This is a genomic window from Neorhizobium sp. P1_A6 (genome assembly GCF_056406795.1).
In genome coordinates this window covers 56,720-287,405 of the sequence record NZ_JBFTZM010000004.1, presented here as the reverse complement: position 1 = coordinate 287,405, position 230,686 = coordinate 56,720, and the positions used below count along the sequence as shown (strand labels likewise).

204 protein-coding genes and 1 other RNA gene (2 of these 205 cut by a window edge) are annotated in these 230,686 nt (G+C 62.3%); 106 read left to right on the top strand and 99 right to left on the bottom strand.

All coding sequences use genetic code 11. The features are described from left to right. A protein-coding gene (locus AC1D3C_RS10775; RefSeq protein WP_051899752.1) for an ROK family transcriptional regulator crosses the window boundary here: on the top strand, positions 1–709 show its 3' portion. 536 nt of this gene lie to the left of the window's left edge; only the last 709 of its 1,245 coding nucleotides appear in the window; its start codon lies off the left edge, out of view; the stop codon is at positions 707–709. Between the two features lie 61 nt (positions 710–770). On the opposite strand, the gene AC1D3C_RS10770 is transcribed toward AC1D3C_RS10775, so the two are convergent. Next, positions 771–1,496: a ribonuclease activity regulator RraA gene (locus AC1D3C_RS10770; protein ID WP_038543892.1), complete on the bottom strand. Its 726-nt coding sequence runs from the start codon at positions 1,494–1,496 to the stop codon at positions 771–773. 11 nt (positions 1,497–1,507) lie between these two features. Continuing rightward, positions 1,508–3,238: an L-arabinonate dehydratase gene (gene araD, locus AC1D3C_RS10765; RefSeq protein WP_477482872.1), complete on the bottom strand. Its 1,731-nt coding sequence runs from the start codon at positions 3,236–3,238 to the stop codon at positions 1,508–1,510. 187 nt (positions 3,239–3,425) lie between these two features. On the opposite strand from araD, the gene AC1D3C_RS10760 reads away from it, so the two are divergent. The 9 genes from AC1D3C_RS10760 (at position 3,426) to AC1D3C_RS10720 (ending at position 12,190) form a co-directional block, all read left to right on the top strand. Then, positions 3,426–4,094, top strand: a complete 669-nt coding sequence (locus AC1D3C_RS10760) for a GntR family transcriptional regulator (RefSeq protein ID WP_038543887.1) — start codon at positions 3,426–3,428, stop codon at positions 4,092–4,094. Positions 4,095–4,119: 25 nt separating this feature from the next. Continuing rightward, positions 4,120–5,028 (top strand): dihydrodipicolinate synthase family protein, encoded by a 909-nt coding sequence (locus AC1D3C_RS10755; RefSeq protein ID WP_477482871.1) that lies wholly within the window; start codon positions 4,120–4,122, stop codon positions 5,026–5,028. A 108-nt stretch (positions 5,029–5,136) separates the two neighbouring features. Continuing rightward, the gene (locus tag AC1D3C_RS10750; RefSeq protein WP_477482870.1) at positions 5,137–6,339 is read left to right on the top strand and encodes a mandelate racemase/muconate lactonizing enzyme family protein; all 1,203 of its coding nucleotides are present in this window, start codon (positions 5,137–5,139) and stop codon (positions 6,337–6,339) included. Then, positions 6,339–7,211 carry an SMP-30/gluconolactonase/LRE family protein gene (locus AC1D3C_RS10745; protein WP_477482869.1) on the top strand — a complete coding sequence of 291 codons (873 nt, stop codon included), beginning with the start codon at positions 6,339–6,341 and terminating at the stop codon, positions 7,209–7,211. The genes AC1D3C_RS10750 and AC1D3C_RS10745 overlap by 1 nt, the downstream gene beginning before the upstream one ends. A gap of 29 nt (positions 7,212–7,240) precedes the next feature. Next, positions 7,241–8,131, top strand: coding sequence for an aldose epimerase family protein (locus AC1D3C_RS10740; RefSeq protein ID WP_477482868.1), 891 nt, complete (start codon positions 7,241–7,243; stop codon positions 8,129–8,131). Positions 8,132–8,337: 206 nt separating this feature from the next. Beyond that, complete coding sequence (gene osmF / locus AC1D3C_RS10735; RefSeq protein ID WP_477482867.1) at positions 8,338–9,249, top strand: glycine betaine ABC transporter substrate-binding protein OsmF; 912 nt, start codon at positions 8,338–8,340, stop codon at positions 9,247–9,249. 99 nt (positions 9,250–9,348) lie between these two features. Beyond that, a complete protein-coding gene (locus AC1D3C_RS10730; protein WP_477482866.1) occupies positions 9,349–10,515 on the top strand; it encodes an ABC transporter permease in 1,167 nt (388 codons plus the stop codon). Then, on the top strand, positions 10,512–11,450 hold the full coding sequence (locus AC1D3C_RS10725; protein ID WP_477482865.1) for an ABC transporter ATP-binding protein: 939 nt from the start codon (positions 10,512–10,514) through the stop codon (positions 11,448–11,450). Before AC1D3C_RS10730 ends, AC1D3C_RS10725 begins: the two co-directional genes overlap by 4 nt. Continuing rightward, the gene (locus AC1D3C_RS10720; RefSeq protein ID WP_477482864.1) at positions 11,447–12,190 is read left to right on the top strand and encodes an ABC transporter permease; all 744 of its coding nucleotides are present in this window, start codon (positions 11,447–11,449) and stop codon (positions 12,188–12,190) included. The genes AC1D3C_RS10725 and AC1D3C_RS10720 overlap by 4 nt, the downstream gene beginning before the upstream one ends. Here the strand turns inward: AC1D3C_RS10720 and AC1D3C_RS10715 are convergent. The 10 genes from AC1D3C_RS10715 to murA all read right to left on the bottom strand — a co-directional run bounded on the left by AC1D3C_RS10715 (position 12,187) and on the right by murA (position 23,742). Further along, positions 12,187–13,107 carry a DMT family transporter gene (locus AC1D3C_RS10715; RefSeq protein WP_477482863.1) on the bottom strand — a complete coding sequence of 307 codons (921 nt, stop codon included), beginning with the start codon at positions 13,105–13,107 and terminating at the stop codon, positions 12,187–12,189. The genes AC1D3C_RS10720 and AC1D3C_RS10715 overlap by 4 nt on opposite strands. Before the next feature lie 48 nt (positions 13,108–13,155). Next, the gene (locus AC1D3C_RS10710) at positions 13,156–14,271 is read right to left on the bottom strand and encodes an anhydro-N-acetylmuramic acid kinase (protein WP_477482862.1); all 1,116 of its coding nucleotides are present in this window, start codon (positions 14,269–14,271) and stop codon (positions 13,156–13,158) included. A gap of 10 nt (positions 14,272–14,281) precedes the next feature. Then, on the bottom strand, positions 14,282–15,307 hold the full coding sequence (locus AC1D3C_RS10705; protein WP_477482861.1) for a serine hydrolase domain-containing protein: 1,026 nt from the start codon (positions 15,305–15,307) through the stop codon (positions 14,282–14,284). A gap of 12 nt (positions 15,308–15,319) precedes the next feature. Continuing rightward, entirely contained in the window at positions 15,320–17,065 is a 1,746-nt protein-coding gene (locus AC1D3C_RS10700) for an ABC transporter ATP-binding protein (protein ID WP_477482860.1), read from the bottom strand. Continuing rightward, positions 17,062–17,901 (bottom strand): ABC transporter permease, encoded by an 840-nt coding sequence (locus AC1D3C_RS10695; RefSeq protein ID WP_477482859.1) that lies wholly within the window; start codon positions 17,899–17,901, stop codon positions 17,062–17,064. The genes AC1D3C_RS10700 and AC1D3C_RS10695 overlap by 4 nt, the downstream gene beginning before the upstream one ends. Beyond that, positions 17,901–18,863: an ABC transporter permease gene (locus tag AC1D3C_RS10690; protein WP_477482858.1), complete on the bottom strand. Its 963-nt coding sequence runs from the start codon at positions 18,861–18,863 to the stop codon at positions 17,901–17,903. Before AC1D3C_RS10690 ends, AC1D3C_RS10695 begins: the two co-directional genes overlap by 1 nt. A 36-nt stretch (positions 18,864–18,899) precedes the next feature. Next, entirely contained in the window at positions 18,900–20,420 is a 1,521-nt protein-coding gene (locus tag AC1D3C_RS10685; RefSeq protein WP_477482857.1) for an ABC transporter substrate-binding protein, read from the bottom strand. A gap of 79 nt (positions 20,421–20,499) precedes the next feature. Next, complete coding sequence (gene murQ / locus AC1D3C_RS10680) at positions 20,500–21,423, bottom strand: N-acetylmuramic acid 6-phosphate etherase (protein ID WP_477483012.1); 924 nt, start codon at positions 21,421–21,423, stop codon at positions 20,500–20,502. A gap of 181 nt (positions 21,424–21,604) precedes the next feature. Beyond that, positions 21,605–22,489 (bottom strand): glucosamine kinase nucleotide-binding domain-containing protein, encoded by an 885-nt coding sequence (locus AC1D3C_RS10675; RefSeq protein ID WP_477482856.1) that lies wholly within the window; start codon positions 22,487–22,489, stop codon positions 21,605–21,607. Next, complete coding sequence (gene murA, locus AC1D3C_RS10670; RefSeq protein ID WP_247032853.1) at positions 22,486–23,742, bottom strand: UDP-N-acetylglucosamine 1-carboxyvinyltransferase; 1,257 nt, start codon at positions 23,740–23,742, stop codon at positions 22,486–22,488. The genes AC1D3C_RS10675 and murA overlap by 4 nt, the downstream gene beginning before the upstream one ends. A gap of 228 nt (positions 23,743–23,970) precedes the next feature. Between murA and AC1D3C_RS10665 the strand changes: the two genes are divergently transcribed. Next, positions 23,971–24,822 (top strand): MurR/RpiR family transcriptional regulator, encoded by an 852-nt coding sequence (locus AC1D3C_RS10665; protein WP_038543847.1) that lies wholly within the window; start codon positions 23,971–23,973, stop codon positions 24,820–24,822. 8 nt (positions 24,823–24,830) lie between these two features. On the opposite strand, the gene AC1D3C_RS10660 is transcribed toward AC1D3C_RS10665, so the two are convergent. From AC1D3C_RS10660 to AC1D3C_RS10640, 5 genes are all read right to left on the bottom strand, one after another. Beyond that, positions 24,831–25,481: a class I SAM-dependent methyltransferase gene (locus tag AC1D3C_RS10660; RefSeq protein WP_477482855.1), complete on the bottom strand. Its 651-nt coding sequence runs from the start codon at positions 25,479–25,481 to the stop codon at positions 24,831–24,833. Positions 25,482–25,574: 93 nt separating this feature from the next. Further along, on the bottom strand, positions 25,575–26,195 hold the full coding sequence (locus AC1D3C_RS10655; protein ID WP_477482854.1) for a 2-dehydro-3-deoxy-6-phosphogalactonate aldolase: 621 nt from the start codon (positions 26,193–26,195) through the stop codon (positions 25,575–25,577). Positions 26,196–26,207: 12 nt separating this feature from the next. Beyond that, the gene (locus AC1D3C_RS10650) at positions 26,208–27,137 is read right to left on the bottom strand and encodes a 2-dehydro-3-deoxygalactonokinase (protein ID WP_477482853.1); all 930 of its coding nucleotides are present in this window, start codon (positions 27,135–27,137) and stop codon (positions 26,208–26,210) included. A gap of 2 nt (positions 27,138–27,139) precedes the next feature. After that, complete coding sequence (locus tag AC1D3C_RS10645; RefSeq protein WP_477482852.1) at positions 27,140–28,063, bottom strand: 2-dehydro-3-deoxygalactonokinase; 924 nt, start codon at positions 28,061–28,063, stop codon at positions 27,140–27,142. A 12-nt stretch (positions 28,064–28,075) separates the two neighbouring features. Then, positions 28,076–29,281, bottom strand: coding sequence for a mandelate racemase/muconate lactonizing enzyme family protein (locus AC1D3C_RS10640; RefSeq protein ID WP_477482851.1), 1,206 nt, complete (start codon positions 29,279–29,281; stop codon positions 28,076–28,078). 89 nt (positions 29,282–29,370) lie between these two features. Here AC1D3C_RS10640 and AC1D3C_RS10635 point away from each other — a divergent pair, with 89 nt between their 5' ends. The 8 genes from AC1D3C_RS10635 to AC1D3C_RS10600 all read left to right on the top strand — a co-directional run bounded on the left by AC1D3C_RS10635 (position 29,371) and on the right by AC1D3C_RS10600 (position 38,423). Continuing rightward, positions 29,371–31,095, top strand: coding sequence for an SMP-30/gluconolactonase/LRE family protein (locus tag AC1D3C_RS10635; protein WP_477482850.1), 1,725 nt, complete (start codon positions 29,371–29,373; stop codon positions 31,093–31,095). Positions 31,096–31,112: 17 nt separating this feature from the next. Continuing rightward, positions 31,113–32,207: an ABC transporter ATP-binding protein gene (locus AC1D3C_RS10630; RefSeq protein ID WP_477482849.1), complete on the top strand. Its 1,095-nt coding sequence runs from the start codon at positions 31,113–31,115 to the stop codon at positions 32,205–32,207. Beyond that, positions 32,204–33,010: an SDR family NAD(P)-dependent oxidoreductase gene (locus AC1D3C_RS10625; protein ID WP_477482848.1), complete on the top strand. Its 807-nt coding sequence runs from the start codon at positions 32,204–32,206 to the stop codon at positions 33,008–33,010. The genes AC1D3C_RS10630 and AC1D3C_RS10625 overlap by 4 nt, the downstream gene beginning before the upstream one ends. Before the next feature lie 84 nt (positions 33,011–33,094). After that, positions 33,095–34,366 carry an ABC transporter substrate-binding protein gene (locus AC1D3C_RS10620; protein WP_038543833.1) on the top strand — a complete coding sequence of 424 codons (1,272 nt, stop codon included), beginning with the start codon at positions 33,095–33,097 and terminating at the stop codon, positions 34,364–34,366. Between the two features lie 186 nt (positions 34,367–34,552). Then, positions 34,553–35,485 (top strand): carbohydrate ABC transporter permease, encoded by a 933-nt coding sequence (locus tag AC1D3C_RS10615; RefSeq protein ID WP_247032863.1) that lies wholly within the window; start codon positions 34,553–34,555, stop codon positions 35,483–35,485. A gap of 1 nt (position 35,486) precedes the next feature. Next, positions 35,487–36,323 (top strand): carbohydrate ABC transporter permease, encoded by an 837-nt coding sequence (locus tag AC1D3C_RS10610; RefSeq protein ID WP_477482847.1) that lies wholly within the window; start codon positions 35,487–35,489, stop codon positions 36,321–36,323. Beyond that, on the top strand, positions 36,320–37,231 hold the full coding sequence (locus tag AC1D3C_RS10605) for a dihydrodipicolinate synthase family protein (RefSeq protein ID WP_477482846.1): 912 nt from the start codon (positions 36,320–36,322) through the stop codon (positions 37,229–37,231). The genes AC1D3C_RS10610 and AC1D3C_RS10605 overlap by 4 nt, the downstream gene beginning before the upstream one ends. Before the next feature lie 10 nt (positions 37,232–37,241). Beyond that, on the top strand, positions 37,242–38,423 hold the full coding sequence (locus AC1D3C_RS10600) for a mandelate racemase/muconate lactonizing enzyme family protein (RefSeq protein WP_477482845.1): 1,182 nt from the start codon (positions 37,242–37,244) through the stop codon (positions 38,421–38,423). Positions 38,424–38,488: 65 nt separating this feature from the next. Here AC1D3C_RS10600 and AC1D3C_RS10595 read toward each other — a convergent pair whose 3' ends face one another. After that, the gene (locus tag AC1D3C_RS10595) at positions 38,489–39,148 is read right to left on the bottom strand and encodes an SGNH/GDSL hydrolase family protein (protein ID WP_477482844.1); all 660 of its coding nucleotides are present in this window, start codon (positions 39,146–39,148) and stop codon (positions 38,489–38,491) included. 107 nt (positions 39,149–39,255) lie between these two features. Between AC1D3C_RS10595 and AC1D3C_RS10590 the strand changes: the two genes are divergently transcribed. The 8 genes from AC1D3C_RS10590 to msrA all read left to right on the top strand — a co-directional run bounded on the left by AC1D3C_RS10590 (position 39,256) and on the right by msrA (position 47,404). Then, positions 39,256–40,287 (top strand): LacI family DNA-binding transcriptional regulator, encoded by a 1,032-nt coding sequence (locus tag AC1D3C_RS10590; protein ID WP_477482843.1) that lies wholly within the window; start codon positions 39,256–39,258, stop codon positions 40,285–40,287. A 14-nt stretch (positions 40,288–40,301) separates the two neighbouring features. Further along, entirely contained in the window at positions 40,302–41,903 is a 1,602-nt protein-coding gene (locus tag AC1D3C_RS10585; protein ID WP_477483011.1) for an FAD-dependent oxidoreductase, read from the top strand. Between the two features lie 51 nt (positions 41,904–41,954). Next, positions 41,955–43,226 carry an ABC transporter substrate-binding protein gene (locus tag AC1D3C_RS10580; protein ID WP_477482842.1) on the top strand — a complete coding sequence of 424 codons (1,272 nt, stop codon included), beginning with the start codon at positions 41,955–41,957 and terminating at the stop codon, positions 43,224–43,226. 14 nt (positions 43,227–43,240) lie between these two features. Further along, positions 43,241–44,173 (top strand): carbohydrate ABC transporter permease, encoded by a 933-nt coding sequence (locus AC1D3C_RS10575; protein WP_477482841.1) that lies wholly within the window; start codon positions 43,241–43,243, stop codon positions 44,171–44,173. Further along, complete coding sequence (locus AC1D3C_RS10570; RefSeq protein WP_477482840.1) at positions 44,163–45,005, top strand: carbohydrate ABC transporter permease; 843 nt, start codon at positions 44,163–44,165, stop codon at positions 45,003–45,005. The genes AC1D3C_RS10575 and AC1D3C_RS10570 overlap by 11 nt, the downstream gene beginning before the upstream one ends. Before the next feature lie 49 nt (positions 45,006–45,054). Beyond that, on the top strand, positions 45,055–46,107 hold the full coding sequence (locus AC1D3C_RS10565) for an ABC transporter ATP-binding protein (RefSeq protein WP_477482839.1): 1,053 nt from the start codon (positions 45,055–45,057) through the stop codon (positions 46,105–46,107). A gap of 8 nt (positions 46,108–46,115) precedes the next feature. Next, positions 46,116–46,808, top strand: a complete 693-nt coding sequence (locus AC1D3C_RS10560) for a hypothetical protein (protein WP_477482838.1) — start codon at positions 46,116–46,118, stop codon at positions 46,806–46,808. Positions 46,809–46,882: 74 nt separating this feature from the next. Continuing rightward, on the top strand, positions 46,883–47,404 hold the full coding sequence (gene msrA / locus AC1D3C_RS10555; RefSeq protein WP_477482837.1) for a peptide-methionine (S)-S-oxide reductase MsrA: 522 nt from the start codon (positions 46,883–46,885) through the stop codon (positions 47,402–47,404). 59 nt (positions 47,405–47,463) lie between these two features. Here the strand turns inward: msrA and AC1D3C_RS10550 are convergent, their stop codons facing one another. The 8 genes from AC1D3C_RS10550 to AC1D3C_RS10515 all read right to left on the bottom strand — a co-directional run bounded on the left by AC1D3C_RS10550 (position 47,464) and on the right by AC1D3C_RS10515 (position 55,648). After that, positions 47,464–48,897: an aldehyde dehydrogenase family protein gene (locus AC1D3C_RS10550; protein WP_477482836.1), complete on the bottom strand. Its 1,434-nt coding sequence runs from the start codon at positions 48,895–48,897 to the stop codon at positions 47,464–47,466. 68 nt (positions 48,898–48,965) lie between these two features. Next, positions 48,966–50,246 (bottom strand): TRAP transporter large permease, encoded by a 1,281-nt coding sequence (locus AC1D3C_RS10545; protein WP_477482835.1) that lies wholly within the window; start codon positions 50,244–50,246, stop codon positions 48,966–48,968. Continuing rightward, positions 50,246–50,767, bottom strand: coding sequence for a TRAP transporter small permease (locus AC1D3C_RS10540; RefSeq protein WP_038543805.1), 522 nt, complete (start codon positions 50,765–50,767; stop codon positions 50,246–50,248). Before AC1D3C_RS10540 ends, AC1D3C_RS10545 begins: the two co-directional genes overlap by 1 nt. Positions 50,768–50,856: 89 nt before the next feature. After that, on the bottom strand, positions 50,857–51,828 hold the full coding sequence (locus AC1D3C_RS10535; protein ID WP_038543802.1) for a TRAP transporter substrate-binding protein: 972 nt from the start codon (positions 51,826–51,828) through the stop codon (positions 50,857–50,859). 80 nt (positions 51,829–51,908) lie between these two features. Then, entirely contained in the window at positions 51,909–52,775 is an 867-nt protein-coding gene (locus tag AC1D3C_RS10530) for an amidohydrolase family protein (protein WP_477482834.1), read from the bottom strand. Further along, entirely contained in the window at positions 52,775–53,911 is a 1,137-nt protein-coding gene (locus tag AC1D3C_RS10525) for a mandelate racemase/muconate lactonizing enzyme family protein (RefSeq protein WP_477482833.1), read from the bottom strand. Before AC1D3C_RS10525 ends, AC1D3C_RS10530 begins: the two co-directional genes overlap by 1 nt. Before the next feature lie 3 nt (positions 53,912–53,914). After that, positions 53,915–54,820 carry a 5-dehydro-4-deoxyglucarate dehydratase gene (gene kdgD / locus AC1D3C_RS10520; RefSeq protein ID WP_247032895.1) on the bottom strand — a complete coding sequence of 302 codons (906 nt, stop codon included), beginning with the start codon at positions 54,818–54,820 and terminating at the stop codon, positions 53,915–53,917. 75 nt (positions 54,821–54,895) lie between these two features. Beyond that, positions 54,896–55,648 carry a FadR/GntR family transcriptional regulator gene (locus AC1D3C_RS10515; RefSeq protein WP_038543797.1) on the bottom strand — a complete coding sequence of 251 codons (753 nt, stop codon included), beginning with the start codon at positions 55,646–55,648 and terminating at the stop codon, positions 54,896–54,898. Positions 55,649–55,846: 198 nt separating this feature from the next. On the opposite strand from AC1D3C_RS10515, the gene AC1D3C_RS10510 reads away from it, so the two are divergent. Further along, positions 55,847–56,644, top strand: a complete 798-nt coding sequence (locus tag AC1D3C_RS10510; RefSeq protein WP_477482832.1) for an NAD-dependent epimerase/dehydratase family protein — start codon at positions 55,847–55,849, stop codon at positions 56,642–56,644. A 100-nt stretch (positions 56,645–56,744) separates the two neighbouring features. Beyond that, complete coding sequence (locus AC1D3C_RS10505) at positions 56,745–57,716, top strand: S1C family serine protease (RefSeq protein WP_477482831.1); 972 nt, start codon at positions 56,745–56,747, stop codon at positions 57,714–57,716. Positions 57,717–57,753: 37 nt separating this feature from the next. On the opposite strand, the gene AC1D3C_RS10500 is transcribed toward AC1D3C_RS10505, so the two are convergent. The 7 genes from AC1D3C_RS10500 to AC1D3C_RS10470 all read right to left on the bottom strand — a co-directional run bounded on the left by AC1D3C_RS10500 (position 57,754) and on the right by AC1D3C_RS10470 (position 63,681). Then, positions 57,754–58,494: a tyrosine-protein phosphatase gene (locus tag AC1D3C_RS10500; protein WP_477482830.1), complete on the bottom strand. Its 741-nt coding sequence runs from the start codon at positions 58,492–58,494 to the stop codon at positions 57,754–57,756. A 1-nt stretch (position 58,495) separates the two neighbouring features. Beyond that, positions 58,496–59,359: a carbohydrate ABC transporter permease gene (locus tag AC1D3C_RS10495; RefSeq protein ID WP_477482829.1), complete on the bottom strand. Its 864-nt coding sequence runs from the start codon at positions 59,357–59,359 to the stop codon at positions 58,496–58,498. Further along, positions 59,349–60,299, bottom strand: a complete 951-nt coding sequence (locus AC1D3C_RS10490) for a carbohydrate ABC transporter permease (RefSeq protein ID WP_477482828.1) — start codon at positions 60,297–60,299, stop codon at positions 59,349–59,351. Before AC1D3C_RS10490 ends, AC1D3C_RS10495 begins: the two co-directional genes overlap by 11 nt. Positions 60,300–60,379: 80 nt before the next feature. After that, positions 60,380–61,687: an ABC transporter substrate-binding protein gene (locus tag AC1D3C_RS10485; RefSeq protein WP_477482827.1), complete on the bottom strand. Its 1,308-nt coding sequence runs from the start codon at positions 61,685–61,687 to the stop codon at positions 60,380–60,382. A 22-nt stretch (positions 61,688–61,709) separates the two neighbouring features. After that, positions 61,710–62,552, bottom strand: coding sequence for a metallophosphoesterase family protein (locus tag AC1D3C_RS10480; protein WP_477482826.1), 843 nt, complete (start codon positions 62,550–62,552; stop codon positions 61,710–61,712). Between the two features lie 95 nt (positions 62,553–62,647). Then, entirely contained in the window at positions 62,648–63,283 is a 636-nt protein-coding gene (locus AC1D3C_RS10475; RefSeq protein ID WP_477482825.1) for a TetR family transcriptional regulator, read from the bottom strand. A 68-nt stretch (positions 63,284–63,351) separates the two neighbouring features. Continuing rightward, a complete protein-coding gene (locus AC1D3C_RS10470) occupies positions 63,352–63,681 on the bottom strand; it encodes a hypothetical protein (RefSeq protein ID WP_038543779.1) in 330 nt (109 codons plus the stop codon). 228 nt (positions 63,682–63,909) lie between these two features. On the opposite strand from AC1D3C_RS10470, the gene AC1D3C_RS10465 reads away from it, so the two are divergent. Further along, on the top strand, positions 63,910–64,479 hold the full coding sequence (locus tag AC1D3C_RS10465; protein ID WP_477483010.1) for a DUF922 domain-containing Zn-dependent protease: 570 nt from the start codon (positions 63,910–63,912) through the stop codon (positions 64,477–64,479). Positions 64,480–64,544: 65 nt separating this feature from the next. Here AC1D3C_RS10465 and AC1D3C_RS10460 read toward each other — a convergent pair whose 3' ends face one another. Further along, positions 64,545–65,450, bottom strand: a complete 906-nt coding sequence (locus tag AC1D3C_RS10460; protein WP_477482824.1) for a DMT family transporter — start codon at positions 65,448–65,450, stop codon at positions 64,545–64,547. Between the two features lie 87 nt (positions 65,451–65,537). Between AC1D3C_RS10460 and AC1D3C_RS10455 the strand changes: the two genes are divergently transcribed. Continuing rightward, on the top strand, positions 65,538–66,467 hold the full coding sequence (locus AC1D3C_RS10455) for a LysR family transcriptional regulator (protein ID WP_477482823.1): 930 nt from the start codon (positions 65,538–65,540) through the stop codon (positions 66,465–66,467). A 67-nt stretch (positions 66,468–66,534) separates the two neighbouring features. Next, complete coding sequence (locus tag AC1D3C_RS10450; RefSeq protein ID WP_247138146.1) at positions 66,535–66,852, top strand: antibiotic biosynthesis monooxygenase family protein; 318 nt, start codon at positions 66,535–66,537, stop codon at positions 66,850–66,852. 4 nt (positions 66,853–66,856) lie between these two features. On the opposite strand, the gene AC1D3C_RS10445 is transcribed toward AC1D3C_RS10450, so the two are convergent. The 6 genes from AC1D3C_RS10445 to AC1D3C_RS10420 all read right to left on the bottom strand — a co-directional run bounded on the left by AC1D3C_RS10445 (position 66,857) and on the right by AC1D3C_RS10420 (position 72,840). Next, the gene (locus AC1D3C_RS10445) at positions 66,857–67,612 is read right to left on the bottom strand and encodes an SDR family NAD(P)-dependent oxidoreductase (protein WP_477482822.1); all 756 of its coding nucleotides are present in this window, start codon (positions 67,610–67,612) and stop codon (positions 66,857–66,859) included. Next, positions 67,605–68,489 carry a polysaccharide deacetylase family protein gene (locus tag AC1D3C_RS10440; RefSeq protein ID WP_477482821.1) on the bottom strand — a complete coding sequence of 295 codons (885 nt, stop codon included), beginning with the start codon at positions 68,487–68,489 and terminating at the stop codon, positions 67,605–67,607. Before AC1D3C_RS10440 ends, AC1D3C_RS10445 begins: the two co-directional genes overlap by 8 nt. An 18-nt stretch (positions 68,490–68,507) precedes the next feature. Then, complete coding sequence (locus tag AC1D3C_RS10435) at positions 68,508–70,223, bottom strand: dipeptide ABC transporter ATP-binding protein (protein WP_477482820.1); 1,716 nt, start codon at positions 70,221–70,223, stop codon at positions 68,508–68,510. After that, on the bottom strand, positions 70,220–71,095 hold the full coding sequence (locus AC1D3C_RS10430; protein ID WP_038587893.1) for an ABC transporter permease: 876 nt from the start codon (positions 71,093–71,095) through the stop codon (positions 70,220–70,222). Before AC1D3C_RS10430 ends, AC1D3C_RS10435 begins: the two co-directional genes overlap by 4 nt. Beyond that, on the bottom strand, positions 71,095–72,066 hold the full coding sequence (locus AC1D3C_RS10425; protein WP_038587890.1) for an ABC transporter permease: 972 nt from the start codon (positions 72,064–72,066) through the stop codon (positions 71,095–71,097). The genes AC1D3C_RS10430 and AC1D3C_RS10425 overlap by 1 nt, the downstream gene beginning before the upstream one ends. 72 nt (positions 72,067–72,138) lie before the next feature. Beyond that, positions 72,139–72,840, bottom strand: a complete 702-nt coding sequence (locus AC1D3C_RS10420; protein ID WP_477482819.1) for a creatininase family protein — start codon at positions 72,838–72,840, stop codon at positions 72,139–72,141. Between the two features lie 208 nt (positions 72,841–73,048). Here AC1D3C_RS10420 and AC1D3C_RS10415 point away from each other — a divergent pair, with 208 nt between their 5' ends. From AC1D3C_RS10415 to AC1D3C_RS10405, 3 genes are all read left to right on the top strand, one after another. Beyond that, the gene (locus AC1D3C_RS10415) at positions 73,049–73,603 is read left to right on the top strand and encodes a MarR family winged helix-turn-helix transcriptional regulator (protein WP_247138871.1); all 555 of its coding nucleotides are present in this window, start codon (positions 73,049–73,051) and stop codon (positions 73,601–73,603) included. Next, complete coding sequence (locus AC1D3C_RS10410; protein ID WP_477482818.1) at positions 73,600–75,192, top strand: ABC transporter substrate-binding protein; 1,593 nt, start codon at positions 73,600–73,602, stop codon at positions 75,190–75,192. Before AC1D3C_RS10415 ends, AC1D3C_RS10410 begins: the two co-directional genes overlap by 4 nt. A gap of 84 nt (positions 75,193–75,276) precedes the next feature. Next, positions 75,277–76,227 (top strand): isoaspartyl peptidase/L-asparaginase family protein, encoded by a 951-nt coding sequence (locus AC1D3C_RS10405; protein ID WP_038543752.1) that lies wholly within the window; start codon positions 75,277–75,279, stop codon positions 76,225–76,227. Between the two features lie 74 nt (positions 76,228–76,301). Here AC1D3C_RS10405 and hppD read toward each other — a convergent pair whose 3' ends face one another. Next, positions 76,302–77,417 carry a 4-hydroxyphenylpyruvate dioxygenase gene (hppD, locus tag AC1D3C_RS10400; protein ID WP_477482817.1) on the bottom strand — a complete coding sequence of 372 codons (1,116 nt, stop codon included), beginning with the start codon at positions 77,415–77,417 and terminating at the stop codon, positions 76,302–76,304. A gap of 124 nt (positions 77,418–77,541) precedes the next feature. Here hppD and AC1D3C_RS10395 point away from each other — a divergent pair, with 124 nt between their 5' ends. Next, positions 77,542–78,021: an Lrp/AsnC family transcriptional regulator gene (locus tag AC1D3C_RS10395; protein ID WP_038543748.1), complete on the top strand. Its 480-nt coding sequence runs from the start codon at positions 77,542–77,544 to the stop codon at positions 78,019–78,021. Here AC1D3C_RS10395 and AC1D3C_RS10390 read toward each other — a convergent pair. Beyond that, positions 78,018–78,494: a MarR family winged helix-turn-helix transcriptional regulator gene (locus AC1D3C_RS10390; protein ID WP_477482816.1), complete on the bottom strand. Its 477-nt coding sequence runs from the start codon at positions 78,492–78,494 to the stop codon at positions 78,018–78,020. The two genes, AC1D3C_RS10395 and AC1D3C_RS10390, sit on opposite strands and share 4 nt — an antisense overlap. Positions 78,495–78,573: 79 nt before the next feature. Here AC1D3C_RS10390 and hmgA point away from each other — a divergent pair, with 79 nt between their 5' ends. The 3 genes from hmgA to maiA all read left to right on the top strand — a co-directional run bounded on the left by hmgA (position 78,574) and on the right by maiA (position 81,685). Next, on the top strand, positions 78,574–79,938 hold the full coding sequence (gene hmgA / locus AC1D3C_RS10385) for a homogentisate 1,2-dioxygenase (protein ID WP_477482815.1): 1,365 nt from the start codon (positions 78,574–78,576) through the stop codon (positions 79,936–79,938). Between the two features lie 86 nt (positions 79,939–80,024). Further along, entirely contained in the window at positions 80,025–81,044 is a 1,020-nt protein-coding gene (locus tag AC1D3C_RS10380; RefSeq protein ID WP_477482814.1) for a fumarylacetoacetate hydrolase family protein, read from the top strand. After that, on the top strand, positions 81,041–81,685 hold the full coding sequence (gene maiA, locus AC1D3C_RS10375; RefSeq protein ID WP_477482813.1) for a maleylacetoacetate isomerase: 645 nt from the start codon (positions 81,041–81,043) through the stop codon (positions 81,683–81,685). Before AC1D3C_RS10380 ends, maiA begins: the two co-directional genes overlap by 4 nt. On the opposite strand, the gene AC1D3C_RS10370 is transcribed toward maiA, so the two are convergent. Beyond that, complete coding sequence (locus tag AC1D3C_RS10370; protein WP_477482812.1) at positions 81,666–82,304, bottom strand: TetR/AcrR family transcriptional regulator; 639 nt, start codon at positions 82,302–82,304, stop codon at positions 81,666–81,668. The genes maiA and AC1D3C_RS10370 overlap by 20 nt on opposite strands. 296 nt (positions 82,305–82,600) lie before the next feature. Here AC1D3C_RS10370 and AC1D3C_RS10365 point away from each other — a divergent pair, with 296 nt between their 5' ends. The 5 genes from AC1D3C_RS10365 (at position 82,601) to AC1D3C_RS10345 (ending at position 87,828) form a co-directional block, all read left to right on the top strand. Continuing rightward, positions 82,601–83,164 (top strand): TRAP transporter small permease, encoded by a 564-nt coding sequence (locus AC1D3C_RS10365; protein ID WP_247036820.1) that lies wholly within the window; start codon positions 82,601–82,603, stop codon positions 83,162–83,164. A gap of 10 nt (positions 83,165–83,174) precedes the next feature. Beyond that, on the top strand, positions 83,175–84,455 hold the full coding sequence (locus AC1D3C_RS10360) for a TRAP transporter large permease (protein WP_247036821.1): 1,281 nt from the start codon (positions 83,175–83,177) through the stop codon (positions 84,453–84,455). A 70-nt stretch (positions 84,456–84,525) separates the two neighbouring features. Next, complete coding sequence (locus tag AC1D3C_RS10355) at positions 84,526–85,539, top strand: TRAP transporter substrate-binding protein (RefSeq protein WP_477482811.1); 1,014 nt, start codon at positions 84,526–84,528, stop codon at positions 85,537–85,539. Positions 85,540–85,600: 61 nt separating this feature from the next. After that, positions 85,601–86,461 carry a shikimate dehydrogenase gene (locus AC1D3C_RS10350; protein WP_477482810.1) on the top strand — a complete coding sequence of 287 codons (861 nt, stop codon included), beginning with the start codon at positions 85,601–85,603 and terminating at the stop codon, positions 86,459–86,461. Positions 86,462–86,679: 218 nt separating this feature from the next. Further along, entirely contained in the window at positions 86,680–87,828 is a 1,149-nt protein-coding gene (locus tag AC1D3C_RS10345; protein ID WP_477482809.1) for a M20 family metallopeptidase, read from the top strand. Positions 87,829–87,834: 6 nt separating this feature from the next. Here the strand turns inward: AC1D3C_RS10345 and AC1D3C_RS10340 are convergent, their stop codons facing one another. The 5 genes from AC1D3C_RS10340 to ytfQ form a co-directional block, all read right to left on the bottom strand. Continuing rightward, positions 87,835–88,578: a FadR/GntR family transcriptional regulator gene (locus tag AC1D3C_RS10340; protein WP_038543725.1), complete on the bottom strand. Its 744-nt coding sequence runs from the start codon at positions 88,576–88,578 to the stop codon at positions 87,835–87,837. Beyond that, positions 88,579–89,565 (bottom strand): galactofuranose ABC transporter, permease protein YjfF, encoded by a 987-nt coding sequence (gene yjfF, locus AC1D3C_RS10335; protein ID WP_477482808.1) that lies wholly within the window; start codon positions 89,563–89,565, stop codon positions 88,579–88,581. Then, on the bottom strand, positions 89,562–90,611 hold the full coding sequence (locus tag AC1D3C_RS10330; RefSeq protein WP_477482807.1) for an ABC transporter permease: 1,050 nt from the start codon (positions 90,609–90,611) through the stop codon (positions 89,562–89,564). Before AC1D3C_RS10330 ends, yjfF begins: the two co-directional genes overlap by 4 nt. Beyond that, positions 90,608–92,134: a sugar ABC transporter ATP-binding protein gene (locus AC1D3C_RS10325; RefSeq protein ID WP_477482806.1), complete on the bottom strand. Its 1,527-nt coding sequence runs from the start codon at positions 92,132–92,134 to the stop codon at positions 90,608–90,610. Before AC1D3C_RS10325 ends, AC1D3C_RS10330 begins: the two co-directional genes overlap by 4 nt. A gap of 107 nt (positions 92,135–92,241) precedes the next feature. Further along, positions 92,242–93,201, bottom strand: coding sequence for a galactofuranose ABC transporter, galactofuranose-binding protein YtfQ (gene ytfQ / locus AC1D3C_RS10320; protein ID WP_038543717.1), 960 nt, complete (start codon positions 93,199–93,201; stop codon positions 92,242–92,244). Between the two features lie 330 nt (positions 93,202–93,531). Here ytfQ and araD1 point away from each other — a divergent pair, with 330 nt between their 5' ends. The 6 genes from araD1 to mmsB all read left to right on the top strand — a co-directional run bounded on the left by araD1 (position 93,532) and on the right by mmsB (position 101,262). Beyond that, complete coding sequence (gene araD1, locus AC1D3C_RS10315; RefSeq protein ID WP_477483009.1) at positions 93,532–94,524, top strand: AraD1 family protein; 993 nt, start codon at positions 93,532–93,534, stop codon at positions 94,522–94,524. A 7-nt stretch (positions 94,525–94,531) separates the two neighbouring features. Beyond that, the gene (locus AC1D3C_RS10310) at positions 94,532–95,458 is read left to right on the top strand and encodes a Gfo/Idh/MocA family protein (RefSeq protein ID WP_477482805.1); all 927 of its coding nucleotides are present in this window, start codon (positions 94,532–94,534) and stop codon (positions 95,456–95,458) included. Between the two features lie 2 nt (positions 95,459–95,460). After that, positions 95,461–97,305 carry an IlvD/Edd family dehydratase gene (locus tag AC1D3C_RS10305; protein ID WP_157885240.1) on the top strand — a complete coding sequence of 615 codons (1,845 nt, stop codon included), beginning with the start codon at positions 95,461–95,463 and terminating at the stop codon, positions 97,303–97,305. A 118-nt stretch (positions 97,306–97,423) separates the two neighbouring features. Then, positions 97,424–98,455, top strand: coding sequence for a multiple monosaccharide ABC transporter substrate-binding protein (gene chvE, locus AC1D3C_RS10300; protein ID WP_244446674.1), 1,032 nt, complete (start codon positions 97,424–97,426; stop codon positions 98,453–98,455). A gap of 57 nt (positions 98,456–98,512) precedes the next feature. Continuing rightward, positions 98,513–100,075 carry a multiple monosaccharide ABC transporter ATP-binding protein gene (gene mmsA, locus AC1D3C_RS10295; protein ID WP_038543711.1) on the top strand — a complete coding sequence of 521 codons (1,563 nt, stop codon included), beginning with the start codon at positions 98,513–98,515 and terminating at the stop codon, positions 100,073–100,075. Then, positions 100,072–101,262 carry a multiple monosaccharide ABC transporter permease gene (gene mmsB, locus AC1D3C_RS10290; RefSeq protein WP_038543709.1) on the top strand — a complete coding sequence of 397 codons (1,191 nt, stop codon included), beginning with the start codon at positions 100,072–100,074 and terminating at the stop codon, positions 101,260–101,262. The genes mmsA and mmsB overlap by 4 nt, the downstream gene beginning before the upstream one ends. 135 nt (positions 101,263–101,397) lie before the next feature. Here the strand turns inward: mmsB and AC1D3C_RS10285 are convergent, their stop codons facing one another. Further along, the gene (locus tag AC1D3C_RS10285) at positions 101,398–103,296 is read right to left on the bottom strand and encodes an ABC transporter ATP-binding protein (RefSeq protein ID WP_477482804.1); all 1,899 of its coding nucleotides are present in this window, start codon (positions 103,294–103,296) and stop codon (positions 101,398–101,400) included. A 10-nt stretch (positions 103,297–103,306) separates the two neighbouring features. Beyond that, on the bottom strand, positions 103,307–105,160 hold the full coding sequence (locus AC1D3C_RS10280) for an ABC transporter ATP-binding protein (RefSeq protein ID WP_477482803.1): 1,854 nt from the start codon (positions 105,158–105,160) through the stop codon (positions 103,307–103,309). A gap of 340 nt (positions 105,161–105,500) precedes the next feature. Here AC1D3C_RS10280 and AC1D3C_RS10275 point away from each other — a divergent pair, with 340 nt between their 5' ends. After that, positions 105,501–107,057: a VOC family protein gene (locus tag AC1D3C_RS10275; RefSeq protein WP_477482802.1), complete on the top strand. Its 1,557-nt coding sequence runs from the start codon at positions 105,501–105,503 to the stop codon at positions 107,055–107,057. Here the strand turns inward: AC1D3C_RS10275 and AC1D3C_RS10270 are convergent, their stop codons facing one another. The 7 genes from AC1D3C_RS10270 to AC1D3C_RS10240 form a co-directional block, all read right to left on the bottom strand. Next, positions 107,058–108,149: a pyridoxal-phosphate-dependent aminotransferase family protein gene (locus tag AC1D3C_RS10270; protein ID WP_477482801.1), complete on the bottom strand. Its 1,092-nt coding sequence runs from the start codon at positions 108,147–108,149 to the stop codon at positions 107,058–107,060. It lies immediately after the preceding gene. Next, positions 108,139–108,936, bottom strand: a complete 798-nt coding sequence (locus tag AC1D3C_RS10265) for an ABC transporter ATP-binding protein (protein WP_477482800.1) — start codon at positions 108,934–108,936, stop codon at positions 108,139–108,141. The genes AC1D3C_RS10270 and AC1D3C_RS10265 overlap by 11 nt, the downstream gene beginning before the upstream one ends. Beyond that, on the bottom strand, positions 108,933–109,715 hold the full coding sequence (locus AC1D3C_RS10260) for an ABC transporter ATP-binding protein (RefSeq protein ID WP_477482799.1): 783 nt from the start codon (positions 109,713–109,715) through the stop codon (positions 108,933–108,935). The genes AC1D3C_RS10265 and AC1D3C_RS10260 overlap by 4 nt, the downstream gene beginning before the upstream one ends. Beyond that, positions 109,712–110,542: an ABC transporter permease gene (locus tag AC1D3C_RS10255; protein ID WP_477482798.1), complete on the bottom strand. Its 831-nt coding sequence runs from the start codon at positions 110,540–110,542 to the stop codon at positions 109,712–109,714. The genes AC1D3C_RS10260 and AC1D3C_RS10255 overlap by 4 nt, the downstream gene beginning before the upstream one ends. Next, positions 110,539–111,528 carry an ABC transporter permease gene (locus AC1D3C_RS10250; RefSeq protein ID WP_477482797.1) on the bottom strand — a complete coding sequence of 330 codons (990 nt, stop codon included), beginning with the start codon at positions 111,526–111,528 and terminating at the stop codon, positions 110,539–110,541. The genes AC1D3C_RS10255 and AC1D3C_RS10250 overlap by 4 nt, the downstream gene beginning before the upstream one ends. A gap of 40 nt (positions 111,529–111,568) precedes the next feature. Beyond that, entirely contained in the window at positions 111,569–113,173 is a 1,605-nt protein-coding gene (locus AC1D3C_RS10245; protein WP_477482796.1) for an ABC transporter substrate-binding protein, read from the bottom strand. A gap of 147 nt (positions 113,174–113,320) precedes the next feature. Further along, positions 113,321–113,893, bottom strand: coding sequence for a TetR/AcrR family transcriptional regulator (locus AC1D3C_RS10240; RefSeq protein WP_477482795.1), 573 nt, complete (start codon positions 113,891–113,893; stop codon positions 113,321–113,323). An 89-nt stretch (positions 113,894–113,982) separates the two neighbouring features. Here AC1D3C_RS10240 and fabF point away from each other — a divergent pair, with 89 nt between their 5' ends. Beyond that, positions 113,983–115,272: a beta-ketoacyl-ACP synthase II gene (fabF, locus tag AC1D3C_RS10235; RefSeq protein WP_477482794.1), complete on the top strand. Its 1,290-nt coding sequence runs from the start codon at positions 113,983–113,985 to the stop codon at positions 115,270–115,272. Between the two features lie 11 nt (positions 115,273–115,283). After that, positions 115,284–116,462 carry a thiolase family protein gene (locus AC1D3C_RS10230; protein WP_477482793.1) on the top strand — a complete coding sequence of 393 codons (1,179 nt, stop codon included), beginning with the start codon at positions 115,284–115,286 and terminating at the stop codon, positions 116,460–116,462. Between the two features lie 142 nt (positions 116,463–116,604). On the opposite strand, the gene AC1D3C_RS10225 is transcribed toward AC1D3C_RS10230, so the two are convergent. The 4 genes from AC1D3C_RS10225 to AC1D3C_RS10210 all read right to left on the bottom strand — a co-directional run bounded on the left by AC1D3C_RS10225 (position 116,605) and on the right by AC1D3C_RS10210 (position 120,410). Beyond that, positions 116,605–117,018 (bottom strand): Rieske (2Fe-2S) protein, encoded by a 414-nt coding sequence (locus AC1D3C_RS10225; protein ID WP_477482792.1) that lies wholly within the window; start codon positions 117,016–117,018, stop codon positions 116,605–116,607. Positions 117,019–117,078: 60 nt separating this feature from the next. Further along, positions 117,079–118,182, bottom strand: coding sequence for an amidohydrolase family protein (locus tag AC1D3C_RS10220; RefSeq protein ID WP_477482791.1), 1,104 nt, complete (start codon positions 118,180–118,182; stop codon positions 117,079–117,081). A gap of 3 nt (positions 118,183–118,185) precedes the next feature. After that, positions 118,186–119,265 carry an amidohydrolase family protein gene (locus tag AC1D3C_RS10215; RefSeq protein ID WP_477482790.1) on the bottom strand — a complete coding sequence of 360 codons (1,080 nt, stop codon included), beginning with the start codon at positions 119,263–119,265 and terminating at the stop codon, positions 118,186–118,188. A gap of 239 nt (positions 119,266–119,504) precedes the next feature. After that, positions 119,505–120,410 carry a LysR family transcriptional regulator gene (locus AC1D3C_RS10210; protein ID WP_038543676.1) on the bottom strand — a complete coding sequence of 302 codons (906 nt, stop codon included), beginning with the start codon at positions 120,408–120,410 and terminating at the stop codon, positions 119,505–119,507. 493 nt (positions 120,411–120,903) lie between these two features. Between AC1D3C_RS10210 and AC1D3C_RS10205 the strand changes: the two genes are divergently transcribed. The 5 genes from AC1D3C_RS10205 (at position 120,904) to ligM (ending at position 127,777) form a co-directional block, all read left to right on the top strand. Further along, complete coding sequence (locus tag AC1D3C_RS10205) at positions 120,904–121,983, top strand: ABC transporter substrate-binding protein (protein ID WP_477482789.1); 1,080 nt, start codon at positions 120,904–120,906, stop codon at positions 121,981–121,983. A gap of 73 nt (positions 121,984–122,056) precedes the next feature. Then, positions 122,057–123,823 carry an ABC transporter permease gene (locus AC1D3C_RS10200; RefSeq protein WP_477482788.1) on the top strand — a complete coding sequence of 589 codons (1,767 nt, stop codon included), beginning with the start codon at positions 122,057–122,059 and terminating at the stop codon, positions 123,821–123,823. Between the two features lie 87 nt (positions 123,824–123,910). Next, positions 123,911–125,005 carry an ABC transporter ATP-binding protein gene (locus tag AC1D3C_RS10195; RefSeq protein ID WP_247137292.1) on the top strand — a complete coding sequence of 365 codons (1,095 nt, stop codon included), beginning with the start codon at positions 123,911–123,913 and terminating at the stop codon, positions 125,003–125,005. 133 nt (positions 125,006–125,138) lie between these two features. Further along, the gene (locus AC1D3C_RS10190; RefSeq protein WP_477482787.1) at positions 125,139–125,954 is read left to right on the top strand and encodes a GntR family transcriptional regulator; all 816 of its coding nucleotides are present in this window, start codon (positions 125,139–125,141) and stop codon (positions 125,952–125,954) included. Positions 125,955–126,370: 416 nt separating this feature from the next. Further along, positions 126,371–127,777, top strand: a complete 1,407-nt coding sequence (ligM, locus tag AC1D3C_RS10185; protein ID WP_477482786.1) for a vanillate/3-O-methylgallate O-demethylase — start codon at positions 126,371–126,373, stop codon at positions 127,775–127,777. 247 nt (positions 127,778–128,024) lie between these two features. Here the strand turns inward: ligM and AC1D3C_RS10180 are convergent, their stop codons facing one another. After that, on the bottom strand, positions 128,025–129,413 hold the full coding sequence (locus tag AC1D3C_RS10180; RefSeq protein ID WP_477482785.1) for an FAD-binding oxidoreductase: 1,389 nt from the start codon (positions 129,411–129,413) through the stop codon (positions 128,025–128,027). A gap of 724 nt (positions 129,414–130,137) precedes the next feature. Between AC1D3C_RS10180 and AC1D3C_RS10175 the strand changes: the two genes are divergently transcribed. The 4 genes from AC1D3C_RS10175 (at position 130,138) to AC1D3C_RS10160 (ending at position 133,506) form a co-directional block, all read left to right on the top strand. Beyond that, positions 130,138–131,172, top strand: coding sequence for a TRAP transporter substrate-binding protein (locus AC1D3C_RS10175; protein ID WP_477482784.1), 1,035 nt, complete (start codon positions 130,138–130,140; stop codon positions 131,170–131,172). 73 nt (positions 131,173–131,245) lie between these two features. Further along, a complete protein-coding gene (locus AC1D3C_RS10170; protein ID WP_477482783.1) occupies positions 131,246–131,746 on the top strand; it encodes a TRAP transporter small permease in 501 nt (166 codons plus the stop codon). Further along, positions 131,743–133,038: a TRAP transporter large permease gene (locus tag AC1D3C_RS10165; protein WP_477482782.1), complete on the top strand. Its 1,296-nt coding sequence runs from the start codon at positions 131,743–131,745 to the stop codon at positions 133,036–133,038. Before AC1D3C_RS10170 ends, AC1D3C_RS10165 begins: the two co-directional genes overlap by 4 nt. Positions 133,039–133,047: 9 nt before the next feature. After that, positions 133,048–133,506: a DUF3237 domain-containing protein gene (locus AC1D3C_RS10160; protein ID WP_477482781.1), complete on the top strand. Its 459-nt coding sequence runs from the start codon at positions 133,048–133,050 to the stop codon at positions 133,504–133,506. Between the two features lie 73 nt (positions 133,507–133,579). On the opposite strand, the gene mdlC is transcribed toward AC1D3C_RS10160, so the two are convergent. Continuing rightward, positions 133,580–136,663, bottom strand: a complete 3,084-nt coding sequence (gene mdlC / locus AC1D3C_RS10155) for a benzoylformate decarboxylase (RefSeq protein WP_477482780.1) — start codon at positions 136,661–136,663, stop codon at positions 133,580–133,582. Positions 136,664–136,801: 138 nt separating this feature from the next. Here mdlC and AC1D3C_RS10150 point away from each other — a divergent pair, with 138 nt between their 5' ends. Then, positions 136,802–137,701, top strand: a complete 900-nt coding sequence (locus tag AC1D3C_RS10150; RefSeq protein WP_477482779.1) for a LysR family transcriptional regulator — start codon at positions 136,802–136,804, stop codon at positions 137,699–137,701. A 46-nt stretch (positions 137,702–137,747) separates the two neighbouring features. Here the strand turns inward: AC1D3C_RS10150 and atzF are convergent, their stop codons facing one another. From atzF to AC1D3C_RS10105, 9 genes are read right to left on the bottom strand one after another with little or no spacing between them, the layout of a single operon-like run. After that, complete coding sequence (atzF, locus tag AC1D3C_RS10145; RefSeq protein ID WP_477482778.1) at positions 137,748–139,586, bottom strand: allophanate hydrolase; 1,839 nt, start codon at positions 139,584–139,586, stop codon at positions 137,748–137,750. Beyond that, entirely contained in the window at positions 139,583–139,936 is a 354-nt protein-coding gene (locus AC1D3C_RS10140) for a cupin domain-containing protein (protein WP_247137282.1), read from the bottom strand. Before AC1D3C_RS10140 ends, atzF begins: the two co-directional genes overlap by 4 nt. Further along, positions 139,929–140,612: a cysteine hydrolase family protein gene (locus tag AC1D3C_RS10135; protein WP_477483008.1), complete on the bottom strand. Its 684-nt coding sequence runs from the start codon at positions 140,610–140,612 to the stop codon at positions 139,929–139,931. The genes AC1D3C_RS10140 and AC1D3C_RS10135 overlap by 8 nt, the downstream gene beginning before the upstream one ends. Then, a complete protein-coding gene (locus AC1D3C_RS10130; RefSeq protein ID WP_477482777.1) occupies positions 140,609–142,159 on the bottom strand; it encodes an ABC transporter ATP-binding protein in 1,551 nt (516 codons plus the stop codon). Before AC1D3C_RS10130 ends, AC1D3C_RS10135 begins: the two co-directional genes overlap by 4 nt. A 1-nt stretch (position 142,160) precedes the next feature. Beyond that, complete coding sequence (gene atzD / locus AC1D3C_RS10125) at positions 142,161–143,216, bottom strand: cyanuric acid amidohydrolase (protein ID WP_477482776.1); 1,056 nt, start codon at positions 143,214–143,216, stop codon at positions 142,161–142,163. After that, positions 143,216–143,932: a biuret amidohydrolase gene (gene biuH, locus AC1D3C_RS10120; RefSeq protein WP_293409714.1), complete on the bottom strand. Its 717-nt coding sequence runs from the start codon at positions 143,930–143,932 to the stop codon at positions 143,216–143,218. The genes atzD and biuH overlap by 1 nt, the downstream gene beginning before the upstream one ends. Positions 143,933–143,958: 26 nt before the next feature. Further along, positions 143,959–144,885, bottom strand: coding sequence for an ABC transporter permease (locus AC1D3C_RS10115; protein ID WP_477482775.1), 927 nt, complete (start codon positions 144,883–144,885; stop codon positions 143,959–143,961). Then, positions 144,885–146,015: an ABC transporter permease gene (locus AC1D3C_RS10110; RefSeq protein ID WP_477482774.1), complete on the bottom strand. Its 1,131-nt coding sequence runs from the start codon at positions 146,013–146,015 to the stop codon at positions 144,885–144,887. The genes AC1D3C_RS10115 and AC1D3C_RS10110 overlap by 1 nt, the downstream gene beginning before the upstream one ends. 23 nt (positions 146,016–146,038) lie before the next feature. Further along, the gene (locus AC1D3C_RS10105; protein WP_477482773.1) at positions 146,039–147,166 is read right to left on the bottom strand and encodes a BMP family ABC transporter substrate-binding protein; all 1,128 of its coding nucleotides are present in this window, start codon (positions 147,164–147,166) and stop codon (positions 146,039–146,041) included. A 339-nt stretch (positions 147,167–147,505) separates the two neighbouring features. On the opposite strand from AC1D3C_RS10105, the gene AC1D3C_RS10100 reads away from it, so the two are divergent. Then, positions 147,506–148,180: a GntR family transcriptional regulator gene (locus tag AC1D3C_RS10100; RefSeq protein WP_477482772.1), complete on the top strand. Its 675-nt coding sequence runs from the start codon at positions 147,506–147,508 to the stop codon at positions 148,178–148,180. 396 nt (positions 148,181–148,576) lie between these two features. On the opposite strand, the gene AC1D3C_RS10095 is transcribed toward AC1D3C_RS10100, so the two are convergent. Together AC1D3C_RS10095 and AC1D3C_RS10090 are read right to left on the bottom strand one after the other, a co-directional pair. Next, a complete protein-coding gene (locus AC1D3C_RS10095) occupies positions 148,577–150,019 on the bottom strand; it encodes a M81 family metallopeptidase (RefSeq protein ID WP_477482771.1) in 1,443 nt (480 codons plus the stop codon). Between the two features lie 9 nt (positions 150,020–150,028). Further along, complete coding sequence (locus tag AC1D3C_RS10090; protein WP_477482770.1) at positions 150,029–151,171, bottom strand: ROK family protein; 1,143 nt, start codon at positions 151,169–151,171, stop codon at positions 150,029–150,031. Positions 151,172–151,306: 135 nt separating this feature from the next. On the opposite strand from AC1D3C_RS10090, the gene AC1D3C_RS10085 reads away from it, so the two are divergent. From AC1D3C_RS10085 to AC1D3C_RS10065, 5 genes are all read left to right on the top strand, one after another. Next, positions 151,307–152,845, top strand: coding sequence for an ABC transporter substrate-binding protein (locus AC1D3C_RS10085; protein ID WP_477482769.1), 1,539 nt, complete (start codon positions 151,307–151,309; stop codon positions 152,843–152,845). An 86-nt stretch (positions 152,846–152,931) separates the two neighbouring features. Further along, positions 152,932–153,852, top strand: coding sequence for an ABC transporter permease (locus AC1D3C_RS10080; RefSeq protein ID WP_477482768.1), 921 nt, complete (start codon positions 152,932–152,934; stop codon positions 153,850–153,852). Next, positions 153,852–154,718 carry an ABC transporter permease gene (locus AC1D3C_RS10075; protein ID WP_477482767.1) on the top strand — a complete coding sequence of 289 codons (867 nt, stop codon included), beginning with the start codon at positions 153,852–153,854 and terminating at the stop codon, positions 154,716–154,718. The genes AC1D3C_RS10080 and AC1D3C_RS10075 overlap by 1 nt, the downstream gene beginning before the upstream one ends. Next, complete coding sequence (locus AC1D3C_RS10070; RefSeq protein WP_477482766.1) at positions 154,715–155,698, top strand: ROK family protein; 984 nt, start codon at positions 154,715–154,717, stop codon at positions 155,696–155,698. The genes AC1D3C_RS10075 and AC1D3C_RS10070 overlap by 4 nt, the downstream gene beginning before the upstream one ends. A 57-nt stretch (positions 155,699–155,755) precedes the next feature. Continuing rightward, positions 155,756–156,493 (top strand): copper homeostasis protein CutC, encoded by a 738-nt coding sequence (locus AC1D3C_RS10065; protein ID WP_477483007.1) that lies wholly within the window; start codon positions 155,756–155,758, stop codon positions 156,491–156,493. Positions 156,494–156,667: 174 nt separating this feature from the next. Here AC1D3C_RS10065 and AC1D3C_RS10060 read toward each other — a convergent pair whose 3' ends face one another. The 5 genes from AC1D3C_RS10060 to AC1D3C_RS10040 form a co-directional block, all read right to left on the bottom strand. Beyond that, positions 156,668–157,318 (bottom strand): helix-turn-helix domain-containing protein, encoded by a 651-nt coding sequence (locus AC1D3C_RS10060; RefSeq protein ID WP_477482765.1) that lies wholly within the window; start codon positions 157,316–157,318, stop codon positions 156,668–156,670. Between the two features lie 117 nt (positions 157,319–157,435). Then, positions 157,436–157,726 (bottom strand): hypothetical protein, encoded by a 291-nt coding sequence (locus AC1D3C_RS10055; protein WP_051899741.1) that lies wholly within the window; start codon positions 157,724–157,726, stop codon positions 157,436–157,438. 177 nt (positions 157,727–157,903) lie between these two features. Beyond that, the gene (gene fixJ / locus AC1D3C_RS10050; protein ID WP_038543629.1) at positions 157,904–158,524 is read right to left on the bottom strand and encodes a response regulator FixJ; all 621 of its coding nucleotides are present in this window, start codon (positions 158,522–158,524) and stop codon (positions 157,904–157,906) included. Beyond that, positions 158,511–160,028, bottom strand: a complete 1,518-nt coding sequence (locus AC1D3C_RS10045; protein ID WP_477482764.1) for a PAS domain S-box protein — start codon at positions 160,026–160,028, stop codon at positions 158,511–158,513. The genes fixJ and AC1D3C_RS10045 overlap by 14 nt, the downstream gene beginning before the upstream one ends. 253 nt (positions 160,029–160,281) lie before the next feature. Further along, positions 160,282–161,262: a Bug family tripartite tricarboxylate transporter substrate binding protein gene (locus AC1D3C_RS10040; protein WP_247137831.1), complete on the bottom strand. Its 981-nt coding sequence runs from the start codon at positions 161,260–161,262 to the stop codon at positions 160,282–160,284. Between the two features lie 159 nt (positions 161,263–161,421). Between AC1D3C_RS10040 and AC1D3C_RS10035 the strand changes: the two genes are divergently transcribed. From AC1D3C_RS10035 to AC1D3C_RS10025, 3 genes are all read left to right on the top strand, one after another. After that, positions 161,422–162,963, top strand: coding sequence for a UbiD family decarboxylase (locus AC1D3C_RS10035; RefSeq protein ID WP_038543622.1), 1,542 nt, complete (start codon positions 161,422–161,424; stop codon positions 162,961–162,963). A gap of 215 nt (positions 162,964–163,178) precedes the next feature. Beyond that, a complete protein-coding gene (locus AC1D3C_RS10030) occupies positions 163,179–165,362 on the top strand; it encodes a putative bifunctional diguanylate cyclase/phosphodiesterase (protein WP_477482763.1) in 2,184 nt (727 codons plus the stop codon). A 175-nt stretch (positions 165,363–165,537) separates the two neighbouring features. After that, complete coding sequence (locus AC1D3C_RS10025) at positions 165,538–168,465, top strand: hybrid sensor histidine kinase/response regulator (protein ID WP_477482762.1); 2,928 nt, start codon at positions 165,538–165,540, stop codon at positions 168,463–168,465. Between the two features lie 21 nt (positions 168,466–168,486). On the opposite strand, the gene AC1D3C_RS10020 is transcribed toward AC1D3C_RS10025, so the two are convergent. Then, complete coding sequence (locus AC1D3C_RS10020; protein WP_477482761.1) at positions 168,487–168,981, bottom strand: MgtC/SapB family protein; 495 nt, start codon at positions 168,979–168,981, stop codon at positions 168,487–168,489. A 93-nt stretch (positions 168,982–169,074) separates the two neighbouring features. Next, positions 169,075–170,331: an AGE family epimerase/isomerase gene (locus AC1D3C_RS10015; RefSeq protein WP_477482760.1), complete on the bottom strand. Its 1,257-nt coding sequence runs from the start codon at positions 170,329–170,331 to the stop codon at positions 169,075–169,077. A 168-nt stretch (positions 170,332–170,499) separates the two neighbouring features. On the opposite strand from AC1D3C_RS10015, the gene metH reads away from it, so the two are divergent. Further along, a complete protein-coding gene (gene metH / locus AC1D3C_RS10010) occupies positions 170,500–174,273 on the top strand; it encodes a methionine synthase (protein WP_477482759.1) in 3,774 nt (1,257 codons plus the stop codon). Between the two features lie 92 nt (positions 174,274–174,365). Here metH and AC1D3C_RS10005 read toward each other — a convergent pair whose 3' ends face one another. From AC1D3C_RS10005 to AC1D3C_RS09985, 5 genes are all read right to left on the bottom strand, one after another. Then, positions 174,366–175,427, bottom strand: a complete 1,062-nt coding sequence (locus AC1D3C_RS10005) for an ABC transporter ATP-binding protein (RefSeq protein WP_477482758.1) — start codon at positions 175,425–175,427, stop codon at positions 174,366–174,368. 9 nt (positions 175,428–175,436) lie between these two features. Next, complete coding sequence (locus AC1D3C_RS10000; protein WP_247036267.1) at positions 175,437–176,225, bottom strand: ABC transporter permease; 789 nt, start codon at positions 176,223–176,225, stop codon at positions 175,437–175,439. Continuing rightward, positions 176,222–177,097, bottom strand: coding sequence for an ABC transporter permease (locus tag AC1D3C_RS09995; protein WP_038543608.1), 876 nt, complete (start codon positions 177,095–177,097; stop codon positions 176,222–176,224). The genes AC1D3C_RS10000 and AC1D3C_RS09995 overlap by 4 nt, the downstream gene beginning before the upstream one ends. Before the next feature lie 71 nt (positions 177,098–177,168). After that, a complete protein-coding gene (locus tag AC1D3C_RS09990; RefSeq protein ID WP_477482757.1) occupies positions 177,169–178,275 on the bottom strand; it encodes an ABC transporter substrate-binding protein in 1,107 nt (368 codons plus the stop codon). A gap of 148 nt (positions 178,276–178,423) precedes the next feature. Beyond that, positions 178,424–179,314: a MurR/RpiR family transcriptional regulator gene (locus AC1D3C_RS09985; protein WP_038587696.1), complete on the bottom strand. Its 891-nt coding sequence runs from the start codon at positions 179,312–179,314 to the stop codon at positions 178,424–178,426. 171 nt (positions 179,315–179,485) lie between these two features. On the opposite strand from AC1D3C_RS09985, the gene AC1D3C_RS09980 reads away from it, so the two are divergent. The 8 genes from AC1D3C_RS09980 to AC1D3C_RS09945 all read left to right on the top strand — a co-directional run bounded on the left by AC1D3C_RS09980 (position 179,486) and on the right by AC1D3C_RS09945 (position 187,861). After that, complete coding sequence (locus AC1D3C_RS09980; protein ID WP_477482756.1) at positions 179,486–180,262, top strand: N-formylglutamate amidohydrolase; 777 nt, start codon at positions 179,486–179,488, stop codon at positions 180,260–180,262. A 102-nt stretch (positions 180,263–180,364) separates the two neighbouring features. Continuing rightward, positions 180,365–181,957, top strand: coding sequence for an amino acid permease (locus tag AC1D3C_RS09975; RefSeq protein ID WP_038549314.1), 1,593 nt, complete (start codon positions 180,365–180,367; stop codon positions 181,955–181,957). A gap of 74 nt (positions 181,958–182,031) precedes the next feature. Continuing rightward, entirely contained in the window at positions 182,032–183,402 is a 1,371-nt protein-coding gene (locus tag AC1D3C_RS09970) for a glutamine synthetase family protein (RefSeq protein WP_477482755.1), read from the top strand. Between the two features lie 78 nt (positions 183,403–183,480). Then, positions 183,481–183,951 carry a helix-turn-helix domain-containing protein gene (locus AC1D3C_RS09965; protein ID WP_477482754.1) on the top strand — a complete coding sequence of 157 codons (471 nt, stop codon included), beginning with the start codon at positions 183,481–183,483 and terminating at the stop codon, positions 183,949–183,951. Beyond that, a complete protein-coding gene (locus AC1D3C_RS09960) occupies positions 183,944–184,360 on the top strand; it encodes a type II toxin-antitoxin system VapC family toxin (RefSeq protein ID WP_247036276.1) in 417 nt (138 codons plus the stop codon). Before AC1D3C_RS09965 ends, AC1D3C_RS09960 begins: the two co-directional genes overlap by 8 nt. 37 nt (positions 184,361–184,397) lie before the next feature. Continuing rightward, positions 184,398–185,783, top strand: a complete 1,386-nt coding sequence (locus AC1D3C_RS09955; protein ID WP_477482753.1) for an aldehyde dehydrogenase family protein — start codon at positions 184,398–184,400, stop codon at positions 185,781–185,783. Continuing rightward, positions 185,780–186,925, top strand: coding sequence for an iron-containing alcohol dehydrogenase (locus AC1D3C_RS09950; RefSeq protein WP_477482752.1), 1,146 nt, complete (start codon positions 185,780–185,782; stop codon positions 186,923–186,925). The genes AC1D3C_RS09955 and AC1D3C_RS09950 overlap by 4 nt, the downstream gene beginning before the upstream one ends. Before the next feature lie 219 nt (positions 186,926–187,144). Next, on the top strand, positions 187,145–187,861 hold the full coding sequence (locus tag AC1D3C_RS09945; protein ID WP_247036283.1) for a ParA family protein: 717 nt from the start codon (positions 187,145–187,147) through the stop codon (positions 187,859–187,861). A 133-nt stretch (positions 187,862–187,994) separates the two neighbouring features. Here the strand turns inward: AC1D3C_RS09945 and AC1D3C_RS09940 are convergent, their stop codons facing one another. After that, complete coding sequence (locus AC1D3C_RS09940) at positions 187,995–189,389, bottom strand: L,D-transpeptidase (protein WP_477482751.1); 1,395 nt, start codon at positions 189,387–189,389, stop codon at positions 187,995–187,997. A gap of 192 nt (positions 189,390–189,581) precedes the next feature. Between AC1D3C_RS09940 and AC1D3C_RS09935 the strand changes: the two genes are divergently transcribed. From AC1D3C_RS09935 to AC1D3C_RS09925, 3 genes are all read left to right on the top strand, one after another. Beyond that, positions 189,582–190,421: a DUF4432 family protein gene (locus AC1D3C_RS09935; protein ID WP_477482750.1), complete on the top strand. Its 840-nt coding sequence runs from the start codon at positions 189,582–189,584 to the stop codon at positions 190,419–190,421. Positions 190,422–190,499: 78 nt separating this feature from the next. Continuing rightward, the gene (locus tag AC1D3C_RS09930; RefSeq protein ID WP_038543585.1) at positions 190,500–190,838 is read left to right on the top strand and encodes a protein tyrosine phosphatase family protein; all 339 of its coding nucleotides are present in this window, start codon (positions 190,500–190,502) and stop codon (positions 190,836–190,838) included. 69 nt (positions 190,839–190,907) lie between these two features. Beyond that, entirely contained in the window at positions 190,908–191,249 is a 342-nt protein-coding gene (locus AC1D3C_RS09925) for a RidA family protein (protein ID WP_477482749.1), read from the top strand. Between the two features lie 60 nt (positions 191,250–191,309). Here AC1D3C_RS09925 and AC1D3C_RS09920 read toward each other — a convergent pair whose 3' ends face one another. The 4 genes from AC1D3C_RS09920 to AC1D3C_RS09905 form a co-directional block, all read right to left on the bottom strand. After that, entirely contained in the window at positions 191,310–192,971 is a 1,662-nt protein-coding gene (locus AC1D3C_RS09920) for a thiamine pyrophosphate-binding protein (protein ID WP_477482748.1), read from the bottom strand. Beyond that, positions 192,968–194,170 carry a succinate--glutarate CoA-transferase gene (gene caiB, locus AC1D3C_RS09915; RefSeq protein ID WP_477482747.1) on the bottom strand — a complete coding sequence of 401 codons (1,203 nt, stop codon included), beginning with the start codon at positions 194,168–194,170 and terminating at the stop codon, positions 192,968–192,970. Before caiB ends, AC1D3C_RS09920 begins: the two co-directional genes overlap by 4 nt. Before the next feature lies 1 nt (position 194,171). Further along, on the bottom strand, positions 194,172–195,134 hold the full coding sequence (locus AC1D3C_RS09910; RefSeq protein WP_247036293.1) for a DMT family transporter: 963 nt from the start codon (positions 195,132–195,134) through the stop codon (positions 194,172–194,174). An 81-nt stretch (positions 195,135–195,215) separates the two neighbouring features. Further along, positions 195,216–196,154 carry an alpha/beta fold hydrolase gene (locus AC1D3C_RS09905; RefSeq protein ID WP_477482746.1) on the bottom strand — a complete coding sequence of 313 codons (939 nt, stop codon included), beginning with the start codon at positions 196,152–196,154 and terminating at the stop codon, positions 195,216–195,218. 91 nt (positions 196,155–196,245) lie between these two features. Here AC1D3C_RS09905 and ettA point away from each other — a divergent pair, with 91 nt between their 5' ends. From ettA to metF, 4 genes are all read left to right on the top strand, one after another. Continuing rightward, the gene (gene ettA / locus AC1D3C_RS09900) at positions 196,246–197,895 is read left to right on the top strand and encodes an energy-dependent translational throttle protein EttA (protein WP_038543572.1); all 1,650 of its coding nucleotides are present in this window, start codon (positions 196,246–196,248) and stop codon (positions 197,893–197,895) included. A 226-nt stretch (positions 197,896–198,121) separates the two neighbouring features. Further along, on the top strand, positions 198,122–200,419 hold the full coding sequence (locus AC1D3C_RS09895; protein ID WP_477482745.1) for a methyl-accepting chemotaxis protein: 2,298 nt from the start codon (positions 198,122–198,124) through the stop codon (positions 200,417–200,419). Positions 200,420–200,571: 152 nt separating this feature from the next. Then, positions 200,572–201,570 (top strand): ArsR/SmtB family transcription factor, encoded by a 999-nt coding sequence (locus AC1D3C_RS09890; protein WP_477482744.1) that lies wholly within the window; start codon positions 200,572–200,574, stop codon positions 201,568–201,570. A gap of 13 nt (positions 201,571–201,583) precedes the next feature. Continuing rightward, complete coding sequence (gene metF / locus AC1D3C_RS09885) at positions 201,584–202,471, top strand: methylenetetrahydrofolate reductase [NAD(P)H] (protein WP_477482743.1); 888 nt, start codon at positions 201,584–201,586, stop codon at positions 202,469–202,471. A 417-nt stretch (positions 202,472–202,888) separates the two neighbouring features. Here the strand turns inward: metF and AC1D3C_RS09880 are convergent, their stop codons facing one another. The 5 genes from AC1D3C_RS09880 to AC1D3C_RS09860 all read right to left on the bottom strand — a co-directional run bounded on the left by AC1D3C_RS09880 (position 202,889) and on the right by AC1D3C_RS09860 (position 208,094). Then, positions 202,889–203,818, bottom strand: coding sequence for a DMT family transporter (locus tag AC1D3C_RS09880; RefSeq protein ID WP_477482742.1), 930 nt, complete (start codon positions 203,816–203,818; stop codon positions 202,889–202,891). A gap of 85 nt (positions 203,819–203,903) precedes the next feature. Next, a complete protein-coding gene (locus AC1D3C_RS09875) occupies positions 203,904–205,106 on the bottom strand; it encodes a lytic murein transglycosylase (protein WP_477482741.1) in 1,203 nt (400 codons plus the stop codon). 140 nt (positions 205,107–205,246) lie between these two features. Continuing rightward, entirely contained in the window at positions 205,247–206,032 is a 786-nt protein-coding gene (locus AC1D3C_RS09870; RefSeq protein WP_477482740.1) for a glycoside hydrolase family 25 protein, read from the bottom strand. Positions 206,033–206,178: 146 nt separating this feature from the next. Beyond that, positions 206,179–206,847: a class I SAM-dependent methyltransferase gene (locus AC1D3C_RS09865; RefSeq protein ID WP_477482739.1), complete on the bottom strand. Its 669-nt coding sequence runs from the start codon at positions 206,845–206,847 to the stop codon at positions 206,179–206,181. After that, positions 206,847–208,094 (bottom strand): BtaA family protein, encoded by a 1,248-nt coding sequence (locus tag AC1D3C_RS09860; protein ID WP_477482738.1) that lies wholly within the window; start codon positions 208,092–208,094, stop codon positions 206,847–206,849. The genes AC1D3C_RS09865 and AC1D3C_RS09860 overlap by 1 nt, the downstream gene beginning before the upstream one ends. A gap of 165 nt (positions 208,095–208,259) precedes the next feature. Between AC1D3C_RS09860 and AC1D3C_RS09855 the strand changes: the two genes are divergently transcribed. Beyond that, positions 208,260–209,612: a serine hydrolase domain-containing protein gene (locus tag AC1D3C_RS09855; RefSeq protein ID WP_477482737.1), complete on the top strand. Its 1,353-nt coding sequence runs from the start codon at positions 208,260–208,262 to the stop codon at positions 209,610–209,612. Between the two features lie 41 nt (positions 209,613–209,653). Here AC1D3C_RS09855 and AC1D3C_RS09850 read toward each other — a convergent pair whose 3' ends face one another. From AC1D3C_RS09850 to AC1D3C_RS09840, 3 genes are all read right to left on the bottom strand, one after another. Next, positions 209,654–210,766: a transglycosylase SLT domain-containing protein gene (locus tag AC1D3C_RS09850; RefSeq protein WP_477482736.1), complete on the bottom strand. Its 1,113-nt coding sequence runs from the start codon at positions 210,764–210,766 to the stop codon at positions 209,654–209,656. Positions 210,767–210,868: 102 nt separating this feature from the next. After that, positions 210,869–211,504: a LysE family translocator gene (locus AC1D3C_RS09845; RefSeq protein WP_477482735.1), complete on the bottom strand. Its 636-nt coding sequence runs from the start codon at positions 211,502–211,504 to the stop codon at positions 210,869–210,871. Positions 211,505–211,554: 50 nt separating this feature from the next. After that, a complete protein-coding gene (locus tag AC1D3C_RS09840; protein ID WP_477482734.1) occupies positions 211,555–212,766 on the bottom strand; it encodes a pyrophosphate--fructose-6-phosphate 1-phosphotransferase in 1,212 nt (403 codons plus the stop codon). 327 nt (positions 212,767–213,093) lie between these two features. On the opposite strand from AC1D3C_RS09840, the gene AC1D3C_RS09835 reads away from it, so the two are divergent. The 17 genes from AC1D3C_RS09835 to murB all read left to right on the top strand — a co-directional run. Beyond that, entirely contained in the window at positions 213,094–213,843 is a 750-nt protein-coding gene (locus AC1D3C_RS09835; RefSeq protein ID WP_247037124.1) for a J domain-containing protein, read from the top strand. Beyond that, complete coding sequence (locus tag AC1D3C_RS09830) at positions 213,840–214,601, top strand: N-acetylmuramoyl-L-alanine amidase (protein WP_477482733.1); 762 nt, start codon at positions 213,840–213,842, stop codon at positions 214,599–214,601. Before AC1D3C_RS09835 ends, AC1D3C_RS09830 begins: the two co-directional genes overlap by 4 nt. A 242-nt stretch (positions 214,602–214,843) precedes the next feature. Further along, the gene (locus tag AC1D3C_RS09825) at positions 214,844–215,440 is read left to right on the top strand and encodes a lytic transglycosylase domain-containing protein (RefSeq protein ID WP_477482732.1); all 597 of its coding nucleotides are present in this window, start codon (positions 214,844–214,846) and stop codon (positions 215,438–215,440) included. Positions 215,441–215,507: 67 nt separating this feature from the next. Next, positions 215,508–216,698: an FAD-dependent oxidoreductase gene (locus tag AC1D3C_RS09820; RefSeq protein ID WP_477482731.1), complete on the top strand. Its 1,191-nt coding sequence runs from the start codon at positions 215,508–215,510 to the stop codon at positions 216,696–216,698. Between the two features lie 70 nt (positions 216,699–216,768). Beyond that, positions 216,769–217,203, top strand: an RNA gene (gene rnpB, locus AC1D3C_RS09815) — RNase P RNA component class A. A 449-nt stretch (positions 217,204–217,652) separates the two neighbouring features. Next, on the top strand, positions 217,653–218,087 hold the full coding sequence (gene mraZ / locus AC1D3C_RS09810) for a division/cell wall cluster transcriptional repressor MraZ (RefSeq protein WP_477483006.1): 435 nt from the start codon (positions 217,653–217,655) through the stop codon (positions 218,085–218,087). Positions 218,088–218,101: 14 nt separating this feature from the next. Further along, complete coding sequence (gene rsmH / locus AC1D3C_RS09805; protein ID WP_477482730.1) at positions 218,102–219,127, top strand: 16S rRNA (cytosine(1402)-N(4))-methyltransferase RsmH; 1,026 nt, start codon at positions 218,102–218,104, stop codon at positions 219,125–219,127. A gap of 3 nt (positions 219,128–219,130) precedes the next feature. Beyond that, positions 219,131–219,592: a cell division protein FtsL gene (gene ftsL / locus AC1D3C_RS09800; protein ID WP_038543546.1), complete on the top strand. Its 462-nt coding sequence runs from the start codon at positions 219,131–219,133 to the stop codon at positions 219,590–219,592. Beyond that, positions 219,592–221,334, top strand: a complete 1,743-nt coding sequence (locus tag AC1D3C_RS09795) for a peptidoglycan D,D-transpeptidase FtsI family protein (protein WP_477482729.1) — start codon at positions 219,592–219,594, stop codon at positions 221,332–221,334. Before ftsL ends, AC1D3C_RS09795 begins: the two co-directional genes overlap by 1 nt. 59 nt (positions 221,335–221,393) lie before the next feature. Further along, the gene (locus AC1D3C_RS09790) at positions 221,394–222,854 is read left to right on the top strand and encodes a UDP-N-acetylmuramoyl-L-alanyl-D-glutamate--2,6-diaminopimelate ligase (RefSeq protein WP_477482728.1); all 1,461 of its coding nucleotides are present in this window, start codon (positions 221,394–221,396) and stop codon (positions 222,852–222,854) included. Then, the gene (locus AC1D3C_RS09785; RefSeq protein WP_477482727.1) at positions 222,851–224,281 is read left to right on the top strand and encodes a UDP-N-acetylmuramoylalanyl-D-glutamyl-2,6-diaminopimelate--D-alanyl-D-alanine ligase; all 1,431 of its coding nucleotides are present in this window, start codon (positions 222,851–222,853) and stop codon (positions 224,279–224,281) included. The genes AC1D3C_RS09790 and AC1D3C_RS09785 overlap by 4 nt, the downstream gene beginning before the upstream one ends. 29 nt (positions 224,282–224,310) lie before the next feature. Next, complete coding sequence (gene mraY / locus AC1D3C_RS09780) at positions 224,311–225,414, top strand: phospho-N-acetylmuramoyl-pentapeptide-transferase (RefSeq protein WP_038543541.1); 1,104 nt, start codon at positions 224,311–224,313, stop codon at positions 225,412–225,414. 7 nt (positions 225,415–225,421) lie between these two features. Then, a complete protein-coding gene (gene murD, locus AC1D3C_RS09775; RefSeq protein ID WP_477482726.1) occupies positions 225,422–226,819 on the top strand; it encodes a UDP-N-acetylmuramoyl-L-alanine--D-glutamate ligase in 1,398 nt (465 codons plus the stop codon). Between the two features lie 25 nt (positions 226,820–226,844). After that, positions 226,845–227,999 carry a putative lipid II flippase FtsW gene (ftsW, locus tag AC1D3C_RS09770; RefSeq protein ID WP_038543537.1) on the top strand — a complete coding sequence of 385 codons (1,155 nt, stop codon included), beginning with the start codon at positions 226,845–226,847 and terminating at the stop codon, positions 227,997–227,999. Positions 228,000–228,006: 7 nt separating this feature from the next. After that, on the top strand, positions 228,007–229,131 hold the full coding sequence (gene murG / locus AC1D3C_RS09765; protein WP_477482725.1) for an undecaprenyldiphospho-muramoylpentapeptide beta-N-acetylglucosaminyltransferase: 1,125 nt from the start codon (positions 228,007–228,009) through the stop codon (positions 229,129–229,131). Continuing rightward, entirely contained in the window at positions 229,128–230,537 is a 1,410-nt protein-coding gene (gene murC, locus AC1D3C_RS09760) for a UDP-N-acetylmuramate--L-alanine ligase (protein WP_247037095.1), read from the top strand. Before murG ends, murC begins: the two co-directional genes overlap by 4 nt. A gap of 3 nt (positions 230,538–230,540) precedes the next feature. After that, on the top strand, positions 230,541–230,686 hold the beginning of the coding sequence (murB, locus tag AC1D3C_RS09755; RefSeq protein ID WP_247138449.1) for a UDP-N-acetylmuramate dehydrogenase. Its footprint extends 829 nt past the window's final position; the window shows 146 of its 975 coding nt (coding positions 1–146); it begins with the start codon at positions 230,541–230,543; the stop codon falls past the right edge of the window.

Genomic DNA, 230,686 nt, shown 5'->3' with positions numbered 1-230,686 from the left:
TCCGCAAGGGGCGATGGAGGTTTGGCGCGGGTTCGATCTGCAGGCGGAAATCGCAGCTAAGGTCCAGCACGCGGTCTATCTGCAGAACGACGCGACCAGCGCCTGCGGCGCAGAACTGGTATTCGGCGTTGGCCCGTCCTATCCGGATTTCGTGTATTTCTTCATCGGATCGTTCATCGGCGGCGGGATCGTTCTGAATTCCGCGATTTTTTCCGGCCGGACCGGAACCGCCGGCGCGGTGGGGCCGCTTCCGGTGCGTGGCAAGGATGGCGAGACGCGCCAATTGCTCGACATCGCCTCGATCTTCGTTCTCGAGAACCTTCTGAAAGAGCGGAACCTGGATCCGCAGCCGCTCTGGTATTCCGCCGACGACTGGATCGATTTCGGAGAGCCGCTCGATCTGTGGATTTTCCAGACCGCGAATGCGCTTGCCCAGGCGATCGTCGCGGCGGCCTCGATCATCGATTTTGGTGCCGCCGTGATCGACGGCGGTTTTCCGGCCTGGGTCAGGCAACGAATTGTCGCCTCGACCATTGAGGCGGTGGCACGACTCGACCTTCAGGGCGTCATCATTCCCGATATCATCGAGGGAATGGTCGGCTCCCAGGCGCGGGCGATCGGCGGCGCCAGCCTGCCGATCTTTGCCAAATACCTCACCGACCAAAGCGTGCTTTTCAAGGACCTGCGCGAGATGCCGGCAGGTTCGTAGACTGCTGGCCGGGTTCCATAGATCCCGGCGCTGTTTCGTTTGATCGGTGGAGAAAGTTGCCTCAGCGGCCCTTGGCCTGGCGCCAGCGGGCGAAGTCCGTCTTGGTCTCCTCCCTGGTCGCCGGATAGAGGCCGATGATCGAGCGGCCGCTCAAGACCTCCTCGGTGACGAAATCCTCGAATGCGGTCATCTCGACCACCTCGTCGGCGATCTCGTCGGCGATGCCGGCTGGAACGATAACAACGCCTTCATTGTCGCCGACAACCACGTCGCCCGGCCAGACCGCGACGTCGCCGCAGCCGATCGGCACGTTGATATCGAGCGCCTGATGGAGCGTCAGGTTGGTCGGGGCGGAGGGGCGGTTGTGATAAGCGCGGATGCCGAGTTCGGCAATTTCGGGGCTATCACGAAATCCGCCATCGGTGACGACGCCGGCGACGCCGCGCACCATCAGGCGCGACACAAGGATGGAGCCGGCGGAGGCGGCTCGGGGATCCCTGCGGCTGTCCATGACCATCACATGGCCGGCCGGGCACTGCTCGACGGCGGCGCGCTGCGGATGTTGCGGGTTCTGGAACACCGAAAGCGGGTTGAGGTCTTCACGTGCAGGGATGTAACGCAGGGTGAAGGCCTGACCGACCATGTTCTGCGGCTTTTGGGAAAGCGGCCGGACATCCTGGATGAACTGATTGCGCAGGCCGCGCTTGAAGAGCGCGGTGCAGATCGTCGCGCAGCTGATGCCCTGGTATTTCTTGCGCGTGGTCTCGGAAAGAACGTAGTCGGTCATGGGTTCTCCACTCAGAAAATGTCGGGCTCGCCGGCGGTCGCGCCGAATTGCCGTTCGAGGAAATCGAAATCGCAGCCTTCGTTGGCCTGCTTGATGTGCTTTGAGAACATCCAGCCATAACCGCGTTCATATTTGTCGGCCGGGGCCACCCATTCGGCGCGGCGGCTGGCGAGCGTCTCTTCGTCCACCAGCATATCGATCGAGCGGTTCGGCAGGTCGACGCGGATGATGTCGCCGGTGCGCACCAGCGACAGCGGCCCGCCGATATGGGCTTCCGGCGCCACATGCAGGATGCAGGCACCGTAGCTCGTGCCGGACATGCGGGCATCGGAAATGCGCAGCATATCGCGATAACCCTGTTTCAGGATCTTCTTCGGGATTGGCAGCATGCCCCATTCCGGCATGCCGGGACCGCCCTTGGGCCCGGCATTGCGCAGAATCAATACGTGATCGGCGGTGACGTCCAGATCCTCGCGGTCGATCATCGCCTTCATTTCGGGATAGCTGTCGAAGACGAGGGCAGGGCCTTCGTGAACCCGCAGCCGCGGTTCGCAGGCAGAGGGCTTCATGACGCAGCCGTCCGGCGCGAGATTGCCCTTGAGAACCGCCAGCGAGCCCTCGTGGTAGATCGGGTTGGAAAGCGGGCGAATGACGTCGCTGTTGTAGACTTCCGCACCCTTCAACGTTTCGCCGAGCGGGAAACCGCTGACGGTCATGGCGTCGAGTTTCAGGAGATCCTTGATCTCCGACATCAGGGCGCGCAGGCCCCCGGCGTAATAGAAGTCTTCCATCAGGTATTTGTCACCGGTCGGACGAATGTTGGCGACAACCGGCGTCGTGCGTCCCGCCTTGTCGAGGTCGTCCAGCGTCAGCGGCACGCCGGCGCGGCGGGCCATCGACAGGAGATGGACAACGGCATTGGTGGAACAGCCGGTCGCCATGGCGACGGTCGTGGCGTTGTGGACTGCGTCGGCCGTGATGATCTTGTCCGGGGTCAAATCGTCCCAAACCATTTCGACGATCCGGCGGCCGCACCGCGTGCTCATGCGGATATGGTTGACGTCGGCGGCGGGAATGGAGCTCGCGCCGGGGAGGGTGAGACCGAGCGCCTCGGCGATCGCGGTCATCGTGCTTGCGGTGCCGAAGGTCATGCAATGGCCGTAGGAACGGGCAATACCTTCCTCGACGCCGGTCCATTGTTCTTCGGAAATCGTGCCGGCGCGGCGCTCGTCCCAATATTTCCAGGCGTCCGAGCCGGAGCCCAGCCATTCGCCTTTGTAGTTGCCGCGCAGCATCGGGCCGGCGGGCAGGAAGATCATCGGGAAACCGGCGCTGATGGCGCCCATGACGAGGGCAGGGGTGGTCTTGTCGCAGCCGCCCATCAGCACCGCCCCGTCGACCGGGTGGGCGCGCAAAAGCTCCTCGGCCTCCATGGCGAGGAAGTTGCGGTAGAGCATGGATGTCGGTTTCAATGCGCTCTCGGACAGCGACTGGACCGGCAGTTCCACCGGAAAGCCGCCCGCCTGAAGCACGCCGCGCTTCACATGCTCGACGCGGTCCTTGAAATGGGCGTGGCAGGCGTTGAGGTCAGACCAGGTATTGAGGATGGCGATGATCGGCTTTTTGCCCCAATCCTTTTCGTCATAACCCATCTGCATCATGCGGGAGCGATGTCCCGACGAACGAAGATCATCCGGCGCGAACCAACGTGCGCTGCGGAGATTGGCTGCTTGCTTAGTCATGCTTGCTCTTCCAGAAATCCTGCCATCATTCCGGTATCGATTATGTTTCGATCCGGGGACGGAGCTCCTCCCGCCCGGCATCAACTTAAACAGGCTTTGCGGAAATTGATATATCAAGTTTCAGATTTCTGCCTTGATATATCAAATTTCAGGTGGTAGATCAGCGCCATAAGCATGGAGGATATGAATGGGAGGTGACGACGCACTTCTGCCCGTGGAGCCGGTTTTTCTGAAAAGCCTGCGCGACCACGTCTATGGCCTAGTGCGCGACGCCATTCTTGCCGGCCGACTGAAGGGTGGCGAAAAGCTCAATGAGCGTCATCTCGCCAGTCAGCTTGGCATCAGCACGACGCCGCTGAAGGAGGCCTTGCGCGTACTTGAAGCCGAAGGTTTGGTACGATCGGAGCCCCGCCGCGGGATCTACATCACCTTCAATGCCGGCCAGGCGGAAGAGATGATGCTGGCGCGTGCCGCGCTCGAAAGCATGATCGCTCGCCAGGCCGCCAAGCGGGTGACGGATGAAGATATTGCCCTGATGTGCGAGCTCATCGTCGAGATGCGGGCCGGTCTCGAGACGGTGGATGTGCTGCAGTTCATCGCTCTCAACGAGCGCTTCCACAACGCCATCCATGAAGCATCTGGCTGCGGCTATCTGCGTCGCCTGCAGGGCGGCCAGAACATCTACACCCATGCGGCCCGTCTCAGCGTGCTGTCGGAGGAGCGGGAGCGCTTCCTGGCGGTCGAGGAACATCAGGCCATCGCCAACGCGATCGCCGCCCGCGAGCCGGATCTCGCCGAGCGGCTGATGCGCGACCACGTCATTCGCTCGGGCGAGAAACATCTTCTCCGGGTGTAGCAAGTCGGGAATGGGGGAAACGGACATGAATATCCGCGATTACAGGCGCGTTCTCACGGGCATTTCGGGCGTCCACGTGACTGCCTACGACAACCAGGGGGCGATCGATCCTCACTTGACCGGCAAGATCATCCGCCGCATTGCCGACGCGGGCATTCACAATATCGTCTGCGGCGGCAATACCGGCGAGTTCTACAGCCTTCAGCATGAGGAAGTGCTTCGCCTGCAGGCTATCTGCGTCGCGGCCGTCGAGGGCAAGACAGTCGTCACCGCCGCAGCCGGCCGTTCGGTCGGCGAAGCGATTGCGACCGCCAAGTCGGCCAAGCGTGAAGGCGCTCAGGGAGTGATGGTCCATCACCCGCTCGATCCATTCGCCGCCCCCTGCTCGCAGGCCGACTATTTCATCGCCATCGCCGAGGCTTCGGAACTGCCGCTCGTCGCCTATGTGCGGTCCAATGCGATGGCGGTCGACGATCTTGCCCGCATTGCCACCCATCCGAACATTGCCGGCGTCAAGTTCGCCTCGACCGACATGATGCTGTTTTCCGAATGCGTGCGGGCGACCGAGGGCACGGATGCGGTCTGGATCTGCGGTCTCGCCGAGGGCTGGGCGGCACCTTTTTACGCACTCGGCGCCAAAGGCTTCACGTCCGGCCTCGTCAATATCGATCCGGCCCGGTCGCTGGCGATCTGGAATGCGCTCGAAGCGGGCGATTATGCCAGGACGCGGGCGCTGGTCGCCAAGATTGCAGGCTTCGAAACGTTGCGCACTAAGTTCAACAACGGCGCCAATGTCACGGTCATCAAGGAGGCTTTGGCCCTGCGAGGCGAAAACCTCGGGCCGGTGCGTCTGCCGGGCCTGCCGGCGCTCGATGCCGCCGACCGCGATCGCCTCGAACAGATCTTAAAGGGCTGGGAACCTGTCGCCGCCTGAGCGGCGAAGGAGAAGGCCTCGCGAATACCGGCGTTCCTGGCGCCGTTCACTGATTCCGCGCCGACGGATTACCCGCCGGCCCGTCCTTCGTTCATCCGGATAGACCCCATGAAAATCACAGCGCTTGAAACAGTCCAACTTCCCAGCCTGAACAATATCATCTGGCTTCGCATCCATACGGACGAAGGGATCATCGGCCTTGGCGAGACCTTTCGCGGGGCGGATGCCGTCGCGACCTACCTGCATGCGGAAGTCGCGCCGGCGCTGATCGGCAAGAACCCGCTGGAGATCGACCGGATTTCCAAGCAGCTGACAGAAACCTATGTAGGCTTCCGTTCCTCGGGCGTCGAAATCCGCGCGGCATCCGCTGTCGACATCGCGCTCTGGGACATCCTCGGCAAGGTCACGAACCAGCCGATCCACCAGCTTCTCGGCGGCCTCTCGCGGCCATCGATCCGCACCTACAACACCTGCGCCGGCTATTCCTACAACAGCCGCGGCTCGCGCCGCTATATCGGTGATGCCGACAAGCCGCAAGGCCCCTATGACGATCAGGTCGCCTTCACCAACGATGCGGGGGCGCTTGCCGAAAGCCTGCTGTCCGAAGGCATCACCGCCATGAAGATCTGGCCGCTCGATCCGTTCGCGGTCGCCAGCGGCGGCAATTTCATTCATCGGGATGACCTCGAAAAGGGGCTTGAGCCGTTCCGCAAGATCCGCGATGCGGTCGGCACCAAGATGGAAGTGATGGTCGAGCTGCATTCGATGTGGGACCTGCCGTCGGCGCTGGCGATTGCCCGCGAGATCAAGGAATTCCGCCCCTTCTGGATGGAGGACCCGATCAAGATGCAGGATACCGAGGCGCTGGCAATCTATGCGCAACGCTCCGGCCTGCCGGTCTGCGCCAGCGAGACGCTTGCGACCCGCGCCCAGTTCGTCGAACTCCTACGCAAGAATGCCGTCGATTACGTCATGCTCGACATTTCCTGGTGCGGGGGCCTGAGCGAGGCGAAGAAGATCGCCACCATGGCGGAAGCCTTTCAGCGGCCGATCGCGCCGCATGACTGCACCGGCCCGGTCGTCTTCAGCGCCTCGATCCACCTGGCACTCAACGCGCCGAACGCAGTCTTCCAGGAGTCGGTGCGCGCCTATTACTCGACCTGGTATCGCGATCTCGTCACCGTCATGCCGCGTATCGAAAACGGCCAGATCTATCCGTTCGAAGGAGCGGGCCTCGGGCTGGAACTCAGCGATTACGTTCTCGACAATCCCGACGTCATCCGCCGCACCACCAAGGTCGGCGACCTGTGATGCGTTTCGAACCGGTCGGTCGCCTCAGTCTCGGACTTGGCGAAGGCCCGGTCTGGGACGAAAGACGCAATCTCGTCTTTCTCTGCGACATCCCGACCGGCCGGCTGCTGGCGATCCGGCTCGGCGAGGGCCAGGTCGACGAGTGGGTTCTCGGTACCAATGTCTGTTCGCTCGGGCTTTGTGAAAGCGGCCGGCTGGTCGTATCGCTGACACGCGAGATTWTTCTCTTCGACCCGGAGACCGGGGAGCGACAGACGCTCGCGCATCTCGACGGCGAGCTTGAGACCAATAGGCTCAATGATGGCAAAGTGGGACCTGACGGCGCCTTCTGGGTCGGCACGACCGACCAGCGGCCGGAGCGTCAGCCAGTCTGTTCGCTCTACCGCATCGGTGCGGACGGCAAGTTTGCCGTCAAGAAGAGCGGGCTTTTGATCTCGAACGGGCTCGCCTGGTCGCCGGACGGCACGAGCATGTATCATTCGGATTCGGGCGGTCAGTGGATCGAGCGGCATGATTTCGACGTGGCTACGGGCGAGATCGGCGAAGGCGTCCGGATCGCCATGCCCGGCGAAGCGGATGGGCGGCCGGATGGCGGCGCGACCGATGCCGATGGCTTCTACTGGAGCGCCGGCGTTTCGGCCGGATGTCTCAACCGCTATTCGCCGGAGGGCGTGGTGGTCGGCAAATATCCGCTGCCGGTGGCGACGCCGACCATGCCGTGTTTCTGCGGCCCTGATCTCAAGACGCTGCTCGTCACGTCGCACCGCTATCTTTCGCCGGAGAGGCTGGAGGCTTATCCCTTGAGCGGCGCGGTGCTGGTCGCATCCTCGCCGGTCGCCGGGGTGCCGGTCGCACGTATGAAAGGATTTTGACATGGATTTCGACAAGGCCAACAAGATCGATGACTGACGTATCCATTTACACGCTCAAGGCTGACCGTTGCGAACTGGTTGTCGATGCCGGCCACGGAGCCAGCCTCACCTCCTTCCGGTGGCGAAAGCCGGATGGTGACTGGTTCGAGATCCTGCATGCCTGCCCGCCGGCGCAGGTCGCATTGACCGGTGGCTCTTTCATCATGGCACCGTTCGCCAACCGGCTGGATGCAGGCCGCTTCCTGAACGCCGACGGACCGGTCGAGATCCCGCTCAACCGGCCGGAACAGAACATGGCGCTGCACGGATTTTCCCGCGACAGGGCCTGGCAGGTTATCGAGGTCACCGAGAACACGCTGACCCTGGCTGACGACTTTACTGACGAGGCGATCCCCTTCGCCTATCGGCTGGTGCAGCATATCTCGATCGGGCCGGGTGGCGCCGAACTGTCGTTGACACTGACCAACACTGCGAACCGCACGCTTCCCTATGGCATGGGTTTTCATCCCTGGTTCCGCAAGGAGGATGAAACCTGGCTGAACTTCGACGCTGAGATTGGTTTCGGCCGTGATCAACGAGGCTTGCCGACCGAGGCCGTTCCAGCCAATAGGGGCCCCGATTTTGCCCACGGTCTCGATACGTCGAAGATGCCGTGGTTCGACGGGCATTTTTCGGAATGGGCACCACGCCGGGCAGTCCTCGAGTGGCGACGGGCCGGGGTCAGCATGACGCTTTCGGCGACCGGAGCCCTGACCAACCTGCATGTCTACGTGCCCGACGATCGGCCCATTCTCTGCGTCGAACCCGTCAGCCACGTGCCCGACGTCCACAATCGACGGGAACTGGCGCGATACGGCGACCTTGAATGGTTGGCACTTGGAGAAACTATCGCGGGATCCATGGTTTTTCGGTTCTCCTGAGCGGAAGAACCATCATTTCTGTTTTTGCTGCGGATCTTGTGAGCTAGACCGTTCGGCGGATAAAAATGCACCGCACAAAATATTTGTTGGATGCGCCCTTCCAGAACTCGCACATTGCATAAGTCGCCCTACATAACAGTGGCTTTTATGTGTTCCAGGCCAAGTCAAACGAGGTGGTGACTGGCGATCCGGAGGGAAATTTTGTCATGTCTTTGAAGAAAATGCTTTTGGGCATAGCTTTTGCGCTAGGCGTCTCGGCCACCATGGCGAATGCCCAGGTCGTCGTGTCATCCAAGATCGATACCGAAGGCGGGGTGCTGGGCAATATCATCCTTGCCATGCTGAAGGCGAACAACATCCAGACCACCGATCGTATCCAGCTCGGAGCGACGCCTGTGGTGCGCAAGGCGATCGCCGCCGGCGAGATTGACATCTATCCGGAATATACCGGTAACGGCGCTTTCTTCTTCGAAAAGGGCGACGATCCGGCCTGGAAGAACCCGCAAAAGGCCTATGAAGCGGTCAAGAAGCTCGATTACGACGCCAACAAGATCGTCTGGCTGACGCCGTCTTCGGCCAACAACACCTGGGCGATCGCGGTGCGCAAGGATGTCGCGGATGCCAACAAGCTGAAGACGCTGACCGATTTCGGCAAATATGTCGCCGGCGGCGGCAAGATCGTGCTGGCGGCATCGTCCGAGTTCGTCAATTCGGCCGCAGCCCTGCCGGCCTTCCAGACCACCTACGGCTTCAAGCTGAAACCCGACCAGCTGATCACGCTCTCGGGCGGTGATACGGCTGCGACCATCGGTGCGGCCGCCAACCAGACCAACAATGCCAATGCCGCCATGGTCTACGGCACCGACGGCGGCATCGCGCCTTCCGGGCTCGTTGTTCTCGAAGACGACAAGGGCGTTCAGCCGGTCTATCAGCCGACCCCGATCATCCGCGAGGCAGTGCTCAAAAAGAACCCGACCATCGAAGCGGTGCTGAAGCCGGTCTTCGCCAAGCTCGACCTCGTCACGCTGCAGGACCTCAACGGCCGCGTGCAGGTGGGCGGCGAACCGGCCAAGGCGGTTGCCGAGGATTTCCTCAAGAAGAACGGTTTCCTGAAGTAATTCCTTTTCGGACCGGTTTCGTGTCAACATGGGCCGGGCGTTGGAACGCCCGGCTTTTTCGTCGATCATAGGGTCGGTTTATGAGGGGCATGGGTCGGTTTGAGAGTTCGGTTCGATAAGCTCGGCATCGTCATCGCCCTTCTAGCCGCCTACGGCGCGCTCTGGGCGTCGTTTGCGACGCTCAAGCCCAATCGCATCGTGCAGGGCCAGGCGGAGGCGATGCTTCAGTCGCTGCCGGCTTGGGCGGGCTGGGGTCTGATCGGTGTGCTGGTTCTTGCGACCGCAGCAGCACTTTTTCGCACGTCAGCCTGGATAAAGCTGCTTGCCGCCGTCGCAGCACTTGCGGCGTTGACGCTTTCGATCGGTTATGCCGCGACATTCCTGACGCCGGCCGGCAATAGCTATGCCCGCGTCTCACCCGCCTCGGGCTTCTGGATCCTGCTGTTCGCCTTTGCGCTTCTGGCTGCCGATGCGATCACGCGGCTCGATCCGCCGCCGGCGATGCGGGTTCTGTTTCTGGTCATGGCAGCGGCGGCGATTGGCACGCTGCTGATGTCGGGAAGCTGGAACGGGTTGTCGATCATGAAGGAATATGCAGGCCGCGCCGACGTCTTCTGGGTCGAGGCGGGCAAGCATGTGGAACTGGCGCTGGGTTCGCTGTTTGCCGCCGTCCTGGTCGGGCTGCCGCTCGGTATTCTCTGTCATCGGGTGGCGCCGCTTCGGGATGGCGTGCTCAACACGCTGAACCTCGTCCAGACCATCCCGTCGATCGCGCTTTTCGGCCTGTTGATTGCGCCGCTTGGCTGGATCGCCGCCAATGTGCCGGGGGCTGCGGCGATCGGCATCCGCGGCATCGGGGTGGCGCCTGCCTTTGTCGCGCTGTTTCTCTATTCACTGCTGCCTGTCGTCGCCAACACCGTCGTCGGGCTTGCAGGCGTGCCGCGCGCGGMAAACGACGCTGCCCGCGGCATCGGCATGACCGGCCGGCAGCGGCTGTTCAAGATCGAGTTCCCACTGGCGCTGCCGGTGATCCTGACCGCGATCCGCATCGTGCTCGTCCAGAATATCGGCATGGCGACGATTGCCGCGCTGATCGGCGGCGGCGGTTTCGGCGTCTTCGTCTTCCAGGGCATCGGCCAGACGGCGATGGACCTTGTCCTGCTTGGCGCCGTGCCGACGGTGGCGCTCGCCTTTGCCTCGGCCGTTATCCTCGACGCGCTGATCGAGATGAACTCCCGTGTCCCCAACGGAGCCAGATCCGCATGATCGAGATCGATGCCATCACCAAGCGCTATGACGGTATCGCCGTCGTCGATAACGTCTCGATGGTGATCGAGCCCCGCACCGTCACGGTTGTCGTCGGCACGTCCGGTTCCGGCAAGACGACGCTGATCCGGATGATCAACCGGCTGGTGGAGGCGACAGAAGGCGCCATCCGGCTCGATGGCGAGGACAACCGGTCCATCCCGGGCTACGAATTGCGGCGCCGGATCGGTTACGCCATCCAGGGCCATGGGCTTTTCCCGCACCGGACGGTGGCGCAGAACATTGCGACGGTGCCTGGCCTGCTCGGCTGGACGAAGGCCCGCACCGACGCCAAGGTCGAGGAATTACTGACGCTCTTCCAACTCGAGCCGGAAACGTTCGGGCCGCGTTATCCGCATGAACTCTCAGGCGGCCAGCAGCAGCGCGTCGGGGTGGCGCGGGCGCTTGCGGCCGAACCGAACGTGCTGTTGATGGACGAGCCCTTCGGGGCGCTCGATCCGATCATCCGCGCCAAGGCGCAGGACGATCTGCTGGCGATCCAGAAACATTTCGCCACGACGATTGTCCTGGTGACCCACGACATGAATGAGGCTTTCCATCTCGCCGACAAGATTGCCGTGATGGACAAGGGCAGGGTGGTGCAATACGGGCCGCCGGCCGAACTCGTCCGTGCGCCGGCAACGCCCTTCGTCGAGACGCTGATTGGTGATGCGGAACGGCCGTTCCGGCTGCTTTCGATTGCAAGGGCCGGCGCTGCCGTAGAGCCGGGCGAGGCGGAAGGCGAGCCGATCCGCGAGGACAGGAGCCAGCAGGAGGCGCTTGCCGATCTCATCTGGAGCGGCCGCGATGCGCTTCCGGTCATCTCCAGGAGCGGCGCTCCGATGGGGCGGGTGACGCTCGACGCGATCCTCAAGCGCGCCGCGAGGCCGCGATGAGGGCTTGGGTGCCGACCATCCTGCGCAGCCTTCTGCTTCTCGTGCTGATCGCCTTCCTGGTCTCGCCGGAAAGTTTTGAGCCGCTGCTGAAGCCGCTCGTGCAGCCGAACGCACCGGCGATCTACAATCAGGGCAGCCTGCTCAGCCTGACGCTGCTGCACCTGCGGACCGTCTTCATCGCGACGCTGGCGGCGACGATCATCGCCGTGCTTCTGGCGATCCTCGTCACCAGGCCGTTCGGGGTGGAGTTCCTGGCGCTTTCCCGAAGCCTCGTCAATATCGGCCAGACGTTTCCGCCGGTCGCTGTTTTGGCGCTTGCCGTCCCGGCCGTCGGTTTCGGCGAGAAGCCGACGCTGATCGCGCTGTTTCTCTACGGGCTTGTGCCGATCTTTGAAAACACGCTGACGGCGCTCACCAACCTGCCACGATCGGTGATGGAGGCGGCGCGTGGTTCCGGCATGACACCTTTCCAGCGGCTCATTCAGGTCGAGTTGCCGCTGTCCTTGCCGGTGGTTGTCGCCGGCATCAGGCTTTCGGTGGTGATCAGTCTCGCCACCGCGACGATCGGTTCGACGGTTGCGGCAAAGACCCTCGGCGAGGTGATCATCGCCGGGCTGCAATCCAACAACCTTGCCTTCGTGCTGCAGGGCGGGCTGATCGTCGGCGCGCTGGCCGTGTTGATCTATGATGGGCTCTCGGCGATTGAAGCCATGATCGCCCGCCGGACGGGTGCGGCCTAACCGTGGCTGGAATCGGTCGGCACGACCGGCTCGACATCCTGTTTCAGGTTGCCGCGGTGGAAGATGAACAGGCCGGCGATGACGATGATGCCGGCACCTGCCAGCGTCTGGACATCCGGGAAATCGCCAAAGAATATCCAGCCGAGCACGATCGCCCAGAGCAGCAGCGTATATTGCAGCGGTGCCAGCACCGAGGCCGGCGCCAGTTTCAGCGAGCGGGTGATCAGCAGATGCGCGCCGCAGGAGACGATGCCGAGCAGGAGCAGGGCAAGCAGTTCTCCGGTATTGAACGGGCTCCAGTTCCCAACTGTGAGGAACGCGCCGGCCACGAGGCAGGCAAGGGTCTGCCATGTGACGAGCGTCGCATCCGGTGTCGAGCGGAGCGTGCGGTTCAGCACCAGCGTCAGCGCAAAGGAAAGGCTGCCGATCAGGCCGAAGATCGACGGCAATGACAGCATTTCCGAGGAGGGACGCAGGGCGATCACCACGCCGATGAAGCCGATCAGGACGGCGAGCCAGCGCCGCCAGCCGATGCGCTCGCCGAGCAGGAAATGCGAGAGGGCGGCCACATAGATCGGGCCGGCCATGTAGAAGGTCATGACGTCGGCGAGCGGCAGGTAGGCGACGGCGGCATAGAAAAGCCCGGTGTCGGCTGTCGCCAGCACGATGCGCAGTACATGCAGTGGCGGCTTCACGACCTTGTAGAGTGCCGAAATCGGCTGACGGGCGAGCATCGGGCCGAGGACGAAAAAGGCGCCGACCGACCGGATCAGCAGGACCTGTCCAACCGAAAAGCTCGCCACCAGCCATTTGCCCATGGCGTCATTCAAGGCGAACATGAAGTCGCCGAGCAGCATCAGCAGTATGCCTGCCATTACCGCATTGCTCGCTATCGCCGAGACCGCTCTCTTGTTCATGCTGCGCGAGCGCTCCCGACTCTGATCCTGCAATTTGAAAGTGCGGACTTACCCGGCGAGCCTGCCACCTTGCAAGGGCCTTGGTGCACCGGTGGTTGTGGGAAAACTGATCGGCAGGCCGCGCAACACGCGTACCGCGAGGAACGCGAAGCACTCGGCCTCGACCGCATCGCCGCGCCAGCCGAGCGTATCGGCGGAAACGGCCTTCACGCCGGCACGGCTTTCGAGCATCGACATGATCGTCGGGTTGTGACGGCCGCCGCCGCTGACGATCAGCCGCTTTGGCCGGTGCGGCAGCAGATCGAGCGCCTTGCCGACTGCAGATGCGGTGAAGGCTGAAAGGGTTGCCGCGCCGGCGGCGTCGTCAAGGCCGTCCGCCATGGCCGCGGTGAAATCGAAACGATCGAGCGATTTCGGATAGGGCGCCGTGAGGTAGGGATGCTCGAGAAGCTTTGCGAGGCGTTCCTCGTCGACTTTGCCGGAGGCGCCGAGCGCGCCGTTGCGGTCCATCTCGCCAAGGCCGCGTGCCTTGATGAAGTCGTTGAGCGGCGCATTGGCCGGGCCGGTATCGAAGGCGATCATCAGATCCCTGCCATCCCACCAGGTGATGTTGGCGACGCCGCCGAGATTGAGCACGGCCGTATCGCCGCTGGTATCGACGCCGCGCAGCAGAGCCGAATGATAGGCGGCGGCAAGCGGCGCGCCCTGGCCACCCGCCCGCACGTCCGCCGAGCGGAAATCGTAGGCGACCTTGGTGCCGAGGATCGAGGCCATCAGCTCGCCATCGCCGAGCTGGCGGGTGTCGCCGAGCCTGTCTTTGGTGGGTGCCCGGTGCAGCACGCTCTGGCCGTGGAAACCGACGATGCCGATATCGGCCATGGTCAGCCCCGTGCTTTCGACCAGTTCCCTGACGGCGTAGGACTGCGCCTTTGTCAGCGCCTGTTCGGCCTCACGGAATATCGCCGGATCCGGTCCTTCGAAATTCCAGACGCGGGCCTGAGCGAGCGTTTCCTCCAGGAGGGCGCGGATTTCCGGCGGATAGGGGGCGAGCGTATAGGCACCAAACGTGTCGATCGTCTCGCCGTCCGTCTTCAGGAGCGCCACGTCGATATTGCCGTCGAGGACGGTTCCGGTCATCAGGCCGACAGCCCAGATTGGCTCCATGATCAGCTCCTCAGGTTTGGTTCACGAGATTGCAGACCGCCTGCCGCAGGGCCAGGATGCCGCTGTCGAAATGGCGGGTCGGATGGATGCGGTTGGTGAGCAGGGTCACGGCACGGCCCCTGTCGAAATCGATCAGCAAGCTTGTGCCGGTAAAGCCCGTATGGCCGATCGTTCGGGGGTTGCACAGGTTTCCGCCCCACCAGTCGGCATAGGGATGCTCCCAGCCATGGGTCCGCCTGTTCGAGAGCGGCGCGCGCATCAGCGCGATCGCATTCCCGGACGCGCCGGTGCCGTCGAGCAGGCTTTCGGCGAAGTCCAGAACCGACATCACCGTGCCGAACAGGCCCGCATGGCCGGAACCCTGCAGCGCCGCGCAATTTTCGTCGTGCACTTCGCCCGACAGGATCCGCTGCCGCCAGGCGCAGTCTTCCGTGGCGGCCGAATTTTCCGGATCGGCAGACCAGGCGAAGCCCGGGCCGGGATCGAGGTCGCGGATCGTCTTCTTCGCCAGTCGTTCGAGCGCGAAACCGAGCAGGATAAAGTTGATGTCGGAATAGACCGGCGGACCGGCCTTCCATTCCCGCTGCAGGATGAAGGCGCGCAGCAGGTCCGGATCGCGGCCATAGGTATAGATCGGCTCGACGCCCGGAAACGGCGTCTGGTGGCCGAGGCACTGGCGGAAGGTGATCTTTCGCTCCCAGGCCTCGGCGTTGTATTGGCGCAGGTCCGGCAGCACAGTGGTGAGCGGTGCGTCGAGATCGATCGTGCCGTCGTCGGCAAGCTTCAGGATGCGTGTCGTGGTGAAGATCACTTTGGTGAGCGAGGCGAGATCGAACCAGGTGTCCTCGGTCATCCGACGTTCAATCGGAACAACCTGCGCCGAACCGACGGCGCGGGTCATGTGCCCGTGTTTCAGGTCGATGATGCCGAGCACTCCGCCCGGAATGCGGTTGTCGGTGACAGATTTTTCAAGCGGGGCGAAGGCCCTCTCGAAGACGGCGGCAAGTTCGGGGCTGGCGGAAGCAGTGTCTTTCATATCGTTACGTCCTCAAGCTTCCGCCCGTGCCCGGTGATCCGGTCCGCAGGACTGCCACTCGGCGGGCGGCGGCTCGAAACCCGGTGGTCGAACCAGAGACGGGACCTGGCGCGTATCAAGTTCGAAATGCTGGTTGCGGCGCTCGATGCTCGGCACGGCGGAAATCAGCCGCTTGGTGTAGGAATGCCGCGGGTTGGACAAAATCGAGGCAGCATTGCCGATCTCGACGATCTGGCCTGCATAAAGCACCGCGATGCGGTGGGCGATACGTTCGACGACGGCCATGTCATGCGACACGAACAGATAGGCGAGGCCATATTCGTGCTGCAGGTCGACCAGCAGTTCCAGCACCTTGGCCTGAACCGAGACGTCCAGCGCCGAGACTGCCTCGTCGAGCACGACGATCGACGGATTGAGCATCAGCGCGCGGGCGATGCAGAGGCGCTGGCGCTGGCCGCCGGAGAACTCGTGCGGGTAGCGCAGCAGGCTGTTTTCGGGCAGGCCGACGCGCTTCAGCAGCGCCACCATTTTCGCCCGCGTTTCCGCGTCGATACGGCCACCGGCGGCGATCACCGGTTCGGCGAGGATGCTGTCGATCCGCAGGCGCGGATTGAGCGAGGCGTAGGGGTTCTGGAAGACCATCTGCACGGACGGGTCGCTGCCGTCCACGATCGCTCCGTTGTTGGCGGAAAAGCTGCCGCGGGTCGGCTTCACGAGCCCCAAGATGGCGCGGGCCGTGGTCGACTTGCCGGAGCCGCTTTCSCCGACGATCGCCAGCGTTTCGCCCGGCATCAGGTCGAAGCCGACATTCTCGACTGCGTGGACCGAGCCCGGCGAACGGCTGAGAATGCTGCCTGCCACCTTGAAGCGCACTGTGAGGCCATCGACTTTCAGGGCAGGGACAATCGCCTCGGATTTTTCCCGGCTGAAATCCGAACGGGCCGCGCGGCCGGATTCGAAATGCGGCACGGCGCTGAGCAGATGCTGTGTATAGGGATGTTTCGGCTGATCGAGGACGTCGCCGAGCGGTCCCTGCTCGACCGCTTCGCCGGCCTGCATGACCATGACCTTGTCGGCAATGCCGGCGACGAGGCCGATATCATGGGTGATGAAGATCATCCCCATGTCGGTCTCGTGCTTCAGCTCGCCGAGCAGCGCCATGATCTGGGCCTGGACGGTCACGTCGAGCGCGGTCGTCGGCTCGTCGGCGATCAGCAGGCGCGGATTGCAGGCGAGCGCCATGGCGATCATGACGCGCTGGAGCATGCCGCCGGAAAGCTGGTTCGGTGTGTATTTGAGACGCCTCGCGGCATCCGGGATGCGCACGCGATCGAGTGCGTCCTTGGCGGCGGCCGTCGCCTGGCGCCCGGTCAGCCCGCGATGCAGGCGAAACGATTCCTCGATCTGGCGGCCGATCGTCAGCACCGGGTTCAGCGAGGTCATCGGCTCCTGGAAGATCATGCCGATCTCGGAACCGCGGATTTTTTCGAGCACAGGCTCTTCAGCCTTGGTGATGTCGAGCACGCTGCCGTTGGCCCGTTTCAGGGTGATCGAGCCGCCGATGATCCGGCCGCCGCCGAAATCGACGAGGCGGTTGATGGAGAGCGCCGTGACCGATTTGCCGGAGCCGCTTTCGCCGACGATCGCCAGCGTCTCGCCGGCGTCGAGGTCGAAGCTGACGCCCTTGACGATCTCGTTCTGCTTCGGGTCACGCCCGAAACCGACACGCAGGCCGGATACCGAGAGAAGCGACGTCATGGCGCGGACCTCCGCGTCTTGGGGTCGAGGATGTCGCGCAAGGCATCACCCAGCAGGTTGAAGCCGAGAATGCTGATCATGATCGCGACCGCCGGGAAGATCAGCATCCAGGGCGCGTTTTCCATCAGGTTGCGGCTGTCGGCGAGCATCAGCCCGAGAGAAGAGGCCGGCGGCTGGGTGCCGAGGCCGAGGAAGCTCAAGCCGGCCTCAGTCAGCAGCGACCAGGCGAGCGCCAGCGTCACCTGAACGGTCAGTGGCGCCACCAGGTTGAGGAGCAGATGCCGGGTCAGGATATAGCGTCGGCTGGAGCCGAAGGTGCGGGCAGCGTCGACGAATTCGCGGGCCTTGATCGAGAGCGCGGGGCCACGCACGACGCGAGTAAAGATCGGTGTGTAGACGATGGCGATCGCCGCGACGCTCGTCCAGGTGCCGGGGCCGACAACGGCGATGATCAGGAGCGCGAGCAGGATGGCTGGGAAGGCGAGCAGCACGTCCATGATGCGCATCACGAGGCCATCCCAGGCCTTGCCGAACCATGCGGCGGTGAGGCCGAGCACGGTTCCGGCAATCGTCGCAAGCGTCACCGAGCAGAAGGCGACGAGGAAGGACTGGCCGATGCCGTTCATCAACCGGCTGGCGACGTCGCGGCCGAACAGGTCGGTGCCCATCCAGTAGGCCGCGTTCGGCGCATGCAGCCTGTCGATGCGGAACTGCTGCAGCGGATTGTGAGGCGTGATGCCGGACATGCCGAGTAGCGCAACGACGACATAGATCACGACGATCGTACCGCCGATCCTGCCGCTGGAATGGCTGAAAATTGCACGCAGCATCGACATCAGTTGCTCTCTCCGAGCCGGATGCGTGGATCAAGCGTCACGTAGGCGAGGTCGACGAGCAGGTTGACCACCATGAAGTTGAAGGCAATGAACAGGACGCAGCCCTGCACCAGCGCGTAATCGCGCTGCAGGATCGCTTCGAGGACGAGACGGCCGAGGCCGGGCAGGGCGTAGATCTGCTCCACCAGCACGGCGCCCCCGAGCAGATAGCCGAATTCGACGCCGCTCAGGGTGACGACCGGGATCAGCGCGTTCGGCAGGGCATGGCGCCAGATGACGCTGCGTTTCGGCACGCCCTTGGAGCGGGCGGTGCGGACATAGTCGTCGCTGAGCACGTCGAGCATCGCGGAGCGCGAGATGCGGGTGACGGAGGCGGCGAAGGCGAAACCGAGCGTGATCGCCGGCAGGATCATCTGGCCGAGATTGCGGAATGGATCGGTCAGGAACGGCGTGAACTCGCCCATGGCCGGCAGGATGCCGAAACCGGCCGACAGCGCATAGATGATCAGCAGGCCGACGACGAAATTGGGTGTCGACTGGCCGATCATCGCGAAGATGCGTACCGCCAGATCGGACATTCTTTCGTTGCGGGTGGCGGCGAACACGCCGGCCGGCAGGCCGACGAGCAGCGCCACGCACATGGACATCAAGGCGAGCTGCAGCGTCAGCGGAAAACGTTCGAGGATGATGGTGAGAGCCGGCTTGCCATGGATGACGGAAATGCCGAGATCGCCCTGAAGGACCCCGAGAAGCCAGCTCCAGTATTGCACCAGGATCGGTTTGTCGATGCCGAAATAGGCCGAGAGCGCCGCCCTCTGCGCCGGCGTCAGCAGGCCGGCTTCGGTGCCGAGCATCGCGGTGATCGCGTCACCCGGCACCAATCGAATTGCGACGAACACGAGGATGGAGACCCCGAGCATCACGAGCGGAAACGTCAACAGCCGTCGCGCCAGGTAACTCATTCGCCCACCAACCTCGTATCCGTCATGCTTTCGCGATTACTGCAACGTGACCTTGCTCAGACCGAACAGCGAGCCTTCCGGCGTCGGAACGAAGCCCTGCACGTTCTTCTGCTGTGCCGTGTAGCTGTAGGACGTGTAGAGCCAGGCCCAAGGGGCGACTTCGACGAGGTGCTTTTCGAAGTCGGCGAAGATGACCTTGCGCTTGGCAGGGTCGGTCTCGACGCGGCCCTTCTGCATCAGGCTGTCGAGCGTGTCGTCGATGTAGTTCGTGACCTTCTGCAGGTTGCCGGTCTTGGTCCAGTAACGGTTGTACATGGAATAAGGATCGGCACGGCCGCCGTTCAGCGCCACCGCCATGTCGAAGTCGCCCTTCAGCCAGGCGTCGACATAGACGTTGAGCTCCATCATCTTGATGTTGAGCTTGACGCCGATTTCGGCGAGCTGGGACTGGAGGACCTGCGCTTCGGCGGCCGCGGTTGCGGGTTCGCCATTGGCGGCGATCACGGTCGCGGTAAAGCCGTTCGCAAAACCCGCGTCAGCCATCAGCTTCTTTGCCTTGGCGATATCCTGCTTGTAGCAGAACAGCGCGCTGGCGTCGGACGTGTAACCGGGCATGGTCAGCGGACCGGTGACCTTGCCTTCGCCGACCGAAGCCGTGTCGAGCACGTCCTTGCGGTCGATGGCGCAGGAGATTGCCTGGCGCACGGCGAGAACGTCCATCGGCTTGCGCGAAGGGTTCATCTGCAGGACGTGGTAGGCCAGAACCGGCGTGCGGTTGAGCACAAGGCTTGGTTCCTTGGGCACGAGGGTTGCGACCAGCGGATCGTTGATCAGCGCGAAATCGACCTGCTTGGTGCGCAGTGCCGCAAGGATCGCGGTTTCATCCGGCAAAACGCTGATGTCGATGCCGTCGATCGCGATCTTGCCGCCGGCCCAATCCTTGTTGGCGGAGAGCGTTTCCTTGGAATTCGGCTCCCACTTGTCGAGCTTGAACGGGCCGGAGCCGAGCGCCTTGGTGCCGATGGTGCCGGCAGCGATTTCTGCGGCTGGCACGATGGCGGCGTTGATGCTCGCCATGGCGGTCAGGAGCGGCACGTCCGGCTGTGACAGCTTGAAGACGACGGTCGTCTGGTCCGGGGTCTCGATCGAGGCGATCGACAGGAAGTTGGCGCGCGCGGCGGCGGCAGTCTTTTCGTCGAGCAGGCGCTCGAACGAGGCCTTCACGTCGGCGGCGGTCACCGGCTTGCCGTCCTGGAATTTTGCGTTCGGGTTAAGCTTGAAGGTCAGTTGCTTGGCGTCGGCTGCAAATTCCCAGGAGGCTGCGACGGCCGGGACGATCTGCAGGTCCTTGTTGAGGCGGACGAGCGGCTCGTAGATGAGTTCCAGCAGGCGGATCGAGGAAAATGCAGTCTGCTTGTGCGGATCAAGGCCGGTTGCATCCTGCTTCCAGGCCATTTTCAGCGACGCGGCCGATGCCGGCGAGGCGATCGCGGTGGCGCTGATGGTGACGGTCAGCGCAAGGCCGGACAGCAGTTTAGTCGAAAGATGTCTTCCCATTTTTATTCTCCCTCTTTTGATATCTGTTCGTTGTCTCGACCCCAGCCATATTCGAGCAGCGGCCCGTCATTCAGCAGCTTTACGCTGTCTTCCCATCAATTGCCTTGCGGAGGAAGCCTCCGGCATCGTCGAGCGCCACGCGCGCCGTATCGACATCCATTCCCGTCAGCGCGATCAGGATCGCCAGTTTGACGTCGTTGCCGGTGAGGTCAAGCACGCGGCGCGCCTCTTCCGTCGTGCAGCCGGTCGCCTGCATGACGATGCGGGCGGCGCGGGCGACGAGCTTCTGGTTGCTGGCATGCAGGTCGACCATCAGGTTCTGATAGCTCTTGCCGATGCGGATCATGCTCGCCGTGGTCAGCATGTTGAGCACGAGCTTCTGGGCCGTGCCGGACTTCAGCCGCGTCGAGCCGGTGAGGATTTCCGGGCCGACCACCGGCGAGATGGCAATGTCGGCGATATCGGCGATGACGGCATCGGGATTGCAGGAGAGGGCGACCGTCTTCGCGCCAAGCCCCTTGGCATAGTTCAGGGCGCCGATGACGTAAGGGGTGCGGCCGCTGACGGCGATGCCGACAACGACGTCGGCTGCGGTCAGGCCGATGTCGACGAGATCCTGCCGGCCCTGTTCCGGGCTGTCTTCGGCGCCTTCGACGGCGTGCTGCAGGGCGTGGCTGCCGCCGGCGATCAGGCCGACGACCATGCCTTCCGGGACGCTGAAAGTCGGGGGGCATTCGGAAGCATCGAGCACGCCGAGGCGGCCGCTGGTGCCGGCGCCGATATAGACCAGTCGTGCGCCATTCTGGAAAGCGCGAACTATTTCGTCCACGGCCTCGGCGATCTGCGGGATCACCTTTTCGACTGCGGTCGCGACGCCCTTGTCCTCATCATTGATTTCGCGCAGGACATCGACTGTCGGCAGCAGATCGATATCCATGGAGCGGGGATTGCGGTCTTCCGAAACCAGTCTTTCCAGTTCGGATATCAGCCGTTCGTCGCTCATGACCCTGCCTTCGAGATCGGGGTGCAGCGCAGCGCTTCGCAGGATCTGCGTCATACGATGTTGCTCCTCACCCTTCGTTGCCTTTCCCAAAGGATTAGGATCATCCATTCCATGAGTCAATTGAGCATTGGAATATATTATTCCATTTCCTTCCTGGACCTACCGAGACGCGGGATCAGGGTCAGGAGGCTTGAAGGGCCTTGCGTGCGAGAATGATGGCGCCCGAGACGGCGTCTCCGTCGGCGGGCTTCAGGCGGCGGCGGACATCGGGCGCCAGCCAGGCCTCGAGCGGGCTCGACAGGCCGCCGAGCAGGGTAACGCGCGGCGCGCCGTGATCGAACAGCGTGCGGACCAGCGTGTCGATCTGCTCGGCAGCACTTTGGACGATGCGACGGCCGGCGGAATCACCCTGGTCCGCATGCCGCATCACCATCGGCGCAAGCGAGGCATAGTCCGTGGCAGACGAACGGTCCATCCAGGCTATGGCTTCGAAAGGATCGTTCTGGAAGCGCTGCATGACCTCGATCAGCAGCGCGGTTTTCTCGATCCGTCCGTCATGCGCGCGAAGCGCCAGCTGCACAGCTTTGAGGCCGAGATCTGCGCCGCTGCCTTCATCGGAAATGGGAAATCCGTAACCGCCGACGCGCAGGCTGCGGCCTTCGGCAAAACCGAGACCGATCGAGCCCGTGCCGGCGATGACGATCGCGCCGTCGCGGCCGGAATGGGCGCCGAGGCAGGCGCCCATTCCGTCGCTGACGAAATCGATGCTGGCGAACGGGTGCGGGATCGCCTTCAAGGCCTCGACCGACCCCTTGCGGCCGGTGCCGGCAAGCCCGATGCCCACATGGGTGCGGCCTATCTCGTCGGACCCGAACCCGGCCTCGTCGAAGGCGGCATTGAACGCGCGCGAGATCGAGGCCCAGGCCTGTTCGATGCCGAGCCGCGTCGTGGCAGGGCCGGAAAGACCCTGTCCAAGAACGGAGCCGGATTCGTCCTCGATACGGGCGCGGCAGCCAGTACCGCCGCCATCGACCCCCAGGAAAAAGTATTCGGTTGCGGTCGTCATGCGCTGAGCCGCTCGATATCGGCTCCGCATTGGCCAAGCTTGCGGTCCAGTTGTTCATAACCGCGGTCGAGGTGGTACACCCGGTTGATGATCGTTTCGCCCGACGAGACCAGCCCGGCGAGCACGAGGGAGACGGAGGCGCGCAGATCCGTCGCCATCACCTGCGCACCCTTCAACGGCGCGCCGCCGCGCACCAGTGCGGTGGTTCCCTGGAGCGCGATATTGGCGCCGAGGCGCATCAGTTCCGGCACGTGCATAAACCGGCTTTCGAAGACGGTTTCGCGGATCAGCGATGCACCTTCGGCACAGGCCGCGAGCGCCATGAACTGCGCCTGGAGATCGGTCGGGAAACCCGGATAGGGCTCGGTGGTGATATCGGTTGCCTTCAGCGGTCCTTCGCGCGAGACGACAAGGCCGCGGTCGCTCGGCCAGATGCTGACGCCCATCGCCTCCAGTACCTGCACGATGGAGGCCATGTTTTCCAGCCGCGCGTTGGTGAGCTCCAGCATGCCGCCGGTGATGGCGGCTGCCACGGCGTAAGTCCCGGCCTCGATGCGGTCGGGGATGCCGTGATGTTTCGCCGGCTGCCAGGTGGTTGAACCCTGAACCAGGATACGGTGGGTGCCGGCGCCTTCGATGCGTGCGCCCATGGCGATCAGGCATGCGGCGAGATCGGCGACTTCGGGTTCGCGGGCGGCATTGAGGATTTCGGTTTCGCCCTTGGCGGCGGTCGCGGCCATCATCGCGGTTTCGGTGGCGCCGACGGAGGGGGAGGGAAGCACGATACGGCTGCCCTTCAATCCGCCCGGTGCCGAGGCGACGATCAGGCCGCTCTCGATATCAATGTCCGCACCCAGCGCTGCCAACGCCTTGACATGCATGTCGACCGGGCGCGCACCGATGGCGCAGCCGCCGGGGAGCGATACGCGCGCCTGGCCGAAGCGGGCGAGCAGTGGTGCGAGGACGAGCACGGTGGCGCGCATCTTGCGAACGGTGTCGTAGGAGGTTTCTTTCGAGACGATTGCCTTGGCATCGACGATGGTGGAATGGCCGGTGCGGGTGACGGCGGCGCCATGCAGCTCGACGACCCCCAGCATGTTTTCCACATCGCTGACCTGTGGCAGGTTGGTGAGCTCGACCGGGTAGGGGCTTAGCAGCGTCGCCGCGATCTGCGGGAGCGCCGCGTTTTTCGCCCCGGCAATGGTGACGGCTCCCTGGAGCCGATGACCGCCGACGATCCGTAATCTGTCCATGACGAAACCTGTCGAAGAGGTGCGGTGAATCTCAAATCAATCTGCGCTTCCTCGAAACTAAACCACGGCGCGTCTCTGTCAATCATTCGGAATTTTTTATTCCTTTGTGCGGCATTATCTGCGATAATCCATCCTCGGCTCGGGAATGGAAACGCTGTTGCGGAGGACCGTTGCGGTGATATCCTCCACCCGACCCCAGGCCGTATCGCGGAGCTTCCGAAGGAACGCATGTCAGTCTTAAAGAAGATCAACGCGCAGCTCGAGGATATGGCACCGGCAGACCGGGAGATCGGCCAGTTCATCCTCGACAATCCGGACCAGATGCTGCGGCTTTCCTCGGCAGCGCTTGCGGCCGAGACGGGGCGCAGCCAGTCGAGCGTCGTGAAATTCAGCCAGAAGCTGGGTTTTGCCGGATACCAGGAGCTGAAACTCGCCGTCAGCGAGGCGAAGGCGCAGGAATGGCATGCGCCTCCCGGCATGATCCACGGCTCGATCGAGGTCGGCGACAGTTATCTGACGATCCTGCAGAAGCTGATCGGCAGCAAGATGCTGTCCATGCAGCAGACGCTTGCGGTCAACAACGAGCAGGAGATCGAGCGGGCCCTGACGGCTCTCAACGATGCGCGACGCATCCATATGGCCGGCGTCGGGGCATCGTCGCTGGTCGCCCGCGATTTTTCCTACAAGCTGATGAAGCTCGGCCGCAACGTGCTGCATGACAGCGACAGCCATGTGCAGATGGCGAATGTCTCGACGCTCAACAGCCAGGACGTGCTGCTGGCACTTTCCTATTCCGGCACCAGTTTCGAGACGCTGAGGATCGCCGAACTGGCGCGCCAGCGCGGCGCGACGGTGATCGCCATTACCGGTCTCAACGGCAATCCGCTGATGCAGGCGGCGGATATCCGACTTTATACGGTCGCGGACGAGGAGCGGGTGCGCTCGTCCTCCATCACCGCGCGCGATGCGCAGCTGATGCTGACGGACTTGCTGTTCATCCTGCTCGTCCAACGCCAGCCGGACGCCAACGAATACGTCCATAACAGCGAACTTGCGGTCTCTGTCCTGAAGGCCAAGTGACCTTAAGTTCACGCAGCCATGCGATGCTTCAGCCGCATGACCTTGAAGAAACCGTTCGGGAAGACGCGACGGATTTCCGCCACCTCGAAATCGCCGCGGCGCTTTGCCCATTCGACAATCCGGGCGATGCGGAAGGACGAGCTCCACCCGACCCGATGCACCAGCGGCGCGACGGCATCTTCGATCGCCCCTTGCAGTCCCCGCCCGTCGCCGAGCTTGCTCGCAACGATGATCTCTCCGCTCGGGCGGAGCACGCGGGCGCACTCGTCAAGCGCACGTTCGGGATCCGGGATCAGCGTGATGACGAAGGGCAGGCAGACGGCGTCGAACGAGCGGTCGGCAAATTCAAGGCTGTGCGCATCCATGACATGCAGCGACTGAACGTGGGAGAGGCCGGCGCGCGCGACCTTCTCGCGCGCCTTGGCGATCATGTGTTCAGAAAGATCGATGCCGGTGACACGGCAGTGTTTCGGGTAGTAGGGCAACACGAGCCCGGTGCCGACGCCAACTTCGAGGATATCTCGTCCGACTTCGGCGGCGAGCTTCGCGACGGTGCGATGTCCGTCGCGCAGCAAGCCTCGATAGACCCGGTCATAGACCGGCGCCCACCGTTCATACACCTTCTGCTGATGTTCGGCGCTGTTGCGGATAACTGCCAAGATCGTCCCCTCCGGTTTGCCCTGCTTGGGCTAAAACTCAGGAGGAAAACGATAGTTCCGCTTCGCGACGGTATTGCGACAGGGTTTTAGACGTCAGAGCGCGCGCATCGCGTCCATGAATTCTCTCGCCTTTTTGCCGATGGAGGCGATGTCGGCACCGGGTTTGTAAAGGGAGGAGCCGATGCCGAAACCGGCTGTGCCCGCCTGGGCGTAGACAGCCATGTTCTCGGGCGTGACACCGCCGACCGCCAGAACCGGAATGTCCTTCGGCAGTACCGCCTTCCATGCCTTGATGACATAGGGCGGGATGGCTTCCGCCGGAAAGGCCTTGATGCCGCTGGCGCCGGCCTCGATCGCCGCGAAGGCTTCCGTCGGGGTTGCGACACCCGGCAGGCTCACCATACCGGCTGCGCGGCTGGCCTTGATGACTTCGACATTCGCGTTTGGCGAGATGATCACCTTGGCGCCGGTCGCGGCGACATCGGCGACCTGGGCCGGGGTCAGTACGGTGCCGGCACCGATCAGTGCCTGGTCTCCGAAACGCTTGACGAGCTTTTCGATGCTTTTCAGCGGATCGGGGGAGTTGAGCGGCACTTCAATGATCCGCCAACCCGCCTCGACGAGTACCTCGCCCACCGCTTCCGCTTCTTCCGGCTTGATGCCGCGCAGGATGGCGACGAGATTGCATGCCTTGAGCGCCTCTTGGAAAGTCATCTCGAAACTCCTTTATTGCGCGGCTTCGGCCGCGATCAGCATGATGCCGCGTTTCGCGGCGTTTTCCGGAGCGGGTTCGACCGTCAGGCCAAACAGGGGCGCGATCCGGCCGTAGCGGCTGTTGAGCACGTTGTTGCCGACGATGCCGATCGTATCGCCGTTCTTGAACCAGCCGGCGGCACGGGCCTGGCGGAATTCCGAGCCGATGACGAGGCCGGAGACGTAATCGAGTATATCCTCCGGCTTCAATTTGCCGTCGAGAATGCCGGTGCGGGCGCTGAAGATCGCCGACAGGAAGGCATCGGCGGCGGCCGAATCGCTCGCTGCGAATTCCGCCCCGCGATCGAAACTCTGCCAGTCCGGCTCGGCGCCCGGCTGCGGCTCCAGAGCCTTGGCGATGAAGGAATGTTTGGTCAGGAGCGAAAACACCTCGCCGGTCGCGTAGGTCTGGAAACCGTCGATGCGGTTGTCCTTGACCCGTGCCCATTTGCTATGGGTGCCGGGCAGGACCAGGGTGCGGTCGCGCTCGAGGCCGTAGCCGACGATCTGGGTTTCCTCGCCGCGCATCACATCCGGAAAAGGTTTTGCAGCCGGATCGCGCATGCCGGGCAGGAAGGTGATGACGGCGCCGTTCTGAAGAGTGAGTTTGCGCGTGCCGGCGGCAAGCTCGGCGATCCCGCCGGGCGTGTCCACATAGGGTACTTCGACCCAGCCGTTGCGGCTGGTGATCATGCCGCTTGCCAGGACGGGCAGGGGGCCATGTGCCGAAAACCACTCACCCACCGTTTCCATCAACGCCTGCTCGAAGGCGCCGTTCTTGACGAACTGGATGCCGCCGCTCGACGTATCGCGGGTATCGAGCGTTTCGCCTGTTTCCGAAACCAGCATGGCGCGCAGCGAGCTCGTTCCCCAATCGAGGATGATCGAGGTGGGTTTTGGCATGGTCACATTTCTCCCGAAGCGGCTTTCGCCCCTTCGATAGCCCGTGACGTATCACCCTGTCGAGAGGCGACCCGCCGGAAACCGGCGGCGATGTCGGGCGTGACGAGATTTGTCTGCGCCCCGAAGATCTCGAGCGCCGTCTTGTAACGCTCGGCGAGCGCGGCGTGGCCGACGATATTGATTTTCCTCGGTTTGTCTTGCCCAAGCGCTTCCGAGATTTCCGCGCCGATCATCAGGCCGGTCAGATAATCGGTGATCTCTTCCGGCGCCAGACGATCGAACAGGACCAGGCTGCGCGCTGAAAAGACGCGGGCGAGGATGCGGCCGGGTAGGGTCTCTTGTTCAAGCGCTGTCTGGACCCCGCGGCGAAAGGCGTCCGGGCGCTCCTCGTAGGCTGCCGGGATGAGGCGCGAGACAAGCGAATCCTTCTTGAGCAGATTGAGGATTTCGCCCGACATGTAGGTGGTGATCGCGGTGATGCGGCCGCTCTCCATCGTCACCCATTTGGCATGAGGACCGGGCAGCACGAATATGCCGTCGGTTTCTTTGAGGCCGAAGAGCGACATTTCCTCGCCACGCATCACGTCGGGCAATGGTTTGGTCTGGGCGATGCCGGGCAGGAAGATCAGCGGCGGAAGGCCTTCGACCTCATGCGTAACCGCCTGGGCCAACAAATCCGCAGGCCCTGCCGGCACCGGGGCGAAAGGGCTTTCGATCCAGCCGTTGCGGCTGGTGACCATGCCGGAAAACAGGATCGTTTCCGCTCTGTCGATCCAGTCGCCCAGTTCCTCGCGGAGTGCGGCTTCGAAACCGCCGGCCGTGACCTTGGTCGTTCCGCAATCGCTCTTCCTTTCTCCGAGCACCGTGTCGTCGTCGAGAAGTAGCGCACGGAAGGCAGCGGAGGTCCATTCGATTGCAATATACATGGGGGAATAATCCTAATAGGCGGGTTTGACCGGGAACCAGTCCTTGCGCTCGGTATCGAGATAGGCGCCGGCAATGCCGGGCACGCGGTATTTTTCGAGCATTCCGATATCCACTTCGACGCCGAGGCCCGGGCCTTCCGGCACCTGGAAACGGCCACCCTTCAGGACCGGCGGATTGGGCGAGATATCGCCGCCGAGATAGGCGCGTTCGGTATCGATGGCGATCGACATGTTCGGCAGCGAGGCTGCGAGATGAATATAGGCCGATTGCGACAGGGCCAGTTCGGCGCCCGAATGCAGCGTCACCGAAATGCCGACCGATTCGCAGATCGCCGCCGCCTTGATCGTCTGCCACAGGCCGCCGGCCTCGTGCGGATCGAGCAGCACGACATCGGCTGCATTGGCGCGGATGATGTTGCCGACATCGGACAGCGTATAGGCGCTTTCGTCGAGCGCGATCGGCACCGTGGAGCGGGCGACGAGCGCCGCATGGCCGGCGAGATCGTCGAGCTCCAGCGGTTGTTCCACATAGGCCGGATCGAAGGCTCTCAGTTTTTGGAGCTGGCGTTTTGCGGTCGCGGGGTTCCAGGCGCCGTTGACGTCCAGTCGCAGCGGGTGGTCGCCGATCACCTTCCGCGAAGTCTCGGCGAGCGCGATATCGCTCCTTTCGTCGAAGCCGATCTTCACCTTGAAGGTGGTGTATCCAAGATCGAGAAAACGCTTCAGGCGTTCCGAAAGGCCTTTGGGGTCGTTGGTGAAGAGATAGGCGGCGGCTTCGACATCCTTGCGCCAGCGGCCGCCCCACATGGCATAAAGCGGCAGGTCCGCCTGTTTGCCGAGCGCATCCCACATCGCCATTTCCATGGCGCAGATCGCCATCACCGCGGCGCGCTTGTGGTGATAGAAGCCGGCGCCGAGCACATGGCGGTGGAAACGTTCCGCATCCGCGACCGGGTATCCGATCGCCAGGGGTGCGACGACATCGGCGAAGACTGCGGGCACGTTGGCGATCAGCGAGATCGTCTCGCCCCAGCCGATGATCCCGGCATCCGTCTCGATGCGGCAGATCAGCCGGGTCGTGCCGATTCGCCGCCCGGAACCCCAGAGAATGTCCTCGGTGAACGGCATACGGACCAGCCAATGGTCCACTTTGGTAATGCGCAAAATATCCTCCCATAGGCGGCCGCTTGCCGGCCGCTTCAGTTTCGCTGTTGACATGGAACTTAGTTCCAAGATAACTCTCTTGGCAAGAGCGAGGCGGCGTGCTGTGGGAGCGGCACCCAAAAATCGTCGTCCAGGGAGAGGGCATGGCCAAGGTGCAATTGGAAGCGATCGACAAGGATGTCGCCAATGATACGGGCGGCGTTCCGGGTGTTCAGGCGCTGACGCGCGGCATTCAGATTGTCGATGCCGTGGCGGCCGAAGCCCGCGGCCTGCGCTTCACCGAGCTGCTCGACCAGACTCAATTGCCGAAGGGCACGCTGCACCGGCTGCTGCAGGCGCTGGTCGACGAGCGGCTGCTCCACTTCGATACTCGCGACCAGGTCTACCGGTTGGCGCCGCGGGTGTTCCAATGGGCTCATAAGGTGTGGGACAATTTCGATCTGCGCGGGGCTGCCGAACCGGAACTGGCGCGGCTTCGCGACCTGACCGGCGAGGCGATCCGTCTCGGCGTGCTCGACGGCGGCAGCGTTCTTTACATCGACCAGCGGGAAGTGCCGCAACCGCTGCGCCTCAACAATGGCGTCGGCTCGCGCGCAGCACCGCATGCCAGCGGCCTCGGCAAGGCGATCCTGGCGCATCTTTCGCTCGAAAAACGCCGCGCGCTGCTCGACGGCATCGAACTGGAGCGACTGACCCCGAACACGATCGTCAATGCCGAGGAGCTGAGCCGCCAGCTCGATCTTACCAAGGCCCGCGGTTACGCCGTCTCGGTCGATGAGCAGCATATCGGCATTTCCTCGGTCGCCGCACCCGTCCTCAACCATCGCGGCGAACCGATCGGCGCGATCGGCATTATCGGCCCATCCTTCCGGCTGCCGGTCGACCGGCTGCACGCTTTCGGCCGCGACGTCATCGAGGCGGCGCGCCGCACATCCGGTAATTTTGGAGAGTTTCCCATGTCGCTTGCGGTCAAGCCGCGTCCTCTCGGCCCCGATCGCGCCGACGTGCGCTGCGTCATTCCGGCAAGCACGTTTCTCGGCGAGGGTCCGCACTGGTCGCCCGAGCACAACAAGCTTTATTTCGTCGATATCCTGGCGCCCGCTGTCCATACCGGCGACCCCGCCAAGGGCACCTATACATCCATGCAGGTGCCGGAACTGATCGGCTTCGTCATCCCTCGCTCGCGCGGCGGCTTCGTCGCCGCCATGCATGGCGAGATCCGCGGTATCGATCTTTCGACCGGCGATATCACGACGATCTCGCGGCCTGAAGCCGATCGTCCCGGCAATCGCTTCAACGACGGCAAATGTGACCGTCGCGGCAGGCTTTGGGCCGGGACGCTCGCGATCGACACGACGCCGGACCAGGGGCGGCTTTGGAGGATCGATCCGGACGGTCGCTCGCGGGAGATGGATCGCGGTTTCCACGTCTCGAACGGGCTTGGCTGGAGCCCGGACGACCGCACCTTCTACTTCACCGATACCAACCGGCAGACGGTCTATGCCTACGACTTCGATATCGAAAGCGGCGAAGTCGCCAATCGGCGTGTGTTCATCACGGTACCGGAGGCCGAGGGCAAGCCGGACGGCATGACGGTTGATGCGGAAGGGTTCGTCTGGATCGCCCATTGGGATGGTTGGTGCGTTACCCGCTACGACCCGCAGGGCAAGGTAGAGCGGGTAATCAACCTGCCGATACCGCGCCCGACAAGTTGCGTCTTCGGCGGACCCGATATGCAGACCCTGTTCGTGACATCCGCCCGCATCCGGCTTTCGGCAGCGCAGCTTTCCGAAGCGCCGCTCTCCGGCAGCGTGTTTTCCATCGATACCGGCATCAAGGGCCAGGCAGCCCAGATGTTCGCGGGCTGAGACATCAAGAGACACCCATGGCCAAGCTTGAACTCAAAGACATCCGCAAATCCTTCGGCTCAGCCGAGGTGCTGAAGGGCATAGACCTGACGGTCGAAGACGGCGAATTCGTCGCCTTCGTCGGGCCGTCGGGCTGCGGAAAATCGACGCTCTTGCGGCTCATCTGCGGGCTCGACGAAATCACCTCGGGCAAGATGGCGATCGACGGGGAACTGGTGAACGACGTGCCGCCGGCCAAGCGCGGCATTGCCATGGTCTTCCAGTCCTATGCGCTCTATCCGCATATGACTGTTGCCGAGAACATGGGTTATGCGCTGAGGCTTGCCGGCACGCCGAAGCAGGAGATCGACACTCGTGTTACCCAGGCGGCCAAGAAGCTCCGTATCGACACCTATCTGGAGCGCAAGCCCCGCCAGCTTTCCGGCGGCCAGCGTCAGCGCGTTGCGATCGGCCGCGCCATCGTGCGCGAACCGCGCATCTTCCTGTTCGATGAGCCGCTTTCCAATCTTGATGCCTCGCTGCGCGTCGAGATGCGCATCGAGATCGCCCGGATGAAGGATACGCTCGGCACGACGATGGTCTATGTGACCCACGACCAGATCGAGGCGATGACGCTGGCGGACAAGATCGTCGTGCTGAATTCCGGCCGCGTCGAACAGATCGGTTCGCCGCTCGACCTCTACAACAAGCCGGTCAACCGCTTCGTCGCGGGCTTCATCGGGTCGCCGCGGATGAATTTCCTGAGCCTCGGCGCCAGGAAGAGCGAAGGCGTCTTTACTGTTCCGGGCGGAGAAGTGCGTCTGCCGCGCGACCTGTCCTCCGCGCCGGCAGAGATCGGCATCCGGCCGGAGCATGTGGAGCTGGTGAGCCGTGGCGCCCCGGATTCGCTCGCTGGGACCATCACCATGACCGAGCACCTCGGCAGCGACACCTATGCCTATGTGGCGCTCGAAGGCTCCGAAGAAATGGTCGTCGTGCGGCTGTCCGGCGATCGCGCCGTCAAGCGTAGCGAGCCGATTGGCGTTCATGTCGACCCGGCGATGATCCATGTCTTTTCCGCCGATGGCCTTTCACTTGCCTCCGCGCGTCCCGTTGCCCTGGAGGCCGCATGACCATCCATCCCGAACTCATTGCAAAGGTTGAGGTCGAGGCCGCGACATATCCGAGCCTCAAGGGCAAGGGCGTACTGATCACCGGCGGCGGATCGGGTATCGGAGCCTCGCTAGTCGAGCATTTTTGCGCCCAAGGCTGCAGGGTCGGGTTCCTCGACCTTAATGCCAATGTCGCCGACGAGACGGCCGCGGTGGTCGCGAGAAAGACCGGCAACAAGCCGTTCCATGGTACCGCGGATCTGCGCGACATCGACGCCCTGAAGCACGGGATCGAGGCGCTGCGATCCGAGATCGGTCCTATCCGGGTGCTCGTCAACAATGCCGGCAATGACGACCGCATGCCGCTCGAAGAGGTGACGCCGGACTATTGGGACGAGCGGTTCCAGACCAATCTGCGTCACCAGTTCTTCGCGGTCCAGGCGGTCGTGCCGGAAATGGCGGAGGCCGGCGGCGGGTCGGTCATCAACATGGGCTCGATCTCCTGGATGCGTGGTGCTGCCGGGCTGATCTTCTATACGACCGCCAAATCCGCCGTCATGGGCATGACCAAGTCGCTCGCCCGCGAACTGGGGACACGCAATATCCGCGTCAACTCGATCGCGCCCGGCTGGGTGCTGACCGAGCGTCAGGTGGAGCGTGCCAAGCGTGTCTATCAGGGCAAGTTTTCCGAATACCTCGAGGTCCAGTGCCTCAAGGAGCATCTGCTGCCGCCCGATATCGCCCGCATGGCGCTGTTTCTGGCAGCGGACGATTCTCGCCTCATCACGTCACAGACATTCATCGTCGATGGAGGCGTCGTCTAACGAGGGCAAGCGGATACGGCGCTCGCCGCTTGACCTTTTTCGGGTTGAAACAGAGTTCCATCATCATCGTTTCGGGAGGATCTGATGAACACCTTTACCAGACTGATCGGCACCGCCGCTGTCGCGCTTGCGCTCGGCTCCGGTGCCGCCAAGGCAGCCGACCTGAGTTTCATGAGCTTCACTTACGCGGAAGAGGCCAACAAGGCGATCGTCCAGGGTGTCCTGGACAATTTTCAGAAGGCCGAGAAGCTGACGGTCGAGCCGCTCGGCTTCGCCTGGGGTGACATGCAGAAGAATATCTTTCTGCGCGCCCGGTCGAAGACCCTGCCCGATATCGCCCAGCTTTCCGAACGTTGGCTGCCGACCTTCGCGAGCCTCGACAATCTTGTCGACCTGAACACGGTCTACGGCAAGGACAAGCTCCAGGCGGCTTTCGCGCCGGATGCGCTCGCCATGGGCAATATCAACGGCAAGCAGCTTGCGCTGCCGCTTCTGTCCGGTTCGATCGGCATGGTGGCCAACAAGGAAGTGCTTGCGAAGGCCGGCATCAATGACGTGCCGAAGACCGTCGATGACTTCAAGAAAGCTCTGATCTCGGTGCGCGACAAGGTGCCCAACTCGGTGCCGTACTCCATGGCGACCAAAAACAATGGCTCGATTCTGATCGACTTCATGGTCTGGAACTGGGTGCATGGCGGCCGTATCATCGATGACGCCGGCAAGGTCGTCGTCGACAGCCAGCAGAGCCGCGATGCGCTCGGCTTCATGGTCGGCTTGCTGAAGGACCGCCTGGCGGCTCCGGAAATAGACCGCCCGGACTCGCGCCGCCTGCTGGCGCAGGGCGCTTCAGCGTTCTATCTCGACGCGCCGCAGACCCGGACTTTCCTGCGCGATTTCTCCGGCAAAGGCCAGGCCTTCGATGCCAACGTGCTGCCGATGCCCACACCTGTGCTGAAGGCTGGTGACAAGTCTGTTTCTGTCCAGTGGGGGCATCTGCTGGTGCAGTTCGCCGCCGCCGGCAAGGCCAAGGCTGACGATCCGGCCGACAAGTTCCTGACCTACATCATTTCGGACAAGGTGCAGACGGACCTTCCGTTGAAGATGAGCGCGCTGCCGGTCACCAAGTCCGCCCGCGCGGCGGTTGCCGACGACGCCTACCTGAAGAACTGGTCGGCTGCGACGGGAGACGCCCGCCGCAACGAAGTCGGCATCTGGTCCAATGCCGCCGACCTCACCAACATCATCGGCGAGGAAGTGCAGGGCGCGCTGCTCGGCCAGAAATCTGCCGATGATGCCATCAAGTCCATGCAGGCCCGGCTGACGACCAGCATGGAGAAGGCGAAGAAGTCGGAATAGGTCGGTCGAGGCACCCCCTCATCCTCCTGCCGGCACCTTCTCCCCGAGGGGAGAAGAGATATGCCGCGCCGTCGCCGTCCCTCCTCTCCCCAGCGGGGAGWGGGTGGCCGAGCATAGCGGAGGCSGGGTGAGGGGGCGTCGTGCTCTGTGCCTGCGGCATAATGATATCTACAGGAAATAGCCTCCATGGCCGTGATCGAAAACAATGTCGGAGCCTATCCGGTCTCGCCGCATGCGAACCGCGGGGGGCTGAAAGCCGGGCAGAACCGCATCGGGCTTCTTCTGCTGCTGCCGGCGGCAGTCGCCTTTGCCGCGGTCATCCTTTATCCGTTTCTGTCGGCGCTTGGCCTGTCGCTGTTCGAATACACCGTCGAGATGATGGAGCCGCGTTTCATCGGCTTCGAGAATTTTTATAAGATCGCGTCGGACCCGGATGTCTGGGCGGCGTTCTGGACGACGGCCATTTACGTGGTGTTGACGACAACGGGCACGCTGGTCGCCGGTCTCGGCTGGGCGCTGATCATGAACCAGCAGTTTGCCGGCCGTGCGGTGCTGCGATCGCTGTCGCTGCTGCCCTGGGTGCTGCCCTCGACGGTCAGCGCCTTCATCTGGGGCTGGATCTTCAATTCCCGTTACGGCGTGCTCAACGCCTTGCTGATGGAACTGGGGCTGATCGACTACCCACAGGCCTGGCTGTCGACGCCTGAAGGCGCGATGCTCGCCGTGGTGCTGACCAAGATCTGGCTCTCCATCCCACTCTTCATGTCCTTCTTCCTGGCCGGCCTGCAAAACCTCGACAAGGAGCAGATCGATGCCGCCCGCGTCGACGGCGCCGGAAACTGGGCGGTGCTGCGCGACCATATCCTGCCGCACCTGCGCCCGGTTCTGATGATCGTCGTGGTTCTCGGCGTAATCGGCAATCTGCAGCAGTTCGATACGATTTATGCGCTGACCGGCGGCGGACCGGTGCGGGCGACGACGGTTCTCTCCGTCGAGGTCTATCGCCGCGCTTTCGAGCAGTGGGATATCGGTTTTGCCTCCGCCGTCGGCGTGCTGTGGGTAGCTGCATTGCTTCCGCCCGCCTTCCTCTATCTGCGCATGCTGGTGAAAGGAAACTGAGATGTTCGACCTTTCCTCCCGACAGGCCAAGATCGTCTTCTTTGCGGCGCTTGCGGTGATCGGCTTCTTCCTATTCTTCCCGCTCTACTGGCTGGTGATCTCGTCGCTGAAGGCGAATGCCGAGCTCTACCGGGTCGTGCCGACGCCGTTCCCGACCATGCCGAGCCTTGAACATTTCATCCGGGCGCTGACCGCCGGCAAACTGCCGATGTACCTGATGAACAGCCTGATCACCTCGACCTGCAGCGCCGCGCTGGTGACGCTGCTGGCCCTCTATGCCGGCTTCAGCTTCGCCAAATATCGGTATTTCGGTCGCCAGCCGGTGATGCTGTTCATGCTCTCGGCGCAGATGTTTCCGTTCGGCCTACTGCTGATCTCCATCTATCCGCTGATGAGCGAGCTTAACCTGCTCGACACAAGGCCGGGGCTGATCCTCAGCTACATCGTCTTTGCGCTGCCGGTCTCGACCTACATGCTCTACAGCTATTTTTCCCAGGTGCCGGACGAGCTGATCGACGCGGCGCGGGCGGATGGCGCGAGCGATCTCAGGATCTTCCACACGATCGTCATTCCGATCTCGATTCCGCCGATCGTCACGGTGTTCCTCTATTCCTTCATGTGGTCCTGGAACGACCTTCTCTATTCGATGACGCTGATCGTCTCCGACGAGAAACGCACGATCGGGCCGGGCCTGCTTCTCACCTATCTCAACGAGGTCAATTCGGACTGGGGCGGCGCCATGGCGGCATCGCTGATCGCGTCTGCGCCCATCGTCGCGGCCTTCATGTTCCTCCAACGTTATTTCATTCAGGGCGTCACCGCCGGAGCAGTCAAATGAGCAAGATCCTTGCCGGGGCTTTCCCCGTTCTTCCCACCCCGTTCCGCGACGACGGATCGATCGACGAGGCGGACTTCCTGTCGATCATCGATTTCGCGCTGGAGAGCAATGTGGACGGCGTCGTTTATCCGGGGGTCGCCAGCGAAGTGGACACGCTGACGCCGGAAGAGCGCAAGCGCCAGGTGGAACTGCTGGCGGAGCGCATCGGCGGGCGCATTCCGATCATTATCGGCGCCAGCGATCCGGATCCGAGGTCTGCGGCTAGACATGTGGCGCAGGCGGCGGAGATCGGGGCAGGGGCGGCCATGGTGATGGCGCCGTTGTCTCTCGGCAACGACATCGCTGCGCAGACCGCCTATTTCAGGGAAGTCGCTGCTAATGCCGGTGTGCCGATCATGCTGCAGAACCAGCCGAAGCCGATCGGCGCGGGGCTGACGCCGGAAGAAGTGGCGGCGGTTGCCAATGCCGTGCCTGAAATCCGCTACGTCAAGGAAGAGACCGCGCCCTGCGGCCAGCATCTGACCCGGATCAAGGCGGCGGCCAACGGTTCGCTTGACGCGATCTTCGGGGGGGCCGGCGGGCGTTACATCACCGACGAACTGGCGCGCGGTGCGGCCGGCACCATGCCCGCCGCCGAACTTGCCGATATCCATGCCCAGATGATCCATGCCTGGCAGAGGGGCGATGTGGCGACCACCCGCAAACTTTACAACGTTTCGCTGCCGCTCCTGAATTTCCAGGCGATCTTCCGCATGCACATGACCAAGGAAGTGCTGCGCCGGCGCGGTGTCATCAAGCACACGTTCGTCCGCGGCAAGGGGCCGAAATTCGACGAGGGCGATGCCAAGGAACTGGCGTTGCTTCTGGCGGAGGCCGATCTGCCCTATACCAATCACAAGCCGAACTGAGCTAGAACCCATGCCGAAAAACGTCGTCGATGCGATCGTCTCGGTCGAGACCTTCATCATCTCCATTCCCCGCGAGGTGCCCTATCTCGGACCTCTGAAGGAAGGCGAGGCGATCAACGCGCGCGGTTACCTGATCCGCAAGGGCAACCGCACCATCTATCCCTCTACCGACATGACGCTGCTGATCAAGGTCACCGGCGAGAGCGGCAAGGTCGGCTGGGGCGAGTGTTATGGGATCGTCGCGCCCGAGGCGACCAAGGCGATCATCGACGACGTGCTCGGTGCGGTCATCATCGGCCGCGATCCGGGTGATGCGGCGGTCATCCACGAGGACCTCTACGACCTGATGCGGGTACGGGGTTTCTTCGGTGGCTATTATCTCGACGCGCTGGCGGGCGTCGACATTGCGCTCTGGGACCTGACCGGTAAGAACCTCGGGGTGCCGGTCTCCACCCTGCTCGGCGGGCGGCGGCACGATACGATCCGCGCCTATGTCTCCGGGCTGCCGAAAGCGGCGCTGAAGGAGCGTTGCGATCTGGCCGTCCATTGGGTCGGCAAGGGCTACAAGGGCATCAAGTTCGCGGCGGTGGTCTCCGAGGAGGATATCGTCAAGGAAATGGCGGCTCTGCGTGAAGCGGTCGGTCCGGACATCGACCTGATGGTCGACCTGCACTGGAAGTTCGAGGCGGGCGAGGCGATCCGCATCATCCGGCGGCTGGAACCCTACAATCTCTATTTTGCCGAGGCGCCGGTGCAGCCGGAAAACCTCGAGGGCCAAGCGCGGGTGGCGGCCGGCATCGGTGTGCCGCTGGCGCTCGGCGAGGAGCTGCGCACCATCTACGAATACCGGCCGCGGTTCGAAAAACGGGCGATGAGCATCGTCCAGCCGGAAATGGGGCATACGGGCATTACCGAGTTCATCCGCATCGGCCAGATGGCGCAGGCCTTCCACATGAACATCATGCCGCATGCCTCGATCAGCGTCGGCATCTTCATGGCAGCGAGCCTGCAGGCATCGTCGGCGCTGCAAAACGTGCCCTATCACGAATACCAGCACTCGATCTTCGACCGGAACCTCACCTATACGAAGGGCGACATGGCGTCGGGCGAGGGCACCTATGTGGTGCCGACCGGTGCCGGTCTCGGCGTCGAGCCGAAGGAAGAAGTGTTCGAGTTTGTCGTCAGACGGTGACATAGTCGAACGCCGTAACCGCTGAAAGGCTTGTCGTCGCATGGAGGGCGGGCAGGCAGAGATCGTCACCGTGCGGCATCGCGGAACGCTTCGAAGATCACCCGGTGGCCGGCGTCGTTGGGGTGGGTGATGTCGGGCGAGGCGAGAAGTCCGTCGCCGTGCTCCATCATCCTTTCGTAGACCGGGGCATAGAAAACCGAGAATTGCCGGGCAAGCTCGCGGACCGCTTCCACATAACGCTCAAAGCCCTGGCGAGTCTGGCCGGTGAACCCTGCGCTTCCAACCGAGAACCCGGCATCCGGAATATAGGGTGGGCTACCGATCGCGATCCTTTGCCCGTGCCCGGCTGCGATCAGCCCCTTCAGGATACGGTTATAATCCCGCACGAATCCTGCGAGGTTCATGGTTTCGGGGGCCGCGGTGTAGCGGGCGTCATTGTAACCATAGAGGATCAGGATCGCGTCCTCGTGCGGCCGATCAAGAAGTGATTCAAAAAACCTCCCGACTCCATCGTTCGGCCTCGGCTTTCCCTCCGCGAGCCTTGAGCCCTGCAACACCGTTCCCGGGATGGCGTGATTGCGGATCGGAAAGCCTTCGACCGCGCCGGCAAACAGAGCCGGCCAGGCAAGTTCGGCCCGGGAGGCGTTGAAGCCGGCGGTGATGCTGTCGCCGAATACGCGGGTACCAGAAATTGCCAGCGATTTCAGATGCTCCGCAAATCTCATCAACTTTTCCTTCATTTTCCCGCTTGACAGCCGCGGGAATAATCTTGTTTATACGTATTAGCTGCTAATACGCATTAGCAGTCAAGAGGAGAGAGGGAGGATGTCGCGTGGCCGCGCCTAAGCGTTTGACTCAGCATGATATTGCGAAGCTCGCCGGCGTCAGCCAGGCAACCGTTTCGCTTGTGCTGAACGGCGCGCCGACAGCTCTGGCGCGTATTCCGCAGGAGACCCGCGAGCGCGTCCAGCAGGTCATCCGCACCACCGGTTATGTTGCCGACCCAATCGCGCGCCGGATGGCGAAGGGGCTCAATCGCATTCTCGGCGTGTTCACCTACGAACCGGCCTTTCCGAGCGCCCAGGCGGACTTCTTCACGCCCTTCCTGCTCGGCATCGAGGAAGAGGCGCAGATCCAGAATTACGACCTTCTGCTTTTGACCGGGGCCGGCGTCGGGCAGGATCGAAAAATCTTTGCCGACGGCAACCGCCTGAGGATCGCCGATGGCTGTCTTGTGCTCGGCCGCGAATTCGACCGCGCGGAGCTGACGCGACTGGTATCCGGTGACTATCCGTTCGTGGCGATCGGCCGACGCGAGGACGCCGGCGGGCCGGTCCCCTATGTCGGCGGCGAWTATGCGAACGGCACGCGGGCGCTCGTCGAGAAGGCAGGGGCGCTCGGGCATTCGAAGCTCGCCTATATCGGCCCACCGGGACCGGCGGAATCGACTGCCGATCGGTGGTCGGGCTTTGACGGTGCTCTCGGCGACGGTCTTGAGCTTGTCCTGCATATCGAAACGGCGGGACGTGCGGCAGACGAGATACTGGACGCTCTTTTCGGCAGCGGTGCGACTGTCGCCTTCTTTGTCGAGCTCGCCGATGCGGTGCGTGTCGAGGCCGCTGCGCGCGCGCGTAGCCTGTCCATCCCCGGTGATTTTTCAGCCGTCGTGCTCGGTAGCCATATCCGCGCGGAACGCAGCCATGTGCAATTCACCGCCTTCGACATCCCCCGCGAGGAGATGGGCCGGCAGGCGACTGCGATGCTGGTGCGCCGCATCGAGAGCGGCGATGCCGGCGGCCAAATTCTTCTGACCTGTGAACCGGTCGAGGGGGAAACCCTTGGACCCGCAAAAAGACGGACATGATCAACGTGACAGAGATGCATACGGATATTCTGGTGGTAGGCGGCGGTCTTGGCGGTGTTGCGGCAGCACTTGGTGCATGCCGGGCCGGCCGAAGCGTGATCATGACCGAGGAGTTCGACTGGATCGGCGGCCAGCTGACCAGCCAGGCAGTGCCCTCCGACGAACATACTTGGGTCGAGCAGTTCGGCATTACCCGCTCTTACCGGAAGCTGCGGGAAGGGATCCGCCGGTATTACCGCGACCACTATCCTCTGACCGAGGGCGCCCGCGCCTGGGGCGACCTCAATCCCGGTTCCGGCTGGGTCAGCCGCATCTGCGCCGAACCGCGCGTCAGCCTTGCCGTCATGGAAGCCATGCTTGCGCCCTATCGCGGCGCCGGAAAGCTGAAGGTGCTGCAGCCCTATCGCCCGGTCGCCGCAGACGTCGACGGCGATACCGTCCGCTCCGTCACCGTTCGTCACCGCGATACCGGCCGGGAGATCACCATTTCCGCTGCCTATATCCTCGATGCGACCGAACTTGGCGATCTCTTGCCGATGACCGGCACCGAATATGTGAAGGGCTTCGAAGCCCAGTCAGACACGGGCGAGCCGAGTGCGCCACCGCAAGCGCAGCCGGACAATGTCCAGGCTGTGTCGATCTGCTTTGCCATCGATCACGTCGACGGCGACAAGACGATCGACAAGCCGGAGAACTACGACTACTGGCGCAAGTACCAGCCGCATTTCTGGGGTGGCCCTTTGCTCGGCTTCACCGCCCCGCATCCGCGCACGCTGGATTTCACCACCCGCTCGTTCACGCCCAATCCCAATGACGATCCGCTCGCCGTCGATGCCGACCAACGCAAGGGCGGCGGCGACGAGAACCTGTGGATCTTCCGGCGCATCGCGGCGCGCAATAACTTCGTGCCCGGCGCCTACGCCTCCGACATCTGCCTCGTGAACTGGCCGATGATCGACTACATGGAAGGCACGATCATCGACCTTTCCGAAGAGGACAAGGCAAAGCAGCTGAAATCGGCTGCCGACCTTTCCTACTCGCTGTTCTACTGGCTGCAGACCGAAGCGCCGCGCGTCGATGGCGGCCAGGGTTTTCCGGGGCTTCGCCTGCGCGGCGACATTACCGGCACCGAGCACGGGCTTGCCATGGCTCCCTATATCCGCGAGAGCCGCCGCATCAGGCCAGTCACCCGCATCGTCGAGCAGGACCTCTCCTATTCGGTGCGCGGCGAAAAGGGCGCGGTCAACTACCGCGACAGCATCGGCATCGGCATGTACCGGATCGACCTGCATCCCTCGACCGGCGGCGACAACTATATCGACGTGCCGTCCTGCCCGTTCGAGATCCCGCTCGGTGCGCTTCTGCCTGAGCGGGTGAAGAACCTCATCCCGGCCGGCAAGAATATAGGCACCACCCATATCACCAATGGCTGCTATCGGCTGCACCCGGTCGAATGGAACATCGGCGAGGTCGCCGGCATGCTCGCCGCCCATTGCCTCGACAAAAATCTTACGCCGCATCAGGTCCAGGAAAGCGACGAGAAGCTCCAGAATTTCCAGAGAGAGCTCAGCCGTGAAGGCATCGAAATGCGCTGGCCGGATATCGCGGCCTACTAAGGACGGCCAATGGACTGTCTATCAAAACCAACCTTTGGAGGAGGAACGGGAATGAACTATCATCGGACTTTGAAATCTGCGGTCGCGGCATTGGCCGTGGCCGTGCCGCTCTGCTGGAGCGGCATCGCCAACGCTCAGGACGCGGTCAACCTGCGCATGACCATCTGGAGCGCCAACGAGGCGCATCTGAAGCTGTTCAACGACATCGCCGCCGGCTTCAAGAAGGACCATCCGAACGTGACGGTGACCTATGAGTCGCTGCCCTTCGACACCTATACGACGGCGCTGACGACCCAGATCGCCGGCGGCAATGCGCCTGACATGGCCTGGATCTTCGAGACCGCCGCCTATGACTTCGTCAATTCCGGTGCGCTCTATCCGCTGACGGATACGCTCAAGGCGACCAAGGGCTACAACGTGGAAGAACTGAGCGCCACGGCTGCCGAACGCTGGACCAAGGACGGCAAGCTGTTTGCCTATCCGTTCTCGACCTCGCCGTTTGCGATGTTCGTCAATAACGACCTCATCAAGGCGTCCGGCGCCAAGACCCCGGCGGAAATGATCGCCGCCAACCAGTGGACATGGGACAACGCCATCGCCACCGCATCCACCGTCGGCAAGACTGGCAAGGGTGGCCTGATCGTCCGCGACTTCAACTATCAGATCTGGCAGAACCTTGCCTCCGTCTGGAACGGCTGGGGCGCATCGCCATGGAGTGCTGACGGCAAGACCTGCACGATGACCGAAAAGCCGATGGTCGACGCACTGACCTTCATTCATGACGCCGTCTTCAAGAACAAGGCGATGCCGGGTCCCGGTGAAAGCGTCGACTTCTTTGCCGGCAATGCGGCAATGACGATCACTCAGATCAGCCGCGCCTCGTTGCTGCCGAAGGACAAGCCGTTCGCCTGGGATCTCGTGCCGCTGCCGAAGGGGCCGGCAGGCAACTATGCGCTGATCGGCCAGGCCGGTGTCGGCGTCATGCAGTCGGGCAGACACGCCAAGACGGCCGCCGAATTCGTCGCCTATATGACGAACCCGGAAAACTCGGCCAAGCTCAGCCAGTTCTTCCCGTCGGCTCGCAAGTCGCTGCTGAACGCCGAAGTCCTGAAGAAGACCAATCCGCTGCTGAGCCAGGAGCAGATCGACAAGGTCGTGATCTCCGGCATCGCCACTGGCAAGGTCATTCCGGGCCATACGGGCTTTGCACAGATCCAGCAGGTGGTTCGTTCGGGCCTTGATGCCGTCTGGCGTCCGGATGCGAATATCCCGGCAGCCCTCCAGCAGATCTGTGGCCAGATCGGCCCGCTTCTGAAGCGTTAAGGGGGTTCGTGTCGATGGCTGTCGTGCAGCAAACCGCCCGTCCGGAGGGCCGCTCCTCATCGTCGTTCTGGACGGTCGCGCGGCGCGACAGCCTCGCCGGGTTTCTCTTCATCGCCCCGCAACTGATCGGGATCACGCTTTTCGTGCTGATCCCGCTCTGCCTCGTCTTCTGGTATTCGCTGCACGAGTGGAACGTGCTCGCCAATACCTTCACCTATACCGGTCTCACGAACTACCAGATGCTTCTCGAAGACACGAGCCTGCCGTCTGTGCTCGGGGCGACGGCGATCTTTTCCGCGGGGCTGGTGATCTTCAACCTGAGCCTGGCATTGCTGCTTGCGGTGCTGCTCAACCAGAAGCTCGCCGGCATCACCATCTTCCGTACGCTGTTCTTCTCGCCGGTCGTGGTGTCGCTGGTCGCCTGGACGATCGTCTGGGGTTTCCTTCTGCAGAAAAACGGCGGCATCAACGGTGTGCTGCTCGTCTTCGGCATCGATGGGCCGAACTGGCTGCGCGAACCGGTAACGGCGATGATCTCGGTCATCGTGGTGCAGGTGTTCAAGAATGTCGGCCTCAACATGATCCTGTTCCTTGCCGCCCTCCAGGGCGTGCCGAACGAACTCTACGAGGCGGCCCGCATCGACGGTGCGCCGCGTTTCAAGCAGTTCCGCCGCATCACCCTGCCGCTGATCAGCCCGACCATCCTGCTGACCTCGATCATCACGATCGTCGGCTCGTTGCAGGTGTTCGCGCAGATCGCGGTGCTGACGCAAGGCGGGCCGGGCCTCACGACCACGGTGCTGGTCTATTACCTCTACCAGCAGGCCTTCCAGTTCCATTTCTTCGGTTACGGCTCGACGCTGTCGATCATGCTGTTCGTGATCGTCGCCGTGCTGACCTTCACCCAGTGGCAGATGCGCAAGAGGATCGTCTTTTATGAAAGCTGAGCTCTCCCCGCGCAGACAAGTGTTTCTCTACGGCCTGCTCTGCGTTCTCCTGATCCCTTTCGTCTTCCCGACCTGGTGGATGGTGACGTCGTCGGTGAAGCCGATCAGCGACATTTTTGCGTTTCCGCCGCAGCTCATGCCGGAAAGCTACGACTGGACGACCTATGCCAAGGTCTTCGAGCTGCAGCCCTTCGTGAAGCAGTACTGGAACTCGGCCTACATCGCGGCGCTGGTGACGATCGGAACCATGATCGTCTCCTCCATGGCCGGATACGCCTTTGCACGGATCAAGTTTCCGTTCGCCAACACCATTTTCATGGTCGTGCTGCTGGGGCTCTTGATCCCGTCGGAAGTGACGATCGTGCCGCTTTTCCAGATGTTCCTGAAGGCGGGCATGGTCAACACCCACTGGCCGCTGATCCTGGTGCCGATCTTCGGCGCTCCGAGCGTGTTCGCGACATTCGTGATGCGGCAGTTCTTCATTGCGCTGCCCGTCGAACTCGAAGAGGCGGCGCGGGTTGATGGTCTTGGACGCTTCAAGATCTTTCGCAAGATCGCCTTGCCGCTCGCAAGGCCGGCGCTTGCGTCGGTGGCGATCTTCACCTTCCTGCATTCCTGGAACCTCTATCTAGAACCGATCGTGTTCCTGTCGAGCGCCGACAAATTCACGCTGCCGCAGGCGCTGACACAATATACCGACGCCTATGGCGGGCCGATGTGGAACATCCAGCTTGCCGCGGCGACCCTGACGGCGCTGCCCGTTCTCATCGTCTTCATCATCGCGCAGAAGCAATTCGTCGAAGGGCTCGCGCATACCGGCCTCAAGGGTTGAAAAACTCACCTTTTGAAACACTGAGGCTGAAGAAACGGAAATCTGATTGATGGCTGAAGTTACCCTTTCCAATGTCCGCAAGAGCTATGGCGCCGTCGACATCATCCACGGCATCGACCTCGGCATCACCGACGGCGAGTTCGTGGTGCTCGTCGGCCCGTCCGGCTGCGGCAAGTCCACGCTGCTCAGGATGGTCGCCGGGCTGGAGACAATTACCGGCGGCGAGGTGAATATCGGCGGGCGGGTGGTCAACGACCTCGACCCCAAGGACCGAGACATCGCCATGGTCTTCCAGAACTATGCGCTTTATCCTCATATGACCGTTGCCACCAATATGGGCTTCTCGCTGGAGCATCGCGGCGGCAGCAAGGCGGAGATCGCCGAACGTGTCAAATGGGCCGCCGACATCCTTGGCCTTGCGCCCTTGCTCGATCGCTACCCGCGCCAGCTTTCCGGTGGCCAGCGCCAGCGCGTTGCGATGGGCCGGGCGATCGTGCGTGATCCCAAAGTGTTCCTGTTCGATGAGCCGCTTTCCAATCTTGACGCGAAACTGCGCGTCGTCATGCGCGGCGAGATCAAAAGCCTCCACCAGAGGCTGAAGACGACCACCATCTACGTCACCCACGACCAGGTCGAGGCGATGACCATGGCCGACAAGATCGTCGTACTGAACGGCGGTAAGGTCGAGCAGATCGGGGCACCACTCGACCTTTACGACCGGCCGGCCAATCAGTTCGTAGCGGGCTTCATCGGCTCACCGTCGATGAATTTTTTGACCGGCACGATTACGCCTGACGGTTTCTCCGCGCCCGGTATTCTGCTGCCGCTGCCTGAGGTAGCGCACGAGCACAAGGACCGAAAGGCGGTCTACGGCATTCGTCCCGAACATTTTGCCCTGGACGAGAGCGGCGTGCCGGCGGAAATCGTGCTGGTCGAGCCGATGGGCTCCGAGACGCAGGTGACTATGAAGCTTGGCGAGACGCTGGTGACCGGCGTGTTTCGCGAGCGGGTATCGTTGTCGCCGGGGGCAACGATCCGGGTGCGGCCGGAACTCGGCAATATCCATCTCTTCGCCGCCGATGGCGGCCAGCGTCTGAACTGAGGCCCGTGATGCCGAATTACCCCGAAACCAAGCTCACCAAGGCGCTGCGCGGCGGCAAATTCCCGGTCATCGTCTCGCTCGCCCGCCACGACCTCGATCTTGCCAAGGCGGCGATCGGGGCAGGGGCGTTTGCGATCAAGGTGCATCTCAACGCCTATCATCGCGCCACCGGCACCACATTCGGCAGTTTTGCCGAGGAACGACCGTTCTTCGGGAAGCTGGCGCCGCTCGGGGTGCCGCTGCTGGTAATGGCCGGCCAGGAGACGGTGCCGACGCCGGACGAGCTCGATGCCTTGGCGGATCTTGGTTTTGAAGGGTTCAATGTCTATTTCGACCATCTTCAGCCGCATCTGCTGCAGTCGAAGCTCCGCCCGATCCCGGCGCTCGGCGAGAAAAGCACTGACGAGGATTTGAAGACCATCGTCGCCATTCCCGGCGCGATGATGGAGGCGTCTGTTGCGTCGTTTGCCGATTACGGCAGGCCGCTCGACGAGACCGATCTTGCCCGCTACACGGAAATCACCTCGAAGGCCGGCATTCCGGTCATCGCGCCGAGCCAGAAGCGTTTCGTGGCCGCCGATATGGCAAGGCTGAAGGCGGCCGGCATCGCGGCGCCGTTGCTCGGTGTCATCGTCACCGGCACGACGCCGAAGAGCCTGGAGGAGGCGGTGCGTCCGATCGTCGAGGCGGCAACTGGCTGAGTGGCGGTGATGGATTGAATTTCTTCCGTCGGATCGCCATTTTAGGTGCAAATCCAAAACCGAAGGAGGAAAGCATGACGACGTCTACCGAACGGGCCGTTCTGGCCGGAGGTTGTTTCTGGGGCATGCAGGACCTGATCCGGCGTCTGCCCGGTGTGGTATCGACCCGCGTCGGTTATAGCGGCGGCGATGTGCCGAATGCGACCTATCGCAATCATGGCACCCATGCCGAAGCAATCGAGATAATCTTCGATCCGGCCAAGACCAGCTATCGCGATATTCTGGAATTCTTCTTCCAGATCCACGATCCATCGACCAAGAACCGCCAAGGCAACGATGTCGGCATGAGCTACCGCTCGGCGATCTATTATGAGAACGATGAACAGAAGCGCGTCGCCGAAGACACCATCGCCGATGTCAACGCATCGGGCTTATGGCCGGGCAAGGTGGTGACGGAAGTGGAGCCGGTTGGTGATTTCTGGCAGGCGGAACCGGAGCATCAGGATTACCTGGAGCGTTATCCGAATGGCTATACATGCCATTTTCCGCGCCCGAACTGGAAGCTGCCGAAGCGCGCCAGCGTTGCTGCTGAATAACCCGTCTCAATTCACGAATTGAAGGCGCTGCCATCTCGAGATGGCAGCGCCTTTTTTTGTTACGCGAGCGTATAGGCGGTCTTCACCACGGTGAAGAACTCGGCGGCATATTTGCCCTGTTCGCGCGGGCCGAAGGACGAGGCCTTGCGGCCGCCGAACGGCACGTGGAAATCGACGCCTGCCGTCGGCAGGTTGACCATCACCATGCCGGCTTCCGAGTTGCGCTTGAAATGCGTCGCGTGCTTGAGGCTGGTGGTCGCGATACCGGCCGACAGGCCGAACGGCGTGTCGTTGGCGGTTGCCAGCGCTTCCTCGTAGTTTTTCACCCGGATGACGGATACGACCGGTCCGAAAATCTCTTCGCGGGAGATGCGCATCTGGTTGGTGGCTTCGGTAAACAGCGTCGGCTGGAGGTAAAAGCCGGGCGTGTCGCGCTTGACGATTTCGCCCCCGAAGGCGAGCTTGGCGCCTTCCGATTTGCCGATATCGATATAGTCGGTATCCTGCTTCAACTGCTTGTCGTCGACAACCGGGCCGATATGGCTGCCGGCCTTCAAGGCGTTGTCGACGTTGAGCGTCTTCAGCTTTTCGGTGAGCGCTGCGACGAACTTGTCGTGGATGCCTTCGGTCACGATCAGGCGCGACGAAGCGGTGCAACGCTGTCCGGTCGAGAAGAAGCCCGAATTGGCGGCCGCTTCGACGGCGACGTTGATGTCCGCGTCATCGAGGACGACCATCGGGTTCTTGCCGCCCATTTCGAGCTGGAACTTGCGGTTATGCTCGATCGAGGCCAGCGCAACGCGCTTGCCGGTGCCGGTCGAGCCGGTAAACGTGATGCCGGCGAGGTCCGGGCTGTCGAGCATGGCCTGGCCGACGACCGAGCCGCGGCCCATGACGAGGTTCAGAACGCCCTTCGGCAGGCCAGCGCGGTGGAGGATGTCGACGATCGCCCAGCCGCAGCCAGGCACGAGATCGGCAGGCTTGAACACGACAGTGTTGCCGTAGCAGAGCGCCGGCGCGATCTTCCATGCCGGAATGGCGATCGGGAAATTCCAGGGCGTGATGATGCCAATGACGCCGAGTGGTTCGCGGGTGATCTCGACACCGATGTTCGGACGTGCGGACGGCACCAGTTCGCCGGTCAGGCGCAGCGCTTCTCCAGCGAAGAAATCGAAGATCTGGGCGGCGCGGGTAACTTCGCCGATCGCTTCGGGAAGGATCTTGCCTTCCTCGCGGGCGAGAAGCGCGCCTAGTTCTTCCTTGCGGGCGAGGATTTCGTCGGAAGCTTTCCGAAGAATAGCGTGACGCTCCAGGATGCCGGAACGTGACCAGGCCGGGAAAGCGGCCTTGGCGGCTGCTATCGCCTGCTTGGCGTCTTCGGCATTGCCCTGGGCATACATGCCCACGACATCGTTGGTATCGGACGGGTTGATGTTCTTGGAAGCGTCCGAGCCGACCCATTCGCCGGCGATCAGGTTCTGGTAGATGGTCATGGACCTCTCCTCTCATGTGAAAGGTCCCGCCAAGCGGCGGGACCGTCAGATAAAGCTTGTTCAGTCGCTCATTTGAAAACGTTTGGGAGCCAGAGCGACAAGGCAGGGATATAAGTCACGAGCAGCAATACTGCGATGCTGGCTCCGAAGAAAGGCCAGATCGTGCGCATCGCTTCACGTATCGTGATGCCGCCGACCGCGCAACTGACGAAGAGCACGGTTCCGACCGGCGGCGTGTTGAGGCCGATGCCGGCATTGAGGATCATGATGACGCCAAAATGGACAGGATCGATGCCGAAGGCTTTGACGACCGGCAGCAGAATCGGGGTCGAGATGATGACCATCGGCGCCATGTCCATGAACGTGCCGAGCACCAGCAGGATGACGTTGATCATCAGGAGCACGATAATCGGATTGTCGGAGATCGCTCCGATCGCCGCGATGATCAGCGTCTGGACCTGCAGGAATGCCATCAGCCAGCCGAACGCGGCCGCGGTGCCGATGACCAGTAGTACCATGGCGGTGGTGCGCACCGCGCCCATGACGGCCTCGACGAAACCTTCCCAGTTCAGCTCTCGATAGACGAGCATGGCCACAAGGAACGCGTAGAGGACCGCAATGCAGGAGCTTTCCGTCGCCGTGAACACGCCGGAGCGGACGCCGCCGAAGATGATGGCGATCAGCAGGATGCCCGGCAGCGAAGCCAGAAAGTAATAACCGATGCGGGCAAAGCCCGGGAACGGATCGGCCGGATAACCGCGTTTGACGGCAACCCACCAGGCCGTGATCATCAGCGCTCCGGCCAGCAGCAGGCCGGGAATGATGCCGGCAGTGAAGAGGTCGGCGACGGAGACGTTGCCGCCCGCCGCGATCGAATAGAGGATCATGTTGTGCGAGGGCGGGATCATCAATGCGATGATGGCGGCATTGGCCGTCACGTTCACCGCATAATCCCTATCGTAGCCGCGCGCAGCCATTTGCGGGATCATCAATCCGCCGACGGCCGATGCGTCCGCCACGGCCGAGCCGGAAATGCCGCCGAACAGCGTCGACGCAACGACGTTGACCTGGCCGAGACCACCGCGCATGTGGCCGACAAGGCCGGCTGCGAAGCGGATCAGCCTGTGCGCAATGCCGCCGCGCACCATCAGGTCGCCAGCGAAGATGAAGAACGGGATCGCCATCATGGCGAAGACGTTCATGCCGGAATTCAGCTGCTGGAAGACGACGATCGGCGGCAGGCCCATGTAGAGGACCGTGGCGAAGGACGCGATTCCAAGGCAGAAGGCGATCGGCATGCCGATCAGCATGAGGAAGGTAAAGGAACCGAAAAGAATGGCGTAGGCCATTATGCAGCCTCCTGCACGAGGACGTCAGCAGCAATTTCTTCGCCGATGGCGACGTCGACGAAGCGCTCCAGAGCGAAAAGGGAGATCATGACGCCTCCGACGATCATCGGGAAGAAGTCGGTGCCGCCCGGCCAGCCGAGAACGGGAATGGTGGCCGACCACGTGCCCTTGGCGAGCAGCGTCGAATAATAGGCCATGCCTATCCCGAACAGCACGATCAGGCCGAGGCTCAGGAGGTCCATGGCCTTCTGAATTGCCGGTGGCATGACGTAACGAACGATATCGAGCCCGAGATGCACGCTCTCACGCACACCGACGGCGGCTCCGAGCATGATGAACCACGACATCAGGTAGAGCGACAGCGGCTCGGACCAGCTCGGCGAGTCGTTCAGGATATAACGGCCGAAGACCTGCCAGCCGACGATGAGGGTCATGGCGATCATGCCGGTGCCGGAAATATAAAGCGATAGGCGGCTGAGCCCGCCCAGAATTGGCTTGATGGCCAACATGAAGTTTCTCATGAACCTGTCCTCCACGATCCGGCGACGTTCCCCGGTGCCGGAAATGAAAAACCGGCCCTCTGATCAGAGGGCCGGCTTCTTTTTCGAACTTACTTGACGGCCTGGATCTGCTCCAGCAGAGCCTTTTGCTTCGCGTCCGTGACGAACTTGTCATAGACCGGCTTCATGGCTGCCGAGAACTCGTCCTTGTTGACCTTGATAATGTTGGCGCCAGCAGCACGAACCTTGGCTTCCGAGGACTTTTCGCGGGCAGTCCAGAGCTCACGCATCTTGACGACCGAGTCCTTGGCTGCCTGGCGGAAGATCTTCTGGTCTTCCGGCGTCAGCTTGTCCCAGGAGATCTTCGACATGACCAGGATTTCCGGGTTCAGCGAATGTTCGGTCAGCGTATAGTTCTTGGCGATCTCGTAGTGACGAGCGGACTCATAGGAAGGCCAATTGTTTTCTGCGCCGTCGACCACACCGGTTTCGAGCGAGGAATAGACTTCGCCCATCGGCATCGGGGTCGGGTTGGCGCCGAAGGCCTGCATCATGGCGATCCAGAGGTCGGACTGCTGGACGCGGATCTTCATGCCCTTCAGGTCGGCAAGCTTGGTGATCGGCTTCTTGGTCGTGTAGAAGGAGCGCGCGCCGGAATCGTAGTAAGCGAGACCGATCAGGCCATGCGGTTCGAAGGCTTTCAGGATTTCGTCGCCGATCGGGCCGTCGACGACCTTGTGCATGTGCTCGGTCGAACGGAACAGGAAGGGCAGGCCGAGAACGGTGGTTTGCGGCACGAGGTTGTTGAACGGCGCTGCATTGACGCGGTTCAAATCGATGACGCCAAAACGGGTCTGTTCGATCGTGTCCTTTTCGCCACCCAGCACCGAGTTGTTCATCACCTGGATCTTGATGCGGCCGTTGGTGCGCTGGGAGATTAGTTCGCCCATATATTTGACGGCATCGACGGTCGGATAGCCATCCGGATGGATATCGGCGGAACGCAGGGTAACCTGCGCATTGGCGGCGGTCGCGCTGAGCGCGAGACCGAATGCGAGGCCGAGCAGTTTCGTGAGTTTCATGTTGTCCTCCTCCGTTGATCGCCGGAGCCTCCGTGCTCCGGTCGTTTGAACTATCAGTCTCCTAGGGCTTGCCTTGCCGCTTATTGGGCCGACAGGCCGTAAAGCTCTTCAGGGTTTTTCACGAGCGCGAGCTGGCGTGCCGCATCGTTCGGGAACCAGCCGAGCACGGTGTCGGTCAGCGCCAGGTCATCCGGATAATCTGCCTGTTCGCGGGCGAGATTGTGCGGCCAGTTGGTGCCCCAGACGATGCGTTCCGGTGCATATCTGGCGATCTCGCGGGCGATGGCTGCGACATCGGCATAGTCCGGGCCGCCGGCCTTGGAAGATTCATAGACGCCGGCAAACTTGAACCAGCATTTTCCACCGTCGATCAGCCGCTTGACAGCTGCGATCTGCGGGCTGTCCGGTGTCACGCCTGAAAAGAACTTGCCATGGTGATCGAAGACCCAGCGGGACTTCAGGTTCTTCAGGCGCTCTTCGTGGTCGAGGATGTTGCTGCCGTCGAATTGGACGGCGACCATCCAGTTGCGGGACGCCGCTTTGGCGTCGACGGCTTCGAGTTCCGACAGGTTCACCGCGCCGCCCGGCAGATCCATGATACGGGCGCCGACATTGCCGGCTGCTGCGAGGCTATCGAGTTCGGCTTCCGATGTGGTGCTGTCGATCACGCAGACGCCGCGGGCGATCGAGCCGAACTCCGCAAGGCAGGCATTGAGATTGGAATTGTCGCGCTGCTGGGCATTGCCCTGGGTGACGATGACCCGATCGATGCCGATCCAGCGCATGAACTGGAGATACTGGGCCGGTGTCGGCAGGTCTCCGGCAGGAAGGCCCGGACCGCCGGGGAGCGATGGAAAGCCAGGCAGATAAGCATGCATCTGAGTGTCGATCGCGCCCTTGGGCAGTTTGGTCTTGGGCGGCGTGCCGGAAAGGGTGCGGACGAGCATCAGATATCTCCCATGCGGAATTCTTTGAGCGCATCGCGGTTGATCTCGATCCCAAGGCCGGGGCCGTTCGGGATCTGCACCACGCCACGCTCGTGTTCTATCGGGGTTTTGATCACCGCCTGACGGAACGGATTGTGGGTACGGTCGAATTCGAGGATCGGTTCGATCGGATTAACGCGAACCGGGCTCGGGATCATCGCCGCCATGAACTGCAATGCGGCGGCGATATGGACAGCGGTGCCCCAGACATGCGGCACGACGCGAATGCCGTGAAGGGCTGCCAGATCGGCGACGCGCTTGGCTTCGGTAAAACCGCCAACGCCGGCAAGGTCCGGCTGCAGGATGTCGACGGCACGGGTTTCCACCGGCTCGCGCATGCCCCAGCGGCTGTGCCAGGTCTCGCCGCCGGCAACCGGGATCGGCTGGCGGGCGCGGACTTCGCGGTAGGCGGCAAGCTGTTCCGGCACCACGGGTTCCTCGAACCAGTCGATATTGAGTTCAGCAGCCGCCTGGCCGAATTTGATCGCCTCGATGGCGTCGTAACCGTGGTTGGCGTCGACCATCAGGCGCATGTCAGGACCGACGGCGTCGCGCACGGCACGGATGACGCGCAGATCCTCCTCGACGCCGAAGCCGATCTTGATCTTGCTGGCGTGAAAACCCTGTTGCCAATAGCCGGCGACGTCGGTGGCATTGTCTTCCACGCGGTCGACGCCGTCGCGCTTGAAGCTGCCGGTCGCGTAGGCCCTGACGCTCTCGCGGAAACGTCCACCGAGCAGGATCGAGATCGGCACGCCGAAATGTTTGCCCTTGATATCCCAGAGCGCGATGTCGATGCCGGACAGTGCCGTGACGGCAAGGCCGCGCTGACCCTGATCGCGCAGCGCATTATAGAGCCGCGCCCAGATCTTTTCGGTTTCGAGCGGATTTTCGCCCATCAGCCAGTTCGCATAGGTCGCGACCACGGCCGCATTCGGCCGGGCCGGGCCGAGGCATTCGCCCCAGCCGATCGTGCCGTCATCGCACTCGATCTCGACGAGCACATGGGCGCGGCGATCGAAGCGCATCGAGGCGCTTTCGAAGGCGACGTCGAGCCTGTGTTCGAGAAGGTGGGTGCGAACCGAAGCGATCTTCATGGGTTAGCGCTTCCAGGGGCCGATGAGCTTCAGGAGCATGTCTTCTTCTTCCGCCGTCAGGTCGTCGAGCGGCGGACGCACCTTGCCGGCGTCAAAACCCTGCAGGCGCACGCCGGCCTTGATGGCCGAGACGGCATAACCCTTGCGGCGGTTGCGGATCGCCATGAAGGGGTAGAAGAAGTCCTTGAGGATTTCCTCGCAGCGGGTGCGGTTGCCGGCGCGCAGCGCCTTATAGAACTCGACGGCAAGGCCCGGCACGAAGTTGAAGACGGCCGAGGAATAGGTGGTGAAGCCGGCGCCGAGATAGGCTTCGGCGAAGAGCTCGGCCGTCGGCATGCCGCCGAGATACATCAACCGGTCGCCCATGGTGGCGGTGATCTGCCGGACAAGCCCGATATCGCCGCTTCCGTCCTTGAAGCCGATCAGGTTCGGGCATTCGTCGCAGAGGCGCTTCAGGGTGTCCACCGACAGGATCGAGTTGTCGCGGTTGTAAACCATGACGCCGATGCCAACCGACTGGCAGATGCGTTTCACATGCTGGTAGAGGCCTTCCTGCGGTGCATCGATCATGTAATGCGGCAGCAGCAGGATGCCGTCGGCGCCGGCCTTTTCGACCGCGCGGGCCATCTCGACGCCCACATGCGTGCCGAAACCGCAGCCGGAGACGATTGCGGTCTTGCCGGCGGCCTCCTTGGCGGCGGAAACGATTGTGGGGACCTCATTGGGAGACAGCGAGAAGAATTCGCCCGTGCCGCCGGCGGCAAACAGGACCGGTGCATCATAGCCCGACAGCCATTCGACATGGCGGCGATAGCTTTCCGGCTGGAACTGGCCTTCCTTGTCGAAATGGGTGACGGGAAAGGACAGCAGGCCGGCACCAAGTGCGACCTTGATTTCTTCAGGCGTCATCATGCGGATTTCCTTTGTAAGCGTCTCCTCCAGACAAAAATTGTCGTACAGGTTGCGTCGACTTGTGTCAACAAGTCATCTTACAGCTTCCCGAAGCTCCCGGAGGAGGGTGCGATAACGCAGCTGCGCACCCCGCAGATGCCGGCGCATGGCGTCGCGGGCACGGTCTTCGTCGCCGTCGGAAATCGCCACGACAATGGCATTATGCTCCTCGTCGAGCAGCTTGATATAGGCTGCCTGGTCGGCCTCCGAATCGTCCGGGCGTAATGCTGCGCGCGGGATCAGGCTGCGGCCGATCATCGTCAGGAATTCGCGGAAGCGGGGATTGTTGGTAGCTTCGGCAATGGCAAGATGCAGCGCGAAATCCGCCTCGCTGGTCGGTTTTGCGGCCTCGAGACAGGCGCGGACCGCATAATGGCGATCGAGAATGACCTCTTCCTGTGCAGGGGAGCGGCGAAGGGCCGCAAGCCCTGCAGCCTCGACTTCCACCGCGGTTCTGAGCTCCAGGAGCTCGATCATCGAGGATACGCGGGCGAGATCGATATTCGAGAGGGAGAGCATGACCGGCTGCACGTTGCGCGAAGGCTCCAGCACGAAGACGCCGGCGCCCTGGCGGGCTTCCACAAGGCGGTCGGCGCGCAGCGATGCGATGGCCTCGCGGACGACGGTGCGGCTGACGCCGTGCGCCTCGGTCAGCTGTGCTTCGCTCGGCAGGCGCGAGCCCGGCGGAAACTGACCCGCTGCAATCGCCTGGCGCAACGTTTCTCCGAGGCGAGAAACTAGCGTCCTCGATCCCCTGCCGGTATCGAGTCTGGTTTCTACGCTCATTTCATTCCTCCCTGCTCGGCGGCGCATCACAATATCGCGTCAACCCGCGTGTCAAGCTTAAGCGACCGCGCCAAGCCGGCTCCGACTTGTTGACCGAGCTTTCTCAACATGTATGATAAGTATTGAAGCTTGTCACGAACAAGTTGGCCAATGAACTGGATTGCCGCGGCCGACGGGCCGCTTTCGGAGGATGATTTCTTGAAAAGACTTTTGATCACCGGTGCCGCCGGCGGCCTCGGACGCGCCATGCGTAGCCGTCTTGCCGGGTTCGCCGAAACGCTTCGCCTGTCCGATATCGTCGATCTCGGCACTGCCGGCCCAAATGAGGAGCTGGTCGTCTGCGATCTCGCGGATGCAGATGCGGTCATGAAGCTGGTCGAGGGCTGCGACGGTATCCTGCATCTCGGCGGGGTTTCGGTGGAGGACAAGTTTTCGAAGATCCTCAATGCCAACCTGCTCGGCCTCTACAATCTCTACGAAGCTGCCCGGGCGCATGGGCAGCCGCGCATCCTGTTCGCCAGTTCCAACCATGTCGTCGGGTTTTACCGGCAGGACGAGCATATCGACGTCAAGGCTCCGATGAAGCCGGACGGGCTCTACGGTGTTTCGAAATGTTTCGGCGAGGCTCTGGCGCGCATGTATTTCGAGAAATTCGGCCAGGAGACGGCGCTGGTCAGGATCGGCAGCTGCTTCGAAAAACCGATCAACCACCGCATGCTGTCCGGCTGGATGTCACATGACGACTTCATGTCGCTGATCGGCTGCGTCTTCCGGACCCCGATGCTCGGCTGCCCGATCATCTGGGGCATTTCCGACAATGACAGCAAGTGGTGGGACAATTCGCATGCGTCCTATCTCGGCTGGAAGCCGAAGGACAATGCAGAACGTTATCGCGCCGAACTGGAAGCCAGCGTTCCGCGTCCGGCACCGACCTCGGCGCTTGCGGTTTACCAGGGCGGCATGTTCACCCAGGACCCGATCTTCGCCGAGGACTGAGCCCGCACGGCGGGTTCTTGTTTCTGCCTTTTAGGCCCACCACATCAGCTTCTTCTACAACCTTCCCTTTTCCGAGAAGGTGTTTTCCGGAGTTCTTGTGATGGGATTTATCGATATCAATCCTCCCGTCCCCGAAGATAGCGTGCTTCTCGACGCCTATTCGGAGACGGTTGCCGGCGCGGTCGACCGCGTCGGTCCTGCCGTCAGCCGCATCGAGCGGCTGGGCGGCGTTGCTGGCCAAGGGGGCCACGGGTCGGGCTTTGCGATTTCGCCCGACGGCCTGATCATCACCAACCACCATGTTGTGGCAGACGCCAAGACCGTCCGTATCCGCAGCGCCAACGGAGCGGTCGGGCAGGGCGCTGTTCTCGGCCGCGATGCCGATACCGATATCGCGCTGGTGCGTGCCGACATGGACGTGCAGGCCTGGGCACGGCTCGGCGATTCCCAAAAACTGCGGCGTGGCCATATCGCCATCGCGATCGGCAATCCCCTCGGTTTCGACTGGTCGGTGACATCAGGCGTCGTTTCGGCTTTGGGTCGCTCGATGCGGTCGTCCACGGGGCGCTTGATCGACGACGTCGTGCAGACCGATGCCGCACTTAATCCGGGCAATTCCGGCGGGCCGCTGGTGTCTGCCTCCGGTGAGGTGGTCGGCGTCAACACGGCGGTGATCCGCGGCGCGCAGGGCATTGCCTTTGCGGTTGCCTCCAACACGGCCAATTTCGTCGTCTCGGAGATCCTGCGCTTCGGCCACGTGCGGCGCGCCTTCATCGGCATCGTCGTCGATACGACCGCTCTACCGCGCCGCGTCGCGGTGAAGGCCGGCATGTTGCAGGAGACGACGGTGCGCATTCGCCGCATCGATCCCGGCAGCCCAGCCGATCTGGCGGGCCTGAAGGAGGGCGATTTCATCCTGGCGATCGACGGCCAGCCCGTCGGCGGCGCCGATGATCTGATCCGTTTGCTGGACGGGACCCGGATCGGCAAGGAGACGCCGATCTCCGTCTACGACCTCGAGGCGCGGATCGTCGACCGCGTGCTGGTTCCAGCCGCACGGCCGCAGAGCTGAGCATGCTGTTTCTCTTCAGGTCCTCGTCCTCGAGGTCCTAAGCCAGCCGGTTGCGAAGTCTTTCCCGTGCGGTTTCATCGAGGCCGAGCGACGAGAGATAGGCCCCGATACCGCCGTGGCGATAACGGATATGGTCCAGTGCCTGCCGCATGCTGCGCGGTTCGGAGGCAAGAACGATATCGACCAGTTCGGGCGAGGTGCCGCGGCCGAGGGCGCGGTCCCTGAGGCGCGCGATCAGCGGCCCGGAGATGGTCGCCGTCAGAGCATAGTCTTCAACGATGGTCATCTCATCGACGCCGGCATTGGCAAGCAGCAGTGCCGAGATCACGCCGGTGCGGTCCTTGCCGGCGCTGCAATGGAAGAGCACCGCTCCATCAGGCGCATCGGCGATGGTCTTCAGGACTTCGGCAATCGCCGGCTGGCAGTCGTCGATCGCCTTGCAATAACGATCGCCCATGTCGAAACTCAAGACGGCATTCGCCATCATCTCGACCGGTGCCAGCGCCGAAAACAGCGGCGTGTTGTGGTAGCGCACTTCGGCATGACCCGCGAATGGGTTGGCTTCAACGGCGATCTCGTGGGCGTTGCGCAGGTCGATGACGGTGGCCAGTCCGTTGTCCAGCAAGGTTTCGATGTCGGCCGCGCTTAGGCGATGCAATGCGTCGCCGCGCAGGATCGAGCGCCAACGGGTGAGACCGCCATATGCGGTCTGGTAACCGCCGAGGTCGCGGACATTGTGGGCGCCTTCCAGCGCGATCAGGCGTTCGTAGGCTAACATCTCAGCGGATTCCGGATTTCATGAAGGATTCGATGACGTGGCGTTGCAGGACCAGGTAGATGATCAGGATCGGCAGGCTGGCGAGTGCGGCGGCCGCCATCAGCGGCCCCCAGAGATTGCCCTCCTGGGTCATGAACATCTGCAGGCCGATCTGGACGACGGAGTTCTCCGGCTTTCGCGACAGGAGCAGCGGCCAGAAATATTCGTTCCAGGCGGAGATGAAGGCGATGATCGACAGGGAGGCGATCGGCGCGCCCATGTTCGGCACGACGATCTGCCAGAGGATCTTCCAGCTTCTGGCGCCATCGATGCGCGCCGCTTCGAGGATCTCGGTCGGGAAGGAGCGCATCGCGTTATAGAGCAGCAGGATGGCGAAGGCATGCGCCGCATTCGGCACAATCAGACCGGTCAGCGTATCGAGGAGGCCGAGCCGCGAGGCGAGCACGTAGTTCGGGATCATCGTGACCTGGAACGGCACCAGCCAGGAGAGCGCGATAAGCCCGTGGATGACGCCGGAAAGGCGCATGCGCCAGCGCACCAGCGCATAGGCCGCGAATAGGCCGGTCACGACCTGCAGAAGGGCGGTCGCTGCGGATACGATCGTGGTGTTGACCAGCATGCCCATGATCGGAATGCGGGTCAGCACGAAGACATAATTTTCGAACGACGGGTTGGACGGCCAGAGCGAGGTGGAGAAGATCTCGTTTTCCGGCCGAAGCGAGGTGACGATCATCCAGTAGATCGGAAAGATCGACAGCAAGGACAGGACGATCATCACGGCATGCACCGCAAGCCGGCGGGCGCTCCCGGACTTTGGACCGCCGGAAGCGAACGCGATGCTGTCGGGGGAGGCGTCAATTGTCATAGACCGCGAACCTTTTCGTGAGCCACATGCATCCCGCCGCGATGACCGCAAAACCGGCAAAGGCGATCATGCCGGCCGCCGAGCTCCAGCCGGCCGACATAGTCTGGAAACCGTATTCCCAGAGCAGGTAGAAGATGTTGGTGGTCGATTTCAGCGGGCCGCCATTGGTGAGCACGTTGATATAGGCAAAGCTCCACTGCGCCCCGAACAGGATCGTCATCATCGACAGAAGCAGGATGGTCGGCGAAAGCAGCGGCAGGCGGATGTCGCGGATGATCCCCCAGCGGCTGGCACCGTCGATGCGCGCCGCCTCGATATAGGAGGAATTGATGCCGGCGTTGGCGGCGGAAAATAAGAGGGTGGAAAAGCCGATCAGCTTCCAGCCGGTGATCCAGGTCAGCGTTGCAAGTGCGTATCTCGGGTCGGTCAGGAAGCCGATGCGGCCGAGACCGATCGTCTCCAGGCCGAGCGTGATGAGGCCCTGGTCCTCGTTGAGCAGCCAGCGCCAGAGGATGGCGGCGACCACGGGGGCTACGATCATCGGCACGAAGATCAGCGCGCGATAGATGGTCCGGGCGCGGCCTTCGAGATCCTGGGTCCAGATCGCCACGAAGAGCGGAATGATCACCGACATCGGGAAGAGGCCGAGAATGTAGAAAAGCGTGTTCCAGAGGGCGGCGCGCATCTCGGGCAGGGCGAACAGGCGCTGGTAGTTGGTCAGGCCCACATAGCGCTGCGGCGCGCTCGGCAGCATGTTCCATTGGTAGAAGGAGAGCTGGAATGCCTCGACCAGCGGCACATAGGTCCACATCATCAGGAGGCAAAGCGCCGGCGCGAGATAGAGCCAGGGCTGTATGGTGAATGTGCCGCGCTGGCGCGCCGTTGCGGGCGCTCGGGCAAGGGTGAGCGGTCTTGCGAGATCGGCCTGGATATCGGTCATGGAATTTTCCCCGAAAGGATCCCTAGGGGACAACGATGCCGGACGGAAAGCGAGATCCGCCCGGCATCTCCTCGTAACGGTTACGGCATCAGGTCCTGGCCCTGATCCTGGGCGGCTTTCAGCGTGGCGATCGGATCGCCCTTGCCGAAGACGGCTTCGCGGACCGAGTCCATCATCATCTTCTCGACCTGGCGGTAGTTCGGGCCGGGGAAGGCGACGTTGGCGGTGAGGCGGTTCAGCTGGTCCAGGTTGGCGCGGAACATCGGGTTCTCCTTGACCCACGGGCCGAGGTAGTTCGGATCGTCGACGATATCGAGACGCAGCGGCAGGTAGCCGATCTTGCTCGTGATGATCGTGTAGGCTTCCTTGCTCGTCAGGTATTTGAGGAGCTCGTAGGCCGCACGCTGCTTGGCCGGATCCTTGCTGAAGACGAACAGGGCGCTGCCGGAATTGGTCGGAGCGGTCGGCTTTTCGCCGAAGGAGGGCATAGGGGCGATGCGCAGGTCGAACTTGCCCTGGGCGGCCTTCTTATAGGAGCCAAGCACCGCAGTCGTATAGACGAACATGCCGAGATTGCCGGCGGCAAAGGTGTCCGAACCGCTGGCCGGATCGATCTTGGCGTGGGCGCCGCTATCGACCATGTCGCGCAGCATTTTGACCGCCTCGGCGGCATTCTTGTCGGCGAATGTCAGCTTGTTGCCGTCGCGCACCTTGCCGCCGTTCGACATGACGATCGCCTGGTAGACGAAGGTGCCGTCGCTCGGGCCATAGGCGCCCGGGAAGAAGCCGTTCTTGCCGGTCTTTTCCTTGATCGCCTTGCCGGCGATGTTGACGTCGGCCCAGGTTTTCGGCGGGTTGTTCGGATCGAGACCGGCCTGCTTGAAGAGGTCGCCGTTGTAATAGAGGACAGGCGTCGAGAATGTGTAGGCGAGACCATAGGTCTTGCCGTCGACCTTGCCGAGTTCGAGACCCTTGGGGATCATGCCGGCGAGATGCTCTTTCAGTTCCGCCGGCTTCACCATGTCCTCGAGCGCGTTGCCGCCAAGGTCGCTGGCGATGAAGATCAGGTCGCGGAAGGTCAGCTGGGCGACGTCCGGCTGCTTGCCGGCGACGATATCGGCCTGGACCCGGTTGATGATCTCGTTCGACGGTACGGCCACCGTCTCGACCTTCACGTTGGGGAATTTCTTCTCGAAGCCGGCGATCAATTCCCTGGTGGCATCGGCGCCGGCGCTCGCGGAGGCGAGGTTGTAATTGTAAAAGCTGATCGTCACCGGCTTGTCGACCGTGGCGGGCATTTCGGCGAGGGCGCCGACCGGGAGGCCAAGAGGCAACATCGAGGCGGCGGTGAGCGTCGCCATCAGCTTGAGCGTGGTTCTGCGCAGCATTTTGCGTGTCTCCGGGTGAGGGTTATTCAGCGGCGACGGGCATTGCCCGGGCCATCAGAAGTTCCAGCGGATAGGTATTGAGTTCGGCACGGTCGGACGGCAACGGCACGAAGGCCATGGTGAGGCCGGACGGGCGGATGGTGCCGATGCCGAAGGAGGCGCCGCGCACCATGCGCAGGATGTCCGTGCGCAGGATGTCGGTGGCGGCGTGCTGGCCGGTGCCGACGACGACCGGGATGCCATGCCAGACCGAGACGCGGTCGTGATGGATATGGCCGCTCAGAATGCCGATGATGTTGCGGCCCTTCAGCAGTTGGCGGAAACGTTCCGACTGGGGGAAATGGATCGTCCGCCAATGGGCGGCATCGGCTTCCTCGCCGAGCGCCGGCGGGTGGTGGATGACGATCAGCTTCGGCAGGTCCGGATGGCTGTCGAGCGTCGAGGCGAGCCAGTCGAACTGTTCCGGATCGATCGTGCCGCCGATCAGGCCTGGCGTCGTCGAATCGATGGTGATGATGTGGATGCCGTCGATGATCGTGTCGTGGTCGTATGGCGCATCCGGATCGTCGATCTCGATGCCCATGCCTTCGTAAAAGCCGGGACGGGTATCGTGATTGCCGAGCGCATAGATGACGGGGACGTCGATCCTGGCGTCGATGATCTCCTTCAGCCGGCGAAAACTTTCCGCATCGCCACGATTGGTAAGGTCGCCGCTGGCGATCACGAATTGCGGCTTCGGCGTTACGGTCGCGACGAGATCGAGCACCTGATGCAGCGTCTCGGTCGTGTCGCTGTGCAGATGGCTGTCGTCGGCGGTGCCGATATGCAGGTCGGTCAGATGGATGAATGTCGTTTCGCGTCGCACCGGATGCCTCCATGGATGACGGTTTCGTCAGGAGGACCGTTAGAAGGGGTTTGTTTCCTGCTCGTGACGGATTTCGAATGCCGTTCGAAACCGTTTCAGCGGCGGAACATCGGTGCGATCACCTCGACCATGCGGGCGATGACGATCTCCGGATCGTCGAGGTCGATGCCGTAATTGGTCAGCACTTGCGTACGCGACCGGGAGCGGGTGACCTGCGAGCGGATGCCGAGCGCGCAATTGAGCCGCCAGCCTATACCGACCTCGTCGAGCCAGGGCGCGATCCGCTTCAGATGCGGGACGAAAGCCCGGTGATGTTCGACATCGTCGATGATGCGGCGGTAGTGCGGCGCGCGCTCCCGGTGGGTCTTCGCCATCGAGGTGAAATGCGACAGGACCGGATAACTGGAGGTCGGGTCGAGGCTCCAGCGGATCGACGGGCCAACCAAAGCCGCGATGACTTCATCAAGGTCGGGCGGATCGGGCGCCCGCCGGTCGACGGCTTTGCGAAGCAGGGTCAACCGCTCGGCATTCAGCCGCCGGTAGACACGCTCTGCGACCGCCGCCACCAGTTCTTCCTGCGAGCCGAAATGATAGCTGATAGCGGAAGGGGTCGCATGCGCTTCGATGGCAATCCGCCGCGCGGTCAGATCCTCGAAAGCCTCGGCTTCGCAAAGCAGATGCTCGCAGGCATCCATGAGCCTCATGGCTGTGAGATTGGCGCGGCCGTGCATGAACTCACCCTCGACGATCGCAAGTCTAAGGCGCGTTTGTGTATGGTGGATGACAGTGCGAAGAGGGCCTAGGACAAGTCGGGGGCCAAGTCGGGGCGGACCGTCTTTTTGTCGGGCTCGCGGGCGAAGGGCGCGGGCCAGCTGTCTCTTTCGTCATCCGCATCCTCGCCATCCCGAAACTCGTCCATGCGGTGTTTGATGGCAAGGGCGTAGATCGTATCGAGGATGTTCTTGTCACGAAGGTGCGGGTCGGTCAGTCCCAGCAGCGCTGCCCGGACGATCTTCTTGCTCGATGTCTTTGGGCAGCGTCTGGTAACGAACTTGAACAGAGCGTCGTCGGTGAGGCCATCCATCGCGCCGTCGACCAAGGCCTCATAGACCTTTCGTTTCTCTCCCATTCAACTCCCCCATGCCAAGTCAAACACTTAGTCACATAACTGTCATCATCCATTTTGAAGGAAATATGGCAAGGGCCTGGAACAAAAGTCGTGATGGACAGCGTTCACGGAAAACAAGTTTGACGAATTGAAACGGTGCTGTGGCATCTCTAGGTTCGCCGCAGCAACGCGATTGGGAGGAAAAGAGTGAAGATAGGTGCAGGAATTCTCGCGGCCCTCTGCCTTGGGATGGTGCCCGTGGAGGCGTCGGCGCAGAGCCAGTGGCAGCCGGTCGAGCAGGTCCAGGCCTATCCCATCACAGGCGATTCCGGCGTCGATCTCTACGCTTCCATCGGACAGCGCGGGCCGAAGATCGGCAAGGAGGTTCGCGCCATCGCGCACACCAATTTCAAGCTCACCTGGACCCGTGACTACCGGCCGCAGCCTGACGGCTCCTGCACGCTGGTTTCGGCGCGGCCAAAGCTGATCATCACCTATACGCTGCCGAAACCCGCATCGGCGCTTGCTCCCGATCTGAAGAAGAAATGGGATGTCTTCATCGCCGGTGTCTACAAGCACGAACTGGTCCACGGCGTGATCATCACCGACATGGTGAAGGAGATCGAGCGGGTGAGCGTGGGTCTCAGTGTCGCCGACGATCCGCAATGCACGAAAATCAGGACAGAACTGACCGTTAAGCTCGGCGAGATCTCGAAGGCGCAGCAGAAGCGCAGCAATGACTACGACCGGATGGAAATGAGCGAGGGCGGCAATGTCCACCAGCTCATCCTGCAGCTGGTGAACGGCACCGGCAAATAGTCTGCTGCAGGATTGATTCATCAACTCGCTGAAAGGCGCTGTTTTTCCGATGAATTCTGGGGAAGCTATCTCTTGCGCATCACATTGACGACGAGCACGCCAAAGATCGCCATGATGCCGCCGATCGCGCCGATCAGGGTCGGCACCTCGCCGAGCCACAGGAAACCGATCAGGGTTGCGGTCGGGGGAACGCCGTAAAGGAAATTGGAGGCACGGGCGGCGGATAGGCGCTTCAAGGCGATCGCCCAGGTGACATAACCGATCGCAGTCGGGAAGAGCACCAGATAGACGATGCCCCAGTTCACCTCTGCCGGGGCGGCGGCAAGCGCCTGCAAGGTGGACGGTACCTCCGGCAGCAGCGGAATGGAACCGATCAGCATCAGCCAGGCGGTGACCGCCAAGGCGGGCATGCGGCCAAGGATCGGCTTCTGCAGCACGCTGGCAATCGCCGAGCAGAGGGCGGCGCCGAGAATGAGGATCGCATTCGGATCGAGATCGAAACCGTCGTCGCCGGAGGCAGCGATCAGCGCCACGCCGGCAAAGGAGATCGCCGTTCCGAACCAGCCCCAGCGGCCGAACCGTTCGCCGAGCGCGAAGGTGGCGATAAGGGCGGTGAAGACCGGCATGGTGTTGATGATGAAGCTCGCGGGGCCAGCCGCCACGGTTCGCTCACCCATGTTGAGGAGAACGGCATAGGCCGCGATGAAGAGCACGGCCGCGACGCCAAGGCGGAGGAGATCGCTTCTGACTGGAAGGGCTGGTCGGGCAGCGACAAGATAGACTACGGCGATCAAGGCGGCCGGGACATAACGTGCCGTCGCAAGCTCGATCGGCGTCAGGGGCCCGAGCGCGATGCGGATGACGGCGAAGGACGAAGCCCAGAAAACGATGGTCACCAGGATCGCCAGGAAGGCGATCACATCAAATCCCTGTCTTTCGTCCGTTCCCGTATTCATGGCGACCGTGCTCATCTCTTTCTCCCTCGAAGCTTGGAAGTCAGGATTTAGCGCCTCTCATCCGTGCTTGAAAAGCACCGTAATCGATGATCATATGTGCCTATGGTTCACAGCTCGCAGACTTTGCCACCACTTGATACGCTTGAGACCTTCGCCCGCGCCGCGCGTCTCGGATCGTTTTCCGCCGCGGCGGAAGAGGGCGGCGTCACCCACGGTGCCGTCTCCCGGCAGATATCCCGCCTGGAGCGCTGGATGGGCGTACGGCTTTTCTCTCGCGAGGCTCGCGGTGTGACGCTGACACCGGAAGGCATGCGGTTTTTCGCTCGCGCGGAGGAAGCGTTGGCTCTGCTCGGGGATACGGACGAGCGGTGGCTGCCCCGCCGCAACAAGGCGGTCGTGCGGCTTTCGGTGACGCCGTCGGTTGCCTCGCTCTGGCTGTTTTCGCGCATGCCGAAGCTGGAGGCTAGCGACATCCATTTGGAGCTCGTTCTGGAACATCGGCTGGCGGATTTCAGCGAGGGCATCGACCTGGCAATCCGTTGCGGCAAGGGGCCATGGGCCGGCGTGCGCAGCCTGCCGCTCTGGCAGGAGAAACTGGTGCCGATCGCCGCTCCGGTCATCGCCGAACGTCTCCGTGGGAGGTCAGATGCAAAATCTCTGCTGGAGCTGCCGATCCTGCACGATTCCAATGTCGAGGCCTGGCGGCGCTGGCTGGCCGTCGAAAATCTCGATTACGTGCCGCGCGGGCAGGACCGGCGGTTCGAGGATTATAACCTGGTGATCGACGCCTGCGCGCATGGCCTCGGCATCGCGCTCGCCCGGCCGCCGCTCGCGGACGCGGCGCTTGCCTCCGGCCGGGTCGTCGTCGTGTCTGAGAGAGCCATCGATCACCACGTGGCCTTCCACCTGATCCGTCCGAACGACGCGTTGAAAGCTTCCGCCGCCGAGTTTTCCCAGCGCTTCCTGCTGGAGGCCGGATTAGACGAGGCGGCCATCGCGGCCTTCGTTGCGCCGGGACGGGGAAGAGGTTAGCGCCGCTCTATTGGCAAATGCCGCTCCGGCTCTACTTGCTCCGAAAATTGGATATGAGGAGCATCCCATGAGCACAAAGGCGACGATTGCGAGGATCTGGCGGGGGCGTACACGCACCACAATTGCCGACGAATACGAGGCTTATCTACTCGAAACAGGCATTCCACCACTCGTCAAGACCGCGCTTGCGGTCCAGCTCTTCCGAGAGGACCTCGGCGACGAAACGGAGTTCGTGACGACCTCCTACTGGCCCGACTTCGAGTCCATGGCAGCCTTTACCGGCGGCGATCCGAACAAGGTGCATCATCTCGATCGCGATCCGCATTATCTGGTCGAACTGCCCGAGCGGGTGGCGATCATGAAAATCCTCATCGATCGGAACTAAGGGATCAGCGGACCCACTGGAACCCGTCGATCTGGATGTCCTGACCCGTCAGGAAGTTCGGTTCGGATGTTGCGAGGAAGGTGACGACGCTTGCGACGTCCTGCGGCGTTCCGACTCGCTTCAGCGTGATGCCGGCTGCGAGTTGCGCCTCGCGGGCTTCGATCATCGCGTTCGAGCGCTCGGTCTTGATGACGCCGGGGCAGATCGCGTTGACGACGATCTCCGGGCCGAGTTCCTTGGCGAGTGCCTTTGTCATGCCGAGAATGCCGGCCTTGGCTGCCGTATAGGAAAACTTGCTGACCGCACTGGTGACGCCGCCGGTATGGGCGTTCATCGATGACATGTTGACGATCCGTCCGCCGCCGTTGCGGCGCATGACGGGCACGGTCGGCTGGATATAGTTGAAGGCGCCCTTGAGGTTGATGTCGATCGTCGCGTCGAATTCCTCCTCGGAAATCTCCTCGATACCTTTCGCCATCGACCGACCGGCATTGTTGAACAGGACGTCGATCCGGCCCCATTTCTCGTCCACCTCGCGCACGATTTCCGCCGCGCGCTTATGGTCGCGGACATCGGCGATGAATGTCAGGACGTCGCAGGAGAGGTCGCGGATTTCCTGAGCCGTGCGGGCAAGGTCTTCTTCGATCAGGTCGACGAGGACGATATCGAAGCCGTGACGGGCAAGATCAAGCGCGCAGCCCCGTCCGATCCCGCGTCCGCCGCCGGTTATCAGCGCAACCTTCCGGGACGCATCACGCACCACCATTCTCCTTCGCGAAACGGGCGATATCCGCATGGGTGCCGAACCAGACGCCCTCGTGGGCCTGGATATGCTTGATCAGCTCCTCCAGCACGAAGATGCGCGAGCGGTAACCGGACACGTGCGGGTGCATGGTCAGAAGGAACAGCCCGCCCTCGATATAGGCGCGGTCGAATTCCCGCTTGAAGATATCGAGCACCGAGGTCGGCGGGGTATAGGGGCGCAGCGCGGTAAACCGGTTCATGTTGAAATAGACCGCGTCGTCGCGGATCCATTCGACCGGCAGTTCGACCAGACCGGTCGGCTCACCGTCCTCGACCAGTTCGTAAGGATCGTCGTCAGCCATCAGCGAGGAATCGTAGATCAGCCCGAGCTCTCGCTCGATTTTCAGCGTCTCATAGGAGAAATCCCAGGAGGGCGTGCGCATGCCGACCGGACGGATGCCGGTGATCTTTTCCAGCGTATCGGCGGCGCGGAAATGCAGTTCGCGTTCTTTGTCGGCGGGAACCTTGGTGTTCACCTCGTGGATCCAGCCATGCAGGCCGATTTCGTGGCCCTCGGCGATGACACGCCGCTGTTCGTCCGGATAGAGGAGGGCCGCGACGGCCGGCACGAAGAAGGTCGCCGGGACGTCCGCGTTCTTCAGCGTTTCGAGGATGCGCGGCACCCCCATGCGGTTGCCGTATTGCCCCTGGGACATGCGGCCGATCGATTCACCGCCGTCGCGAAGCTCGTTGGTCTCGTGGTCGCTGTCGAAGGAAAGGGCGACTGCGCAGCGCGCGCCGTCCTTCCAGGCCTTCGGCTTCAGCGAGCGGCCGGCGCGCACCTTGTTGACCTTGCCGCGCCAGGTGGCCTCATCCCATTCCCAGGGTTCCATGTCTCGTTCTCCCTTTTGTTATTCTGCCGCCTCAGGCAGGACCGGCACGGCCGCGAGCAGCCGCTTGGTATAATCGTGCTGCGGATCGGCGTAGATCGCCGAGGCCACGCCTTCCTCGACTATTTTGCCGCGATACATGATGGCGACGCGGTCGCAGAGATGCCGGACGACCGACAGGTCGTGGCTGATGAAGATCAGCGAAAGATCGAGTTCGGCGCGCAGGCGGATCAATAGGTTGATGATCTGCGCCTGGATCGACACGTCGAGCGAGGCGACGGGTTCGTCGCAGACGACCACATCCGGCTGCATGGCGAGCGCGCGGGCAATCGCGATGCGCTGGCGCTGACCGCCGGAGAACTGGTGCGGGAAACGGTTGGCGAAGGTGGGATCAAGCCCGACTGCCGCCAGCCATTCCTTGACATAGACGGGGGCTTCGGCTCGGGTCACCAGCTTGTGGGCGAGCGGACCTTCGGCAATGATATCGCCGATCCGCATGCGGCCGTTGAGCGAGGCGAACGGGTCCTGGAAGATCGTCTGGATGCGGGTGGTAATTTTTCGCGCATTGCGGCCGTCACTCATGACCGGCTTGCCGTTGAGACGGATCGTGCCGGAGGTTGGAATCGTGATGCCTGCCGCCATGCGGCCGAGTGTCGATTTCCCGGAGCCGGATTCGCCGACAAGGCCGAGCACTTCGCCACGCTTCAGCGTGATCGACACGCCGTCGACCGCCTGGACGACCGGCACCGGCTGGGAAATGCCGGACTTGATCGCCAGGTTCCTGAACAGGCCGGCCGGCTTTTCGAAGCGTTTCATCGCATTGTCTATCACGAGATAGGGGCTGCCGAGCGGCGGCAGGTTCAACGTCGCCGACTTGCGCGGCGGTGGCGCCGCATCGGCAATGCCGCTGCCGCGCAGCAGCAACTGGCCGGGCTTGGCGCGAGACGGCAGCGCGTCGAGCAGCGCCTTGGTGTAGTCATGCTGTGGACGCGTCAGCACACCGAGCGCTGGGCCGATCTCGACGATATTGCCGAACCTCATCACCGCGACCCGGTCGGCGATCGACGAGACGATCGCGAGATCATGGCTGATCCAGATCAGCGCGGTGCCGAGTTCGGCCACCAGTTCCTTCATCTCGGCAAGGATTTCCGCTTGGATCGACACGTCGAGCGCCGTCGTCGGTTCGTCGCAAATGATGAGTTTCGGCCGGTGCAGCAGGGCGATGGCGATCGCCACGCGCTGGCGCATGCCACCGGAAAACTGGTGCGGGAAAAAATCCACCTTGCGTTCCGGCTCGTCGATGCGGACCTGAGCCAGCGCCTTGATAGCTCTTTCGCGGGCATCGGCTGCGCTGAAGTTTTCATGCGCTTCGAGGGCCAGCTTAATCTGGGTGCCGATGCTCAGGACCGGGTTGAGGGTCATCATCGGATCCTGGAAGACCATCGAAATGGTCTTGCCGCGGATGGCGCGCAGCTCATGTGCGGATAAGCCGATCAGTTCGCGGCCTTCGAGTTTGATCGAACCCTCGACGATACGGCCAGGCTCGTCGATCAGGCCGATGATCGAGAAGCCGGTAATCGACTTGCCGGAACCGGATTCACCGACGAGCCCGAGGACTTCGCCGGGCGCCAGCGAGAACGAGACGCCGTCGACCGCCTTGATCTCGCCGCGGCCGCTCGGAAACCAGGTCCTGAGGCTAGTGACTTCGAGAAGCGGAGCACTCGTCGTTTCGGTCATCGGCGGAGCCTCGGATTGAGCTGGTCGCGAATCTGATCGCCAACGAGATTGAGCGAAACAATGAACAGGATCAGCGCCACGCCGGGATAGATCGAGATCCAGTAACGGCCGGAGAGCAGATACTGGAAACCGTTGGCGATCAGCATGCCGAGCGACGGTTCGGTCGGCGGCAGGCCGACGCCCAGGAAGGAGAGGGTGGCTTCGAGCGAAATGGCGCTCGCCACCTGCACGGTCGCCACGACGATCAGCGGCGGCAGCGAATTTGGCAGGATATGTTTCAGCACCACGCGCCAGGGCGACAGCGGAATGGAGAGTGCCGCCTCGACATAGTCCTTCTGCCGTTCGGCCGATGCCGCGCCATGGGCGGTGCGGGCGAAATAGGCGTACTGCGCAAAGATCAGCGCCATGATCAGCTGGTAGCGGCCCTGTCCGAGAAGGGCGGCGATGACGAAGGCGAGCAAGATTGCCGGGAAGGAAAGCTGTAGGTCGATGATGCGCATCGCGAGGCTTTCGAACCGGCCGCCGATATAGGCCGCAGAGCAGCCGACCACCGCGCCGATGACGAAGGCGATGCCGCCGGCAATCACGCCCATCTGCAGCGAGATGCGCAGCCCGTAGATGATCGCCGACAGGAGGTCGCGGCCCTGGGAGTCCGTGCCGAGCCAATGGGTGTAACCGCCGGTGCCGACATAACCCGGCGCACGCCGTGCATCGCGCAGCACCAGGCTGGTCAGGTCATACGGATCCTGCGGGGTGACCAGGGGCGCGACGATCGCAGTCAGGACGATCAGGAGGACGACCATTGCCGCACCCGTCGCGACCTTGTTGCGGAAGAATTCCTCTAGGAAACGGCCAAGCAGAGTATCGCGCATCAGGCACGGCCCTTTCGCAGGCGCGGATCGAGCAGCGCATAGGTGAGATCGACGATCAGGTTGATGACGATGAACAGGAAGGCGACGAGCATCAGGTAGGCGACCATGACCGGCCGGTCGAGCGAGGTGATGCTGTCGATGATCAGCTTGCCGAGACCGGGCCAGGAAAAGATGGTTTCGGTGACGACCGCAAAGGCGAGCGTCGAGCCGAGTTCCAGACCGAAGACGGTGACGAGCGGAATCGAGATCAGCCGCAGGACATGCCGGCTCAGCACCGTGAACTCGGACAAGCCGGCGGCGCGGGCGAATTTCACCGTGTCGCTCAGCATCAGTTCGCGGGTGCCGGCGCGGGCGAGGCGGATCATCAAGGAGAACTTGAAGAGCGCCAAGTTTAGTGCCGGCAGCACGAGATGCGCAAGCCCGTCACCGGTAAGGAAACTGAAGTCGACGCCGAACAGGCTGACCGTTTCGCCGCGCCCCCCGGCCGGCATGCAGCCGCATTGCACGGCGAAAACCATGATCAGCATCAGGCCGAACCAGAAGGTCGGGACCGAGAATCCCAGGATCGAGATCGCCATGATGGCACGGGAAATCAGGCTATGCGGCCGGTAGCCGGCATACATGCCGATCGGGATGCCGACGAGGCTGGCAAATAGAACGGCTGCGAGTGTCAGTTCCAGCGTCGCCGGCAGGCGGGTGAGGATCAGCTGGCTGACCGGCATGCTGTAGACGAGCGAGCGGCCGAAATCGCCTTCGATCAGCCTGCCGAGAAAGGCAAAATATTGACGCCAGAGCGGCTGGTCCAACCCGTATTGGGCGATCACCGCGGCGCGAATATCCTGCGTCGCATCCGGAGAGATCAGCACGTCGATGGGATTGCCGACGGCATAGACGCCGCAGAAGACCAGCGCCGACATCGCGATGACCACGATCGCCGCCTGCCACAGGCGCTGCAAGATGAAACCTAACATATGTTCCCCGTCTTATCCTTCTGTCCCGTCTTCTGCGGGTTTCGTAGAGCCAAGCGCCGAAGGGCCTGGCCGTCAGTGCCAGTCGTTTTCGAGAAGTTCGCGGGTTTCCGCGACAGCCACGTCCCAGATCGCCAGCATGTCCTCGTCGGGACGCTGGTAGAGGCCGTGATAGTTGCCGTCGCCGAGGAGTGCGCGCTTGCGGGCCGCATCGACGCGGGCGAGGCCGGCGAAATCCACCTTCGGTTTGGCACCCGTTGGCTGGCGCTGGTCGGTCGTGCGGGTCCAGGGGAAATTCTCCATCCAGGAGGCGTGCGAGGCGGCCGGATCGGTTTCCTGCACCTTTGCCCAGGTTTTGGGCGCCCGCCACCAGTCATGGAATTTCACAGAGGCATCAGGATGCGCATTCAGCCATTCGGAGATGACGGCTGTCGCTGGGGTATTGCCGCCATGGCCATTGACGATCAGGATGCGGCGGAAGCCGGAGCGATGGATGCTGTCCATCAGGTCGCGGATCACGCCGATATAAGTGGAGAGCGTCAGCGTCAGCGTGCCGGGAAAGGTCGCAAACGACGAGGCGAGGCCGTAGGGGAGGACCGGGAAAACCGGAATGCCGAGCGGGGCTGCCGCATCGAGCGAGACCTTTTCGGCAAGGATCATGTCTGTCGCGAGGCTGAGATAGGCGTGCTGCTCGACGCTGCCGATCGGAAGTATGCAGCGGTCATCCTCGACCGTCCGTTCCTCCACCTGCATCCAGTTCATGTCCGCGATCTTCATAAATTTCCACCTGCATCCCTACTGCGCAAAATTTGACCAAGATCTCACGCTTGCGCACAAAAAATGTGCCTTGACAGGCGCTGCGCCGATCAAGTGCAAAGTTCCATACGGAACTAAAAAAAGAGATTGACAGCCAAATAAGCTATCGTCAAGTTCCATACGGAACAAAATCCAGGTAGGATTTCTGCGGGAGCTGACGGCGTTGCAATTGGAAATCTCATCCTTCGATGCGCTCCTCAAGCAGGGCGGCAAGGCGGCCGCCGGCAATCACGGCGTCGATGATCTGGTGTCCGTGAAGCTATGGCAGAACCCCTGCTGGCTTTCCTTCCGCATCAATTTCCTGGCGCTGCTGTTCAACGAGCCGATCTATCGCTGGATCGAAAAAGAGTACGGGCTGGCCCGGCCGGAATTCGTGGTTCTCTATTCGCTCGGCCTTTCCGACGGACTGACCGCAAGCGCCATCAGCAGCTCCTCAGGTTTCCCCAAGAATACGATGAGCCGGGCGATCCAGAAGCTCGTCGACAAGAACATCATCCGGCGCGAGGTCGATGCGGCGGATCTTCGAAGCTTCGTCCTTTACATCACCGACGAAGGAAAGCGCATTGTCGACGAAACCATGCAGCCGATGGTGGAGCGCGAAAAGGTCATGCTGTCGGGGCTGACGCCTGCCGAAAAGCTGATGCTCTCCGAACTGCTGGCGAAAGTCGTCGTGGACTCACCCAACTGGCCCCCAATGATAAATATAGAGGAGAACGAACAATGACGATTTTGAAGACATTCCGCACGGCGGCTCTCGCCGCCGTATTGCTCGGCAGCGTTTCGGGTGCGGCACTTGCCGCCGACCTGACGATCGGTGTGCGCGCCGGCCCATTGTCGGTCGACCCGCATTTCACTGCGGCCGGCACCCATGCCGAAGCGGTCAAGCATATCTACGACTCGCTGGTGAAATCCGGCAACAACCTCGAACTCGAGCCGGGCCTTGCAACCAGCTGGACGGCCGTCGACAGCACGACCTGGGAGTTCAAGCTTCGCCCGGGCGTCAAATTCCATGACGGTTCCGATTTCACGGCCGAAGACGTGAAGTTCTCGATCGAGCGTATTCCGGCCGTTACCGGCCCGAACCCGACCACCATCTATGTCCGCCGCGTGCGGGGCATCGAGATCGTCGATCCGCTGACGATCCGGATCAAGACCGACGGTCCTGCGCCAAACCTGCCGAACGATTTCATCCGTCTCTTCGTGGTGTCGCATACGGCTGCCAAGGATTTTTCCGCTAACGCCGACAAGGCTTCGGAAGGCTTCAATTCCGGCAAGGCGGCGATTGGGACCGGCCCCTACAAGTTCGTCTCCTGGACGCCGAAAGAACAGCTCGTGCTGCAGAAGTTCGACGGCTACTGGGGCGAGAAGGAACCCTGGGACAAGGTCACCCGCAAGGAGATCCCGAACGATGCGGCCCGCGTTGCGCAGCTGAAAGCCGGCCACGTCGACCTGATCTCGCGCATCCCGGCCTCCGACGTCCCGACGCTGGAGAAGGATTCCAAGCTCACCGTCGTGCGCCAGAACAGCGTCTACCTCTTCAATATCGCCTTCGATTTCCGTGAGAAGCCGCCGCAGGTGAGCGCCAAGGACGGCTCGCCGCTGCCGAAGAACCCCTTCCTCGATCCCAAGGTGCGCGAAGCCTTCGATCTTGCGATCGACCGCGAAACGATCACCGAGATCGCCATGGAGGGCATGGGCACCGTTGAGTCGCAGCTCGTGACGCCCAACATTTTCGGCTGGAACCCGGCCGTCAAATCCACCAAGGCCGATCCGGCAAAGGCCAAGAAGCTGCTCGCCGAAGCGGGTTATCCGAACGGTTTCAAGGTGACCTTCTCCTTCACCAACGACCGCCTGCCGGGCGACAAGGATGTGGGCACGACGATCGCCCAGATGCTGACCGCGGTCGGCATCCAGGTTGAAGCGAACTCTCAGCCGGGTGCCGTGTTCTTCCCGGCCAACACGCGCGGCGACTACTCGATGACCATGTCGGGCTGGGGCACGCTGACGGGTGAATCGAACTACACGCTGTCGTCGCTTGCCCATAGCAACGACCCGAATACAAAGCTCGGTGCCTTCAATCTGCGCGGTTACACCAACAAGACGATGGACAAGCTGATCGAGGACGCCGCCGTCGAGATGGACCCAAAGAAGCGTGAAAAGTTCCTGATGGATGCCAATGCCCTGGTATCGACCGATCGGCCTTATCTGGCGATTGCCTCGACCGTATCGGCCTGGGGCATGAAGAAGGGCATCACCATCGTTCCCCGTTCCGACGAGGACACGCTGGCCATGAACATCCGCCCGGCGAAATAAGCCATCCCAACCTGCGATCTACCGGCCGGGCATCTCGCCCGGCCGCTTTTCTGAAGACACCAAGTTCGGATGGGAGAAGGGCCGATGGGAAAGATTGCATTGGCGATCCACGGCGGCTGCGGCGTCATGGCGAAGCTCGATCTGAGCGACGAGGAGTGGGCGGCGGCCCGCGTCGATCTCGGACGGGCGCTGAAAGCCGGCTGGGCAATCCTGACCGCAGGTGGCGCGGCGCTCGACGCGGTGCAGGCGGCTGTGGTTGTCATGGAAGATTCGCCGCATTTCAACGCCGGTTATGGCGCGGCCCTCAACACCAACGGCAAGCATGAACTCGACGCTTCGATCATGGATGGCCGCACGCTCGAGGCCGGCGCGGTGACGCTGGTGCGACGCATCCGCAATCCGATCAAGGCGGCCCGCAAGATCATGGAAAAGGGCGATGCGATCCTGCTCGGCGGCGAAGCGGCCGACGATTTCGCCCGCGAGGCGGGGCTCGATATGGTCGAGCCGGACTATTTCACCACCGAGCGCCGCGTCAAGGCGCTGGCGGCGATGAAGGTGCATGCCGCTGCGGGCACGGCGGCGAAAGCCAGCGAGTCTGAAAAGCACGGCACCGTCGGTGCCGTGGCGCTCGACGGGGCCGGGCATCTGGCGGCGGCGACCTCGACCGGCGGCTATAACAACAAGCCGGAAGGCCGCATTGGGGACACGCCGATCATCGGCGCCGGAACTTACGCACGGGACGGGGCCTGCGCCGTTTCCGGCACCGGCAAGGGCGAATATTTCATGCGTTATGCCGTCGGCCATGAAGTGGCGGCCCGCGTCTCCTATCTCGGCGAGAGCCTTGAGAAGGCCGCCGCAAAGGTCATCCAGGAGGACCTGAAGCAGCACGATATCGGGGCCGGACTCGTGGCGGTCGGCGCTGACGGCTCGATCACCGCGCCTTACAACACGGACGGCATGTTCCGCGGCTGGGTGACGCCAGAAGGCGAATTCTACGTTGCCACCCATGGCGAGGTTTTCCCGGTCACGCCCTGAACCGGCAGAGCTTTCGATATAAAAAGCCCGGCGGAATGACCGCCGGGCTTTCGCACCCTCTGGAACTGCTCTTGTTATTCGGCAGCTTGCTGCGGCTTCAGGACGCCGCGGCGGATCTGGTCTTCCTCGATGGATTCGAAGAGGGCGCGGAAATTGCCTTCGCCAAACCCTTCGTCGCCCTTGCGCTGGATGAATTCGAAGAAGATCGGGCCGATCACCGTTTTCGAGAAGATCTGCAGCAGGATCTTGGTCATGCCGCCATCGACCACGCCTTCGCCATCGATCAGGATGCCGTGTTTCTTCATGCGGTCGATCGGTTCGTCGTGGCCGTGCACGCGGGCGCCGGACTTTTCATAGTAGGTATCCGGCGGGCCGGGCATGAATTTGAGGCCGTTTTCGGCGAGCTTGTCGGTCGCTTCGTAAATGCCGTCGGTGCCGACCGCGATATGCTGGATGCCTTCGCCCTTGTATTTCTTCAGGAATTCCTCGATCTGGCTGGTCTCGTCCTTGGACTCGTTCAGCGGGATGCGGATCTTGCCGCAGGGCGAGGTGATCGCCCGGCTGACGAGGCCGGTGATGCGGCCGTCGATGTTGAAGAAGTGGATCTGCTTGAAATTGAAGAGTTCGCGGTAGAAATCCCACCACTTGTCCATGTTGCCGCGATAGACGTTGTGGGTCAGGTGGTCGAGATAATAGAAACCGACGCCTTCGGGCCTGGGATTGCGTTCGCCCAGCCATTCGAACTCAGCCTCATAGGCCGACCCCTTCTCGCCATAGGTTTCGATGAAATAGAGAAGCGAACCGCCGATGCCGACGATGGTCGGCACGTCGAGCGTCTTGTCCTTGCCCTCATAAGGCGTGGCACCCTTGGCAACCGCGTGGTCGAAGGCGTGTTTGGCATCGACAACGCGCCAGGCCATGGCCGGCGCGCAGGGGCCGTGTTCGTCGACAAAGCGCATGGCATGGCTGCCCGGCTCGGCATTGACGACGTAATTGATGTCGCCCTGGCGCCAGACGGTGACGTTCTTCGTCCTGTGCCTCGCCACCGGTCTGTAGCCCATGCGGGTGAAAAGCTCTTCCAGCTTCTGCGGCTCCGGATGGGCGAATTCGACGAATTCGAAACCGTCGGTGCCGGCCGGGTTATCTTCGGTAATCTCAGAAACCGGTGCGTCGTGCGGGAAAGGACCCATGGCAAACTCCTCCTGTCATTCGATCATCATGATGATGCAGGACGGACGCATTGTGCTTGCAATCTTGGCGGTGTTCTGCTCGATTTGTGCATGAAACGTGCGGATTTGAGGAGTCACATGCACGATGGACGCGCTGGACGGATATGACCTGAAGATCTTGAGCCATCTGCAGACTGATGGGCGGCTGACCAATAACGAATTGTCGGAACTCGTCGCGCTGTCGCCGTCGCAATGTTCGCGCCGCCGGGCGCGGCTTGAGGGCGAGGGGTTCATCCAGACCTATCGGGCGCATCTCAACCGCCAGAAACTCGGCCTCGACCTCCTGGTCGTGATCGCCGTGACGCTCGCCACCCATAACCGGGACAATGCCAAGCGGTTCGCGCGCCTTGTCGAGGACCTGCCGGAAGTGCTCGAATGTTTCTCGCTGACCGGCGAAATGGACTATCACCTGAAGGTCGTGACGCGCGATCTGGCGGGCCTCTCCCATTTCGTCAACGACATATTGTTGCCGCACGAGAGCGTGCAGCATGTCAAAACATCGATCGTCCTCAGCGTGTTGAAGGATTTTGGTGGGATTCCGATTCAAAAGCCCGCCAAGTCTTAAAGATCGTCCGGCTCCGACGGCTTTCCCTTGCCCGAGCGGCGGATGACCTGCTCGATTGCGGCAAGGCCGTTCGACAAAGCCTCGATGCCGCTCTCGCCGAATTCCGCCTCCAGTTCGGTCTGATAGCGGCGGGCGAGCTCGATCAGCTCCCGATAGGCTTGCTGCCCGGCGGCGGTCAGTTCCAGATGCTCGACCCGCCGGTCTGCATCGTCCTGACTGCGCTTCAGCCAGCGGCGTTGTTCGAGCGCGAAGACGGCGCGGCTGACCTTGGTTTTGTGCATGGAGGAATGCGCGCCGACGGCTTTCGAGGTCATGCGGCCCGAACTGCCGAGCGCCGCAAGCGTGCGCCATTCCGGCCGAGTCATGCCGTATTTCGCTTTGTAATGGGCGGCAAAACGCAGGCCGACGAATTCGGCGGCGCGGTTGAGCCTGTAGGGGAGGAACTGTTCGAGTTCGAAACTATCGGTCGTCATGACGTTGATCGGGCGTTGATGGTTACAAAAATAATGGTTACGTTTGCAACCATATCGTCATCATGGGAGGAAACAAGCCATGCTGGACAAGATCGATCCGAACGCCACGCAATTCACCGGGGCGAATGCCGAGACGCTCGCCTATATGCCCGGCTTCGGCAACGATTTCGAAACCGAGAGCCTGCCCGGTGCCCTGCCGCAGGGGCAGAACAGCCCGCAAAAATGCAATTACGGGCTTTACGCGGAACAGCTCTCCGGTTCGCCTTTCACCGCGCCGCGCGGCACCAATGAGCGTTCCTGGCTCTATCGCATCCGCCCGAGCGTGCGCCATACCGGTCGGTTCACGAAGGTCGACTATCCGCTCTGGAAGACCGCACCTCACGTTGCCGAGCATTCGTTGGCCCTCGGCCAGCTCCGCTGGAGCCCGGTACCGGCGCCAAGCGAGCCGCTGAGCTTCCTCGAAGGCATCCGCACCATGACGACGGCGGGCGATGCGCTCTCCCAGTCCGGCATGGCGGCGCATGTCTATGTCTTCAACACCGACATGGTGGACGACTATTTCTTCAATGCCGACGGCGAGATGATGATCGTGCCGGAGACGGGTTCGATCCGCGTCTTCACCGAACTCGGCAAGATGGACCTGGAGCCTTCCGAGATCTGCATCATCCCGCGCGGCACGATGTTCAAGGTGATCCGGCTCGGCGAGGAAAAAGTCTGGCGCGGGTATATCTGCGAAAATTACGGCGCCAAGTTCACGCTACCGGATCGCGGTCCGATCGGCGCCAACTGCCTTGCCAATCCCCGCGATTTCAAGACGCCGGTGGCTGCCTACGAGGACAAGGAGACGCCCTGCCGGGTGCATGTGAAGTGGTGCGGCTCGTTTCATGTCACCGAGATCGGCCATTCGCCGCTCGACGTGGTTGCCTGGCACGGCAATTACGCGCCTTACAAATACGACCTACGCACCTTTTCGCCGGTCGGCGCGATTCTCTTCGACCATCCCGATCCGTCGATCTTCACGGTTCTCACCGCTCCCTCGGGAGAGGAGGGAACCGCCAATGTCGATTTCGTGATTTTTCCGCCGCGCTGGCTGGTGGCCGAGCACACGTTCCGGCCCCCCTGGTATCATCGCAACATCATGAGCGAGTTCATGGGCCTGATCTATGGCCGCTATGACGCCAAGGAGGAGGGTTTCGTGCCCGGCGGCATGAGCCTGCACAACATGATGCTGCCGCACGGACCGGATTTCACCGGCTTCGAAAAGGCCTCGAACGGCGAGCTGAAACCCGTCAAGCTTGAGAACACCATGGCCTTCATGTTCGAGACCCGTTTCCCGCAGCAGCTCACCAAATTCGCCGCCGAACTGGAGACGCTGCAGGACAATTACGTGGATTGCTGGTCAGGTCTCGAGCGAAAGTTCGACGGTACGCCGGGGATCAAGTGATGAGGCGCGACATTACGGTTGCCTTCTTGTGCGATCTGCTCACATTCTGAGAGCAATACCAACGATAAAACGGGAAACACTCATTCATGAAGCTCGCGACACTGAAGGATTCCACCCGCGACGGCCGCCTGGTCGTCGTCTCGAAAGATCTCACCCAGTGCTCGGAGGTCGGTCATATCGCCCGAACCCTCCAGGCAGCGCTCGACGACTGGGCGTATGTCGGTCCGCGGCTCGAACGGGTGGCGGACGGTATCGAGACCGGTGCGCAGCCGACCATCCGTTTCCATGAACATGATGCGGCATCGCCGCTGCCGCGCGCCTATCAATGGGCGGACGGATCGGCTTACGTCAATCACGTCGAGCTGGTACGCCGGGCGCGCAATGCCGACATGCCGGAGAACTTCTGGACCGATCCGCTGATCTACCAGGGCGGGTCCGACAGCTTTCTCGGGCCGCGCGATCCGATCCCACTCGGTGACGAGGCCTGGGGCGCCGATATGGAAGGCGAGATCGCGGTGATCGTCGGCGACGTGCCGATGGGGGCTTCCCTGGATGAAGCGCGGGAGGCGATCCGTCTCGTGCTCCTCGTCAACGACGTGTCTCTGCGCGGGCTCATCCCCTCCGAACTCGCCAAGGGTTTCGGCTTCTTCCAGTCGAAACCGTCTTCCGCCTTCTCGCCGGTCGCGGTCTCTCCGGACGAGCTGGGTTCCGCCTGGGATGGCAGCAAGCTTTCGCTACCGCTCAAGGTCGACCTGAATGGCAAGCCGTTCGGCCGGGCCAATGCCGGCGTCGATATGACGTTCGATTTCCCGCAGCTTATCGTCCATGCGGCCAAGACACGGCCGTTGGTCGCCGGCACGATCATCGGTTCGGGCACGGTCTCCAACAAGCTCGATGGAGGACCCGGCAGGCCGGTCGCCGATGGCGGCGCCGGTTATTCCTGCATCGCCGAGATCCGCACCATCGAAACGATCAACCTCGGCGTTCCAAAGACGCCGTTCCTGCATTTCGGGGATACGGTGCGGATCGAGATGAAGGACGACAAGGGTCATTCGATCTTCGGTGCGATCGAGCAGACCGTGACGAAATACGAGAAGGCGGGATGAGCGATACGGTTCTCTACGATTATTGGCGGTCCTCGGCGAGCTATCGGCTGAGGATCGCCCTCAATATGGTCGCCGAAATATTCCGCACCGTCCCGGTCGATATCATCGCCAAGGAGCACCGAGCCGAGAAGCATCTCGCCCGCAATCCGCAGGGGCTGGTGCCGGTTCTGGAGATTGACGGGCATACATTCACCCAGTCGCTGGCGGTGATCGAATATCTCGACGAAACGCGCGGCGGCGCCTTCCTGCCGGGTGATTCTGTCGGCCGGCAGCGGGTGAGGGCGCTTTCCTATGTCATCGCCATGGAAATCCACCCCGTCGGCAATTCGCATGTCGGCGCCCATGTCATGTCGATCACCGGCGGCGGAGAAGAGGCGCGCGTTGCCTGGATGCGGAAGTTCATCGGCGAGGGGCTGGCGGCGTTCGAAGTGTTGCTCGACTCACCCTCGACCGGCGCGTTCTGTCATGGCGACCGGCCGAGCATGGCGGATATCTGTCTCGTGCCGCAGGTCTACAACGCGCGGCGATGGGGCGTCGATCTCTCTGCCTGCCCCAGGCTCGTCGCGATCGCTGACCGCTGCGTCGAATTGAAGCCCTTCGCCAACGCCCATCCGGACCGGGCTAAGCCTTCAGGTAGCTGATCACCGCGTCGGCGATCATGCCCTTGTGGCGTTCCATGGTCGCCGGCTCCGAAAGATCTCGACGGAAGATGGTGCCGAACGTGTAGCGGTTGGAGACGCGGAAGAAGCAGAAGGCGCTGATCAGCATGTGAATGTCGATCGGGTCGGCCGTGCGGGCGAATACGCCGGCGGCGACGCCGCGTGCCAGGATCGCGGCAATGGTCTCGATGACCGAGACGTTCAGGTCGCGGATCGCGTCCGAGCGCAGCATATGGGCGGCGTGGTGGATGTTCTCGATGCTGACCAGCCGGACGAAATCCGGGTTGGCTTCGTCATGGTCGAACGTGGTCGAGATCAGCACGCGCAGCGCCTGTTCCGGCGGCAGGTTGGAAAGCTGCAGGTCCTCTTCGAGCGTGCGGATCTTGCGGTAGGCGCGTTCGAGGACGGCAAGGTAAAGCCCTTCCTTGCTGCCGAAATAATAATAGATCATCCGCTTCGAGGTGCGGGTCTTCTCCGCGATCGCATCGACGCGGCCGCCGGCAAGCCCGTGAGTCGCAAACTCCTCCGTCGCCACGTCCAAGATGTTTTCCTGGGTGCGCTGTGGATCGTTTTTCCTGCCGTTTTCGCGTTTCGCCGCCATCCTCAAAGCCGCCTTTGCCGTTGCGTACCGCCCGTGCTTAGAGAAGCGGGCATTGTGGACGCTCGATCGTTCACATCGAATTTCCGCATTTTTTCCAAAGTCATAACGGGCTTGCGCTTCGCTTTCAATAGATCGCGCTTGACATACTCACTAGTTCGTACATTTTATTGTTCTGCCGATCGATCCCTGAGGAGGCGGTCCCGGCGGAGGCTATCTTGTCAAACGAATTGGACGGGTGACTGTATTTGCAGTCGCTACCGTCGCTATCCGATGACGGAGCCTGGGGAGGACTGGAAATGACACGGATCATCGATTTCTTATTCCTTGTGCTGAAGGTCGTCATAGCCCTGCTTCTGGCAGGCATGGTGGTGCTGGTCTTCGGCAATGTCGTACTGCGTTATGCCTTCAATCAGGGCATTACCGTTTCAGAAGAGCTGTCGCGGGTCTTCTTCATCTGGCTTACCTTCCTTGGTGGGGTTGTCGCGATGCGCGAACATGGCCATCTCGGCGTCGACTCGCTTCTGAAGCGGCTACCGCCGACCGGTGCCAGGATCGCAGTGCTGATGGGGCAGGGGCTGATGCTCGTCGCCACCTGGCTGATGATCAGCGGAAGCTGGACGCAGACGCTGATCAACCTGCCAGCGACCATGCCGGCGACCGGCATTTCGATGGGCTGGTTCTACGGCGCCGGCCTCGCCTTCGGGGTTCCGACCTTCCTCATCATTCTCTGGGATGCCTTCCAGGTGGCCACCGGCCGCATCGATATCGCAACCGCTCAGCTGGTGCGCGACAGCGAGGAGGAAGTGGCTCTCGACAATCATCCGGAAGCCGCGGTCGCCGCCGGCATCACCAAGGCCTGAGGAGAGACCGATGACGCTCACCATTTTCCTCGGCGCCCTTCTTGGCCCCATGGCGCTCGGCGTGCCGATCGCCTTCGCGCTGATCCTCAGCGGTGTTGCGCTGATGATGTACATGGATATTTTCGACGCCCAGATCGTCGCCCAGAACGTGCTGAACGGCGCCGACAGCTTTCCGCTGATGGCGGTTCCCTTCTTCCTGCTGGCCGGCGAGGTGATGAATACCGGCGGCCTGTCGAAGCGTATCGTCAATCTCGCCATGGCGCTCGTTGGCCATGTGCGCGGCGGTCTCGGTTTCGTGGCGATCTTCGCCGCCTGCGTCCTGTCGAGCCTATCCGGTTCGGCAGTCGCCGACGCTGCGGCGCTCGGTGCGCTTCTCTATCCGATGATGATCAAATCGGGCCATGACCCGGCACGGACCGGCGGTCTTCTGGCATCGGCTTCGGTTATCGGGCCGATCATTCCGCCGTCGATCGGTTTCATCCTCTACGGCGTCGTCGGCGGCGTCTCGATCACCAAGCTCTTCCTCGCCGGTATCGTTCCGGGGCTGCTGATCGCGGTGGCACTCTGCATCGCCTGGCTGATCGTCGCCCGCAAGGAGCAGTTCGAACTGCCGAAGCGCCAGAGTCGCGAACTCCGAATGAAGGCCTTCGTCGACAGCATCTGGGCGCTGATGCTGCCTGTTATCATCATCGTCGGCCTGAAGTTCGGCGTATTCACCCCGACCGAAGCAGGCGTCGTGGCTGCCGTCTATTCGCTGTTCGTATCGATGGTCGTCTATCGCGAACTGGCGCCGTCCGAACTCTTCAACGTCTTCGTGGCGGCAGCGAAGATCACCGCGGTGGTGATGTTCTTGGTCGCATGCGCGGCGGTCTCCGCCTGGCTGATCACGGTTGCCGACGTGCCCGGCGATCTCGTCAAGCTCATAGAGCCGCTGATGGACAACCAAACGCTGCTGCTGCTTGCCATCATGGTGCTGATCGTCGTCGTCGGCACCGCCATGGACATGACGCCGACCATTCTGGTGATGACGCCGGTGCTGATGCCGATCATCAAGCAGGCCGGCATCGATCCTGTGTATTTCGGCGTGCTGTTCATCATCAACAACTCGATCGGCCTGATCACGCCGCCGGTCGGCACCGTCCTCAACGTCATCTGCGGGGTCTCCAAGCTGTCGATGGAAGACCTCATGAAGGGCGTGATGCCTTTCATGATCGCCGAGCTGATCGTTCTCTTCCTTCTCGTCCTCTTCCCGCAACTGGTGACCGTGCCGGTCGCCTGGTTCGGGCATTGAGGCCGGGGAGTTTCTGCCAAGTGCATATCAACCGGCCGTGGGGGACCCGGCCATCCAGTGGGAGGAAAGCATGTTCAACAAGATGATGAAACTGGCGCTCGGGATCGCCCTGCCGGTGATGCTGTTTGCCGGCACGGCGTCTGCCGAAGTCCGTGCGCATACGCTGAAGTTTGCGGCGGCCAACAACAAGGGCCATCCGCAGGTCACCGGCATGGAAAAATTCGCCGAGATCGTCAAGGCGAAGAGCGGCGGCAAGATCGAGATCAAGTTGTTTCCGGGCGGCGTGCTCGGCGGCGACGTGCAGACCGTCTCCGCCCTGCAGGGCGGCGTGGTCGAGATGCTGGTGCTGAATGCCGGCATCCTGTCGAGCAACGTCAAGGCGTTCGGTGCGGTCGACCTGCCGTTCCTGTTCAACAGCGGCGAGGAAGCCGACAAGGTAATGGACGGTGCCTTCGGCAAGAGCCTTTCCGACAAGCTGCCGGCGACAGGCCTCGTCGGTCTCGCCTATTGGGAACTCGGCTTCCGCAACCTCACCAACAACCGCCGCCCGGTCACCAAGCTCGAAGACATCAAGGGCTTGAAAATCCGTACGCTGCAGTCGCCGATCCCGATCGAGCTGTTCAACAGCCTCGGTGCCAATGCCGTGCCGCTGCCCTACACGGAACTCTATACCGCGCTTGAGACCGGCACGGTCGATGGGCAGGAAAATCCGTTCGCCAACATCATCAACGCCAAGTTCTACGAAGTGCAGAAGTACCTGACCGTCACCCGTCATCAGTACAATCCGCAGATCGTGCTGATCAGCAAGAAGTTCTGGGACGGCCTCAACGATGAGGAGAAGGGCATTCTGCAGTCGGCTGCGACGGAAGCACGCGATTTCCAACGCAAGGTTTCCCGCGAAGCGGATGCCAAAGCGCTCGACGAGATCAAGAAGACCGGCATGCAGGTCACCGAGCTCAACGCCGCTGAAACCCAGAAGATCCGCGATGCCGTGAAGCCGCTGATCGACAAGTTCAGCGCCGACGTGGGTGCCGATACCGTGTCGCTGCTCTTCAAGGAACTGGACGCCGCCCGCAAGAAGTAACATGCCTGCCGGTCCGTCTTTCAGGCGGACCGGCTTTTCCATCCAATGAGGCGCTACACCCATGGCCGAGACATTGCTGAAACCCTTGAAGGCCGGGCTGATCGGCGCCGGCATCCAGGCCTCGCTGACGCCGGCCATGCATATGAAGGAAGGTGCAGCTCAAGGCTTCCGCTACGAGTATGAGCTGATCGATCTCAATCTGCTCGGCCTGACGCCCAGCAGCCTGCCTGATCTCCTGGACGATGCGGAAGCGCGCGGGCTGATTGGTCTGAACATCACCCATCCCTGCAAGCAGGTGGTCATTCCCTATCTCGACGAACTCTCCGACGAGGCGCGGGCGCTCGGCGCCGTCAACACGGTGGTGCTGAAGGACGGCAAGCGGTTTGGCCACAATACCGACTGGTGGGGATTTGCGGAAAGTTTCCGGCGCGGCCTGCCGGGCGCCGATCTGAGTGCGGCGGTTCAGATCGGCGCCGGGGGCGCGGGCGTTGCGACGGCTTATGCGATCCTGTCGCTTGGCCTCACGGCGCTCACGGTGTTCGACCGCGAGCCCGATCGGGCGGAGCAGCTTGTGCAAACGATGTCGGTTCTTTTTCCGGAGGCATCCATAACGGCGTCACCGGATATCGCTTCGGCGATGCAGGATGTCTCGGGCATCATCCATGCGACGCCGACTGGAATGGCCAAATATCCAGGTGTGCCGCTGCCGCCGGAGCTTCTCCAGCCGCATCACTGGGTCGCGGAGATCGTCTATTTCCCGCTCGATACCGAGCTTTTGAAAGTGGCCAGGGAGCGGGGCTGCCGGGTGCTGAACGGCGGCGGCATGGCCGTCTTCCAGGCGGTCGGCGCTTTTCAGCTGTTCACCGGCCGGGAACCGGATGCGGCCCGCATGCTCCAGCATTTCAAGGCACTGACGGCCTAAGGGAAATCCTCGAAGCCTGCTCGTCACATAGTCGCGCACGACAATACGCCGTTCGGTCCCGGATTTGGGATCGAGGTGCCTCTTTTTAGGCGCCTGCGATTTTTGCCGGTTATCCCGGCAGCGGGTCTGGCGATCCTGGCTTGGCCGACTATAGTGGCCGGGCCGCACCTTCTGCGGCATCACCCCCGCCTGCCGAAGAACGCCCAAGGTAATTTCTCATGACGCTTGCCATTTCCGCCAAAGACATCGACGGCAAGGCTCTCATCGACGAGTTGAAGCAGTGGGTCGAGATCGAGACGCTGACGCTCGATGCGGTTGCGGTCAATGTATTGGCGGATCGGGTCGAGGCAATCGGCAAGGCGGCTGGTCTGGAGACGGAACGGCTGCCGGGCACGCTCGGTTTCGGCGATATCCTGGCGATCCGCTCGCCGCGCCCGGCCGGCAGTAACGAAAAGACCGTTTTGATACTGGCGCATCTCGACACCGTGCATGCGGTCGGCGTGATCGACAACCAGCTGCCGCTGCGTCAGGAGGGGGATAAACTCTATGGCCCCGGTATCTACGACATGAAGTCCGGCGCGCTGATGGCGCTCGAGGCGATGAAGCTCGCAGTCAGGCACGGCAGCAGGATGCCGATCGACCTGATTTTCGTGCCCGACGAAGAGATGGGGAGCTTGTCGTCGCGCGCCTTCATGGAAGAGGCGGCGAAGAATGCAGGTTACACGCTGGTGGTGGAACCCGCCCGCGACGGCGGCAAGATCGTCGTCGCCCGCAAAGGGGTCGCCATGTACGATGTCACCGTGCGGGGGCATGCTTCGCACGCCGGAACGAGGCCGCAGGATGGCCGCAGTGCCATTCGCGCAGCTGCCCGGCTGGTTCTGGAGCTTGAGGCGCTCAACGATACCGAACGCGGCGTCACCGTCACGGTCGGGACGATAGCGGGTGGAACCGGCCGCAACACGGTGCCGGCGGAATGCCGTCTGCAGGTTGACGTTCGTGTTCCCGACGACGTGATCGCCAGGCAGATCACGGGCAAGATTGAGGCGATGAAACCTGTCGATCCGGACATCACTTTCGAAATCGATGGCCGGATGAACCGTCCGCCGTTCGCGCAGTCCGACGAGGGCAAGCGCCTTTTCGATGTTGCCGCTGAGATCGCCGACGGCCTCGGCATCAAGCTCGAAGGAATGGCGACGGGCGGCGGCTCGGACGGCAATTTCACCGCAGCGCTCGGCGTGCCGACGCTCGACGGGCTCGGTGCAGACGGTGCCGGCGCCCATACGTTCAACGAGCATATCTTCGTCAGCAGCGTTGCGCCGCGCACCGCCCTGCTCGCCAACCTGATGATCTCGCTCGAAGCGAGATAACCTATCTCAGGCCGGCAAGGTCACTTCGAACGAGTTGGCGATGCGGACCTTGCCGACCTCGATGACGTGCCGCATGGCGGAGATCGCCCTGTCAGGATCACGCGAGGCGACCGCATGGGCGATCCGCAGGTGGTTGGTGGCGACCTCATCGATCTTTTCCGGCGAGGCGGCGGGCGAGGAGAGCTGGAAGGAGATGGCAAGCGCCGCCTCGATCAGCGCGCTTGCCGAGCGCATGAACGGATTGCCCGACATGCGGGCGATAGCAAGGTGGAATTCCAGGTCCACCTTGGCGATGGTTTCCGGCGTGTGGGACAGGTCGTCGAATTTCGCGGCGATCGCGTAGAGCGCGACGATATCATCGCTGGAGGCACGTAGCGCGGCGGCGGCTGCTGCTGCCGGTTCCAACGCCATGCGCATTTCCGCCAGATGCTCGATGAATTCGTAATCCAGCCCTGATTCGAAGCGCCAGCCGAGCACGTCCGAATCGAAGAAGTTCCAGCTGGCCTTGTCGAGCACGCGGGTGCCGACCTTAGCCTTGGCTTCGACCAGCCTCTTGGCCGAGAGCGTCTTCATGGATTCGCGCAACACCGTGCGGGAGACGCCGAAACGGGCGGAGAGCTCGGTATCGCCGGGCAGCAGGGAACCTTCCGGGATCTTGCCGGAAACGATCCCCCGGCCGAGCTCCGCCACCACATGCGCGTGGTTGCTGCGGCGCTTTCGTCCACTGATCGTCGTTTCCAGAAGTCCCACTCAGATCTCCTTCAGCCGGCTCTCGGCCAGTCGCCGGTTTGAATACCAGATGATTCCGCGCTGCAATACAATGAAGACGAAGAGCAGGATGCCGATGACGATTTTCGTCCACCAGGACGACAGCGTGCCGTCGAAGACGATGTAGGTCTGGATCAGCCCCTGGATCAAAATGCCGATGAATGTTCCCGCGACCAGGCCGACGCCGCCGGTGAGCAGCGTGCCGCCGATGACGACGGCTGCGATCGCATCGAGCTCGACGCCGACCGTCGCCAGCGAATAGCCGGACGAGGTGTAGAGCGTGTAGGCAATGCCGGCGAGGCCCGAGAGGAAGCCGGACAGCGCGTAGATGCCGATCGTCGTGGAGCCGACCGGAACCCCCATCAGCTCGGCTGATTGCTGGCTGCCGCCGATGGCATAGACATTGGCGCCGAAGCGGGTGCGGCCAGCGATGAAAGCTCCGACGATGAACACCAGCAGCATCAGCAGGGCAAGCGCGGTCAGCCTGCCGCCACCCGGGAAGCGGAAATAGAAGCCCTGGATCGTGTCGATCATCTCGTGGCTGATCGGTACGGATTCCGTCGAGATCAGGTAGGCAGCGCCTCGGGCCAGGAACATGCCGGCAAGCGTCACCACGAAGGGCGGTATGCCCAGATAGCGGATCATGGCGCCCATTAGACTGCCGAACAATGTCGAGATGACGAGCACGGCGGCGAAGGCGACGAGTGGGTGGACACCGAGCGAGCCGACCAGGACGGCGACGAAGACGCTGGTAAAGGCGATCACCGAGCCGATCGACAGGTCGATACCGCCCGACAGGATGACGAAGGTCATGCCGACCGCGGCGATGCCGAGAAAGGCGTTGTCGGTCAAAAGGTTACCGATAACCCGAGTCGACAGCATGTTCGGGAACTGCAGAACGCAGAGGGCATAGGCGATGACGAAGATGCCGAGCGTGGTGACGAAGGGCAGGTTGCGGGTGTGGATCATCGGACCGTTCCCTCCGCCTTGTGGGATGACTCTCGGGATATAGTTTCGGCCTGGCGCCGCGGAGCCTTGACGAAGCCGAGCAACGCCATGATCGCCGGCGACTGCAGGGTCAGAACGATCATGATGATGCCGGCCTTGATGATCAGGTTGAATTCGGGCGGGAAGCCGGAAACGAGGATGCCGGTGTTGATCGACTGGATGATCAGCGCGCCGATCAGCGATGCGGTGATCGAGAAACGTCCGCCGTTCAGCGAGGTGCCACCGATGACGACAGCGAGGATGGCGTCGAGTTCAAGCCAGAGGCCGGCATTGTTGGCATCTGCGCCGCGGATATCGGCGGTGACGATCAGGCCGGCGATGGCGGCGCAGAGGCCGGAGATCGCATAGACGAAGAACAGCAGGAAGCGGGCGCGCACGCCGGCAAGGGTCGCAGCGCGGCGGTTGATGCCGGTTGCCTCGATCAGGAAGCCGAGCGCCGAGCGGCGGACCAGCAGACCGATGATCAGGGCGGCGCAGACCCAGATAAGGATCGGGATCGGAATGCCGCCGAGCGAACCGGAACCGAGCGCTGCAAAGCTGTCATTGTTGAAGGTGAGGATGACGCCTTCGGTGATCAGCTGGGCGATGCCGCGGCCGGCGACCATCAGGATCAGCGTGGCGATGATCGGCTGGATGTCGAGCAGGGCGACCAGCACGCCGTTCCAGAGGCCGCAGGCGAGGCCGACGCCGAGCGAGATCAGGATCACGACCGGCAGCGGATAATCGTGTGCGATCAGCGTCGCGGCGACTGCACCGCAGATGGCGATCACCGCACCGATCGAGAGATCGATGCCGCGAGTGGCGATGACCAGCGTCATGCCAATCGTCAGCAGCGCGACGGGGGCGGCGCGCACCAGGATATCGATCAAACTGCCGTAGAGCCGGCCGTTCTGGAACGAAACGTTGAGGAAGCCGGGCGCGACTGCCGTGATAAGGGCAAGGATGACTGCAAGCGCAACGATCTGGGGTGCCAGCCGTTTCAGCCGGCGGGTGAAGCGGTCCATCATGCGGCCTCCGTGTGGGCCGGCGCTGCGATCGCCTGCATGATGTTGTCGGCAGTCACCCGATCGCCCTTGAGTTCGGCGATATGTTTGCGGTCGGACAGCACGATGACGCGATGGGCGATGGCGGTCAGTTCCTCCAGTTCCGAGGAGATGACCACCAGCGACATGCCTTCGGCACAGAGTTTTTCGATCATTTTCAGGATTTCCGCATGCGCGCCGATATCGATGCCGCGCGTCGGTTCGTCTAATATCAGCAGACGGGGTTCGGTCGCCAGCCAGCGGGCGAGGATCGCCTTCTGCTGATTGCCGCCGGAGAGGAATTTCATCTGCCTGTTGGGGTCGGCCGGCCGGATATCCAGCGACTTGATGAAGTTTTCCGCGAGCGCTGCCTTTTCCCGCGAGGAGATCGGCTTTGCCCAGCCCTGCCGGGCCTGGACGGCGAGCGCGATGTTATCGGCGACCGAAAAATCGCCGATAATTCCGTCCGTCTTGCGTTCTTCCGGGCAGAAGCCGAAGCCGCTGGCAATCGCCGCTTCCGGAGAGGAGAGGGCGACCTGCTGGTTGTCGACGGTCGCAGTGCCGCTGTCGGCACGGTCGATGCCGAAAAGCAGGAAGGCGGTCTCGGTGCGGCCGGAGCCGAGCAGGCCCGCGACGCCGACCACTTCGCCGGGTCGGATGTCCAGATCGAAAGGTGCGACGCTGCCGCGCTTGCCGTAGCCTGAGAAGCGGATCGGCGCTTCGGCCGTCGAGGCGACGGTTTCTTCCTGCGCCTGATGTTCGCGGGTGATGTGCTGCAACTCGCGGCCGAGCATCATCGAGATCAGCTCCAGCCGCGGCAATTCGACGAGCTTGCGGGTACCGACGAGCCTGCCGTTGCGCAAGACCGTGACACGGTCGGCGACCGCATAAACCTGATTGAGAAAATGGGTGATGATGATGATGCCGAGGCCTTCCTCGCGCAGCCGGCGAAGGACGGTAAACAGCATCTCCACTTCGTGGCCATCGAGGCTGGCGGTCGGCTCATCGAGCACCAGAACCTTGCCGGACAGGTCGACGGCGCGGGCGATGGCGACCAGCTGGCGGATGGCAACGGAATAGGACGAGAGCAGGGCGTCGACATCGATGTCGAGGCCGTAACGCTCCAGAAGCGCCTTCGACCGGCGGCGCATTTCGCGGCGGTCGATCAGACCGAACCGGCGTGGCTGGCGGCCCAGGAAAAGGTTCTCCGCGACCGTCAGGTTTTCGAGGAGGTTGACCTCCTGATAAACGGTGCCGATACCGAGGCCTTGTGCTTCCGCGACGCTCGACGGGGTCACCTCGGCGCCATCGAGGCGCATGGTGCCGTGATCGCGGCTATAGACCCCGGTCAGGATCTTGATCAACGTCGATTTACCGGCGCCGTTTTCGCCGAGGAGAGCATGAATCTCGCCGCGTTCGAGGGTGAAATCCACGCCCTCGAGCGCCGTGATGCCGAGGAAGGCCTTGCCGATGCCCCGGGCTTCCAAAAGTGAATTCGTATCCGACATGCCTAAAGTCCCGCATCTATCGAAGAACCGGAGCGGCGAGGTGCACCGCTCCGGTTGCTGCAGTCGCCCGGCTCTAAGGGGTAAGGGTAGAGCCGGGCGGCGGGAGGTCAGTAACCGAGGCCCTTCTTGGCTTCGTAGACCTTCATCGGGTCATCCTTGGCGGTATAGAGTTTCGATTCCGTCTGAATCCACTTCGGCGGAGCCTTCTTATCCTTGAGATAGGCATTGAGGGCTTCGAAGGCGGGGCCGGCCATGTTCGGGGTCAGCTCGACCGTCGCATTGGCTTCGCCCTTGGCCATCGCCTGGAAGATGTCCGGCACGGCGTCGATCGAGACGACCTTGATGTCGGAACCGGGCTTCAAGCCGGCTTCCTTGATCGCCTGGATGGCGCCGACCGCCATGTCGTCGTTATGGGCATAGACCGCGCAGATGTCCTTGCCGCCGCCCTCGGCCTTGATGAAGCTTTCCATGACTTCCTTGCCCTTGGTGCGGGTGAAGTCGCCGGTCTGCGAGCGGGCGATCTTGATGTTGGAATGTCCGGCGATCGCCTGTTCAAAACCCTTCTTGCGGTTGATGGCGGGCGAAGAGCCGGTCGTGCCTTGAAGTTCCACGACCTTGCAGTTCTTGGAACCGATTTCCTTGACCAGCCAATCGCCGGCGACCTTGCCTTCGAACACCTGGTCGGACGTGACGGCGGTCAGATAGAGGTCCTTCGGCGATTCGATGTCGCGGTCGAGCAGGATGACCGGGATTTTCTCTTCCTTGGCTTCCTTGAGAACCGCATCCCAGCCGGTGGCGACCACCGGTGCGATGAAGATCGCGTCGACCTTCTGGGCGATGAAGCCACGGATCGCCTTGATCTGGTTTTCCTGCTTCTGCTGGGCGTCGGCGAATTTCAGGGTGACGCCGCGTTTTTCGGCTTCCTGCTTGGTGACCGTGGTTTCGGCGGCACGCCAGCCGGACTCCGAACCGATTTGCGAGAAACCGATCGTTAGAGACGCGGCGGAAACGCCGGATGCCAAAGACAGGGTGAGAGCGGCTGCAGCTGCCGCGAGAGCTCTTTTCATCTTAAATCCTCCCAGAGATGAGAAAGCGAACTGACGCTGCAAGGTTTGGCATATAATATTACTTTTTCAAGCGCTATTTTCGAACGAATTTTGAAAAGAGCGACGTCCCCTCTACCTTTGAGGGAAACAATCGTTTGAATCTGCAGGATAAATGGCGTTTCCGAAAAATATCGGAATTGGCGAAAGCGCTTTTTCTTATCCTTGACAAGCCCGCCGCCAATCCAATAGTCGTATTAATGACTACATCGGGCCAGACGGTTCTGATGGGAGGAGTGGCATGGCGACAGGAGACGCCATGTTGATATTGGAAGCATTTGGGTGATGAAATCGATGTTGCGGGTTCTTCAGGTCGTGAATGGCGCTGGTGCGTCTATTGTCGTCGCATGGGATGGCGAAGGTGCTGCCCGTGCGGTCAACGGCGTTTCGTCAACCTATGACCTCGCCTCCCAGGCGATTGCCGCCGGCCAGACCTTGGCTCAGCGTATCGACGCGGTCGGTCTCGGCGATGTCGTCGATCTTGAAAAGGCTGCGGGCGAAGGTCGCCTTGGCCTGCCGATCACCCATCCGGACCCGGCGCATTTCATCGTTGCCGGCACCGGATTGACCCATCTCGGCTCGGCCGATGGTCGTGACAAGATGCACAAGGCGGCGCAGGCGTCGGAAAAGCCGACCGATTCCATGCGCATGTTCCTGATGGGCGTCGAAGGCGGCAAGCCGAAACCCGGCGAGGCCGGCGTGCAGCCGGAATGGTTCTATAAGGGCAACGGCTCACAGCTTCGCGCCACCGGCAGCGATCTCGTGTCGCCGGCCTTTGCGCTGGACGGCGGCGAGGAGCCGGAACTGGCGGGCATCTATCTGATCGGTCCGGACGGCACGCCCTTCCGGCTGGGCTTCTGTCTCGCCAACGAATTTTCCGACCACGTGACGGAGAAGGGCAACTACCTCTGGCTCGCCCATTCGAAGCTGCGCCAGGCGGCCCTCGGCGCGGAACTTCTGGTCGGCGACCTGCCGGACCACGTGGAAGGCACATCACGCGTGCGGCGCGGCGACGAGGTAATCTTCGAAAAGCCGTTCCTGTCCGGCGAGGCGAACATGTCGCACACGATCGCCAACCTCGAACATCATAATTTCAAATACGACATCTTCCGTCAGCCGGGCGATCTGCATGTGCATTTCTTCGGCACGGCGACGCTGTCGTTCTCGGAAGGGATCAAGACGGAGCCCGGCGACGTTTTCGAGATTTCCGCTGCTCCCTTCAAGCTGCCGCTCGTCAACCGGCTGACCGTCGCGGCGGATGCGCCCGTGACGATCAAGAAGCTCTGAGGCGGTCATGGCTCCCATCCGCGTCGCCATTGTCGGGCTTGGAAAGATCGCAAGGGATCAGCATCTCGGCGCGATCGAAGCGACCGACGGCATCGAGCTCGTCGCCGTCGCCAGCCGTCACGCCAAGCTCGATGACATCGCCTGCTTCCACGAAATCGGCGACCTGCTCGCCTCGGACGTCGAGTTCGATGCCGTCTCTCTCTGTACGCCGCCCGTGGGCCGCTTTGAGCAGGCAAAGGCAGCACTCGATGCCGGCAAGCATGTGATGCTCGAAAAGCCGCCGGGTGCTACGCTTTCTGAGGTTTACGCGCTGGAAAAACTCGCTAGGGCGAAGGGTGTTTCGCTGTTCTCGACCTGGCATTCGCGCGCGGCCGCAGCTGTCGAGCCGGCACGGGCGCTGCTTGCCAAACGCAGGATTCGCAGCGTTGCGGTGGAATGGAAGGAAGATGTCCGCCACTGGCATCCGGGCCAGGCCTGGATCTGGGAGCCGGGTGGCCTCGGCGTCTTCGACCCCGGCATCAACGCGCTGTCGATCGTCACGCGCATCCTGCCGGAGAGCTTTCATCTCACCCGTTCCGAATTGACCTTCCCGGCCAACAGGGCGGCGCCGATTGCGGCAAGCCTGTCTTTCGAAACGGATGGCGGCGTGCCGGTTTCGGCTGAATTCGACTGGCGCCAGACCGGACCGCAGACCTGGGACATCCGTGCGGAGACCGACGAGGGTCCGATCGTTCTGACCCATGGCGGCAGTCGTCTTTTCGTCGATGGCAAAAGCGCGATCGTCGAAGAAGACCGTGAATACCGCAATCTCTATCGTGATTTCGTCGCGCTGGTGGCCGAAAGCCGCAGCGATGCCGATTTCTCGCCGCTGGTGCATGTCGCCGATGCCTTTATGCTGGGCCGGCGCATTGAAACAGACGTATTTGAGGACTGATGATGACCAATTCGGAAAACGTAACTTCGAACGAGATCGCCGAAACCGGCAAGGGTGGCCAGGTGGCCAGAAAGCTCCGCTCTCGCGCGTGGTTCGACAACCCGTCGAATGTCGATATGACGGCGCTCTATCTTGAGCGCTACATGAATTTCGGTCTCAGCCAGGCGGAACTGCAGTCCGACCGACCGATCATCGGTATCGCGCAGACGGGTTCCGACCTTTCGCCGTGCAATCGGCACCATCTGGAGCTGGCGCATCGTCTGCGCGAGGGCATTCGCGAAGCAGGCGGGATTGCCATCGAATTCCCGGTCCATCCCATCCAGGAAACGGGCAAGCGCCCGACCGCCGGCCTTGACCGCAACCTTGCCTATCTTGGCCTCGTGGAAGTGCTTTACGGTTATCCGCTGGATGGCGTCGTGCTGACGATCGGCTGCGACAAGACCACCCCGGCCTGTCTCATGGCGGCGGCAACCGTCAACATTCCAGCGATCGCGCTCTCCGTCGGTCCCATGCTGAACGGCTGGTTCCGTGGTGAACGCACCGGTTCCGGCACCATCGTCTGGAAGGCGCGCGAACTGCTGGCCAAGGGCGAGATCGATTATGCGGGCTTCGTGAAGCTCGTTGCCTCCTCGGCGCCGTCCACCGGCTATTGCAACACGATGGGCACGGCGACGACGATGAATTCGCTCGCCGAAGCGCTCGGCATGCAGCTTCCGGGCTCTGCCGCGATCCCGGCGCCTTATCGCGACCGGCAGGAGGTCTCCTATCTGACCGGGCTTCGCATCGTCGAGATGGTCAAGGAAGACCTGAAGCCTTCCGAGATCCTGACCAAGGAAGCCTTCATCAACGCCATTCGCGTCAATTCGGCGATAGGCGGCTCGACCAACGCGCCGATCCATCTGAACGCGCTCGCCCGGCATATCGGCGTGGAGCTCACCGTCGACGACTGGCAGACCTATGGCGAGGAAGTGCCGCTGCTCGTCAACCTGCAGCCGGCCGGCGAATATCTCGGCGAGGACTATTACCATGCAGGTGGCGTGCCGGCCGTTGTCAACCAGCTGATGACCCAGGGCCTCATCCATGAGGACGCGATGACGGTCAACGGCAAGACGATCGGCGAGAACTGCCGTGGCGCGATCATCGAGGACGAGAAGGTCATCCGCCGCTATGACGAGCCTTTGAAGCCCCATGCCGGTTTCCGGGTGCTGCGCGGCAATCTGTTCTCTTCGGCGATCATGAAGACCAGCGTCATCTCGCCGGAATTCCGTCAGCGTTATCTCTCCAACCCGAACGATCCGGAAGCCTTCGAAGGCAGGGCGGTCGTGTTCGACGGGCCGGAGGATTATCATCACCGGATCGACGATCCGTCGCTCAAAATCGACGCGCATACGGTCCTGTTCATGCGCGGCGCCGGCCCGATCGGGTATCCGGGTGCGGCGGAAGTCGTCAACATGCGCGCTCCGGATTATCTTCTGAAGCAGGGCATCTCGTCGCTCGCCTGCATCGGCGACGGCCGCCAGTCGGGAACCTCGGGCAGCCCGTCGATCCTCAATGCCTCGCCGGAAGCCGCCGCCGGTGGTGGTCTCGCGATCCTGCGGACCGGCGATCGGGTGCGCATCGACGTCGGTCGCGGCACCGCGGACATCCTGATCTCCGATGAGGAGATGGCCGAGCGCCGCAAGGCTTTGGAAGCCGACGGGGGATACCGTTATCCGGAGCATCAGACGCCCTGGCAGGAAATCCAGCGCCACTATGTCGGCCAGCTCGAAACCGGCGCAGTGCTGGAGCCGGCCGTCAAATACCAGCGGATTGCCCAGACCAATGGCATTCCGCGCGACAATCACTGACCGTTTCGGTTCTCAGGGCGGCGAGGGGCCGCCCTTCAACAAGATTGGCGGCTCGAAGGGAGCCGCTCCAAAGGAGGAGTAATCCATGCGAATGTTCAAATATCTCGCGACAGCGGCCATGTTGGCCGGTCTGGTCGTCGCGGCTCCGGCCAGTGCCCAGGAAAAGGGCCTCGTCGGCGTCGCCATGCCGACCAAGTCTTCCGCCCGCTGGATCGCCGACGGCGACAACATGGTCAAGGTTCTGAAAGAGCGCGGTTACAAGACCGATCTTCAGTACGCTGAAGACGATATCCCGAACCAGCTCTCGCAGATCGAGAACATGATCACCAAGGGCGCCAAGGTGCTGGTGATTGCCTCGATCGACGGCACGACGCTGACCGACGTGCTGCAGCAGGCTGCCGACAAGAAGATCAAGGTCATCGCCTATGACCGCCTGATCCGCAACAGCGCCAACGTCGACTACTACGCCACGTTCGACAACTTCCAGGTCGGCGTCCAGCAGGCTACCTCGCTGGTGAAGGGCCTCAAGGCAGACACCGAGAAGGGCCCGTTCAACATCGAGCTCTTCGGCGGCTCGCCGGACGACAACAACGCCTTCTTCTTCTACAACGGCGCGATGAGCGTTCTGCAGCCGCTGATCGACAAGGGCGTGCTGAAGGTCGGCAGCGGACAGGTCGGCATGGACAAGGTCGCAACGCTTCGCTGGGACGGCGCAACCGCCCAGGCCCGTATGGACGCGATCCTCTCCTCCACCTATTCCAACAAGAAGCTGGATGCAGTCCTGTCGCCTTATGACGGCATCTCGATCGGTATCCTTTCGTCCCTGAAGGGCGTCGGCTACGGAAGCGGCAACATGGCGATGCCGCTCGTGAGCGGCCAGGATGCCGAAGTGCCTTCGGTCAAGTCGATCCTTGCCGGCGAACAGTATTCCACCATCTTCAAGGATACTCGTGATCTTGCCAAGGTGACTGTCGATATGGTTGATGCGGCCATGAGCGGCAAGGAGCCGACCGTGAACGATACCAAGACCTATGATAACGGCAAGAAGGTCGTTCCTTCCTACCTGCTGAAGCCAGTCGTGGTTGACAAGTCCAACTGGAAACAGGTTCTGGTCGACAGTGGTTACTACAAGGAATCGCAGATCAAGTAAGTCTTTCCACCCGCGCGGCGGCAACCCCGCCGCGCGGTCCTGTTATCCGGAGTCATTATGCTCGATCCTGTCTCTCTTCCCGAAAAGCCGCCCATTCTAGAAATGCGGGGCATTTCGAAGAGCTTTGGCGCCATCAAGGCGCTTTCCGATGTCAGCTTTACCGTCAAGGAAGGTGAGATCCATGCGCTCGTCGGCGAAAACGGTGCCGGCAAGTCGACGCTGATGAAGGTCCTGTCGGGTGTGTATCCGCACGGCTCCTATGAAGGCTCGATCCTTTTCGCGGGTGAAGAACGCCACTTCCGCGACATCAACGGTTCCGAGAAGCTCGGCATCATCATCATCCATCAGGAACTGGCGCTCATTCCGCTGATGTCGATCGCGGAGAACATTTTCCTCACCAATCCGCCGGCGCGTTACGGCGTCATCGAGCGGCATGAGCGGCACGAGCGCACCAAGACGCTGCTCGCCAAGGTGGGCCTTACCGAACGGCCAGATACGCTGATCACCAATATCGGCGTCGGCAAGCAGCAGCTCGTCGAGATCGCCAAGGCGCTTTCGAAGGATGTGCGGCTGCTCATTCTCGACGAGCCGACCGCGTCGCTCAACGAGACGGACAGTGCCGCGCTCCTCGAACTCCTGAAGGAGTTTCGTGCGCATGGCATCACGTCGATCCTGATTTCCCACAAGCTCAACGAAATCTCCGCCGTCGCCGACCGCATCACGGTGCTGCGCGACGGCCGTACGGTGGGCACCCTCGATTGCCATGCCGGGCCCGTCGAAGAAGACGAGATCATCCGCCGCATGGTCGATCGCGACCTCGAAAGCCGCTATCCGAAGCGCGAGCCGAAGATCGGCGAGGTGATTTTCGAGATCGACAACTGGTCGGTCTACCACCCGCTGCATTCAGATCGTCAGGTGGTCAAGAACGTGTCGCTGAAGGCCCGCGCTGGCGAGATCGTCGGCATTTCGGGCCTGATGGGCGCAGGCCGCACCGAGTTCGCGATGAGCGTTTTCGGCCGCTCCTGGGGCCGCGACATTACCGGCACCGCAAAACTGCACGGCAAGGAAGTGGACCTTTCCAACGTGCATCGCGCGATCAAGGCCAAACTTGCGTATGTCACCGAAGACCGCAAGCAGCTCGGCCTTATCCTGCCGGAGGACATCCGCAAGAACGTCTCGCTCGCTCATCTCGGCGGGGTTTCCTCGCGCGGGGTGATCGACGACATCGCCGAGATGAAGGTGGCTCAGGAATTCCGCACCCGCATGCGCATCCGCAGCCATAACGTCTATCAGGAAACTGGAAAGCTCTCGGGCGGCAACCAGCAGAAAGTGGTATTGTCGAAGTGGCTGTTCACCGAGCCTGACGTGCTGATCCTCGACGAACCGACGCGCGGCATCGATGTCGGCGCGAAATACGAAATCTATACGATCATCAACGAGCTCGCCAATGCGGGCAAGGCGGTGATCGTCATCTCGTCGGAAATGCCTGAGCTGATCGGCATTTGCGACCGTATCGTGGTCATGCACGAAGGTGCGTTCGTCGGCGAAGTCGCCGGCGAAGAGGCCACGCAGGAAAATATCATGCGCGCCATCATGCGGCGCAAAGGGAGAGAAGTATGAGCACCCCCCAGGAAACAATCGCGGTGCCGCAGAGCGCGGCCGGTTTTCTGAAGGACAACCTGCGCGATTTCGGCATGCTGATCTCGCTGGTTGTCATCGTCATCTTCTTCCAGGTCGCCACCGGCGGCGTTCTTCTGATGCCGCTCAACATCACCAACGTGGTGCTGCAGAACAGCTATATCGTCATCATGGCGCTTGGCATGCTGATGGTGATCGTCACCGGCCATATCGACCTGTCGGTCGGTTCGGTGGCCGGCTTCATCGGGGCAGTCGCCGCGGTACTGATGGTTCAGTATGATGTCAACTTCATCGTCGCGACGATCCTGTGCCTGGCACTCGGCGGGTTGATCGGAGCCGTTCAGGGATATTGGGTCGCGTATTTCAAGATCCCGTCCTTCATCGTCACGCTTGCGGGCATGCTCGTGTTCAAGGGCCTGATGATTTCGGTGCTCGACGGACGCTCGATCGGGCCGTTCCCGCCGATCTTCCAGAAGCTGTCGTCCGGCTATATCGTCGAGCTCATCTCTTCGGCCGGTGGACTCTACATCACTTCGCTCCTGCTCGGCCTCGTTCTTGCGGTGATCCTCATCGTGCAGAATATCGCTAGCCGCAAGCGCCGCATTTCGCATGGCGTCGAGACGGAGCCCTTTGGTTTCTTCATCGCCAAGAACCTGCTGATCTTCGCCGGCGTCGGCTACGTCGCCTTCCTGATCTCCTCGCATCGCGGCATGCCGAACGTGCTGATCATCATGGCGGTGCTCATCGCGGCCTACGGCTTCCTGACCAACCGCACGATCATCGGCCGGCAGATCTATGCCGTCGGCGGCAATATCCGCGCCGCCGAACTTTCGGGCATCAAGACGACGCGGCTGACCTTCTGGACATTTGTCAACATGGGCGTTCTGGCGGCGCTGGGCGGTCTCATCGTCGCAGCCCGTCTCAACACGGCGCAGCCAAAGGCGGGCATCGGCTTCGAACTCGACGTCATCGCCGCCTGCTTCATCGGCGGTGCGTCCGCCTATGGCGGCGTCGGCAAGGTGACGGGTGCCGTCATCGGCGCCTTCATCATGGGCGTGATGAACAACGGCATGTCGATCCTCGGCATCGGCATCGACTACCAGCAGGTGATCAAGGGCCTGGTCCTGCTCGGCGCCGTCTGCGTCGACGTCTACAATCAGCGGCGCTGAGGCGCCGCTTTCCTCCAAGATTGCCTGATGAAACTTTGAAAGCCCGGAGGCGTCAGACGCCTCCGGGCTTTTTCGCGTTGACCCGGTTTAACCGCGTCGGCTTCAGGGGTGACGGATGGACGGTCGAAACCGGCTTCAGGTCGCCTGCTCGGTCACCGCCTCTTCGATCACATCCTCGGGGATATCATCGAAGGACGAGTAGTTGAGGTTGTAGAGCTTCGAATAGAGCTTCTTGTTCTTCATCAGCTCGCGGTGATTGCCGCTCTCGATCAGCTCGCCGTTCTGCAGCACGATGATGCGGTCGGCCTCGCGGATGGTTGCCAGGCGATGGGCGATGACGAGGCCGGTGCGGCCTTCGAGCAGCTTGACCAGCGCCTTCTGGATCAGCATTTCGGTATAGCTGTCGATATTGGCGGTCGCCTCGTCGAGTACCAGGATTTTAGCATCCGCCACCAGCGCGCGGGCAAAGCTCAGAAGCTGGCGCTGGCCGAGCGAGAGATTGCCGCCGCGCTGGCCGAGAATGCTCTCGTAACCATCCGGCATGCGCATGATGAAATCATGGGCGCCGACTGCCTTGGCCGCCTCGACCACCTGTTCGCGGGTCGCATCCGACTTGTGGTAGCGGATGTTCTCGAACACCGTTCCGGTGAACAGGAACGGCTCCTGCAATACCATGGCGATCTGCCGGCCGAGCGATTCCTGCGTCAGGTCGCGCACGTCGTGACCGCCGACCAGAACCTGGCCCTTCTGCACGTCATAGAAACGATGGATCAGCGACATGCAGCTCGACTTGCCCGAGCCCGTCGGGCCGACCAGCGCAACCGTTTCGCCCGGGTTCACCTTGAAGCTCACATGTTTCAGGACCGGGTGCTTAGGATTGTAGCCGAACACCACATCCTTGAACTCGACCGAGCCGTCCATGTCCGATGTTAGGACCTTGGCGTTCGGCGCATCCTGGACATCGACCGGCACGTCCAGCACTTCGGTCAGGCGCTGGCCGGACGCCATGGCGCGCTGCATCACCGAATATTGCAGTGTCAGCGACCGGATCGGGTCGAAGAAGCGCTGGATGTAGAACAGGAAGGCGACCATGACGCCGACGTCGAGCGCCTGGTTGAGCACGCGGGCCCCGCCGACCACGACGACCAGCGCCATCGCAAGGCCGGTCAGCGAGTCGACGATCGGCACCATGACCTGAGCGTATTTTGCCGCATTCAAATGGGTATTGAGGTTAGCGCGGGCCTTGTCGTCATAGAGTGTGAAGTTGACACTCTGGCGGTCCATGCTCTGGACGGCGCGCACGCCGTGGATGGCTTCGGCAAGCGCGCCGTTGGCGATGGAATTGGTCTCATGCGCGGCCATGAATGATTTGCGAGCGCGCGGCAGCCAGAACAGGCGGACGACGAAGAGGACGGGCAGGGCGCAAAGCGTCAGCAGGCCGAGCTTGAAATCGAGCGTCAGCATGACGAACACGATGCCGAACAAAAGGGTGATATCGCCGACCGAGAGGACCGAGGTTTCGAGGAATTCCTGCATGGAATTGACGTCGCCTTGCAGGCGCGACATCAGGCGGCCAACCTCCGTCTTGTCCATCCAGGAGAGCGAGACGCGCTGCAGATGCGTGAACATCGCCTTGCGGATATCGAAGAGCACGTCTTCGGCGACACCGCCGACCAGCGTTTCCTGCGCATAACTGGCCGCGAAATTGATGAGGATCGCCACAAGAAAGGCAACCATCGACCAGATCAAGATCGACTGGCTGTCGCTGCCCGCCTGCATGCCGTGGTCGATCGCGTAACGGATGATCAGCGGGATGAGGAGCTGCATCGCCGTGAAGGTCAGCACCGCAAGCACGGCCCAATAGATCTTGGTGCGATAAGGCCGCACGAAACCCCAGATGCGTCTGACGATGTCGCTGTCGAAGACCTTGCCGAAGATTTCCTCTTCGATGCGATGTGACCCTACCACCGCGCGGGGCGGGCGCCTGCCATCGTCACGAACGTCGGAGCGTTCGGTTTCCAGTTCCTCGGCCATGTATCCTCCCTCAGGCGCTGAGCGCGTCGTCGCCTGGACGTACCTGCAGATCGTAAAGCGCCTTGTAGCGGCCGCCGAGCGCCAACAGTTCGTCATGGGTTCCGCTTTCGACGATGCGGCCTTCTTCCATGAACAGGATCCGGTCGGCATGCATCAGCGAACTCAGGCGATGGGCGACGATGATCGTCACCCGGTCGGCTGCATATCTGCGCATGGCAGTACGAATGCGCTGTTCGGTGCCGGCATCGATCGCGGCGGTCGAATCGTCGAACACCATCACTGCCGGGCGCAGCATCAGCGCGCGGGCGATCGACAGGCGCTGCCGCTGCCCGCCGGACAGCGAAACGCCGCGTTCGCCGACGACCGTGCCGTAACCGGTCGGCAGGCCGAGCACGTAGTTATGCAGCTGGGCGCTTTCGCTGGCACGCTCGATGCGGCCTTCCTTGGCCCACGGGTCGCCATAGGCGATGTTGTTTTCGATCGTCGTCGTGAACATAAAACTGTCCTGCTGGACCACGGCCACCGACCGGCGCAGCGACTGCAGCGTGGCGCTATGGATATCCTGGCCGTCGATGGTGATCCTTCCGCCCGTCACATCGTAGAAACGCGGGATCAGGTGCGCCATGGTCGATTTGCCGCTGCCGGGCGGCCCGACGATGCCGATCGTCTCGCCGCGCTTCGCCTCGAAGGACACATTGGTCAGGACCTGATGTTTCTCAGCGCCAGGATAGGCGAAGTCGACATTCTCGAACCGCAGCGTGCCGTCCGTGACCTTCAGCTCCTTGGCGTCCTTCTCGTCCTTGATGGCGATATCGAGGTCGAGCAGTTCGAAGAGGCGCGCGCCGCAGGTGGAGGCGCGGGCAAAGGCGTTGACCATCAGGCCGAGCTGGCGAACCGGCATCTGCAGGATGGTCATGAAGGTGAGGAAGGAGGTGAGCGTGCCGACGGTCATCTCGCCGGCCATCACCTTGGTGCCGCCGACCCAGAGAACCAGGCCCATGGAGGCGAAGAAGGACAGCGTCATGGCGCTGGTATTGGCGACGCGGATGCCGACGCGCTGATGTGCCAGGGATACGGCGCTCTTCGACGCCACCTCGAACTTGTCGAGCTCGTGGTCTTGGGCGGCAAAGGCACGCACGACGCGGATGCCGCCGAGGTTTTCCTCCATCACGCGGGTCAGAACCGAAAGCCGTTCCTGCAGGTCGAGCCAGGTGGCGCGCAGCCGGAGCTGGGTCACCGACGACCGCCAGCCGACGAAGGGCACGAAGCTCAGGGCCAGCAGTCCGAGCACCACGTCGGTCGACAGCAGAAGATAGGCTCCGATACCGATCAGCACGGTCAGCAGGACCATGCGCACCAGCGCGGTCGAGAAATACATGCGCACGCCTTCGAGATCGAGAAGCCCGACGGTGATCAGGTCGCCCGAATGCATGCTGTCATGGAAACTGAAGGAAAGCCGCTGGATCTTCTCGTAACAGGCGAGCCTGAGGCGGTAGCCCATATGATGGCCGACCGCCTCGCTGAAATAGTTCTGGAACAGGGTGAAGATGCCGCGCAGCACGCTGGCGCCGAGCAGGAGCAGTGCTGTTGTCAGCAGCGCATCCTGTGCCGCCTGGCCGGCATCGCCGCCGGTCAGCGCCACCTGCGTGTGGTCCACCGCCTGACCGAGCAGCCGCGGGATCATCAGCTGGAAGCTGGAGGCGATCAGGGTCGCGCCGATCGCGAAGCTCGATTGCCACGGATGACGGAAGGCCATGACGGTAATGCGGGTCAATATGGAGAAGCCTTTGCCCCAACCTGCCGCATTCACCAGCGCCAACGAAGCCGACGGCTTCGCGACGCGAACTGTTGCATCGCTGCTCACGGGTTTATTCCAAAATGAATTACAGAGCCGGAAAAATATCCGGAAAGACGGCCATTATGAGATGAAGATTCGGGACCTTTATCTAGCCTGCATACTGACGCTGATCAGTCAACCGATTTGGACCGAAAACGGAGCCCTTGTGATGATTTTTTGACCTGTGTGTCGCCTGAATTTTCGGCAACGAGCCTGTCGGTATTCCAATGCCTGAGCATGCGGATGCGGGAGGGAGAATGCCCATCAGGATGTTGACCGCGGTTTCTTTTGTCTCCGTGCATATCGCAAGGTCAGTTCCTGCCTGATATCGTCGCGCCATAACTGACAAGAAAGGTTTGGCTTTCGCATGACCAGCGGCCTGCATCACATCACCGCCATCACCCGCAAGATTCAGGCGAATGTCGATTTCTACACGGGCTTTCTGGGCCTGCGGCTCGTCAAGCGGACGGCGGGTTTCGAGGACGCTCGCCAGCTTCACCTGTTCTACGGCGATGGTGCGGCGACACCCGGTTCGCTGGTGACCTTCCTCGCCTGGGAGGATGGCTCGCTTGGACGCGTCGGGCATGGTGCGCCGAGCGAGATCAGTTTTGCAATTGCGCCCGAGGCAATCGGTTTCTGGCTGACGCGCGCGCTGCAGTTCAACGTCAAGCTTTCCGGCCCGGCCCAGGAGTTCGGGGAACCGGTGCTGCGACTGACCGACCCTGACGGCATCATCGTCAAGCTCGTCGGCGTGGAGGAGACGACGCCCTGGGTCTGGTGGAGCGGTGGCGGCATAAGCGAGGTGGATGCGATCCGCAAGCTCCATGGCGCGACGATCCTTTCCGAAAAGCCGGAGCAGACCGCGACGTTTCTGACACGGCATATGGGGCTTCGGCTCGGGTCGAAGGACGGCAATATCCAGCGGCTGGTGTCGGATGCGCGAGATATCGTCGATGTCCGCGATGCGGGCGGTTTCTGGACTGCCGCGCCCGGCACCGGCACGATCGACCATATCGCGTTTCGCGCCGTCGATCTGCCTCAGGTCGAGGCGGTGCATGCGAAATTGCTGGTGGAGGACGCCGGCGAGATGAACATGCATGACCGGCATTATTTCCATTCGCTCTATGTCCGGGAGCCGTCCGGTACGCTGATCGAACTTGCGACGGACGGGCCGGGTTTCATGGCGGACGAGCCGATTGAAACGCTGGGGTCCGAGTTGTTTATCCCGACGCATTTCAAGGAAGACCACGATGTCCTGCGGGTCATGCTGCCGCAGTTCGGCCTGCCGGGGGAGGAGCGCATCATTTATCGCGACCTGCCTTTCGTGCACCGCATCCACATGCCGGAGAGTTGGGATGGTTCGACGCTGGTGCTGCTGCACGGCAGCGGCGGCAATGAAACGACCATGCTGCCCTTCGGACGCAAGGCGGCTCCGAACGCCATGCTGATCGGGGTGCGCGGGCGATCGACGGACGAGGGGCATCCGCGATATTTTCGTCGTTTCACGGAGACGACGTTCGATCAGAAGGAGATCGTCTCGGAAGCAGACGCGTTCGTCGCCTTCGTGGAGGAACTCGGTCCAGCCTATGGCGTCGATCCGGCGCGGGCGGCCTTTGCCGGCTGGTCCAACGGCGGCAACATGATCGGCGCGGTGATGCAGCTTCATCCGGGCCTGATCCGCAAAGCGGTGCTGCTGCGGTCGATGAACTGCCTGGAAGCTCGGCCGGCAGTCGATCTTTCCGGTACGCACGTCCTGTCGCTCAGCGCGACCGACGATTTTTACGGTTCGCTGGCCCGGGAACTCGAAGAGCGGCTTTTCGCTGACGGAGCGGAACTTACCGCCAGGACGCTTGATGCCAACCACGGGATTGGCACCGAAGACGAGATGGTCGCCCGTGACTGGCTGATCGAAAATGGCTTCTAACTAGTCGCCGTAATGCAGAGCGATGGCATCAACGGCGGCGGATATGTCTGCCTTGAACCCACGCCTTCGAAGCGCCATGCCATAGGCCGTCAGGTTGCCGAGCACGATATCGAAGCGGGCGCGCTGGCCGGTATGGTTGAGCCGGATCAGCCGTTCGGCGCCGGGGCCGACGCCGGCCGAAAGCTCGATGCCGCGCGGGGCGACGGAGAGAACGGCGGTTGGGTCGGCTGCGGCCGGAAGCCTGGCCGCCGTCACCAGGTTCGAACCATGCAAGGCATCGATCCAGAGTTCGCCGCCCATCGCGGCAAGTGCCGCGCGGGTCGCTCGGGCGGCACGGACATGGCGGGCGACAATCGCATCGATGCCTTCCGTCTCGACGCGATTGAGGGCGGCTTCGAGCGCAAAGAATTCGAGGGGAGCGGTGGTGCCGGAAAGCGCACCGCGGCCAGTTTCGAGCCAGGCTTTCTGGTCGAGAAGCGAGAGAATAGAATCCCTTGGCGCCCCTTGTTCAGAAATCAGTTTCCAGGCGGCAGGGCTGACGGAGAGCGCCGAAACCCCGGCCGGTCCTGCCAGCGCCTTCTGCGGTCCGATAACGGCTATGTCGATGCCGAGTTCGTCGATGCCAAGTGCATGGCCGCCGATCGAAGCGACCGCATCCACCACCGTGACGATACCGCGCGAGCGGGCGAGCGCGACGATCTCCTCCAGCGGGTTGCGGATGCCGCTTGCCGATTCCGCATGGACGAGGGCCAGGACCTTGATGTCCGGATGCGCATTCAGCGCCGCCTCGACCGCTTCCAGTCCGATCGGGCGGGCGGGTTCTGCGGCGAGGTCGACGACCTCGGCGCCGCCGCGCCGGAGCCAGGTGCCGAACCATCCGCCATACATGCTGGTGACGATGTTGATCGCCTTCAGGCCGGGTCGGGCGAGGCTGAGGGCGGCCGCTTCCAGCGCGACGACGGCCTCCGCCTGGATCAGCAGGACGTCGTTGCGGGTCTTCAGGATTTTGGCGATCCGGTCGGCGATCGCAGCGTAACGCGAAACGGGAAAGGACGGCGCGTCGTTGAGCGGGTTCCAGCGGTCAAACGTCATGGGATGGTCCTTCCGTTGGTTCTGTCAAAAGGCGCGGCACGGCACGGACCAGGGCCCTGGCCGCAGGCGATTGCGGGTTTTCGATCACCTGCCGCATCGGCCCGGTCTCGGTGAGCCGCCCGGCGTCCATGACGGCGATCCGGTGCGAGACGGCGCGCAGGACGGCGAGATCGTGCGAGACGAAAAGATAGCTGATGCCGCGCTCTTCTTGTAGCTCGACAAGCAGCTCGAGTATCTTGCCGCGGATCGAGACGTCCAGCGCCGATACCGCCTCGTCGAGCACGATCAGCGACGGTTTTGTGGCGATGGCACGGGCAATGGCGATACGCTGCCGCTGACCGCCGGACACTTCGCGGATCGACCGCTCGGCATAGTTCGCGGGCAGGCCAACGCGATCGAGCAGCGCTGCGATTTCCCTCGCTCGCTTGGCTTTCGGCACGATGTTGTGGATGCGGAGCGGATCATCCAAGACCGAGGCAACGGTTGCGCGCGGGTTGAAGGCGCCCAGCACGTCCTGAAACACCATCTGCATCCTGGCCCGGCGGCGGCGCAGGTCGGTGCCGGACAGCGAGAGCCAGTCCTCGTCCTCAAACCGGATGGCGCCGGCATCGGCCGGCAGCAGTCGCATCAGGATGAGGGCGAGGGTGGATTTTCCGCTGCCCGAGGCGCCGACGAGGCCCAGCGTCTCACCGGGTCCCAGCGTCAACGAAACATCGCTGACTGCCGCGACTTCACGGCCACCGGACGAAAAACGCTTCGAGAGGTTTTCGATCGTAAGCAGGGTCACGGMGTGGCCTCCCGGATGAGCGGAGGCGTCGTGAGGTCGCGATGGCTGGCGATCAGCGTCTTTGTGTAGGTCTCTTTGGGGGAGGCAAGGACATGTCCGGTCTGGCCCGATTCTACCAACCTGCCGTCCTTGAAGATTGCCACCCGGTTCGCAAAACCGGAAGCCAGCGCGATATCGTGGGTGATAAAGACCAGCGTCATGCTGGCTTCGCGGACCAGTTCGTCGAGCAGCGAGACGATCTCGGCCTGCACGACCATGTCGAGCGCACTGGTTGCCTCATCGGCAATCAGGATGCCGGGTCTCGCGACAAGGGCGGCGGCAATCGCGACGCGCTGGCGCTGGCCGCCGGAAAGCTGGTGCGGAAAGGCTTTCATCGCCTTGTCCGGCTCCGGAATGCGGACTCGCTCCAGCATTTTTAGCGCATGGGCATAGGCCTCTGTCCAGGACAGGCGGAGATGTCGGCGGGCGCCTTCCGCCACCTGTTCGCCGACGCTGAGCACCGGGTTGAGGCTGGAGGATGGATCCTGGAAAACGAAGCCGAGATCGCGGCCGGGCAAAGGCGACCCGCCCGAAGACCATCGCATCTCGCCCGCCAGTTTCGCACCCGGCGGCAAGAGGCCGGCCATTGCTCGCGCGAGCGTGCTTTTACCGGAACCGCTTTCGCCGATGATCGCCAGCCGCTCGCCGGCGACGATATCGAGGTCGATATGGTCCAGCGCCGGCAGCGTCTGGCCGCGATAGGTGACCGAGAGGTTTCTGATCTCGCAAAGCGTGCTCATGGCTCCAGCCTCCGGCCGCCAAGCGCCTTGGTCAGGCCCTCGCTGAAGAGGTAGACGCCGACGACGGTCACCACCAGCGCGATGCCCGGGAAGATCGACAGCGACGGCGAGGAGCGCAGGATGTTGCGGCCCTCGGCGATCATCGAGCCCCAGGTGACCACGTTCGGATCGCCGAGGCCGAGGAAGGAAAGAGCGGCTTCGGTGAGGATCGCCGCCGCGACGATGATCGCCGACAGCGCCAGAACAGGCGGCAGGACGTTGGGCAGGATTTCCCGGAAGGCGATTTCGGCCGGATGCATGCCGATCACCCGCGCGGAGGCAACATAATCCCTCTCGCGGATGGAAAGCACCTGCGCCCGCGTCAGCCGCGCCGGATCGGCCCAGGCGCCGAGCGCAATCGCCAGCACCACGACCGGCACCGAGGCGCCGATGACGCTGACGAAAGCGAGCGCCAACAGGAAGCTCGGGACGATCTGGAAGGCGTCGACGACGCGCATCAGCCCCTCGTCGACCAGGCCACCGGCAAAACCGGCCGTCAGGCCGACGCAGAGGCCGATGGCAATCGCCGCCAAGGCTGCCGCCAGGCCGACCGCCAGCGACGTGCGGGTTCCGTGGATTATGCCGGCCAGCACATCTCGGCCGAGCCGGTCGGTGCCGAGCGGAAAGGCCGGGTCGGTGAAGGGCGGCAGCAGCGCCCGACCGGCGATGCGCAGCGGATCGCCGGGGGACAGCATCGGCGCGAACAATGCCACGAGCACCAGAGCCGCCAGGATGCCGAGCCCGATCGCGCCTTCCGGCGTCCGGATGAGATCGCGAAGGAGCCTCATGAATTGGGCTCCGAGGCACCGACACGGGGGTCGAGGGCGGCATAAACGAGATCGACGAGGAGATTGACGCAGATCACCAGCACGGCGCTGACGACGATGATGCCCATCAGCAGCGGCGCATCGCGGCCGCTGACGGCCTCCTGCGCCAGCCGGCCGAAACCGGGTATGGCAAAGATGCTCTCGATGACGACGCTGCCGCCGAGCATGGCGGCCGATTGCAGGCCGAGCATGGTGACGAGCGGCAGAAGCGCATTGCGCGCCACATGGCGCAGCACGATGCGGCTGCGGGACAGCCCCTTGGAGCGGGCGAAAAGCACGAAATCCAGCGTCCATGCCTCGGCCATGCCAGAGCGCATCACCCGCAGGAACAGCGCCATGTAGATCAGCGCCAGTGCGCCGACCGGCAGGATGAGGTGCCGGGCGATATCCATGGCGCGGGCAAGCCCGACTTTGCCGGAGGCGATCGTCTCGATGCCCGAGGTCGGCAGCCAGCGGAGCTGCACGGCAAAGACGATGCTGAGCACCAGTCCGAGCCAGAAGCTGGGGATCGCGTAAAGAATGAGGGAACAGGTGGAAAGCACTCTGTCCATTACGCTTTCAGGTTTTGCGCCGGCGACGATTCCGAGCGCGGAACCGAGCCCGAAGGAAAGCGCCGTGGCGCTGCCCATCAAGAGCAGGGTGTTTGGCAGGCGCTCAAGAATGAGGTCGAGAACCGGTCGCCCGAAGGCGACCGACCAGCCAAGATCGAGCCTTACAAGCGAGGAGAAATACAGCCAGAGCCGGGCGAGCATCGACTGGTCGAGGCCGTAGGCCTGCCGCAGCGACTGGGCGACGGTCGCGTCGCCGCCGCCGATCGACAGGAGATAGGCATCCACCGCATCGCCGGAGGCGGATTCGAGCAGGAGGAAGGTCAGGACGACGACGATCAGCAGCACCGGGATGCTGCTGATCGCGCGACGTCGGATCAATCGAATGGCACGGTTCACGCCGGAAAGCGCCTCTGAATCGGATAGTCCGTCAAGCCTATCACGATTTCAGCGCGGTATCCGACCAGTTGGACACGGCCCAGCGCGGATTGTTCGAGACGTTCTGCACCGTATCGCGCGCCACCGTGATGAAGCCCCATTCGGCAACGTTGATCAGCGGCAGGTCGGTGGCGACGATCTTCTGGAACTGCTTGTAGAGTTCCGTGCGGGCCGCGGTATCGACCGTTTCCGCTGCCTTGGCGATGATGCCGTCGAGCTCCTTGTTTTCGTAGCCGCCCTGGTTGGAGAACGGCACGCCGGCCGGAATGCCGGACTGGACGAGGATCGTCGTCGAGATCGCAGGGTCGCCACGGAAGACGGGCGGACCGATGGCGAGGTCGAAATCGTGCTCCGTATAGACCGCCTTCTGGTGGGCCGCGGAATCTGCATTGATGAGCTGCGCATCGATGCCGACTGCCGCGAGCGCCTGGCGCAGGTAGTCGCCGAACTGCTTGGTCTCGTTGAAATAGGGCGCCGGGCGCAGTTTCAGCGAGAAGCGGGTGCCATTGGCGCCCTTCTTGTAGCCGGCCTCGTCGAGCAGAGCGTTCGCCTTTGCGGTGTCGAAAGCGTAAGTCGGCACGCTGGCGTCATAGAATTCCGGGGCGTTCTTTGGAACGGGACCGGTCGAGGCGGCGGCGTAACCGAGGAAGATGGTGTCGACGACGAACTTCTTGTCGATGGCATGGGCGATCGCCTGGCGCACCTTGACGTCAGCGAGCTCCTTGCGGCGGTGGTTGATTTCGACCACGAGCTGATAGGTCAGCGCCTCGTAGCCCTTGGAGATCACCTTGATGCCCGGCACCTTGGAGATGCGGGCGAGATCGGTGAGCGGCACGGCCGAGAACGCTGCAAGCTGGATTTCCTCCGCTTCCAGTGCGGCACCTGCGCCGGCGCGATCCGGCAGGACGCGGAAGATGATCTCGTCGAGCTTCGGCTCGCCCTTACCCCAGTAGTCGGCGTTCTTGGTCAGGCGGTAATATTCGCCCGGCTTGTATTCCGTAAGCTTGAACGGGCCGGTGCCGACTAGTTTCACATTGGCCGGGTTGGTGGCGATGTCGGTGCCTTCGTAGAGATGTTTCGGCACGACGCTGCTGACCACCGGCAGGGCATTGCGGATGAGCTGCAAGGGCGTCGGCTTGGAGAACTTGAAGACGGCGGTCGTCGCATCCGGCGTGTCGACGGTTTCGAGATTGGCGAAGACGAGGCGGCCGAGGTTCTGCAGCGGCTTCCAGATGTTGAGGGCCGAATAGGCGACGTCGGCCGAGGTGAACGGCTTGCCGTCATGCCATTTCACACCCTCGCGCAGCTTGAAGGTGACCGACTTGCCGTCAGCCGAGCCTTCCCAGGAGGTGGCGAGGCGTGGCGCCAGGCCGTCCTTGCCATCGAAGGAGGCTTCGGCGAGCGGCTCGACCACCTTGCTCGCGATGAAGAATACGCCGTTCGAGGCGACGATCGCCGGGTTGAGGTTTTTAGGTTCGGAGTCTGCAGCGACGATCAGCCGGCTGCCGGCGCCTTGCGCAAGGGTGAAAGTCGGCAAAGCTGTCGAGGCGAGCAGTGTGGCGCCTGCCTGCAAAAGGGTCCGTCGGGATAGGTTGGCGATCGTCATTGCTCTCTCCTGCATCCAGCCATTTTTCAGCATATTGCCAGCGAAATGAACGGTCGCACAGGCAGGAAATTCCTCTGCGGGGCATTCGGGAACAAATTCTTGGGCGCGGAGGGATGGAAGGTGAATTTTCCGTTGCGCCATAAAGGTTTAGTGCCGTGTCTCCAGCTCGTCGCGAAGGGCGGTGAGGATCTCCTCCGCGAGCGGCGTATCGCCGACCGCGCGGGCGAGCGTCATTCCTCCGACCATCTGGGACAGGACGACGATCGACTTGCGGCGCCGATCCTCGTCGCCGTCGCCATCGACGATCTCCTGCAGCAGCTGGAGGTGGTTTTCGATGCCTTCGGCGAACACCGATTGCACCGCTTCGCCCTGCCGGGAGGCGTCGGCGCAGAGAGAGGCGAGAGTGCAGCCCTTGGCTTTGAAGATCAGGTTCGGCCGGGACAGATACATGCCCGTGATCGCCTTGAGCGCCTTGTCGCGGGTGCGGCCGATCGTCTCCTGCCAGCTCGCGGCATTGAGCGCCAGCGCCTGGCGCGTCGCCTCGGCCGCCAGGTCCACTTTGGATTTGAATTGGCCGTAAAATCCACCATGCGTCAGGCCCGCCGCCTTCATCAGGTCGGCGATGCTGATGCCGTCAAAACCGTATTCGCGGAACAGTTCGCCCGCTTTCAACACCACGCGGGCGCGGTTCTCCTCGGCTTCCTGGCGGCTCACCTTCATCGTCTTCTCCTTCGAATACCTTGACTCTTATATTTGGATCGTCATTTAAAGGAGATAAATGATGATCAAAATTTAAATCGAGGTGAAACATGCCGGCAAGACCGAGCGACAGAATAGTGATCACCGGCATGGGCATGGTATCGCCTCTCGCCAGCGGCGTGGAAGCTACCTGGAAACGCCTGATCGAGGGCCGTTCCGGCCTGCGCAGGCTGTCCGACGAGGTGGTGCCGGATATCGACGCCAAGGTCGGCGGCGTGGTGCCCGGCATCGACGAGGACGAGTTCGGTTTCAACATCGACCTTGCGGTGCCGCACAAGGAGCGCAAGAAGATGGACCGCTTCATCGCATTTGCGCTCGAAGCCTCGCGGCAGGCGCTGGAGCAGTCCGGCTGGGTCGCCGACACCGACGACAAGCAGGACCGTACCGCGACGATCATCGCTTCGGGCATCGGCGGTTTCCATTCGATCGCCGAGGCGGTGCGTACGGTGGATGCCCGCGGCGCCGGCCGGCTTTCACCCTTCACGGTCCCGTCCTTCCTCGTCAATCTCGCGGCCGGCCATGTCTCCATTCGCTACGGCTTCAAAGGTCCGATCGGCGCGCCGGTGACGGCCTGCGCGGCAAGCGTCCAGGCGATCGGCGACGGCGTGCGGATGATCAGGAGCGGCGAAGTCGACGTGGCGCTCTGCGGCGGCACCGAGGCCTGCATCAACCGCGTCGCACTTGGCGGATTTGCGGCGGCACGTGGTCTCTCCACCGCATTCAACGATACGCCGGAAAAGGCGTCGCGGCCGTTCGATGCGGCGCGTGACGGTTTCGTCATGGGCGAGGGCGCCGGCATCGTCGTGATCGAGACGCTCGAACACGCGCTGGCCCGTGGTGCGACGCCGCTGGTCGAAGTGGTCGGTTACGGCACCAGCGCCGATGCCTATCACCTGACCGCCGGTCCGGCCGATGGTTCCGGGGCGAAAAGGGCGGTCCAGCGGGCACTGCAGATGGCGGGCCTTCAACCCGAGGCGATCGGCTATCTCAATGCGCATGCCACATCGACACCGGTGGGTGACGCGGGCGAGCTCGCGGCGATCAAATCCGTCTTCGGCACCAGTAACGGCCCGGCGATCTCCTCGACCAAATCGGCGACCGGACATCTGCTCGGTGCAGCGGGCGGCTTAGAAGCGATTATCACCGCACTGGCGCTGCGCGATGGCATATTGCCGCCGACCCTCAATCTCGAAGATCCCGATCCGCTCGCCGAAGGGCTCGATCTTATCGGTCCGCAGGCCCGTCACGCGGAGGTCGAATACGCGCTGTCCAACGGTTTCGGCTTCGGCGGCGTCAATGCCAGCGTCATCCTGCGCCGCTTCGATGAAAACGCAATTTAGGGAGAACCGCCATGTCTGAAGTCGTCATCGTCCAGCCGCTGCGAACCGCGATAGGCAAATATAACGGCTCGCTCGCCGGCATACCGGCCGTCGATCTCGGCGCTGCGGTCATCCGCGAGACGATCGCGCGCTCCGGCCTCAGCGCCGCCGAAGTGGCCTCGGTCACCATGGGCAATGTCGTCCAGGCCGGCAACAGGATGAACCCGGCGCGGCAGGCGGCGATCCATGGCGGCCTGCCGGTCTCGGTGCCGGCTGTCACGGTCAACCGCGTCTGCGGCTCGGGCGCCGAGGCGATCGCCAGTGCGGCGAAGGATATCTGGCTGGGCCACGCGAAAGCCGCCATTGCCGGCGGCATGGAGAACATGGACCGTGCGCCCTACCTGATGAGCGGCGGCCGCTGGGGTTATCGCATGGGTCATGCGGAGATTTTCGACAGCATGCTGCTCGACGGCCTTCACGACGCGTTTTCCGACAGACATTCCGGCTGGCATACCGAAGACATGATCGCCTCGCATCAGATCAGCCGCGCGGATCAGGATCGCTGGGCGGCGCGTTCGCAGCAGCGTTTCAGTGCCGCGCAAGCGGAAGGCAGGTTCGCAGCCGAGATCGTCGGGATCGATCTTCCAGTGAAGGGCGGCGTGAAAAGTTTTGCCGCCGACGAAACGCCAAGGCCGGATACCACGATGGAGGCGCTTGCCAAGCTGAAGCCCGCCTTCCGTGATGACGGCACGATCACCGCCGGCAATGCACCCGGCCTCAACAGCGGTGCGGCGGCGATGATCGTCGCGGATCGGGCCTTTGCCGAAGCCAAGGGCCTGCGCCCGATGGCGCGGCTGGTGTCCTATGGCGTTGCCGCCGTCGAACCCGGCATGTTCGCGCTCGCGCCGATCCCGGCCGTCAATCAGGCGCTGGAGCGTGCCGGCTGGACGATCGGCGATATCGAGCGGATCGAGATCAACGAGGCCTATGCGGCGGTGCCGCTGGCGGTCCTCAAGGGGCTCGGCCTGCCGGAGGATATCGCCAATGTCGAGGGCGGAGCGGTGGCGCACGGCCACCCGATCGGCGCCACCGGCGCGATCCTGACGACACGGCTTCTCCATTCGATGCAGCGCGACGGCCTGAAGCGCGGTATCGTCACGCTGTGCATCGGCGGCGGCCAGGGCATTGCGCTGGCGCTGGAAATGATTTGATCTCCTTGACGCGCATGTCGTTGTCCCGAAACCGGCCTCCACTTTCGGGCGACATGCGTCAGCAAAAAGCGCGGCAAGAGGGATTGCCGCGCTTTCCGTCTATCCAGGCAGAGAGGACCTTTTCGGATAGAGCTTGGTTTTTTCAGATCTCGACGACGACGTAGTCCTCATCGATCGAGACCGGAAAGGTTTCGGCCTGGTAAGGGCCTTCCGTCAGCGCACCGCCCTTGGCGATGGAAACGTCAAAGCTCTTGACGCGGGTGCGTGCCGGGTCGCACCAGGATTTTCCGGTGCGGATGTCGAATTCCCAGCCGTGCCAGGGGCAACGGACGAGCTCTCCATGCCGGGTCATGCGGACCTTTCCGGGCTCGTCCGCTTCGGCCAGTCCCACGACCTGGCCGCGGCAGAGGTCGGCGCCTTCGTGCGGGCAGCGGTTGGCAATGGCGAAGAACTCGCCCTTGACGTTGAAGAGGGCAATGTCGCGGCCTGCGACCTTCACCAGCTTGGACTTGCCGATGTCGAGTTCCTCGACCTTGGCGATGACATGACGGGCCATTCTCTATTTCAATCCATCGATACTGATTGCGGTTCCGGAAGAGCTGATCTTGTCTTCAATTCAGGGCAGGCGGTAGACGCGCTTGGCATTATCGCGAAAGATCTGCACGCGCTCGGTCGGCGACAGCGGCACTTTGAAGGCGTAGCGAGGGTCGTCGAAATCCCAGTGCGGATAATCGGTCGAAAACATCAGCCGGTCGGCGCCGACCCAGCGCAGCGTGTCGAGCAGGTGGCGGTTGTTTTCCGGTTCCTCGATCGGCTGGGTGGTGAACCAGACATTCTCGCGGATATATTCGGACGGCGGCCGTTTCACATGCGGCACCTCCGAGCGCATCCGCTCCCACTGCTTGTCGAGCCGCCACATCAGCGGGGCCGCCCAGGCGAAGCCGCCTTCGACGACAATCAGCTTCAGCTTGGGGAAGCGTTCGAAAACGCCCTCGAAGACCATGCTGGTGACGACGCTCTGCAGGCTGTGCGAGAAGGCGTAGTGCTCTTCGATGTAGAAGTTCAGCCAGCCGGCGCCGCTATTCGCGTGCTGGCCATAGGCTGCCGAATGCATGCCGATCGGCATGTCGTAATGTTCGGCAGCCTCGTAGATCGGCCAGTAGCGGCGGCGGCCCGCCGGCTCGATGGTGCGCGGCGGAATGGCGATCTGGGCAAAACTCCGGTCGCCGATGCGCGCCTCGATTTCCGCGAGAGCCGCCGGGACGTCTTCCTGGGTGACGCAGATCGAGGCTTTCAGGCGCGGGTCCGGGCCTGTCCATTTGTCGAGCTGCCAGTCGTTGACGGCGGCGCACATGGCGGCGCCGAGTTCCTGGTTCAGCGTCGAGGACCCGGCCGCCAAGGGTTGCAGGATGCCGTATTCGATGCCGAGCGGGTCGAGCAGCTGTTCCTGCAGATAGGCAAGGTCCGAGGCCGGCGGTCCGCCGTTCGGCGGCCAAGCGTCGCGGCGCATGCCGTTGCCGGGGGTCATGCGCGGATAGGGCAGGGTTCCGACCACCGGGTTGGCGCTACGCTGGCCGTAATCGGCCAGATGGTCGCGCCATCGGACGGGCAGGAATTTCGCGAGTTCCGCAGGCGAGCCGAAAGCCGGATGGATGTCGCAATCGACGATCCCGAGCTTGGCCTCGGTTTTGGTGTCCTTGTCCAGAACGGCCTGGTCCATGGCTTAGTCCTCCAGTCGCGGATAGGTGGCGAGTGCGTTCTCCCGAACCAGCCGGTCGATCAGGCGTTCCGGGAAACCGGCGGGGATCGCTGCCTCGCCTTCGAATTGCGCATGCGGATAGTCGGTCGAGAACAGCAGCATGTCGTCGCAATCGAGATGTTCGATGATGCGTTCCAGCTCCGCCGGATCGCGCGGCGCGTCGAAAGGCTGGGTGGTCATGCGGATTTGGCGGCGAACCAGCGCCGACGGCGGCTCCTTGACCCAGGGGATCTCGATGCGGGCGCCGCGCCAGTCCTTGCTCATCCGCCACATCTGGCCGGGCAGCCAGGAGACGCCGGATTCGATCAGCACGATCTTCATGTCGGGGAACTTGCCGAGCACGCCTTCGGAAACGAAACTGCCGACCTGGGCTGCAAAACCCTGGACCTGATGGACGTAGTCCTCGGCGAGATAGGAGAGGAAACCGCTCTGGCTCGGCGCGTGGCGATAGGCGCTGCCGGCATGTACGCCGAGCGCAAAACCGTGGCGCTGTGCGGCCTCGTAGACCGGCCAGTAGATGCGGCGGCCGAGCGGCATCTCGCCCATGCAGAGGGTCAGCACCTGCACGAAACGCTTGTCATCGGCGAAGCGTTCGATCTCCTCGACGGCTGCTTCCGGGTTCTGCATCGGCAGGACGAGCGAGGCGCGCAGGCGCGGGTCGCGGTCGAGCCATTCCGCCTTCAGCCAATCGTTGGTAGCGCGGCAGACGGCGGTGGCGAGATAGGGATCGTAGATCGCATGCACGGCGGTAACGCAGTTCAGGATCGCGTATTTGAGACCGTAGGGATCGAGTAGGTTTTTCCGCAGCTTTTCGACGCCCTTGCCCTCCGTCGCCTTCCAGTCCTCCCGAAAGAAGGGCTTGGTGCGGGTCGGGAAATTGGTGAGCTCGAGACGGTCGACATCGCGCGTCGTGACGATTTCGCGCCAGTAGTCGTCGAAATAGGGAAGAAGATCCTCGCGCCCCGGCGCGTCCGGATGAACGTCACAATCGATCGCGCCCAATTGCGAAAGCATAGGGCGCTGCTGGGTCACAGCAGTATCCACCGCTTAAAACCTCCCTTGTCTGTCGGTCCGGCCGCTCGTTTCGCGGCGGACCTGAACCTCACTCCCGGGCGGCGCGTCGACAGGCGACCGCCAACCTCGCATCAGCGATGCGTTTCCTCGATTTGGGAGGGTAAGCGGCACGGGGGGCCAAGAGAATATGCTTTTTCATCGTAGCGGCTTTCTCGATTCGAGAAAGCCAAAGGACTTTCAGCTTTTCTTCCCAGGCAAAAGTGGCGCGCTCAAGCGGCGCGGTCGCCGATCACCAGAGCCGTGTGCATATGGATACGCAGCCATTCCATCAGCGCGCGCACGGTTGGTTTGCGCGCCTGGGTCTGGGGGATAAGCGCCTTCAGCCAGAGCTCCGCCACGGGAAAGTCGGGCAGCAACTCGATCAGCTTGCCGCTCCGGATCGATTCCTCGGCCACGTAATTCGCCACCATGGCGACGCCACGGCCCCGGAGTGCCAGGTCGTGCAGGATCTGGGTATCGTTGGCGCTGAAGGCGGAGCGCACCTCGACGTCGATCGGGCCGCCGGGGCTCAGGAACGACCAGGTCGAGCCGGTCGCGTGGAAGGTAAGGCAGATATGATCGACGAGGTCGCGCGGATGTTTCGGCAGGCCGCGGTTTTCGAGATAGTCGGGAGCGGCGCAGAGTTTTCGCGGGTAGGGACAGAGCGGCTCGTCGATGACATTCGAATAGGAGGCGGGCAGGGCGCCGAGCGCGATATCGTACCCCTCTTCCGCCGGATTGACGGAACGGTCGACCAGGGCAAGGTCCATGGTGACGTTCGGGTTCTCCTGCTGGAAGTCGCTGAGGATGCGGGCGAGGAAGGCGATCGTCACCGTCGTCGGCGCTTTGATCCTCAAATGGCCCTCGATCCGCTGAGCGACTGCGGCCGCTCCGCTGATGGCATCGTCGATCTCCTTGACCAGCGATTGGTAGCGGGGCAGGTAGCGTTCACCGACCTCCGTCAGGATAATCTGGCGGGTCGAGCGGATGAAGAGTTTGACCCGCATCTGGTCCTCCAACCGGCTGACGCGTTTCGTCACGACCGAGGGTGCGACGCCGAGATGACGGCCCGCCGCCGAAAAACTGCCGGACCGGGCAACCGCCAGAAACGTGCGGATATTGATAAGCGTATCCAATGTCTTAGGTCTCCCATGCCGCTCTGCCGAACGGCCCTCCGCGTAAACGGTAGCACAATTCATCTTTCTATTTTCGAGAAAAGTGAATGTAAAAAAATGGTGCTTTTCCCCTGCACGGGAAAAGGTCAATCTAACAGAAGAGGGAATTCCGATGCCGGGTGGCATCGCAGCGACCGGCAGGGAGAGCCGGCGCAGATCGGAATTCAGAAAAAGGGAGTTTGCAGTTGGCCAAGGCCAATCCCGTCCGAACCGAAGGCCTGAATGCTCCGCATCATGCGGTGCTTATCAGGGACCTTGTCAATTGCAGGGCCCGCGCCAGATCGTTTCTGGAACGCCGGTGAGCGGTCGGGACTGAGCAGCTGTTCGGGAAAGCGCCGCCGCTTGCGGTGAAAAGGGAGATCGCGGTCGGTGGCCGCAGAAATTTTGAGCGTCGAGTGCCGGGATCAGGTCCCGGGCGCGATGCTCGATCGTCGGTTCCAGGGAGGAGAGACACGTGACGACAAACACATCCATGACTTCGATCATTCGGAAGGCTTCGGCCATTCAAAAATGGTCGCGCCGGGTTTTCATGGCGGCTGCGGGCAGCCTTGCCATCTCGGCGGCGGCCGGCCTGCCTGCCTTCGCGCAGGATGCCGAGTGGCAGAAGGTGATCGACGCGGGCAAGAAGGAGGGCTCGCTCGTCCTCTATACCGCGCTCGTCGGCCAGCCGAGCACCAAGCAGATCGCCGAGGCCTTCACCAAGCAATACGGTATTTCCGTCGAGGTGCTTGAAGCGCGCGCCTCCGAGATCCGCGAGCGCGTCCGCGTCGAGCAGGCCGCCGGCCGCTTCGCCGCCGACGTGATGTTCACCAGCGAAGGGCAGACCATGCTCTACGACAAGGAGGACAAGTCCGTCGATCCGCTGCCGGCGACCCCGAATTCGCAAAAGATCGGCGACAAGTTCAAGCTCAAGGTGCCGATGGCCTCGGTCATGACCATTCCCTATGGGATCATGATTAATACCGGCCTCGTGAAGCCGGCCGACGAGCCGAAGAGCTGGAAAGACATTGCCGATCCCAAGTGGCAGGGCAAGATCCTGTCCGACGATCCGCGCGCGATCGGTGCCGGTTACCTCTGGTTCTTCTCGACCTATGACAGGATCGGCGAAGACTATGTCAAAAAGGTCGCGAGCCAGAAGCTCGTCTTCACCCGCGACCAGCGCGAGTCGCAGCGCCGCACTGCACGCGGCGAATATTCGATCTACATGCCGGTCATCATGACCGATTTCTCGGATCTGAAGGGGTTGCCGGTCAAGTTCATCATTCCGGAGGAGGGCGTTCCTTACGTTCTTTACGGCAACGTCATGCTCAAGAAGGCTCCCCACCCGAACGCCGCCAAGCTCTATCTCGATTTCATGCAGGGCCCGGTCGTGCAGAAAATCTACGCGGGCCTCGGCTACGGTCCCGTCCTTCCCGGCATGACCGAAGGCCTGCCGGCGGACGTCAAGGCGATTTCCGAAGCCAAGCTCTACGGCACCACGGACACGACCCGCCAGAACGAGATGCTGGCCAAGTCCAAGGACATCTTCAAGTAAGCCTCCCAGGCCGCTGCCGGTCCGATGTTCGGGCCGGCGGTGCCGTTTTCATATCCGGAGCCGCGAGGATCCCATGACGATTATCCACAATCGCCCCATAGACGACATCGCCGAAACTGCGCCGACGATTGCCGGCAATGCTTTCACGCGCGCCTTTTCGGGCGGATCGCTGTGGCGTCTGATCGGCATGCTGGTGCTGATCCTGATCCTTGGCTTCCTGACGATCTATCCGCTTGCCATGCTGCTCTACGGCAGCCTGCATTCGACGCCGCCCGGCATGGCCGGCGAGTTCAATCTGAATGGCTACCGGTCGATCATGACCAACCAGAACCTCATCGTTCTGGCCAACACGATCGGCATTTCGCTTGCGAAAACCATACCGTCGCTGACGATCGCCGTGTTTCTCGCCTGGATCGTGGCGCGCACCGACACGCCGTTCCGCGGCACGCTGGAAGTGCTGATCACGCTGCCGTTCTTCATTCCGCCGATCCTGACCGCCATGGCCTGGGGCATGCTGGCCAACCCGCAGGTGGGTGTCATCAACATGGTCTGGCGCTGGGCAACCGGCGCGACCGATCCGCTCGTCAACATCTATTCCTATGGTGGCGTCATCTGGCACATGTGCCAGTATTCGATCCCGTTCCTGTTCCTGTTCATGGTCGATGCCTTCCGGGCAATGGACCCGTCGCTCGAGGAATCGAGCCGCATGTGCGGCGCCTCGCGCTGGACGACTTTTCGCAAGATCACGCTGCTCCTGATGCTGCCGGTGCTGACCAGCTCCTTCATGCTGAGCTTCATCAAGGGTATAGAGACCTTCGAGTCGGCGCTGTTCTTCGGCCTGCCCGCAGGCATCAAGGTGATCACCACCGACATCTACGAGTCGATCAACCACCGCGCGACGCCCGACTACCAGTACGCGACGTCGCTTTCCTTCGCGATCATGGGGCTGATGTTCCTGCTCGTCATCTGGCAGTGGTGGATGCTGCGCGGCAAGAGTTTCCAGACCGTCACGGGCAAGGGGTTTCGCCCGAGCGTCATGGAGCTCGGCCCCTGGCGCTGGGTCACCTTCGCCTTCTGTGTGCTGTTCTTCTTCATCACGGTGGTGCTGCCGATCGGACAGCTGATGCTCGGCTCTTTCTTCCGCTTCTTCGGCTTCTACACTTACGACATGCTGACGCTGGAGCACTACAAGGCCGTCTTCGCCAACAACGAATTCTGGCGGGCGGTCCGCAATACGATGGTGCTCGGCCTGCTCGGCGCCACCGCGACCATGGCGCTCGGCGCGATCGTCGCTTACATCTCGGTGCGGACCCGCTGGCGCGGCCGCAACCTGATCGACAGCATGGCCTGGCTTCCGTGGATGATGCCGGGCATGGTGCTCGGCGTCGGTTTCCTCTGGGCATTTGCGATGCTGCCGGGGCCGATCCCGATCTATGGCACCATCTGGGCGCTGCTGCTTGCCTATATCGCGCTCGGCACGCCGGTTTCCGTGCGGGTGATGACCGGCGCCTATCACCAGCTTTCCTATGATCTGGAAGAATGTTCGCGCGTCCACGGCGCGAGCTGGTTCCAGACCATGTGGCGGATCATGGTGGCGCTTGCCTGGCCGGCCTTCGCCGTCGGCTGGGTGCTGACCTTCTTCGGCATCATGCGCGAGCTGTCGGCGTCGATCCTTCTCTATTCGGTGGGATCGGAAACGCTGGCGGTCGTGCTGATGAAGCTCTGGGCCAACGGCAATGCCGAACAGGTGAGCGTCATCGGCCTGATGATGATGCTTCTGGTCATCGTGTTCCGCTGGGTGCAGCTCAGTTTCATCAAATCACGCATCAGCAAGCTTTAGGCTTCATGCCCGGCGGCTGCGGCCGCCGGCCGATTTTTGGTTGTCGTTTAAGCGGATTCTGGCATCCGCTCCGAAAGGAAGAGAAATATGGCTTCGGTGACGCTCGAAAACGTGAGCCGCATGTATGGTGCGGTAACGGCCGTGGACAATGTGAACCTGAAGATCAAGAGCGGCGAATTCGTCACGCTGCTCGGACCTTCCGGCTGCGGCAAGACGACGACGCTGCGCATGGTGGCGGGCCTCGAGAAAAATACCGGCGGCCGCATCGCGATCGGCGACAATGTCGTGTCGGATTCGGAGAAGGGCTATTTCGTACCCTCCGAACGCCGGCGCCTGGGCATGGTCTTCCAGTCCTATGCGATCTGGCCGCATATGACGGTGTTCGACAACGTCGCCTACCCCTTGCGCATCCGTCGCCGCCCGGACAAGGAAATCAACGATCGCGTCATGAACGCGCTGCGCCTCGTCGAGATGGAGCAATATGCCGAGCGTCCGTCGCCGGCACTGTCCGGTGGTCAGCAGCAGCGTGTTGCAATCGCCCGTGCGCTGGTGTTCGAGCCGGAAGTGCTGCTGCTCGACGAGCCGCTCTCCAACCTCGACGCGCGCCTGCGCACCCAGATGGGCGACGATTTCCGCGCCCTCCAGCAGCGCCTGAAGATCACCGCGCTCTACGTCACCCACGACCAGGCGGAAGCCATGGCACTGTCCGACCGGGTGGTCGTCATGCATGGCGGCAAGATCCTGCAGGTCGGTGCGCCGGAGGAAATCTACCGCCGGCCGGAAAACCGCCAGGTGGCCGCCTTCTTCGGAACACCCAATCTCCTGAACGCGACGGTCAAGGACTGCCGCCCGAATGGCGGGCAATATTACAAGCTCTCGGTCGAAGGCCAGGGCTGGTCCGGCGACTGTCATGCGGCAACAGAAATGCCGAAGGGTGCGGATGTCACCGTCATGGTTCGCCCCGAAAACCTGCATGTCCGCGATGCGGGCCAGGTGAACGGCGATCTTTCGTGGTCCGGCGAGGTTTCGCAGGCGATCTTCCGCGGCTCGCACCGCTCGATCATGGTCAAGACCCCGGCGCAGACCCTGCATGTCGAGGCCTCGTCGCTTTCCCATGTCGATATCGGCCGCCCGGTCACGGTCGCCGCACCCGTGGAGGCTGCCTGGGCGGTGCGGAACTGATCGTTCCGGGGGCAGGCGAAATATGGAAAACTTGCGTTTTGTCGCAGATATTCAATATTGAAGCGATGTTCCGGTCGTCCCCTTCTCGTCCGGCGCGATCCGCATTTCGATATGGCGCAGGTGAGGCCCAAGCATGACCACAGGCACCCGAACTCAGAATCCTCCCGGGCCTGAGAAGCAGGAGACCCGCCAGCAGCACGTGATCGACAAGCTAAGGACCTGGGCGAGCGACGGCACGATCGATCCGCGCAAGAAACTGTCCGAATCCGGGCTTGCCGAGGCGCTCGGCGTGTCGCGCACCCCGATCCGGCATGCGCTGGCCGTGCTCGTCGAAGAGGGCGTGCTGCAGCGCGTCGGCGCCCGCGGTTATCGTGTCCGGGCCTACAAGGTTGCCGACGTGGTCGAGGCGATCGAACTGCGCTCGATGATCGAGGGTTATGCGGCCAAGAAGATCGCCAGCGAAGGCCCGTCACCGACGCTGGTGGCGGAGCTCAAGGATTGCCTGCGCGAAGGTGACGACATCTTCGAGAACGGCGGCATCGACGATCCGGTCAACGAGGAACGTTATGCGGCGATGAACCTGCGTTTCCACACGCTGATCATCGAAGCCGGAGGCGGAAACCTGCTGCACCAACTCACCAGCCTTTTCGACCGGGTGCCGTTCGGCGCACCGGATTCGATCCGCTTCGACAACATCACCCGCAAGGAGCGGGCGCAGCATCTTCACTACGCGCACTGGCAGCACCATCACATGGTCTCGGCGCTGATCGCCCGCGACGGCGCCCGCGCCGAAAGCCTTTTTCGCGAGCATGGAGAAGGCGTGAAAATCAGCCTCGGCATCAGCAAGGGGCTTTTTGCGATCGACGGTTCGCGCATCCTGCCGATCTTCGACCTCGACAGTCCCGCTGGTCATATCAATGGCCTACTGCAAGACGAAAACGAAGACTAGGGACGTTTACAGGCGCCGAAATAATTCCGCTTGGGATCCCAAAATGCCGATTTTGTTCGCGGATGGCGGCAATCCGGATCAAGTTTGTTTTTCTGCGCTGCACCAAATATCACCATATATTATGCAAACAGCGTAATTCTAATGGGCTGTCGCGGCACTTTTGGCGGCGAGGCTGAAATCTGGTATTGTATCCCAAAAATGATTGCTCTATGAATTGCTTCGACCGGGAGGAGGCCTCGATTTCCGCCAAGCCGTCGAGGCGAGGTTCGAGAACCGGGCTTGTTAAGGAGGAGATGGCGGGAGGAGACCGCTGACCCTCAATTGCATGAGACATCTTGAGACGATGCATATCGTATCCCGAACCGGCCTTGCCGGCGGGCGGCATGCAGGAGAGCAACCGAGGGAAGGTTAAGACAATGCCGAAGAATCTGACCCAGATCCTGAAAGAAAAGGGCAATACTGTCGAGATGCTGCGCAATTCGCGCATCGGCATGTATATCTATCCGGTCGTCGCACCGGAGTTTTCGAACTGGCGTACCGAGCAGATGGCATGGCGCCATTCGGCGGTCCTGTTCGACCAGTCCCACCACATGGACGAACTGATCGTCGAGGGCCCGGACGCGTCCAGGTTCCTGGAAAGCCTGGCGATCAACAGCTTTGCCAATTTCGGCGTCGACCGCGCCAAGCACTATGTTCCGGTGACGCCTGCCGGGCACGTCATTGGCGACATGATCATCTTCCGCGAACGTGACGACAAGTTCGTGCTCGTCGGCCGTGCGCCGACCGCCAACTGGCTGCGCTACAACGCTTCGCTTGGCAAGCACAACGTCAAGCTTACCCACGACCCGCGTTCGCCTTCGCGCCCGGACGGCAAGGAAGTCAATCGGGTTCACTATCGCTTCCAGATCCAGGGCCCGGACGCTCCGAAGATCTTTGAAAAGATGAATGGCGGCCCGATCCCCGACATCAAGTTCTTCCATGTCGACTGGATCAATATCGGCTCCAAGAAGGTCCAGGCCCTGCGCCACGGCATGGCCGGCGCTCCGGGTCTCGAAGTCTGGGGTCCCTATGCCGAGAAGGACGAAGTCCGCGAGATCATCGTCAAGGCCGCCAAGGATGCCGGCGTCGATCTCTACCTCGTCGGTGCGCGCGCCTATTCGACCAACACGCTGGAATCCGGCTGGATCCCGTCGCCGCTGCCGGGCATCTACACCGGCGCCGAACTGCAGGGCTATCGCGACTGGCTGACGGAAGACAGCTATGAAGCGACCGGCTCGATCGGCGGCAGCCTCGTCTCCGACAATATCGAAGACTACTACGTCAATCCGTACGAACTCGGTTACGGCATCTACATCAAGTTCGACCACGACTTCGTCGGCCGCGAAGCGCTGGAAAAGATGAAGGGTCAGCCGCAGCGCAAGAAGGTCACCTTCGAGTGGAACGCGGAAGACGTGATGAAGGTCATCGCCTCGAACTTCGTTCCCGGTGGCGAGGCCTACAAGTGGATCGACCTGCCGCAGCCGAACTATGCGTCGTCCAGCGCCGACAAGATCATGCACGGCGACAAGGTCGTCGGCATGTCGATGTTCAACGGCTACAGCTATAACGAACGCTGCATGCTGTCGCTCGGCATCGTCGATGCGGATGTCCAGGAAGGTGATGTCCTGACGCTGATCTGGGGCGAACCGAACGGCGGCACGGGCAAGACCTCGATCGAAAAGGGCCACAAGCAGGCCGAGATCCGCGTCCGGGTCTCGCCCACCCCCTATGCCGCCGAAGCTCGCGAAAACTATGCCGAAAGCTGGCGCACCAAGAAGGTCTGATCGTCCTCCCAGGATGTTGCACGAGAACGGCGCCTCCGGTGCCGTTTTTCGTTTTGGGGGTCGCTTAGGATGCGCCGCCGCTGTGATGCTGACGGGGAGAACTTAGAACTCCCTCATTCCTGTGCTTGTCACAGGAATCCAGCCACCGCGCGTCTGCGCGGTGAAGAGAGTCCTTTGCGCTCAAAGACTTGAGCGCGCTGGATCCCTGTGACAAGCACAGGGATGAGGAGAGCAACGGCATCGTCTCTCACCCCTGATCCCCCATCTTCCCCGGATTCATGATCCCCTTCGGGTCCAGCGCGGCCTTGATCTTCTTCATCACATCCACCGCCTTGCCGTGTTCCTTGCGCATGAATTTGAGCTTGGCGATGCCGATGCCGTGTTCGCCGCTCGCCGTGCCGCCGACGGCGAGGGCCCGTTCGACGACGCGGTCGGCCATCTCGTCGGCTTCCCTCAGGTGGTCCGGATTGTTCGGGTCGATCAGGTAGGCGGTGTGGAAATTGCCGTCGCCGACATGGCCGATGATCTGGCCCTTCAGCGACGAGGCGTCGATATCGGCGCGTGCGGCCACGATGCTTTCGGCAAGCCGCGAGATCGGTACGCAGATATCGCCGGTATAAAGATCGTAGCCCGGAATGATCGCCTTGGTCGCCCAGAAAAGGTCGTGGCGGGCCTGCCAGAGTTTTGCCCGCTCGTCGGCATCCGCGGTCCAGCGGAAGGAAATCGCGTCGTGGCCCCGGCATATGTCTTCCGAAAGCCGCGCCTGTTCCTCCACCCAGGCCGGCGTGCCGTGGAATTCGAACAGCAGGGTGGGCGCGACCGGCAGGTCGAGTTTGGAATAGTTATTGACGCTGGCGATCGCCACTTCGTCCAGAAACTCCACGCGGGCGACCGGAATGCCATATTGCACTGCCTCGATCACCGCTTCCACGGCATTGGCGACAGTCGGGAAAGGACAGAGGGCAACCGACACGGCTTCCGGGATCGGATGCAGGCGGATGGTGAGTTCGGTGATGACGCCGAGCGTGCCTTCCGAGCCGACGAAGAGATGCGTCAGGTCGTAGCCCGAGGAGGATTTTCTGGCCCGGGAGCCGGTCTGGATCGCCTCGCCATCGGGTGTCACCACCCGGAGAGCCAGCACGTTTTCGCGCATCGTGCCGTAGCGGACCGAAGTGGTGCCGCTGCCGCGGGTCGAGGCCATGCCGCCGATCGAGGCGTCGGCGCCCGGATCGACCGAGAACATCAGGCCGGTTTCGCGCAGGTCCACATTGAGCTGCTTGCGGGTGACGCCGGGCTGGACGACGGCCAGCAGGTCTTCCGGCCGAATCTCGACGATCCTGTTCATCTCGCGGGTATCGAGCGAAATGCCGCCGCGGATCGGGATCGTATGACCTTCCATCGAGGAACCCGCGCCGAAGGGCACGACCGGTACGCCATGCGCCGCACAGGCTGAGACGATCGCCTGGACTTCTTCCTCGGTGCGCGGAAATACGACGGCATCGGGCAGGTGAGGGGCAAGCCGCGAGGTGTCGTGGCTATGGTGTTCGCGCACGGAGGCCGAGGTCACCAGCCTGTCGCCGAGCAGGCCCTTGAGTTGCGCAATCGCCTTGCTGACCGGCGTAACGAGATCATCCATGTGTTTTTCCTCCCCAATGTCCTGATGATGATTTGAATATCCGTGTCCCGGCTCAATCCGGGCGTGCCGACCAAGAGCGATCGGGTCGGGCTTCCGAGAAGAGCCGGCGTTCCGCTACACGGGTTTGAACGCCTACACCGCATCCCAATCGATCGGCCGACGGATCCTCGCGGCCGAACGTTTTCTCCCGTAGACCCGATCTCCCGGTTCCACTCCGCCGCCGCATTCCATCCTCAGTGTATGCATGGCAGGTGCATTGCGACATTCTAGACGGTTTGACGCCGGGGTGAAGAGCCTGCGGGAAAAATCTCAGGCAGCCTGAGTTTTTGTATCCCAAAAGGAAATGGATGCTTGTCGTTCCGGCCAGAATGTGTTGAAATTCGGATGCTCGGGTAGGGATGTCAGGAGGAAGACGTCACCTTGGGAGACCGGGCATGGGAGGAAATCAGTGTATACACGACTGTTCAACACAGTTGCGGCGGCCGTGGACATGGCAGGTTCGGTTTCGGCCGCGGAGATGGCGCAACCTGATCTCCGCAGATCCTTTGACGCATCGCTCGCAGGCGGGCTTTCCGCATCCGGCAGTTGCGTCCCTTCACGGAATTTCCGACGACCTTGTCGATCCGCCAGCGAGCTAAGTCTCTGCGCGGATTGACAGCGATATTCGCCGGCCGGAACGGGAAGGGAGCCCTCCGGTCTCTGATCTCAAAGGGAGGAGAAATACATGAAACTGAAGGCATTGCTCGCTTCGGCCTGCCTCGCGGCACTGGCCGCGTCCGCGCCGACCACTGCTGCTTTGGCCGCCGACGTCGAATTGACGCTGTCGCACTGGGTGCCCGCCACCCACGCGCTGCAGCCGGGCGGGATGGAGATCTGGGCGAAATCGATCAGCGACGCCTCCAACGGACGTATCAAGATCACCATCTACCCGGCCTCGCAGCTCGGAGCGGCTGCGGACCATTACGACATGGCGCGCGACGGCATCGTCGATATCGGCTTCATCAATCCCGGTTACCAGCCGGGCCGTTTCCCGATTATCGCGGCGGGCGAAATTCCGTTCCTGATCTCGAACGCCAAGGGCGGTTCACGGGCGCTCGACGAATGGTACACCCCTTACGCCGCCAAGGAGATGAAGGACGTGCAGTTCTGCATGGCGATCGTTCACGATCCGGGCACGCTGCACGGCACCAAGGGGCCGATCCAGGTTCCGGCCGATCTCAAGGGCAAGAACATCCGCCCGGCGCATGCCACCATGGCGCGGCTGGTCAATTCGCTGGGCGCGGCCTCCGTTCAGGTGCCGGCCGGTGACATGCGCGAACTGATCTCCAAGGGCGCTGCCGACATGACGGCGTCGCCGTGGAACTCGATCTACACGTTCGGCCTGCAGGACGTCACCAAGCATCACCTCGATCTGCCCTTCTATGTGACGACCTTCGCCTTCGTGATGAACAAGGCCAAGATCGATAGCCTGTCGCCTGCCGACCGCAAGGTGATCAACGACCATTGCACGCCGGATTGGGCGGAGAAGATGGCGTCCAAATGGGCCGATGCGGAAGCCGCCGGCCGCCAGAAGATGATCGATGCTGGCGGCCACACCATGTACAAGCCGACGCCTGACGAGGTCGGCCTCTGGAAGAAGGCGACGGCCTCGCTGCAGGGCGAATGGGAAGCCTCCGCCACCAAGGCGGGCGTCGATGCAAAGGCTGCATGGGCAAGCCTCGGCGCGACGCTGAAGAAGTACAATGCCGACGTGAAGTGAGATTTCTTAAAGGTCGAACCGGGCGGGTGCTTCGGTGTCCGCCCTTCCTGTCATCCGTATTTCGAGCTCAGACATGACCCGATATCTCGAACGCTTCACCGAAGCAGTCGATATGATCGCCGGCCTTCTCTTAGGCCTGTGCACGATCCTGATCGTCGTCTCCACGATCGGCCGCTATATCTTTTCCTGGGCGGTCCCCGACAGTTTCGACCTGTCCCGATACCTGATCGGCGCCTGCATGATGTGGGGTTTTGCCTCGATCGGTTATCGCGGCGGCCATATCGCCGTCGATCTGCTCTATGAGCCGCTCGGGCCGAAGGGGCGTCGGGTCCTCGATTTTATCGCCTGGAGCACACTACTCGCCTTCACGGTGATGCTCGCCTACATGATGTTCTTCCGCCTGACGAGCGCCTACAACAGCAATGAAACCACCTTCGATCTGCGGATACCGGTCTGGCCGCTGATCGGCCTGATCTGGCTCGGCTGCGCCTCGGCCGTCATCACGACGGCCGTCGTGCCCTTCCTTCGCCGCAAGGCCGAGGAACCCAATCCGCTCGAGGGGCATGGCGTATGAACACCGCTGATCTCGTTGCCATTGGCGGCTTTGTCGCCATGTTCGTCTTGATGGGCCTGCGCGTGCCGCTCGGTGTGTCGATGGGCCTTGTCGGCGTCTTCGGCTTTGCGGCGATGCGCGGCATAGCGCCGGCGCTCAACCTTTTGACGACCTCGCCGATCCGGGTTATCACCGACTTCAACCTGACGCTGGTGCCATTCTTCATCCTGATGGGCGTCTTCGCCACCAATTCCGGCATGTCCCGGGAATTGTTCAGGACCGGCAATGCCTGGCTCGGACAGTTCCGCGGCGGCCTGGCGCTCTCGACGATCGCGGCCTGCGCCGGGTTTGCGGCGATCTGCGGCAGTTCGATTGCGACCGCCGCCACCATGACCCGCGTGGCGCTTCCGGAAATGCGCAAGGCCGGTTATGCCGATTCCACCTCCACCGGCGTCATCGCCGCCGGCGGCACGCTCGGCATTCTCATCCCGCCCTCGGTGATGATGGTCGTCTACGCGTTCCTGACCGAGACGGATGTCGGGCAACTGCTGATGGCGGGCGTCGTGCCTGGCATTCTGGCGACGCTGATGTACATGGCGACCGTGCTGATCGCCCATGGCAAGCGCCTGCCGCCCGGCACGAAGTTCGATCTGAGGGAAGCCCTCACCTCGCTGCGGGACGTCTGGGCGGTTCTGGTCCTGTTCCTCGCCGTCATCGGCGTCATCTATCTCGGCGTCGCGACGGCCACGGAAGCGGCGGCGGTCGGGGCGATGCTGACGATGATCATCGGCATCCTGCGCGGACGGCTAGGTTTGAAGCTGATCATGCAGAGCCTCGTCGAGTCGCTCCGCACCTCCGTGTCGCTGTTCAGCGTGCTGATCGGGGCCATCCTGTTCGGCTATTTCCTGGCGATCACCCAGTCGCCGCAGAAATTGACGGCCTTCTTGGTGGGGATGGATCTCGGCCCCTATGGCACGCTGACGCTGATCCTGGTGATCTTTTTCATCGCCGGCGCTCTCATGGACGAGATGGCGATGATCATCCTGCTTGTGCCGATCGTCTTTCCGGTGATCACCCATCTTGGTTTTGATCCGATCTGGTTCGGCGTCATCATCGTGGTCTCCTGCGAACTCGGGATGATCACCCCGCCGGTCGGGATCAACGTCTTCGTCATCAACTCGATCGCCAAGGAGGTGAAGATCACGACGATTTATGGTGGAGTGATGCCGTTCATCCTGACGGACATCATTCGACTCATCCTGCTCGTTCTCTTCCCGGCGATCGCGCTGTGGCTGCCGACGACGATGCGATAGGAGGATAGGATGCAGGCTCCGGGTCTGAGACGACTTTGCGAAATCCGCGCCGAACTCGGCGCACCGATCGAAAAGGGAGGCGGTCCGGGCGGCCGCTGGCGGATCATCCCGATCATCGGCGGCGTGGTCGAGGGGGAGCGCCTTTCGGGGCGCATCCTCAATCTCGGCGCGGACTGGCAGAGCGTCTATGACGTCGGTTATGCCGAGCTCGATACCCGCTACGTCATCGAAACCCATGACGGGGCGATGATCGACATCCGCAATTTCGGTTTCCGGCATGGACCGCCGGAGGTGCTGGCAAGGCTGGCGGCTGGCGAGGCGGTCGATCCGGCGCTCTATTACATGCGCACGAGCCCGCGCCTGCAGACCGGCGATCCAAGATACGCCTGGCTTAACCACACCATGTTCATAGGCACCGGCGAGCGTTTGGCAAACGCGGTCAGGATCGGGGTTTTCGAAGTGGTCTGATCCACCAGACATTTCGAAACAAGAAGGCCGCCGGATCATGAACCCGGCGGCCTTTCTGTTTGGCTTTTTGGCATCAGGCCATGTGGATCGTCTTGACCTCGAAGTAGTTTTCGAGGCCTTCGGGACCACCTTCGCGGCCGATGCCGGACTGCTTGAAGCCGCCGAACGGGTGATGGATGTCGACGATCATGCCGTTGACGGTGACGCTGCCGGTGCGCATGCGGCGGGCAAATGCATAGCCACGTTCCGGATCGGAGGTGAAGACCGCGCCGGACAGGCCGTAGGTGCTGTCGTTGGCAATCTTTGCTGCTTCGTCATCGTCCTTGTAGCTGATGATCGACACGACCGGTCCGAAGATTTCCTCCTGGGCGATCTTCATGTCCATCGTCACGTCGGTAAAGACGGTCGGCTCGATGAAGTAGCCGCGGTCGAGACCGGCCGGACGGCCGCCGCCGCAGGCAACCGTCGCACCGCCTGCGCGGCCGGCGGCGATATAACCTTCGACGCGGGCAAGCTGGCGGGCCATGGTGAGCGGGCCCATCTGGGTGGTCGGATCCGCCGGGTCGCCGACCTTGATGCTCTTCACCGCGYCGACATAGAGGTCGATGAATTCCTGCTTGCGGGATTCCGGCACCAGAATGCGGGTCAGCGAGAAGCAGACCTGGCCGGTGATCGGCATGGAATAGACCATCAGCGCCGGCAGGGCCTTGGTGAAATCGGCGTCATCGAGAAGCACGGCTGCGGACTTGCCGCCGAGTTCGAGGCTTACGCGGGCGAGGCGGTCGGCGCAGGCGGCAGCGATCGTCTTGCCGGCAATGGTCGAGCCGGTGAACGAGACCTTGTCGATGCCCTTGTGGCGGACGAGGTAATCGCCGCCTTCGCGGCCGGCCGGCACCAGGTTGAAGACGCCCTTCGGCAGCCCGGCCTGTTCGATGCATTCGGCCAGAAGATAGGCGTCGAGCGGGGTTTCTGGCGAGGGCTTGGCGACAATCGTGCAGCCGGCGGCAAGCGCTGCCGAGACCTTGTAGTTCAAGAGCACCATCGGCGCATTCCACGGGGTGATCGCAGCGCAGACGCCGACTGGCTCACGCACGACGCGGACTTCGCCGCCATCGGCGCGCTTGCGCTGATCGACGAACTCGTCGTTCTCGATCAGGCCGGCATAATAGTTGTAGAGACCCGGGTTCTGGCCGACCAGCTTTTTGGTCAGGAAGATCGGGGCGCCGACCTGGGTCGTCCAGGCATTGGCGATCTCGTCGAGTCGGGCGGTCAACAGGTCGGCGACCTTGCGCAGGTAACCGGCGCGTTCCTTGAAGGTCATGCGCGGCCACGGGCCGTTGTCGAAGGCATCACGGGCGGCGGCAACGGCCTTGTCGATGTCGGCGTTGCTGGCTTCCGGGTAGCTCATCAGCACTTCTTCGGTCACCGGCGAGATGACGTCGAGCTTGTTGGTACCGAGCGGGGTTACCCATTCACCGCCGATGAAGAATTTTTCAGGGGTTTTCAGGACCTGTTCGTTTCTGACAGCGACATTCATTTCAGTCTCCTCCTCTGATAGAATGATTTCCAAAAGCCGCGGCCCCTTCATCTTGAGAAGATCCCGCAGGCATGACGACAATTCCTCGCCTTTTTCGCAGCGAACGGCCTTGCAGCCCTGCGCTTCGGCGATCTTCACGAAATCCATGTGGCCGATATCGACGCCGTCGATGCGGCCGGAGCCACTCCGCTCGGCAATCGCCTTCAGCACCTTGTAGCCGCCGTTGTTGAGGATGACGATCATGAGATCGGCATCGTATTCGACGGCGGACCAGATCGACTGGATGGCATAGAGGCTCGATCCGTCGCCGATGACGGCGATGACCGGCTGTTCCGGTTTGGTCAGGGCGGCGCCGACCGAGCCGGGCAGGGCATAACCCAAGCCGCCGCTGGCCGTCGCGAAAAAGCCGCCGGGCCGTTCGATCGGGAAAAAGTCGTGCAGCGCGTCGCGAGCGCCTGGGGCTTCCTCGAAGACGATGCTGTCAGGCGAACGGACGTCGGCCAGCGTCTGGTAGAAGAATTCCTGGGTGATGCCCTTCGGTGTTTTCAGGCGCGGAATGGTGCGGGCCGGGCCGTCGGTACGCGGCGCACGGCAGCGCAGGCGGTAGACGAGGCTTTCGGTCGCGGCGCGCAGGTTCGAGACCATGGCGTTGCCGACGATGGCGCTCGCCGCCTGGGCCGGGTCGTCGGTGATCAGCCAGAGTTCCGCGCCTTGCGGAATGTCCGGGCCGGAGCCGGCGAAATGATAGGTGAAGGCCGGCGCGCCGAGCACGAGCACGAGATCGGTGTCACCGAGGCAATTGGCGAGCTTCGGCTGGAAGGCCGGCAGGAAACCGGCAAACAGCGGATGGCGTTCCGGAAAGCTGCAGCGGGACGACAGCGGGCTCACCCAGACTTTCGCCTGCAGGATTTCCGCAAGCCGCACCGTGGCATCCCAGGCATTGTCGATATCGACGCCCGGTCCGACGACCAGCACCGGCTCGCGAGCTTCGTTCAGCCGGCGGGCGAGATCGTCAATTGCGGAGGCCGGCGCGCTGATCACCGTTTCCACATCGCGAATGGCGATCGGGGCTGCCTGCGCCTGCCAGTCGCTCAACGGCACCGACACCATGACCGGTCCGCGCGGCGCCTGCATCGCCATATAATAGGCGCGGGCGATCGCCGCTGGCACGTCTTCGGCGCGGGCAGGCTCAGAGGCCCATTTCACATAGGGTTTGGGAAACTCCGTCGGGCTTTCGGCGAACAGGAAAGGGTCGTGGGGCAGCAGCTCGCGGCTCTGCTGGCCGGTGGTGATGATAAGAGGCGCGCGGTTGCGGTAGGCCGTATAGATATTGCCGAGCGCATGGCCGAGGCCGGCGGCCGAATGCAGGTTGACGAAGGCCGGCTTGCGGCTCACCTGCGCATAGGCGTCCGCCATCGCGACGACGATCGATTCCTGCAGGCCGAGCACATAGGAAAAATCGTCCGGCACGTTGACGAACATCGGCAGTTCGGTCGAGCCCGGATTGCCGAAAATCCGATCGATGCCCTTCTGTCTCAGAAAGTCGAAAACCGCCTCGCTTACCGTCTGTCCACGCAGCTTCGTGCTGCCGGACAGGAAATCCAGCGACATCTTGTTCATAACTTCGAGGCCTCCTCCCGGCCTTCGGGGTTCCCACCCCGAGCGCGTATGTTAGCGGGAGGAAGTGTTGCAGATAGCGACCTGCCTTGGAATTGAAGAATTTCCAATAATCCATTACACCAGGGCATGACTTTGGATGTGCGGTCGGCTCAAATCGTTCTCGAATGCGCGCGGCGCGGCAGCCTCGGCGCGGCGGCGACTGCGCTCAACATGACGCAGCCGGCGATCACCCGCATGCTGAAGCGTCTGGAGGACAGCTACGGCGTTCCCCTGTTCGAGCGGACGACCCGCGGCGTGGTGCCGACCGTATTCGGCGATGCGCTGCTTCCCTATGCCAAACTGGTCGTTTCCGAGATCGGCAATGCGACGGACGTGATCCAGCAGATGCGCGGCGCCAGCCGCGGCGTGGTGCGGATCGGCGGCGTGGCGAGCGTCGTCGGCGGCTTCATCATCGCCGTGATCGGCGAGATGCGCAAACAGCATCCCGAGGTGCAGTACCAGGTCATCGAGGACCTGGAGGACCGGGTGCTGGAAGGGCTGAAGGGTGGCACGATCGACATCGCGATTTCACCGGAGCCCTATCTCGACGACGACATCATCATGGCGACGCCTGATATCATGCATGACACGGTCTCGGTCTTTGCGAGGTCCGATCATCCGATCATCAAACGGGAGCACGTGACGCTCGCGGAAGCGGCCGGGTTCGACTGGGCGATGCCGCCGCCCGGGACGCCGACGGTCAGGGAATGGCAAAGACGGTTCCACGACAACGCGCTGGAACCGAACGCGCCGTCGATCATCTCCCGCTCGGTGCCGGTCCTGAAGGCGGCAGTGCTTTCGGAAGCGCTCTGCTGCTGGATGCCGCTGCCCCTGGTTCGCGAGGAAGTGGAACGAGGCAACATGGCCGGCGTCAACGTGCCCGAGCTCGACTGGCAACGGACCTTTCGCGTCTACCGCCGCAAGAAGGGCCTGATGACGCCGCCGACAGTCAACCTGCTGCAATGCATCCGCCGCATCAGCGAGACCTGGACGATGTAGCGCAGAATGGCTGGGGCTATCTCTGCTTGGGGAAGGCGTTCCCAGATCAAGCCGTCTTGCCGACCCGCGGCAGTGATGCGAATTCCTTGAGATAGGCCCGCCAGCCGCCGAAGGCGGTGATGTCGAGTGCGCCCTGAAGGGCGAACGATTCGGCCAGAAACCCCTTGGCCGAGGTGCCGTCCGACAGGGTAACGGTGCCGATGCCAAGCGGCGGCGGGATCGCCGCGACGAACAGGCCGAAGGCTGCCGGCGTCAGCTTCCAAACTTCGACCTCGATCTCGCCGCCTTCGCCTTCTGCGACGCGCACCATGCCGGGTTTCGGCGGCACGGTGCCGGCAAGCGCGTAAAGCTTATAGGCGGCGGAGGTTTTCGCGACGCGGGAGAAGGTGCCGTCGAGATCGGTAAGCTGATGGTTGAGCGGCATGCCGGAAAGATGGGCACCGACCACGACGACGTCGATCAGGTCGTCGCTGGCGACGATTGCGGGCGTTTCCGATGGCGCGGGAAGCGGCCAGCCGGTGGCGCCGAGGGTGAGACCGCTCGCCTGGTGAAGGTCACGGGCCAGTGACGCGGTGAGTCCGTCGTGGCCGGAGGGAGCGAGCAGGGTGACGCTTGCCGGCAAGCCGTCGGCGCGGGTGCCGGTCGGCACGGCGATGCCGCACATGTCGAGCAGATTGACGAAGTTGGTATAGGTGCCGAGCCGCGAGTTTTCCCGGATCGGCTCCGCTTCCAGATCGGCGACCGAGTAGTGGGTCGGCGCGGTCGGCACACAGAAGAGATCGACGGAGGTGATCACCGGCGCCAGCGTTCTCTTCAGGGCCTGCAGCGCGTAGAGGCCGTTGAAGGCATCGGCCGCGGAAAGCGATTTGGCGCCGCCATAGATTTTTCGCGTTACCGGGTGGAAGCTCTCTTCCTTCGTGTCGAAGAAGGGTTTCACGGCGGCGTAACGCTCCGCCACCCAAGCGCCTTCGTAGAGAAGGTTGGCGACCTTGTAGAAATCGCCGAACGGCACTTCGACGATGCGGTGTCCCAGCCTTGCCAGCAACGCCACGGCGTCGCCATAGGCGGTCTCCATCACGGTATCGCCGAAGAACTGCAGGTCTGCTTTGGCCGGCACGCCGATCGTCAGCACAGGCGCCGCAGAACCGAACCCGGTTGCCGGCACGACTTTCGAATAGGCGTCCGCCTCGTCGTATTTGGCAGCGACAGAGAAGACCTTCCAGGCGTCGTCCGCAGTCAGCGCGAAGATCGAGACGCAGTCGAGCGTGCGGCAGGCGGGAATGACGCCTGTGGTCGACAGTGCGCCGACGCTCGGCTTCAGTCCGACGATATTGTTGAGGCCGGCCGGGATGCGACCCGAACCGGCGGTATCGGTGCCAAGCGCGAAGCTGACAATGCCCTGCGCGGTCGCGACCGCCGAACCGGATGAGGATCCGCCCGGCACGAGCTTGGGGTCGATGGCGTTTTTCGGGATCGGATAGGGCGAGCGTACCCCGACGAGGCCGGTCGCGAACTGGTCGAGATTGGTCTTGCCGATGACGATCGCACCGGCTGCCTTGAGCAGGCCGACCACGGTCGCGTCTCTTTCGGGCATATAAGAATAGTCCGGGCAGGCGGCGGTGGTCGGCATGCCGGCGACGTCGATATTGTCCTTCACGGCAAAGGGGATGCCGAAGAGCGGTTTTTCGGGATCGAAGGCGCCGAGTTTGTCGGCTTCCGCAAGGACGGCGTTTTTGTCGGCCAGATGGATGAAGATGCCGGGATCACCGACCTCGGCGATCCGCGCAAAAACGGCTTTGACGACTTCCGCGACACTGCCGCCATTCTGGTAGAACGCGTGAAGCGAGGCGATATCGAAGGCTGGTGTCTTTTCCGGCAGGCTCATGCCATTTCCTCTTCCAATATTGTCACCGGCCGGTCCCACTGGATCAGCACGACGCAGCCGGTATCGCTCCAGACGGAGTGTTCGGTGCCGGGCGCATTGACGATATAGCTGCCGCGTCCATAGTCGCCGGCCTCGTCGGATTGCACGCCCTCGAGCACCAGGATGGTTTCGAGGCCCTCATGGCGGTGGCGGGGAACGCCGGCGCCGGCCTCGTATTTCAGCAGCGCCACGCCCGGCTGGTCGCCCTCGAAGGGGCGGATCCAATGGATGGTGACCTCATCGCGGAACGGCACGAATTCCAAGTCTTTCCAGCCGCCTAACGTCAAGAGCTCGCGAGTTGATTCAGGCATTGGTTTTCCCCTTTGGCGCGATCCTTTCCAGAATGTCGTCCACATGGGCGGTCCAGCCGACGATCGCGCCTTGAGCGCGGATCATGGCGATGGCCGCCGCCTTGAATTCCGGAAAATAACTCTCGGTCGCCTCTTCGGCGAGCAGGCATTCGTAACCGCGATCGTTCGCCTCGCGCATCGTCGTCTGGACGCAGACTTCCGTCGTCACGCCGGCGAAGACGAGCTGAGTGATGCCCTTCTCCTTCAGCACGTCCCCCAAGTCAGTGGCGTAGAAGGCGCCCTTGCCGGGCTTTTCGATCACCACTTCGCCGTCGATCGGCGCGAGTTCAGAAATGATCGCCGTGCCGGGTTCGCCTGAAATCAGCACACGACCCATAGGGCCGACATCGCCAATCCTGAGCGTCGGATTGCCGCGGTCGCGCTTGGCGGGCGGCAGGTCGGAAAGGTCCGGCTTGTGGCACTCCATCGTGTGGATGACCGGCAGACCGGCATCGCGAAAACCCTGGATGAGGCGTTTGACGTCCGGCACGATCCTGGTGATGCGCCCGACATCGTTGCCGAGGCTGGCGCCGAAACCGCCGGGTTCGGCGAAATCGCGCTGCATGTCGATGACGACGAGCGCCAGCGCTTCCGGTTTCGCCGGAAAGGCGAAGGGTTCAGCCTTGATCTCCATCAGTGATGCCCCGCCATATGGGCGCCGATGACGCCGATATCGGCGGCGCGGATCGGTGTTTCGTAGACCAGCTTGCCTTCCGAGATCACCATGATGCGGTCCGACATTTCCAGCAGCTCGTCGAGGTCTTCCGAGAGCAGCAGCACGGCGGTGCCTGAGTTGCGGGCCCGCATGATGCGGGCGCGGATTTCGGCGACTGCGGAGAAATCCAATCCGAAGCACGGATTGGAGACGATCAGCAGGTCGACATCGCCGGTCAGTTCTCGGGCCAGCACGGCGCGCTGCACGTTGCCGCCGGACAGCGCCGCGATCGGCGAGGACGACGAGGCGGTCTTCACCTTGAAATCCGAGATCAGCGACGAGGCGCGTTTCTTCATCTCGCCCTTGTTCAGCCAGATCGCATCCTTGCCGTCACCCTTCAGGTCGAAGGTGCGGAAGGCGAGGTTTTCGCTGACCGTCATTTTTGGCGCACAGGCATTCTGGAGGGGCTCCTCGGGGATGAAGCGGACGTTGTTCTTGCGGGTTTCCGGCCGGGTGGCGCCATAGGTCTCACCGTTGACGGTCACTGTGCCGCGGTCGGTCGGGCGCTGGCCGGCGAGAATTTCGGTGAGTTCCTTCTGGCCGTTGCCGGAAATGCCCGCGATGCCGACGATCTCGCCGGAACGGACGGTCAGGTTGTCGATCTCGATGGTCTTCAGGCCGGAGCGATCCGGCGCCTTGACCTGCTCGACCTTCAGCACCGATTTCGCCGCGTCTGGCACTGGCAGGCGGCTATCGAGTTCGGCGAGCTTGACGTCGCCGATCATCATTGCCGCCATGTCGGAGGTGGAGAGTTCGCTGACCTTGCCGGTGCCGACCAGCTTGCCGCGACGCAGGATCGACACCGCGTCGGCAAACTTCGTCACCTCGTGGAACTTGTGGCTGATCATCAGCACGGTCAGTTCGCCGCGTTCGGTCATGCCGCGCACGATGCCGAGCATTTCGTCGGCTTCTGCCGGCGTCAAAACCGAGGTCGGTTCGTCGAGCACGAGGAAAGAGCGGCCGAGATAGAGTTGCTTGACGATCTCCAGCTTCTGCTTTTCGCCGGCCGCGAGCTCACTTACCGGCCGTTCGAGCGGGATCTGGAACGGCATCCGCTCCATGAACGCGGCAAGATCCTTGCGCTCCTTCGCCCAATTGATCACCGAGGGCACGGACGTGCGGCTGATCACCAGGTTCTCCGCACCCGTCAACGAGGGAACCAGCGTGAATTGCTGGTAGACCATGCCAAGCCCGTAGGTCGCGGCATCCTTGGGCGAGGCGACCGAGACTTCGCGGCCGTCGACCGAAAGGGAGCCGGATGTCGCGTGGTAGAAGCCCATGATGCATTTGACGAGCGTCGACTTGCCGGCGCCGTTTTCGCCGAGCAGCGCGTGGAACGAGCCGGCCGGCACGCTGATCGAGACGTTGTCGAGCGCGGTGAACGAGCCGAACCGCATGGTCATGCCGAGCGTCTCGATGCCGACAGCCTTGCCTGTCTGCGGGAGTGGGGTATCGCGAACGATGCTCACTTCAAGTCTCCTTTTCGACGATAATAGCGACGGGGCCGCCGCCGGGTGGTCCCTGATGCTCGGCGCCGCCCGAGACGTAGAGGTCGGTGATGCCGAAAACGCCCGCGAGAACGCCGCCGACGAAAGCGCGGGCGTGGCGCGTGCCGGAAATGTCGGAATCGTCCAGCATCGTATGGCGCTTGTCGCCGATCTTGCCGGAAGGGTCCGGCTCGGCCTTGGCGAGAACCGCAGCAAGCCGGCTGTTTTCCGGCAAGCGTTCATGCGCCCGGCGGACTGAACGTGCGTCGATCGCGTTTTCCATGACGGCATGATCAATCGCGAACGGGCCGGACCACCGGGAGCTCATGCCGAGCACAATGATCTCGTGGTCGATGAGTTCGACACCGGCCGATGTCGAGGCGCAATTCGAGAAGAGGTCAAAACGGATACCGATATCGGCATCGGCGATTTCCGCTTCGTCGACCTCGCCGAGCGCCACAGCGACGCCGAGCGCGGAGGCGCCGCGCGACAGGCCCATCGACTTCAGCGTGTCGCGGGTCGCCACCGTGGCGCCCGCGGCCTCCGCCTCGGAGATTCGGCGCGACGTCAGCAGCGGGCATTTGATCTGGACGAAATGCACATCCGCCGGGTCGTCGATACCGGCATCCCGCATCGCCGCCCTGACCCCGTCGGCGACGAGCAGAACCTGTTGCCGGCGTCCGAGATGATGGGTGGGCAGAACGGGTGTGCGGGAGGCACCGATTGCGAGCGCTCGTTCGCCGGGCGCTTCCACAGTTTCGCGGGTGAAGATCGTCCAGTGCGGCGAAAGCGCGCCTTCGGTTCCACCCGACATGACGGTCGAAACCCCATCGACACCATGCCTGTGAAACAGGTCCTCGAAGCTGCGGGTCGCGTATCCACGGCTGAAATCGTTGACGCAGCCGTTGCCTTCGGTCTTGCCGAGCACCGCCACGACGTTCTTCGCCGCAAGGCCGCCCGCAAACAGCGCCTCGACGCCGGCGACATCGTCCGGGCCGTCGGCGGGTATGCGATAAACGTGGGCGCGCAGCGAAGGCATCAGGGCAGGGCCTTCACGAGTGCTTCGGAATTGGAAACGGCGCCGAAGACGCCGCCTTGCATCTTGACCATCTTGATGGCGGCGAGGTGGTTGCCGTAGTCGGTGGCGCCGCAGCAGTCTTCGAGCATCAGGCATTCGAAGCCACGGTCGTTCGCCTCGCGCATCGTCGTCGAGACGCAGACATCGGTGGTGATGCCGGTCAGCACGATGTTTTGGATGCGCTTCTGGTTGAGGATGAGTTCCAGATCGGTGGCGCAGAAGGAACCCTTGCCCGGCTTGTCGATGATGACTTCACCTTCGATCGGATAGAGCTCCGGGATGATGTCCCAACCGGGCTCGCCGCGCGTGAGGATGCGGCCGCAGGGGCCGGGATCGCCGATGCCGGCGCCGATGCGTTGCGAGCGCCAGCGCTTGTTGGCGGGCAGGTCGGCGAGGTCGGGCCTGTGGCCTTCGCGGGTGTGGATGATGTGGTAGCCTTTTGCGCGCATGGCGGCGAGGACACGCTTGATCGGTTCGATCGGCGCCTGCACCAGGGCTAAGTCGTAACCCATGTGGTCGACATAACCGCCCTTGCCGCAGAAATCGGTCTGCATGTCGATGATGATGAGGGCGGTATTTTCGGGTCTGAGATCGCCGTTATAGGGCCAGGAATAGGGATCGGCGTCGATATAGCTGAGTGTCTGGCCAGCCAGCGCGGCGGGGGAAAGGCTGTTCATCGGGTCTCTCCAATTCGGTTTGCGGCCTATTTCGTCAGCGACAGCGCACCCGGCGCACCGGCGAGCGAGCGTGTGGGCGAGGAGGTGGCGATCAGGATGATGAGGGTGAGCACGTAGGGTGCCGCGTAGAACAGGTAATAGCCTTGCGTGACGCCGACCGATTGCAGGGCAGGCCCAAGCGCGCCGGCGCCGCCGAAGAGGAGCGCGGCAAGGAAGCAGCCGATCGGGTTCCAGCGGGCGAAGATCACCAGCGCTACGGCCATCAACCCTTGCCCGGAGGAAATGCCTTCGTTCCAGGAGCCGGGATAATAGAGCGACAGATAGGCGCCGCCGATCGCGGCCAGCGATCCACCGGCCGCGGTTGCGAGAAGCCGGACGCGGTCCGGGCTGATGCCCATGGCGCGGGCCGCATCGGTGCTGTCGCCGACGACGCGCAGGATGAGCCCGATACGGGTGTTCTTGAACGCCCAGAACAGGAACAAGGCCAGCGCCGCCCCGATGAAGAACAGCACGTTGATGTTGAGCGCCGCCTGCACTTGCGGCACGGCCGACCAGGTTCCGAGCGGGATGGAGGGCAGTTTCGGCGCCACCGGCTGGATGAAGGACTTGCCGAGGAAAAAGGCGAGGCCCAGGCCGAACTGCATCATCGCGATGCCGATGGCGATGTCGTTGACCTTGGGCCATTTGCAGATCCAGCCGTGGATCGTGCCGAACAGGGCGCCGGTCGCCATCGCCGCCAGCACGCCCAAGGTCGGCGAGCCGGTCATCACCGCCACCGCATAAGCCGTCATGGCGCCGAAGACGAGCGTGCCTTCGAGCCCGAGATTGATGCGGCCGGAGCGTTCGGTGATCGTCTCTCCGAGCGAAACGAAGATGAACGGGGTGGAGACGCGGATGGCGCCTGCGAAGATCGCCAGCGGCACGCCCCAGAGGCCGATACCTGTGTCGTCCATCAGAGGCTCCTTTTCCAGAGGTCGGGATTGAAGATCTTGAAGCGGCCGTAAAAGGTCTCGCAGAAGAGGATGACGATGAACAGCGTGCCCTGCAGCACGAGCACGGTCGCATCCGGCAGGCCCATGCGCCGCTGGATCAGGCCGCCCGATGCGGCGATGCCGCCGAGCAGGATGGCGACCGGGATGATCGCCAGCGGATTGTGGCGTGCCAGGAAGGCGACGAGGATGCCGGTGTAACCGTAGCCGGCGGCGAGCGAGGCGTTGGCGCTGCCCTGCACCGCCGCGACCTCGATCATGCCGGCGAGGCCGGCGAAACCGCCGGCAATGGCGGTGAAACCGACGATCAGCTTGCCGACCGGAAGGCCCTGGATCTGCGCGGCGCGGACATTGCCGCCGGCGATGCGGGCGGCGAAGCCGAAGCTGGTGATCTCGATCAGCACCCAGGAGAGGATGCAGGCGACGACGCCGATGACGAGACCCCAGTGGACATCCATGCCGGGGATCTGGCCGAGCATGTATTCCTTCGGCAGAGGTTTGGTGGAGGGCTTGTTCAAACTGGCCGGATCGCGCAGCAGCCCTTCGACGAACTGGTTCATCAGGGCAATCGCGATATAGGCGAGAAGCAGCGAGGAGATCGTCTCGTTGACGCCGCGATAGTGGCGCAGGAAACCGGCAAAGCCGATCCAGATACCGCCAACGACCATGGCGGCGACACCCATGAAGACGAAGAGCATGATCGGCGGCACCACGCCGACGAAGGGCATGGCGCTGGCCGCCGCCGCGACGCCGCCGAGCACGACCGCGCCCTCGGCGCCGATGATGACGAGGCCAAGCCTTGCCGGCAGAGCGACGCAGAGCGCGGTCAGCAGCAGGGGGGCAGCGCGGGAAAGGCTGTTCTGGATCGAGAACCAGCTTCCGAAACCGCCCGTGTACATGAGCTGGAAAAGGGTGACCGGCGACTTGCCGATCGCCAGGATGAAGAGGGAGAAAAGCGCCAGGCCGATCAGGATCGCCACGAGCCCGATCGCCACGGGTTCAGCCCGTCGCGCCAGCCATTCGAGGAGGGGGCGCAGCGAAGCTCCGCTCCCCGTTGCTATCGATAATCCCGAATCGTTCGCTTCGACCGTCATGGCGCTTCTCCTTCACCTCGAGATCAGGACGTGGACCCGACGACGCCCTCGACCAGGTAACCCATGCTCTCGAGTTCGATCGCATCCTCGGCAAACGACTTGCCGGCGGTGACGACGATATTGCCCTTGTTATCCTTGATCGGGCCCTTGAAGACCGAGAACTTGCCGGTCATGATTTCGGCAAGCGTCGCCTCGAACTTCTTGCGACCCTCGGCAGAGACGGCCGGTCCGAGCGGGCTCATCTTGACGAAGCCGTCCTTCAGGCCGCCGCGGACGAAATTGCCGAGCTTGCCGCCGCTCTGGGCCGCCTTGATGAAGTTGGTATAGACATTGCCCCAGGCCCATTCGGCGCCGGTCAAGTATTTATCCTTGGCAAGCGCGCTCTGGTCCGCATGGTAACCGCAGACGAAGGCGCCGCGACGGGCGGCGGTCTCGACGACCACCTTCGGGCTGTCCACATGGCAGGTGATGACGTCGGCGCCCTGGTCGACCAGCGCGTTGGTGGCTTCGGCCTCCTTGACGGCGAGCGACCATTCACCGGTGAAGATCACCTGGCAGGTGATCGTCGGATCGACCGAGCGGGCGCCGAGCAGGAAGGAATTGATGTTCTGGACCACCTGCGGGATGGGTTTCGCGGCAACAAAACCGATCTTCTTGCTCTTGGTCGCGTAAGCCGCGGCAATGCCGTTCAGATATTGGCCCTGGCCGATATAGCCGAAATAGGAGCCGGTATTCATCGGGTTCTTGCCCTCCTGCCAGAGGCCGCCGCAATGGCGGAACTGCATCTTCGGATATTTCGCAGCCATGGCCAGCATGTGGGGGTCGAAATAACCGAAGGAGGTCGGGAAGAGCAGGGTGGCGCCGTCGAGGTTGATCATCGACTCCATGGTCTTCTGGACATCGACGGTTTCCGGAACGTTTTCCTCTTCGACCAGCGTGATGCCCGGCATCTTCTTGATGACGGCCGCACCCTCGGCATGCGCCTGGTTGTAGCCATAGTCGTCCTTCGGGCCGACATAGATGAAGCCGACGGTGAGCGCGGTCTGCGCCATGGCCTGCGAGCCGAGCAGGCCGGGCACGGTGCCGGCGGCCAGGCCGGCAGCGGAAGCCTGGAGGAAATTGCGGCGGTTCATGGGAAGGAGTTTGGTCATCGGCATGCTCCTTGCGGCTCTGGGCCGGTTTCGAACGGGTACAGTAAAGTGCATGCAATGTGCGTGCCAGAACTCAAGCTATTGGTATAGAAAAGAAATTTTACACAACGAAAACTCTGCAATGAAAAGTGCATACAGATTCATCGCATTTTCGCTTAAGAAATAATCAATAGTTATTATTTGCTCAGCAATCCGCCGGAGGAGCAATACGGCAATCGCCGGTGGTGCCTTCCCGACATCGGAAAGCTGAAAGTTACCGTGACGTTGGCGGCGTTATTTGACTTATCGAGTCCGGAACGGCATCTGTATGCAAATTGTAAGGTCAAGTAGAATCGTCCCGTGAAGCAGGTCAGGCGCAGAGAAGTCATCCGTACCGGAACCACCGTCGAGCAGATGGTGCGGGCGATTGCCGACATGATCGTCACCGGCGCCCTCCTGCCGGGCGAGAAGCTCGACGAGATCTCGCTCGCCTCCCGTTTCGAGGTTTCTCGCACGCCGGTGCGCGAGGCGCTGCGCGAACTCGGCGCCATGGGGCTTGTCGGTCGCGAGCCGAACCGCAGCGCCGTCGTCACCAACGTGACCGGGACCTATCTGCATTCGATGTTCGAGGCGATGGCCGAGCTTGAAGGTATTTGCGCCCGGTTATCCGCGGAGCGGATGACGGTGGAAGAGCGGCGCGCATTGGAGCTCGAACATCGCGGTTCGATGCGGCTGGTCCATACCGGTGCCGAAGAAGAGTATGCGGCGCACAATACCGAATTCCACACAAGGCTTTATCGCGGCGCCCATAACGACCATGTCTTCGAGATGGTAACCCAGACGCGGGCCAGGCTCGCACCCTTTCGCCGCGCACAGTTCCGCCTGCCGGGGCGTCTTGCGAAATCCTACGAGGAGCACGATCAGATCGTCACCGCGATCATCCGTGCCGATACGGTCGCGGCAGGGCAGGCGGCCTATTCGCATGTGGCGATCGTCAGTGACGCCAGCGCGGTGTTTGCGACGGCTGGGGAGTAGGCGGGCGGTCAACACCGCAGCCTCCTTTTTTCAAGCACTTTTGGCCGCACGGATGAAAATCCGGCGGTTCCGTTTGGGCGGGAATGGGGCAGGCGGGGTATTTCGGGGTATTGGGTATTCAGGCTTTCCGCCTGCCCCGGCCGTTTTGCGTTTCCGGGGATTGTCAGGCCCCTTGAACCGCTTCCTCGACCGTCACCGGAAACCGGACCTTGCGAGCCGGATGATGCGGCCGGTTCGCGAACCCGGTTTCCCATCCGATGACCGGGGGATTATGCGAGCGATTGCGGAGGCGGAGACGGACGGGGAAGCGAAAGCGGCTAAGTGTTTGAAAGCTCGACCGCTAAATTTTCCGATAGGCCAAAAATGTCCCCGCTTAGGCGTCGTTCCTTTCGGAAGTCACCAATCCGCCGAACGCGCCGAGACAAACACCTGCGGTTCGTAGGCAAAATCCTTGTCGAAGGGATAGGTCGGCTTCAGCTTGCGGTGGCGTTCCAGGCGCTCGACGAACTGGTCGACGACGCCCCGTGACAGGGCCATCAGGTTCGGGTTGGCGATCGGGGCCAATTCTGGGGAGAGATAGCCGGACTTCACGACGATGATCTTGGCGCTGTTCGGGTCGAGGCCAAGGCGGGTGAAGTCGGCGATATAGTGGTAGGGACGGCGCTTGGCCGAGAGGACCAGTTCGATGCCGTCGATGGCGACGACCGCCTGGCGATCGGCAAGGTCTGCCGTGTCGTGCAGGAACTGGACCTTGACCTTCGCCTTGACTGGCTTGCTGCCGATCGTGTCGAGCGTTGCGCCGATCGAGAGATTGAGTTCGGCACCGACGCCGGCCGCGTAGCAGGCTTCGGTCGCCGCCTTGTCGGCGATGCCGGCGAAGACGACGCCGGTGGCCTTCTTTTCGATCAGGTCAGCCAGTACTTCGGCGCGGTCACCGACACCGCCGCCGGTCGGATTGTCGCCGGATTCGGCGAGCACGACCGGTGCGGTCTTGGCGGCGATCGCCTTGTCGACGCATTCCTCGATCGAGCCCGTCTCGCAGCCGAACACGAATTTTTCACGCGCATCCCAATAGGCCTTGGCAACGCGCTTGGCTTCCCGCTCCAGCACGGCGCGGTCGGTGCCGGTCATGATCGCGGCGGCGGTGCCGCGCGGTTCGTCGGCCCAGACGTAACCGACCATCAGCGAGGCGTCCCAGACGCCGTCGATCGCATCGATCTCCGGCATCATCTCGTAAAGGCTTTTTGCCGGTTCGTCGACGGTCGAGGTGCGTTCGCCGGGCAGCACGACCGGGATCGGCGCCCAGAGCAGCACCGGCTTGACGCCGGTCTTCAGGCTTTCGACCAGCATTTTTACCGAGCGACGCATCGTCTCCTCGACATCGATATGCGGTGCGGTGCGGTAGGTGGAATACATGTCGAGCGCATCGATGATCCGCTGGCTGACATTGCCGTGCAGGTCGTAGCTGGCCGAGATCGTGCAATCCGGGCCAACGAGGTCGCGGGCGGCGGTAATCCAGTCGCCCTCGGCGTCCTCCATGCCCTGAACATACATGGCGCCGTGCATGGCAAGGTAAAGGCCGTCGAGCGGCAGCATCGGTTTCAGCCGGTCGAGGAATTCGGCCTTGAAGCGTTCGTAGGTGGAGCGGGAAACCGGGCCGCCGGCAATGGCGCGGCAATGGATGGTCGGCAGAAATTCGGCGCCGTAATCCTTGAGGAAGGCGAAATAGGGCGCTGCCGTCAGGTCATCGCCGCGCACGATGCGAAAATCCTTTTCCTCGTTGAGAACCGGATTGTAGGTGCTGCATTCGATATGGATGCCGCCGACAGCAATACGCATGGAAAAACCTCAGTTGGAGTTGGGGCCGATCAGGAAATTATGGGCTGCGATACTGGCAGCGCCCCGCGCCCAGACATCGCCATCGACACGCTTGATGCGGATCGGCGTCTGGCCGGCGTAACGCGGCAGCACGTTGGTTTCGATCGCCTGGTTGACCACCGTGCCGAACAGGCCGTCGAACGAGCCTTCGACATGGGTGATCAGGATCAGGCCGGGGTCGTTGATCTGGATGAGGTTGGCGATCGAAAGCCCAAGCGCCGAGCCGGCGCGGTGCAGGATGCGGATCGCGGCGGCATTGCCGGTCGATGCCTCGTATTCGATATCCGACAGCGAGGTGCATTCGAGCCCCTCGGCGCGTGACATTTCCTTGATCGCCTTCATCGAGGAGACGGTGTCGAGGCAGCCGCGCTTGCCGCAGCGGCAGGGGGAACCGCTGGGCTCGATGGTGCAATGAGCGATTTCGCCGGCGCCGCCGTGATTGCCGCGATAGAGCTTGCCGTCGATGAAATGGGCGCAGCCGATGCCATCGCCGAGTGAGACGACGCTGAAACTCTGGATCTCGCGGGCGCTGCCGAACAATTTTTCGCTGACCGCGACCGCCTTTGCGTCGTTCTCGATAAAGGTCTCGACGCCGGAGCGCTCGCGGATAATTTTTGCCAGCGGCACGTCCTGCCAGCCGAGCAGGGTGGACTGCACGCAATTGGCCTGGGATTCGTCGACGAAGCCGGACAGGGCGACGCCGATGCCGGAAAGCTTTTCCCGGGCGTCCGGATGGGCTTCGAGAAGGCTCGGCAGGCCCTCGGTGATCGCCTGCGCAATCACATGCGGATCGCGTGACAGCGGCATCGACTGGCGGGCAATGATCTTGCCGTTGAGGTCGCTGAGGATCATCGGCGCCGGATCTTCGAGCAGCGAGATGCCGACGAAGAAGGCGCATTCCGGATGCAGGTCGAGCCGGACCGATGGGCGGCCCTGGCCGTAAACCGTCTCCGTCTCGTGCAGCACCCCGAGGTCGATCAGGTCGCGGGCAATGCCGCTCATTGCCGCTTTGCTCAGGCCCAGCAGGTTCGCCATCTCGGTCCGGCTGAGCGGACCGGACTCGCTGATGACGCGCACAAGCTGGCGCTGGGAAGAGGTGAGCAAAGCGTTCAAGGCAGCTGTTTTCTGTTTGTGAAGGTGGGTTGACACTAAGTTCAGAAAATGAACAAATCAACGCCAATAAATTATAAAAATGATCTAAGGCGGCAATGACCGCCCTCGTGTCAACAAAACCAAGGGTGAACGACCATGACCATGTTCTTGAAAAGTCGCCATTTCGCGCTCGCCTGTGCGGTTGCGGGCAGCCTCGTGTTTCCGATTGCGGCGAGTGCCGCGACGCTCAACGTGATGCAGACCGAAGCGCCACGCTCCATGGATCCGGGCGACCAGACCGCGACCTATACCGCAGCCCTGCTCGACCCGATGTACGAAGGCCTCGTCAAGCGCGATCCCGATCTGTCGCTGAAGCCTGCGCTTGCCACGGAATGGTCGGCCGACGCTTCCGGTCTGGTCTGGACCTTCAAGCTGCGTCCGGGCGTCAAGTTCCATGACGGCACGGCTTTCGATGCCGATGCCGTCGTCAAGAATTTCGCCCGTCACCTCGATACCAAGCGCGGGCTTGCCGCCAGCGGCCGGTTGCGCACCTTTCTCGAAGGCGTCACCGCCGTCGATCCGATGACCGTCCAGTTCAAGCTGAAGACACAGTATCCGGCTTTCCTCGCGCTGCTCACGACCGGCCCCTGCCTGATGGTCAGCCCGACCGCCGATGCGGCCGGCACGATCGGCTCCAAGGCCGCCGTCGGCACCGGTCCCTACAAGCTGCAGGAATACAAGTCCGGCGAATATGTGCTGCAGGCCAAGAATTCCGATTGGTGGGGCGGCGCGCCGAAGGGCGAGGACCAGATCAAGTGGACCTGGACCGGTGAGCCTTCGGTCATGAACATGGCCCTGCAGACGGGCGATGCCGACGTCATCAATCCGTTCCCGGCCGCCTTTGCTGCACAGGTCAAGGCAAACCCCGAGATGAAGCTCTCGACGACCGACGGGTCGGCCGTGTTCTGGGTCTCGCTCAATACCAAGCTGAAGCCGCTCGACGACGTTCGCGTCCGCCAGGCGCTGAACTATGCGACCGACCGCGAGGGCCTCGTCAAGGCATTCATGAACGGTTATGCGACGCCGGCCAACTCGCCGCTTGCCCCGGTCACTCCCGGTTATGACAAGACGCTCAATCCCTATCCGTACAATGTCGAGAAGGCCAAGCAGCTCCTGAAGGAGGCCGGTTATCCGGACGGTTTTGCCATGTCGACCATCGTCCAGGAGCAGGAAGCCCGTATCGGCGAACTGCTACAGGCGATGTGGGCCAAGGCCGGCGTCAAGCTGGACGTGCGCAAGATGGAAGGCGGCGTCTGGTCGAAGGCGGCTTTCCAGGATCCGGCCGGCAAGGAGAAGGACAATATCGGTTCATCGATCGCTTCGTGGTCGTCCGGCGTCAACGGCGCCGACCTGCAGTTCCGCCCGCTCTACTACACGAAGAGCGCGTCGCCCGCTGGCGCCAACCTCGGCTTCTTCACTGACACCAAGCTCGACGAACTGATCGACAAAGCGGCTTCGACGCTCGACGAAAAGGCCCGCAACGCGATCTATGTCGATGCCCAGAGACAAGTGAACGACCAGGCTCCGCATGTTCTGCTCTATACCAAGCAGGACCTGTTTGCGACGCGCGCCGGCGTCAAGGGTGCCTGGGTCATCCCGGGCGGCCTGATCGTCGTCAAGGATGCCAAGAAGTAATATGAAAACACGGCGGATGGAGAATTCCGTCCGCCGTTTCCTTTTATGAAACATGGGGCCGGGAAACCGGGCTCCAGGACAGGCGCATGAAAGCCTATATCCTCAAGAAATTGCTGGCTCTGCCGCTGATCCTGGTCGGCGTATCGCTGCTGGTCTTCGTGGCGATCCGCGTGCTGCCGGGCGATCCGGCCCGGCTGATGGCCGGACCCGAGGCGACGCAGGAGGCGGTCGACAACATGACCGTCCGGCTCGGCCTCGACCGCAGCCTGCCGGCGCAATATGCCTCGTTTGCCTATGGGGCGGTGAGGGGCGATCTCGGTACGTCTATCAAGTCCAAACTGCCGGTCGTCGCCGAAATCGGCGAACGCCTGCCGTTCACCATCGGGCTGGCGATCACCGCCTATCTGATTGCCATCGGCATCGGCGTGCCGGCCGGGATGATCGCGGCGATCTACCGGCACGGCTGGCCCGACCAGTTCGTCATGATTCTTGCGATTGCCGGCGCCTCGATCGCTAATTTCTGGCTGGCGCTGATGGCGATGAATACGTTTTCCGTCCATCTCGGTTGGCTGCCGCTGCTCGGTGCCAGCTCTTGGAAAAGCTTCATCCTGCCGTCGATCACGCTTGCCGTGCTGCCGACGGCCGTCATCGCCCGCATGACCCGCTCCAGCATGATCGAGGTGATGAGCCAGGACTATATCCGCACCGCCTATGCCAAGGGCGTCCTGCCGAGGAACATCTACTGGAGCCATGCGCTGCGCAATGCGCTGCTGCCGATCATCACCATTGTCGGCTTGAATTTCGGCAGCCTGATGGGCGGCGCTGTCGTGACCGAATCCGTCTTCAACTGGCCGGGTATCGGACGTTTTCTCGTCGATGCGGTGCGCTACCGCGATTATCCGGTCATCCAGGGCGTGACGCTGGTTGCTGTCACCGGCGTGGTGATGATGAATTTTCTCGCCGAGCTGCTGATCGCCGTCCTCAACCCGAAGATAAGGTTCGACTGATGGCGTCTGTTGACACCGATATCCTACAGCGCCGGCCGGCGCTTCTGCGGGGACTTCGCTGGATGGCGGCGCATCGCAGCATCACGCTCGGTGGCCTGCTGATCGGCATCATCGTTCTTGCGGCTGTCTTCGCGCCGCTGATTGCACCTGCCGACCCTTATATGCAGGACCTGCTGGCGACCATGGAGCCGCCGTCGCTGGCGCATCCGTTCGGAACCGACGACAATGGCCGCGACATTTTTGCCCGCGTCATTTTCGGGGCGCGCATCTCATTGCTTGAAGTGGTCCTGGCCGTCGGCCTTGCCGTGCTGGTCGGCGTGCCGCTCGGCATCCTGTCGGGCATGAGCGGCCGTTATGTCGACCAGGCGATCATGTGGACGATGGATATCCTGTTTGCCTTTCCGGGCATCGTGCTCGCCATCCTGATCGTCAGCGTGCTCGGCAGCAGCCTGATCAACCTTCTGATCGCCATTGCCATTTTCTCCGTGCCGGTCTACGCCCGCCTCAGCCGAAACCTGACGCTCGGCCTGAAGGGCATGGACTATGTCGAAGCCGCCGTCTCGCTCGGCATCTCGCGTCGCCGCATCATGAGCCATTATATCCTGCGCAATGCGATCGGGCCGATCATCGTGCAGTCGACGCTGACCGCCGGCACGGTCATCCTGTCGGCCGCAAGCCTGTCGTTCCTCGGCCTCGGCGCCCAGCCGCCGCTTCCCGAGTGGGGCGCGATGATGAGCGACGGCCGCAACTATCTCGGCCTCAACATCTGGATGTCGCTGTTTCCGGGGCTGGCGATCATGATCACCGTGCTCGGCTTCAACATTCTCGGCGATGGCCTGCGCGACCTGCTGGATCCGCGCAAATGAGCATTGCCGCCACACCCCGCACGACAGGCCCGGTCGGGCCGGCAAAGCCGGTCTTCTGCGTCGATATCGGCGGGTCGTTCATGAAATTCGCGGTCTCGCCCGCACCCGGCGCGCTGGTACCGCTCGACAAGGTGGCGACGCCGGCCGCGAATTGGGACGATCTTGCAGTCTCTCTCTCGGGGCTCATCGAGCGTAATGCGCAGGCGGGTGATCCGGCTTCGCCATTGGCGCTGTCGATCGCCGGTCTTATCGATCCGCGTGACGGGGTAGCGACCTCGGCCAATATTCCCTGCATCACCGGACGGCGGATTGGCAACGAGCTTTCGGCGATCCTCGGGCGGCCGGTTCTGGCTGCCAATGACGCGGACTGCCTGACGCTTGCCGAAGCCAACGAGGGTGTTGGACGTGGTCATTCGGTGGTTTTCTGCGCCATCATGGGGACCGGCATCGGTGGAGGGCTTGCGATCGACGGACGGCTGGTGCGTGGTGCTGGCGGCGTCACCGGTGAATGGGGCCATGGCCCGATCCTCAACACCAGTGTCGAACTCGATGGCGAGACGCTGCATATTCCGCGTTTTTCCTGCGGCTGCGGCCAGTCCGGCTGCGTCGACACGATCGGCGGGGCGCGCGGCATCGAGCGGCTGCATCATTTCCTGCATGGCTGCGAGGAGACGAGTTATCGGATCCTCGAAGACTGGCAGGCGGACGAGGCGAGGGCAGCTAGGACCGTTGCCGTTTATCTCGAACTGATCGCCGATCCGCTGGCGCTGTCGGTCAATGTCACCGGCGCCTCGATCGTGCCGGTCGGGGGTGGGCTTGCCTCGGTCACGCCGCTCATCGATGCGCTGGACCGGGCGGTGCGCAAGCGTATCCTCAACCGCTTCGATCATCCGCTGGTGACACCGGCGCTCCGTCAGGAGGATGGCGGGCTGGTCGGCGCGGCCGTGCTTGGCCATCAGAGTGCCGTTCAAGGTCACTAGAGTACCTTTCAGGGGCGCCTGCTGTTACGAGAGTGCCAGTCATCAAGGAGACTGATCCTGTCCATCCTGCTCGAAGTCTGCGTCGATAGTCCCGAAGGTCTGGCGGCCGCCATCGCCGGCGGCGCTGATCGCATCGAACTCTGCGCCGCACTCGATGTCGGCGGACTGACGCCGCCGCCCGGCATGATCGCGCTTGCCGCCAAGGCGCCGATCCCGGTCTATGCGATCATCCGGCCCCGCGCCGGCAGGTTCGTCTACGACGCCGACAACGAGGTGGCGATGATGGCCGATATCGATGGGGTGCGGGCGGCGGGTCTTGCGGGTGTCGTGATCGGCGCAAGCCGCCCGGACATGACGCTCGACATGGCCTTGCTCAAGCGGCTGATGACGCATGCGCAAGGGTTGGGCGTAACGCTTCACCGCGCCTTCGATCTGGTGCCCGATCCGTTCGAAGCGCTGGAGCAGGCGATCGATCTCGGTGTCGAGCGTGTCCTGACATCTGGCCTCAAAGTCAGTGGCCCTGACGGGGTCGAGATGTTGAAGGTGCTTGTCGAGCGGGCGGGAGACGGGGTGTCGATCATGCCCGGCGGCGGCGTCAATCTGTCAACCGTCGGACGGGTGGTGCGCGAAACCGGCGTGCACGAGGTCCACAGCTCTTGCCGGCGGCCTGTCGAAAGCACGGATGAGCGCGCCATTGCCTTCGGTTTCCAGGCGCCTGTTTCCCATGAGACGAGCAGCGAGATCGTCCGGAAGATGCGCGATTTGCTCGATGAATTGGAAGTGGCGCGGGACTGATGCTCAGGTGTCTGCCGGTCGGCAGGCACGACTTTGCGGCAGGTCGCCGGGGGACGATGACCTGCCGCTTAGCAGTGAGGGAGGATGTTACGAAATTGAGGAGATATGCACTTCCATGGTCAGCGGACGGCCGCCACCGTCCGCTCATGCACTGCTATGCACTTTCATTCACTGTCATGCGCAGAGGCTGAGGAGTGCTTCGTGCTTCTTGATTTCGATGCAACGAATGCTCCGCAGTTTGATAAGGCCGGCCGTACGGAGTTTTGCGAAAACGCGCGACACCGTTTCGATCGTCAGGCCTAAATAGTCGGCTATATCAAGCCGGGTCATGGGTATGTCGAAATGTTCGAGTCCGCCCTGACGTTCCGCCATGTCGACGAGAAAGCCGGCGATCCGTTCTACCGCCGTCTGGCGGCCGATCATCATGATATGTTCCTGGGCGCGCAGCATGCCGCGCAGCGCCAGAGAAAGCAGTTCCGGCAAGGCCTGGTCGTTGGCGGCGCGGCTGATGGGGCGCAGCCCGGTCGGAGCGATGGCTTCGGCGAAGAAACTATGGGTCCGGTCAGCCTCGAACCCGAAAGTTTCTCCGGCCAGATGGAAGGCAATGACCTGCCTCCTTCCGTCCGACAACAGGCGGTGGATCCGCACGGCACCGAATTCGACGTGATAGAATGTTCCTGCCTTATCGCCGGGGGCATAGATTTCCGCGCCGGCATTGAAGGTCGTCACAGAATTGGCCCGGAAGAGACCCGCGGTCTGGGGTGCGATCACGATCTGGCTCTTGGTGAGCTCCAATTTCGTGGCATGAGCGGCTGCGGTGTGCATCTTCACGTCTCCCCTTGCTGTAGTCTCAAGATGCCAGAAGACGTGCAGGGGGAAAATTGGGTTGTATCACTAGGGGGATTTACGTAGGGCAGGCGGGAAAACGGCAGCCAACGCGGCTCAGGCTGTCAGCGCAAGGTCCTTGACGAGACCCAGGAGATCGGCCCCGTTGAACGGTTTGGTGAGGCTCTGGATCGGGCCGAGCTCGTCTTCGATGGACGGAGACATGCCGTCGGTAAGCAGGATCACGGCCTCGCCCGACTGGAGCAGACGCTGCAGCGCGTCGCTCGAAGCACGCAGCACCTGATCGTCGATGATCATGCAAAGCGTCTGGCCGGCGGTGATGGTGCCCTTGCGCCAGGATTCGTGAGCCTCGACGTGATAGCCCTCCACCTCCAGTGCGAATGTCAACGACTGCCTGAGACCGAGATCGGGCGCGATGACAATTATGGTTCTCGCTTGTGATAACACCGAATTTCCCGCGCGGGTGGGGCAGCCGGAGAGCTGCTGAAGGGAGACATCTAGTGCCTGCGGGGGGACCTGCGCTTTGCGATAGATCAAGAAAGTTTCAATAAATTTTAGGGGCCATCAATTGGGACCGAAACCGGCAGCCATTGCCATGCGAACGAGCTGTGGCAAGCTTTTCGCCTTCATCTTGCTCATGACGTTGGCACGATGCACCTCGACGGTGCGAGGGCTTATGTCGAGATCGTAGGCGATCGACTTGTTCGGCAGACCGGCAACCACGGCGGCCAACACCTGCCTCTCCCGATCGCTCAGGCTTTCAAGCCGTGTCTGAACCTCGGCCAGGTCGTCGGTATCGAGCGTTTTGTCCGACAGCAGCTCGGCGGCCCGCTGGATCGCTTCGATGATGACCGTGTCGCCGAAAGGTTTTTCGATGAAGTCGATGGCGCCCGCCTTCATCGCCTCCACTGCCATCGGCACGTCGCCATGGCCGGTGATGACGATCGACGGAATGCCGGCGCGGCTGGAGGTCAGCTTGCGGATCAGCTCGACGCCGGTCATGTCCGGCATCCTGAGGTCGGTGACCAAAACACCGTTCCTGACGCTCGGCGCGAACTGCAGGAAAGACGAGGCGGTTTCATGCATGCGCACGGCAAAGCCATTCATGGTCAGCATGAAGGCGAGGGACTTTCTGACCGGCTCTTCGTCGTCGACGATATGGATCGTGTAGTCACCCGTCTGCATTTTCGCGTTCCTCCTTGTCGATCGGGAGTGTGAAACGGAACGTCGCTCCTCCGGCCGCGTTGCGCGTCACCGTCATCTCGCCGCCATGCGCTTCGACGATGCGCTTGGAAATCGAAAGCCCTATCCCCATGCCGCCGGCCTTGGTGGTGATGAAGGGTTTGAAAAGCTGGCCGGCGATCTCTTCGGGAATGCCGGGGCCGGTATCCTGGACGATCACCTGGATCATGTCTTCGTTTTCCTGGAGCGTGCGGATGACCAGTTCCCGCCGCTGGCTGTCGCGCATCGCCTCGATGGCGTTGCGCATCAGGTTGGTGAGCACCTGCTGAACCTGGATGCGGTCGACGGTGACCATTTCCGGCCCTTGCGCGAATTCGAAGATCGCACGGACGCCTTTTTCGCGCGAGCCGACCAACGCCAGAGCGCCGGCTTCCTCGACCAGACGGCGGATGTTCTCCGGCGCCTTTTCCGTCTCGCCCTTGGTCACGAATTCCCTGAGATGCTTTATGATCTGGCCGGCCCGGAGCGATTGATGTGCCGTCTCTTCCAACGCTTCGCGCATGCGCACCGCGACGGCTTCGTCCATGTCGCGCAGAAGGCGCGCGCAGCCGTGCACATAATTGGCAATCGCCGAGAGCGGCTGGTTCAGTTCGTGGGCAAGGGTGGATGCCATTTCGCCCATTTCATTGAGGCGGGCGAGGCGGGCGAGCTCTCCCTGGATCTCCTGCAGGCGTGCAGCCGATTCCTCGCGTTCGGTCAGGTCCCGCACGAAGCCGGTGAAGAAGGTTTCCCCGCCGGTATGGGTCTCTCCGACTGCAAGCTTCATCGGGAAGGTCGAGCCGTCCTTGCGTCGTCCGACGACCACGCGGTCCATGCCGATGATCCGCCTTTCACCAGTCCTCAGATACCTTTCCATGTAGCCGTCGTGTTCGCGGTGGTAGGGTTCCGGCATCAGCATGCGCAGGTTCTGGCCGACCACCTCATCCTCGCTATAGCCGAACTGGCGGATTGCTGCGGCATTGAAGGAGACGATCGTGCCGTCCCTTGTGCTGACGATGCTGGCATCGAGAACCGTGTCGAGCACGGAGCGAAGATGCGCTTCGCGGGAGTCGRCCTTCGCCTGGGCTTTTCCGATCGCCTTGCGGGCAGAGTGAAGTATTTCGCCGAGCAGCGCGATCACCACGCCGACGATGCCGATCATCGCCATTTCCGTGAAATTGGCCCCCCGCGGCGTCAGCTCCTTGATCACGTAGGCTGCCAGAACAGAAAGCAGCACGGTGAAAAGCGAGGCCCGCATGCCGCCGATAAGGGCGGCAACGAGGATCGGCGGAATGAAGAATGTGAAGGGCGCCTTGTCGTCAAGAACGCCGTGCAGCGAGAAGCGCAGCGCAAACGCAACCAGCACGCAGATGGTCGCAATAAAATAGACTTCCGCGGCTGAAAACCGACGGCTCAAGAAAGACTGAATATAGTCATCCTTCTTTTCGGCGAACGTCTTGGAAGCCATGATGCTTATCCGAAGCCGATCGTCTGCAGGAGGAACCCCATTCCCTTGTGCATATGAAACCTGACAGCCTGTCCTTAAACTGGTTCTAGCATGAGCGCGGATGCGGCGTCCAACGGCGGAAACCGTCGTGACCTAAAAAACATATAGTTTTGCGTGGTTTCTTATGTCCGGTGTGAAAACGCGGGCGGGTGCCAGCGCAGGTCGGATGCGGTGCCGTGGGGGGCCGACAGGGTGGAGCCGGAGGTCCGATTCCTCACTGTTGCGGGATATTGGCGATTTTGACGTAGTCGGCCCAGGCCGCGACTTCCTTTTTCAGGTATTCCTGGCCTTCTTCCGGTGTCGAGACGAACACGTCGCCGCCCTGGTCGGTCACGAATTTCTTGACGTCTTCCTGGGCGAGAACCTGCCTGGTCCAGCCATTGATCTTGTCGACGATATCCTTCGGTGTCGCCGAGGGGACCATCATCGCGAACCAGCCGACCTGGTCCATCGGGTAGCCGGATTCCGTCATGGTCGGAACGTCGGGAGCGCCCGGAATGCGCTTGGCGGAACTGACCGCCAGCAGGCGGTAGCGGCCTTCGCGAAGCTGCGACAGGGAGAAGACCGGATCCTGGGCGGCGAAGGCCATCGCACCGCTCAAAATGTCGTTCATCGAATCGGCGCTGCTCTTGTAGGCGACTTCAACCGTGTCGAGGCCGGCTTCCTGCTTGTAGATGGCGGCGAGAACCTTGCCCGACGTGTTGTTGATGGCGTAGCTCGCGTTGGAGCCTTCCTTCTTCAGGTATTCGGTCAGTTCCTTCATGGTCTTGATCGGGCTCGATACCGGAACGGCGATCATGTGCGGCTGCTTGTTGACGGTGGCTGCGACCTGCAGGTCCTTCACCACGTCGAAGGGCGGCGTCTTGAACATGTGCATGTTGCCGGCAACGGCGCTGCCGGTATGGAAGAAGATCGTATAGCCGTCCGGCTTGGAGCGCGTGACGTACTGGCCGGCTATATTGCCGCCGGCGCCGGGCTTGTTTTCGACGATGATGGTGGCGCCCGAAACCTTGGCGATCTTTTCGGCGAAAAAGCGGACGATGACGTCGGCGCCGCTGCCTGCCGGGAACGCACAGATCATGCTGATGGTCTGATTTGGGTAATTCGCCTGGGCCGCGGCCGGCGAAAGCCCGAAGGCGCTGCCGGCAACGGCGACCGATGCGGCAAGCACGAAACGACGTGTGATAGTCTGCATGAATTCCCTCCCATGGATGACCCGGTCTTGCAGTCGACGCTGGCCGATCACACCTCCCCGATGCGACCTGATACAACATTGTATAATTATATTTGATTTAATCAACTGTTCTGGCTAGAAAACATCCCACGCAGAAACGCGTTTTCGGGAGAGGACAAAATGACCGTCAATACGACAACTCAATCCGCCGCCGCACTTGATCTCGACCGTTTCCGGTTGAGGAATTTCGTCGAGAGCCTGAGCGCGGACGAGCTCGATATCCGTGAGGAGAAGGTCGATCTGGCCGATGTCGCGGCCATTTTGCAGAACAACCCGAAGGCCGTGTGGTTCAAGAACGCCGGTCCGGAAGGCCAGCAACTGGTCGGCAACGTGGTCGGAAGCCGTTCCCGTCTCGCCAAGGCTTTCGGCGTGCCGGCCGGCGAGGTGGCGCTCGAGATGCGCCGCCGCCTGTCGCTGAAGCCGGAACTGGTGAAGCTTTCCGGCGGCGAAGCGCCCGTGCAGCAGGTCGTGTTGACAGGCGCTGACGCCGATCTCCTCAAGCTACCGGTCCACGTGCAGCACGCGCTCGACGGCGCGCCCTACATTTCCGCGACGATCGACTACACGATCGACCCGAAGGACGGCCGCTACAATTGCGGCATGCGCCGGCTGATGCTGCGCGGCCCGCAGGAAGCCGGCGTCGACCTGATCGCGCCGAGCGACCTGCGCGTCATGTACATGGCCGCTTCCGGGCGCGGCGAGCGGCTGAATGTCGCCTATGTGGTCGGCTGCCACCCGATCGACATGGTGTCCGCCACCATGAAGGAACCGGTCGACGAGCTGGAGCTGATCTCGTCGCTCCGCGGCGCGCCGCTGCCGGTCGTCAAATGCGTGACCAGCGACATCATGGTCCCGGCCGACGCGGAAATGGTCATCGAAGGTTATTTCGACGAGCGCGGTTATGTGGAGAAGGAAGGCCCTTACGGCGAATATCTCGGCTACTACGGCGTCGTGAAGACCAACCCGGTCTTCCATGTGACCGCGATCACCCATCGCAAGGATGCGCTGTTCCAGACGGCGACCATCTCCGGCAATCGCATGGACTTCACCGATACGTCCAACCTCGAGGCGCTGCGCATGGAGATGAACGTCTGGAAGACGCTCGGCGATGTGGTGCGCCAGCCGGTTGCCGTCTACGCGCCGGTCGCCGCCGGAGGGTCGATGAGCATGCGCTTCTCCATCCGCCAGACCTACCCCGGCGAGGCCCGTTCGGCACTCTACGCGGTTCTCGGCGCCGTCGGCGTCAAGAACGTCTTCGTCGTCGATCCGGATATCGACATCTTCGACGACAGCCAGATGGAATGGGCGTTCGGCACCCGTTTCCAGGCCGACCGGGATCTGGTGATCGCGACCGGCGTTCGGCTGTCGCCGCTCGATCCGTCGCTTCACGGCTCCCGTTCCGGTGCCAAGGCCGGCTACGATCTCACCTGGCCGATGCAGCATGCCCAGAACTGGGAGCTCGTCACGCCGCAGGCCCCGTCCTATCCCGGCAAGCGTTTCCCCTCGCTCGAAGCGGCTCTGAAGGACGGCGCAAAGCATTTCGAGGAGCTGATGGCGGCGGTCGGCAGCCGCGACGGTCGCGAAGTCGTCCGCGAACTCGACACCTTCCGCTCCAGGGGACTGGAGCGCGACGAGCGGGGCCGTTACTACCTTCCCCTATAAGTTGTTCCATTTCCGGGCACTGTGCCTAATCGAAACGACCTTCCGGGTGCAAATCCGGAAGGTTTTTCATTTTAAGTCGAAAAAGCTCTCTTCCATCCCGCTAAACGGGTGAGGCCCCGGCCAAACACCATTCATTTCTTGGGGGCACCTCGTTATGCTTTCTCTAATGGATGGATTTCTATGGTGCGGTACTACCGCCCGCCTCCGGAGCAGAGATGTCCCACGTCGACAGCATCGATATTGCAGAGCGCAGACGGCTCGACGCTCTGGCAAGTTACCGTATTGCGGGTTCCGGGCCCGAAAACCGTTTTGATCGCATCTGCCGTTTTGCCTCGGAGCTCTTTTCCACGCGCATGGCTTTCGTGACGCTGATCGAAGAGGATCGGCAATGGTTCAAAGCCTGTTCCGGTCTCGATATCGAGGAGACCCACCGATCCGAATCCTTTTGCGATCACACGATCCGCAGGGATGATGTTCTCGTGGTGTCCGACGCGCGGCACGACGCGCGGTTCTCCAGCCTGCCGATCGTCACCGGCGAACCCTTCATCCGGTTTTACGCCGGAGCGCCGCTGGTCTCGCCGGACGGTTTTCGGATCGGAGCGCTGTGCATCGCCGACACGCAGGTGCGCGAAAGCTTTTCCGAGCGGGAAAGGCGGACGCTCGCGGGCCTTGCAGCCATGGTCATGGAGCACATGGAATTGCGTCGCGAGGGCATACCGCAGGCGACGGCTGCCAACTTTGCGAATGCGACCGATCTTTCGCTGGTTACCGTCGATCCCACCGGCCGGATTGAATTCGTCAACCAGGCGGCGCTCGACATGTTCGGTTTCGGACGGGAGGAGATGATCGGCAGCTCGCTCGATATGATCGTGCCGGAGCGATTCCGCGCGGCCCACAATGCCGGTCTCGCGCGCGTGGCCGCGGGCGGCAATTCCAAACTCAAGGGCAAGACCGTCGAGGTGTCGGCTCGCCGCAAGGATGGTACGGAGTTTCCGATCGAGATGGCCCTTTCGATCTGGCATGATCAGCGCGGCGTCGGCGTGGGCGCCATCATCAAAGACATATCCGAACGCCGCGACCGCGACGTCCGGCTCCTGAGGCTGGCAAGCCAGGATACGCTCACCGGCCTATGCAATCGGCCTCGTTTCGAGGACCTTCTGCGCGAGGAACTGGCGCGCAAGCGGCCGCTTGCCGTGCTGCTCTTCGATCTTGACGGCTTCAAGGACGTCAACGATCGGCTGGGGCACGGCGTCGGCGACTCCCTGCTGCAGGCGATCGGTGTAAGATTGCCGGCGGTTCTTGACCGTAACGTCACCGTATCCCGGTTCGGCGGCGACGAGTTTGCCATTCTCATTCCCGGAACAGGCGATCCCCTTATCGCCCAGAAGACCGCAAATGCGGTCATCGAGGCTTTCAAGATACCGTTCGAGGTTGCCGGGCACACGTTCCGTGTCGGGGCGAGCGTCGGTTTTTCGCTCGCTCCCAATCATGGTTCGGATGCGGAGGAACTGATCGCCAGCGCCGATTTCGCGCTCTATCGGGCCAAACAGGCCGGCGGCCGCGTCGTGCGCATGTTCGAACAGTCGATGCGCAACGAGACCCTGGCAAGGCGAACGCTCCGGGACGAATTGCTGCGGGCTTTGAACAGGCACGAACTCGTGCTGTATTATCAACCGCAGGTGACCATCGAGACCGGCGAGGTGTTCGGCGTCGAAGCACTGATACGCTGGCAGCATCCCGAGCGCGGTCTCCTGCCGCCCGCCGCCTTCCTTCCGGCTCTGGAGCAGAGTTCGATCGCGCTCGACGTCGGCTTGTGGGTGCTTGACGAGGCGGGTCGCCAGATGGCCGCCTGGAATGCAGCCGGTTATCCGCCGATCAAGATGGGCGTCAATCTGTTTCCCGCGCAGGTTCGGGCCGGCGATCTGGCGCGCAGCGTCATCGACCTGATCGCGCGCTACGCCCTCGATCCGCGGCTCCTGGAGATCGAGATCACCGAGACGGTCACGCTCAACGACGACGATCAGTCGCTCGAGTCTATTCAGGCGCTGAGCGAACTCGGCGTCGGCATTGCTTTCGACGATTTCGGCACGGGCTATGCTTCGCTCGGTTCGCTGCAGCGCTATCCGCTGACGACGCTCAAGATCGATATGGGCTTCGTCCGGGACCTCCTGACCAAGCCGCGCGACGCCGCCATCACCCGGGCGCTGATCATGCTCAGCAAGGAACTGGGGCTGAAGACGATTGCCGAGGGTATCGAGACCGAGGAGCAGGAGGCGGCGCTTCGCCTGATGGGCTGCGAGGCGGGGCAGGGCTATCGTTACGGCAAGGCGATGCCGGCCGAAGAGGTTGCCCGGCTCTTCGTCCAACCGATCGAAAAGCAGCGTATCCGGATCAAGTAATCCGGCATGATCCGCGCAAGGGCCGGTGCCAAAACCGGACGTCAAACCGGGACATGAGTATCCTTTGGCGGTCGCGACAATCCCATGGGAGATTTCCGGGACGGGCCTGATTTCAATTGTCAACAATCGCGGAAACTCTATAACCTGATGATGCATTTGGCATCAGGGACGGCGCATGTTCAGACTGACGGAGCTTTCCGAAATCGATCTGAATCAGTTGTTCAATCTCGCACCCAACCCCTATGTCATCCTCGACCGGGAGTTGCGGCTTGTCGGGATGAACGACGCTTATCTGGCGGTGACGGGGCGTAGCCGTCAAGAGCTTCTCGGCCGCAACATGTTCGATGCGTTTCCGAGCGAGTCGGCGTCTGTCCCGGGCCGGCTTCTGCGCCAATCGTTCGCCAAGGTCCTTTCCACTGGTGAGGTGGATCACCTGCCGCTCATTCCCTATCCGATCCCGGGCCCCGACGGTGAGCTCGAGGATCGGTATTGGAGTGCCACCCATACGCCGATCAAGGACGAGGCGGGGCAGCCGATCTTCATCCTGCAGCATACGGTGGATGTGACTGAACTTCATCTGCTACGCAGCCGGTCCGCGAGCGACGGCGGCTTGAAGGTTCACACCGACCTGATGCGCCGGGCCGATGCCGTGCAGGGAGAGAATGTCGCGCTCGGCGAGGAACGGGAATATCTGCGCATGCTGTTCGAGCAGGCGCCCGGCTTCATGGCGGTGCTGCGCGGTCCGGAGCATGTTTTCTCGATCGTCAACAGGTCCTACCGGGCGATCGTCGGCCGTGAGGACCTGATCGGCAAGACGGTGCGCGAGGCTCTGCCGGATATTGCCGGCCAGGGCTTTTACGAGCTGCTCGACGAGGTTTACCGGACGGGTACGCCCTATAGCGCCTATGGCGCGCGCGTCGTTCTCCAGCCCTCTGAAAGCGTTCAGCCGGAAGAGCGGTTTCTCGATTTCGTCTACCAGCCGATCCGTGATCGCGACGGCATGGTCAACGGCATTTTCGTGCAGGGCCATGACGTTACGGAGCTTCGCCGCGCGCAGGAGGCGGCCCGCGAAAACGAGGACCGTTTCCGCACGCTTGCCCAGTCGTTGCCGACGCATGTGTGGACGGCGACACCGGATGGCCGGATGCAGTGGTGCAACGACCAGATTTTTACCTATAGCGGCCTGGAATCCTTCTATTTCGACAGGGAGCGCCGCTCCGACATGCTGCATCCGGACGATTCGCCCCGGATCGCCGCGGCCTGGGGAGAAGCGATCCGCGTCGGGGGCCGTCTTGAGACGGAGATCCGCCTGCGCCGCCACGACGGCGTCTATCGCTGGTTCATCAGTCGCGCGGTACCGATCAAGAATGCCGAAGGCGAAATCACCCTCTGGGTCGCTACCAATACCGATATCGACGAGCAGAAACAGACCGAATCGGAGCTTTCCAGCCTCGCCGAAACCCTCGGCCACCGGGTCGAGGAAAGAACGATCGAGCTCGAGCGGACGCAGGAAGTGCTTCGCCAAAGCCAGAAGATGGAGGCGATCGGCAATCTCGCCGGCGGCATCGCCCACGATTTCAACAATCTCCTGCAGGTGATCACCGGCAATCTCCAGCTTCTGGGGCGGGAGTTCGCAGGCAATGAAGTTGCCGAAAGACGGTTGAACAGCGCGCTTGCAGGGGCGTCGCGCGGCGCCCGGCTTGCCTCGCAGCTTCTCGCCTTCGGCCGCCGCCAGCCGCTTTCGCCGAAGGTGATCAATCTGAGCCGCTTGATCCGCGAGATGGATCATCTTCTGAGGCGCAGTCTCGGCGAAGCGATCGAGATCGACACGATTGTTGGCAGCGGGTTGTGGAATACGTTGGTCGATCCGAGCAATGTCGAGAACGCCCTCCTCAATCTCGCCATCAATGCACGCGATGCGATGAACGGGCAGGGCAAGCTGACGATCGAACTCGGCAATGTCTATCTCGACGACGAATATGCGCGGCACGCGTTCGACATGGAGGTCGGGAAATATGTGATGCTGGCGGTCACCGATACGGGTACGGGCATGACGGCCGACATTCTGGACAAGGTCTTCGATCCCTTCTTCACCACCAAGCCGGAAGGCAAGGGGACAGGGCTTGGCCTGTCGATGGTCTATGGTTTCGTCAAACAGTCGGGCGGCCATATCAGGATCTACAGCGAGCCGGGCAACGGCACCACCGTGCGGATATATCTTCCGCGATCGATGGAGGATGAGGATTTGGTTGGCGAAAATGCCAGTGGTGCTGCCTTGGGCGGCGACGAGACGATCCTGGTCGTCGAGGACGACGAAGCCGTGCGGGAAATCACCGTCAGTCTGCTCGCCGAACTCGGTTATCGGGTCCTGCGGGCCAAGGATGCCGACAGCGGGCTTGCGATCGTCGAAAGCGGCGTGCCGATCGACTGCCTGTTCACGGATGTGGTGATGCCGGGGCGGTTGAAGAGCAGCGATCTCGCCAATCGGGCCAAGGAGCGGCTGCCGCATCTCGGTGTGCTGTTCACCTCGGGTTATACCGAAAATTCGATCGTCCATGGCGGGCGGCTCGATCCGGGGGTCAACCTGCTGAGCAAACCCTATACGCGGGAGGCGCTCGCCCGAAAAATCCGCCAGGTGATCGACCAGAGCCGGCCGCCGCCGCCGCCGCGCTTGTCCGAAAGTCCTCCTGAGATAATTTCGGTTCAGCCGGCCGTCGAGCAGCCTTCGGCGCCGGATCTGCCGATCTCGGTTCTGCTGGTCGAGGACGAAGCGCTGATCCGCATCTCGACGGCGGATTTCCTGCAGGATGCCGGCATGACCGTGGTCGAGGCGGGATCGGCAGCCGAAGCGCTTGCAGTGGGCGGCAGCCAGACGATCGACATCCTCGTCACCGATGTGCATCTGCCGGAAATGAGTGGCTTGCAGCTTGCCTTGAAATTGCGCGAAACGCTTGCCGATCTGCCGGTGATCTTTGCCACCGGCGACCGCAACGTGCCGGGATCGGAAGAGCTCGGCCAGACGGCGCTGATCACCAAGCCTTACGACTACGAGCTGCTGACGACCCGCATACGGTCGATGGTGACGCCACGGCCGAGCGGCTGAGCCGCATTCGTCTTTTGCGGGTCAGCCGTTATCTTCGTCCTTCATACCCGCGGCCACTTCGGTTTTGCGCAGCAGCCAGAGGATGACGATGCCGGCGCTGGTCGCGGCTGCTGCGACGATCCACATGCCGAGGCCGACGCAGAGCCCGATCGCACCCGACAGCCACATGCTGGCGCCGGTCGTCAGGCCCTTTACATCGCCGCGCATCTGGAAAACGACGCCGGCGGCAAGGAAGGCAATTCCGGCGGTGACGGCCTCGATGAGGCGGATCGGGTCGATCCGGACCGTATTGGGCTGGTTGCCGAACTCATGCATGATCTGCAGGCCGACCAGCGTGAAGACGGCAGATGCGAGGCCGATCAGCATGTTAGTGCGCAGGCCGGCGGAATTCTTGCGCAACTCGCGCTCAAGGCCGATCAGACCGCAGAGAAACGCGGCGCCAACCAGCCTCACCAGAAGCACTTCGATCGCAACCGGCGCCTCATGCGAAAACTCCTCGGCAAGTGCGTTGAGCATGATCGCGATATCCCGATGTTACCGGTGACGTAACACCGGAAACTGACGCAGGCCTATATGGTTCCGTCAGCGCTGTACGCCGGCGCGAAAGCCTCAGAGGCGCCCATCGGCCTCGACGATGACCTTCGTCAGACTGCCGTTTGCCGGAAAGAGCGGGATGAGGCAGGCCTGCAGGGCGTGGTAGATATCGCCCTTGCCGGGGAAAAGAGTGTGGGCCGGGACGAGATCCTCGGTCAGTTCCTCGTGCCAGCCGCCGTTTTTGTGATCGATGAAGCGGTTGGCGATCGTGCCCCAGATCCGCCTATAGCTGTCCTCGTAGAAATTGTCGGCCGGCAGGTGCTCGTTGAGGAAATGCGCGGCACCGGCCGCCTCGCACATCGGCCACCAGAGCTTGTTGGTCTTGGCGGGCTTGTCGCTCCAGTCGAGCGTGTAGAAGAAGCCGCCCTTTTGGCTGTCCCAGCCCAGTGACATGGACTGGACGAACAGCGATTTTGCCGCGTCCGGCATCCAGCCGTGCTTTTTATCCCCGAGCGTCCAGAGCTGCAGCAGGAGGCGCGACCATTCCAGCCAATGGCCGGGCGTGGTGCCGGCGGGGCGGAACATCTCGTCGGGATGGTAATAGTCCTTGTCGATCGTCCATTCGGCATCGAAATGTTCGGCAACGCGGAAACCGACGCTGCCGGCAGAACGGCGGATGACGAGGTCGGCAATGCTCGTCGCCTTCTCGAGATAGGCCTTCTCGCCGGTCGCCTCGTATGCGGCCATCAACGCTTCGGTGAGGTGCATGTTGGAGTTCTGGCCGCGATAGCTGCCGCCATCGATCGGCGACCAGTCAAGGTTGAATTCTTCCGCGATCGCGCCATGGCGCGGTTCCCAGAACCTGGTTTCGAGGACCTCGGTTATATCGGCCAGCATCTGATCGGCGAGGGGGTGGCCGATGACCTTGGCGGAAGAGGCGGCAAGCAGCACGAAGGCATGGCCGTAACCCTGCTTGGCGGGATCAGCCGCGCCGTCATCATTGACCTGCCAGAAATAGCCGCCATATTCCGTGTCGCGATGGCGCTCCCAGAGGGTGCGCATGCCGTGGTCGACGATATCGCCGGAGCCCGGCCGGCCAAGCAGATGGCCGATCGAAAAACAGTGGACCATGCGCGCCGATGCATGAATGCCCCGGGTCGGATTGGCGCCGCCAATCGGTGAGCCCTGGTCGTCGAGATCGAAGAAGCCGCCCTTCGGGTTCATTGCCCGGACCTGAAAGAAATCAAAGAGTCCGTCCGCCTGATCGAGGAGCCACCGACGATGATAGGGAAGGCTCGCCCAGTTGGCTTCTGTCTGACGCGTGTCGCTCATGAAAACCTCGGAATCGCTGTGGCAGGGCAGTGGGTCAGAACGCCTATAACGCCCGGCCGGTTTCATGTCATCGACTATTCTATATCGCACGACATACCGGTTATATATTGACATAAACATATCTTTATGCGGTTATTGAACGAAATCGAAACGATGAAGGGCTGTGCCATGTTCGACGAACTCTTTGGTCCCGAAGCCGCCGCTCGCGATGGCGCAGAGATTCTGGCGGCACTCAAGGCGGCTGCGCGCGAGCGCATCCTGATCATCGATGGCGCGATGGGCACCGAAATCCAGGGGCTCGGTTTCGACGAGGGGCATTTTCGCGGCGAGCGGTTTGCCAGCTGCGCCTGCCATCAGCAGGGCAATAACGACCTGCTGATCCTGTCGCAGCCGCAGGCGGTCGAGGATATCCATTACCGCTACGCCAAGGCAGGTGCCGACATCATCGAGACCAACACGTTCTCGTCGACCCGTATCGCCCAGGCCGACTACCAGATGGAAAATGCGGTCTACGACCTCAATCGCGACGGTGCACGGCTGGCGAAGCGCGCGGCATTTCGGGCCCAGAAGGAAGACGGCCGCCGCCGGTTCGTCGCCGGCGCCATCGGCCCGACCAATCGCACGGCCTCGATTTCGCCTGACGTCAATAATCCCGGTTACCGGGCGGTGACATTCGACGACCTCAGACTTGCCTATGGCGAACAGCTCGACGGGCTGATCGACGGTGGCGCCGATATCATCCTGATCGAGACGATCTTCGATACGCTCAACGCCAAGGCCGCGATCTTCGCCTGCGCCGAGCGTTTCGAGGCAAAGGGCATCCGCCTGCCGGTGATGATCTCCGGCACGATCACCGACCTTTCCGGCCGCACGCTGTCCGGCCAGACGCCATCGGCCTTCTGGTCCTCCATCCGTCATTCAAAACCCTTCACGGTCGGGCTGAACTGCGCGCTGGGTGCCGATGCGATGCGGCCGCACCTGCAGGAACTCTCGGGCGTTGCCGACACGTTCATCTCCGCCTATCCGAATGCCGGTCTGCCGAATTCGTTCGGCGGTTACGACGAATCGCCCGAAGACATGGCCCGCCAGATCGAAGGCTTTGCGGCGGAAGGCCTGGTCAACGTCGTCGGCGGCTGCTGCGGTTCGACGCCGGACCATATCCGCGCGATTGCCGAAGCGGTGGCGCCGCACAAGCCGCGCGAAGTGCCTGAGCACCGGCCGTTCATGTCGCTGGCGGGCCTGGAACCCTTCGAGTTCACCAAGGACATCCCCTTCGTCAATGTCGGCGAGCGCACCAACGTCACCGGCTCGGCGAAATTCCGCAAGCTGGTCACCGCAGGCGATTTTACTGCGGCGCTGGCGATCGCCCGCGACCAGGTGGAAAACGGCGCTTCGGTCATCGACATCAACATGGACGAAGGCCTGATCGATTCGCAGCGGGCGATGGTCGAGTTCGTCAACCTGATTGCCGCCGAGCCGGATATCGCCCGGGTGCCGATCATGCTCGACTCGTCCAAGTTCGAGATCATGGAAGCGGGCCTGAAATGCGTGCAGGGCAAGCCGGTGGTCAACTCGATCTCGATGAAGGAGGGCGAGGAAAAATTCATCGCCCAGGCCAAGCTGCTGCGTAATTACGGTGCTGCCGTCGTGGTCATGGCCTTCGACGAGCAGGGCCAGGCAGATACCTACGAGCGCAAGGTGGCGATCTGCGAACGCGCCTACAAGCTCCTAACCGAAGAGGCGGACTTCCCGCCGGAAGACATCATCTTCGACCCCAACGTCTTTGCGGTCGCGACCGGCATCGAGGAGCATAACAGCTACGGTCTCGCCTTCATCCAGGCGACCAAGACCATCCGCGAGCGCATGCCGCTGGTGCATATCTCTGGCGGTGTCTCCAACCTGTCGTTCTCGTTCCGCGGCAACGAGCCGGTGCGTGAGGCGATGCATGCCGTGTTCCTCTACCACGCCATCCAGGCGGGCATGGACATGGGCATCGTCAATGCCGGCCAGCTGGCGATCTACGAAAACATCGATCCCGACCTGCGCGAGGCCTGCGAGGATGTCGTTCTCAACCGCCGCGACGACGCCACCGAACGGATGCTGGATATCGCCGAGCGTTATCGCGGAACCGGTGCCAAGGAAGCCAAGGAGAGAGATCTCGCTTGGCGCGAATGGCCGGTGGAGAAGCGCCTTTCGCATGCGCTCGTCAACGGTATCAACGAGTTCATCGAGGCCGATACGGAAGAGGCGCGCCAGAATGCTGAGCGGCCTCTGCATGTGATCGAGGGTCCGCTGATGGCCGGCATGAACGTGGTCGGCGACCTGTTCGGGTCCGGAAAGATGTTCCTGCCGCAGGTGGTGAAGTCCGCCCGCGTCATGAAGCAGGCCGTGGCCGTGCTTCTGCCCTATATGGAAGAGGAGAAGCGCCTCAATGGCGGCGACCAGAAAAAGTCCGCCGGCAAGGTGCTGATGGCGACCGTCAAGGGCGACGTCCACGATATCGGCAAGAATATCGTCGGCGTCGTGCTCGCCTGCAACAATTACGAGATCATCGATCTCGGCGTGATGGTGCCGGCGACGAAGATCCTGGAAACGGCGATTGCCGAGAAGGTCGATATCATCGGGCTTTCCGGCCTGATCACCCCGTCGCTCGATGAGATGGTACATGTGGCGTCGGAAATGGAGCGCCAGGGGTTCGACATTCCGCTGCTGATCGGCGGCGCGACGACCAGCCGTGTGCATACGGCCGTGAAGATCCACCCGCGCTATGATCGCGGCCAGGCGATCTACGTGACCGATGCCAGCCGCGCGGTCGGCGTCGTGTCCGCGCTTCTGTCCGAGGACGGAAAGCCGAGCTATATCAGCACGGTGCAGGCGGAATATGCCAAGGTTGCCGCGGCACACGCACGCGCGGAAGCGGAAAAAACCCGCCTGCCGATCGGCCGTGCCCGCGACAATGCCGAGAAGGTCGACTGGTCGTCCTACCGGCCCAAGAAGCCGCAATTCACCGGAACGAAAGTGTTCGAGACCTATGACCTGGCGGAACTGGCGAAATATATCGACTGGACCCCGTTCTTCCAGACCTGGGAACTGAAGGGCCGTTTCCCGGCGATTCTCGAAGACGAGAAACAGGGCGAGGCGGCGCGCCAGCTTTATGCCGATGCGCAGGCGATGCTCGACAAGATCATTGCCGAAAAATGGTTCCGGCCGCGGGCGGTGATCGGCTTCTGGCCGGCCAATGCGGTCGGTGACGACATCCGCGTTTACACCGATGAAAGCCGCAACGAGGAACTGGCGACCTTCTTCACACTGCGTCAGCAGCTTTCGAAGCGGGACGGTCGTCCGAACGTCGCGCTGTCGGATTTCGTCGCCCCAGTTGCGACAGGTCTCGACGACTATGTCGGCGGTTTCGTCGTCACGGCCGGTATCGAGGAAGTGGCGATCGCCGAGCGGTTCGAACGGGCGAACGACGATTACTCATCGATCCTCGTCAAGGCGCTCGCCGACCGCTTCGCGGAAGCCTTCGCCGAATGCATGCACGAGCAGGTCCGCAAGGAATTCTGGGGTTACGCGCCGGACGAGAATTTTTCCGCGGAAGAGTTGATCACCGAAGCCTATCACGGCATCCGCCCGGCGCCGGGTTATCCGGCCCAGCCCGACCATACGGAAAAGGCGACGCTGTTCCGGTTGCTCGACGCGGAAGAGGCGACCGGCGTCGTTCTGACGGAAAGCTACGCGATGTGGCCCGGCTCGTCGGTCTCCGGCCTCTATATCGGCCATCCGGCATCCTATTATTTCGGCGTCGCCAAGGTCGAGCGCGATCAGGTCGAGGACTACGCCAAGCGCAAGGGCATGTCGATCGAGGAGATCGAGCGCTGGCTCGGCCCGGTCCTCAACTACGTGCCGGTGTCCGGCCAGGATGCGGTCGACGACGCGGCCTGAGAACACCGCCGCCTGAACTGCTCAAATGCAAAACGGCATCCGCGAGGATGCCGTTTTCGTCTGCGGGCCGTAGCCCTCCGATTTATCCGCAATCAGTCGCGGATGATCAGGAAATCGTGGGCGTTGAAGCGCAGCGTCAGGGTTTCTCCCGGCTGCGGCAGGACCGCATCCGGCGAATTGAACATGTCGAAGGAAATCTGGTTTCCGCCGACATCAAGCTTGGTGCGGATGACCGAGCCCAGGAAATGCGAGGAGATCACCTGGCCGGTCAGCGAGGTGTCGCCCTTGGCATTTTCCAGCAGCGAACCGGCTTCCGGGCGCAGGGCGATCGACAGCTTGTCGCCGCCTTTCAGGGCGCCGATCGATTCCCGAAGCCTGATCGTGTTTTCGCCGACCTTCACCGTGTTGGCCGCCGGATCGACGACGGTCGCTTCGATGATGTTGAGCGTGCCGACGAAGGAGGCGACGAAACGGGTGGTCGGGCGATTGTAGATTTCCGACGGGGTGCCGATCTGGTCGGCGCGGCCGGCATTCATGACGACGACGCGGTCGGAGATCGACAGGGCCTCTTCCTGATCGTGCGTCACGAAGACGGTGGTGATGCCGAGCCGGCGCTGGATTTCACGGATCTCTTCGCGCAACGAAACACGGATCTTGGCATCGAGCGCCGACAGCGGCTCGTCGAGCAGCAGGACCTGCGGTTTCGGCGCAAGCGCCCGGGCGAGTGCGACGCGCTGCTGCTGGCCGCCGGACATCTGGTATGGGTAGCGGTCGGCCAGGTGGTCGAGACCGATCAGCGTCAGCATTTCCTTGACGCGCGCTTCGATCTCCGCCTGGGCCTTGCCAGCCACCTTCAAACCGAAGGCGACGTTGTCGAAGACGTTCATGTTCGGGAACAGTGCATAGGCCTGAAAGACCATGCCGATATTGCGCTGGTTGGTCTTCAGCGCGTTCTGGTTCCGGCCGTTGATCGAGATCGCACCGTCGCTCGGGCTTTCGAACCCGGCAATCATGCGCAGCACGGTCGTCTTGCCGCAGCCCGACGGTCCGAGAAAGGAGACGAACTCGCCCTTCTCGATGGACATGTTGAAGTCCTTGACGACCTGCGTCTGGCCGAAACTCTTCTTGATACTTTCGAGAACGAGGAACGACATCAAAATTCCTTAAGGCCTGGACGGCGACAATTTGCCGAAGCGGGAAACGAGCTGGATCAGACCCATCGACAGCCAGGTGATCGCAAAGGCGATGACGGCGAGCGCCGACGGTTCGTAAGCCTTGTTGGCACCGACGAGCTGAAGATAGGGACCGAAGGCCGGACGGTTGAGAAGGGCCGCCATGGTGAATTCGCCCATGACGATCGCAAACGTGATGAAGGCGCCCGAGAGCACGCCCGACATGACGTTCGGGAAAATGCAGCGGAACATGATCGTCGGCCATTTGGCGCCGAGAATTTCGGCGGCCTCCGTCAGCGTCCGCACGTCGATAGTCCGCATCGCCGTATCGACCGAGCGGTACATGTAGGGAAGCGCCAGGGTCACGTAGGAGAACGTCAGCAGGACATTGGTGCCCTGGGTCGAGCCAGTGAACGGGATCCAGGACGAGGAATTGTAGAGGCGCAGGTAGCCGAACACGATGACGATCGCCGGAATGACGAGCGGCAGAAGCGTGATGAACTCGACGACCGGCCGCATCTGCGGCAGGCGCAGACGCACCCAATAGGCGGTCGGCACGATGAGCAGCATGCCGACGACGATCGTCACCAGCGCCATCAGCATGGAGAAGCCGAAGGTGGCGCGGAACTGCGCGTCGGTGAAGACCGACTGGTAGGCGTCGAAGGAATAGGCACCGCGCCGCATGCGCAGCGAGAACTCGAACGTGCCGATCAGGGGTATGAAGAAATAAATGGCGCCGATGGCGATCGCGAGCCAGGCGAAGATCTTGTGCGCCTTCATTTCTGCCACCGTTCGGCGCGGGTGCGCAGCCAGATGTAGAGGATGTTGGAAATGCCGGTGATGACGATCATGCCGAGAGCCAAAGCGTAGCCGAGGTTCGGATTGTGCAGCACGTCGCCGCGGATCTGGGCGTAGAGCAGGATCGGCACGATATTGAGCGAGGACCCGGTCAGAGCATAGGCAGTTGCGATCGCGCCGAAGGCGTTGGCGAAAAGGAGGAGCGTGGCGCCCATCAGGCTCGGCCAGAGGATCGGCAGCACGACCATGCGCCAGTATTGCCACGTAGATGCGCCAAGGATTTCGGACGCCTCGCGCCACTCCTTCTTCAATCCGTCCAGCGCCGGCGTCAGGATCAGCACCATCAGCGGGATCTGGAAGAACATGTAGGTGATCGTCAGGCCGAAGAAGGAGAGGAGGTTAAAGCCGGTCGAATAGAGATTGAAGCCGAACCAGTCGCGCATGAAGACGGTGACCAGACCGGTCCGACCGAGCGTCGCCAGGAAAGCGAAGGCGAGCGGCACGCCGGCGAAGTTCGATGCGACGCCGGAAAACGTGAGCAGGCTGGAGCGGATCCAGGACGGCACGCCGCCGAGCACAACCGCCCAGGCAAGGAAGAAGCCGATCAACGCGCCGCCGAGTGCAGACGCAACGGATACCCGGATACTGATCCAGTAGGCGCCGAGGATGGACGGCGAAAAGAGGTCGGCAATATTCTGAAACGTAAATTCGCCCGCCGGATTGAAGAAGGCGCCGACGATCAGATAGAGCGTCGGGACAATCAGGAAAGCGAGCGCAAATACCATGAACGGCACGATGCCGAGCCAGTCGATGACTGTCCGGCGGTCGATGAATGACGTGGATGCGGTGGTCATGAATGCTGGCCATCCAGGGGAAACGGGAAACCTCCCGCGCCGGGCGGCGCGGGAGGTCAATCCTGATGCGATTACTTGGAGACGTTGGCGCCGACCACGGTATCCCACTTCTTGGTAATGGTTTCCTTGGCGGCGGACTGCTGGGCGAGCGTCGGGAATACGGCCTTCTCATAGGCTGCTGCCGGGGGCAAGGCGTCGAGCAGGTTCTTCGGGATCTTGTTGTTCTTGGCAAGATCGTTGAAGCGGATCGGGTGGCAATATCCCTTCAGCCAACCGAGCTGACCTTCGTCGGAATAAAGGTATTCCATCCAGAGCTTCGCGGCGTTCGGATGCGGAGCGAAGGCGGAGATCGCCTGCACGTAGACGCCCGCAACAACGCCGCTTGCCGGTACCACGACCTCGAAGGACGGGTTGCCCTTCAGGCTTTCGCCCCAGGACAGGGCATTATAGTCCCAGGCGATGATGATCGGCGTGGTGCCCTGCGCAAACGGGGCGGCCTTGCCGGTGACCGGCACGAAATTGCCCTTCTTGTTGAGTTCGGCGAAGAACTTCAGGCCTTCGTCGCCGGCCTTGGCGGAGTCGCCCTTGGCGCCGGAGAGGCCGGCAGCATAAACGCCCTGGACGGCCTGGTTGGCGCCGCGCGGATCACCGGCGAGAGCGACTGCGTTGGCATAGTCGGACTTCAGCAGGTCGGACCAGTCCTTCGGGGACGTCTTGACGAGGTCCTTGTTCACCAGGAAAGCCAGAACGCCGTAATAGTCGCCGTACCAGTAGCCGTCTGCGTCCTTGGCGTCGGCCGGGATCGAATCCCAGGTGGAGACCTTGTAGGGCTGGATCAGGCCGTCGGCCTTGGCGGACGGGCCGAACGACAGGCCAACGTCGATAACGTCGGGAGCCTGTGGGCCCTTGTTGCCCTTGTTGGCCTTGATCGCTTCGATTTCGTCGCCCGAACCGGCGTCCGGGTTCAATTCGTTGACTTCGAGGCCGTACTTCGCCTTGAATCCGGCGATGACGTCGCCGTAGCCGCACCAGCTATGGGGCAGCGCGATCGTGGTCAGCGTGCCTTCCTTCTTCGCAGCTGCGATCAGCTCGGCGCTGGGCGCCGCGGCGGCGATGGCCGTGGAGGCGATGACGATGGCGGTCGTCAGAGAAAGAAGACGTTGGGTCTTGTTGATCAAGGTATCCTCCTAGGGGTTCAGGTCGTGTAGTCCGGATCGTTTCGGCGCGACTCGTAGAGCCAGTTCATGTATCGTATATGACAGCCCGGAGGATGAGCATTTGCTCATGAAACTCCCGGATTGCCGGCATATTTCTTAACCCGACCGCTCAGTCGGGACGGCTCTGGCGGCCCGGGCGGCGGAACAGCATCGTCCGCTCGAACAGGCCTTCCAGAGAGTTCATGCGTTCGCGGGTTTCCTCCCACGTCGCGCTCTGCACCGCCTCGATCAGCGCCTCGACGACGAACAGGGTGATGACGGAGCTGTCCCAGGCCGAGGGTGCCTCGATCCTCACCTTGAACGTGTGCTGTGCATGCTTGGCAACGGGTGAAGCCCAGACATCGGTCAGCAAGATGATGACGACGCCGTTAGCCCGTGCGGCCTCTGCCAGCGTCGCCATCTCCTGCTCGTAGCGGCGGATGTCGAAGATCACCAGGACGTCGCCGGCGCTCATGTTGAGAACATGCTGCGGCCAGGAGCTCGAATTGGTGGAGATCAGGGTCGTCTTGGGACGAATGACCTGCATATGGGTGAAGAAATATTCCGCGAGCGCACCGGTAATGCGGCCGCCGACGAAGTAGATGCCGCGGTTGCGGTCACGCAGAAGTGCGGCGGCCCCTTCGAAAGTCGTGGTGTCGAGATCCGAAAGTGTGTCGCGCAGATTGGCGGTGATCGCGTCGGCAAAGCGATTGAGGATATGTGTGCCCGGTGCGTTGGACGCCCACCGGTCGTGCTTGGCGATCGGGTTGGAGATGGTCGCCTCGAGCTCGTGATGCAGATGGGATTGGAATTCCGGGTAGCCCTTGTAGCCGAGCTTCTGCACCATCCGCGCAACCGTCGGCGTCGAAACACGGGCGTTCTCCGCGATCACAGTGATGCTGCCGAGCCCTGACACCGGATAGTTCTCCAATAGGCTGTCCGCCAACTGTTTTTCCGCGCGCGTCAGGCTATCGTAACGAACACGAATGACATCCGATACGGTGCGTGCAGTTGGTGGCACTAAAGCTGTTCCCTCCGGTCTTCGCCGGTTATCGAAAAGATTAACAATCGTTTCTGCGGAGAAGTCAACGGTTCCTTTGAAGAGAAATTTTCAGAATCCCGTTGACGGCGGCAGGAAAGTGAAGAATTCTCTTCTTAATCCAATTTAAACGATTTTTTCCGGAACGCGTCGATGCTGGTCCAGTCGGAATTCTTCTCGGAGGCGGATGGCGGACCCGTTGCCCTGGACAATGCCGGCGGCCGGGGAGATGTGCTTCTCGTCTGCGAACACGCCTCGCGGCGCCTGCCGGAACGCTACGGCGATCTCGGACTTTCCGCGGATGCGCTTGCCTCGCATATCGCCTGGGATCCGGGAGCGCTTGCCGTCTCCCGGCTGATGTCGAAGAGCCTCGACGCGACGCTGATCCACCAGCGGTTTTCGCGGCTCATCTACGACTGCAACCGGCCGCCGGATTCGCCTGCCGCCATGCGTGACGTGTCCGAGATCTTCCGGATCCCCGGCAACGAGAACCTGTCCAAGGCGGAGAAGTCCCGACGCACCACGGCGCTCTACCTGCCATTCCACGGCCGCATCCGCGAGGAGATCGCGGCGCGGCGGGCGAGGGGGCAGAAGACGGTGCTGGTCACCATTCACAGTTTCACGCCGGTCTATTTCGGCAGGGAGCGCCCGGTCGAGATCGGCATCCTGCACGATACCGACAGCCGGCTTGCCGACCGGATGCTGGAGGCAGCATCCGACACCCATCTCTACCGCGTCGAACGCAACGAGCCCTATGGGCCGGCGGACGGCGTAACGCATACGCTGGAAGTCCACGCCCTGCCGGCGGGACTTCTCAACGTCATGATCGAAATCAGGAACGATCTGATAACGGACGAAATCGGCCAGGGGGTCGTGGCCGATTTCTTGACAGGATTGCTGCGGGAAAGCCTCGCAGACATCCAAGGATAAGACCCGGGGAGCAGCAGCTCGCATGCCCGCGGTTAAATCTCCGCGGGAAGGACAAACCGGATGGCCGCGATGGCGCGGTCTTTCTGCCAACAGGGGGAAGTCATGTCCGATTATACCGAAGGCGACAAAAAGCAGGACATTCATATCCTGCATTCCATGGGTTATGCGCAGGAACTCGAGCGCCGCATGAGCTCGTTTTCCAACTTCGCAATTTCATTTTCCATCATTTGCATTCTCTCCGGCGGCATCAATTCGCTGGCGCAGGCGACGTCGGGTGTCGGCGGGGCCGCAATCGGCATCGGCTGGCCGATCGGCTGCATCATCTCTCTCTTCTTCGCACTCGGCATGGCGCAGATTTCATCCGCCTATCCGACGGCCGGCGGGCTCTATCACTGGAGTTCGATCCTCGGGACGCGCTTTACCGGCTGGCTCACCGCCTGGCTCAATCTTCTCGGACTGATCACCGTTCTCGGGGCGATCAACATCGGTACCGCCCTTTTCCTCGGCGGCACGTTCGGCGCGCAGCTTGGCATTGCCGATGCGACCGGCGTTGTTTCTCCAGGGATGCAGGTGGTTCTGGTGATCCTGTTCACCATCGTCCAGGCGGCGATCAACCATTTCGGCATCGGCCTCACGGCCAAGCTCACCGATTTCTCGGGCACGCTGATCCTGGTGACGGCGGCGGTCTTGACCATCGCCTGCCTCATCTACGCACCGACGCACGATATTTCGCGGCTCTGGACTTTCACCAATTATTCCGGTGATGCGGGCGGGGCTGTTTGGCCTCAGTCCGACAGCATGTGGTATATCTTCGCGCTCGGCCTGTTGCTGCCGATCTACACGATCACCGGTTATGACGCCTCGGCGCATACGTCGGAGGAAACCAAGAAGGCGGCGCTGTCGGTGCCCCGTTCGATGGTCTCCGCCGTGCTCTGGTCGTCGCTTGCCGGCTGGGTGATGCTGTCGGCCTTCGTCATCGCTATACCGGACATGGCCGCAGGCGCCAAGCAGGGCTGGGCCGTGTTCTTCACCACCATCAACACCATCATGCCTGCCTGGCTGGTGACGGTGCTCTATGTGGCCATCTTCATCTCGCAGTTCCTCTGCGGGCTTGCGACCGTCACCTCATGCTCGCGAATGATCTTTGCGTTTTCGCGTGATGGCGGTATCCCGGTCGGCTCAAAGACGCTTGCAAGCGTCAGCCCGAAATTCCGCACCCCGGTTGCGGCGATCTGGACGGGTGCGGCTCTCGAAAGCCTGTTCGTCTGGGGTGCGCTGTTCATCTCGGTCGGCGAGGCAAGCCTTTACGTCACGGTCGTCAACGCGACCCTGATCTTCCTTTTCCTTTCCTTCCTTTTCCCGATCGTGCTCGGCATCTTCGCCTACGGCACCAAGAAATGGCCAGCGCCTGGCCCCTGGGATCTCGGTCGGGGCGTCTACAAGACAGTCGGCGTGCTGGCGACGCTTGGCATGGTGCTGATCATCTACATCGCCATCCAGCCGCCGAACGACAAGGTGCTTGCGGTCACCGTCGGCCTTATCGTCCTTGCGATAATCATCTGGTTCGCGGTCGAGAACAAGCGCTTCAAGGGGCCTCCGATCGGTGACATGATCGCCAAGCGCAAAGCCGAAATCGCCGCTGCGGAAGCGGCAGTCGGCGAAACCGGGACGGTCTCGCCGGTACCGGGCGAATAACCTTCACCGACATCATTGGCGGAGGCCGCGATGTGCGGCCTCCGCCAAATGTTCAAAGGCCAGATGGATCGATCATGACCAGTCATTATTCTTTCGACGAACTCAAAAAAGATGTTGCCGAGGGCCGCATCGACACGATCATCGCCGCCCAGGTGGACATGCAGGGCCGCCTGATGGGCAAGCGGTTCCAGGCGGAATATTTCGTCGAGAGCGCCTATCAGGAAACCCATAGCTGCAACTATCTGCTGGCGACCGATATCGAGATGGAGACCATCTCCGGCTACAAGGCGACCAGCTGGGAACAGGGTTACGGCGACTATACGATGAAGCCGGATCTTGCGACGCTACGCAAACTCCCCTGGCTCGAAGGCACGGCGCTGGTTCTCTGCGACGTGCTCCACCATCACACCCATGCGGACGTGCCGCATTCGCCGCGCGCCATCCTGAAGGCCCAGGTGAAGCGGTTGGAGGCGATGGGCATGTCCGCCTTCATGGCGACCGAACTCGAATTCTTCCTGTTCGATCAGACCTACGATCAGGCGCGCGAAAGCAGCTACCGCAATCTCAAACTGGCGAGCGGCTACAACGAGGACTACCACATCTTCCAGACCACCAAGGAAGAGGAGGTCATGCGGGCGATCCGCACCGGCCTGCAGGGTGCCGGCATTCCGGTCGAGAACTCCAAGGGCGAGGCTTCGGCCGGCCAAGAGGAAATCAACGTCCGCTACGCCGATGCGCTGACCATGGCCGACCGGCACGTGATCATCAAGAATGCGTGCAAGGAGATCGCCTGGGGCAAGGGCAAGGCGATTACCTTCCTCGCCAAGTGGAATTATTCGGCCGCCGGCAGCTCGTCGCATATTCACCAGTCGCTGTGGAGCGCCGACGGCAAGACCCCGCTGTTCTTCGACAAGGACGACGAACACGGCATGTCGGAACTGATGAAACATTATATCGCCGGGCTGCTTAGCCATGCCGGCGAGATCACCTATTTCCTGGCACCCTACATCAATTCCTACAAGCGTTTCATGGCCGGCACGTTCGCGCCGACCAAGGCAGTCTGGTCGAAGGACAACCGTACCGCGGGCTACCGTCTTTGCGGCGAGGCGTCCAAGGGAATCCGCATCGAATGCCGCGTCGGCGGTTCCGACCTCAACCCGTATCTCGCCATGGCGGCGCTGATTGCGGCGGGCATCGACGGGATCGAGAAGAAGAAGACGTTGGAACCGGCCTTCGTCGGTGACGCCTATGGCGGCAAGGGTATCCGCGAGATCCCGAAGACGCTGCGCGAGGCGATCGATCTCATGGACGGTTCGGAACTGCTGCGCTCGGCCTTCGGCAACGACGTCATCGACCACTATGTCCGAGCCGGCCAATGGGAGCAGGAGGAATACGATCGCCGCGTGACGGATTGGGAAGTGGCACGCGGTTTCGAGAGAGCTTGAGATAATCGCAATACTGAGGTGCGCTTGTTGTCATTATGGCATTATGTTAAGCTATTTCCACAACCTGCGGGAATGGTCATGAGCCCTATAGACAGTGAATGGTTTTATCAGAAACTCGATCAGGGACAGAAATCTTTGCGCGATTTGGCTCGCTTCATGTCGCTCGATCCCAGTGCCGTATCGCGGATGCTGAAGGGCGAACGGAAGATGAGCGCAGATGAGCAGGACGATATCGCCGCCTTCCTCGGGATAAATCTCGAGGAGGTGGCCGCACACCGGCGGGGCAAGGTGTTCGGATTTGAGGAGACGAAGCAAGGCAGCTATGACGCCACCGGCTACTCGGACACTCAGCCGGCCAAAATGTTCACGAAAGACGATATCATCTACAAGGATGGCAAGCGTTGGATGGAGAAGGAGGACGGCACGCTGATCGAGTTGCATCCCGGTTACGGTTGTATGGCTGGCACGATCACCGTCATGCCGGGCGTCGATCTGACGGCGCCAATGGACTGGGATGAGGAGTGGGGCGAGAAGCTTTATAATGAGTAGTCGGTTTCTGCTCGATACATGTTTTGTTATCTGGATGTCGCAAAAGGAGGTGCTGTCGCCGGTGGCTTTGGAGTCGCTCGGAGAGAGTCAGGCTAGAAGGATTCCGGTTTTCGTTTCCGCTGCGACTGCTTGGGAAATGGGCATGCTGCTCGCCAAAGGTCGTATTCGTGAATCCCGGGATGCCCAGCAATGGTACCGCGACTATCTGCGGGACGGGAATTTTACAGAACATCCCGTGACCTCCACGATTTTTATTGCGTCCTCGTTCCTGCCCCAGCCTATTCACAAGGACCCGATCGACCGTATTCTGATCGCAACCGCGCGCGAGCACGATCTGACCATCATCACACGTGATCGTGCGATTCTTTCCTATGGACATGCGGGCCATGTCCGCACGCTTGCCTGTTAACCCCTCGGGGCCTGCTGAATTTCTGGAGCCTATATCAATGACGATGATCCAATGTATCTCGCCGGTCGACGGTTCGGTCTATGCCGAGCGTCCGGCCATGTCGGCGGAAGCGGCCGCCGAAGCTATCGGGCGCGCACGGCATGCCCAGAAGGCGTGGGCGAAGCGGCCGCTCGAGGAGCGTGTCCAGCTCGTGCTAAAGGGCGTTGCACGCCTCAACGAGATGGTCGACGAGGTGGTGCCGGAACTTGCCTGGATGATGGGCCGGCCGGTGCGCTACGGCGGCGAGTTCAAGGGGTTCAACGAGCGCTCCAATTACGTCGCGTCGATCGCCGCCGATGCGCTGGCGCCGCTGCGCGTCGAGGATAGCGCCACGTTCGAACGGCGCATCGAACGTGAGCCGCATGGCGTCGTCTTTGTCATCGCTCCCTGGAACTATCCCTATATGACGGCGATCAATACGATCGCGCCAGCGCTGATGGCCGGCAATGCGGTCGTCATCAAGCACGCTTCCCAGACGCTACTCGTCGGCGAGCGGATGGTGCGCGCCTTCATCGAGGCCGGTGTTCCGGAAGATGTCTTCCAGAATATCTTCCTCGACCACGCGACGTCGGCCAAGCTGATTTCCGAAGGGCTGTTCAACTTCATCAACTTCACGGGCTCGGTCGAGGGCGGACGGTCGATCGAGCGGGCTGCTGCCGGCACCTTTACCGGCATCGGCCTCGAACTCGGCGGCAAGGACCCCGGTTATGTGATGGAGGACGCCGATCTGGATGCTGCCGTCGACACGCTGATGGACGGTGCGACCTACAATTCCGGCCAGTGCTGCTGCGGCATCGAACGCATCTACGTGCACGAATCGCTCTACGATTCTTTCGTCGAAAAATCGGTCGCCTGGGTGTCGAACTACAAGCTCGGCAACCCGCTCGACAAGGAAACCACGCTCGGGCCGATGGCCAACAAGCGCTTCGCCAAGGTGGTGCGTCAGCAGATCGCCGACGCGGTGGCGAATGGCGCAAAGGCGCTCGTCGATCCGAAGCTTTTCCCCGCCGATGACGGCGGCGCCTACCTTGCGCCGCAGGTTCTGGTCGATGTCGACCACTCGATGGAGATCATGCGGGAAGAGACGTTCGGCCCGGCCGTCGGCATCATGAAGGTGAAGACCGACGACGAGGCGATCGGTTACATGAACGACAGCCGCTATGGGCTGACAGCGTCTCTCTGGACGCCTGACGTCGATCGTGCCAACCGGATCGGCAGCCAGCTTGAAACCGGCACGGTGTTCATGAACCGCGCCGATTATCTCGACCCGGCGCTGGTCTGGACCGGCGTCAAGGAAACCGGGCGCGGCGGTTCGCTCTCCGTCCTCGGCTTCCACAACCTGACCCGCCCGAAATCCTACCACCTGAAGAAGGTCACGAAATGAATATCGTCGCGAACTGGAGCTATCCGACCGCCGTCAAGCTGGGCCGCGGACGCATCAAGGAACTGGCGGACGCCTGCAAGACGCTCGGCCTCAAGACGCCGCTTCTGGTCACCGACCGGGGACTGGCCTCGACGGCGATCACCGGCCATGCGCTCGACGTGCTCGAAGAGGCTGGCCTTGGCCGGGCGATCTTTGCCGATGTCGATCCCAACCCGAACGAGAACAACCTCGAAGCCGGCGTGAAGGCTTACAAAGATGGCGGTCATGACGGCGTCGTCGCCTTCGGCGGCGGTTCGGGCCTCGATCTCGGCAAGCTGATCGCCTTCATGGCTGGCCAGACGCGGCCGGTCTGGGATTTCGAGGATATCGGCGACTGGTGGACCCGCGCCGACGCCTCGAAGATCGCACCGATCGTCGCGGTGCCGACCACGGCCGGCACCGGGTCTGAAGTCGGCCGGGCAGGGGTGCTCACCAACTCCGTCACCCATGTCAAAAAGATCATCTTCCATCCGAAACTGCTGCCCGGCGTCGTCATCTGCGATCCGGAACTGACGATGGGCATGCCGAAGGCAATCACCGCCGGCACCGGCATGGATGCGTTCGCGCATTGCCTGGAGGCCTATTCGTCGCCCTTCTACCATCCGATGTCCGGCGGTATCGCGCTCGAAGGCATGCGGCTCGTCAAGGAATTCCTGCCGCGCGCCTACAAGGACGGACAGGACCTCGAAGCCCGCACCAATATGATGTCGGCTGCGGCCATGGGCGCGGTCGCCTTCCAGAAGGGGCTTGGCGCCATCCATTCACTGTCGCATCCGATCGGCGCGGTCTACAACACCCATCACGGCATGACCAATGCAGTCGTGATGCCGCCGGTCCTGCGCTTCAACCGTCCGGCAATCGAAGAGAAGATCGCCCGCGCCGCGGCCTATCTCGGCATCGCCGGCGGGTTCGACGGGTTMTATGACTACGTCCTGTCGCTGCGGGCCGAACTCAACGTGCCCGAAAATCTCACCGCAATGGGGATCAAGCCGGACCGAATCGATGAACTGACGGCGATGGCGATGGAGGACCCGAGTTGCGGCGGCAACCCCGTCACCATGACGATGGAGAATACCAAAGCGCTTTTCCTCGACTGCTTTTAAATCTTCCGGCCCCTCGGAAGATCGGCATTGAAGGAGCCCGGAGGCTCAAACCTCCGGGCTTTTCCGCATTTTAGAGCCAAAAGCTAAATCTCCTGAGTGATATTAATGGTGGTTAAATTTGCAATTCGTTAACCATGTTTGGAAAGGATGTGCCCATGACACCATGCTTCCCGGTGTCCTCGTGAGCGATGTGGCTCAAGACTTGTTCGAGGACCGAAAATGCCTGTAATTTCCTTTGCCAACGCCAAGGGTGGAGCCGGAAAAACGACCGCTGCGCTCCTGCTCGCTACCGAACTTGCCTATCAGGGTTTTCGCGTCACCGTCATCGATGCCGACCCGCAGCGCTGGATCAGCCAGTGGTTCGAGACCTCCGGCACCGTGCGCAACATCGAAGTGGTATCGGAAGTCACGCTCGCATCGCTGCAATGTCATCTTCGGGAAATGGCATCGCGCACCGACTATTTCATCATCGACCTCGCCGGCGCCCGTGATGCGCTGGTCACCACGGCGATCGGCCTTTCCGATCACGTGATGATCCCGGTCCAGGGTTCTGCCATGGACGCCAAGGGTGCTGCCCAAATCCTCGACCTCCTGTCCTATATGAAGGAGAAGGCCGGCCTGGTGATCCCGCATTCAGTGGTGCTGACGCGCGTTACCTCGATGGTCACCACCAAGGCGCTGTTGACCATCAAGGGTCTTCTGGCTGCCCGCGGCGTGCATGTCCTCGATACGCCGATCGGCGAACGCATCGCCTTCAAGGAACTTTTCGAGACCGGGGGCACGCTCCATACGCTGGACCCTGCGAAGGTCAGCAATCTCGACAAGGCAAAGGAAAACGCCCGGTCCTACGCACAGGAAGTCATGCGTCTCATGCCCGTCAAGATCACCCGCTCCGTCGCGTCGCGCCTCTTCGGATTGGGTCGCTACGCAGCCTGATCACCATCCGGTTCCATTCATTACATGCGGCCGGTCCTTCGGAACCGGCCGTTTTTCTGTGTTGCGACCGCAGCAGCAAAAAGCCCCTGCGGCAAATGCCGAGGAGCTTTCCGCCTTTGCCAGCCTGTGAACCTTACTCGGTGAATTCCACCGTGGTGCCGGGCTTGACCATCTTGGCGAGTTCCCTTGCGTCCCAGTTGGTCAGGCGCACGCAGCCGTGGCTGTTGGTCTTGCCGATCTTGGAAGGTTCCGGCGTGCCGTGGATGCCGTATGTGGGCTTCGAGAGCGCAATCCACACCGTACCGACCGGGCCGTTCGGACCCGGCGGGATCTGCAGGATCTGATCGTTGCTGCCCTGCTTGAAATTGATCTTCGGATTGTAGGTATAGCCGGGATCGAGGGCGATACGTTCGACCGAGTGGATGCCGGTCGGCGAGGGCGTGTCGGTCGAGCCGATGGTTGCCGGATAAGCCGCCACCAGCTTGCCGTCGGCGCCATAGGCAAAAACCTGCTTTTTGCTCTTGTCGGCGATGATGCGGGTGACCTGACCGACCTTCGGCTGGCCGGGATTGATGACCTTTATGGTCGACCCCGGGATGGTGAAATCGACGCCGGGATTGAGCGCCTTCAGATAGTTCTCGTCCATGTGGAACTGCTCGGCGAGCTTTTCGGTCACCGACGTATAGGACATGGCCGGCAGCTGCGATTTGTGCGCATAGTCTTCCGGGATCGACGCGACATAAGGACCGGCGGCATCGGCCGGGGTGATCGTGTAGTCGACGATCGGCAGGCCGCCCGAATAGGTCAGCCGCTGCAGGATGTCCTCGGAATTGTTCGGATCGAGCGTCTCGCCGGTCATTTCCTGCCAGGCGGCGATCGCCTTGTTGACGTTGTCGCCGAGATGGCCGTCGATGACGCCGGGCGAGATGCCTTCACGGTCCAGGAAGACCTGGAGTGCAGCGATCTGGGCCTGCGGCTTCTTGGTGACGGTGATGATCGGCTTCTGCGGCAGAAGCGTTTCCGCCGGCGGCTGGTCGGGTTCGATCGAGGCTTCCTGCGGATAGCCGTCGTCGGCGCCGGGGAGGGCCTGATCATCGAGTGGCATACGGCTGACCGAGCCTCGTCCCGGGATCCCGCCGGTAATGGCGCCTGGTTCGCCCGGTCGATATTCGCGGTAGTCGCGATAACCGCCGGCACCCTGCTGATAGCCGCCAGTATCGCGCGGAGACCGGTAGCCGCCCGGTACCGGCGGATACTCCTGCGTCCGGTTGGGGCGATAGGTTTCCTGGCGGACCTCGGTTGCGACGACATTGCCGAAATGATCGATCAGAACGCGGCGACCCATGCCGTCGCGGCTGATGACGACATCGCCGCGGTCGGGCACATAGTCCAGGATCGAGCCGTCAGGAGCGACGAGCATCGTTTCCGAGGGATAGCGGCCATAACGGTTCTGTGCCTCGGCGGAGGGAATTCCCTGTGCCGCGGTCAAGATCACCAGGCTTGCGCATGCAAAAAATAGCCGCTTCACGATGTCACCGACTTCCTTGTTCCTACTTAAGCGTAATCGGGAAATCGGACATTGGTTCCCGCCCGTTCGCCTGTCGCCACAGACAAGTTAATTTTGACCGTAGTGTGGAAAAAGTGAATTCGTCATGAACACACCGTTAAATTCACTTCACGATCAGTTAGAAGTTTTGACGAAACCGTGAAGGGAATGATTATGAAGGCTTTTTCCGCTGCCAACGGACCGAGGATTTTTCTCGACGAGAGCTCGGTTCTCGATATCGGGGGCTGTTTCATCGGCGATGTGGACCTTGCTCCGGGCCGGGCCATTCCCGACGACGGCGATCCGCGAATCGATCACTCGCTCGAGGGGTTCCTGTTCACCTGCGGGCCCGACCATATTCGTCATCCCGAGGCGATCGAAGGCGCCGCTGAAGGCCAGAAATATCCGCTGCATGGATCCTTCTCCTCCCACCCCGCCGAAATCCTGTTCTGGGATGCGCAGGGGCCGGATGCGGAATGCCGTGCCCGCGTGCCGCTAACCATTGCGACCGGCGAGACAGCTCTCCTCGAACGCCATTGGCGGATCGACGGTGCGACGGGCGAGGTGAGCCTGTCGGACAAGGTCACCAATATCGGTTCCAGGCCATTCGCGCGGGTGCATATGTACCATATGAATATCGGCGCCTGGCTGTTCGACGACCAGGTCCGGTTGACCGGCAGGATGCTCGACAAAGGCGGCTTTCCCTGGACCTTCGGCGGCGAGACCGGCGGCATATTCTGCGTGCCGGCGACCGTCGATGGCGAGCAGTGGGCCGAAATCGCGCTCGGGCCGATCGCGGCGATCGGCGGGCTGACGCTCAAGGTGAAGTTCAGGACCGACACGCTGCCGCATCTGCAGGTCTGGCGGAACCAGAAGGCGCCGGCGCATGTACTCGGCATCGAGCCGGTTTCGCATCGCCTGGCAAGCCGCCAGGAACTTGCGGCGAACGGGGAACTCGGGTGGGTCAAGCCCGGCGAAAGTGTCGAATACGGCCTGCGCTTCTGCTTCGTCTGAGAGTTGTCGTTCAGCGATTGACGCCTAAAGGGCACCGTCGTAATGCTTGCGCCTCAAATAGAACGGAGGGCTAAGTCCATGGATATCCGCCAGATCAACGACGAATATTCCGTCACCGGCCAGATCACCGTCGAGGAACTCGACCAGGTCAAGGCCATGGGTTTCAAGTCGGTCGTCTGCCATCGTCCCGACGACGAGGAGCCGGGCCAGCCGCATTTTGCGCAGATCGAAGCTCGCGCCAAGGAACTCGGCCTCGACATCCGCCACATCCCGGTCGGCCGCATGGGCGTCGACGAACAGGGCGTCAAGGCGATGGTCGATGCGCTCGACGAATTGCCGCGTCCGATGCTCGGTTTCTGCCGTTCCGGCGCCCGTTCGACGGCGATCTACGAAAAGAGCCAGCATCTGCGCGGCTAAAGGTTTTCCGCGGCCTCGTGCCTTTGGCGCGAGGCCCTTCCAGAAGCTCAATTTTTTGAGGAGAATTCCATGAGCATCCAGCGCATCGAGCCGGCCGCCCGCATGAGCGGCGCCGTCGTCCACGGCAACACCGTCTATCTGGCCGGCCAGGTTGGCGAAGGTGAGAGCGTCACCGACCAGTGCAAGGACGCGCTTTCCGAAGTCGACCGCCTGCTGGCAGCCGCCGGTTCAGACAAGTCGAAGATCCTGCAGACGATCATCTATCTCTCGGACATCGCCTATTTCGGCGAAATGAATGCGGTCTGGGAAAGCTGGATCGATCCGGCCAACCCGCCGGCCCGCGCCACCAGCGAAGCCAAGCTCGCTGCACCGAAATACAAGGTCGAGTTCATCGTCACGGCCGCGATCTGATCGCTGCCGAACCGAATCAAAAAGCCGGCCTATCGTTTTGATAGGCCGGCTTTTTCTGTTTCATGCCCTTTCGCGGATCTGGGTCAGCGTCCTCGCCGGAGTGATCGCTTCCGGATCGAGCCTGACCTCGATGATGGAAGGCTTGCCGCTGGCGCGCGCCCGCTCATAGGCAGGCCCGAACTCTTCCGTCTTCTCGACCAGTTCCCCATGCCCGCCGAACGCCTTGGCATAGGCGACGAAATCCGGGTTGACGAGGTCGGTGGCGCTGACGCGGCCCGGATATTCCCGCTCCTGATGCATGCGGATCGTGCCGTAGATGCCGTTGTTGACCAGCACGGTGATGATCGGCAGTCCGTAGCGCACAGCGGTGATGAATTCCTGGCCGTGCATCATGAAGCAGCCATCGCCGGCAAAGCAGACGACTTCGCGTTTCGGAAACAGCTGTTTTGCGGCAACCGCGGCGGGCAGGCCGTAGCCCATCGAGCCGGAGGTCGGGGCGGACTGGGTGTTGTATTTCCGGAAGCGGTGGAAGCGGTGCAGCCAGGTGGCGTAATTGCCGGCGCCGTTGGTGAAGATCGCGTCGTCGGGCACGTTCTCCTCGATCCATTGCATGATCGGGCCCATCCTGACCGGGCCGGGGCCGGCCTCAGGCGGTGTCGACCACTTGAGGTAGGCGTCGTGCAGCGCCGATTTCCGTTCGGCCCATAGCGGCAGGGCCGGTGGTTCGAGGTCCTTCAGCGCAGTGACGAATTCCGCCGGCGCGGCGCAGATCGCCAGGTCCGGCCGGTACATGCGGCCGAGTTCTTCCGGGTCGGGAAAGACGTGGACGAGCTTCTGTTGCGGGTAGGGAATGTCGATCAGCGTATAGCTGGAGGAGGGCATTTCCGACATGCGGCTGCCGATCAGCACCAGCAAGTCCGCCTCCTTGACCGCCTTGGCGAGCACGGGATTGATGCCGATGCCGACATCCCCCGCGTAGGAGGGGTGGAGGTGATCGAACAGCATTTGGCGGCGGAAGGAGCAGCCGACCGGGATCTTGAAACGGCTGGCGAAAGCCTGGAAATCGGCAACCGCCTGTTCGCTCCAGCGGGTGCCGCCGAGGATGAACATCGGATGCTGAGCGTTCTTCAGCATGGTCTCGAACGCTGCGATCTGGCTTTTTCCGGGGTGGCTTTCGACCGGCATATAGGCGCGGGCTTCAGGCGCCTCGACTTCCTCGACCAGCATGTCCTCCGGCAGCGTCAGCACGACCGGGCCGGGGCGGCCGGAGGTGGCGACCGCAAAGGCGCGGGTGACGAATTCGGGAATGCGGCGGGCGTCGTCGATCTCGCCGACCCATTTGGCAAATTCGGTGAAGGCGCGGCGGTATTCGACCTCCTGGAAGGCTTCCCGTTCCTTCATCTCCCGGCCGATCTGGCCGACGAAGAGGATCATCGGGATCGAATCCTGCTTGGCGATGTGCAGGCCGGCCGAGGCATTGGTGGCGCCGGGACCGCGGGTGACCATGCAGATGCCCGGCTCGCCGCTGAGGCGGCCCCAGCTGTCAGCCATCATCGCAGCGCCGCCTTCCTGGCGGCAGACGAGCACCTCGATGCCGCTTTCATACAGCGCGTCGAGCACGGCGAGATAACTTTCTCCGGGCACGCAGGAGATGCGCTTGACGCCGTTCGCCTTCAGCGCCTCGACGATCAGCTGCCCTCCGGTTTTGATGACGGTGTTCATTTTTCTCTCCCCTCTTTTTCGATTTGATCGAGTTGCGCCAGCACGTCTGCGGTATGTTCACCAAGCGCCGGGCTCGGCCGGTGATAGGCAAGCGGCGTTTCCGACAGCACGATCGGACTGCGCACGCCCGGGATAACGGTGCCGTCGGCCGCTTCAAGATCGATCCGGAGCCCGCGCTCCTTGACCTGCGGATCGTTAAACATTTCGGCGATCGAATTGATCGGGCCGGCCGGTACGGCATTGTCGCCGCAGGCGGCGAGCAGCTCTGCCTTTTTCCATTTCGACGTCTGCGCGAGGATCAGCCGGCGCACTTCGACGCGGTTGGCGACGCGCGCCTTGTTGGTGGCGAAACGCTCGTCATCGGCCATTCCGTCGATGCCGAGGATGCGGCAGAGGCGCTGGAACTGGCCGTCATTGCCGATGGCGAGAATGAGATACCCGTCTTCGGTGGCCAGGACCTCGTAGGGGCTGATGTTCGGATGAGCATTGCCAAGCCGCACCGGCGCCTCGCCCGAGACCAGGTAGTTCATGTTCTGGTTGGCGAGGATGCCGGCCTGGACGTCGAGCAGCGCCATGTCGACATACTGGCCTTCGCCGGTCTTCATCGCATGGATCAGCGCGCCCTGGATAGCGGTCACCGCATAGATGCCGGTGAAGATGTCGGCGATCGCGACACCCGCCTTCATCGGCTGGCCATCCGGCTCGCCGGTGATCGACATGAAGCCGGACATGCCCTGGACGATGTAATCGTAGCCGGCGAGATTGGCGTAGGGGCCGTTCTGGCCGAAGCCGGTGATCGAGCAATAGATCAGCTTCGGATTGATCTTTTTCAGGCTCTCGTAGTCGAGCCCGTATTTGACGAGGCCGCCAAGCTTGAAGTTCTCGATCAGCACGTCGGCGGTTGCGGCCAACCGGCGGACGATGTCCTGGCCTTCCTCGGTCTTGAGGTCGACGGCGATCGAGCGTTTGCCGCGGTTGGTGGAGTGATAATAGGCAGCCGACAGGTTTTCGCCGTCCTTGCCCTCGACGAAGGGAGGACCCCAGGCGCGGGTGTCGTCGCCGCCATCGGGGTTTTCCACCTTGATGACGTCGGCGCCCATGTCTGCCAGCATCTGGCCTGCCCAGGGACCGGCAAGCACGCGGGCAAGTTCTATGACGCGGATGCCGGTAAGCGGCGGTTTCTTGGGTGTCTGGGTCATATCACGGGGTCACGGTTGATTTGGCGGCGCTGGTTACCGGCTTCATGGAGGCAACGCGGCGTTCCCGCCAGATGATGTAGAGGCCGGAGCCGATGATGATCGAAATGCCGAGCCATTTGACCGGATCGGGGAAGTCGCCGAAGACCAGCCAGCCGAACAGCGTTGCCGAGACGATCTCGAAATATTGCAGCGGCGCAATCACGGACGCCGGTGCGGCGCGATAGGCGTAGACGGCAAGGATGCCCGACAGGGCTGCGAAGGCGCCGACGCCCGCGAGCCACAGCAGGGTCTTCCAGTCCGGCATGGAGGGTGCCAGGAAGCCGATGCCCGTCCGGTCGCCGACAAGGAGCAATATGGCGGAGATCGGAATTCCCCAGAGCGCCATCTGGAACTGCATCGACCAGGGATCTTCGCGATGCGCCAGCGCTCGCGTCAGGATCGCGAAAATGGCCACGCAGAAGGCGGTGACGATCGGCAGCAGCGCCACGAACCCGATCTCCTGGAAGCTCGGACGGATGACGATCATGGCGCCGACGAAGCCGGCCGCGCAGGCGGTATAACGCCGCCAGCCGATTGTCTCCTTGAGGAAGATGCTGGAAAGCACCGTGAGGATGATTGGTTCGACGAAGAAGATGGCGATGGCATCGGCCACTTCCATGACGGCCAGGGTCGCCACGAAGCAGACCATGGAGACAGTGATGAGGGTCGCGCGGATCGCATGGAAGACGCTGAGACGCCAGGAGAACGTCCGCCAGTATCCATTCCGGAGCACGATCGGCAGCATGCAGAGCGCCTGGAAAACGAAGCGCGCGGCAGTGATGAACATGGGCGACGCGGTATCGGTCGCAAGCTTCGAAAAGACGTCGATGAACGGGGCGATCAGCATCGCGACGATCATCAGGCCGAGGCCGTTGACGATCCGGTTCGGGGCTGATGCGGCAAGGCTTGCGGACGACGAATTCATCGATTTCCTATAGCCGGGACCGGTCCCGGAAGCACTTGATTAAATGTCATGAACTCATTCCGTTTGATGAGTAGGCCCGGTTCAGAGCGCGGCCGCGGGCATGGGCAGGGCGGCCCGGGCCCAGGCGGCGAATTCGGCGGTGGCGCGGGCCCGCACCGTATCGTTCAGCGTTTCGTGGCGGGTGCCCGGCCAGATCTTGGTGGTGACGTTCGAAAAGCCGTTGCGCTTGAAATGCTCGGAAAGCCACAGGATCTCACGGCCGCCATTGGTCGCCGGATCCTCGGCGCCGCCGATCAGGTGGATCGGCAGGGTTTTCGCCAGTCGATGGATCAGTTTCGGGGCGCGAAACGTGAGTTCGAAGAGATCGAGCCACAGCGAGACGCTGGCATCGAAACCGCAGAGGGGATCGGCGATATAGGCATCGACGATATCCCGGTCATGGCTCAGCCAGTCGAATTCCGTACGGTGGCCGGCAATGGATTTCCCCCAGGCGCCAAAAGTGAGTTTCGGCAGAAGCCCGCTCGGCACGTCCGAGCCTTTCAAAGCCTTTTCGATGCGCAGGATCACCTGCGCCGCGCGGCCAGCCGGACCTGGATGGAAGTTGGAATTCCAGACCGCGACGGCATTAAAGCTGTCGGGATGATCCACGGCGGCATTGAGCGCGATCAGCCCGCCCATGGAATGGCCGAAGAGCAGAACCGGCAGGCCGGGATGGGCATGTGCCGCCATGTCGCGCATGGCCTTGACATCTTCGAGCACCAGACTGACGCCGTTATGCCGGGCGAAACGGCCGATCGGCGCATCCGGCGCCGTCGTTTCGCCATGGCCGCGATGGTCGAAGGCGTAAGTCTGGAAGCCGTGGCCGGCCATGGCCTCGGCGAAACCCCTGTAGCGCCGGGAATGCTCGGCAAGCCCGTGCGAGATCAGCAGGGTGGCATGCGCCGGCTCGGCCGCCGGCTGGCAATGATAGGCAAGGTTTGCGCCCGTCGGGCTCTTAAACCGCCTCGTTTCGTCGAACATCCTCGCTCCCTCGACCGTTCGCGCATTGCTCCCGGCCACCAATTCGCCTACATAGCGGCAAACCGAAATTCCCCCCGGAGCACTTTTATCCATGGCACGTCAGTTCATCTATCACATGTCGGGACTCAACAAGTCCTACGGCGCCAAGAAAATCCTTGAGAACGTCAATCTGTCTTTTTACCCGGATGCCAAGATCGGTATCCTCGGCCCGAACGGTGCCGGTAAGTCGACCGTGCTGCGCATCATCGCCGGTCAGGACAAGGAATATACCGGCGAAGCCTGGCTCGCAGAAGGCGCGACCGTGGGCTATCTCGAACAGGAGCCGCATCTCGATGCGTCCAAGACCGTCTTCGAGAACGTCATGGAAGGCGTCGCCAAGAAGACGGCCGTCCTCGACCGATACAACGAACTGATGATGAACTATTCCGACGAGACCGCGGACGAGGGCGCCAAGCTTCAGGACGTCATCGACAGCCAGAACCTCTGGGATCTGGAAAGCCAGGTCGAGATGGCCATGGAAGCGCTGCGCTGCCCGCCGCGCGATTCGGAAGTCACCAGCCTGTCGGGTGGTGAGCGCCGCCGCGTCGCTCTCTGCCGGCTCCTGCTGTCGCAGCCAGATCTGCTGCTGCTCGACGAACCGACCAACCATCTGGACGCCGAGACCATCGCCTGGCTCGAAAAGCACCTGCGCGACTATCCGGGCGCCGTGATGATGATCACCCACGATCGCTACTTCCTCGACAACGTCACCGGCTGGATTCTGGAGCTCGACCGCGGCCGCGGCATTCCTTACGAAGGCAATTACTCGGCCTACCTGCTTGCAAAAGCCAAGCGCATGCAGCAGGAAAACCGCGAAGAAGCCGGCCGCCAGAAGGCGATTTCCCGCGAACAGGAATGGATCGCGTCCAGCCCGAAGGCGCGCCAGGCAAAATCCAAGGCGCGTATCAAGTCCTACGAACAGCTGGTGGAAGCCGCCGACAAACAGCGCCCCGGCGACGCGCAGATCATCATCCCGGTCAGCGAGCGTCTCGGCCAGGTGGTCATCGAGATGGAAGGCATCACCAAGGGCTTTGAGGGCCGCACGCTGATCAACGACCTGTCGATCAAGCTGCCGCCGGGCGGCATCGTCGGCATCATCGGCCCGAACGGCGCCGGCAAGACGACGCTGTTCCGGATGATTACCGGCCAGGAAACGCCGGATGCGGGTTCGGTGCGCATCGGCGAGACCGTCCATCTCGGTTATGTCGACCAGAGTCGCGATGCGCTCGACGGCAACAAGACCGTCTGGGAGGAAATCTCGGGCGGCGCCGAAATCATCAAGCTCGGCAAGTTCGACATGAACTCCCGCGCCTATTGCGGCGCCTTCAACTTCAAGGGCGGCGACCAGCAGCAGAAGGTCGGCAACCTCTCGGGCGGCCAGCGCAACCGCGTTCACCTTGCCAAGATGCTGAAGGCCGGCGGCAACGTTCTGCTCCTCGACGAACCGACCAACGACCTCGATACGGAAACGCTGGGTGCGCTCGAAAGCGCGCTGGAAAACTTTGCCGGCTGCGCGATCATCATCAGCCACGATCGCATGTTCCTCGACCGCCTGGCGACGCATATTCTCGCCTTCGAAGGCGACGGCCATGTGGAATGGTTCGAAGGCAATTTCGAGGACTATGAGCAAGACAAGGTCCGCCGACTCGGCCCCGATGCCCTCAACCCGGGCAGCCAGGCCCACAAGCGTCTGACTCGTTAAGTTTTTTAGCTTTATCTAAGAAAAAGCCCCGGCTCTGCCGGGGTTTTTGTTTTGCGCGAAGTTAACAAAAGCTAAAATCCGGACCCCCAAAATTATGGGTATTTTTGACGTAGCCCGATAAAGACAATCGCAAAGATTCCCGGCGCATTTTCCCGCCCCAGGGAGACCATGTCCGCCTGGGTCTTGACGCTGTCATGATGACGGCCCGTTTCAGAGGGTTTTATTCATGCTGCGTTTGATCGAACGTTTGCCTTTCCGTACATCGTTGACGCTTCTTGCTTCCGTTCCGCTTCTGGCCGTGATTGGGCTCGGCGCGTTCGCCAGCTGGGAATCCTACAACCAGTACCGGGAGCTGAACCGTGCGATCGCCCTTGAGAGCCTGGCGCTGGCCGGCGGCGAGCTGATGAACGCCATTCCGGAAGAAAGCTTTGGTTCCGTGGCGCAGCGGCCCCAGGCCCGTGCGAGCGTGGATGCGGCAGAGAAGCGGCTTGTAAACCAGTATAAGGTCATCGATGCGCAGGGTTACGGCGAGGCCAGTTTGCGCGAGCTTGTCGCAGCGGTGGATGAACGCTTTCTGCGGATGCCGGAATATCGTGCCAAGATCGATAGCGGCGACACGAACCAGCTTCTGTCTGCGCAATACGTGACGCCGGTTTCGGAAAAGACGCTGGATATCATCGGCCGCGTCGGCGGCCTGACCGAGGACCGCGCGCTGGCGCGCTATGTTGACGGCTTCCATGCCCTCGTCCAGCTCAGCAACGGCTACGTCATCGTCAACCGGATGGGGCAGCAGTACACCAAAAACGGTGCGTTGACCGTCGAGGAAGCCGCCCGTTTCATGCAGGGGCGGCAGCAGGTCCGGCTTTATGAAAAGCCGATGCGCGCTTTCCTGTCCTCCAAGCTGATCGCGCAGTACGACGCTTATTTCCAGACGCCCGATGGTCAGCTGATCACCAACACGATGAAGGCGCTCGACAGTCTGAAGCCCTATACGCCGGCCGCCGACGACTATAGCGCCTGGGCCCGCGCCATGGAGAACCGTCGCACCTTCACTTCCGGCATCATCGCCCAGGCTGCGAGCGAGTTGAAAGCGTTGGGTGATCAGAAGTCTTCCGACGCAGCGTCCAGCCTGCAGATACTTTTTGGCTCACTCTCGATCTTCATCCTGGCTGTCATCGCGCTCAGCGTGATCATTGCCCGCAGCCTTTCCGGCTCGATCCGCAAGATCGGCGACCGGATGGCAAGCCTTGCCTCCGGCAATACCGAAGAGGCGATCCCTTATTCGGATCGCAGGGACGAGATCGGCGTCATGGCCCGCTCGGTCGAGGTTTTCCGTGAAGCCGCGATCCGCAATCTTCAATTGGAAGCCGAGGCAGAAGCCACCCGTCGTCGTTCGGAGGCCGAGCGCCTCGAAATGCAGCGCCAGAGCGAGGCGGATGCCGAGGCGAAGCTGACGCAGGCGACCGGCGCGCTTGCCGCCAATCTTCGTCGTCTTGCTGCCGGCGACATGCTCTGCGAAGTGAACGAAGCTTTGGCGCCGCAATTCGAAGGCCTGCGCCACGACTTCAATACCTCGGTCCGCCAGCTGCGCGACGCGCTGCTCAGCGTCGGCAATTCGGTTTCCACCGTCACCAGCGGTTCGCGGGAAATTTCCGACGCATCCGACAACCTGTCGAAGCGCACCGAGCAGCAGGCTGCTTCGCTGGAAGAAACAGCCGCGGCACTCGAAGAGATCACCGCGAATGTGGTCGCCACGTCGAAGCGCACCGGCGAAGCCCGCGACGTCGTCCGCGACGCCCGGACACGAGCCGACCACTCGGGCCAGGTCGTCCGCAACGCGGTTTCTGCCATGGAACGGATCGAGAAATCGTCGCAGCAGATCGGCCAGATCATCGGCGTCATCGACGAGATCGCTTTCCAGACCAACCTTCTGGCCCTCAACGCGGGCGTCGAAGCGGCCCGTGCCGGCGAGGCCGGCAAGGGCTTTGCGGTCGTCGCACAGGAAGTCCGCGAACTCGCCCAGCGCTCCGCGAACGCCGCCAAGGAAATCAAGTCGCTGATCTCCAATTCGGCGGTTGCCGTCGGCGAAGGCGTCAAGCTCGTCAGCGAGACGGGCGAGGGGCTCAGCGTCATCGAACAGCTCGTCCAGACCGTCAACAGCCATATGGACGCGATCGCGATCGCAGCGCAGGAACAGTCGGTCGGCCTTGCGCAGGTCAATACCGCCGTCAATCACATGGACCAGTCGACCCAGCAGAACGCCGCCATGGTCGAAGAGATGAACGCCGCCGGCGCGGGCCTTGCCCAGGAAAGCGGCAAGCTCAGCGATCTGCTGTCGCACTTCCAGCTCGGCGGCAGCCCCTCGGGCCAGCTTCGCGAGACGGCAAGCCGTATGCGCGCACCGGCGGCTCCGGTCTCACGCCCGGTCGCCGCTGCCCCCACCCGGCCGGCGCCGGCCCGCGCTCCGGTTTCCCGCGGAAATACGGCCCTCGCGCAATCTGCCGACGAGTGGGAAGAATTCTGATCTTCCAGGCACCAACAAAACTTAAGAGGGCGGCTTCGGCCGCCTTCTGCGTTTTGGTCGATCCTTCCCTGATCCATCAGTTGCCGCTTGCATAGAACGGCAAAACGATATAAACATATCTTTATATCTTGATTGCGTAAGGATGCGGCTGAATGGGATTGGCGCTCGACACCCTGGTGGACGTACTGAAAACGGCGGGCGAGCCGACGCGCTTCCGCCTGCTCGCGCTTCTCGCTGCCGGGGACCTGACCGTCACCGATCTTACTGAAATCCTGGGTCAGTCGCAGCCGCGCATTTCGCGGCATCTGAAGCTGCTTGCCGAGGAAGCACTGATCGATCGCTATCAGGAAGGCGCCTGGGCCTATTTCCGGCTGAAGCAGGAAGGCAAGGCGGCAACGCTGGTCAGGACGCTGCTGGCGGCCGCTTCCGAGGAGGATCCGGTGCTGCTGAGAGACAGCGAGCGGCTGACGATGGTCAAGCGCCTGCATGCCGAACGCGCTCAGGCCTATTTCAGCCGCAACGCGTCCGAATGGGACGAGCTTCGCCGCCTGCATATCAGCGACGCGGCTGTCGAGTCGGCGCTGCTGAAGCTGATCGGCACGACGCCGGTCGATGCGCTTCTCGATCTTGGTACCGGCACCGGCTGGATCCTGCAGCTTCTGTCCAACATCTACCGTCGCGCCGTTGGCATCGACGCGAGCCGTGACATGCTCTCGGTCGCCCGCTCCAATCTCGACAAGGCTGGGATCGTCAAGGCGTCCGTTCGACACGGCGACATTCTCAACCTGCCGCTCGAAGGCCAGGATTTCGACCTGATTACCGTTCATCAGGTGCTGCACTTCCTCGACCAGCCGGAACTGGCGATCGCCGAGGCCGCCCGCGTGCTGCGCCCGGGCGGCCGCCTGCTGATCGTCGATCTCGCACCGCATACGCTCGAATACCTGCGCAACGACCATGCCCATGTGCGTCTCGGTTTTTCCCATCAGGTGATGGCGGAATGGCTCGAGAAGGTGGGTCTTGAAGTCGAGCAGGCGGTCGATCTTGGTTCGGGCAAGGAAGGCGGGCTTACGGCCACCGTCTGGCTTGCCCGCGACCGCCGCCTGCTGATTGCTGCCCATCACGCCTCCGCCCAATCGCAAACCGTTCTTTAAGGGAGCTGAACCAATGACCGCCGATAGCGAAACTTTCAGCGTTTCCTTCGAATTCTTTCCGCCGAAGTCGGACGAGATGGAGGGCCAGCTTTGGGATACGGTCGATGAACTGGCGCTCTGGGACCCGAGGTTCGTTTCGGTCACCTATGGTGCGGGCGGTTCGACCAAGGCGCCAACGATCAATACGGTGCGCCGACTGGTCGGAGAGACGTCGCTTGCGACCGCCGCACATCTGACCTGCGTCGACGCCACGCACGAAGAAACCCATTCGGTGGTCAGCGAATATCGCGCCGCCGGCATCCGCCATATCGTTGCCCTGCGCGGCGATCCGGCGAGCGGTGTCGGCACCGAGTATCGTCCGCATCCGGAGGGTTATGCCAATGCGGCAGACCTGGTGCGCGGATTGACCGAGCTCGGCGGCTTCGACATTTCCGTCTCCGCCTATCCCGAGAAACATCCGGAAAGCACCGATCTTGCCGCAGACATCGAAATGCTGAAGCGCAAGGCGGATGCCGGTGCTGCCCGGGCACTGACCCAGTTCTTCTTCGACAACGACGTTTTTGAACGTTACCTCGAAAAGGTCCGGGCTGCCGGCATCTCGATCCCGATCGTGCCGGGCATCATGCCGATCCAGAACCTGACCCAGCTCAAGCGTTTCGCCGGCCGCTGCGGTTCGTCGGTTCCGTCCTTCCTGGATGCCCGTTTCGAAGGGCTGGACGACAAGCCCGAGGATCGCGCCAAGGTCGCCGCCGATATCGCCGCCGAACAGATCGAGGACCTGATCCGCCGTGGACTTGGTGACTTCCACATCTACACGATGAACCGGGCGCCGCTCGTCTCCGCCGTCCTGCAGCGGCTCGGCCGCCGGCAGATCCGCACGCCGCGTATCGCCGCTGCCTGAGCGCATTGAAAAAAACGCATGCTCCTACGAAAGGAGCATGCGTTTTCACCGGAAGTGCTGATTATCAAACGGTCGTGGATGCGATATTTTGAACTGGTAGTGGAACTGGTGGCGCTCAAATGAAGAGCATGGATGCCACAAACACAAACGCTGCACCGACTACCAAGACATTGAGAGAGTATGTACGTCCCATGTCTGCCTCCTTGCGTTGACGGGCAGACTTTATGTCGGTTTTGTGCCGGTTGGGAAGCGTCTTTCGATGCTGCAGTGCCGTGCGCCTGTTCACCTTGCGCCGACAATGAATACGCAAGTATTTGGTTTTTATCGATAAATCATCCGTTAATCTTAATTTCCGCAAAGTTAAAAAGCCGTGTACGGCTGTTAACTTCTGACATATTCCGTGATGGTTTCGCCCCGTTACGGCGCTCTCGATGCCACATTGCTGCGCCTGCGAAGGAGCCTTCCATCGAGCAGGACGAGGCCGAAGCCGATCAGCAGCATGCCGATCAGGTCGGTCGCCTCCAACCTTTCACCGAGGAAAAGCGCGCCGAGAAGGATAGCGCTCGGAGGCACGACGAGCGTGACCAGAGACGCGTTCGTTGCACCCGCCAGTGCGAGAATACGAAAATAGAGAAGATAGGCGAAGGCGGTCGACAGGAGCGCCAGGGCAAGGATCGCAAGAACGGCGTGCGTCGACGGGGCGGGCAGTGCCCAGGGCTGGTCGGCGAAGAGCGACACGGGCAGCAAGATCAGGCTGGAGGCGGTAAGCTGTCCGGTGGCGCTGACAGGGGCGGGCAGGCCGCGGAAACGTTTGCCGTAGGTGCCGGCCACTCCGTAGGAGATTGCCGCAAGGATGGGCAGGATCAGCGCCCAGAACGGCACGGAGGCGGCCGCCGTGACGCCGGGGCCGATGAGCACGGCCGTACCGGCAAGTCCCGTCAGGCAGCCGGCGATCTTTGCGGGTGTCAGTTTCTCGTCAGTGGTCCAGCGATTGGCGATCAGAACCGTCCAGATCGGCGTCGTCGCGTTGAGGATCGAGGCAAGCCCGGCGCCAATCTCGGTCTGGCCGAAGAAGATCAGCGTGTGGGGCAGGGCATTGTTGATGAAGCCCATTGCCATAAACGAGCGCCAATGGGTGCGAAGCGTCGCATAGAGCCCGAAGCGACCGCGCAGGTAGATATGGAGCGCCAGCGCCGCCAGAAACAGGCGCAGGAAAACGAGCGTGAAGGGCGGAACTTCCAAGACCGCTACGCGCGCGAAGAAGAAGGATCCGCCCCAGATCAGCCCGAGCAGCAGTATCAGCGCCCACGCCACGGCGCCGGGTTTCGAAATGGCGGCGGTTGTCATGCGAAATCTCCTCGCGGTCAAGGCGAAGGGATATCCCGATGATCCACGAGTCGCCACCCGATTTCGTCCGAGCGGCGATTGAATTTCAGAGCGCGGAGAGCAGGCCCTGGGTCGGCCAGCCGTCGGCCGGCAGGCCGAGGCGTGCCTGTTCCTTCTGGACGGCCTGGCGCGTACCCGATCCGAGGATGCCGTCGACCTTGCCGATATCGTGGCCGAGCGCTTCGAGCTTGGTCTGCAGCGCCTTCATGCCGGTATCGTCGAGACCCTGGTCCGGCGTGCCCTTCTGATAGGTCGGAGCGCCGGAAAGCCGGGTTGCGAAATAGGCGGCCGAAGTCGTGTAGATGAACGACTGGTTCCATTCCAGATAGATGTTGAAGTTCGGATAGGTGAGGAAGGTCGGTCCCTTGCGGCCCTGCGGCAGGATGAGGGCTGCGGGCAGGTTGCCGAAATTGGTTACGCCGTCGCGCGGGACGACGCCCAGCTTGAACCATTCGCTCGCCGGCATTTCGTTGCCGAGGCCGGACTTGTCCCAAGGCAGGTTCTCGGGCAGCGTCACTTCCTGTATCCAGGGCTGGCCGGGCTTGAAGCCCATGCTCTGGATGAACTTGGCGGCTGTCAGGATGGCGTCCGGGGAACTGGTCTTGACGTTGACATGGCCATCGCCGTCACCGTCGACGCCGTGCGCGACGATATCCTTCGGAAGCATCTGCACCTGGCCGATCTCGCCGGCCCATGCACCCGTGTTGATGGAAGGATTGAGATCGCCGTGCTGGACCATTTCGATCAGTGCGATCAGCTGCGGGCGAAAAAGTTCCGGGCGGCGGCAGTCGTGCGAAAGCGTCACCAGGGCGTTGCGGGTGTTGAAATCGCCCTGGACGGCGCCGAAATCGGTCTCCATGGCCCAGAAGGCGGTAATCACGCCTGGCGGCACGCTGAATTCCTTTTCGGCGCGGGCAAAGACGTCCGCATACTGCTTGATCTTCTGGCGGCCGATATCGAGGCGGGCCTGGCTGACGGTGCGCTGCGAGAATTCAATGAAGGTCTGTCGGAAGACACCCTGGGCCCGGTCGCGAGACAAGACCTTCTGGTCGATCTGCGCGCCGGCGAGTGCTTCATCCGCAGCACTTGCCGATGCGCCCTTGGAAATGGCTTCCGCCTTGACGCCGTTCAGGAAGGCGCCGAGATCGCCGCCGCAGGCGGGAGCCGGGGTCTGGGCGAGAGCGGTGGAGGCGAGGCAGCTGGTGATGACGGAGGCGAGGGCGAGGCGGCGGGCAAAGCGAGCGGACATTCGGCGTTCCTAGAATCTGAGTAAGCGCCGCCTGATCTCGGAAAATTTTGTGACCGAAACATGGGCGACAGCTCTGGTGGCGCAGTTTTTATCGCAACTGCTCACACATTGCCAGACACCTGTTCGCCCTGCGAACGGAGTTACTTGTTCACCGCCGCAATCCAGTTATGCCAGTTCTTGGACGTGCCCGCAAAGACGTTGATATCCATCTCACCCTTGATGCCCGGAACGATGCCGGTCGAAGTATACTGCCAGAAGGCCCAGCGGCGATCCGGGTAGATCTTGGTGGGATGCTGCGCCACGGCGCGGAGCCAGAAATGGTAGTTGCTGAAGGCGCCGACCAGATTGTCCCGGTGGAAATCCACCGACGTATAGATGATCGGACGCTTGCCGTAATAGGCCTCGAGACGGTCCATGAAGCGCTGCATCGACGCACGCACTGTTTCGGGGTCGGGACGGGTCTTGCAGGTCGGCGAAGCCTGGTTCCATTCCATGTCGAGGACCGGCGGCAGCTTTACCGCATCCTTGGGCACGTTGTTGATGAACCAATCGGCCTGTTCGTCGGCCGTCGAGCAGAAATAATAGAAATGGTAGGGGGCGTAAGGAATGCCGGCCGACGCGGCACCTCGCCAGTTCAGCTCGAAGGTCGGATCGATGCGATCCCTGCCTTCGGTCGCCTTGATGAAGACGAAGGCTATTCCAGCCTTCTTCACGGCCGGCCAGTCGATATCCGTACCGTTCCACTTGGAGACGTCGATGCCGTGGATCTCGTGCAGGCCCGGGTGGTTCTTGCCGAAATCCTGCGGGTCGCTGTCCTTGAACCGCATTTTCTTGACCGATGACGTTTCCATCAGGTCATAACTTGAGGATGTGCATCCCGTGATAAGGAACGCGGTCGCAAGGAGGGCCAGAAGGAGCCGAGGCATGAACATCCCGTGTGGTGTCGATGTGGAAGCCTCTTGCCCCGTTCGACGCAAAACAGGGAGGCGTGAACTCCATATTCACCATAACGTCGTAAAAAATCAGTTAGGGCAAGAGGAATTCCAGCTCGAAACCCAGAGAGCTCCGGGATTCAGTTCCTACGGCGGATGACCGCGTGCCACGCGTAGCCCCCGCCGATCTCCTCGAAGATCATATCGGCGTCAGCGTCGGCAAGCTTGCTTTCGAGCACGTCGTGGAGGTTCGGCCGCGGCGTGACGTGGAAACGCATGAGCCACGCCTTCAAAAACCGCCCGAACCAGCCCGGCAACCGTTCCTGCTGGCCGAAGTCGACGATGTGCAGCGAACCATGCGGCGACAGTGCCGCAAGCGAGGCTTCGACCGCCTTTTCCCAGTCGGGAATCATCGACAACGCGTAGGAGATCAGGATGCGGTCGAAGCCGGTCGTGCCGAATTCTTCAGCTTTGAAACTTGTCGCATCGGCGATCCGAAATTCCGGGGTGACCGGCTTGCCGCGGAAGTTGGCCCGGGCGCTTTCCAGCATCTCGGCGGAGATATCGAGGCCATAAAGCTTTGCAGCCGGGTAGTGCCTATGAGCGAGGGCGAGGTTGCGGCCTGTGCCGCAGCCGACTTCGAGGAGCGAGGCATTCGGCGGAACATTCAATCCCGCAATCGCCCGGTCGCGGCCGAAGAGGTAATATTTGCGGGTGATATCGTAGATATGGCGCTGATACCGATACATCCGGTCCATGCGTTCGGCGTGGCCATTGGACAGGGGGCTGTTCGCCATATCCGTCGCCATCAGGTTTTTTTCAGGTAGATGTGGAAACCGCCGTAGATCGCCGAGCGATCCTCGAGGTTGAGCTCGCTGGAGCGCTCTTCCATATAGGACCACTGGTCGAACAGCGCCGGCGAGAGGCGACCGTCGAGCACGCTCTTTTCGGCGGCGGTGCGGAAGATCACGCGGGCGCCGGGCGCGGCCGTGCGGCTGATTTCCGACCAGACGTCGTTCAATTGCTCGTCGTTCATCCAATCCTGCGCGTCGAGCAGGACGTAACGATCGACCGAGCCGGCAGCCTTCTGCGCCAGCAGTTCGGTGAAGCTCGCATGATGAACTGTCACGCGCTCGGCGTTGTCGCGGATGGCGCGGTAGTTTTCCGCCTTCAGGTAGGTCGGCAGCGTGCCTTCCTCGGGCTTCGGATAACGGCGCGCGAAAGCCTGCCAGGCGAAATAGTTGTCGCGCAGCGGAAAGTGGCAGGCGAGTTTTTCGAGGCGCTGGCGCAGGACCGGTGCGATCGAGCCGTCGGAGGCGAGGCTCGCCAGTTCGTCATATTGCTGCGGCGGAATGCCGAGGCCGAACAGCGAGCTCTTGCGGCTCGTGATCCAGCGGATCAGCGGCTTGTCGAACAGCGGAGCGATGCGGTCGTCGAAGAACTGGCGCTGTTCGCGCAACGATTTGGCTTCTGCCATTTGGGTGAGGTCGATGCCATGCAGGCGGGCGATCAGGTGGCCGGCGCCGATGAAACGGCCGAGCAGGCCGGTCTTATAGATATTGCGGTCGAACACCTCGATCCGGCGGCGGCCGGCAATCGAGCGCTTGTCCCAATAGGCACGGGTCGCCGCATCGAGGTTAGGGGCAATGAAGGTGTCGTAGCTCTTGCTGTTGGTGCGGATGCCGTCCATGCCGAAATGGCGCACGATATCGCCGTGGCCGGGCAGGTGGCGAAAGGCGGCGAGCTTCAGGCGGTTCAGCGCGACGTGATGGGGGTTCAAATCGACAACATCGATCTTCTTCGGTGAGCGGGAGAGATAGGCGAGCATGTTGCAACCGCCGGAGCCGATGGTGACGATCGAATGCTCTTCGGAAAGCTCCATGGCAGTCATGTCGACTTCCGGGTCTTCCCAAATCTGCGGATAGACGAGACCGGAGAACAGGAGGCCGAAAAGCCTTTCTGAAAAACCCTGCCGAGACAGAGCTTTATGCTGCAGAAGTGCGTCCTTGAGCTTCTGGTTTTTCCGAAAACCGGCTTCCTGTGCAATATCCACCATGGTCGAGTCCCGCCTTGTTCAGAGTTTCAGGGCGTGTAAACCCGTCATGCTACAGATTGATGACGAGGCCTGTGTCCAGTCCCGCAATAGCCCCGGGCGCGGCTGATCGCCTCTTCCTTGGGCCTGAGAATCCTGATTGCATGGGCCGTCCAATGGGAGGCAGACATGCGGTTCTTGATCCGGTCTTTGATAATCCTTATCGGCGTCATATTCGTCGGCCTGATCGGGCTTGGGATCTGGCTCTATACCTCGCCTCCGGAACTGCTGAGGGTCGGCAGCGGCTATTCGGCCAAGATGGTCTGCTCGAACGTCTTCCTTGCCGGACGCGACAGCGACGAGGTTCTGGCGGTCGATGTCCAGGCTCCCGGCCATCCGCTTCTGAGATTGATGCGGGTTTCCGTCAATCGAACGGAAAAGCGGGTTCATGCGGCGCTGCTTGGCATTTTCGCCGGCAATGACGCGGTCTATCGCGAAGGGCTCGGCTGCACCGTTACGCCTGACGGCGCAGCCGCGCAAGCTGTCAGTATTCCAATGCCTGCCGTAACGTCAGCCGATTCGTCCGCGCTTTGGCCGGAAGGCGGAAAAGTGGAACCCGATCCGTCGGTTGTGCGGCTCCTCTCAGATGCGAATCTTGTCGGGCCTGGCATGCGGGCGGTGGTGGTGGTCAAGCAGGGGCGGATCGTCGCCGAGATTTACTCTAGCGGTTTTTCAAAGGATACGCCGCTGCTCGGCTGGTCGATGGCCAAGACCGTCAACGCCGCGATCCTCGGCACGCTGATCCGCGACGGAAAGCTCTCGCTGGACGACAAGGGACTGTTTCCCCAATGGCAGGGCAACCAGCGCGGCGATATCCGGATTGCAGACCTCGCCGCCATGGAAAGTGGGCTTGCCTTCAACGAGGATTACGGCGCGGTCGCCGACGTGACGCGCATGCTCTATCTCGAGCCGGACATGGCAGGTTTTGCCGCCGACCAGCCGCTCGAGGCCGATCCCGGTTCGCGGTTCAGCTACTCCTCCGGCACCGCTGTATTGCTTTCGAGGATCTGGATGGAAAAGGTCGGCGACGGAACCGCGGCGCTCGCCTATCCCCGCACCGCCCTGTTTGGTCCGCTGGGCATGACAAGCGCCGTGATTGAACCCGACGCGGCCGGCACGCTCGTCGGCAGTTCCTATATGTATGCGACGGCGCGGGACTGGGCTCGTATGGGGCTGCTGCTTGCGCGAGACGGCGTCTGGAACGGCAGGCGGATCCTACCGGACGGTTTTGTCGCGCTGATGCACCAGGCCAACGCCACGTCGAACGGCCGTTATTCGAAGATGCAGACCTGGCTGCCGAGCAAGAACAATCCGGACATGCCGGCGGATGCTTTTTTCATCCAGGGGCATGATGGGCAGACCATCACGGTCATCCCGTCGCTCGATCTGGTGGTGGTAAGGCTTGGGCTGACGCCGAGCCGGAACCGCTACGACCCGACCCGGCTTGTCGCCGAGGTGGTGAAAACAACAACGGCGCCCTGAGGCGCCGCGAGCATACCGTCCAAATATTTTTCGGGCCTGGCTTACTTTTCCAGGACGTCCAGCATGTCCTTGCGCTTGGCATCATAATAATAACCGCGCGCATAAAGCTTGATGGCATTGTCGTTTTTGTTGTCGGCAACCAGCCAGGCGCCGCGCAGGTACTTGATCGCGTATTTGAGGTTGGTCTCGGCATCGAGCAGGCCGGCCGGCGGGCCTTCGTAACCCATCGACTTGGCGGTCGAATACTTGATCTGCATGAGGCCCCAATAGCCGTTCTTGTGATAGGCCTTGGGATCATATTTGCTTTCCCGATGCACGACGCGGTGCACCAGCGATTCCGGCACGCCGTACATGCCGGCATAACGCTTGATGAGCTTGCTCAATTCCGGCGGCGCATCGGACGCCGTGGTCGGCATAGGCTCGCCCGGAGCCGGCGGGAATTCCATGGCGGACAATGCGGCGATCGCTCTCGGCTGCGCTGCATAGGCAAGCGTCGCAGTGTCCGGGCGAGGGATCGGGACGACGGTCTGCAGTGCGACCATATCAGGCGTAAGTTCGGGTTCGTCGAGCGCGATTGCCGAGGCTGCGGCCGGCTGGATCCGGCCTTCGGTGACGGCAGGCGCGATCGGCGGCGATACGAGGCGGCCGCCCTTCGGCGTCGCAAGGTTCGCCGGCTGGGCGGAGGCGAGAATGGTCGACGTGGTGCGAGCAGCGGGCGGCGGCATCATCGCCGGTCCGGGCGCCGGCGCAAAAGCGACGAGCGGGGCCATGGTCGGCGCTGCCATCGCGGCCGACTGAACGGACATCGCATCGGCGGCGGCAGGCATCGGAACGGGAAGTCTTGCGGTCTTGGCGAGTGCCACGGTCGGCTGGGTGCCGGCTACCTGGACGGTGGAGGCGAGCTGGACCCCCGGAGGGATCGTCTGGCCTGCAACCTGAACCGGCCCGTAGACCGGCAGATCGGCTTTATGGGTGGTCGTCTGGCCATCCGCGGAAGCTGTCTGAACAGGTCCTGTCGCCTGGCCGTTGATCGGGGCAACCGACTGCGTCGACGCAAGCTTTTGCTCGCGTTCGACGCTCGAACATCCGGTGAGAGCCGAAGAAACGGCGCACGCCACAACCGTCCCGCGGCCGAGGAATCGGATTATCGCCATTGGGTCGCTTTCATGAAAAAATGGTTACCCCAGTCCGCCCAAACGCCACCAAAAGAGCATTTCCATTAACCTATTGGGCGGCGTCCGGCAAGACGGCGAGCCTCACGCGGCGATCCGGCGATAGCCGGCGGTGACCGCACGCCGTGAAATGAAGCGCGTCTGGGGTTTGCGCGAGGCGGCGTTGAGGTTGGCGGGGCGCCGTCTGCGGGCGAGCACGCGGCGCGGAAAAAGCACGTGAATTCCGGCTCCAAGCGCTGCGCAAACAAGGAAGGTCGCCTGCATTTCGAGAAGCTGGGGCAGGAGCGACCGGTCGGGATCGACGAACTGTGTGAGCACGGCTGCAAGGACGACGGCATAACGCGCCTGGAAGGCGGATTTGCCGAACAGGCATCCAAAGATTCGTGCCGCCCGACACTCGGGAAGATTGTCATTGTCGGCGATGGGGCCGGAGATTCGCGGGTCCTGGTAGGACCAGAGCACGTAGAGCATCAGGTAGCCCAGCCCCGCCCAGGAGATTACGTCGACGAGCTTCGGCAGATAGACGGCGACCAGGGCCATGGGGATCATCGCCACGATCAGGGCTGCCGACATTCCGACGGCAAGACCCGGAACCGTGGCGATCGCCGTGCGGCGCCCGCGCTGGAGCGAGAAGCTGGCGGTGAGACAAGCAAGGGGGCTTGGAAGGAGGGCGAGAAATATCGCGGTCGCAGCAAAAGCGAGCCAGATGTCAGCCGTCATTCCATTTCCTCCCGGACGCCCGTTGAGCGGCGCCCGCTAATTTTCTTGTCTCAAGCCGTTTCGAAGGGCTGGCCGATATGGTCCATCACTTCGCCGAACCATTTTGCCGTCAGATCGAAATGTTTTCCACCCTTGATTCTGGGAAATTCGATCGTGCGCAGTTTTCCACCCTGATCCTCGTCGTGGCCGGTCACGCCCGAAACCTTGTTCAGTGCGCTTTCTACGGCGAGATCGACCATGCCCTGGATGAGGCGCAGGTCGTCGCCGTTTGCCGGTGCCGAGCGGGCGAAATAGCCGGACTTCTGCACCATCGAGCGATCGGCTCCGATCAGCGCTGCGAACTGCTTCTGGAACCAGCCGCCGACATTGATCGTGTCTATCTTAACATGGCCGAACGCGTCGCGCTTGATCGCTTCGCCTGCCGCTTCCCGTTCGGCGACGATCGTATCGAGGCCGGCACCTTCCGAAACGAACAAGGTCACGAAACCGCGCTGGTCCATGACGTCCTTGAGGCGTGCGGCCTCCTTGTCGAGGTCGAAGGCCATCTCCGGCAGATAGACACCATCGATGTTCTTCATAGCGCTGTTCATCATGAAGCCCTCGACATATTCGTTGCCTTTGGTCTTCTGAATATAGGCTCGTGCGGTCGCGGCGGTAAGCCAGCCGCAGTGGCGTCCCATCACTTCGTGAATCACAAATGTGCGAGGAGCGGCACTCTGCTCGTTCGAAACGTTGTCGAAGAAAGAGGCACCGACTTCGGCAGCCGTCCAGGCGCCGAGCGACTGGCGGATCGGCACGATATCGTTGTCGACGGTCTTCGGCAGGCCGACGACGGTGAGGTCGTAGCCGTTGGCGCCGAGATAGGCGGCAAGGTCGGCGGCCGTCGTGTTGGTGTCGTCGCCGCCGATCGTGTGGAGGATGGTGATTCCATCGGCCGCCAACCGCTCGGCGGCGACGCGAAGCGGGTTTTCACCTTCCTTGACGAGGCCGCGCTTGACGCAGTCTGCGGCATTGGTGAGCTTGACGCGGCTGTTGCCGATCGGCGAGCCGCCGTAGCGGTGCAGCAGATGCGCCTTTTCGCGCATGTCCCTGGTGATTCCGATGTGGTCGCCGAGCAGAACGCCTTGATAACCGGAGCGGTAGGCGACCATCTCGATATCAGGTGCGACGTCGTTGTAGCGCTCGATCAGGCCGCCGACGGCGGAAGACAGACAGGGCGCGAGGCCCCCTGCGGTCAGCATTGCTACTTTCTGTTTGGCCATCGATCCTCCTTCACGCGCACGCTCGCGTACAGTTCAAAACCGCTGGAATGGATGCGACAGAGACAGGCCCCTGTAAAGTGAATTTCTCAAGAAAAACCGCAGCTTCGACTTCGTGGCGCAGAAGAGGCTAATATAATCGATTCAACTCTTACGGCACTCAAGCCTCGCCTGTGGAAAACAGATCTGCGGGCCTCGTCAATTGTCCCGGAGTACAGGGTCACCTGTCTGTGAGCGCCGGTGATTGTTCGAAAAACATGAACATAGTTTAATCTAAGACGGGCCGTCCGTCGTCTTGCAATCGCGCCTGCAATCTGGTCCACTATTCGGATGATCTGGGATTTTGCCTGCCTTCAGTTTTCTTCTCTATGGGAACGGCTTCTCGGCGCCATGGGCGACGCAGCCGGGAACGCGCTCGGCCGCGTCATTGAGGCGATCCGCACGGTATTCGAGGGTGATCCGGAAACGCGCCGGCAGGTGTCGTTTTCGGTTGCCATCATCGCGCTGTCGGCCAAGATGGCGAAGGCCGACGGTATCGTCAGCGAGGCCGAGGTCAAGGCCTTTCAGCAGATATTCGATTTTCCCGACGAGGAAGCCCGCAACGTCGCACGCCTCTATAACCTCGCGCGCCAGGACGTTGCAGGTTATGAAGCCTATGCGACCAAGCTCGCCGGATTGTGCAGCCCCGGTGCCGGCAAGGCTGACAATTGCCCGATGCTGGAAAACGTCGTGGACGGCCTGTTCCATATCGCCAAGGCGGATGGACTGGTGCATGAGGCGGAACTCGCTTTCCTGTCCCGCATCGCCGAAATCTTCCGCATCGACGAGGGACATTTCCGTCGCATCATGGCGCGGCACGTGCATCTCGAGGGCCGGGACCCCTATCTGGTGCTCGGCGTTTCGCCGGAAGACGATTTCGCCAAGATCCGCAAGCAGTACCGCTCGCTTGTCTCCGAACATCATCCCGACCGGCTGATCGCCCGCGGTGTTCCGGCTTCGCTGCATGCCGCCGCCAACGAGCGCATGGCGGCACTCAACGCCGCCTATGCGGCGATCGAGAAAGAGCGCCGCGCCGCATGACACCGTTTACCGCCKATTATGCCGGCGCGACGGTAAAGCCTTCTCCCAACCACGGCGACCGTGCCGGCGGTCGCCGGCCCGACATGATCATCCTGCACTATACGGGCATGCCGAGCGGCGACCAGGCGCTCTCCTGGCTCTGCAGCGAAGAGAGCCAAGTCTCCAGCCATTATTTCGTCCACGAGGACGGGTGCGTGGTACAGCTCGTGCCGGAGGATCGGCGTGCCTGGCATGCCGGCAAGAGCTCCTGGGCCGGCGAGATCGACATCAATTCCTGTTCTATCGGTATAGAGATCGCCAATCCGGGCCATCCCGGAGGCCTGCCGGCCTATCCATCCGCGCAGGTCGAAGCAGTCGTCGAATTGTGTCGCGATTGCGGCGAGAGATGGCAAATCCGGCCGGAACGGGTGCTCGGACACTCCGATGTCGCCCCGATCCGCAAGGTCGACCCGGGCGAAAATTTCCCCTGGGAAAAGTTGTACCTCGAGGGGATCGGCCATTGGATCGATCCAACGCAAATCAGCGGCGGGCGGTTTTTCCAGTTCGGGGAGAGTGGCCAGCCCATCGAGGCCTTGCAGTCGATGCTCTCGCTCTATGGCTACGGAATTGAAATCACGGGCACTTTCTGCGAGCGCACGAAGGGCGTAGTCGAGGCTTTCCAGCGGCATTTCCGGCCGCAACTCGTCGATGGGATCGCCGATTTCTCGACGATCGACACTCTGCATCGGCTGCTCATGTCCTTGCCAAAATTCAATTGACGCCGGGCGCCGCGGCGGTCGTTTGAACCGGCGGAAAACCGCAAAAATCAGCCGTGCCACATCATCTCCTTATTAGCCCGGTCTAAAGGACCCGCTAACGGCAGCCGCCATGTTGGACGGGGGTTGCAGAGATAAACGACCAGGATCGTTCAGACATCGCGCCGTCAATCCGGCGACGCGCTGAGAGGGTGTTTGCGTAACGGCACCCGCGATTCCTGCTGGTCCGGAGACACTTCACCTACATGAATATTATGATTGTTGCTGCCGCGGCGGGCCTTGCCATGCTAGTCGCGGGAACCGAACTCGTGCGCGCTGAGGACGACGCCGTCACTACCTATACCAAGCCGCTGATCATTCCATGGGAAACGCGCGAAACCGGTTTTGCCGCGCCCACCGATGAAGCCAAGCGCCTGGTTCGGCAGCTTCATTATTCCCAGCTGATCTCAAAATATGCGGACGAATATGATGTTCCTGAGGAGATCGCGCTGGCCGTGGTGCAGATCGAGAGCAATTTCCGGCCGACCGTCAAGGGCAGTGCCGGCGAGATCGGGCTGATGCAGATCAAGCCGGCAACGGCAAGGCTGATGGGTTACCGGGGACCGGACTACGGTCTCTACGACCCCGAGATAAATATCCGCTATGGCATGAAATATCTGGCCGGCGCCCATGAACTCGGCGGCGGCAAGATCTGCGGCACCATCCTCAAATACAATGCCGGCCATGGCGCCAAGCGTATGAACCCGGTTTCGAAGCGTTATTGCAACCGGGTCCAGGCGGTGATCGAGACCGCTGAACAGACGGCCGAACACACTGCGTCGCTTTCGCCTGTGGCATTTTGATTCCGAAAACGGCTAGAAGTGCTTCGAACAGAAGACATTTCGGCCGGTGGAATCGAAAGGCGAGGGCATGACGGAACGGTTCAGATTTATCGTGATCGGGAGGGGCATGATGGGCGCTGCGGCGGCCCGCTACCTCTCGAAATGGACCGACGGTATTGCGTTGGTCGGTCCCGGTGAGCCGGCGGACTACGGGCGCCATGAAGGCGTCTTTGCCAGCCACTACGACGAGGCGCGCATCACCCGGACGATCGATCCCGATCCCGTGTGGGCGCGCCTCGCCAATCGTTCGATCGAACGTTACGGCGAGATTGCCCGTGAAAGCGGCGTGGATTTCTATTCCCAATCGGGTTGCCTGTTGGTCGGCCCGAAGCGCGGCGACGGCCCGTCCTACGTCGCAAACGTCCTCGACGCGGCAGACAAGCTCGGCGTTGCGACCGAGACGCTGTCGGATGCGGACCTTGCTGGGCGATTCGGTTTCTTCTCGTTCCCGAAGGAGAGCGAAGGTGTCTGGGAGCCGAGGAACGCCGGACACATCAATCCGCGTCGGCTGGTGAAGGCGCAGGCCCTGATCGCCGAGCGCCAGGGTACGGCAATCATTCCGGAAACGGTTTCCTCGGTGCGCCAGGAGGGCGATCAGGTCACCGTCACGACCAGCGAGGGCAACAGCTATCTTGCTGAAAAAGTGCTGGTCGCAGCCGGCGGCTTCTCGATCAACGAGAACCTGTTGCCGCGGCGTCTCGACCTCAACGTCTATGCCCGCACGGTCGCCTTCTTCGAGGTCGACGAGGCCGCGATGGATGTCTGGGGCAGGGTGCCTTCGCTGATCTGGAAATGGCGCGAGGGCGAGGACGGCATCTATCTCCTGCCGCCGGTGCGTTATCCCGACGGCAAGATCTATCTGAAGATCGGCGGCGATCCGGACGACCTGCTGCTGCCGACGGAGCCGGACATCCGCGCCTGGTTCCGTTCGGGCGGGCGGGCGAGCACGCGCGCCCGGCTTGCCGAGATCATGACGCGGCTGATGCCGGATCTCGATCTCTCGCGCTCGTCGATGGCGGCCTGCGTCACCTCGTTCACGCCAACCGGATATCCGGCAATCGCCATGACCGATGCCTCCCGAATCGGCATCCTCAGCGGCGGCTGCGGGGCGGCGGCCAAGAGTTCCGACGAGATCGGTCGGCTCGGCGCGGAGCTGATCTTCCATGGGCAAATCCGGGACGACGCCTATTCGACGGATTTCCGGGCCGATTATCTCTGATCCGATTATCTCCGGCCGGAAGGTCGTTGGCCTATGGCTTTCGTTTCGCATCTCGGTTATGTGACCGCTGCCAGTTGGCCGGGCAGCCGCGCTTTACCAATGCCGAAAGGCGGTAGGGTGAGGAAAGTCCGGGCTCCACGGAAACACGGTGCCGGATAACGTCCGGCGGGGGCGACCCTAGGGAAAGTGCCACAGAAAGGAAACCGCCCCGCTTGCTGTACCGCTTTCGACAAAGCGGCAGAGCTGGCGGGGTAAGGGTGAAAGGGTGGGGTAAGAGCCCACCGCGCTGCTGGTAACAGCGGCGGCAAGGTAAACCCCACCGGGAGCAAGACCGAATAGGGATGACGCGGGCCACGTGAAAACGTGGCTACAGCCTGTTTCCGGGCCAGTCATCCGGGTGGGTTGCGTGAGGCGGCATGCAAATGCCGTCCCAGATGAATGGCTGCCACGTTCCGGTGCTTGCACCGGGGCCATACAGAACCCGGCTTACAGGCCAACTGGCGTTTACCTCCTCTCGCGGGCGCGATTCGGTCTACACCTTTCGGGGGTATAGACACCCCTGCGGCCACTTTTCGCGGCGCAGCGTTTATATCAGGAATTTCGAAAGCTCCTTTGTTTGTCGGAGCTTAACGAGGGTCGAAAATCCACTTGTCGGAAACTGCCGAGGCGCTTTCTTCACGTACTCCGATAACCCTTTGTTAAACTTAACAGCTTATAAATAAATCCTGCTTGGGAGTGGCTAGCGGGGCTTCTCCCATTGACGCCCATATGGTCCCATGGTATCCCAAAATCGCACTGCACAAGGGCGAATGAGCGCCCGCCAATCCCTGAGTTTCGGTCGTCCTACGGCCGGGCGGTTATCCGCCCATCCGGGCGGCGAAGCTGTGTTTGGTGCTGTGTCAACGGGTGGACGGACTTGCGTCCTGAACCATAACGAGGCGGATGTTTGGCGTGATGAGCCGCTTCCTGTCGAATGCGACGAACAGGATCGATGCGAAGGGACGGGTCTCCGTTCCGGCGAGTTTTCGTTCGGTCCTTTCGGAGCGCGGGATCCGGGAGCTTTATTGCCTTCAGGATTTCACCTATCCGGCGATCAGCGTCGGCGGGCCGGATCTGCTCGATCGTTACGAGCGGCAGATCGCCTCCGTCGACCCGTTTTCGCCGGAAGCGAACCGGATGTCGCTGCTCGTTCACGGTGGCGGCCTCTTCATGAGGCTCGATGCGGAGGGCCGGCTGATGGTCACGGATTTCATCCGCGACTTCACAGGAATCAGCTCGGACGTTACCTTCGTTGGGCGCTCGGATCATTTTCAACTTTGGCAGCCGCAGGCGTTCCACGAGGCGCAGGCGGTGGCGAGAGAGGGGCGCTTCGGTTCGCGTCCCGCGTAAGACAGGGGAACGGAATGGCGGCGAATCCAGGCGACGGAACAACCGAGCCCGAAGGCGGACCGGTTCGTCACATTCCGGTTCTTCTGAAAGAAGTTCTCGATGCGCTCGATCCCCGGGCCGGCAAGATCATTCTCGACGGTACGTTCGGGGCAGGTGGGTATACATCGGCGATCCTTGCGGCGGATGCCGAAGTGATCGCGCTCGATCGCGACCCGAATGCGATTGCTGCCGGCAAGGCGCTCGTCGATGCTCACAAGGGCCGCCTCCATCTCATTCAGTCGCAGTTCTCCCACCTTGCCGATCATGCGCCGGAAGGCGGGCTCGATGGCGTGGTGCTCGATATCGGCGTCTCCTCCATGCAGATCGACGAGGCTGATCGCGGCTTCTCCTTCCAGCGCAACGGGCCACTCGACATGCGCATGTCTTCGAGCGGCGTCTCGGCGGCGGATGTCGTCAACCGGGCCAAGGTCGGCGATCTCACTCGTATCTTTGGTTTCCTCGGCGAGGAAAAGCAGTCGGGCCGCATCGCGCGTGCTATCGAAAAGCGTCGCCTGACCGAGCCGTTCACCACTACGCGCGAGCTTGCCAACCTCATCGAAACCGTCAACCCGCGCAAGGCCAAGGATAAGATCCATCCGGCGACGCGCGTCTTTCAGGCGCTGCGGGTCTTCGTCAATGACGAGCTCGGCGAGCTCGCCCAGGCGCTGTTTGCGGCCGAGCGGGCGCTGAAGCCCGGCGGCCGGCTGGTCGTCGTCACCTTCCATTCGCTGGAAGACCGGATCGTCAAGCAGTTCTTCGCCGATCGTTCCGGCAAGGCCTCCGGGTCGCGCCACCTGCCGATGGTCGAGGCCAAGCCTGCGATCTTCGAACCGCTCGGCAAGTCGATGATCTCGGCGGGCGACGAGGAGGCGGAACTCAATCCGCGCGCCCGGTCCGCAAAGCTTCGCGCCGGTGTGCGGACGGAAGCCGCGCCAAGGGCGGCCGACATATCCATTTTCGATCTGCCCGACCTCGCCAGCCTTGCAAAGATGGGAGCCTGATACATGCTGCGTAGCTTCGATCTTGTTCTGATCGGCGTCATGACGGCAGCGGCCGTCGTCACCTATTCCATCAAGCACCGCGCCGACGAGAAGCTCAGCGAGGTTCGTCGGCTCGAGTCGGAAATCAAGCTGGAGAAGGATACGATCGATCTGCTCAAGGCGGACTGGGCCCTGCTGACCCAGCCGAACCGCCTGCACCGGCTCATCAACGTCTATAATACCGAGCTGGCGCTTGCCCCGACCGAAACGACCCAGCTTGCGATGCCGAAGGAGCTGCCGATGCCGAAGGCGCGGCTTCCGCAGCCCGAGACCACCATCGAGGATATCATTGCCGGCAAGAACAGCGAGGTTGCCGCAGCCCTGAAGGGAGTTGCCGCCGCCAAGGCCAAGCCCGCTCCTAAAATTCCCGTGCCGCTGCGGCGCGGTCCCGTCGAAGTCATTTCAACAGGATCGGTGAAACGCTGATGTCTTTCCTGTCCCGCATCATGATCGTCAAGAGCCGCGCGCATTTTTCGTCCGGCAGCCGTGGCCGCGGCTCTGAAAAGGCATCCTTCGAGGGAACCCGCAAGCGCAAGTCGGCCCAGGCGAAAAACCGCGTCGGCCTGCTGATTGCCGGTTTCGCGGTCTTCTATTGCGTCATCGGCGGCCGCCTGATGCAATATGGCGTCGCGCAGCCGCTGACGACCTCGAGCATCCTGCCGGCAGATCGGCTGCTGGCGTCGCGTCCCGACCTCGTCGATCGCAACGGCGCGGTTCTGGCGACCGACATCCGCACGGTTTCATTGTTTGCTGAGCCCAACAAGATCATCGATGCCGACGAGGTGATCGAGAAGCTGGCGACGGTCCTGAACGACCTCGACGTCAAGGGCACCTATTCGAAGCTGACCTCGAACTCGCGTTTCCAATGGCTGCGCCGCCAGCTGACCCCGAAGCAGCAGAGCCAGATCCTGGCGCTCGGCATTCCGGGGATCGGTTTCCGGCCCGAAAAGCGTCGTTTCTATCCGGGCGGCCCGACCGCTGCGCATGTCGTCGGTTACGTCAATATCGACAATCGCGGCGTCGCCGGCATGGAGCGCTATGTCGACAATCAGGGCCTTGCCGATCTCGCGGCCGTCGGCATGACGTCCAGCCAACCGCTGGAGCCGGTCAAGCTGTCCATCGACCTGCGCGTCCAGTCGATCGTCCGCGACGTGGTGACCGAAGCGATTACCAAGTACAGCTCTATCGGCGCCGGCGCGGTCGTCCTCGACGTACATACCGGCGAGGTACTCGCCATGGCGTCCGCGCCCGATTTCGATCCCAACAATCCGGCCGAAGGCGGCGAGCAGGGCTGGTTCAACCGCGTGTCGAACGGCACGTTCGAAATGGGTTCCACCTTCAAGTCCTTCACGATCGCCATGGGCCTCGATTCCGGCAAGGTCAACCTTCAGAGCACGTTCGACGCCCGGTTCCCGATCCGCATCGGCGGTTTCACCATCAAGGATTTCCACGGCAAGGGGCGGATACTGAGCGTTCCGGAAATTTTTCAGTTTTCGTCGAATATCGGTACCGCCAAGATCGCCGACACGGTCGGCATCGAAGGCCACAAGGACTTCCTGACCAAGCTCGGCCTGCTGACGAAAATGCGCACCGAGCTTCCGGAAGTCGCTTATCCGAGCCAGCCGCGCGAATGGAAGAAGATCAATTCGGTCACCATTTCCTTCGGCCACGGCGTCTCGACGACGCCTTTGCAGACGGCGGTTGCCGGTGCGGCGCTGGTCAACGGAGGCAAGTTGGTCGAGCCGACCTTCCTGCCGCGTACCCGCGCGGAGGCCGACAAGGTCGCCACCCAGGTGATGAAGCCGACGACCAGCAAGGACATGCGCTTCCTGTTCGAATGGAACGGCGTCAATGGCTCGGGCAGAAACGCGCGTGTGGCGGGCTTCAACGTCGGCGGCAAGACGGGCACGGCGGACAAGGTCGTCAACGGGCGCTACGTCCACGACAAGAACTTCAACGCGTTCCTCGCGGCATTTCCGATGGACAATCCGCAATATGTCGTCCTGACGTTCTGCGACGAGCCCAAGACCGAGAAAGGCAACGGCGCAGCTCTTGCGGCAACCTCGGCTGCTCCCATGGTCAAGGAGATCATCACCCGCACGGCGCCCATTCTGGGAGTGAAGCCGAAATTCGGCAATGACGGTTCTGCCCTGCTTGTGTCTTATTGAGCGATAACAACTTGAGCGGACGATTCGAGGGGACGACGCTCAGAATGGACAATCAACCGATGAAGTTGCGAGAACTTGCCGGACGGGATTTCCCGGAAATAGCCGAGCTGATGGCCGGGCCGGCAGGCGATCTCGACGTGACCGGCCTTACTTCCGACAGCCGCAAGGTAACCTCCGGCATGCTGTTTGCCGCATTCGCCGGCACCAAGGCGGACGGGTCTCGTTATATCGGCGATGCGGCCGCCCGCGGCGCGGTCGCGGCGATTGTCGGCCATACGGCGGACGCGGGCATTCCTGTTCTTGCCGTTTCCAACCCCCGCCGGCTGTTGGCGATCGCCGCTGCCCGCTTCTATGGTGCGCAGCCAGAAACCATGGTTGCCGTCACGGGCACCGCCGGCAAGACCTCCGTCGCCTCCTTCACCCGCCAGATCTGGGCGCATGCCGGCCATGCCGCGGCTCAGATCGGCACGACCGGCGTCGTTTCGCCCACCCGCAACGACTACGGAACGCTGACCACGCCGGATCCGGTCGAGCTGCAGAAGCTGCTGGCGGAACTGGCTGCCGAAGGCGTTACCCATGCCGCCATAGAAGCTTCCAGCCATGGCCTAGACCAGAGCCGGATCGACGGCGTGCGGCTGTCCGCCGCCGGCTTTACCAATCTCGGCCGCGACCATATGGACTACCATCCGACCGTCGAGAGCTACATGGCCGCCAAGATGCGGCTTTTCGATACGCTGATGCCGAAGGGCTCGCCCGTCGTCATCTTCGCCGACGATCCCTGGTCGGAGGAGGCGATGCGGGTCGCGACGGTGGCTGACCTGGATGTTCGCACGGTCGGTCGTCGGGGTGATTATCTCTGCCTGAAACGGGTCGAGCATTTCCGTCACAAGCAGACGGCCGAAATTCACGTCGGCGAGCAGATTTTCGAAGTCGATATTCCGCTCGCGGGCGATTTCCAGGTGTCGAACGCGCTGGTCGCGGCGGGGCTTGCCATGTCGACTGGGGTTCCGGCCGCCGTTGCCATGGCCGCCCTTGAAAAGCTGGTCGGCGCCTCGGGTCGTCTCGAACTGGTTGGCCAGACAAAAGACGGCGCACTGGCCTACGTGGATTATGCCCACAAACCGGACGCATTGGAAAACGTGCTGGCATCCGTCCGCCCCTTCACGACCGGCCGCGTCATCGTAGTGTTCGGCTGCGGCGGCGACCGCGACAAGGGCAAACGGCCGATCATGGGCGACGTGGCGACGCGGCTTGCCGATATCGTCATCGTCACCGACGACAATCCGCGTTCCGAAATTCCCGAAGTGATCCGCTCCGAGATCATGGCGGCCGCTCCGGGCGCCGTCGAGATCGGTGATCGGGCCAATGCGATCCGCGAGGCGGTTGGCATGCTGCAGTCGGGCGACACATTGATTGTTGCGGGCAAGGGCCATGAGGAAGGCCAGACGATCGGCACCACGGTCCTGCCGTTCTCCGATCACGTCGAAGTCCGCAAGGCATTGCAGGAGCTGAAATCGTGACCTGGCTATGGACATCCGAGGATTTGACCGCTGCCATGGGCGGTCGCCCGATTGGTTCGCTTCCGGCGGGCATTACCGGCATTTCGATCGACAGCCGTTCGATCGGGCCGGGAGAAGCCTTCTTCGCCATCAGGGGTGACCGGGTCGACGGCCATGACTATGCAAGCCTGGCGATCGCCAACGGTGCGACGCTGATCGTCGTCAACGAATCGAAATTGCCGGCGCTCGGCAAGCTGAGCGTGCCGATGATCGTCGTCGAAGACGTGCTTGCCGCGCTCGGGAAACTGGCGCTTGTTGCGCGTGCGCGCAGCCGGGCACGCATCGTCGCCATCACCGGTTCGGTCGGCAAGACGACCACCAAGGAAATGCTGCGCCACGCACTTGTACCGTCCGGCAAGGTGCATGCGGCCGTCGCCTCCTTCAACAACCACTGGGGCGTGCCGCTGACGCTCGCCCGCATGCCTGCCGATTGCGACTTCGGCGTCTTCGAGATCGGCATGAACCATCCCGACGAAATCCGTCCGTTGGTCAAGATGGTGCGCCCGCATGTGGCGATGATCACCACGATCGCCGCGGCCCATCTCGGCCATTTCAAGAATCTCGAGGAGATTGCCGCAGCCAAGGCCGAGATCTTTGAAGGTCTGGAGCCCGGCGGTTCGGCGATCCTCAATCGCGACATCAAGCAGTTCGGCTTTCTTCAGAAAAAGGCGCAGGAGGCGGGTGTCTCGCACATCCACACTTTCGGCCAGCATGCCAAGGCGGATTTCCGGCTGGCGGACTTTGAAGGCAACGGGGAAAACTCGGTCGTCTGGGCGGTACTGAACGGCGAGACGTCGGAAGTCCATATCGGCGCCCCCGGCCGGCATATCGCCGAAAACGCCATGGCTGTCCTCGGCGCCTGCCTGCTGGTCGGCGCGGAAATGGCCGGCGCCATGGCGGCGCTTGCGGCGCTGAAGCCGGTCAAGGGCAGGGGCGAACGCCACCGCCTCGGCATCGGCGAAGGCCATCTGACGCTGATCGACGAGAGCTACAACGCCAACCCGGCCTCGATGCGGGCAGCAATCGCACTTCTCGCATCCGCGACGCCGGAACTGACCGGCCGGCGGATCGCGGTGCTCGGCGACATGCTGGAAATGGGCGAGTTTTCCGCCAAGGTGCACGAGGAGCTCGCAGGTCCGCTGCTTGCCGCCGGTATCGAACATGTCTGGCTGGCGGGTGCGGAAATGGCAGTGCTGCGCGATGCGCTGCCCGATAGCGTCGACGTGCAATATTACGAAAAGACCGCGGACCTCGCCGAATTCGTGGTGCGCTCGGTGATCCCGGGCGATGTGGTGATGGTGAAATCTTCGCTTGGCATCGGGTTCGGCAAGATCGTCGCCGCGCTTATTGACAACTACCCGGCATTCTCCGACACGGAGCGCCACTAATTGAGACGGGCTTCTGGAAAGGGCGCTGAATGCTGATCTGGCTTGTAGAACTGGCGGACAAAGTCCAATTTTTCAACCTGTTCCGGTACATCACCTTCAGGACGGGTGCAGCTCTGTTCACCTCGGCGCTGATCGTCTTCCTGTTCGGACCGATGATCATTGCATCGCTCCGCCTGCGCCAGGGCAAGGGACAGCCGATCCGCGCCGATGGGCCGCAGACCCATTTCAAGAAGGCCGGCACGCCGACCATGGGCGGGCTGATGATTCTCGCCGGCATCGTCGGCGGATCGCTGCTGTGGGCCGATCTTTCGAACGTCTACGTGGTGGCGACCCTGCTCGTCACGCTGGGTTTCGGCGCAATCGGCTTTTATGACGACTATCTGAAAGTCACCAAGCAGACCGACAAGGGGTTTTCCGGCAAGGCGCGTCTCGGCATCGAGTTCGTGATCGCCGGGATCGCCGTCTTCTTCATGATGCGGGTGGCGCTCGCGACCGGTCAGTCGGGCAATCCGACGCTCGGCACCTCGGTCGCCTTCCCGTTCTTCAAGGACCTATTCATCAATCTCGGCATCTTCTTCGTCCTGTTCGGCGGTTTCGTCATCGTTGCCGCCGGCAATGCGGTGAACCTGACAGACGGACTTGATGGGCTGGCGATCGGGCCTGTCATGATCGCCGCGGCCTCGTTTGGCGTCATTGCCTATCTTGCCGGTAACTCGGTGTTTGCGGGATATCTGCAGATCAATTTCGTGCCCGGCACCGGCGAGCTTGCCGTCATTCTGGGAGCGGTGATCGGGGCGGGTCTCGGCTTTCTCTGGTTCAACGCGCCGCCGGCGGCCATCTTCATGGGCGATACCGGATCGCTGGCGCTCGGCGGCCTGATCGGCTCCGTTGCCGTCGCCACCAAGCACGAGATCGTCATGGCGATCATCGGCGGCCTGTTCGTGATGGAGACGCTGTCGGTGATCATCCAGGTCGGCTTCTTCAAGATGACCGGCCGGCGCGTCTTCCTGATGGCGCCGATCCACCACCATTTCGAAAAGCTCGGCTGGACGGAAAGCCAGGTGGTGATCCGCTTCTGGATCATCGCGGTCGGCCTTGCCATGCTCGGCCTTTCGACGCTCAAGCTGCGGTGATAGGGCGATGATCGCGGTCACCACATTCAAGGACAAGCCGGTCGCGCTGTTCGGGCTTGGCGGCTCCGGATTGGCCACGGCCAAAGCCCTGGTCGCCGGCGGCGCCAAGGTCATCGCCTGGGACGACAATCCCGACAGCGTCGCCAAGGCTACGGCCGAGGGGATTTCGACCGCCGACCTCCGCGGTATCGACTGGTCTGTCCAGGCCGCCTTTGTGCTGTCGCCGGGTGTGCCGCTGACCCATCCGAAACCCCATTGGAGCGTCGATCTTGCGCGCGCGGCCGGCGTCGAGATCATCGGCGATGTCGAGCTTTTCGTGCGCGAGCGCCGGGCGCATGCGCCGGATTGCCCGTTCATCGCGATTACCGGCACCAACGGCAAATCGACGACCACGGCGCTGATCGCTCATATCCTGAGATCAAGCGGCCGCGACACCCAGCTCGGCGGCAATATCGGCACTGCGATCCTGACGCTCGATCCGCCGAAGTCCGAGCGCTATTTCGTCGTCGAATGCTCGTCCTACCAGATTGACCTGGCGCCGACGCTCAACCCCACGGCCGGCATCCTGCTCAACCTGACGCCCGATCATCTCGATCGCCACGGCACCATGCAGCATTACGCCGACGTCAAGGAACGGCTGGTCGCCGGCAGCCGGACCGCCGTGATCGGCGTCGACGATTCGTTCTGCGCCCTCATCGCYGACCGCGTCGGACGGGCCGGTGTCGCGGTGCGCCGGATTTCCAAGCGGGTCGTCGTTGCCGATGGCCTCTATGCCGAAGGCAGCCGGATCATCGAGGCGCATGGCGGCGCGACGTCGCTGCTCGTCGATCTCGACGGCATCCAGACGCTCAAGGGCAGCCACAACGCCCAGAACGCGGCGGCGGCCATCGCAGCCTGCCTGGCGGTCGGCGTATCGAAGGACGAGATCCGCGCGGGGCTGAGATCCTTCCCGGGCCTGAAGCACCGGATGCAGCCGGTCGGGCGCCGAACCCAGGTGGTGTTCGTCAACGATTCGAAGGCGACCAATGCGGATGCGGCAGCGCCCGCGCTCTCCAGCTACGACCGGATCTACTGGATTGCCGGCGGCCTGCCGAAGGAGGGCGGCATAGTCAGCCTCGCTCCACTCTTCCCGCGTATCGTCAAGGCCTATCTGATCGGGGAAGCCGCGCCGGCATTCGCGGCGACACTCGGCGAGGCGGTGCCCTACGAAATTTCGGGCACGCTCGAAAAGGCGGTCGCGCATGCCGCAGCGGATGCAGGAGCCGACACGACACCGTCCGCGGTGATGCTGTCGCCGGCCTGCGCCAGCTTCGATCAGTTCAAGAATTTCGAGGTTCGCGGCGATGCCTTTGTCGGCCATGTCGCAAGCCTCGACGGCGTCACGATGTTGGTCGATTTAGATTGATCGAGACGGAAAAGGGGAACGACAGATGGTAAGCCGCGCAGACCGTGGGCCGCTCGCAGACTGGTTCTGGACGATCGACCGTTTCTTCCTCGTCGCCTTCGTATTGCTGATGGGCGTCGGTTTCATGCTCTCCTTCGCGGCATCGCCGGCGGTCGCCGAGCGTATCGGCCTCAACAGCTTCCACTTCGTCGAGCGTCACGCGCTGTTCCTGCTGCCGTCGCTGGTGGTGATGATCGGCCTCTCCTTCCTGACGCCGCGGCAGGTGCGCCGCACCGCCATCGTCCTTTTGATCATCGCGCTGGCGCTGATGGTGCTGGCCCTGTTCTTCGGCGTCGAGGTCAAGGGATCGCGGCGCTGGATCGGCGTCGGCATGTTCTCGATCCAGCCGTCGGAATTCATGAAGCCGGCCTTCGTGGTCGTCTGCGCATGGCTGTTCGCCGAACACGCGCGGCAGCCGGAAATCCCAGGCAACCTCTTCGCCATCATTTTGTTCGGCATCGTCGCAGCGCTGCTCGTTGCCCAGCCGGACCTTGGCCAGACAATTCTGACGAGCGTTGTCTGGGGAGGGATGTTCTTCATGGCCGGCATGCCCTGGCTGTGGATCGTCATGCTCGGCGGCGTGGGTGCCGGTGGCATCGTCACCGCATACTATATGCTGCCGCACGTGACCGCCCGTTTCGACAAGTTCTTGACCGGCGAGGGCGATCGTTTCCAGATCGAGACTGCGCATGAAGCGATCCTGCAGGGCGGCTGGTTCGGGCAGGGGCCGGGCGAGGGCATCGTCAAGCGCATCCTGCCGGACAGCCACACGGACTTCGTGTTCTCCGTTGCAGCCGAAGAATTCGGCATTATCTTCTGTATGGCACTTGTGGCGATCTTCGCCTTCATCGTGCTGCGCGGCCTGAACCACGCCTTCAAGGAGCGCAACGACTTCAACCGGTTCGCGGTCGCTGGCCTCGTCCTGCAGATCGGCATGCAGTCGCTCATCAATATCGGCGTCAATCTCGAACTCATGCCGGCCAAGGGCATGACGCTCCCCTTGATCTCCTATGGCGGCTCCTCGATGATCGCGATCTGCATCACTGCAGGCTTCATCCTGGCGCTGACCCGCCATCGTCCGGAGAAGCGAGCGCAGGAGCGGAGCCTGTTCCGGGTCGCCCAGGGCGTACCCGCGGAGTAAAAGTCCAATGACCAAGGGCATCATATTGCTAGCCGCCGGGGGAACCGGCGGTCATGTGTTTCCGGCAGAAGCGCTGGGACACGAACTGAAGGAGCGCGGTTATTCCGTGCATCTCGTCACCGACAGCCGGGCCGAGCGCTACGCCGGCACGTTTCCGGCCGACGAAATCCATGTCGTACCGTCCGCCACCTTCGGATCCAAGAACCCGATCGCGCTCGCCCGTACCGGCTGGAAGCTGTGGACGGGACTGCGGGCCGCTCGCCGCCTGATCGGCCGCCTGAAGCCGCTCGCCGTCGTCGGTTTCGGCGGCTACCCGACTGTGCCGCCGCTGATGGCCTCGACCGCCATGGGCGTGCCGACGATGATCCACGAACAGAACGCCGTGATGGGCCGCGCCAACAAGGCGCTGGCCGCCAAGGTCCAGGCAATCGCCGGTGGCTTCCTGCCCGAGAGCGGAGGTCCCTATGCCGACAAGACCGTGACGACGGGCAATCCGGTGCGTCCGGCCGTGCTTGCGGCCTCCAATGTCCCCTATGTCGCGTCCCGTGGCGATGATCCATTCCGTCTGGTCGTCTTCGGCGGCAGCCAGGGCGCGCAGTTCTTCTCCTCGGCCGTGCCGACGGCGCTCAGCCTGCTCGACCAGGCCGAGCGTGATCGCGTCGTGGTTACCCAGCAGGCGCGTCCGGAAGACAAGGATCGTGTCAGTTCCTGCTTTGCAAAGCTCAAGGCTCCCGCCGATATCTCGTCCTTCTTTTCGGACATGGCCGAACGGCTTGCCACCGCACATCTCGTCATCTGCCGCTCCGGCGCCTCGACGGTCTCGGAAATCGCGGTGATCGGCCGGCCGGCCATTCTCGTGCCTTACCCGCATGCTCTGGATCACGACCAGGCAGCCAATGCCGAGGCGCTGGTGGCGACCGGCGGCGCAAAGGTTGTGCAGCAGTCGGATCTGTCGCCGGAAAAGCTTGCCGCGATCATTTCGGGTGCGATGAAGGATCCGGATAAGCTCGAAAGAATGGCAGCGGCCGCCAAGTCCGCCGGACGGCCGAATGCAACCGGCAAGCTTGCGGATCTGGTCGTGGCGATCGCGGAGCGGAAATCGATTTCGGAATTTAAGGGAGTGCGTGCATGAAGATGCCGAAGGCCATAGGGCTCGTTCATTTCATCGGCATCGGCGGTATCGGCATGAGCGGTATCGCCGAGGTGCTGCATAATCTTGGCCACAAGGTCCAGGGATCCGACCAGGCCGACGGCGCCAATGTCCAGCGCCTGCGCGACAAGGGCATCCCGGTCTTCGTCGGCCACCAGGCCGAGAATATCGGCGATTCCGAGGTGGTCGTCGTCTCGACCGCGATCAAGAAGAACAATCCGGAACTGATGGCCGCGCGCGAAAAATCGCTGCCGATCGTCCGCCGCGCCGAAATGCTCGCCGAGCTGATGCGCTTCCGCAACGCGATCGCCATCGGCGGCACGCATGGCAAGACGACCACGACCTCGATGGTCGCGGCGCTGCTAGAGGCCGGTAATCTCGATCCGACCGTCATCAACGGCGGCATCATCAACGCCTATGGTACCAATGCCCGCATGGGCGAGGGCGAGTGGATGGTGGTCGAGGCCGACGAATCCGACGGCACTTTCCTGAAGCTGCCCGCCGACGTCGCCGTCGTCACCAATATCGATCCCGAACATCTCGACCATTACGGCAATTTCGACGCCGTTCGTGCCGCCTTCCGGCAGTTCGTCGAAAACGTGCCGTTCTATGGGTTCGGCGTGCTCTGCCTCGACCATCCGGAAGTGCAGGCTCTGGTCAGTCGCATCGAGGATCGCAAGATCGTCACCTATGGCGAAAACCCGCAGGCGGATGCGCGTTTCTCGAATGTGCGGATGGAAGGCACCAAGTCGATCTTCGACGTGGAAATTCGCCGCCGCCGCACCGGCCGGGTATTCCAGTTCAAGGACCTGGCGCTGCCGATGCCCGGACGCCACAACATTTCCAATGCCACCGCCGCGATCGCGGTCGCCAACCGGCTCGGCATCTCGGAAGAGGATATCCGCAAGGGGCTCGCCAATTTCAGCGGCGTCAAGCGGCGCTTCACGCTGACCGGTACCTGGAACGGCGTTTCGATCTTCGACGACTACGGTCACCATCCGGTGGAGATCAAGGCGGTGCTTCGCGCCGCCCGCGAATCGTGCCAGGGCCGCATCATCGCGGTGCACCAGCCGCATCGTTATACGCGTCTGTCGAGCTTGTTCGAGGATTTCGCCAATTGCTTCAACGATGCCGATAGCATCATACTGGCGCCGGTCTACGCCGCCGGCGAGGAAGCGATCGACGGGGCCAATTCGGAAGCGCTGGTTTCGCGCATCCGTTCGGGCGGCCATCGCGACGCTAGATACATGGCATCGCCGACGGAACTCGCTTCGATTGTATCGGGCATTGCGAAACCGGGTGATTTCGTGGTTCTTCTGGGGGCGGGCAATATCACGCAATGGGCTGCGGCATTGCCGAAGGAACTGGAAAGCATATCGGGACAGTAGGAAATGAAACAGGTGAACGGGGAAAAGCTTCTGGCGTCGTTGGGGGATGACGTCAACAAACTGCGCGGAAGGCTGACGCCGGATGCGCCGATGGATCGCGTCACCTGGTTCCAGGCAGGCGGCCTCGCCGAGCTGATGTTCCAGCCCCA

Excerpts from the sequence above, each read along its gene's own strand:
- AC1D3C_RS10770 (WP_038543892.1), bottom strand. The coding sequence starts at position 1,496 with ATGACCGACTACGTTCTTTCCGAGACCACGCGCAAGAAATACCAGGGC.
- araD (WP_477482872.1), bottom strand. The coding sequence starts at position 3,238 with ATGACTAAGCAAGCAGCCAATCTCCGCAGCGCACGTTGGTTCGCGCCG.
- AC1D3C_RS10760 (WP_038543887.1), top strand. The coding sequence starts at position 3,426 with ATGGGAGGTGACGACGCACTTCTGCCCGTGGAGCCGGTTTTTCTGAAA.
- AC1D3C_RS10755 (WP_477482871.1), top strand. The coding sequence starts at position 4,120 with ATGAATATCCGCGATTACAGGCGCGTTCTCACGGGCATTTCGGGCGTC.
- AC1D3C_RS10750 (WP_477482870.1), top strand. The coding sequence starts at position 5,137 with ATGAAAATCACAGCGCTTGAAACAGTCCAACTTCCCAGCCTGAACAAT.
- AC1D3C_RS10740 (WP_477482868.1), top strand. The coding sequence starts at position 7,241 with ATGACTGACGTATCCATTTACACGCTCAAGGCTGACCGTTGCGAACTG.
- osmF (WP_477482867.1), top strand. The coding sequence starts at position 8,338 with ATGTCTTTGAAGAAAATGCTTTTGGGCATAGCTTTTGCGCTAGGCGTC.
- AC1D3C_RS10725 (WP_477482865.1), top strand. The coding sequence starts at position 10,512 with ATGATCGAGATCGATGCCATCACCAAGCGCTATGACGGTATCGCCGTC.
- AC1D3C_RS10720 (WP_477482864.1), top strand. The coding sequence starts at position 11,447 with ATGAGGGCTTGGGTGCCGACCATCCTGCGCAGCCTTCTGCTTCTCGTG.
- AC1D3C_RS10715 (WP_477482863.1), bottom strand. The coding sequence starts at position 13,107 with ATGAACAAGAGAGCGGTCTCGGCGATAGCGAGCAATGCGGTAATGGCA.
- AC1D3C_RS10710 (WP_477482862.1), bottom strand. The coding sequence starts at position 14,271 with ATGGAGCCAATCTGGGCTGTCGGCCTGATGACCGGAACCGTCCTCGAC.
- AC1D3C_RS10705 (WP_477482861.1), bottom strand. The coding sequence starts at position 15,307 with ATGAAAGACACTGCTTCCGCCAGCCCCGAACTTGCCGCCGTCTTCGAG.
- AC1D3C_RS10695 (WP_477482859.1), bottom strand. The coding sequence starts at position 17,901 with ATGTCGATGCTGCGTGCAATTTTCAGCCATTCCAGCGGCAGGATCGGC.
- AC1D3C_RS10690 (WP_477482858.1), bottom strand. The coding sequence starts at position 18,863 with ATGAGTTACCTGGCGCGACGGCTGTTGACGTTTCCGCTCGTGATGCTC.
- AC1D3C_RS10685 (WP_477482857.1), bottom strand. The coding sequence starts at position 20,420 with ATGGGAAGACATCTTTCGACTAAACTGCTGTCCGGCCTTGCGCTGACC.
- murQ (WP_477483012.1), bottom strand. The coding sequence starts at position 21,423 with ATGAGCGACGAACGGCTGATATCCGAACTGGAAAGACTGGTTTCGGAA.
- AC1D3C_RS10675 (WP_477482856.1), bottom strand. The coding sequence starts at position 22,489 with ATGACGACCGCAACCGAATACTTTTTCCTGGGGGTCGATGGCGGCGGT.
- murA (WP_247032853.1), bottom strand. The coding sequence starts at position 23,742 with ATGGACAGATTACGGATCGTCGGCGGTCATCGGCTCCAGGGAGCCGTC.
- AC1D3C_RS10665 (WP_038543847.1), top strand. The coding sequence starts at position 23,971 with ATGTCAGTCTTAAAGAAGATCAACGCGCAGCTCGAGGATATGGCACCG.
- AC1D3C_RS10655 (WP_477482854.1), bottom strand. The coding sequence starts at position 26,195 with ATGACTTTCCAAGAGGCGCTCAAGGCATGCAATCTCGTCGCCATCCTG.
- AC1D3C_RS10650 (WP_477482853.1), bottom strand. The coding sequence starts at position 27,137 with ATGCCAAAACCCACCTCGATCATCCTCGATTGGGGAACGAGCTCGCTG.
- AC1D3C_RS10645 (WP_477482852.1), bottom strand. The coding sequence starts at position 28,063 with ATGTATATTGCAATCGAATGGACCTCCGCTGCCTTCCGTGCGCTACTT.
- AC1D3C_RS10640 (WP_477482851.1), bottom strand. The coding sequence starts at position 29,281 with ATGTCAACAGCGAAACTGAAGCGGCCGGCAAGCGGCCGCCTATGGGAG.
- AC1D3C_RS10635 (WP_477482850.1), top strand. The coding sequence starts at position 29,371 with ATGGCCAAGGTGCAATTGGAAGCGATCGACAAGGATGTCGCCAATGAT.
- AC1D3C_RS10630 (WP_477482849.1), top strand. The coding sequence starts at position 31,113 with ATGGCCAAGCTTGAACTCAAAGACATCCGCAAATCCTTCGGCTCAGCC.
- AC1D3C_RS10625 (WP_477482848.1), top strand. The coding sequence starts at position 32,204 with ATGACCATCCATCCCGAACTCATTGCAAAGGTTGAGGTCGAGGCCGCG.
- AC1D3C_RS10620 (WP_038543833.1), top strand. The coding sequence starts at position 33,095 with ATGAACACCTTTACCAGACTGATCGGCACCGCCGCTGTCGCGCTTGCG.
- AC1D3C_RS10615 (WP_247032863.1), top strand. The coding sequence starts at position 34,553 with ATGGCCGTGATCGAAAACAATGTCGGAGCCTATCCGGTCTCGCCGCAT.
- AC1D3C_RS10610 (WP_477482847.1), top strand. The coding sequence starts at position 35,487 with ATGTTCGACCTTTCCTCCCGACAGGCCAAGATCGTCTTCTTTGCGGCG.
- AC1D3C_RS10605 (WP_477482846.1), top strand. The coding sequence starts at position 36,320 with ATGAGCAAGATCCTTGCCGGGGCTTTCCCCGTTCTTCCCACCCCGTTC.
- AC1D3C_RS10600 (WP_477482845.1), top strand. The coding sequence starts at position 37,242 with ATGCCGAAAAACGTCGTCGATGCGATCGTCTCGGTCGAGACCTTCATC.
- AC1D3C_RS10595 (WP_477482844.1), bottom strand. The coding sequence starts at position 39,148 with ATGAGATTTGCGGAGCATCTGAAATCGCTGGCAATTTCTGGTACCCGC.
- AC1D3C_RS10585 (WP_477483011.1), top strand. The coding sequence starts at position 40,302 with ATGCATACGGATATTCTGGTGGTAGGCGGCGGTCTTGGCGGTGTTGCG.
- AC1D3C_RS10580 (WP_477482842.1), top strand. The coding sequence starts at position 41,955 with ATGAACTATCATCGGACTTTGAAATCTGCGGTCGCGGCATTGGCCGTG.
- AC1D3C_RS10575 (WP_477482841.1), top strand. The coding sequence starts at position 43,241 with ATGGCTGTCGTGCAGCAAACCGCCCGTCCGGAGGGCCGCTCCTCATCG.
- AC1D3C_RS10570 (WP_477482840.1), top strand. The coding sequence starts at position 44,163 with ATGAAAGCTGAGCTCTCCCCGCGCAGACAAGTGTTTCTCTACGGCCTG.
- AC1D3C_RS10565 (WP_477482839.1), top strand. The coding sequence starts at position 45,055 with ATGGCTGAAGTTACCCTTTCCAATGTCCGCAAGAGCTATGGCGCCGTC.
- AC1D3C_RS10560 (WP_477482838.1), top strand. The coding sequence starts at position 46,116 with ATGCCGAATTACCCCGAAACCAAGCTCACCAAGGCGCTGCGCGGCGGC.
- msrA (WP_477482837.1), top strand. The coding sequence starts at position 46,883 with ATGACGACGTCTACCGAACGGGCCGTTCTGGCCGGAGGTTGTTTCTGG.
- AC1D3C_RS10550 (WP_477482836.1), bottom strand. The coding sequence starts at position 48,897 with ATGACCATCTACCAGAACCTGATCGCCGGCGAATGGGTCGGCTCGGAC.
- AC1D3C_RS10545 (WP_477482835.1), bottom strand. The coding sequence starts at position 50,246 with ATGGCCTACGCCATTCTTTTCGGTTCCTTTACCTTCCTCATGCTGATC.
- AC1D3C_RS10540 (WP_038543805.1), bottom strand. The coding sequence starts at position 50,767 with ATGAGAAACTTCATGTTGGCCATCAAGCCAATTCTGGGCGGGCTCAGC.
- AC1D3C_RS10535 (WP_038543802.1), bottom strand. The coding sequence starts at position 51,828 with ATGAAACTCACGAAACTGCTCGGCCTCGCATTCGGTCTCGCGCTCAGC.
- AC1D3C_RS10530 (WP_477482834.1), bottom strand. The coding sequence starts at position 52,775 with ATGCTCGTCCGCACCCTTTCCGGCACGCCGCCCAAGACCAAACTGCCC.
- AC1D3C_RS10525 (WP_477482833.1), bottom strand. The coding sequence starts at position 53,911 with ATGAAGATCGCTTCGGTTCGCACCCACCTTCTCGAACACAGGCTCGAC.
- kdgD (WP_247032895.1), bottom strand. The coding sequence starts at position 54,820 with ATGACGCCTGAAGAAATCAAGGTCGCACTTGGTGCCGGCCTGCTGTCC.
- AC1D3C_RS10515 (WP_038543797.1), bottom strand. The coding sequence starts at position 55,648 with ATGAGCGTAGAAACCAGACTCGATACCGGCAGGGGATCGAGGACGCTA.
- AC1D3C_RS10505 (WP_477482831.1), top strand. The coding sequence starts at position 56,745 with ATGGGATTTATCGATATCAATCCTCCCGTCCCCGAAGATAGCGTGCTT.
- AC1D3C_RS10500 (WP_477482830.1), bottom strand. The coding sequence starts at position 58,494 with ATGTTAGCCTACGAACGCCTGATCGCGCTGGAAGGCGCCCACAATGTC.
- AC1D3C_RS10495 (WP_477482829.1), bottom strand. The coding sequence starts at position 59,359 with ATGACAATTGACGCCTCCCCCGACAGCATCGCGTTCGCTTCCGGCGGT.
- AC1D3C_RS10490 (WP_477482828.1), bottom strand. The coding sequence starts at position 60,299 with ATGACCGATATCCAGGCCGATCTCGCAAGACCGCTCACCCTTGCCCGA.
- AC1D3C_RS10485 (WP_477482827.1), bottom strand. The coding sequence starts at position 61,687 with ATGCTGCGCAGAACCACGCTCAAGCTGATGGCGACGCTCACCGCCGCC.
- AC1D3C_RS10475 (WP_477482825.1), bottom strand. The coding sequence starts at position 63,283 with ATGCACGGCCGCGCCAATCTCACAGCCATGAGGCTCATGGATGCCTGC.
- AC1D3C_RS10470 (WP_038543779.1), bottom strand. The coding sequence starts at position 63,681 with ATGGGAGAGAAACGAAAGGTCTATGAGGCCTTGGTCGACGGCGCGATG.
- AC1D3C_RS10465 (WP_477483010.1), top strand. The coding sequence starts at position 63,910 with ATGGTGCCCGTGGAGGCGTCGGCGCAGAGCCAGTGGCAGCCGGTCGAG.
- AC1D3C_RS10460 (WP_477482824.1), bottom strand. The coding sequence starts at position 65,450 with ATGAGCACGGTCGCCATGAATACGGGAACGGACGAAAGACAGGGATTT.
- AC1D3C_RS10455 (WP_477482823.1), top strand. The coding sequence starts at position 65,538 with ATGGTTCACAGCTCGCAGACTTTGCCACCACTTGATACGCTTGAGACC.
- AC1D3C_RS10450 (WP_247138146.1), top strand. The coding sequence starts at position 66,535 with ATGAGCACAAAGGCGACGATTGCGAGGATCTGGCGGGGGCGTACACGC.
- AC1D3C_RS10440 (WP_477482821.1), bottom strand. The coding sequence starts at position 68,489 with ATGGAACCCTGGGAATGGGATGAGGCCACCTGGCGCGGCAAGGTCAAC.
- AC1D3C_RS10435 (WP_477482820.1), bottom strand. The coding sequence starts at position 70,223 with ATGACCGAAACGACGAGTGCTCCGCTTCTCGAAGTCACTAGCCTCAGG.
- AC1D3C_RS10430 (WP_038587893.1), bottom strand. The coding sequence starts at position 71,095 with ATGCGCGATACTCTGCTTGGCCGTTTCCTAGAGGAATTCTTCCGCAAC.
- AC1D3C_RS10425 (WP_038587890.1), bottom strand. The coding sequence starts at position 72,066 with ATGTTAGGTTTCATCTTGCAGCGCCTGTGGCAGGCGGCGATCGTGGTC.
- AC1D3C_RS10420 (WP_477482819.1), bottom strand. The coding sequence starts at position 72,840 with ATGAAGATCGCGGACATGAACTGGATGCAGGTGGAGGAACGGACGGTC.
- AC1D3C_RS10410 (WP_477482818.1), top strand. The coding sequence starts at position 73,600 with ATGACGATTTTGAAGACATTCCGCACGGCGGCTCTCGCCGCCGTATTG.
- AC1D3C_RS10405 (WP_038543752.1), top strand. The coding sequence starts at position 75,277 with ATGGGAAAGATTGCATTGGCGATCCACGGCGGCTGCGGCGTCATGGCG.
- hppD (WP_477482817.1), bottom strand. The coding sequence starts at position 77,417 with ATGGGTCCTTTCCCGCACGACGCACCGGTTTCTGAGATTACCGAAGAT.
- AC1D3C_RS10395 (WP_038543748.1), top strand. The coding sequence starts at position 77,542 with ATGGACGCGCTGGACGGATATGACCTGAAGATCTTGAGCCATCTGCAG.
- AC1D3C_RS10390 (WP_477482816.1), bottom strand. The coding sequence starts at position 78,494 with ATGACGACCGATAGTTTCGAACTCGAACAGTTCCTCCCCTACAGGCTC.
- hmgA (WP_477482815.1), top strand. The coding sequence starts at position 78,574 with ATGCTGGACAAGATCGATCCGAACGCCACGCAATTCACCGGGGCGAAT.
- AC1D3C_RS10380 (WP_477482814.1), top strand. The coding sequence starts at position 80,025 with ATGAAGCTCGCGACACTGAAGGATTCCACCCGCGACGGCCGCCTGGTC.
- maiA (WP_477482813.1), top strand. The coding sequence starts at position 81,041 with ATGAGCGATACGGTTCTCTACGATTATTGGCGGTCCTCGGCGAGCTAT.
- AC1D3C_RS10370 (WP_477482812.1), bottom strand. The coding sequence starts at position 82,304 with ATGGCGGCGAAACGCGAAAACGGCAGGAAAAACGATCCACAGCGCACC.
- AC1D3C_RS10365 (WP_247036820.1), top strand. The coding sequence starts at position 82,601 with ATGACACGGATCATCGATTTCTTATTCCTTGTGCTGAAGGTCGTCATA.
- AC1D3C_RS10360 (WP_247036821.1), top strand. The coding sequence starts at position 83,175 with ATGACGCTCACCATTTTCCTCGGCGCCCTTCTTGGCCCCATGGCGCTC.
- AC1D3C_RS10355 (WP_477482811.1), top strand. The coding sequence starts at position 84,526 with ATGTTCAACAAGATGATGAAACTGGCGCTCGGGATCGCCCTGCCGGTG.
- AC1D3C_RS10350 (WP_477482810.1), top strand. The coding sequence starts at position 85,601 with ATGGCCGAGACATTGCTGAAACCCTTGAAGGCCGGGCTGATCGGCGCC.
- AC1D3C_RS10345 (WP_477482809.1), top strand. The coding sequence starts at position 86,680 with ATGACGCTTGCCATTTCCGCCAAAGACATCGACGGCAAGGCTCTCATC.
- yjfF (WP_477482808.1), bottom strand. The coding sequence starts at position 89,565 with ATGATCCACACCCGCAACCTGCCCTTCGTCACCACGCTCGGCATCTTC.
- AC1D3C_RS10330 (WP_477482807.1), bottom strand. The coding sequence starts at position 90,611 with ATGATGGACCGCTTCACCCGCCGGCTGAAACGGCTGGCACCCCAGATC.
- AC1D3C_RS10325 (WP_477482806.1), bottom strand. The coding sequence starts at position 92,134 with ATGTCGGATACGAATTCACTTTTGGAAGCCCGGGGCATCGGCAAGGCC.
- ytfQ (WP_038543717.1), bottom strand. The coding sequence starts at position 93,201 with ATGAAAAGAGCTCTCGCGGCAGCTGCAGCCGCTCTCACCCTGTCTTTG.
- araD1 (WP_477483009.1), top strand. The coding sequence starts at position 93,532 with ATGTTGCGGGTTCTTCAGGTCGTGAATGGCGCTGGTGCGTCTATTGTC.
- AC1D3C_RS10310 (WP_477482805.1), top strand. The coding sequence starts at position 94,532 with ATGGCTCCCATCCGCGTCGCCATTGTCGGGCTTGGAAAGATCGCAAGG.
- AC1D3C_RS10305 (WP_157885240.1), top strand. The coding sequence starts at position 95,461 with ATGACCAATTCGGAAAACGTAACTTCGAACGAGATCGCCGAAACCGGC.
- chvE (WP_244446674.1), top strand. The coding sequence starts at position 97,424 with ATGTTGGCCGGTCTGGTCGTCGCGGCTCCGGCCAGTGCCCAGGAAAAG.
- mmsA (WP_038543711.1), top strand. The coding sequence starts at position 98,513 with ATGCTCGATCCTGTCTCTCTTCCCGAAAAGCCGCCCATTCTAGAAATG.
- mmsB (WP_038543709.1), top strand. The coding sequence starts at position 100,072 with ATGAGCACCCCCCAGGAAACAATCGCGGTGCCGCAGAGCGCGGCCGGT.
- AC1D3C_RS10285 (WP_477482804.1), bottom strand. The coding sequence starts at position 103,296 with ATGGCCGAGGAACTGGAAACCGAACGCTCCGACGTTCGTGACGATGGC.
- AC1D3C_RS10275 (WP_477482802.1), top strand. The coding sequence starts at position 105,501 with ATGACCAGCGGCCTGCATCACATCACCGCCATCACCCGCAAGATTCAG.
- AC1D3C_RS10270 (WP_477482801.1), bottom strand. The coding sequence starts at position 108,149 with ATGACGTTTGACCGCTGGAACCCGCTCAACGACGCGCCGTCCTTTCCC.
- AC1D3C_RS10255 (WP_477482798.1), bottom strand. The coding sequence starts at position 110,542 with ATGAGGCTCCTTCGCGATCTCATCCGGACGCCGGAAGGCGCGATCGGG.
- AC1D3C_RS10245 (WP_477482796.1), bottom strand. The coding sequence starts at position 113,173 with ATGACGATCGCCAACCTATCCCGACGGACCCTTTTGCAGGCAGGCGCC.
- AC1D3C_RS10240 (WP_477482795.1), bottom strand. The coding sequence starts at position 113,893 with ATGAAGGTGAGCCGCCAGGAAGCCGAGGAGAACCGCGCCCGCGTGGTG.
- fabF (WP_477482794.1), top strand. The coding sequence starts at position 113,983 with ATGCCGGCAAGACCGAGCGACAGAATAGTGATCACCGGCATGGGCATG.
- AC1D3C_RS10230 (WP_477482793.1), top strand. The coding sequence starts at position 115,284 with ATGTCTGAAGTCGTCATCGTCCAGCCGCTGCGAACCGCGATAGGCAAA.
- AC1D3C_RS10225 (WP_477482792.1), bottom strand. The coding sequence starts at position 117,018 with ATGGCCCGTCATGTCATCGCCAAGGTCGAGGAACTCGACATCGGCAAG.
- AC1D3C_RS10220 (WP_477482791.1), bottom strand. The coding sequence starts at position 118,182 with ATGGACCAGGCCGTTCTGGACAAGGACACCAAAACCGAGGCCAAGCTC.
- AC1D3C_RS10200 (WP_477482788.1), top strand. The coding sequence starts at position 122,057 with ATGACGATTATCCACAATCGCCCCATAGACGACATCGCCGAAACTGCG.
- AC1D3C_RS10195 (WP_247137292.1), top strand. The coding sequence starts at position 123,911 with ATGGCTTCGGTGACGCTCGAAAACGTGAGCCGCATGTATGGTGCGGTA.
- AC1D3C_RS10190 (WP_477482787.1), top strand. The coding sequence starts at position 125,139 with ATGACCACAGGCACCCGAACTCAGAATCCTCCCGGGCCTGAGAAGCAG.
- ligM (WP_477482786.1), top strand. The coding sequence starts at position 126,371 with ATGCCGAAGAATCTGACCCAGATCCTGAAAGAAAAGGGCAATACTGTC.
- AC1D3C_RS10180 (WP_477482785.1), bottom strand. The coding sequence starts at position 129,413 with ATGGATGATCTCGTTACGCCGGTCAGCAAGGCGATTGCGCAACTCAAG.
- AC1D3C_RS10175 (WP_477482784.1), top strand. The coding sequence starts at position 130,138 with ATGAAACTGAAGGCATTGCTCGCTTCGGCCTGCCTCGCGGCACTGGCC.
- AC1D3C_RS10170 (WP_477482783.1), top strand. The coding sequence starts at position 131,246 with ATGACCCGATATCTCGAACGCTTCACCGAAGCAGTCGATATGATCGCC.
- AC1D3C_RS10165 (WP_477482782.1), top strand. The coding sequence starts at position 131,743 with ATGAACACCGCTGATCTCGTTGCCATTGGCGGCTTTGTCGCCATGTTC.
- AC1D3C_RS10160 (WP_477482781.1), top strand. The coding sequence starts at position 133,048 with ATGCAGGCTCCGGGTCTGAGACGACTTTGCGAAATCCGCGCCGAACTC.
- atzF (WP_477482778.1), bottom strand. The coding sequence starts at position 139,586 with ATGAGCCTGCCGGAAAAGACACCAGCCTTCGATATCGCCTCGCTTCAC.
- AC1D3C_RS10140 (WP_247137282.1), bottom strand. The coding sequence starts at position 139,936 with ATGCCTGAATCAACTCGCGAGCTCTTGACGTTAGGCGGCTGGAAAGAC.
- atzD (WP_477482776.1), bottom strand. The coding sequence starts at position 143,216 with ATGCCTTCGCTGCGCGCCCACGTTTATCGCATACCCGCCGACGGCCCG.
- biuH (WP_293409714.1), bottom strand. The coding sequence starts at position 143,932 with ATGAACAGCCTTTCCCCCGCCGCGCTGGCTGGCCAGACACTCAGCTAT.
- AC1D3C_RS10115 (WP_477482775.1), bottom strand. The coding sequence starts at position 144,885 with ATGGACGACACAGGTATCGGCCTCTGGGGCGTGCCGCTGGCGATCTTC.
- AC1D3C_RS10110 (WP_477482774.1), bottom strand. The coding sequence starts at position 146,015 with ATGACGGTCGAAGCGAACGATTCGGGATTATCGATAGCAACGGGGAGC.
- AC1D3C_RS10105 (WP_477482773.1), bottom strand. The coding sequence starts at position 147,166 with ATGACCAAACTCCTTCCCATGAACCGCCGCAATTTCCTCCAGGCTTCC.
- AC1D3C_RS10095 (WP_477482771.1), bottom strand. The coding sequence starts at position 150,019 with ATGCGTATTGCTGTCGGCGGCATCCATATCGAATGCAGCACCTACAAT.
- AC1D3C_RS10085 (WP_477482769.1), top strand. The coding sequence starts at position 151,307 with ATGACCATGTTCTTGAAAAGTCGCCATTTCGCGCTCGCCTGTGCGGTT.
- AC1D3C_RS10080 (WP_477482768.1), top strand. The coding sequence starts at position 152,932 with ATGAAAGCCTATATCCTCAAGAAATTGCTGGCTCTGCCGCTGATCCTG.
- AC1D3C_RS10075 (WP_477482767.1), top strand. The coding sequence starts at position 153,852 with ATGGCGTCTGTTGACACCGATATCCTACAGCGCCGGCCGGCGCTTCTG.
- AC1D3C_RS10070 (WP_477482766.1), top strand. The coding sequence starts at position 154,715 with ATGAGCATTGCCGCCACACCCCGCACGACAGGCCCGGTCGGGCCGGCA.
- AC1D3C_RS10060 (WP_477482765.1), bottom strand. The coding sequence starts at position 157,318 with ATGCACACCGCAGCCGCTCATGCCACGAAATTGGAGCTCACCAAGAGC.
- fixJ (WP_038543629.1), bottom strand. The coding sequence starts at position 158,524 with ATGCAGACGGGTGACTACACGATCCATATCGTCGACGACGAAGAGCCG.
- AC1D3C_RS10040 (WP_247137831.1), bottom strand. The coding sequence starts at position 161,262 with ATGCAGACTATCACACGTCGTTTCGTGCTTGCCGCATCGGTCGCCGTT.
- AC1D3C_RS10035 (WP_038543622.1), top strand. The coding sequence starts at position 161,422 with ATGACCGTCAATACGACAACTCAATCCGCCGCCGCACTTGATCTCGAC.
- AC1D3C_RS10030 (WP_477482763.1), top strand. The coding sequence starts at position 163,179 with ATGTCCCACGTCGACAGCATCGATATTGCAGAGCGCAGACGGCTCGAC.
- AC1D3C_RS10025 (WP_477482762.1), top strand. The coding sequence starts at position 165,538 with ATGTTCAGACTGACGGAGCTTTCCGAAATCGATCTGAATCAGTTGTTC.
- AC1D3C_RS10020 (WP_477482761.1), bottom strand. The coding sequence starts at position 168,981 with ATGCTCAACGCACTTGCCGAGGAGTTTTCGCATGAGGCGCCGGTTGCG.
- AC1D3C_RS10015 (WP_477482760.1), bottom strand. The coding sequence starts at position 170,331 with ATGAGCGACACGCGTCAGACAGAAGCCAACTGGGCGAGCCTTCCCTAT.
- metH (WP_477482759.1), top strand. The coding sequence starts at position 170,500 with ATGTTCGACGAACTCTTTGGTCCCGAAGCCGCCGCTCGCGATGGCGCA.
- AC1D3C_RS10005 (WP_477482758.1), bottom strand. The coding sequence starts at position 175,427 with ATGTCGTTCCTCGTTCTCGAAAGTATCAAGAAGAGTTTCGGCCAGACG.
- AC1D3C_RS10000 (WP_247036267.1), bottom strand. The coding sequence starts at position 176,225 with ATGAAGGCGCACAAGATCTTCGCCTGGCTCGCGATCGCCATCGGCGCC.
- AC1D3C_RS09995 (WP_038543608.1), bottom strand. The coding sequence starts at position 177,097 with ATGACCACCGCATCCACGTCATTCATCGACCGCCGGACAGTCATCGAC.
- AC1D3C_RS09980 (WP_477482756.1), top strand. The coding sequence starts at position 179,486 with ATGCTGGTCCAGTCGGAATTCTTCTCGGAGGCGGATGGCGGACCCGTT.
- AC1D3C_RS09975 (WP_038549314.1), top strand. The coding sequence starts at position 180,365 with ATGTCCGATTATACCGAAGGCGACAAAAAGCAGGACATTCATATCCTG.
- AC1D3C_RS09970 (WP_477482755.1), top strand. The coding sequence starts at position 182,032 with ATGACCAGTCATTATTCTTTCGACGAACTCAAAAAAGATGTTGCCGAG.
- AC1D3C_RS09965 (WP_477482754.1), top strand. The coding sequence starts at position 183,481 with ATGAGCCCTATAGACAGTGAATGGTTTTATCAGAAACTCGATCAGGGA.
- AC1D3C_RS09960 (WP_247036276.1), top strand. The coding sequence starts at position 183,944 with ATGAGTAGTCGGTTTCTGCTCGATACATGTTTTGTTATCTGGATGTCG.
- AC1D3C_RS09955 (WP_477482753.1), top strand. The coding sequence starts at position 184,398 with ATGACGATGATCCAATGTATCTCGCCGGTCGACGGTTCGGTCTATGCC.
- AC1D3C_RS09945 (WP_247036283.1), top strand. The coding sequence starts at position 187,145 with ATGCCTGTAATTTCCTTTGCCAACGCCAAGGGTGGAGCCGGAAAAACG.
- AC1D3C_RS09935 (WP_477482750.1), top strand. The coding sequence starts at position 189,582 with ATGAAGGCTTTTTCCGCTGCCAACGGACCGAGGATTTTTCTCGACGAG.
- AC1D3C_RS09930 (WP_038543585.1), top strand. The coding sequence starts at position 190,500 with ATGGATATCCGCCAGATCAACGACGAATATTCCGTCACCGGCCAGATC.
- AC1D3C_RS09925 (WP_477482749.1), top strand. The coding sequence starts at position 190,908 with ATGAGCATCCAGCGCATCGAGCCGGCCGCCCGCATGAGCGGCGCCGTC.
- AC1D3C_RS09920 (WP_477482748.1), bottom strand. The coding sequence starts at position 192,971 with ATGAACACCGTCATCAAAACCGGAGGGCAGCTGATCGTCGAGGCGCTG.
- caiB (WP_477482747.1), bottom strand. The coding sequence starts at position 194,170 with ATGACCCAGACACCCAAGAAACCGCCGCTTACCGGCATCCGCGTCATA.
- AC1D3C_RS09910 (WP_247036293.1), bottom strand. The coding sequence starts at position 195,134 with ATGAATTCGTCGTCCGCAAGCCTTGCCGCATCAGCCCCGAACCGGATC.
- AC1D3C_RS09905 (WP_477482746.1), bottom strand. The coding sequence starts at position 196,154 with ATGTTCGACGAAACGAGGCGGTTTAAGAGCCCGACGGGCGCAAACCTT.
- ettA (WP_038543572.1), top strand. The coding sequence starts at position 196,246 with ATGGCACGTCAGTTCATCTATCACATGTCGGGACTCAACAAGTCCTAC.
- AC1D3C_RS09895 (WP_477482745.1), top strand. The coding sequence starts at position 198,122 with ATGCTGCGTTTGATCGAACGTTTGCCTTTCCGTACATCGTTGACGCTT.
- AC1D3C_RS09890 (WP_477482744.1), top strand. The coding sequence starts at position 200,572 with ATGGGATTGGCGCTCGACACCCTGGTGGACGTACTGAAAACGGCGGGC.
- metF (WP_477482743.1), top strand. The coding sequence starts at position 201,584 with ATGACCGCCGATAGCGAAACTTTCAGCGTTTCCTTCGAATTCTTTCCG.
- AC1D3C_RS09880 (WP_477482742.1), bottom strand. The coding sequence starts at position 203,818 with ATGACAACCGCCGCCATTTCGAAACCCGGCGCCGTGGCGTGGGCGCTG.
- AC1D3C_RS09875 (WP_477482741.1), bottom strand. The coding sequence starts at position 205,106 with ATGTCCGCTCGCTTTGCCCGCCGCCTCGCCCTCGCCTCCGTCATCACC.
- AC1D3C_RS09870 (WP_477482740.1), bottom strand. The coding sequence starts at position 206,032 with ATGCCTCGGCTCCTTCTGGCCCTCCTTGCGACCGCGTTCCTTATCACG.
- AC1D3C_RS09865 (WP_477482739.1), bottom strand. The coding sequence starts at position 206,847 with ATGGCGACGGATATGGCGAACAGCCCCCTGTCCAATGGCCACGCCGAA.
- AC1D3C_RS09860 (WP_477482738.1), bottom strand. The coding sequence starts at position 208,094 with ATGGTGGATATTGCACAGGAAGCCGGTTTTCGGAAAAACCAGAAGCTC.
- AC1D3C_RS09855 (WP_477482737.1), top strand. The coding sequence starts at position 208,260 with ATGCGGTTCTTGATCCGGTCTTTGATAATCCTTATCGGCGTCATATTC.
- AC1D3C_RS09850 (WP_477482736.1), bottom strand. The coding sequence starts at position 210,766 with ATGGCGATAATCCGATTCCTCGGCCGCGGGACGGTTGTGGCGTGCGCC.
- AC1D3C_RS09845 (WP_477482735.1), bottom strand. The coding sequence starts at position 211,504 with ATGACGGCTGACATCTGGCTCGCTTTTGCTGCGACCGCGATATTTCTC.
- AC1D3C_RS09840 (WP_477482734.1), bottom strand. The coding sequence starts at position 212,766 with ATGGCCAAACAGAAAGTAGCAATGCTGACCGCAGGGGGCCTCGCGCCC.
- AC1D3C_RS09835 (WP_247037124.1), top strand. The coding sequence starts at position 213,094 with ATGATCTGGGATTTTGCCTGCCTTCAGTTTTCTTCTCTATGGGAACGG.
- AC1D3C_RS09825 (WP_477482732.1), top strand. The coding sequence starts at position 214,844 with ATGAATATTATGATTGTTGCTGCCGCGGCGGGCCTTGCCATGCTAGTC.
- AC1D3C_RS09820 (WP_477482731.1), top strand. The coding sequence starts at position 215,508 with ATGACGGAACGGTTCAGATTTATCGTGATCGGGAGGGGCATGATGGGC.
- mraZ (WP_477483006.1), top strand. The coding sequence starts at position 217,653 with ATGAGCCGCTTCCTGTCGAATGCGACGAACAGGATCGATGCGAAGGGA.
- rsmH (WP_477482730.1), top strand. The coding sequence starts at position 218,102 with ATGGCGGCGAATCCAGGCGACGGAACAACCGAGCCCGAAGGCGGACCG.
- ftsL (WP_038543546.1), top strand. The coding sequence starts at position 219,131 with ATGCTGCGTAGCTTCGATCTTGTTCTGATCGGCGTCATGACGGCAGCG.
- AC1D3C_RS09795 (WP_477482729.1), top strand. The coding sequence starts at position 219,592 with ATGTCTTTCCTGTCCCGCATCATGATCGTCAAGAGCCGCGCGCATTTT.
- AC1D3C_RS09790 (WP_477482728.1), top strand. The coding sequence starts at position 221,394 with ATGAAGTTGCGAGAACTTGCCGGACGGGATTTCCCGGAAATAGCCGAG.
- mraY (WP_038543541.1), top strand. The coding sequence starts at position 224,311 with ATGCTGATCTGGCTTGTAGAACTGGCGGACAAAGTCCAATTTTTCAAC.
- ftsW (WP_038543537.1), top strand. The coding sequence starts at position 226,845 with ATGGTAAGCCGCGCAGACCGTGGGCCGCTCGCAGACTGGTTCTGGACG.
- murG (WP_477482725.1), top strand. The coding sequence starts at position 228,007 with ATGACCAAGGGCATCATATTGCTAGCCGCCGGGGGAACCGGCGGTCAT.
- murC (WP_247037095.1), top strand. The coding sequence starts at position 229,128 with ATGAAGATGCCGAAGGCCATAGGGCTCGTTCATTTCATCGGCATCGGC.